Source organism: Streptomyces sp. NPDC001927 (assembly GCF_053594455.1).
Genome location: NZ_JBSFEN010000009.1, coordinates 1 through 223,921, shown reverse-complemented (window position 1 = coordinate 223,921; position 223,921 = coordinate 1). Strand labels below are relative to the sequence as shown.

Sequence of the window (223,921 nt, the reverse complement as noted above, 5' to 3'; positions counted from 1 at the left end):
AGCTCGTTGTTGAGCTTGGACGGGATGCGGTAGCTCAGGCACCAGCAGACATTGGCGTCCGGCGACTTCGGGCCGAGCACGGCACGGACGTCCTCGAAGACGGAGGCGGGACGCACGTCGATGGTCATGAGACCCACGATGGCACGACTTGCGCTTGCCGCCACGTCAACTCCTACGGTCGTGTGCGGGCCGGAAAATCCGGCCCGGCGATGGAAGGAAGAACCGGTCATGGCCTGGTCGATCGCGGAGGTGGCCCGGATGTCCGGGGTGACGTCCCGGACGCTGCGGCACTACGACGAGATCGGCCTGCTGCCGCCCGCGTGGATCGGAAGCAACGGGCACCGCCACTACGAGGAGGCGGAGCTGCTGCGGCTGCAGCAGATCCTGCTGATGCGGGAGCTGGGCCTGGGGCTGCGCGAGGTCCGCGCGGTCCTGGACAGCCGGGCGGACCGGGTGACCGTGCTGCGCGAGCACCACGAGCGGCTGCTGAGCGAGCGGAACCGGCTGGACACGCTCGTACGGACGGTGGGCCGGACCATCGCCGCCCTGGAGGCTGACGACAAGGACGAGGACACGATGACGAAGATCAACAGGCCGGAGAACCTCTTCGAGGGCTTCGCGCCCTCGGCGGAGGTCGGCGCGGCGCTCGACGCGGAGGTGCGCGAGCGGTGGCCGGAGGCGTGGGAGGAGGCGCGGCCGGCGAGGGAGTCGATGACGGCGGAGGACCAGGAGCGGTGGCAGCGGGAGGTGACGGCGCAGATGGTCCGCTTCGCGGAGCTGATGGCGGCGGGCACCCCGGTCACGGACGCGGTGGTCCAGTCCGAGGTGGACGCCCACTACCGGGACGTCAGCCGCTTCTGGACGCCGACGGCGGAGGCGTACAAGGGCCTGGCCCGGACGTATGTCGAGGACGCGCGCTTCCGCGCGAACTTCGACCGGATCGCGGAGGGCCTGGCGGAGTACCAGCGGGACGCGATGACGGCGTACGCGGAGGAGCGCCTGAGCTGAGGGCAGTCGCATAGGGACGGGGACGAGCGCCTGAGTTGAGGCCGGGCGCGTAAGGAACGGGCCGGGGGGCTGCAGACCCTCGGCGCTCCTGTCGGCGCCTGCTGCCGACCCGTCAGAACTCCCCAAGCACCTCACCGAAATGCGTGTTGACGGCCAACAACCCACCATCCACCCGAAGGGTGGTCCCGGTGACCCAAGCGGCATCTCCGGAGGCGAGGAAGGCGACGGCGGCGGCGACGTCCTCCGGCTTCCCGACCCGCCCGAGCGGATAGACACGCTCGGCGAGCGCGGCCAGTTGCTCCGGCCGGGACTCCCACCCGCGGGTGGCGATGGTGCCGGGGGTGACCTGGTTGACCCGGACGCCGAGCGGGGCGGCTTCGCCGGCGAGGGTACGGGTGAAGGAGGCGAGACCGGCCTTGGCGGCGCTGTAGGCGTGGTTGCCGAAGGACGCCTCGGCGTTGACGGACCCGATGTTGACGATCGCCCCTCGCCCGTCGGCGGCGGCGAGCAACGGCATGGCGGCCCGCGCGCACCGGACGGCCCCCAGGAGGGTCACGTCGAACTGCTCGCGCCACTCGTCGTCGGTGTCCTCGGCCCGGTCGGGCGCGAAGGCGTTGTTGACGAGCACGTCGAGCCGCCCAAACTCCTCACCGGCGTACGCGACGGCCGCCTCCACCGACTCGGCGTCCCCCACATCACACCGCACGACCCGCACGCCACTCACGTCCCCGAAGGCCTTGTGCGCGGCCCCTTCATCCACATCGGCGACGACAACGCGCGCCCCTTCACTCCGCAGCCGCCGCACCACGGCGGCCCCGATCCCCTGAGCCCCACCGGTGACGAACGCCGAGTACCCCTGAAACCTGTCCATCCCCCGATCACACACCCGACCGACCGGGCCGCACCAGGTGTAGGGCTCGCCCCGTACCCCGGTCGGTCGTGATACGTTGCGGCCGCCGTGCGTCACCATGCGACATGAGGAGGTGAGACCGATCAACGCTTCGACAGAGACAGGTCGGGACTCCCTTCTTCGCATGGCCTAGGGAGCCCGAAGAAGGCATCCCGAAAGGCTGGAACGCTATGCGCTTCCTCTCTGAGACGTCGTCGGACGGCGTCCGTGAACAACTCTTCATGCTCGGCGAGATCCCCGGTGTCCTGTGGACGCCCGACGGGGCCGTCGGTGCGCGGCCGTTGGTGGTCATGGGGCACGGCGGTGGGCAGCACAAGAAGGCGCCCGGGGTGGTGTTCCGGGCGCGGCGGTTCGTCGTGGAGTGCGGGTTCGCCGTGGTGGCGGTCGATGTGCCCGCTCATGGGGACCGGCCGAAGGTCGAGGAGTTCGACCGGATCGTGGCCGAGAACCAGGCGCGGGTGGAGGCGGGCGAGGAGTTGGCGCCGCTGATGGCCGACTTCCAGGCGCTCGTGGCCCGCCAGACCGTGCCGGAGTGGCGCTCGGTCGTCGACGCGGTGCAGGAGCTCGACCACGTGGGCGTCGCGCCCGTGGGGTACTGGGGCGTCTCCTTGGGCTGCGGGCTCGGCGTACCGTTCGTCGCCGCCGAACCCCGCGTCCGCGCGGCGGTCCTGGGCCTCGGCAGCGCCCTGGCCACGGCCGAGGCCGCCGCCCGGATCACCGTCCCCGTCGAGTTCCTGCTCCAGTGGGACGACGAACGCGTGCCCAGGGAACTGAGCCTGGCCCTCTTCGACGCCCTGGGCTCCGCGGAGAAGACCCTGCACGCCAACCCGGGCAGGCACGGGGAGATCCCGGCCTTCGAACTCGACAGCACGGTACGGTTCTTCGCCCGGCATCTGCGCTCCTGATGGAGCTGTTCACCCAGGGAGGGGCGATGGACGACGGCGCGCACGAGAGTTGCGGCCCCGGGCGCGAACTCGCGCCAGGAGATCACGTGTTCGTGTCCAAGCGGGTGTACCGCGGGTGGCCGATCGTGCGCGTACATCTCGATGAGGACGGCGACTGGCAGGCGTTCTCGGCTTCCGAGCCGCGCTGGTTCGGACGTCCGCGGCTGACGCACGCGGCCCACCTGCTGGAGCGTGATCCGTCGTTGGCGAGCCTGCCGGCCCTGCCACTGGGCCATCTCGCAACCCGCGACCAGCCATCCGGCACAACCTGGCAGATCCTTCAGGGGTGACAGTGACGCGCGACGATGCTGTCGGCATTCGATTCGGCCGACAGCATCGTGCGTCGGAGCACCCGCGCCCCGTTCCCGCTACACGCCCGTCCTGCCGTCGACGAGTTCGCGGATGACGTCGAGGTGGCCGTTGTGGCGGGAGGTTTCCTCGATGAGGTGGAGGTAGATCCAGCGGAGGTCCACGTGGCGGCCGTCGCGGATCGGGCGCTTGGCCTGGGTGTTCAGGTCGTGGTCCGCGAGGAGGGTGCGGTACTGGGCGCTCTGCTCCTCGTACTCGGCGAGGAGTTGAGGGAGCGGGATGTCGACCGCCGTACGCATCTCCGGGTCCGGGTCCTCCTCCGTCGCCTCGGCGAGCGGGCCCCCGTCCTCCTTGCCCAGGAAGACCACGTGCACCCACCAGTGCTCCACCCAGCGCAGATGGCTGATCAGACCGCACAGCGTCATCAGCGGCGAGCCGGGGAGCGGGGCCTTGCGGGCGTCTTCCGGGGAGACTCCCTCGCACTTGGCGCGTGCCGTGTCACGGGCGTAGTCGAGGAAGGTGTTCAGCTGCGTGCGCTCGTCCCAGGCGGGAGGCGTGTCGGTTCGTTGAGTCATCGCCGGAAGTGTGCAGCCCGGTCGGGGTGCGTGTCGACCGGATATGTGCCGAGCCCAGGTCTTGCACCTTTGGGCAACAAGAGGCTCTCGTCCGTGCCCGGTCGGGGCTTCCGGGGGCGTGCCGTCGAGGGGGTCGCCCGACAATGCGGTGCGTGCGCGGCAACGCCGCCGTCATGCGGTGCGTGCACGGCACCGCCGCCGCCATGCGGTGCGCGCACGGCACCCCGCGCCGCCATGCAGTGCGTGCACGGCACCGCCGCCGTCATGCGGTGCGTGCGCGGTCTCCCGCCGTGGTCCCGTCCCGTCGATCCCCAGGAGCGTTCCCGTGACCGACATCGCCCCTCACGAACTGCACCTCGGTCGTCCCCTCCACCGCCTCGATCCCCACGGCCGGGACTTCGCGGCGGAAGGGCACGCGCTGCAGGCCATCGGCGGGCTCGTTCCCGTGGAGCTTCCCGATCGGGTGCCGGCCTGGGCGATCACCCGGCGTCGGGTCGCCGACCAGTTGCTGACCCACCCCGACCTGCGCAAGAACCCCAAGCACTGGCGTGCGTACCAGGACGGTCTGATACCCGAGACGTGGCCGTTGCTCTCGATCATCACCTCTCCGACCATGCTCAACATGGACGGCGTCGACCACGTCCGGCTGCGGAAGCCGACCCAGGCCGCGTTCACCCCGCGCCGGGTCCAGGCGCTGCGGCCGCGCGTCGAGGAGGTCGTCCACGCGCTGCTCGACGACCTCGCCGCCACCGAGCCGGGCACCGTCGTCGACCTGCGCGACACCTTCGCCTTCCAGCTGCCGGTGACCGTCATCTGCGAGCTGTACGGCCTCGACGACGAGCAGGCTCGCAAGCAACTCGCGCTGGACACGCAGCTGTTGCTGAAGAGCTCCACGCCGCCCGCCGCACGCCTCGCCGCCGAGGCCGGCATCTTCGGCGCCATGACCCAGCTCGTCGCCGACAAGCGCAAGGAGCCAGGGGCCGATCTCACCACCGCATTGATCGCGGAGTTCGACGCCGGGCAGATGTCGGAGCAGGAACTCGCCGGAACGCTGTTCCTCATGCTCTTCGCCGGTCACGAGACCACCCAGGACTGGATCTGCAACGCCGTCCTGCGCCTGGCCGAGAACCCCGGGCAACTCGCGCGGGTGCTCAGCGGCGACGCCGGTGCCGACCCGTGGCAGGGCGTGTTGGAGGAGACGCTGCGGTTCGATCCGCCCGCCCCCTCGGTCATGTTCCGGTACGCCGAACGCGACGTCGACTTCGAGGGGATCACCATCCGGGCCGGCGAGCCGGTGCTCTACCACGTCGCGGCGATCGGCCGGGACGACGAGGTCTTCGCCGCCCCGGACGACTTCGTCCCGGACCGGCCCAACGCCCACCAGCACCGCGCCTTCGGCCACGGCGCCCATCACTGCCTGGGGGCCGCCCTGGCCCGCCTCGAGGCGGGCATCGCCCTCCCCGCCCTCTACGAACGCTTTGCGATCACCCCGGCGGAGCCACTGGAGAGCATCGAGCGAGTGGGATCGCTCGCCACCAACGGGCCCGCCAGGCTGCCCGTACTCCTCACCCCGCGGTGAGGCGGGGCCCGTTCACGCCCCCGCGTCCAGGCTCGTCCGTACCGCGCGTACCAGCGCCTGCGCCCTCGGGTCCGCCGTCACCGTCTTGCGCATGCCGTTCGTGACGTAGCCGAAGGCGATCGACGACTCCGGGTCCGCGAAGGCCAGGGAGCCGCCTCGGCCCGGGTGGCCGAACGAGGTGGGGCCGAGGAGCGGGGACGCCGGGCCGTGGAGCATGTGGCCCAGGCCGAAGCGGGTGCCGACCATCAGTACGCGGTCCGGGCCCGCGGACTCCTCCGTACGCGCCAGGGTGAGCGTCGCCGGGGCGAAGAGGCGGGGGCCGCCGTCGACCGGGCCGAGGGTCGAGGCGTAGAAGCGGGCGAGGGCGCGGGCCGTCGAGACGCCGCCCGAGCCCGGGAGTTCGGCCGCCCGGTAGACCGGGTCGTTCTCGTCCGGCTTGGGGTCGATCACCCCGAAGGCGCGCCGCGTCAGCGAGTTCGGGTCCCGGTACGCCTCGGTCACCGAGCGCTTGGGGCGGAGCTTCAGCGCCCCGCTGTCCGGCGGTTCGAGCTCCTCGATCGCGCCGAGCCGGCCGACCCGGTGCGCCTCGTCGGCCGGCAGGCCTATCCAGAGGTCCAGGCCCAGCGGGCGGGCGATCTCCTCGGCGACCCAGCGCCCGATCGTGCGGCCGGTGACCCGGTGGACCAGGCCGGAGAGCAGCCAGCTGAAGGTGTGCGCGTGGTAGCCGTGGGCCGTTCCCGGTGCCCAGACCGGGGCCTGCGCGGCGATCGCCGCCTGGGCGACCGCCGGGTCGACGGCCTCGGCGAGGGTCAGCGGGTGGTCGAGGACCGGCACCCCGGCCTGGTGCGCGAGCAGCTGCCGTACGCTCACCCGCTCCTTGCCGGCCGCCTTGAACTCGGGCCAGTACGTGCCGACCGGCGCGTCCAGGTCGAGCTGGCCGCGCTGGTGGAGCAGCAGCGGTACGGCCGCCGCGACGCCCTTGGTCGCCGAACGGACCACCTGCGCGGTGTCCACGGCCCACGGGACCTGTCCGGCACCTTCCCCGCTGTGAGCGTCCCTGGTCCCCGCCCACAGGTCGACGACCTTCACCCCGTCGCGGTACACGGCGACCGCCGCGCCCCGCTCGCCCCGGTGCTCGAAGTTGCGCAGGAACGCGTCCCTGACCGGCTCGAACCCCGCCGCCACCGTGCCCCGGACGTCCACGTCCCCACACCCCTTCCCGCTCGCCTGCCCCCATGGTGCAACGTCGACCCGAAGGCTCCGATTCCGGGGTCAGGCAGTCGCCCTCGGCACGAAGCCGTACGGGAGCTCCAGCCGGTTCCTCGCCATCAGCTCCTCGTCCGCGAGGATCTCCGCCGTCGGGCCGTCGCCCGCGATGACGCCCTCGCTGAGGATGACCGAGCGCGGGCAGAGCTCCAGGGCGTACGGGAGGTCATGGGTGACCATCAGGACGGTCACGTCCAGCGAGCGCAGCACGTCCGCGAGCTCGCGGCGCGAGGCCGGGTCCAGGTTGGACGAGGGCTCGTCCAGGACCAGGATCTCCGGCTCCATCGCGAGGACCGTCGCGACCGCCACCCGCCGCCGCTGCCCGAACGACAGGTGGTGCGGCGGCCGGTCCGCGTACTCCGCCATGCCGACCCGGGCGAGCGCCTTCGTGACCACGGCCTCGAGCTCCGCCCCGCGCAGTCCGGCCGCCGCCGGGCCGAAGGCGACGTCCTCGCGGACGGTCGGCATGAACAGCTGGTCGTCCGGGTCCTGGAAGACGATGCCGACCCGGCGCCGGATCTCGGCCAGGTTCCGCTTCTCCACCGGCAGCCCGGCGACGGCGACCGTGCCCGCGCCGCCGGTGAGGATGCCGTTGAGGTGGAGGACCAGGGTGGTCTTGCCCGCGCCGTTGGGACCGAGCAGCGCGACCCGCTCGCCGCGCCCGACGGTCAGGTCGACGCCGAAGAGGGCCTGGTGGCCGTCGGGGTAGGCGTACGCGAGACCGCGGACTTCCAACGAAGGTGCAGTGGTCATCGGAGCGTCCATCCCAGGAGGCAGATCAGCAGTGCGGTGAGCGGCAGGGAGGCCGCCCGGAGCCATTGGGCCCGAGTCGCGGTGACCTCGTCGATGACCGGCATGGAGCCGGTGTACCCCCGGCTGACCATCGCGAGATGGACGCGTTCACCGCGCTCGTACGAGCGGATGAAGAGCGCGCCCGCGGACTTGGCGAGGACGCCCCAGTGCCGGACGCCCCGCGCCTCGAAGCCGCGCGAGCGGCGGGCGATCGACATCCGGCGCATCTCGTCCGTGATCACATCGCCGTACCGGATCATGAACGAGGCGATCTGGACGAGGAGCGGCGGGAGCTTCAGCCGCTGGAGGCCGAGGATCAGCTCGCGCAGCTCGGTGGTGGAGGCGAGGATCACGGAGGCGGCGACGCCGAGGGTGCCCTTGGCGAGGACGTTCCAGGCGCCCCACAGGCCGGGGACGGAGAGCGAGATCCCGAGGACCTCCGTCCGCTCGCCCGGCACCACGAAGGGCATGAGGACCGCGAAGGCCACGAACGGGACCTCGATCAGGAGCCTGCGCAGCAGGAACCCGGCCGGGATCCCGGCCCGCGCCGCGACGAGCGCGAGGAGCAGGGCGTAGCCGCCGAAGGCCCAGATCGCCTCGCGGGGCGTGGAGACCACGACCACCACGAAGGCGAGGACGGCGGCGAGCTTGGTGTGCGGGGGCAGCGCGTGGACCGGCGAGTCGCCTCGCCGGTACAGCTTGTGCGCGTGCCCCGCCCCCATGTCAGACCTGGGCCCCGGCGGATTCCGTACGGCGGCGGCGGACCAGCCAGAAGGCGCCCGTGCCGACGGCGAGGGTCGCGCCGACGCCGATCACGCCCGCGAGACCGCCGGAGAGGCGGGCCGCCTCGATGCCCTCGACGCCGTAGTCGGCGAGCGGGGAGCCGGCCGCCGCGTGCTCCTCGACGTTCTTGTCGAAGCCCTTGTCGGCGGCGACCTTCTCCAGGCCGTCCGGGCTGGCGGAGGCGTAGAAGGAGACGAAGCCGGCGAGGACGAGGGCGGCGACGAGGCCGCCGATCCAGACCTTCTTCGGGGAGCGGGCGGCGACGGGCGTGAAGTCGCGGGCCGGGGCCGCGTCGACCAGTTCCCCGTTCACGCGCAGCTTGAGCGGCGCGGTCAGGCCGCGGGCGCCGTACACGAGGTCGGGGCGGACGGCGATGACCGCGCCGACGGTCAGCATGGTGATCGCGGCCTCGCCGACGCCGATCAGGGTGTGCACGCCGACCATCGCGGTGAGCACCTTGCCGAGCGGTACCTGGGTGGTGCCGCCGATCGCGTACACGAGGGTGAAGGCGGCGGCGGAGGCCGGTACGGAGACCAGCGCGGCGACGAAGGACGCCACGGTCACCGAGCGGCGGGTGCGGGGCAGGATCAGGACGAGGCCGCGGAAGAGCGCGTACGCGACGACGACCGTGACCACGCCCATGACGGTGATGTTCACGCCGAGCGCGGTGAGTCCGCCGTCCGCGAAGAGGATGCCCTGCATCAGCAGGACCACGGAGATCACGAGGACGCCGGTGTACGGCCCCACCAGGATCGCCGCGAGCGCGCCGCCGAGTAGATGGCCGCTGGTGCCGGCCGCGACCGGGAAGTTCAGCATCTGCACGGCGAAGATGAAGGCCGCGACGAGTCCGGCCAGCGGGGCCGCCCGCTCGTCCAGCTCCTTGCGCGCTCCGCGCAGGCTGACGGCGACGGCGCCGGCGGCGACGACACCGGCGGCGACCGATACAGGGGCGTTGATGAATCCGTCAGGTACATGCACGTCCCGAATGATGAGTGCTGCTGCAAAACACTTGCAAGAGCGCACAGATCACAGAAAGGCAGCGCTCGCTCCGCACGCGCCCCAAAATATGGGACATTAGGGGATAAAGAAGACGAGCGTGAGGAGTGGTTCCATGTCACCCACCGCGGACGCCCATGAGGTCGAGGATCACGCCAAAGGCCGGATCATCAGCGACGCCCCCCTCTCCCGCCCCGTCCCGGTCGCGCTCCGCTACGACCCCGACTTCACCCCCGCCACCGTCCGCTTCGTCTTCCCCGGCAACATCGAGTGGTCCTTCCCCCGCGCCCTCCTCGAAACGGGCCTGCGCGCCCCGACGCGCCGCGGGGACATAGGCGTCTGGCCCTGCGGGCGGGTGCAGACCGTGGTCGAGTTCCACACGGACGACGGGGTGGCGGTCGTGCAGTTCGACACCACGGCCCTGCTCCGCTTCCTCAAACACACGTACGCGGAGACCGCGTCGATCACCCCTTAGAGTGCCGTCAGTCAAGATCACGACGGAACACTCCGGGGGAGCTACGTGAAGAAGAAGAGACTGTGGGGCGCGCTCGGCGCGGGCCTGCTGGCCCTGTCGGGCGCCCTGTACGGGGCCACGGCACAGGCCACGCCCGCCACGACGGCGACGGAGCCGGCGACCTGGGTGGCCGCCGCGGCCAAGGCGGCCCCTCTGGCCCCGCCGCCCGGCACGAACCTGCAGGTCATGAGCTGGAACATGTGCGGCGTCGAGCGGTGGGGGTGCACGGGCACCGGCACCGGCGACGAGAAGGCCGACGTCGTCAAGCAGTACGTGCAGAGCAACTACGTCCAGGCCGCCCTCCTCCAGGAGGTGTGCGCGAGCGGCCTCGACGCGCTGATGGCCAAGCTCGGCCCGGGCTGGAGCAAGAGCTTCGCTCCGTACCACTGGTCGCAGAAGGGCGTGCGGACCCCGAGCCCCTGCGCCACCGGCGCCGGTTCCGACCCGAACGACCTCGTCGGCACCGCGATCGTCGTCAAGGCCGGGCTCGCGGACGCCCAGCAGTACCCGACGACCCAGCCCTGGACCGGGCTCAACCCGCCGTTCCACTGCGCGACGGCGACGTACTTCGGCGTACGGCTCTGCACGGTGCACGTGTCGACGAAGGACGCCAACCCGGAGCACCCGGACTGGGACTACCGGGACGACCAGCTCGCCGAGATCAAGCAGGTCGTCTCGGGCTTCCCGAAGGTCGTCTTCGGCGGCGACTTCAACGCGAGCCCGCCGGACTGGCCGGCGGGCAACAAGGACGCCTGGATCTGGCCCGCCGGGCTCTACTCCCAGGGCCCGGGCACCCCTGGCTACCAGGAGTGCGACCAGCAGGGGACGGCCCGTACGGGCCGGGCCACCCACAACGGCGGCTGGAAGATCGACTACCTCTTCAGCACCGAGGCACGGCGGTGGTGCGTCGTCGCCGACACCGAGCGCTCGGACCACCACGTGCTCGTCGAGAGCGTGGTGATCACGCCTCCGGCGGCGTGATCGACAACTAGCTGAAACGCACCTGCGCCGCCCCCGTGTCGCGTACGACACGAAGGCGGCGCAGGGCCGCGTCGGCTCCCCGTCCCCACAGGTCCCGGCGCGATCCGGGGCGTACTCCTCCGCTCAAGGAGCCGTGCCCGGTCCGGGGCGTGCTCCTCCGCTCAAGGAGCCGCCCCGGAGTTTCTCAGGAGCAGGTCAGACCTTCACCAGTTCGCGGTCCTGGCCGTCCCGCGGCCCGTCCACGTCCTTCTCGGTGACCAGGGCCTCGCCCTCCACGTCCACGTTCGGCAGCGCGCGGTCCAGCCACTTCGGCAGCCACCACGCCTTGTGGCCGAGCAGGGCGAGCACCGCGGGGACGATGGCCATGCGGACCACGAAGGCGTCGAAGAGGACGGCCACGGCGAGACCGAAGCCGATCATCTTGATCATCTGGTCGGTCATCCCGATGAAGCCGGAGAAGACGGCGATCATGATCACGGCGGCGGCGGTGACCACGCGGGCGCTGTGCCGGAAGCCGGTCACGATCGCCTCGCCGGGCCGCTCCCCGTGGACGTACGCCTCGCGCATCCGGGTGACGAGGAAGACCTCGTAGTCCATCGCGAGACCGAAGACGACACCCACCATGAAGATCGGCATCATCGACATGATCGGGCCGGTCTGCTCGACCCCGAACAGCGAGCCGAGCCAGCCCCACTGGAAGACCGCGACGACCGCGCCGAGGGCGGCGACCACTGAGAGCAGGAAGCCGAGGGCCGCCTTCAGCGGGACCAGGATCGAGCGGAACACCACCATCAGAAGCAGGAAGGCGAGTCCGACCACCAGCGCCAGGTACGGCACGAGCGCGTCGTTCATCTTCTGCGAGAAGTCGATGTTCATCGCCGTCTGGCCGCTGACCAGGACGTTGTCACCGGTCGCGCCACGGATGTCGTGGACCAGCTCCTCGGTCGCCACCGAGGACGGGCGGTCCTTCGGGATGACCGTGATCATCGCGGTGTCGCCGGCCTTGTTCGGCGTCGGCGGCATGACCGCCACGACACCGTCCAGGCCCTTGATCGTCTCCATGGTGGAGTCGGCGACGGCCTTGTCCCCGTCGACCACGACCATCAGCGGGCCGTTGAACCCGGGGCCGAAGCCGTCCGACAGCATGTCGTACGCGCGGCGCTCGGTGGCGGAGACGGGCTTGGAGCCGTCGTCCGGCAGACCCATCTCCAGGGAGGCGGCCGGCAGCGCGATCGCGCCGAGGCCGAGGACACCGACGAGCAGGACCATGACCGGGCGGCGGATGACGAACCGGGCCCAGCGGGTGCCCATGTTGGGCTTGTCCGCCTTGCCGTCGGCCTTCGAACCCTCGGCCTTCTTCCGACCCTTGCGGTCCTTGCGGCCGACCACCCTGGCGCCCGCGAACCCGAGCAGGGCCGGGATCAGGGTCAGCGCGATCAGGACCGCGATCACGACCGTGCCGGCGGCCGCGAAGCCCATCTTCGTCAGCATCGGGATGTTGACGACGGCCAGGCCCACGAGCGCGATGACGACGGTCAGACCGGCGAAGACGACGGCCGAGCCGGCCGTGCCGACCGCGCGGCCCGCAGCCTCCTCGCGCTCCCGGCCCTCGGCGAGCTCCGCGCGGTAGCGGGAGACGATGAAGAGGGCGTAGTCGATGCCGACCGCGAGGCCGATCATCATCGCGAGGGTCGAGGTGGTGGAGCCCAGGTCGAGGACGTTGGCGAGCGCCGTGATCGTCGAGACGCCGATGCCGACGCCGATGATCGCGGTCAGCAGCGGGAGTCCGGCGGCGACCAGCGAGCCGAAGGTGATGACGAGCACGATGCCGGCGATGACCACGCCGACGATCTCGCCGGCGCCGGTCTCCGGCATGGTCTGGAGCGCGTCACCGCCGATCTCGACGGTCAGCCCCTGCCCCTGCGCGTCGTGCCCGGTCTTCTCCAGGGCCGCGCGGGTCTCGTCCGTCAGCTCCATGCCGGAGACCTTGTAGCTGACGGAGACGTAGGCGGTCGAGCCGTCCTTGGAGACCGCCTGCGCGGTGTACGGGTCGGTGACCGAGGCGACCTGGTCGGAGCCGGACTTCAGCTCGGCGACGACGTCCTGGACCTTGGCCTTGTTGGCCGGGTCGGTCATCCTCTGGCCCTCGGGGGCCTTGAAGACGACACGGGCGGTGCCCCCGTCGGCGCTGCCGCCGGGGAAGCGCTGCTCGAGCAGGTCGAAGGCCTTCTGGGCCTCGGTGCCGGGTATCGAGAAGGAGGAGGAGGTCGCGGCGGGCGCGGTGGCGGCGCCGACTCCGGCGAGCGCGAGGAGCGCCACCCAGAGCAGGGCGACGAGCCGTCGGCGCCGGAAGGCGGAGCGACCCAGCTTGTAGAGGAACGTGGCCACGGGGGCGTACTCCCAATTCGTGGTGGGACAGGGCATGGGGAGCCGGCCCGACGGCGTGAGCGGTTCGACGTCAGGTGGTGCGGGTGATGCCTGTGGTGCGGGTGGTGTTGCGGGGAGGTCAGACGCCGAGTGAGGGGAGCACCACGGCGTTGACGTAGTCGACGATGAAGGCGTGGTCGATCGGCTGATCGTCGATCAGCGGACGAGCGACGAACGCCCCGATGATCATGTGCGGGACGTACTTCAGCGCCGGGTTGTCGGCGCTGATCTCACCCCGCGCCACCGCTCGGTCCAGGGTTTCGCGCAGGTTGCTCATCTCGGGTTCGATGAGCAGTTCGCGGAGCGCCTGGTGCAGGTCGGGGTTGGTGTGGACCGCGTGGGCGAGACCCCGCATCAGCGCGGTGTCCTTCTCCATCTGGCAGTCGTCGGTCAGCTCCATGATGGCCTGGAAGTCGCCACGCAAGGTGCCCGTGTCGATCTCGGTGAGCTTGATGGGCTTGTTGTGACGCATGGCCTTGGCGACCAGCTCCGGCTTGCTCCCCCACTGGCGGTAGAGGGTGGCCTTGCTGGAGTGGGTGCGGGCGGCGACGGCGTCCATGGTGAGGGCGTCGTAACCCACCTCGCGCAGGAGTTCAAGCACGGCTCCGTACAGCTCGGACTCACGCTCTGGTGTGAGCCTGCTGCGAGCCATGACCGGCCTCCCATTCGAACGAAACGGTTTCGTACAGTTCGAAGATACCCGAGCCCTCAACGAAACGAAACCGTTTCGTACGTGTCCTGGGCCACACGGGGCGCCACACGGCCGCCACACCGGCCGCCACACGCGTACGCACGTACGAGTTGCCGCACCCCCTCCCCGCGGAAAGCATGAGGAGGTGAGTGAAGACGCCGCGTACCTCCGCTTCCCGCACCTCCACGACGATCTGCTGTGCTTCGCGGCCGAGGACGACCTCTGGGTCGCGCCCCTCGTGCCCGAGGGCCACCGCCCCGGCCGGGCCTGGCGGGTCACCGTCGACCGGACCCGGGTCGGCCACCCCCGCTTCTCGCCCGACGGCCGCCATCTCGCGTACACGACGTGGCGCAGCCTCGACCCCGAGATCCATCTCGCGCCGGTCGAGGGCGGGCCCTCGCGACGGCTCACCTACTGGGGCTCGACCGACACCCGGGTCTGCTCCTGGTCCCCCGACGGCGACATCCTCGCCGTCTCCTCGCACGGCCAGCCGTTCTCGTACTACTCCTGGGCCTACACCGTCCCCACCGACGGCTCCCCCGGCGGCCGGATGCCCTGGGGGCCGGTCTCCGACATCGCGGTCGCGGACATCTCCCAGGACGGCGAGGGCGAGTCCGGCACCGAGCGGCGCACGCTCCTCCTCACCGGAAAGCCCCCGCACGAGCCGGCCGCCTGGAAGCGGTACCGGGGCGGGGCGACCGGCCGGCTCTGGCTGCACGGGGAGCGGCTGCTGCCCGACATCGGCGGCCATCTCGACGCGCCGATGTTCGTGGGCGGCCGGATCGCGTTCCTCTCCGACCACGAGGGCGTCGGCAACCTCTACTCCTGCCTGCCCGACGGCACCGACCTGCGCCGCCACACCGACCACGACGCCTTCTACGCCCGGCACGCCTCAAGCGACGGCCGGCGCGTGGTCTACCAGTGCGCGGGCGACCTGTGGATCGTCGACGACCTGACCGTCCCCGACTCCGCGCCGCGCAAGCTGGAGGTACGGCTCGGCGGCCCGCGCGCCGGTCGGCGGGCGTACCAGGTGCCCGCGGCCAACCACGTGGACGCGCTCTCCGTGGACGAGACCGGGCGGGCGAGCGCGGTGTCGGTGCGCGGCAGCCTGTACTGGCTCACCCACCGCGACGGCCCGGCCCGCACGATCACGGACACCCCGGGCGTACGGGTCCGCCTGCCGGAGATGCTGGGCAGCGGCGGCCAGGTCGCGTACGTCACCGACGCCGAGGGCGAGGACGCCATCGAGGTCGCGTACCTGCCGCGCGCGACCGGGGACCGGGAGCCGCGCAGGCTCGCGATGGGCGAGCTCGGCCGGGTGGAGGAGATGATCGCCGACCCGGACGGCGAGCGGCTCGCCATCGCCTCCAACGACGGCCGGCTGCTGCTGATCGACGCGACGGAGGAGTCCAACGGCGAGGCCACCGAGCTGATCCGGTCGATCAACGGTCCGGTGCGCGATCTGGCGTTCTCCCCCGACGGGACCTGGCTGACCTGGTCGCACCCGGGGATCGGCCGCTCGCTGCGGCAGATCAAGATGGCCCGGATCGCGGGTCCGGGCGCGCGGGCGATCGTCGACGTCACCAACGGCCGCTTCGAGGACGAGAATCCGGTCTTCACCCGCGACGGCCGCTACCTCGCCTTCCTCTCCTGGCGCGGCTTCGACCCGGTGTACGACGTGCACACCGGCGACCTCTCCTTCCCGCTGGGCTGCCGCCCCTACCTCGTACCGCTCTCCTCCGCGACCCCGTCGCCGTTCGCGCTGCTGCCGGACGGGCGCCCGGCGGCGGGCGGCATGGATCCGGCGGAGACGGAACCGGAAGGCGCCGAGGGGACGACCATCGTGGAGGTGGAGGGGCTCGCGGAGCGGGTCACCCCGTTCCCGGTGGCGGCCTCCAAGTACTCGGCGCTGCACCCGGTCAACGGCGGCGGGCTCGTCTGGCTGCGCTGGCCGATCTCCGGGGCGCTCGGCGAGACCTTCGCCAACCCGGCCGACACGACGGGCCGGCCGACCCTGGAGTACTTCAACATCCCCAAGGCCCGCAAGACCGAACTGGTGCAGCACCTGGACTGGTTCGCGGTCAGCGGGGACGGCTCACGGCTCGTCGTGGCCGACGAGGGCGAGCTGCGGGCGGTGCCGTCGACGGAGTCCGGGGACGGCGACTCGACCGTCTACATCGACCTGCGGCGGATCCTGCACGACGTCGACCCGGAGGCGGAGTGGCGGGGCGCGTACGAGGAGGCGGGCCGGATCGTCCGCTCCTACTTCTGGGACCCGAACATGTGCGGGGTGGACTGGCCGGCCGTCCTCGACCAGTACCGCCCGCTCGTCGAACGGGTCGCGACCCCCGACGACTTCGCCGACCTGCTGCGCGAGGTCATGGGCGAGCTGGGCACCTCGCACGCGTACGTGACCCCGGCCCGGCGCAACGAGGGACCCCCGCACTACCAGCGGGCGATGGGGCTGCTCGGCGCCAACCTCGTTCCCCGGGACGGCGGTTGGATGGTCAAGCGGATCCTGCCCGGCGACTCCTCCGACTCCAAGGCGCGTTCACCGCTCGCGGGCACCGGCATCCGGGAGGGTGCGGTCCTCACCCACGTCGACGGCCGCCCGGTGGACCCGGTGACAGGCCCGTATCCGCTGCTGTCCGCCTCGGGCGGTACGACGGTCGAGCTGACCTTCCAGCCGGCGGAGGGCGAGGGGCGCGCCCGCCGGGTCGCGATCGTGCCGCTCATCGACGAACGGCCGCTGCGCTACCAGGACTGGGTGGCCAAACGGCGTGCGGTGGTACGGGAGGTCAGCGGCGGCAAGTGCGGCTACCTGCACATCCCCGACATGGGCGGCTCGGGTTGGGCCCAGTTCAACCGCGACCTGCGGATGGAGGTCTCCCGGCCGGCCCTGATCGTGGACGTACGCGGCAACGCGGGCGGACACATCAGCGAGCTCGTCGTGGAGAAGCTGACCCGCAAGATCCTGGGCTGGGACCTGACGCGGAACGCCCAGCCCGTCTCGTACGCCTCGAACGCCCCGCGCGGCCCGGTGGTGGCCCTCGCCGACGAGGCGACCTCCTCGGACGGCGACATGATCACGGCCGCGTTCAAGCTGCTCGGGCTCGGGCCCGTGGTGGGCCAGCGGACCTGGGGCGGGGTGGTCGGCATGACCGGCCGCCACCGGCTCGGCGACGGCACGCAGATCACGGTGCCCATGAACGCGGCCTGGTTCCCGGAGTTCGGCTGGTCCGTCGAGAACGAGGGCGTCGACCCTGACCTCGCGATCCTGCGCACCCCGCTGGACTGGGCCGAGGGCCGGCACGCCCAGCTGGACGACGCGGTCGAGGTGGCGCTCGCCCTGCTCGCGGAGACCCCGGCGGCCGCCCCGCCCGGCTACGCGGACGTCCCGGACCGCTCCCGGCCGAAGCTGCCGCCGAGGTCGGGGTGACCGGCTGCCGTGAGATCGAGTTCGTAGGCGACACCCGGCCGCCCGTCGAGGGTCACGCTCCCGACCGCTCCGAAGCCGAGACGGCCCAGGACGGTCCGTGACCCGGTGTTGTCCACGGTGGTCGCGGCGGTCAGCCGGCTCAGCCCGTACTCCTCCACGGCGAGCCGGCAGACCTCGCGCACCCCGGCGGAGGCGACCCCGCGCCCGGTGGCCTTCTCGGCGACCCGATAGCCGAGTTCGGCGCCCCCGTCGACCAGGTCGACGAGGTTGAACCGGCCGAGGACCTCGCCCTCGTCGTCCACGAGCACATGCATCCGCACCGCGCCGGTCGCCTGCTCGTCGAGCAGCGCCCGGTGCCGTACGTCGAACTCCTCGAAGTACGCGTCGCCGCGGTCGGGCACATGGGCGGCGAAATACGACCGGTTCTCCCGCTCGAACGCGAGGAGCGCGGGCGCGTGGTCGGCACGGAGAAGCTGCAGTTCGGACATGGTCCGCACGCTACGCGGACGACGGGCTCGTGGCGCGTGATTTAGAACACCCCCTCGGGGCGCGGGCGGAGGGCGGACGCGCGGAAGGCGCACCCGGCGTCCCGGGTGCGCCTTCTCAGAGGCCTCGGCGGCCTCGTAGGACAGACGTCAGGCGTCGTAGTCCTGGTCGAAGCGGTCCTGGGCCTCCTGCTGGGCCCGGCGCTGCTCCTCCTCGGAGGGGCGCTTGGCCTGGGAGGCGCGCTCGGACGCTTCCTCGCGGGCGTTGCCCATGCGCTGCTTCGCCTGCTCGGCGGCCTGCTTCGCCTTGTCCTGGAACTGGTCCTTCATGCCCATGAAAGTTCACTCCTAGACGGGTGTGAGGGGATCGGGGCGTCTCGCCCCTGGGCCTCGACCAGCGTGGCACGGCGGAACATTCCGCGCATTTCGATCAGATACTCTCCGTACGCGCCGCCTCGTCGGCCGCCCCTCCGGCGCCCACGAGCCCCTTGGAGACACCGGCCAGACGCGGTTCGAAGCGCTTCATCTCGCGCTGGCCGACGGTGGCGATGATGCCCGGCAGGTAGCCGCGCGTCGCCTGCATCCCGCGCAGCCACCACTGGGCGTACACGTGCGGCGAGCGGCGCTCGATGCCGGCCACGATCCGGTCGACGGCCGGGCCGAGGGGGTACGTACGGTTCGACGGCCAGGGCAGCCGCTGCCGCAGCTCCTTCATCACGTCGTCCTGGTCCGCGCCCCGGACCATGTCCGTGTCGGTCCAGGAGAGGTAGCCGACGCCGACCTTCACGCCCTTGTAGCCGACCTCGGCGCGCAGGCTGTGCGCGAAGGCCTCGACGCCCGACTTGGAGGCGCAGTACGCCGTCATCATCGGCGCCGGGGTCATGGCGGCGAGCGAGGCGATCTGCAGGAAGTAGCCGCGCGACTCCATCAGGACGGGCAGGAACGCACGTCCCGTGACCGCCCCGCCGATCAGGTTGACCTCGATGACCCGCCGCCAGGCGACCGGGTCGGAGTCGACGAACGGGCCGCCCGCCGCGACGCCCGCGTTGGCGACGACGATGTCGACCTTCCCGAAGCGCTCCTTGACCTCCTGGGCCACCCGGGCCATCGCCTCGTGGTCGGTGACGTCGGCGTGCCACCAGTCCGCCTCGGTGTGCAGCCGGCTCGCGACCTGCTTCAGCTCCTCCGGCTCCAGGCCGACGAGCGCGAGCTTGGCGCCGCGCGCCGAGAGCTTGCGGGCGAGGAGTTCGCCGACACCGCGGGCCGCTCCGGTGACGACCGCGACCTGGCCCTCCAGGCTGACCCTGCTCATGCCACTTCCTCCTTCTGCTCCTGCTGCTCCACCGCTACGTACGACGTGACGAGCGCGCGGATCCGGGCCGTCACCGCCTCCGGCGCCTCCACCGGTGTCATATGACCCATACCCGCCAGCTCCTCCAGGCCCACGCACCGCGGCAGCGCCGCCGCGAGGCCGCGGGAGTGGACGGGCGGGGTGAGCCGGTCGGCCGTGCCCGCGATCACGGCCACGGGCAGATCCAACTCCCGTACGCCCGCTTCGAGGTCGAGCTCCGCGAGGACCCGGGACCAGGCCACCCGCGCGCGGCGGGGGCAGGCGTGCACGATCCGGGCGCACGCGTCGACCCGCTCGGGCGCCGAACCGGGGCCCATCGTCGCGTACTTGAGGATCTTCCGGGACAGCGCGTTGACGGGCCCGAGGGGTGCCCGAGCGCCGAGAATCGCCTTGGTCAGCCGGGTCCGCACCCCGCCCGCAGGCAGCGGCAGGACGAGGGACTCGGCGACGAGCCGGGACGGCCCGGTGGAGCAGAGCAGCGCGGCGGCCGCGTGCTCCCGGAAGGCGGGGCGCGTGGCGGCGGCCATCAGGGTCATGCCGCCCATGGAGTGCCCGGCCAGGACCGCGCGCTCGCCGGGGGCGAGGGTCGCGGCGAGCACGGCCTCCAGGTCGTCGGCGAGCGCCCGGGTCGAGTAGCCGGACGGGTCCGCCGGGGCGGGGGTGCCGCCGTGACCGCGCTGGTCGTAGGCGATGACCCGGTGGTCGCGGGCGAGGTCGCGGATCTGCTCGGCCCAGAAGTCGATCGAGCAGGTCCAGCCGTGGGCCAGGACCACGGCCGGGGCGCCGTCCGGCCCGTCCACTTCGACATGGACGCGGGCGCCGTCGGCGGAGACCGCGATGACCTCCTGCGGGTGGGGCAGCGATCCCGTACGGGACCCGAAGAGACGGCTCACTTCACCGTCTCCTTCTTCTTGGGCGCACGGCGCGCGGCGGGCGCCTTGTCGGCGCTCGACTTCTCCGCGGGCCTCAGCACCTCGTACTCCGCGAGGTCCACCCGTCGCGTCTCGCGCCGGAACTCGGCTGTCGTACCCGGCCAGAGCGTGGTGTTGCGGCCGTTGGCGTCGAGGTACCAGCTGTCGCAGCCGCCCGACTTCCACACGGTCCGCTCCATCCGGTCCTGCACCCGGCGGTTCCAGGCACCGACGGCGGACGGCCGGGCGGCGAGCGCCGCGCGCCCACCGAGGACGTCGAGTTGGCGCAGGTAGTCCGCCATGTAGTTCAGCTGGGACTCGATCATCAGGATCATGGAGGAGTTCCCGAGGCCCGTGTTGGGCCCGATGATCGTCATCCAGTTGGGGAAGCCGTCGACGGTCGCGCCGCGCAGCGACTGCACCCCGCCCTTCCAAACCTCGGAGAGCGCGACGCCGTCCGCGCCCACGACCCGGTCGGCGATCGGCATGTCGGTGACGTGGAATCCCGTACCGAAGACGATCGCGTCGACCTCGGTCTCCGTCCCGTCGGCGGCCACGACGGTCGAGCCGCGCACCTCGCGAAGGCCGGAGGCGACGACGTCCACATTGGGCTGCGCGAGCGCCGGGTAGTACGCGTTGGAGAGCAGGATCCGCTTGCAGCCGATGCGGTACGAGGGGGTCAGCTTGGCCCGCAGCGCCGGGTCCTTGATCGACTTGGCCATGTTGCGCTTGGCGAGCGACTCGACGAGGCCCAGCTCGCCGGGGCGCTTGGTGAAGGCGCTCACCTGGAGTTCGCGGATGCCCCAGAGCAGGCCTCGGCGCGCGGTGCCGGTGAAGGGGAGCGTGCGGTGGAGCCAGCGCTCGGCGCCGGTGATGGCGCGGTCCATGCGGGGCATGACCCACGGGGGCGTGCGCTGGAAGAGCGTGAGCTTGCCGACCTGGGGCTGGATCGCGGGCACGATCTGGATGGCGGATGCGCCGGTGCCGACCATGGCGACGCGCTTGCCGGTGAGGTCGTAGTCGTGGTCCCACTGCGCGGAGTGGAAGACCTTGCCGGGGAAGTCGGCGAGGCCCGGGATGTCGGGGATCTTCGGGTCGGAGAGCGGGCCGGTCGCCGAGACGATCACATCGGCCGTGAAGGAGCCCTGGCTGGTCTCGATCTCCCAGCGCAGCTCGTCGCCGTCCCAGCGCATCCGCGTCACCTCGTGGTTGAGGCGCAGGTGCGGGCGGAGCCGGAAGGTGTCGGTGACGTGCTCCAGGTAGGCGCGGATGTGGCGCTGGCCGGAGAAGGTGCGGGGCCAGTCCGGGTTGGGCGCGAAGGAGAAGGAGTACAGGTGCGACGGGACGTCGCAGGCGCAACCGGGGTAGCTGTTGTCGCGCCAGGTGCCGCCGACGGAGTCGGCCCGCTCCAGGACGACGAAGTCGGTGATCCCCTCGCGGCGCAGCCGGACGGCGGCCCCGAGTCCACCGAACCCCGATCCGATCACCGCCACTCGTACGTGCTCGTGCTTCGCCATGCCGCCTCCCGTGCGCCCGACCCTGCCCATTACGCCAGCAATCACTGGCACAATCGGGACTGTAGAGCAGCGGCATACCGAGCGGTAGGGGTCGCGCGAGGGAAAGTTACCGGCGGTACAACATAGGCTGGCGGGCGTGGCTGATCGATCGGATGACGTGAACGCGGACGGGAAGGCGAGCGGGGCAGCGGGTGTCGCCGCGACGGGCGTACGCGAGTACCGCATGGACGAGCTCGCCGCCGAGGCCGGCATCACCGTGCGCACCCTGCGCTTCTACCGCGAGCGCGGACTGATCGCGCCGCCCCGCCGCGAGGGCCGGATCGCCTGGTACGACGACCACCACCTGGCCAAACTCCGTACGATCGCCGCCCTCCTCGAACGCGGCCACACCCTCAACGGCATCGCCGACCTCAACACCGCCTTCGAGAGCGGCAAGGACGTCAGCGAGGTCCTCGGCCTCGGCGAACCGACCGAGGAGGAGCCGGTCCGGCTCACCCCGCAGGAACTCGCCGACTACTTCGCGGGCGAGGTCACCCCCGAGAACCTGATGGCCGCCCTCGACCTCGGCTACCTCGCCACCGACGGCGACACGATCGTCCACATCAGCCGCCGGCTCCTCGACGTCTCCGCCGCCCTGGTGAAGGAGGGCGTCCCGCTCGCCGCCGTCCTGGAGGCGGGGCGCGCGGTGCGCGAGCACGCGGACGCGCTGGCCGCGCTCTTCACCGAACTCCTGCGGGAGCACGCGGAGGAGAAGGACATCCAGCGACTGCGCCCGCTCGCGAAGAGCGTGGTGGAGGCGGAACTGTCGATGGCCCTGGACCGGCGGCTGCGCGAGCCGTGATGCCGCCTTCGCCGTGATCGCGTGACCTCATGATGACCTCATGATCGCGTGACAGGTTCTTCAAAGGTTCTTCATCATCTCCGCCCTACGGTCGGCCCATGAGGACGACCAACCGAGTACTGATGGCCGCGGCCGCGACGGCCATGGCCCTGGCGCTGGCCGGCTGCGGCAGCGACGACGGCGGCTCGAAGGTGCCGACGGCCGGGGGCTCCACCACGTCGAAGGCGAGCGGGAGCGGCGGCGGGAGCGGTGACGGCAGCGGCGGTGGCGGTGAGCTCGCCGCGTACATCGACGGCAAGCGCACCTTCGTGAAGTGCCTGCGGGAGAACGGCGTCGACGCGCCCGACCCCGACGCCAAGGGCCAGATCGACCTCGGCGACAACGCGACGCTCAAGAAGAACCCGGCGTACCTGAAGGCCTCGCAGGAGTGCGCCTCGCTCAACCCGCCCGTGCCGGAGAGCCTGGAGAAGAGCCTCGCACCGAAGCTCTCACCCGAGCAGATCAAGGTCCGGCGCGAGTACGCCGAGTGCATGCAGAAGAACGGCGCGCCCGACTTCCCCGAGCCCGGACCCGACGGAAACGTCTACGGCGACGCCCAGTGGGACCAGACCTCGGCCGGCGCCAAGCGGGCCACCCGCACCTGCGCGCCGATCATCGGCGACCCCGTCGACGCGGGCGCGGGCAAGGGCTGACCGACATGACGGGCACGGAGACGTCCGGCGTAGCGACGTCCGGCAGAGAGACGTACGGCATGGAGGAGACCGCACCGGTCACCGAGGCCCCCGCGCCGACGCGGCGGCGCCGTGCGCGGACGCTGCTCGTGGCCTCGGGGTTCGTGGTGGTGACGGCGGTCGCCATAGGGGGCGCACTGGGCCTCGGCGGCGGCGGTGCGGAGAACCCGGCCGCGCCCCCGCGGACGGACTCCACGGTCGCGGTCACCCGCGCCACCCTCGTCGAACGGACCAAGGTGGACGGACAGTTGGGGTACGGAGCGGAGATACCGCTGCCGGTCAAGGCGACCGGCACCGTCACCTGGCTCCCCGAGCCGGGCGCGCGCGTCGAGCGCGGCGACGAGCTGCTGCGGGTCGACGACCGGCCCGTGGTGCTGCTGTACGGAACGCTGCCGATGTACCGCGAACTGGGGCTCGGACCGGCGCCGGAGGCGGAGCCGGGGCGCGGGGAGAACGAGAACGTCCGGCCCTCCGGGGCACCGACGCCGGGGGGCGCCGGTGCCTCGGACGGGCCGGACTCGGGGACAGCCGGGAACTCCGGGACGCCCGGGAAGGGGACGCCGGCACCGAACCGGTCGGCGCCCCCTTCCGGAACCCCGGCCACGGCCCCCGTCGCCCTGCGCGGCATGGACGTCCTGCAGTTCGAGTCGAACCTCGCCGCGCTCGGCTTCAAGGGCTTCACGGTGGACGAGAAGTACACCTCCGGCACGGTCGACGCGGTCAAGCGCTGGCAGAAGTCGCTCGGGCTGCCCCAGACCGGCCGGATCGGTGTCGGTGACGTCATCTACGCCTCCGGGACGGTACGGATCGGCCACGCCGGCGTCCGCCTCGGCGCGGCGGTCTCCGAGAACGCCCTGACGTACACGGGCACGTCCCGGAAGGTCGTCGTCGACGCCTCTGCCCTGGAGGCGACCTGGGCCGTACGGGACACCAAGGTCACCGTGCACCTGCCCGACGGGCGCCCGGTCGAGGGGAAGGTGACGTCCGTGGGGAACCGCGCGACCGCCCCCGAGGGCAACGGGGACGGCGGCGGCAACGGCGCCGACGGGGCGGCCGCGACCGTTCCGGTGACGATCACGATCGCGGACCAGCGGGCGATCGGGCGCCTGGAGAGCGGTCCCGTCACGGTCGAGTACGTGGGGCGGGAGCGCAAGGACGTCCTGACCGTCCCGGTCGCCGCGCTCGTGGCCCTCGCGGAGGGCGGGCACGGCCTGGAGACCTCGGAGGGCACGTTCGTGGCCGTGAAAACCGGGCTCTTCGCGGACGGCCGGGTCGAGGTGAGCGGTACCGCGGTCCGCGAGGGCCTGAAGGTGAGGGTTCCGCAGTGACGAGCTCGCCGGTTTCCTCAGAGGCGGTCGTGGAGGTCGAGGCGGTCTCGAAGACGTACCCGGGAGGCGTCGCGGCGGTACGGGACGTCAGCCTGCGCGTGGGACGCGGCGAACTGGTCGCGATCGTCGGCCCGTCGGGCTCGGGCAAGTCGAGCATGCTCAACCTGATGGGCAGCCTGGACCGGCCCTCCGCGGGCCGGGTCCTGGTCGACGGCCACGACGTGGCGGCGCTGACCGACCGCGAGGTCTCGGCGCTCCGGGCCACCCGGATCGGCTTCGTCTTCCAGCAGTTCCACCTGGCGGTCGGCGTACCGGTCCTGGACTCGGTCGCCGACGGCCTGCTCTACGCCGGGGCGCCGCTGCGCCGCCGACGGGCCCGCGCGGCGGCCGCCCTGGACCGGGTCGGCCTCAGCCACCGCGTCCACCACCTGCCCCACCAGCTCTCCGGCGGCGAACGCCAGCGGGTGGCGGTGGCCCGCGCGGTCGTCGGCGAACCCGCGGTCCTGCTGGCCGACGAGCCGACCGGGAACCTGGACTCCGCGTCGGGCGCGGCGGTCCTGGGCCTGCTCCGCGAACTCCACGCGTCCGGCACGACGGTCGTGATCATCACCCACGACCGCGACATCGCCGCCGCGCTCCCCCGCCGCATCGAGATGCGCGACGGCCTCGTGGTCGCGGACACGGCGACGGAGGCCGTCCGATGACCGGAAGACGTGCCGAGCGAGCGCCCCTCCGCGCCGCCCGCCTCCGCCCCGCCGACATCGTGCGGCTCGGCGGCACCGGCCTGCGTACCCGCCCCCTGCGCGTCTTCCTCTCCGCGCTCGGTATCGCGATCGGCGTCGCCGCGATGATCGCGGTCGTCGGGATCTCCGGCTCGGGCCGGGCGGAGGTGGACCGCAGGCTCGACGCGCTCGGGACCAACCTGCTCCGGGTCGCCCCGGGCAACACCCTCGAGGGCGGCAAGGCCGAACTGCCCGCCGAGTCCGTGAGCATGATCGACCGCATCCCGCCGGTGCGCCAGGTCGCCGCCACCGGCGCGACCACCGCCCACGTCTACCGCAACGAGCGCATCGCCGTGGGCCGTACCGGCTCCCTCGATGTCCTCGCGGCGGGCCGCGAGCTGCTGCCCGCCGTCGGCGGCCGGCTCCACCGGGGCCGCTGGCTGGACGCGGCGACCGAGACGTACCCGGCCGTCGTGCTCGGCTCCGCCGCCGCCCAGCGCCTGGACGTGTACACGCCCGGCACCCGGGTCTGGCTCGGCGGCCGCTGGTTCTCCCTGGTCGGCGTCCTGGATCCGGTCCCCCTCGCCCCGGAGCTGGACAACGCCGCGCTCGTCGGCTGGCCGGCGGCCCGTACGTACCTCCGCTTCGGCGGCCATCCGTCGACCGTCTACGTACGGACCGAGGACAGCCAGGTCTCCGCCGTACGGTCCGTCCTGGCCGCCACCGCCTTCCCCGAGAAGCCCGGCGAGGTCCAGATCTCCCGCCCCTCCGACGCCCTCGCGGCCCGCGAGGCCACCGAGTCGGCCCTCACCGGGCTCCTCCTCGGCCTCGGCGGCGTCGCCCTGCTCGTCGGCGGGGTCGGCGTCGGCAACACCATGGTCATCTCGGTCCTGGAGCGCCGCCCGGAGATCGGCCTGCGCCGCGCCCTGGGCGCCACCCGGGGCCAGATCCGCACCCAGTTCGTCACGGAGTCCCTGCTGCTCTCCGCGATCGGCGGCCTGGGCGGCACCGTGCTCGGCACGCTGATCACCGCCGTGTACGCGACGTCCCGGGGCTGGCCCACGGTCGTCCCGGTCTGGGCGAGCGCCGCGGGGGTGGGGTCCACGCTCCTGATCGGGGTGATCGCCGGCCTCTACCCGGCGGTCCGCGCGAGCCGGCTGTCCCCGACGGAGGCCCTGGCGGGCACGTGAGCACGCCCTGACGGACCGGCGGAAAGTGGCCAACCTGGCTATCCGGAACACCTCGTACGGCTTGGCGGCTTTGCACCGACCGGTACGGAAGCCTCCGGTGGGACCGGACGGACGGACCACCGAAAGCCCCCGCAGACGGGGAACGCGGAATACCACCGACCGGAATTCGGCCACCCCTCGGCGGAAGATCACGTAACAGTCGCGAATTACTCACGAGCGCCACCGGAATCCCCGTACACCCCACCGCACAAAAGCGGCCGAGGACACCGGAGGCCATTGAACTGCCGTACCCGGCGGCGCAATTCTTTCTCCGCACTCGAACGAACACACAGGTCCCGCTCGGAGCGAGCGGGAATTCCCCAGAGTTCAGGAGAGATTGATGCGTCTTCGGACGAAGCTCGCCGCGGTGGCCGCAGGTGCCGTCGTGGCCACCGGTGGACTTGTCCTGCCCACCACCGCCGTCGCGGCGCCCACCGGCGCCGCCGCGTGCACCCAGCCCGGCTGGTCGAACAAGGACAACGCGGGGGGCAGCACCAACTCCAACGCCGTGAACATCCGCTCCGGCCCCACGACCGAGTGCGTGTCGCACGGTCAGGCGCAGATGAGCCACAGCCTCACCCTGCACTGTTGGGTGAGCGGCCAGAGCGGCACGTGGTCCCACGTGCGGGACAACAGCACCGGCGTCTCGGGCTGGATCAAGGACAGCCTGCTCAACAACAACGGCGCCGCCAACAGGTGCTGACCCGCTAGGACGGCCCCCTCCCCGCCCCGACCGGCGGGGAGAGGGCCACCCCGCGTCCCGCCGGGACGGTCAGCCGAGGTCCGGCGCCCGCTTCGGCGACGCCGGCAACACGATCGTGAACACCGTGCCGACCCCCACCTCGCTGCTCACCTCGATGGCCCCGTGATGATCGGCCACGATCTGCCGGGCGATCGACAGACCGAGCCCGCTGCCCCCGGTGGCCCGCCCGCGCGCCGCGTCCGCCCGCCAGAAGCGGTCGAAGAGACGGGGCAGTTGGTCCGCCGGAATCCCACTGCCCGTGTCCCGGACCGCGATCCGGACCATCTCGTCCCGTTCGGCCAGTTCCAGCCGGACACCGCCCCCGGGAGCCGTATGCCGCACCGCGTTGCCGACCAGGTTGCTCAGCGCCTGGCGCAGCCGCCCGGGATCGCCGTACAGCGGCACGGGACCGCTCGTACCGGCCGTCTCCGTCGCGATCCGCACCCCGGCCGCGGACGCCAGGGCGCTGTGCGCGGTACGACAGGTCTCGACGAGCTCGCGCGCGTCCAGGTCGACCCGGTGGTACGTGAGGGCTCCCGCCTCCGCGAGCGCGAGGTCCTGCAGGTCGTCGACGATCCGCTGCTGGAGCAGGACCTCCTCGTGGAGCGAGTCGAGCAGCTCGGCGTCGGGCTCCAGGACCCCGTCGCGCAGCGCCTCCAGATAGCCCCGGAGGTTGGCCAACGGGGTGCGCAGCTCGTGGGCGATGTCCCCGACGAGCCGCCGCTGGCGCTCCTCGCTCTCCTGGAGCGAGCCGGCCATGCGGTTGAAGGACCGGCCGAGTTCGGCGATCTCGTCCCGGCCCGCGCCGGGGACGCGCCGCGCCAGGTCGCCCTCGCCGAGCCCGCGGGAGGCGGCGGTGAGCGCCCGTACCGGCCGCAGGACCGCCCGGCTCAGGAGCAGCGCGCAGACGACGGCCGCGCCGGCGACGCCCGCGGCGACGGCCACGGTGGGACCGACGGCGAGCGTGCCGCCGCCCCCGGTGTCGTCCAGGGCGCCGAGGTGGACGCTGAGGGGCTGGGGCGCGACGCTCGCGGTCCGCTCGTGGAACACCCGCTGCAGGCACGCGGTGCGCGCGCTGTCCCGGACGACCTCGCAGGTGAGGACGGCGTCGAGGTCGGTGCCGCCGGCCCGTACCCGCTCCTGCTTGACGCAGGAGGCGCCCCGGCCGGTCTCCGCTCCGGCCGCCCCGGCGTCGGTGAAGACGGGGACGCCGGCGTCGCCGGTGCGGGTGGTGACGGTGTGCCCGGCGCGGGTCAGGCAGGCGGCGTAGGTCACGCCGTTCGCGTACGAGTCGATGGCGCCGGCGGCCACCTTGGCGACGGAGGGGAAGTACTCCCAGCCGGGCAGCCGCAGCGTGGGCCGCGGGTCGACGAGGAGGGGCGGCGCGGTGCCGCCGGGGCGCGGCGCGCGGCCGAGGACGGTGTCGGAGTCGGCGATCTGGCCCTGGTTGGCCGTACTGATCCGGATGCGCTGACCGGTGTCGACGGCGAGGGTACGGACGACCTCGGCGACGCCGTCCCAGGTGCCGTGGGTCTGCCCGTACCGCAGCAGCTCGTCGGTGATCCGGGCGGCGACCTGCCGGTCGGCGGCGGCCGACTCGCGGAGCTGGCTGGTGGCCTGCCGCAGGGTCAGCCAGGCGGTCGCGGCGGTGGCGGCGACGGCGACGAGCAGCACGAGCCCGAGCACCCGCACGCGAAAGCTCACGACGCGCTCCCCGCGGCCCCGTCGGCATCGGAGAACCGATACCCGCGCCCGTACACGGTCTCCAGATACCGCGGCCGGGTCGGTTCGGCCTCCACCTTGAGGCGCAGGTTGCGCATGTGCACGTCGACGGTCCGCTCCAGGACGTCCCGGTCGAAGCCGAAGACGCGCTCGATGATCTGGGCGCGGGTGAAGACCCGGCCCGGTTCGCGGGCCAGGGTCTCCAGGATGGAGAACTCCCTAGAGGTCAGCGCCACGGGCCGCCCGGCCACGCGCACCTCGAACCGCGCGGTGTCGAGTTCGACCTCGCCGACCCGCAGCAGAGCGTCCCCGGCGGCGGCCGCCCCCCGCCCGGACCGACGGAGCAGGGCCCGGACGCGGGCGGTGAGCTCACGGGGGCTGTAGGGCTTGGTGAGGTAGTCGTCGGCGCCGAGGTCGAGCCCGAGGAGCATGTCCTCCTCGGTGGAGCGGGCGGTGAGCAGCAGGATCGGCACGTCGGAGGCCTCGGCGCGCAGAATGCGGCAGACGTCGAGGCCGTCGACGTACGGAAGCATCACGTCGAGCACGATCAGATCGGGCCGGGTGGAACGCGCCTTTTCAAGCGCGGCCCGCCCATCGCCCACAGCGTGAACGGCATGCCCTTCACGCTCCAAATACACGCGAATGAGCCGCGACTGCTTGGAGTCGTCTTCGGCGACGAGAATGCGAGCGCTCAACGTGCCCCCCAGGCGCGACGGAATTCCCCAGCAAACTAACGCACGGCAGCAAGGCGCAAAGCCCAGAAGCCGAAACGCCCGTTGCCGATGCCGACGCCTGACTACATCTCGTAGACAGCCGTGACGGGCGCGTGGTCGCTCCACCGCTCGGCGTGGGTGGCGGCCCGCTCGACGAAGGCCTTCACGGCCTTGGCGGCGAGGCCGGGGGTGGCGACCTGGTAGTCGATGCGCCAGCCGCTGTCGTTGTCGAAGGCGCGCCCGCGGTAGGACCACCAGGAGTAGGGCCCGTCCTGATCGGGGTGGAGCGCACGCACGACATCGACGTAGGTGGCTTCGCCGAAGACCCGCCCGAGCCACTCCCGCTCCTCGGGAAGGAAGCCGGCGTTCTTCTGGTTGGCCTTCCAGTTCTTGAGGTCGGCCTCGCGGTGGGCGATGTTCCAGTCGCCGCAGACGACGACCTCACGCCCGTCGGCGGCGGCGCGCTCCTTGAGCTCCTTCAGATACGGCAGGAACTCGTCCATGAACCGCACCTTCTCGTCCTGCCGCTCGGTCCCGACCTCGCCGCTGGGCAGATAGAGACTGGCGACGGTGACGCCGGGCAGGTCGGCCTCGATGTACCGCCCGCTGGAGTCGAACTCACTGGACCCGAAGCCCACGCGCACGGCGTCGGGCTCACGCCGGGTGTAGAGGGAGACCCCGGCACGCCCCTTGGCTGCGGCGGGCGCGTGCGCGGTGAACCAGCCCTCGGGCGCGCGCACGTCGGCGGGCAGCTGGGACTCCTCGGCACGGACTTCCTGCAGGCAGACGGCGTCGGCGGAGGTCCCGGCGAGCCACTCCACGAAGCCCTTCTTGGCGGCGGCACGGAGACCGTTGACATTGACGGAGGTGACAATGAACATCCAAGGAGAGTACCGACCCAATCGACCGCATACCCATACACTCCCCACCATGAACATACGCCCCACCACCTACGACCACCCCGACGCGGTGAAGCTCCAGGACGAGGTGATGCAGGAGTACGTCATCCGCTACGGCGGTGAGGGCGACGCCACACCGCTCGACCCGGGGATGTTCCTCCCGCCGCACGGCCTCTACCTCCTCGCGTACGACGACGAGGGCCGCCCGCTCGCGTCCGGCGCCTGGCGCACCCAGGACGCGAACGACCAGGGCTACGCCGACGGCGACGCCGAGCTCAAGCGCATGTACGTGATCCCCGAGGCCCGCGGCCTGGGCCTGGCCCGCCGCATCCTGGCAGCCCTGGAGAACGACGCCCGCGCGGCGGGCCGCACCCGCATGGTCCTGGAAACGGGCACGGCCCAACCGGAAGCGATCGCCCTGTACACCTCCAGCGGCTACGAACCGTGCCCGAAGTTCGGCCACTACCGCGACTACGACAACAGCCGCTGCTTCGCCAAACCACTCCGCGACGGCCTCTAGCCCTGCAGCGAGAGCACATCCACCCACACGTCGAACCGGTCCGCCTCACCCGCGTAGTTCCCCCGGCTCCCCCGGGCCTTCCGGAGAGCGCCATACCGCCGGACGAAGTCGTCGGCCTTGCGCGCGGTCACTGCGGGCAGAAGGTCCCGGATGGTGGCGTTCCACTCGAACGCCGACTTCTCGTCGTGCAGCTCGGCCGGCGGAAAGATCTCCTGGCAGGCGGCCCAGCAGATGAGGTCCGGCGCGTACGGGATGAGGTGTCCGGGTCCTTCCTTGCGTCGGCCGGGCATGGCGTCCAGGACCTCCCGGGCCCCGCTCCAGGCCTCGACCGCGCGCAGCACGCCCAGCGGGCTCAACGAATCGTGGAAGAGGCTCAGGTAGAGCGGCGACCCGACGGCGCTCCAGAGCTTCTGGAGCCCTTCGCCGGTCGAGGCGAGGTACGCCGCCTCGGGCAGCGGACCGGGCGCCAGACAAGCGAGCGCGCGGGTGACCACCGGCATGGTGAACAACCGCCCGTGGGGGCCCGCCACAGCGCCACGCCACGGGTGGAAGGAGCCGGTGCCCTCCCAATCGGCATTCATCAGCCGCACGATGTTCGGGCACCGGATCAGGGCGTCCTGGGCTGTCGACGCGTTGACGGGGTCGTTGCCCGTGTGGTGCAGGCGACGCACGACGTCCCGGCTCGGGCCGCAATGGATCTCCAGGCGCAGGGTGGAGGGTTCCACGCACTCCTTGTCCCGCGCGGCGACCGCATCGGCGACGATCTTCAGCCGCTGGAAGCCGTCGATGCACTCCACCCCGTAGACACGGAGCGTTCCGCCGAACCCCCGCAGGTCCGCACCGTCGGCGGAGAGCTGGACGACGTCCGCCCCGAGAACCACGCACCCCACCCGCCCGAACTCCTCCGGGGCGGTCCGAAGGATCTCCGCGAGTGCACTGTTGGCCGGCGTGGCACCGAGGTAGCCGCGCCGCGCCCGGAGCCGACGCACGGAATCGGGCGAACCAGCCAGATCCGCGAGCTCCGCGGCCGGGACGTCCACCACCCATCCATGCGGGGTCTGCATCGTGTGACGCGGGCGCAGAGTGAGATCGGGTCCTGCCTGAAATGTCCACAGGGCGGACGAGGAGTCGGAATACATACACGGCTAACTCACCGAGACCGACGTTGGTCGCGGCCGGCACTCGGTCGAACGGGGCGAGGCCGGCCGGCCACACCCCTCGTCGTCGACGCCACCGCTGCCCTGGCAAGTACCTCAAGGACGAGAAGGAGTGAGTCACGTGCGCCGATCGCCCGTGCTGTGTGACGCCTGCAAGCACCTACAGCGCCGCCGGAATCCCGAGTCACGGACCACGGCTGACCGACACATCATGTACTGCGCCGCCTTTCCGGAAAGCATTCCGCGTGACATCTTTCCCGGCGGGTTCGACCATCGCCGTCCTTACCCCGGGGATGGCGGCTTGATGTTCGAACTGAAGGACGGGAAGGAGAAGATCGTGGCCTTCTACGAGGCAACGGTGCCGGAGGACCGCAAGACGCGAGCTTCCGATGGTGGCACGAAGAAGTGACCTCGAAGGGCTCGGACCGCCTCTCACCCTGCGGCGGCCCGAGCCCTCGGCAAGCGGATGATGCCGGGCTCGACGGGCGGCACTGCACCGCCCTCCTGGTCCCGCGCAAACTCAGGAGCGCGCGTTCCGGCTGCGGCGCAGGAACTCCAGAGCGGCATCCTGGATCGCCTGTTCGGGCTTCTCCGTTCGGTACCCGCGGGACTTGATGTACTCGTAGAACTCCGCATCCGGACCGAAGCCGTGGTGCTCCAGGTAGTACGCATGAGCTCGCGTCCAGATCCAGGCACCATCGGTCACCGTCGCGACCGGAACGACCTTGCCCTTCGACGCATCGAGCTGGTCCGGGGCCAGTCCCGCCGCCCGTTCGATCGTGACGCCACCGTGTGACAGGAATTCAAGCAGGCGCTCGCGCTCGACCTGGTCGGCGATGCGTGGCCTGGACTCGTCGAAGTACGGCCCGGACTTCGGGTCGACACCGTCGAACAACCGCGCACGCTTGAACTCCACCACTTCGCTCCCTCAGCTCTTGTCGTTCGGTTCGAACGTTACCCACTCGCCGTCGGGCGGCCAGGTCGACTGCATGTCGCCGTACTCGTCGAAAACTCCGGACGCCACCCAGGAGTTGCCCTGGGAGTCGGACCACGCCAACTCCGTCGGGGCGGTCACCGGAACCCCCAGATTGTCGGCGAGTTCCTGTGCGAACGGCTCGTCACCCTGCCCGGTCTCACACGACATCAATCTGATGGGCTCGCCGTCCCAGTCCGAGTTGTCGCTCGCGAGGTAGGCACCAAGCTCTTCCGCGTCGAGACTTCGCCCATCAACCTCGACCGAGTCAGGGGTGCCGTGCAGATCCACGGTGAAGGCACCTTGCTCGGGTTCCAGCTTGGAAGCCATCTCCCGCATCTCGGTGTCTTCCTCGCCGTAGAAGGCTTCGCCCGCATCGGTCGTCAGCTTGCGATCGTCCAAGTGGGACACCGCGTCCGACAGCTGGTCCGCCGGCTCGACCGGTTCCACGGGCTCCACCGGCTCCGCCGAGTCCGGTTGATCCTCTTCATCAAGGTCGTTCAGATCCTCGAGGAACACGTCATCCGGTTCCGCCGGATCCGACTCCTCCGGCGTGGACTCCTCAGCGGCGCTCCCATCAGGAGCGTCGGGCTCCTCCGGGGCGTCGGTATCGGATTCGGATTCGGTTTCGCCTGCCGAACCATCCAGCAGCTCATCGGCCGCAGGGAGCTCCCCGTGAGAGTCGTCCTGCTCGGGCTCGACGGGCTCCAGCGACTGGTCGTCGAGATCCTCGGCCGGTGGCACCTCGTGAGCCGCACCGGTGGGATTCTCGGCGCCGTACAGCTCGCTCATACCGCCCTCCCCCCTGGAGACCTTCCCCGAAACGACGAGATCCCGCCCGATCTTGCGATCGGACGGGATCTCGTCAACGTCCTTGAGAGCTACTCAAGAACTGTCGTTTGTGGACCTGTGGGGATTTGAACCCCAGACCCCCTCGATGCGAACGAGGTGCGCTACCAGACTGCGCCACAGGCCCTTGCGACGTGTGAAACATTAGCATCCCGATCGGGGTGCATGGAAATCCGTTCCCCCGCAGGTCAGCCGAGGGCTCTGGGGAGCCCTCGGCCGGGGGTCATTCGTTGGCCGCGCGGGGGCGGTCGTCGTCCGCGTACTGGTCGAAGAGGGGCGTGCGGCCGTGGTCGCGGCGGGGGCGGGGCTGGGTCGTGCGCTGGCGCGGGGCCGGGTTCGGGGTGGGGGCGGAGGTGGGGGTCGCCGGGGGTGCTTCGCCGCCCGCCGTGGAGGAGCGGGCCGAGCTCCAGGTCTCCGGGTCCGTGATGTCGATGCCGCTCGTGGCGCGCGGGGCGACCGGAGCGGTGACGTACGTGGGGAGCGGGACCGGGACCGGTTCCCAGCTGTCGCCCCGGGCCGGGCCGCGTTCGCGCTGCTGGTCCACCCACTCCGCGTGGTCCGTCTGCTCGACGAGAGCGCGGCGGCCGGCCTCCTGCGGGGAGACCTCGGGGGCCGACTCCGGTTCGGGTCGCGCCGGCTCGTCCTCCGGCTCGGCGGGCGCGGCCGGGCGGCGCGGGCGGTTCTCCCGCAGCCGGGCCGCCGCCGCCTCCGCGCGCCGACGGTCCATCACGTACACGAACCGACGGCGCTCCGTCGTCCGCAGATGCACGATGTACGCGCTCAGCAGCACCGCCGGGACCGCCGGCGCCCACAGGAACGCCAGCCCGCCGACCGCCGCGACGACCGCGCCGAGGGTGAAGGCGAGGAAGAGGACGACCGTGGTCCGGCGGCGCCGGGCGAGGACCTTGCTGCGCCGGGCCCGTTCGACGGACGCCTTCGAGGGCGCCTTCGCGGGCCGCCGCACAGGCGCCGGCGCCGGCGCGGGAGCCGGTTCCGGGACCTCCAGCCGGGCTTCCGTCCTGGCCGCGGGCGCGGAAAAGGCCCGGACGTCGACCGAGCTCACATGCTCGGTCTCCACGTCCGGGTCGACGCCGGGCTCCCGGTCCTTCAGCTCCTTGGCGTACCGACGCTCCATACCCGCCCGTCCGGACAACAGCCGGATGGCGGTGCTGAAGCGTTCCGTCGGACGGGCCTCATTGAGCTCGTCCTGCCTGCGGAGCCACATCGGCACCAAGTAGGCGGCCCAGGCCCCGACAATGACTGCGTAGATGAGGCCGCTGCTGCTCACGCCTCACACCGTAGAGGGGTTCGCGGGAGGGCATCGGCCAATTGGCCCGGTGTGTCGCACGATCTGGCTGATATCACTGAACTTTTTTGTGATTGTTCAGATCGATTGGCGATCAACTGCTGATTGAATTCGAACGTTTATTTCATTGTGCGGGGTGCGAGGGTCGCGCCTGGTGCCAGCGCCGCACCAGCCCCTCGGGGACTTCCTCCGCCGTGAGCGCGAAGACCAGATGGTCCCGCCACGCCCCGTCGATGTGGAGGTAGCGGGGGCGCAGCCCCTCCTCCCGGAATCCCAATTTCTCCACGACCCGCCGCGAGGGATGGTTCTCCGGGCGAATGCAGACCTCGATCCGGTGCAGCCCGACGTTGCGGAAGCAGTGGTCGACCACGAGCGCGACCGCCGTCGGCATGACGCCCCGGCCCGCCACCGCGTTGTCCACCCAGTACCCCACATGGCCCGAGCACATCGAGCCCCACGTGATCCCCGCGACCGTCAGCTGACCGACCAGCTGCCCCCGGAACTCGATCACGAACGGCAGCATCCGGCCCGCGTTCGCCTCGCCCCGCAGATGGCGGACCATCTGCCGGTACGTCGGCCGCTGCGCGACCGGGGCACCCGGCGCCGCCGGCGGGATGGTCGCCTCCCAGGGGCGCAACCAGTCCCGGTTGCGCCGGTTCACCTCGCGCCAGGCCCGCTGGTCGCGCAGCTTTATCGGCCGCAGCACGACATCGCCGTCGGCGAGGATCACGGGCCAGGACGGGATCATGACGGTCTCGGGTGGTCGCCGCCGCGGATCTGGTCGACGGCGTGGACGAGAAGGTGCTCCAGGACGGCGAGGCCGTCGCGGACCCCGCCCGCCGAACCCGGCAGGTTCACGATCAGCGTCCCGCGCGCGACCCCCGCGAGGCCCCGCGACAGCGCGGCCGTCGGCACCTTGTCCCGGCCGTACGCGCGGATCGCCTCGGGGATCCCGGGGATCTCCCGGTCGAGGACCCGGCGGGTGACCTCGGGCGTGGCGTCGGTCGGCGAGATGCCCGTACCGCCGGTGGTGAGGATGACGTCGTAGCCGGCCTCGATCCCGGCCCGCAGCGCCGCCTCGACGGGCGCGCCGTCCGGGACGACCTGCGGGCCGTCGACCGCGAAGCCGAGCCGCGTCAGGCCCTCCGCGATCAGCGGGCCGCCCTTGTCCTCGTACACCCCGGCCGCGGCACGGTTGGAGGCGGTGACGACGAGCGCCGAGTAGGGGGAGGTGAGGGCGGCGCCCGAAGGGGTCCGGGGCTCGGGGGCCGTCCCGGCGTCGGCCGCTCCGGCCGTGTGCGCCGCATGGCCCTCGTGGCCGTGCGTCTCGCCCACGCGCCCCGCGCGCGCCTGCGCGTGCAGCCCGGCCGCCGCGGAAGCGTCGGCCGCGTCCGTCCTCGTCATGACTCGGTCCTCGTCCACGTGCCCGACTTGCCGCCCGTCTTCTCCTCCACCCGTACGTCGGAGATGACCGCGCCCTTGTCGACCGCCTTGACCATGTCGACCACCGTCAAGGCTGCGACCGAGACCGCCGTCAGGGCCTCCATCTCGACGCCCGTGCGGTCCGTCGTCTTGACCGTCGCGAGGATCTCCACGGCGTCGTCCGCGACCGTGAGGTCGAGGGTCACGCCGGAGACCGCCAGCGGGTGGCAGAGGGGGATCAGGTCCGGGGTCTTCTTGGCGCCCATGATCCCGGCGATCCGGGCGGTGGCGAGCGCGTCGCCCTTCGGGACGCCCTCGCCGCGCAGCAGCTCGATCACGCGCGGCGAGACGAGGACACGGCCGCTGGCGCGTGCGGTCCGCGCCGTGACGTCCTTCCCCGAGACGTCGACCATGCGGGCCGCCCCCGCCTCGTCGATATGGGTGAGTCCTTGCTGCGTGCTCATGGCCGTGACACTCCCGGTCGCTGTGTGGGACGCCACACGGTACCGCCACCAGGGCCTCCTCAGCCGAGGAGGACCACGTCCAGGTCGGCGCCCGGCGCCACCTCCGTATTGTCCTCCGGTACGACGAGCAGCGCGTTCGCGTGCGCGAGCGCGGCGATCAGATGCGAGCCCGCTCCGCCCACCGGAGTGACGGTGCCGGTCTCGGCGTCGTACGTCCCGCGCAGGAACTGGCGGCGGCCGGCCGGGGACGACAGCGCCTTGTCGGCGGCGAGCACGGCCCTGACCGTCGGCCGGTGGAGCTCCTCCAGGCCCATGAGCGCGCGGATCGCGGGGCGGACGAACAGCTCGAAGGAGACGTACGAGGAGACCGGGTTGCCCGGCAGGGCGAGCAGTGGCGTGTGCTCGGGGCCGATCGTGCCGAACCCCTGCGGCTTGCCCGGCTGCATGGCGAGCTTGCGGAAGTCGACCTGGCCCTCGAACTGGCCGGCCGACGTCAGCGCCTCCTTGACCACGTCGTACGCGCCGACGCTCACCCCGCCCGTGGTGACGAGGAGGTCGGCCCGGATCAGCTGGTCCTCGATCGTGGCGCGCAGCGTGTCGGCCTCGTCGGTGACGGCGCCGACCCGGTAGGCGATCGCTCCGGCGTCGCGCGCGGCGGCGGCGAGCGCGAAGCTGTTCGAGTCGTAGATCTGGCCCTCGGCCAACTCCTCGCCGGGCTGTGCCAGTTCGCTGCCGGTGGAGATCACGACCACCCGCGGGCGGGGGCGTACGCGCACGGTGGCGCGGCCGATCGCCGCGAGCAGCCCGATCTGCGGCGGGCCGAGGACGGTGCCCGACTCCAGAGCGAGGTCGCCGGCCTGGACGTCGCTGCCGCGCGCGCGGACGTGCGCCCGGGCCTCGGCGGGCCTGTGGACGCGGACCTCGCCGCCCGCGCCCTCGGGGGCGGCGCTCGCGGCGCGCATCCCGCTGGCGGCTCCCCCGCCCGTACCGCCGTCGGTCCACTCGACCGGCACCACGGCCTCGGCGCCGGGCGGCAGCGGGGCGCCGGTCATGATGCGGGCTGCCTCGCCGGGGCCGACGTCCGGGAGGCCGCCCGCGCCGGCCGCCACGTCGCCGATGACGGTGAGGACCGCGGGGAACTCCTCGGTGGCACCGGCGACATCGGCGACCCGGACCGCGTAACCGTCCATGGAGCTGTTGTCGAACGGGGGCAGCGCGACCGGCACGGTGACGTCCTCGACGAGGACGCAGCCCTGGGCGTCGGGCAGTTGCAGCTCGATGGGTTCGAGCGGGGTGATCGCCCCGAGGACGTCCGCCAGGTGCTCGTCCACCGACCACAGGCCACGGGACGGCCCCGCGCAGGGATCCCCGGACTCCTGCTGGGAGGACGCCTCTGCCTTGTCCTCCGCCGGGTCGCCTGGCACCGGTGCCGTGCTGCTGCTCAAGGTGCTACATCTCCTCGCTGACGTACTTGCGGAGCCAGGCCCGGAAGTCCGGTCCCAGGTCTTCACGTTCGCACGCCAGTCTGACAATGGCACGCAGATAGTCCCCGCGGTCACCGGTGTCATAGCGCCGGCCCTTGAAGACCACACCATGGACCGGGCCGCCGATCTTCTCGTCCTTGGCGAGTTTCTGCAGGGCGTCGGTCAGCTGGATCTCGTTGCCGCGGCCCGGCTCGGTCTCGCGCAGTATCCCGAAGATGGCCGGATCCAGTACATACCGGCCGATGATCGCGTAGTTGCTCGGCGCCTCGTCCACGTCCGGCTTCTCGACCAGGTCCGTCACCTTCACGACGTCGGAGTCGATCGTCGCCTCGACCGCCGCGCAGCCGTAGAGGTGGATCTGCGAGGGCTCGACCTCCATGAGGGCGATCACGCTGCCGCCCTCGCGCTCCTGGATGTCCACCATCCGTGCGAGCAGCGGGTCGCGCGGATCGATCAGGTCGTCGCCGAGCAGGACGGCGAAGGGCTGGTCGCCGACGTGCGGGGCCGCGCAGAGCACCGCGTGGCCGAGGCCGCGCGGGGCGCCCTGACGCACGTAGTGCATGGTGGCGAGGTCGCTGGACTCCTGCACCTTGGAGAGGCGCTCCTCGTCGCCCTTGCGGGCCAGCGCCTCCTCCAGCTCGTAGTTCCGGTCGAAGTGGTCCTCGAGAGGCCGCTTGTTCCGGCCGGTGATCATGAGGACGTCGGAGAGTCCGGCCGCGACGGCCTCCTCGACGACGTACTGGATCGCGGGCTTGTCGACGACCGGCAGCATTTCCTTGGGGGTGGCCTTGGTGGCCGGGAGGAACCGCGTGCCGAGACCGGCGGCCGGGATGACAGCCTTGCTGATCCTGGGAGGCGACTGAGTCATGCGGAGCACCATAGCCGTTCGGTATGAGAGGAAGATGGGGCTCCGATTAACTTCCTGTGCATAAAGACAGTTACGAGAGGTTAGTGAAGCCACGTGATGTCCCGGTGACGGCCGACATGACCGAAAAGGCCGCCCTGCGGCGCCAACTGCTCTCCGCCCGCGCCCAGCTGACCGGCCATGATGTCGAATCGGCCGCCGAGCTGCTCGCGCGGGGTGCGCGGGAGCTCGCCGAGCTGGCCGAAGCCTCGACCGTGGCCGCGTACGTGTCGGTGGGCCGCGAACCGGGCACGCGCGCGTTGCTGGACGTCCTGCGCGCCCGGGGCGTCCGCGTCCTGCTCCCGGTCCTGCTGCCCGACAACGACCTCGACTGGGCCGCGTACGAGGGCGCCGAGAGCCTGGCGAAGGCCGGCCGGGGGCTCCTGGAGCCGACCGGTCCGCGGCTCGGCCCCGAGGCCGTGTGCGCGGCGGACGTGGTCCTGCTGCCCGGCCTCGCGGTCGACGCGCGCGGGATGCGGCTCGGGCGGGGCGGCGGCTCGTACGACCGGGTCCTCGCCCGGCTCGCCCGGGCGGGCGCGGACCCGGCTCTCGTCGTCCTCCTGTACGCGAACGAGGTGGTCGCCCGGGTCCCGGAGGAACCGCACGACCACCCCGTGCACGCGGTGGTGACCCCGGAGGGGGTCGTCCGCTTCACCCCCTAGCCGGGGATTACGGCTTCAGGAGCAGCGTGTCCTTCGTCGAGGCGTCGACCGCCGCCTTGCCGAAGGGCCAGTCGAGCAGCTCGCCCTTGACCCACTTGTCGGTCTGGTCGGTGTAGTTGTCGTGGTACGCGTGGCCCGAGGCGCCCGACAGGTTGATCCAGCGGGACCGGTCCCAGTCGCCGACGTTCACGACCATGCGCATCGACGGGACCCAGACGACCCCGTAGCCGCCGGCTGCGTTCCAGCCGGTCGCGTTGACGGCCGCCTCGCCGCCGCCCAGGTTCCAGGGGCCGCGGTTCAGCAGGGACTGGACGAAGCCGGGACCCGCGGTGCCGAGGGTCTGGTTCTGCAGGGTCAGCTGGTGCAGCCGGCCCCAGCTCCAGGTGGAGACGTCCTTGCCGAGCTTGGCGGTCAGCTCCCAGCGGGCGTCCTCCATGGCGCGGGCGAGCAGCTGGTCACGGGTCTCGGTGGCCTGGTCGGTGCGGTTGGCCTCGGTCTTCCACCACTCGCTGTTCTCCTGCTTGAGCAGCGGGCGGACCACCTCGTACCAGCGGTCGCCGCCGTCCGGCTGCGCCGTGTCCGCGTCGCGCTCGCCGCACTCCCGTACGCGCTTGTTCTGCTCGTCGACCGGGAGCCCTGTCAGGTCCGCCGGGCGGACGCTGATGCAGTCGTCCTCGGCCCGCAGCTCCTTGGGCAGCTTGTCGCCGAAGGCGAGCTTGAGGACATTGCGCCAGACCGCGTTGAAGTACGCGGCGGCGGCCGAGTCGGGCTCCTGGGTGTAGTCCCAGCCTTCGAGCAGCTTCTGCGCCTCGCGGACGTACGGGTCCGAGATGTCGATCTTCAGCAGGAGCGGGTTGAGCAGGGTCGCGATCTCGCTGCGGTTGTCCATCTGCATGGTCCGCATGTCGTCGGGCGAGATCTTCCCGCCGTCCTTGATCTTCGACTCGACGAGGTCGTTGATCCGCTGGCTGCGCGAGCCGTAGCCCCAGTCCTCCGTAAGGAGGTAGGGGTACTTCTTCTTGTCGACGACGGCCTGGTTAGCGGTGACGATGTAGCCGCGGTCGGGGTTCAGCTCGTACGGCAGCTCGTCGTACGGGATGTAGCCCTTCCACTTGTACCGGGAGTCCCAGCCGGGCGCCGGTACGGTGCCGTCGCCCTTGGCGCGCACCGGGATCTTGCCGGGCGCCTGGTAGCCGATGTTCTCGGCGTCGGCGTAGATCAGGTTCTGGGAAGGGACCTCGAAGTTCTCGGCCGCGGCGCGGAACTCCTTGAAGTTCTTGGCGCGGTTGAGCTGGAAGATCGCGTCCATGGACTTGCCCGGCTGCAGGGCGGTCCACTGGAGGGAGACGGCGTAGCCGTTGCCCCGGTCCGGGGCCGCGTTGCCGACCGGGGCCTTCTGGCCGACCTTCTCCAGTTCGGAGGAGCGGTCGGAGACCAGGGGGCCGTGCTCGGTCGAGCGGATCGTGATCTTCCGGTCGCCGCCGCCGGCGACCTTGATGATCTCGTCGCGGACCGTGAACGGCTTGACCTTGCCGTCCACCATGTAGCCCTTGTCCGAGACCTTCTCCAGGTAGAGGTCGGTGACGTCGGCGCCGAGGTTGGTGAGGCCCCAGGCGACGGTGTCGTTGTGGCCGATGATCACGCCGGGGGTGCCGGAGAAGGTGTAGCCGGAGACGTCGTAGCGGCAGGTGGCCGAGACGGAGCGGCAGTGCAGGCCCATCTGGTACCAGAGGGACGGCAGCATCGGGGCGAGGTGCGGGTCGTTGGCGAGCAGCGGCTTGCCGGAGGTCGTGTACTGCCCGGAGACGACCCAGGAGTTCGAGCCGATGCCGTTGCCGTTCGGGCCGAGCAGGGCCGGGATCTCGTCCAGGGAGTCGGAGAGCGCGCCCAGCTGGCTCTGCATGCCCTGCAGCGCACTGCTGGAGCCGGAACCGGTGCCTGTGCCGTCACCGTCGCCGTTCTTCGACGCCGAGGCCTTCGGGTCGAACTTCCCCGACTCCTTGTCGACCGCGCCGCTCTGGACGATCGGCTGGTGCAGGTCGGTCGGGTAACCCGGGTAGAGCTGCTTGATCTGCGCCGCGCTCAGCCGGCTCGTCATCAGGGAGCGGTCGATCTCGTCCTGCATGTTGCCGCGCAGGTCCCAGGCCATCGCCTTGAGCCAGGCCACCGAGTCGACCGGCGTCCAGGGCTCGATCGTGTAGTCGCCGGTGAGGGCGAGCGCCGCGTACTCGACGGAGATGTCGGATGTGTCCCGGCCCTTGAGATAGGCGTTGACACCCTCGGCATATGCCTGGAGGTTCTTCTTCGTCTCCGCCGACAGGACCTTGTCGTACTCCTGCTGCGCGACCTGGCGCCAGCCCAGCGTCCGCAGGAAGGCGTCGGTGTCGACCTGGCTCTTGCCGAACATCTCCGAGAGGCGGCCCGCCGTCATGTGACGGCGCACGTCCATCTCGTAGAAGCGGTCCTGCGCCTGGACGTAGCCCTGGGCGCGGAAGAGGTCGGCCTCGGTGTCGGCGTAGATCTGCGGCACCCCGTAGGCGTCGCGCTTCACCTCGACCTCGCCGGACAGACTGTCGAGCCGGAGCTCGCCCGTCGTCTGCGGGAACGAGGCGCGGACGGTGCTGACGCCCCAGTACCCGCCGAAGCCGACGCCCGCGACCAGTGCGAGGGCCAGGACGAGGACGATCAGGCGGGCACGCCGCCCCTTCTTCTTGGCGGGGGGCGCGGTCGTGTTGGAGGGCATCGCTGTCCTTCGAGGGGCAGGGTGGTCCTGGAGTACGGGAGCAACCTTAGGCGCAGCGTCCGGACGGCCCGGACGCGGTGTCCCAAGGAGGCCGCCCAAGATCGCACTGGCGATCGAGGTGAAGCAAGGAGCCCGTCAAGAAAACGTTAAAGATTAGGTAAGGTAACGAAGTACCGGCTGCCGGCGGAACGATCCGGCCGCACGTGAGGGGAAGGAACGGGTCACTGTCTGTCCACGAGCTCAATGAACTCCTGCTCATCTGCTCACTCGTGCTGCTCATCGCCGTCGCGGCGGTGCGGATCTCGTCCCGGAGCGGGCTCCCCAGCCTGCTCCTGTACCTGGGGATCGGGATCGCCATAGGGCAGGACGGCATCGGCAACGTCGAGTTCGACAACGCCGAGCTGACGCAGGTGATCGGCTATGCCGCACTGGTGGTGATCCTGGCCGAGGGTGGTCTGGGCACCAAGTGGAAGGAGATCAAACCCGCGTTGCCCGCGGCGGTCGTGCTGTCGACCGTCGGCGTCGCGGTGAGCGTGGGCATCACGGCGTCCGCCGCCCACTACCTGGTCGGCCTGGAGTGGCAGCAGGCGCTGATCATCGGCGCGGTCGTCTCCTCGACGGACGCCGCCGCCGTCTTCTCCGTCCTGCGCAAGGTCCCGCTGCCCTCCCGGGTGACCGGTGTCCTGGAGGCCGAGTCCGGCTTCAACGACGCCCCCGTCGTCATCCTCGTCGTCGCCTTCTCCACCGTCGGCCCGATCGAGAGCTGGTACGTCCTCGTCGGCACCATCGCCATGGAGCTGGCCATCGGCGCCGCCGTCGGCCTCGGGGTCGGCTTCCTCGGCTCCTTCGGGCTCCGGCACATCGCCCTGCCCGCCTCCGGCCTCTACCCGATCGCCGTCATGGCCATCGCCGTCACCGCGTACGCGGCCGGCGCCCTGGCCCACGGCTCCGGCTTCCTCGCCGTCTACCTGGCCGCGATGGTCCTCGGCAACGCCAAGCTGCCGCACGCCCCGGCCAACCGCGGCTTCGCCGAGGGGCTCGGCTGGATCGCCCAGATCGGCATGTTCGTCCTGCTCGGTCTGCTGGTGACCCCGTCCAAGCTGGGCGACGACTTCTGGCCGGCGGTGATCATCGGCCTGGTCCTGACGATGGTCGCGCGGCCCCTGGAGGTCTTCGTCAGCCTGCTGCCGTTCCGTATCCCCTGGCAGGAACAGGCCCTGATGTCCTGGGCCGGCCTGCGCGGAGCCGTCCCCATCATTCTGGCCACGATCCCGATGGTCTCCGGGATCGAGGGCAGCGAACGCGTCTTCAACATCGTCTTCGTGCTCGTCGTCGTCTACACCCTGGTCCAGGGCCCGACCCTGCCCTGGCTGGCGAAGGCGCTCCGGCTCGGCGACTCCTCCGGCGCGGCCGACCTCGGGGTCGAGTCCGCCCCGCTGGAGCGGCTGCGCGGGCACCTGCTGTCCGTCGCCATCCCGGAGGGCTCGAAGATGCACGGCGTGGAGGTCGCGGAGCTGCGGCTGCCGCCCGGAGCGGCGGTCACCCTCGTCGTACGGGAGGAGAAGAGCTTCGTGCCGGGTCCCGCGACCGTGCTGCGGCGCGGGGACGAGCTCTTGGTCGTCGCGACCGATCCCGTACGGGACGCCACCGAGCGGCGGCTGCGGGCCGTCGGACAGGGCGGAAAGCTGGCCGGCTGGCTGGGGACGGGCGGCTCGACGGCGGTCACCCAGCCCAAGGGACCGCACTCGCACTGGCCGAATCTGCCCTTCACCAAGCGAACGTCCGGTTAATCACAGGCATAGATTCATCGAGAAGGGCGTTTTCCCAGGCGGGGAGACGCCCTTCCCTGTAGCATGAAGGCACACTAGATCGAACCAACTCTGCCTGACGCAGAGCTGGCGCGACCGTATGGCGGCCGAGACGCCCTCCGCAGGGGCTTGGTATCTACCGCAGTTCCGCGCAAGAGGACAGCTCTCGGCTACGCCCGCACCACCGTGCAGGGGCGCGCTACCAGGCGGCAGAAAGGCAAGGACCGTGGTGTCCACGGTCACTTCTGACACGCCTGTGAACACGACGGGCAAGGGCGGGAAGCCTGCCAAGGCCCGCAAGCGTGCCGGATACGGACAGCTGCTGCGTACGCCCGGCGCGCTGTCGTTCCTGATCCCCGGGTTCGCCGCCCGGCAGCCGTTCGCGATGCTGACGATCGGCATCGTCCTGCTCGTCCAGCACACCACCGGCTCGTACGGCAGCGCCGGTGCCGTCGCCGCCGTCACCGGCGTCTCGATGGCGCTCTTCGCCCCGCAGAGCGGCAAGCTCGCCGACCGCTTCGGCCAGCGCGCCGTCCTGGTCCCCGGCGTCCTCATCCACTCCGCCGCCGTCTCCCTGCTCGTCGTCCTCGCGCTCACGGGCGCCCCGATGTGGGCCCTGTTCCTCGCGGCCGTACCGGCCGGCGCCTCCGTCCCGCAGATCGGGCCGATGGTCCGCGCCCGCTGGGCGGCGAAGCTGGAGAACTCCCCGCTGATGCCGACGGCCGCGGCCTTCGAGTCCGTCACGGACGAGTTCACCTTCGTCGTCGGCCCGGTCCTCGCCACCGCGCTCTGCACCGGCGTACACCCCGCGGCCGGTCTGATCGCCGAGGCGGCCCTGACCCTCTTCGGCGGCCTGTTCTTCGCCGCCCAGCGGCGCACCCAGCCGGTCCACGGCCTGGTCGCGGCGGCCTCCGCCCAACCGCACGCCTCCGCGCTCTCCATCCCCGGCGTCCGCGTCCTGGCCATCGCCTTCCTGGGCATCGGCTCGGTCTTCGGCGGCATGCAGGTCTCGCTGACCGCGTTCAGCGAGGAGATCGGCAACCCCGGGGTCAACGGCCTGCTGTACGGCACGTTCGCCGCGGGCAACATGCTCGCGGGCATCGCGTGCGGCGCCATCGCCTGGAAGATCGGCCCGCGCAAGCGCCTGATCCTGGGCTACGCCGGACTGACCGTGGCCGCCTCGCTGCTCTGGTCCGCCCACTCCGTGCTGCTGCTCGGCGCCCTCGGACTGGTCGTGGGTCTGTGCATCGCCCCCGCCCTGATCACCGGGTACACCATCGTCGAGACCCTGGTCCCGGCCTCCTCCCGGACCGAGGCCTTCACCTGGCTGACCGGCGCCGTGGCCCTTGGCCAGGCGGGCGCCGTGACGGTCGCGGGACGGCTCGCCGACCAGCACGGCGCGAGCACCGGATTCCTGGTGCCGCTGGTGGGCACTGCGCTCGCGCTCGCCACGCTCCTCGCGCTGCGCTCGCACCTGAGCCCCCGGGCTCCGGGGCGCGTGGCGGCGCGTGGTATCGGTCACCGAGTGCCGGTGACGGTGGACTGATCCGGCGGAATACGTCACTATGGATCGTCGTTAGCACTCGATGAGTGTGAGTGCCAGGAGGAAGACAAGTGCCGACCTACCAGTACCAGTGCACCGAGTGCGGCGAGGGCCTCGAGGCGGTGCAGAAGTTCACCGATGACGCGCTGACGGAGTGCCCGAGCTGCAAGGGACGCCTGAAGAAGGTGTTCTCGGCGGTCGGCATCGTCTTCAAGGGTTCCGGCTTCTACCGGAACGACAGCCGCGGCTCGTCGAGTTCCAGCGCCCCCGCGTCGAAGTCCTCCACGGCTTCTTCCACGTCGTCTTCTTCGTCGTCCTCCTCGGACGCGAAGCCGGCCGCGTCGTCGAGCTCGTCCTCGACGTCCGGCTCTTCGAGCACGTCGAGCACGTCGAGCTCTTCGAGCTCCAGCTCGGCCGCCTGATCGAAGGCGCCTGATCCGGGCGCTCGATCATGTTCTTACGGAAGCCTCACCGCTGTGCGCGGTGAGGCTTTCGGCCATTCCCGGGCCGTTAATCTGACCGCCATGACGACCAGAGAGACCAAGACGACGCACGCGTACGCGGAGATCGGTGTCATCGGCGGATCGGGGTTCTACTCCTTCCTGGAGGACGTGACGGAGGTGTCCGTGGACACCCCGTACGGCAGCCCGAGCGACGTGCTCTTCCTGGGCGAGGTCGCGGGGCGGAGGGTCGCCTTCCTGCCCCGGCACGGCCGGGGCCACACCGTGCCGCCGCACCGGATCAACTACCGCGCCAACCTGTGGGCGCTGCGCTCGGTGGGCGTACGGCAGGTTCTCGGCCCGTGCGCCGTGGGCGGGCTGCGCGAGGAGTACGGGCCTGGGACCCTCGTCGTACCGGACCAGCTGGTCGACCGTACGAAGACGCGCGTGCAGACGTACTTCGACGGGGAGCCGCTGCCGGAGGCCTGGGGCGGGGCCGTGCCGAACGTCGTGCACACCACCTTCGCCGACCCGTACTGCCCCGACGGGCGGCGGGTGGCGTTGAAGGCGGCCCGGGGGAAGGGCTGGGACGCGGTGGACGGCGGCACCATGGTCGTCGTCGAGGGGCCGCGCTTCTCCACGCGCGCGGAGTCGCGCTGGCACGCGGCGGCCGGCTGGTCGGTGGTCGGCATGACCGGGCACCCCGAGGCGATCCTCGCCCGCGAACTGGGGCTCTGCTACACCTCGCTCGCCCTCGTCACGGACCTGGACGCGGGCACGGAGACGGGTGAGGGCGTCTCGCACACCGAGGTCATGCGGGTCTTCCGCGCGAACCTCGGGCGGCTGCGGGAGGTGCTCTTCGACGCGGTGGGCGCCCTGCCGGACACGGCGGACCGGGACTGCCTGTGCACTCATGCGCACGACGGCTGGGATCTGGGGATCGAGCTGCCGTGAGTGCGCGGGTGGATCCCCTGGTGAATCCGCTGTGAATCCCCCTGGGGAGTGAGGGAGTTGTCCACAGGCGGCGGTTGATCCACAGGCGGGAGCGGGATTTTCGCGGGGCCTGGATGGTGGGAGCAGTTCGGTTCGCCGACGCTCCGACTCTCCAGCTCTCCAGCTCTCCGGCTCTCCGGCTCGACTCCCGACAGGTGGTGTCCACGATGACGACCTCTCACGCTCTCGCTCCTTCCTCCCAAGACCGCTCCCCCGTTCCCGCGCCGCTCGGTGTCCCGCCGTTCGAGCCGCTGCGGGTACGGAGCGGGCGGCAGCGGTGGCTACGGGCGCTGCGGCGCAGGGGGCGGGCGCCGGCGGCGATCCTCGTGATGAGCGCGGCCGCCCTGGCGGTGGCGGCCGGCGGCAAGGTCTCGGCGGGCCCGCCGCCGGCGGCCGCGGCGGCGACGTCGGAGCAGCGCCGGGCGCCCGTGGTGCGGCTGGTGTCGGCGCCGGTGCGGATCGCCGACGCGGAGACCGTGCGGCTGTTGCGGCCCGGTGACCGGGTGGACGTGATCGCGGCGCCCAACTCGCCGATGGGCGAGGCCGGTAAGGCGCGCGTGGTCGCTACGGGCGCCCGAGTGGCCGAAGTTCCGCGCTCGGGTGAGACTCGTTCGGACGGTGGGGCCTTGATCGTCCTCTCCGTGCCACGGTCGACGGCGACGGTTCTGGCCGGTGCGGGTGTCACGGGCCAACTGGCGGTGACACTGTGCTGATTCGCACGGACTGTCTGTCAAGCCACCGTCCCGTGTGTACGGATTGGACGGCTCTGCGCTGTTCGCGGCGTAATGGCACCGCTAACCGCACACGTAACTGCACGCGCGACGAAAGGCATCCGGGTGAGCCCGAAGAAGGAAAGCGTGATGGCAGGCTTCAAGGCCTTCCTCATGCGCGGCAATGTGATCGACCTGGCTGTGGCGGTCGTGATCGGCGCCGCGTTCACCAACATCGTGAACTCGGTGGTGAAGGGCATCATCAACCCGGTGGTCGGAGCCTTCGGCACGAAGAACCTGGAGAGCTACAAGAGCTGCATCAAGGACTCGTGCCAGGTGGTGAACGGGGAAGTGCAGGGCATCGAGCTCCAGTGGGGTCTGGTGCTCAGCGCCGTCCTCAGCTTCCTGATCACGGCCGCCGTCGTCTACTTCCTGATGGTGCTGCCCATGGCGAAGTACCTGGCCAAGCGGGCCGCGCACGACAAGGCGAAGGAAGGCGTCCAGGAGACGATGGAGATCAGCGAGCTGGAGGTCCTCAAGGAGATCCGCGACGCGCTCATCAGCCAGCGCGGCCCGAGCTCGGGCGCCGGTACGGGGACGCACCCCACCCCCTAGCCGGCGGCTCGCACCGGCGTCAGAGGTGGTGCGGCGGCTTCTCTTCGAGGAACCGCGCGAGATCGGCGGAGCTGTCGCTGCCGCCGGGAGGCCGCTCGCCCCACCCGCGGTCCGTGTCGTCCGCGGACTGCTGGTCCAGTGGATCGTCGAAGATCAGCTTCGGCTTCGTGGTGTTCTCGGGGATTGACTGGTTGCCGGGCTGCTTCGCGTCTCGCGGACCGTGGGCGGGGGCGGTGCTCATACCTCCAGGGTACGCCGGGTATTCGGCCGTGGACCCGCTCCGATCAGCGGTCTTTCGGGTCGAGCAGCCAGAGCCCGAGCACGACGAGGAAGGACAGGACGAGGAAGCCGGCCCCCCACCAGGCCGTGCCGGTGTCGCCCGCCATCCACTCGTCGACCACGATCGTCAGCCCCCACAGCTGGCCGATGACGACCGTGAGGGCCAGGGCCAGGCGCGCGCTCAGCTTCGAGGAGCGCTCGGGCTCCTGCTCCGTACCGGCGCCGGGGCCCGGCCCTGTGTGGCGGACCCGGGGGTCGCCGTAGCCGCTGGTGGGGCGGATCTGCGGGTAACGCTCCTGGACGGGACGGTTGAGGCGGGGCTGCGCGCTCCCGGGGGTGTAGGCGGGGCGCGGCGGATACGCGGCGCCGCCGGGGGTGTCCGGGGTGGGGTCGGGGGCCTCCGGGTCGCGGGGGAAGGGGGTGTCGCTCATGTGCGCTCGCTCCTCGTGGCCGCGCCCTGCGCCGAGGCCCCCGGGCAGCCGAGGCGCTCGGCGAGACCGGGCCGCTCCTCGCCGAGCTGGCGGCACAGACCTTCCTGGACGCTCTCGCCGGAGCGGGTCGTGCCGACGGCCCAGATACTGCCGTCGACCTCCTCCACCAGGAGCACCTTGGGCAGCGCCCGGGGTGGCGGGCCGGCCGTCACCGCTCCCGTACGGGGGTCGAAGATCCCCTCGTGGCAGGGGCAGTACAGCTCGCCCTCGCTTCCCCGGTCCTTGCGCCAGAGGACCGCGCAGGCGAGGTGGGTGCAGACGGCGGAGTAGCCGGCGAGGGTGCCGTCCTCCATGCGGAGGGCGACCGCCCGGTCCTCCTCCTCCGGGTAGCGGAAGGCGAGGGACTCGCCGGGCAGCAGCTGGTCGGCGATCTTCTTCACCTCGGGTGCGCCGTCGGAGTCGCCGTGGCGGTGCAGGATGCCGGAGGCGACGCCGATGCCGCCGAGGGCCAGGCCGCCGGAGACGGTGGCCACGATCCGCAGGTAGTCGCGCCGGGTGGTGAGCGAGTCGGCGGCGATGCGGTCGTGCAGCGCCTCCTGGGCGGCGTCGGTCCCGCCGTGGCCGTCGGCAGGCGGCTGTTCGGTGACGCTCATCGGACTCCCCCCCGTCGCCCGCCGCCACCCTTGTTCGAGTTCGCTTCGCTCACATCCCTCCCATTGATCTCCACGACGGGCAGGCCCCCGGGGACCGGCCATTGGACCTTGTCGGCGGGGACGACCATCGCCACTCCGGTGGAGACGGTGGTCGTGCCGAAGGTGAAGGAGTCGGCGACCTGGACGCCGGGCCGCTCGGACTGGAGCTCTTCGAGCGTCCCGTAGAAGAGGGCGCCGGTGGGGCAGACGGTCGCGCACATGGGGGCGAGACCGTAGGCGGTGCGGTCGTAGCAGAGGTTGCACTTCATCTGCAGCTTCGCCTGGAGGTCGATCTTCGGGACGCCGAAGGGGCAGGCGTTGACGCAGTTGGCGCAGCCGATGCATCGGGTGGTGTCGGCCTGCTGCACCACACCGTCGGCGGTGACGAGGATGGCGTCGGCGGGGCAGACCTCGGCGCAGGGGGCGACCGGGTCCTCGCAGTGCATGCAGACGGTGGGGAGGGAGGCGACAGAGTGCCCCTCGTCTGGGTAGTCGAGGTGGATCATCGACTTGCCGCGGTGCGAGTCGCACTCGCGGCAGGCCGAGACGCACGCCTGGCAGCCGATGCAGCGCCCGGGGTCGATGAAGATCGTGCGGCCCATCATGAGCGGCGTCAGCTCCTCTCCGATGTGCCACGGCCCTGCGGGGACGTGGGTGGCAGGGGGTCGGTACGGGAGACCTGGGCCTCCGGGTAGGCAAGCTGCCCGGGGGCGGTCGGGGGCGCGGGGACCTCGTCGATGGCTTCGGCGCCCTCGATGCGGGCCGCGCAGACCTTGTACTCGGGAATCTTGGAGCGGGGGTCGAGGGCGTCGATGGTGAGGGCGTTGGCGGCGGTGGGGACCGGCCAGTGGTACGGCACGAAGACGGTGTCGGGCCGGATCGCCTCGGTCACCAGGGCGGGGAAGACCTCGCTGCCCCGGCGGGTGACGACGCGGACGGGGTCGCCGGTGCGGAAGCCGTGGGAGGGGTGGACCTCGACCCAGGGCCGCGGGGTCTGTTCGACGAGCCCGCCCAGGCGGCGGGTCTGGTTGCCGGAGAGGAAGTGGGCGACGGTGCGGCCGGTGGTGAGCGAGAGGGGGTACTCCTCGCTGTACGGGTCCATGGGCGGGTGCCATTCGACGACCTGCATATGGATCTTGCCGTCCGGGTGGTACGTCCTGCCGTCCTCGAAGAGGCGGGGGGTGCCCGGGTGGTCGGTGCTGGGGCAGGGCCAGGCGATGCCGCCGGTCTCCTCAAGCCGCTCGTAGGTGATGCCGTAGTAGTCGTTGACCGTGCCGGCCGAGGCGATGCGCAGCTCCTCGAAGACGGCGCGGGAGTCGGGGAAGTCGAACTTGTCGCCGGCGCCGAGGCGCTTGGCGAGTTCGCAGATCACCCAGGTGTCGGTGCGGACTCCGGCGGGCGGTTCCTGGGCCTTGTTGTGCTTGACGACCCGGGCCTCGGCGTTGGCCATCACGCCCTCGTCCTCGGCCCAGACGGTGACGGGGAAGACGACGTGCGCGTTGGTGGCCGTCTCGGAGAGGAAGAAGTCGAACTGGGCGTGGAACTGGAGGGTGTCGTAGCCGTTCTTGACGGTCGCGTAGTTGGGGAGGGAGACGAAGGGGTTGTTGCAGATGCCGATCAGGCCGCGGATCTCCTCGCGCTGCATCTGCCAGACCATCTCCATCATGGAGGTGCCGGCGGGCGGGAGTTCGGACTCGTCGATGCCCCAGATCTCGCAGATCTGGCGGCGGTGCTCGGGGTTGGTGATCGAGCGGCCGCCGGGCAGCAGGTCGGACTTCTGGCCGTGCTCGCGGCCGCCCTGACCGTTGCCCTGGCCGGTGATGGTGCCGTAGCCGGCGCCGGGCTTGCCGATGTTCCCGGTGGCGGTGCACAGGTTGATGATCGTCAGGCAGTTCTCGACGCCCTGGGAGTGGTGCTCGACGCCGCGGGCGTGCCAGGCCATGGCCTTGTCCGCGCCGGCGAACATCCGGGCGGTCCGGACGATCTGCTCCTCGGGGACACCGCAGATCTCGGCGGCGCGGGAGGGCGGGTACGCCTGGACGGTCCGCTTCACCTCGTCCCAGCCGGTGGTGTGGGCGGCGAGATAGGCCTCGTCGGTGAGGCCCTCGGCGACGACCACGTGCAGGACGGCGCTGAAGAACGCGGAGTCGGTGCCGGGCTTGAGGGCGACGTGGAGGTCGGCGGTGCGGGCGATGGCCGTCTCGCGGGGGTCGACGACGATCAGGCTGGCGCCGCGGTCCCGGGCGCCCCAGAGGTACTGGGTCATCACCGGGAAGCACTCGCCGACGTTGGAGCCGGCGATGAGGAGGCAGTCGGTGAGGAGGATGTCGGAGAACGGGTTGCCGGCGCGGTCGATGCCGAAGGACAGCTTGTTGGCGCCGGCGGCGGAGACCATGCACAGGCGGCCGTTGTAGTCGACGTGCCGGGACTTGAGGGCGACGCGGGCGAACTTGCCGACGAGATACGTCTTCTCGGAGTAGAGGCTGGCTCCGCCGAGCAGGCCGAAGGAGTCGTTGCCGTACTCCTCCTGGATGCGGCGGATCTCGGCGACCGTGAAGTCGAGCGCCTCCTCCCAGCTGGCCTCGCGGAACTCCTCGTCGCGGTTGCGGCGCATGAGCGGGGCGGTGAGCCGGTCGGGGTGGTTGACCTGCTGGTAGGCGTTGATGCCCTTGGGGCAGAGCCGCATCCGGTTGATGTCGTGGTTGCGGGGCTCGACGCCGAAGACTTTGCCGGCGCGGTCGACGCGGAGGTACATGCCGCACTGCACGCCGCAGAAGCAGCAGTGGGTGGGGACGAGCGTCTCGCCCTCCTGGTCGGCGTGCCAGCGGTCGGCGGGGATGCCGCCCGCGTCGCGGAAGTTGCGCGTGCCCGGCGGGGCGACGGAGGGGTCGAGCGGGAGGGGGACGGGCCGGCCCACGTTCGGCTGGGTCACTTGAAGCCCTTCTTGACGTGGGTGAGGTAGGCGTTGCCGCGCATGACGCGCTTGCAGCGGGGGCAGTACGTGGGTCCTTCGGCGAAGCCGAGGTCGAGGTCGCGCATGGTGCCCTGGAGGTTCTCGACGTACGGGGCCGCGTCGATGGGCTCCCCGCAGCGGCGGCAGGCGAGGAGCTCGTCGCCTTCCTTCTTGCGGGAGGTGTACTTGAAGAGCTGCATGCCGACGGCGGCCGGCCGCTGCACGATGTGGAAGAACTTCCCGAACGGGATGTAGATGAGCGTGAAGACCACGGACACCATGTGCAGGATCGCCAGGAACTCGTAGCCGCCGCCGTGCAGGAAGATCGACGAGAAGGTGAGCAGGAGCCCCGTCACGGCGATGACGATGAGGGCGATCAGCGGCACCAGGTCGTAGGCGAACCGCTGGCCGGTGATGGCGCCGCGGTCCTTCATCCGGCGCCACAGGAAGTAGGACGCGCCGGGGATGACGAGGACGGCGGCGATGTCGAGGCCGTGGAACATCAGCCAGCCGACGATGTTCAGGGCGTCGAAGCCGAGGACCTTGAAGCCCCAGATCCGCATCTCGTACCCGGGTCCTGAGCCGGTGGACGAGGTGAAGGTGAACCAGCCCCAGGTGAGCGGGAAGGTGATCAGGGCGGCCAGGATGCACCCCCAGAAGATCATCTGGTGGGCGGCCCAGCGGGCGTGCGAGCGGGCGCCGAGGAACTTCTGGAAGCCGAGGTAGGTGGCGATCATCTTCGGCAGCGCGGTGGGTGCCCTGCGGAAGTTGGCGGCCGAGAAGAAGGAGCGCCAGCCCTGCTTGAAGAGGCGGCGGGCGCCGGGCGCGGAGATCCACACGGTGTAGCGGTAGGCGACGCCGAAGGCGAGGAAGACGGTGGCGACGGCGTACGGGAGGAGCGCCGAGTCGAAGTCGCGCAGGAGCCGGCTGCCGAGCACGATCGCGACGATCAGCAGGACGGAGACGACGGTGCCGGCGAGCGCGGCCCGGCGGCGCACGTCGGCCGGGGTCTGGCGGCGGACGTCGGGGGCCGGCTGGACGGCGGGAGACGTCTGGACGACGGGCTCGGGGGCCTCGGGTGGCTCGGTCACGCGCACACGGTAGGCCGGTATGCCCCATATGGGCATGTTCTGCGGGTCGGGCGGGTGAACGTTTCGCTCAGATGGCGTTCAGGCCGTGGGACCGGAAGAGGGCGCGGGCCGCGGCGACCTCGTCGGGGGTCGGGGAGGGGGTGTCGTGGAGCGTGAACGGCATGGCGAGTGCTTGCCACTTCGCTTCGCCGAGCTTGTGGAAGGGGAGGATGTCGACGCGCGAGACATTGCCCAGGCCGGCGGCGAAGGCGGCGACCCCCTCGATGTTGTCGGGGTCGTCGGTGAGGCCCGGGACGAGCACGAAGCGGACGTGGACCTCCTGGCCGAGGTCGGCGAGGCGGCGGGCGAAGTCCAGGGTCGGCCGCAGCGGCCGGCCGGTGACCTTCTTGTACGTGTCCGGGTCCCAGGACTTGATGTCGAGAAGGACCAGGTCGGTGTCGCGCAACAGGGCGTCGGTGGCGCGGACGCCCAGGAAGCCGGAGGTGTCGAGGGCGGTGTGGAAGCCGAGCTCGTGCTTCATCCGGTGGAGCAGCTCGCCGGTGAAGACGGGCTGGAGGAGGGGTTCGCCGCCGGAGACGGTGGCCCCGCCGCCGGACGCCTGGATGAAGCGGGTGTACTTCGCGGCTTCGGCGATCACGGCGTCGGCGGAGGTGCGGGTGCCGCTCCGCATCCGCCAGGTGTCGGGGTTGTGGCAGTAGAGACAGGTCAGCGGGCAGCCGGAGAGGAAGGTGACGAAGCGGGTGCCGGGGCCGTCGACGCCGGTCGACAGGTCCCAGGAGTGCACCGAGCCCGCGGAGGGGCGGCGGGTCGCCGCGGCGGCGGGCGTCGCGGGACCGGATGCGGTCGCCGGCGTCAGCGTCGGTGTCGTGGTCATGGCAGGACCTCTCCGTTCCGAAGGAGCGGCCCCGGGGCCGAGGTGAGGGTGAGACCCGGCCCCGGGGAGTTGGTGGCTACAGCGAGCCGTGGAAGGTGCGGTTGAGGACGTCGAGCTGCTGGTCGCGGGTGAGCCGGACGAAGTTGACCGCGTATCCGGAGACCCGGATGGTCAGCTGCGGGTAGTTCTCCGGGTGCTCCATGGCGTCCATCAGCACATCCCGGTTGAGGACGTTGACGTTCATGTGGAAGCCGTCGCTGGCCATGTAGCCGTCCAGGACACCGGCCAGGTTCCTGATTCGCTCCTCGGGGGTGCGGCCCAGGCCGTCGGGGGTGACGGTGTTGGTCAGCGAGATGCCGTCCTCGGCGTCCTCGTACGGGAGCTTGGCGACCGACAGGGCCGAGGCGACGTACCCGTGTGTGTCGCGGCCGTTCATCGGGTTGGCGCCCGGGGAGAACGGCTCGCCGGCGCGGCGACCGTCGGGGGTGTTGCCGGTCTTCTTCCCGTAGACGACGTTGGAGGTGATGGTCAGGACGGACTGGGTGTGTTCGGCGTTCCGGTAGGTCGGGTGCTTGCGCACCTTCTTCATGAACTCCTCGACCAGCCAGACCGCGATCTCGTCGGCCCGCTCGTCGTTGTTGCCGAACGCCGGGTACTCGCCCTCGATCACGTAGTCGGTCGCGAGACCGGTCTCGTCCCGGACCGGGGTGACCTTGGCGTACTTGACGGCGGCCAGCGAGTCGGCGGCCACGGAGAGGCCGGCGATGCCGCAGGCCATGGTGCGGCGCACGTCGCGGTCGTGGAGCGCCATCTCGATGCGCTCGTACGCGTACTTGTCGTGCATGTAGTGGATGACGTTCAGGGCGTGGACGTAGACGCTCGCGAGCCACTCCATCTGCTCGTCGAACCGGGCCAGGACCTCGTCGTACTCCAGGACGTCCGAGGTGATCGCGCCGGTCTCCGGGCCGACCTGGGCGCCGGACTTCTCGTCCCGGCCGCCGTTGATCGCGTACAGGAGGGTCTTGGCCACATTCACGCGGGCGCCGAAGTACTGCATCTGCTTGCCGACGGGCATCGCGGAGACACAGCAGGCGATGGCGGTGTCGTCGCCGAAGCGGGGCCGCATCAGCTCGTCCGACTCGTACTGCACGGAGGAGGTGTCGATCGAGACCTTGGCGCAGAACTCCTTGAAGCCCTGGGGCAGCCGGGGCGACCAGAAGACGGTCATGTTCGGCTCGGGCGCCGGGCCGAGGTTGTACAGGGTCTGGAGGTAGCGGAAGGAGGTCCTGGTGACCAGCGGACGGCCGTCCTCGCCCATCCCGGCGATGGACTCGGTGACCCACGTCGGGTCGCCGGAGAACAGCTCGTCGTACTCGGGGGTGCGCAGGAAGCGGACGATACGGAGCTTGATGATGAAGTCGTCGACCAGCTCCTGGGCCTGCTCCTCGGTGAGGAGCCCGGCCTCGATGTCGCGCTGGAGGTAGACGTCCACGAAGGTGGAGGTCCGGCCGAGGGACATCGCGGCGCCGTTCTGCTCCTTCACGGCGGCGAGGTAGGCGAAGTACAGCCACTGGACGGCCTCGCGGCCGGTGGTCGCCGGGCCGGAGATGTCGTACCCGTAGGCGGCGGCCATCGTCTTCAGCTCACCGAGCGCGCGGATCTGCTCGGCGAGCTCCTCGCGCAGCCGGATGGTCTCCTCGATCGAACGACGACCGGCGGGAAGGGAGTTGAGCCCCTCCTTCTCCTCCTTCTTGACCGCGATCAGGCGGTCGACGCCGTAGAGGGCGACGCGGCGGTAGTCGCCGATGATGCGGCCGCGGCCGTAGGCGTCGGGGAGACCGGTGACGATGCCGGCCTTGCGGGCGGCGCGGATCTCGGGGGTGTAGGCGTCGAAGACACCGGCGTTGTGGGTCTTGCGGTACTCGGTGAAGACCTGCTCCAGCTCGGCCGAGACCGGGTAGCCGTAGGTCTCCAGGGCGCCGGCGACCATGCGCCAGCCGCCGTTCGGCATGATCGCGCGCTTCAGCGGGGCGTCGGTCTGGAGGCCGACGATCAGGTCCTTGTCGCGGTCGATCCAGCCGGGGGCGTGGGAGGTGATGGTGGAGGGGATGTCGTGGGCGATGTCGAAGACGCCCTTGGCGCGCTCCTCCGGGAAGCGGTCGGTGATCGCCTTCCACACGGCGGTGGTCCGCTCGGTGGGGCCGGCGAGGAAGGAGTCGTCGCCCTCGTACGGCGTGTAGTTCTGCTGGATGAAGTCGCGGACGTCGACGGCATCGCGCCACAGTCCGCCCTTGAAGCCCTTCCAGGCCCGCTCGTTCACCGTTGCCTCAGCAGGGGTCGCAGTCACTGCCCGCACCGCCTTCTTCGAATCATTCGATCGCGTCGTTGCCTACCTCCATTGCACGCCTTTTGATCGATCAAAAGGCTCGGCATTGGTCACCAGTCGACGGCCATTGGTCCCCCTCCGGGCATGCGGAAAGACCCCGCCTGAGCGGGGCCTTTCGCGAGCGGATCGACAGCCGGTCAGCTGGGCGCCTCCGCGCCCTTGCGGGCGTAGAACCACCAGGTCACGACCGTGCAGCTGGCGTAGAAGGCGACGAAGCCCCACATCGCGCTGGTCACGGCCACCGAGCCGAAGAGGGCCGGGATGAAGAAGAAGCCGTAGGCGGCGATGGCCGAGGTGAAGCCGGTGACGGCGCCGGACTCCATCTCCGACTGCTTCAGCGCCTTCGTGTACTCCGGGGTGCCCTCCGTGAGCCCCTTCAGGTGCGTCGAGCGGAAGATCACCGGGATCTGGCGGAAGGTCGAGCCGTTGCCGATCCCCGAGAAGAAGAACGCGGCGAGGAAGCAGAAGAAGAAGCCGTAGAAGTTGCCGGTGTCGGCGCCGGTCGGCAGGAAGCTGATGACGCCGATGATCGAGGCGGCCATGCCCACGAAGGACAGGATCGTCACCCGGGCGCCGCCCAGCTTGTCCGCGACCCAGCCGCCCGCCCACCGGGCCAGGGCGCCGACGGCGGGACCCATCCAGGCGTAGGTGGCGACGGAGTAGTCCGGGAAGGTGGTCTTGATCAGCATCGGCAGCGCGGCGGCGAAGCCGATGAAGGAGCCGAAGGTGCCGACGTACAGCCAGGTCATCACCCAGTTGTGCTTGCGCTTGAAGATGACCTTCTGCTTGCTGAACGGGGTGGAGGCGACCTTCAGATCGTTCTGGCCGAACCAGGCCACCGCCGCGAGGATCAGCAGCACCGGCACCCAGATGAAGGCCGCGTTCTGCAGGTAGACCGGGGTTCCGTCGGCCTTGTGCTGGGCCGAGCCGATCGCGATGGTCGAGAAGGTGATGACGATCGGCGTGAGCAGCTGGACCACCGAGACGCCCAGGTTGCCGAGGCCGCCGTTGATGCCGGTCGCGCTGCCCTTCTTCGCCTTCGGGAAGAAGAAGCCGATGTTGGCGAGCGAGGAGGCGAAGTTGGCGCCGCCGATGCCGCACAGGGCGGCGATGCCGACCATCACGGCGTACGGGGTCGACGGGTTCTGGATCGCGATGCCCAGCCAGATCAGCGGGACGATCAGCACGACCGTCGACAGCGCCGTGAAGCGGCGCTGGCCGATCCGCGGGCCGAGGAAGGTGTAGAAGATCCGGGCGGTGCCGCCGGTCAGACCGGGGATCGCCGTCAGCCAGAACAGCTGCGAGGTCGAGAAGCCGAAGCCGACGTCCTTCAGGTTGGTGGCGGTGACGCTCCACACCTGCCAGACGACGAAGGCCACCAGGAGCGCCGGGACCGCGATCCACAGGTTGCGGTTGGCGACGCGCTTGCCGATCGACTTCCAGAAGAGCTCGTTCTCGGGCTCCCAGTCGTTGATCGGCCTGCCGGGGCGGTACTGCTCCGCGTCGTACGAGGGTGCCGGCCCGCTCGTCGCCGCTCTGCTGTCCTGGACTACGGAACTCATGGCGCTTCCCTGGGGGTGGGGACTTCGGGGGTTTTTCCTTGCTCCTCCACCGTGCGCCCGTACATAAGGGGGAGGTCAGAGGCCATGGTCGCGACCTGAGCGGGCGGAGGTCCCGTCCGTCCCGGGCCGTCCGTCGCGGGTCATCCGTCACGGGCCGTCCGTCGCGGGCCGTCCGTCAGTCGCGGGCCGTCGGGACACCCACACCCGCCCCGACCTCGTGCACCGGCAGCGCGACCGACGGGTCGTCCAGGCAGACACCGGTCCGCAGCGAGAACTCCTGCTTGAGCATCGGCGAGGCCACCACCGGCTCCCCGTCCCGCGTCCCCATGATCCCGTCGGCGATCACGTCCGCCCCGGAGAACGGGTCGCGGTTGCCCACCGCGTACACCTCGCCCGTCCCGTCCCTGAAGAGCGCCGCCTCGCTGCCGTCCGCGAGCACCGCGGTCCGCCCGCGCCCCGGCTCCAGGAACTCCACCCCGTCGCCGTACGGGCCGAAGCGGGCCAGCGCCGCCGGGTCCTCCAGGACCGCGCGCCACTCGTCGCGGTAGGCCGCCACGTGCCGCCCCATCTGGGCCTCCAGCTCCGCGCCGATCCCGAGCCGGTCCTCGACCAGCACCTCCCGCAGATGGTCGAGGCCGCCGTCGAGCCGCTCCAGCCACGCCGACGTACGCTCCAGGCGCTCCCCGGTCCGTACGTAGTACATGAGGAACCGGTCGATCAGCGCGAAGAGTTCGGCCGCCGACAGGTCGGAGGCGAGCAGATCGGCGTGGCGGGGGCTCGCGCCGCCGTTGCCGCAGACGTACAGGTTCCAGCCGCCGGCGGTGGCGATCACGCCGATGTCCTTGCCGCGCGCCTCCGCGCACTCGCGCAGACAGCCCGACACCCCGCCCTTGATCTTGTGCGGGGCGCGCAGCCCCCGGTAGCGCAGCTCCAGGTCGATGGCGAGCTGCACCGAGTCGCCCTGCCCGAAGCGGCAGAACTTCGCCCCGACGCAGGACTTCACCGTCCGCAGGGACTTGCCGTACGCGTGCCCCGACTCGAAGCCCGCTTCGATCAACCGCCTCCAGATCCCGGGCAGTTCCGCCTTCCGCGCGCCGAAGAGGTCGATCCGCTGGCCGCCGGTGATCTTCGTGTACAGGCCGTGATCGCGGGCGATCTCGCCGATGACGATCAGCTGCTCGGCGGTGATCTCACCGCCAGGAACGCGCGGCACGACCGAATACGTTCCGTCCTTCTGGAGATTGGCGAGGAAGAGGTCGTTGGAGTCCTGCAGCGCGGCCTGCTCGCCGTGGAGGATGTGCGGCAGCCCGAGCTCGGGGCCGAGCGTCCCGAGGACGTTGGCGACGACGGGCTTGCAGACGACGCACCCCTCGCCCTTCCCGTACTTCTCGATCAGCTCGCTGAAGGACCGGATGTGTTCGTCCCGCACGCGCGCGTAGAGCTCCGACCGGGAGAGGTCGGGGAAGTGCTCGCACAGGCCGCGCGGCTTCTCGACCCCTGCGGCGTCGAGGACCGCCTGGAGGGTGTTCACGCAGCCGCCGCAGCCCGTGCCCGCCTTCGTGCAGCGCTTGACTCCGCCGACGTCGGTCAGGCCGTGCTCGGCGACGGCGGCGCGCACCGCGCCCTTGGTGACGTTGTGGCACGAGCAGACGACGGCGTCGTCGGGCAGGCTGTCCGCGCCGGGCAGCTCGCCGCCACCGCCCGCGGGCAGCAGAAACGCCTCGGGAGGGGCCGGGAGCCGGCGCCCGGCGTGCGGCATCAGCGAACCGTACGCCTCCGCGTCACCGACCAGGATGCCGCCGAGCAGCTGCCCGTCGGGGCCCAGCAACAGCTTCTTGTACACGCCCTCGCGGCCGTCGGAGAAGACGATCTCGGTGGCCTGCGGTCCGGCGGCGAACGGGTCGCCGAAGGAGGCCACGTCCGCGCCGAGGAGCTTCAGCTTGGTGGAGGTGTCGGCGCCGGTGAAGACCAGGTCGCCCTCCCCCGCGAGCCGGTCCGCGACCGTCTCGGCCATCTGGTAGCCGGGCGCCACGAGCCCGTAGACCCGCCCGTCGCAGGTCTGGGCGCACTCGCCGATCGCGTAGATGTACGGGTCCGTGGTGCGGCAGTGCTCGTCGACCGCCACGCCTCCGCGGTCGCCGACCGCGAGCCCCGACTCCCGCGCGAGCCGGTCCCTGGGCCGCACCCCGGCCGAGAAGACGACCAGGTCGGCGGGGACGCGGGTGCCGTCGGAGAGCTTCAGGGTGCGTGTCCGCCCGTCCGCGTCCGTCTCGATCTCGGCGGCGCCGACGCCCGTGTGCACGGCGACACCCATCGACTCGATGGTGGCCCGCAGCGCGGCGGCCCCGCCGTCGTCGACCTGGAGCGGCATGAGCCGCGGCGCGAACTCGACCACGTGCGTGGTCAGTCCGAGGGTCCGCAGCGCGCCCGCCGCCTCAAGACCGAGGAGCCCGCCGCCGACCACGACACCGGTGCGGCGGCCTTCGGCGCGGCGGTTCTCGGCGTACGAGGTGAGGGCCTCGACGTCGTAGAGCGTGCGGTACGTGAAGCAGCCGGGCGCGTCGGCGCCGGGGATCGGCGGGACGAACGGGTACGAGCCGGTGGCCAGGACCAGCGCGTCGTACGCGACGACGGCGCCGGAGGTCGTGGTGACCGTGCGGGCGGCCGTGTCGATCTGCTCGGCGGGGTCGCCCAGGCGCAGGTCGATGCCGTGCGCTTCGAGGAACTCGGCGTCGGCGAGACCGAGTTGGTTCGGATCCGTGCCCGTGAAGACGGACGAGAGGTGGACCCGGTCGTAGGCCGGAACGTCCTCCTCGGCGAGCACGACCACCCGCCAGCCGGGCGCCCCCGGGTCGGCGGGGTCGGCGAGCGCGCCGCGCTCGGCGAGCGCCTCCAGGAGACGGTGGCCGACCATGCCGTGGCCGATCAGCACGAGGGTCTGGGTGGGGGTGGCCATGGCGGGCTCTCCGAGAGGTAGAGGGATGTCCGTCTTCGACCGTAGGCGGGCCCGGGGGCCGGTTCGGGGCCGTGAAGGGCCCGAGGAGAGGGGACTTGTGGCCCGTCGGCGCGGGACCGATGGCGGTGCTGCCGGCGCGGCGGCCCGGCTTAGCGTGAACGGGTGGGGGCCGTGGGGCGTACGACACCGCCGGCCGCGGCCCCGACCTTCTTGGAGGTGCGTATCGATGCTGGTCCTCGCCGTGCACGGCAGCGCGGTCCCCGAGGCGGGGGCGACGATCGAGCGGCTCGCGGAGTCGGTGCGGCGGCTCACGCGCACGCGGGTCGAGGTCGGGCACCTGGACCACCAGGCGCCTTCGCTGGCGGACGTGCTCGCCTCCTGCCCGGGTGCGGTGGTCGTCCCGCTGCTCCTCGGCGACGGCTACCACCGGACCGTGGACATCCCGGCGGTCGCCCACCGCCACGACTGCGTCGTGACGCCCGGGCTCAGCGGCGTCCCGGCCGTGGGCCTGGCCCTGCACGACCGCCTCGCGGAGGCGGGCGGGCCCGGGGACGCGGTGGTGGTGGCGGGGGCCGGGTCCTCGCGACCGGGCGGCAACGACGGTACGGAGGCGGCGGCGCGGCTCCTCGCACGACGGGTGGGGGTGCCGGTGGTGACGGCGTACTGCTCGGCCTCGGAGCCGTCAGTGCCGGACGCGGTGGCGGGGCTGCGGGCGGCCGGCCACGCGCGCGTGGCGATCGCGACGCACCTCCTGGCCCCCGGCCGCTTCACGCACGCGCTCGCCGCCGTGCCGGGCGCCTGGACGGTCGCGGCTCCCCTGGGCGCCCACCCGGGCCTGGCCCACACGGTGGCGTGGCGCTACGGCGAGGCGTCCAGGTCCGCGCGGACCGACCTCGCCCTGAACGCCTCCTGACCACCCACGACCGTCAGGCAGCACCCACCACCGTCAGGAAGCGCCCCGCAACCGTGAGGCAGCGCCCGCATCCGTCAGGCAGCGCCGACGAGCGTCCCGTGAGCGCACAACCGTCCGGCAATCGCGTGCCGTGGCCCCCGCGCGGGTACGGGCTCTGGTGTCCTGGGGCGCATGACGCAACCGTTCCTGCCGCTCACCGCGCGGTCGCGCGACGAGGCGCACCGCGCCGCCACGCCGCTCGAGCTCTTCTTCGACCTCTGCTTCGTCGTCGCCGTCTCCCAGGCCGGTGCCGAGCTCGTGCACGCGATCGCCGAGCACCACGCCGCCGACGGGATCGCGCACTACGCGATGGTCTTCTTCGCGATCTGGTGGGCCTGGATGAACTTCACCTGGTTCGCCTCCGCGTACGACAACGACGACGTGCTCTACCGCGTCGTCACGCTCGTCCAGATCGCCGGCGTCCTGATCCTCGCCGCCGGAATCTCCCGGGTCTACGAGGACGACTTCTCCGTCGCCGTCATCGGCTACATCGTGATGCGGATCGCCCTCGCCTCCCAGTGGCTCCGCGCCGCCCACCACGCCTCGGACCCCGGCGAGCGCAGGATGTGCCGCCGGTACGCGGGCGGGGTGCTGCTCGTCCAGCTCGGCTGGGTCGCCTTCCTCTGGGCGCCCGAATCCGCCCAGCCCTGGATCTTCCTCGCCGGGGTCGTCGCCGAGCTGGCCGTCCCCGCGTTCGCGGAGAAGGACGTCAGCAGCCAGTGGCACCCGCACCACGTCTCCGAGCGCTACGGCCTGTTCACCATCATCGTGCTCGGCGAGACGATCTTCGCGGCGACTGTCGCCGTGAAGACGGGCGTCGCGGAGTACGACGCCCTGGACCAGGTGCTCCCGATCGCCGCCGGCGGCCTCCTGATCGTCTACGCCGCCTGGTGGATCTACTTCGCCGCCCCGGCCCACCTCCGGCTCTCCTCCAACCGGCGGGCCTTCCTCTGGGGTTACGGCCACTATCTGATCTTCGCCTCCGCCGCCGCCATCGGCGCCGGCATCGAGGTCGCCGTCGAACAGGTCGTGGGCAAGGCCCACATCTCCACGCTCGCCGCCTCCTCGGCCGTGACGATCCCCGCCGCGCTCTTCCTGCTCTGCGTGTGGGTGCTGCACGCCCGCTACTTCAAGGTCGGCATCGCGCAGCAGCTCGTGCTGCCCGTCTCGGCCCTGGCGATCCTGATGTGCACGTTCGCGGGCCGCTGGGCGGTCCTGATCGCGGGCCTCGTCGCGGCGGCGACGGTGGCGGTCGGCGTGACCCTCGCCTCGCGCAACCCGGCCTCGCGCGGTGCGGGACCCGGCCACGGTCAGGGCTACTGACCGAACACGCGTGGTACGCAAGGACCATGACCATGACGAACCATGACGCAATCACGGACGTGACCGGGCTACGGGTCGGCCACGCGCGCGTGGCGGGGCCGGGGGCGCTGAGCGGGACCACGGTCGTCCTCGCCCCGGAGGGCGGGGCGGTGGCGGCCGTGGACGTGCGCGGCGGCGGCCCCGGCACCCGCGAGACCGACGCGCTCGACCCCCGTAACCTCGTCCAGCGGATCGAGGCGCTGGTCCTGACGGGCGGCAGCGCGTACGGGCTCGACTCGGCCGGCGGGGTGATGGCCTGGCTGGAGGAGCGGGGGCGAGGGGTACGGGTCGGGCCCGAGCCCACGCACGTGGTCCCGGTCGTGCCCGCCGCCTGCGTCTTCGACCTGGGCCGGGGCGGCGACTTCTCGGCCCGCCCGGACGCGTCCACCGGGCGGGCCGCCGTGGAGGCCGCCGCCGCGACGGAGCTCCACGCGCGCGTGGAGACGGGCGCGGTCGGCGCGGGCACCGGGGCCGTGGTCGGCGGGCTCAAGGGCGGGGTGGGTACGGCCAGTACGGTCCTGGAGTCGGGGATCACGGTCGGCGCGCTCGTCGTCGTCAACGCGGTCGGCTCGGCGGTCGACCCGGAGACGGGCGTCCTGTACGGGGAGCTCTTCCAGGGCCGCCTCCCCGACCGGCCCGAACCGGCCGTACACGAGGAGGCGCGGCGGCGGCTCGCCGATGCGGCGGCCCGGAACGCCCCGCCGTCCCTCAACACCACCCTCGCGGTCGTGGCGACCGATGCCGACCTGAGCCGTGCGCAGGCACAGAAGTTGGCGGGCACGGCGCACGACGGCATCGCGCGCGCCGTGCGCCCGGTGCATCTCCTCAACGACGGGGACACCGTCTTCACCCTCGCGACCGGCGCCCGCCCGCTGCCCCCGGAGGCCGGGCCGCTCGCCCTCAACGAGATCCTCGCGGCGGGCGCCGACCTGGTGACCCGGGCCATCGCGCGGGCGGTCCGGGAGGTCGCCGAGGGGGTGGCCGGACCGGGCGGAGAGTTCCCCGCGCACCGCGAGCTGTACGGACCCGAGCCCACTGTCGACTCCCCGTCCAATAAAGGGAGTTGACGGATTCGGCCTTCCGGCGCGCGGGAACTTTCCGCGCGCCCCCTTCGTTTTGCCGAACCCGGACACGATGTCAGACCCAGGGACTACGTTTAGCAAGCACCAAGTGACATGCGGCGACGGCCTGGAGAACCCCTTGAACGATCCGCAGGATCCTCACGATCCGTACGAGACGACCGAGACGCACCTCGCGCGGCTCCTCGGCCGGGCGCTCAACTCCTTCGACCTCCCCGACAGCACGATCGAACGCCTGGAGACGGCGTTCGCCCACTCCAGCACGCTGCACTCCTCGCACCACAGCGCGTCGCTGCACCGCACGACGTACCGCCACACCTATCTGCTCGCCGACGGCACGGCGCTCGGGCTCTGGGAGCTCGTGCACAACTCCGGCCGGGCCGGCACCGAGCAGCACGAGCTGTACGCGGACGAGGCCGAGGCCCGGCTCGCCGCGTCCCGGCTGCCGACCCGTTTCGCCCCGGGCTGGGACGTGGAGCGCACGTCCGGGCCGGAGTTCGACGAGGACAACGACCTCGAGCTGCTGAGCGCGCTCCTGTCCCGTCCGATACCGAAGCAGCCCCGGATGTACGTCCCGGACAACTCCCCGGACCACGCCCGCCGGGTGCTGCGCCGCGCGGAGAACCCTGACCGGCCCGGCGAGCAGACGGCCCGCCGGCTGCGGATGGCCTTCGCGCACCACATCACCCAGGCCTTCGGCCGGCTGTGCACGGTGGAGGGCGGTGGCCGGGACGCCGGATTCACGCTCTACGAGCACGCGTTCCTGCTGCTCGACGGCGGCGAGCTGAGCCTGTGGGAGGTGGAGCACACGGCGACCCCGGACGGCCGCCACATGTGCGAGGTCTACGAGGACGAGCACGCGGCCCGCGAGGCGATGGAGCACCGCGCCCGCGTGCGGTGAGCGGGCGGGCGCGTTCCGCTCAGGTGGTCGTGCGGACGAGCAGGGCCACCGTCACGCCCGTCAGCCGCTCGGTGCCGGTCGCGGTGTAGCGGGCGCGGAGGGCCCGCGCCTGCTCGGTCGGGAGCGCGTCGAACGGATCGGCCGCGTCACCGGCCACCACCAGCCAGATCCGCTGCTCCGCCTTCAGGCAGGCGACCGGGTCGGGGCACTCCGTCGACCACAGGTCCGCGCGGTCGGCGGACGACGTGGCGAGGAAGACATCGCGCGGCCGCAGCTCGTCCCGCAGATAGAAGCGGACACCGACGTCGAGCATGCGCCAGTAGTCGTCACCCCGGTCGAACGCCACCGCGTCCCCCGGCCGGTGGTACTTCTCGATGGTCCGCGCGGCGCCCTCGTAGTCGATGCCGTGCCAGAAGTGCGCGTACGTTCGGCGGACCGCCTCCTGGTCCGGCAGCGTCAGCACGACGAGCGCCACCAGGACCGCCGCGACGACACCCCGGGACCTCGGCCCGGCGAGCCCCGCGAGCCCCGCTCCGGCGAGGACGGCCCACGCGGGGAGGGTGAAGAGCAGATAGCGGAAGTAGAAGTACGAGACGTCACCGTGCGAGACCGCCCAGAGCAGCAGCGGGGGCAGCACGGCGAGCGCGGAGACGACGAGAACGGGGCCCCGGGCGGCCGGCCTACTGGGCGTGGCGCGGCGCTCGCCCCACGCCAGTACGGCGAGCGTGGTCACGGCCCCGGCGACCAGCGCGGAGGCGTACAGCTGAGGCAGGAAGGTGACCAGACTCCACACGTCCGGGCCCGGGATCCAGGAGATCTGCCGGCCCGCCTGCGCCCGCCCGAGGAGAGCGACCGGCGCGACGGCGGCGGTCCCGGCCAGCGCGGCGAGGCCGAAGCGCAGGGCGATCGGGCGCTCCTCGCGGGCCCGCAGGGCCACGGCGACCAGATGCCCGGCGAGCACGGTCAGCGCCACGATGTGCAGCAGGCCGACCGCCGCCACGCACAGTCCGTACGCGGCCCAGCGCCACCGGCTCTCCGGCCGGTCCAGCGCGCGCAGGAGCAGCAGCGTGGAGACGGTGACGGCGAGGACGACCAGGGCGTACGGGCGGGCCTCGTGCGCGTAGCGCGTGACGACCGGGGTGAGCGCGAAGAGGAGACCGGCGGCAAGCCCGGCGCGGGCGCCGAAGAGACGCCGGCCGATCAGCGCCGTACAGCCGGCGGTGCCGGCCATCGCGAGGGCCGAGGGCATGCGCAGCGCGGCGGCGGAGTCCCCGAAGACGGCCATCCAGCCGTGCAGGAAGAGGTAGTAGCCGCCGAGCACCGCGTCCACGCGCTGGACCGTGTCGAGGAGCTGCCCGGTGGACCGGGCGGCCATGTCCCAGGTGTTGAGCTCGTCCTGCCACAACAGCGGCCGGCCGATCGCGTACACCGACAGCGCGAGCGCGACCAGCGTCGGCCACAGCCAGACGCCGTGCCGCCGCCCCCGTACCGCGTCCCGTCGATCGCCGGGGCGGGGTACGGGACGGGACGGGCGGTCCGCGGGCGGAGAGAGGGTGGCAGGGGGCGTCGGGGAAGGGGTCGCCATGGCCGGGCCTCAGTCCCGCACCGCGGCGGCCGGCTCCGGGATCGGGGCGGCCTGCCCCAGACCTCGTACGGCGAACTCGCGGTTGGTGCGGGTCTGTTCGCGGTAGGTCTCCGGCAGGTCCGGCAGGGCGAGCAGCCGGTCGCAGGCCGCGAGGGAGGCCGCGTGGTCGCCGACCCAGTACGCGGTGATCGAGTACTCGAAGAGCAGCCCCCACCGGTACACCCACGGCTGCATGAAGAGCAGGTCGTCCGGCTGCTTCCGGCCGACGACGGCGGAGACGACCGCGTGCGCGGAGTGGTTGCGGCCCCGCAGCCGTAGCCGCGAGGCCAGTTCGTAGCAGGCTTCGAGCCGCTCGGGCCGGGCGTCCCAGGCGCGCGTCAGGGTGTCCATCGCGGCCGGCCAGTCACCGGACTCGGCCCGCAGGACGCCGGCCTGGAGCAGCGCGTAGTAGACCTCCTCGGCCCAGCCGCCCATGGCCGCCCGGCGCTCGTAGAGGGCGATCGCGTCGGCGGTGCGGCCCAGGTCGCGCATGGTCTGCGCGAGGTAGAAGACCGTACGGACGTTGGAGGGGTCGCGTTCGAGTTCGGCGCCGAGCAGGCGGGCGTCGCGTTCGAATTTGTCGTGGCGCGAGCCCCCGTCGGCGTGGTCCTGGATGAACAGGGCGTCGAGGTTCTCCTGGACGTGGTCCTGGTCGGCCGTCAGGTACTCGTGGGTGACGCCCTCGTACCGCCACGGCAGATCGCCCCTGACCAGGCGTTTGATGCGGTACTCCAGGGCGCCCTCGTGGCGGAGCATGTAGGCGTCGGCGGTCAGCGGGGGCAGGGGGCCGTCCTGGCGGAGGACGAGGTCGGCGTCGAGGAGAAGGATGTAGTCGGCGCGGCCCCGGGCGTGGGAGATGTTCAGGCTCCGGTTGTGCCCGAAGTTCACCCAGGGCTCCTCGTGGAGCTCGCCGGGGATGCCGTCGAGCGCCTTCCTGATCAGGTCCTGGGTCCCGTCGGTCGAGCCGGTGTCGGAGATGACCCAGGTGTCCACCAGGTCGCGGACGGAGGAGAGGCACCGTTCGATGACACGCGACTCGTTCTTGACGATCATGCACAAGCAGACGGACGGCTTCACGGCAACACCGCTTCCGGGGGGTCGGTCGGGCAGCGACCGTACGCACGGGCTTGCGAGACGGCGGGACGGCACGCCGACAGCCCGCCCGGAGTTCGCTACCGCGTACGCATCCATTGGGATTCCACCCCTAGGCCAAGGCGTTGAGACTCCGCCGAAGCCGTCAAGTCTTCGCCGTCGCGAACCGATGATCGTATCGGAAGCCTGTGCGCTTCCCGGTAAGACACTCGATCCGGTTGAGAAGGAGCAGGTGTATGAGTCCTGATTCCAGGACAAGGACCAGGTCCTCGCTGGGACCGCTTCCCCGTCGACGCGCGTGGCTGGGCGGCAGCGCCCTCGCCTCCGTCGCACTCGTGCTCACGGGTCTCGCGACTCCGGCGGTCGGTGGCGTACGGAACGAGGGCCCGGAGGGTCCCGCGTACGACGTACGAGAGATGTACCCGGCCGGCGAGGACTGCGAGGAGCGGCCGCACCACGAGGACGGCCCGCCCCCGCACCACGAGGACGGCCCGCCGAGGCACGAGGACGGCCCGCCGCCGCACGAGTACCAGGGACCACCCGGTCACGAGGGTCCGCGGATGTCGGGGGTGCCGGGTGTGCCGGGCGACCTCCAGCAGTACCTCGACCACGAGGTCGGCCGTTTCATGGGCGGCCCCCCGAACCACCTCCGCGCGGGCGCCTGGGGCGGTCCCCCGGACCACTGCAAGGAGGGCCCGACGGGGCCCACCGGTCCCACGGGCGCCACGGGCCCGACGGGCCCGACCGGCGACACCGGAGCCACGGGGCCCCAGGGGCCGCAGGGCGAGACGGGTGAGACGGGCGCGACGGGTGCGACGGGCGAGACCGGCGCGACCGGGGCTACGGGCGAGACCGGAGCCACGGGTGCGACGGGAGCCACCGGTGAGACCGGTCCCGCCGGTCCCACGGGTGCGACCGGCGCTACGGGTGCCACGGGTGCCACGGGCGAGACCGGAGCCACCGGCGCGACCGGTGCCACGGGTGCCACGGGTGCCACGGGCGAGACCGGACCCGCCGGACCCACGGGTGCCACCGGAGCGACCGGGGCCACCGGCGCGACCGGCGAGACGGGCGCAACGGGAGCCACCGGAGCGACGGGTGAGACCGGACCGACCGGCGCGACCGGAGCCACCGGAGCGACGGGTGAGACCGGACCGACCGGCGCGACCGGAGCCACCGGAGCGACGGGCGCAACGGGAGCCACCGGAGCCACGGGTGAGACCGGACCGACCGGCGCGACGGGAGCCACCGGCGCGACCGGAGCCACTGGCGCAACGGGCGCCACCGGAGCCACGGGTGCCACCGGAGCCACAGGCCCCACCGGGCCCTGCTCCGACATCGACACCTTCGCCCCCAACGACGACGAGGACTTCCAGGTCGTGCTGACCGGCGGCAAGGTGTTCGCGGGCCGGGGATCGGCGGTCGGTGGCACGATCACCTGGACGGACCTCACCAACCCGGCCCCGGTCGGCATGGATCCCGCCAACCCCAACTACCCTGCCGGCGTGTGCGCCGTCGCCATCGAGGAAGCGGACGACGAGGCGTACATCAAGGTGCTCACGGCGAATGGGCAGGTGTGGCAGACCCACGGTGACGTCAACGGAAGCAACTTCATCTGGGACGAAGGCTGGTTCCAGCAGACAACCCCACCGGTGGCGCTGCGCACCACCAAGTTCACGCGGGGCCTGCCCCCCGGAGTCATGAACCGCTCCTGACCCGGTAGGAAACACCCCCGAGGGGCGGTGCGTCGCTCGCCCGACGCACCGCCCCTCGGGGCTTTCCAGGACTGGCCGGTCAGAGACTGCCGGCGACGAAGGGCACCATGTAATGAACGAGATACCCGTAGCCAGACACTTGACCTGTCTGACCTATTGGAGCGGGTGTTCCGGGCTCCTCACTGAACGGACAGGGGTTCTACGACCGGACCACCCCGGATGCTGTCCAGGCGAGGGGTGGTCCGGTCTCTGGTTGTCGTAGCTCAGCCCGTACGGGGCACCATCTGGTCGGCCCGGTCGAGCCACGGCGCATGCGTGCCGTCGGGCCTCACAGTCAGGCCGAAGCGTTCCGGGCCCGGCCTGCCGACGTTGTGCCACCAGGCATGAGCCGCCTCCACCTCGCTCCACAGCCGGCGCGGTCCGTACTGCCACACGGTGAACCGGTCCTCGCTGCGTCCGTCCCAGTCGACTGCCGCCCATGAGGTGGCGTCCGTGGTCGCGAGCCATAGCCGTGAGGCGACTCCGTCCACGGCCGGGTCGTCGTGCCAGGACCTCCACACGTCCCGCGTCTGGAGGCCGATCGCGAACTGGGCAGCGAAGTCGTTGCCCGTGACCGCCCACGGAGACAGGCCGGTCGAGGACTCATCCGGCACATGGTCCTCCCGCACCACGTCCCGGTAGATCCGCAGGTCTGTGCGCTGGTTGCGCATCAGCATGAAAGCGGAGTGCGGGTGGAACAGGCCCGACGCCTGGCCGTCGGTGTCCACGACCAGGTGTGCCAGCCCGTAGCAGACCCACGGGGTCTCCCACGGCGTGAGGATCACCCCACCCGGACGGGTCTGCTCCACCCAGGCACGAGGCACCTCCCGCACGGAGCAGGTGGCGATGATGCGGTCGTACGGTGCCGAGGCCGGGTGGCCGGCCGCGCCGTCGCCGCAGATCGCCTCCGGCTCCAGGCCCACCTTCTTGAGGTTCAGCGCGGCCTGTACGGCGAGGACCGGATCCACCTCGACCGTGGTCACGTTGTCCGCTCCGAGGCGGTGGGCGAGGAGACCGGCGTTCCAGCCCGTTCCCGTACCCACCTCCAGCACCTTGTGTCCGCTCTTCACGTCCAGCATGCCGAGCATGCGGAAAACGATCGAAGGGGCGGAGGCGGAAGATGATGCCCATGATTCGGACACGGCGGGGGCGTGCCCGTCGTTGATCTGGGTCACTACCGAGTCGTCCGCGTAGGCCGCGCTCATCCATCCGCCCGGATCCGTACTCCGGTCGCACGGGTGCAGGTCCTCACCGAGCCACACACGCTCAGGCAGGAACCGGCGCCGGGGTACCGCCCAGAACGCCTCCTCCCACACCCGCCCCAGGGGCGCGCCGAGATCCGCGGTGACCTCACCGAGCAGACCACGCATCGCGATCTGCTCAGCCGCCTCATCGTCCGTGGCCACGGCCTCAGTCCTTCTTGTGCTTCGGTTCAGGCTTGGGCGACTTGGTGTCCGGCGACGGCTTAGAAGTGCCCGGGTCCTTGCCACCCGAGTGCTGACCGTTGCCGCCGCTGCCGCCCTTACCGGTTCCCCAACCCATGGATGCTCCTTTGTAGTTGCTGTCAACGAACGTGGTGCAACCCGTCTGCGGCTTCCCCGTCACGACCCAAAGCGGCCGAACGACCGAGGGCGGGAGATCATCGGTAGCGGCCTCCGGCCGATGACGCGCTCACAGGCCCGCCCGGCTGTTGCTGTTCTTGGCGTCCAGGCGCGCGCTCAGCTCTTCCCGCGCGCTGGGCGCCACGACGTCGCCGGGCATGGCCTCCCACTCGACGCCTCCTCGCAGCGGCCGCAGCTGCACACGCCCGCCGACCTCGCCCATGACGACACCGATGCGCCCACCGGCCACGTCCTTGGCCACATCACCGATGCCAGGCCGCGACTTCGGCTGACCTACGCCCGGCAGGGGCTTTGCGTTGTGTGTCGTCATCACCTGAGCCGCTCCATCTCGATGCCGCAGACGCGTTCCGCGATCATCGCGTCGGCCAGAAGGACGGAGGAACCTCCACCAAACCCCACTTCGGGACGTCCCACGTCCGGTAGAACGTCCCTAGTGCCGTCCCAAGGATCAGGGGGAGACTCGTGCCGAACGAGAGACTTCGTGCCGTCATGGCGGACGGAGGCTGGACGTACGCCGCCCTCGCGGAAGAGGTCGATGTAGACCCCAAGTCCGTTGAACGATGGGTCAATCTCAGTCGTACGCCACGCCGGATCACGGCCATGCGGGCGGCAGAGACCCTAGGAGAAGACGTGCACGCACTCTGGCCGGCACTGCGCCAGGCGCGCGCGGCGCGAGCGATAAGCCCGGAACTCATGACGCTCTATGAGCAGAGGGCGGATGTCCCCGTGTCAGCGTTCGTGGACCTGTTGACCCAGGCACGCGAGCGCATCGACGTGCTGGTCTACGCCGCCGTCTTCCTGCATGAGGCGTACCCCCGACTGAACGATCTCTTTCGGGAACGAGCCGCAGACGGCTGCGCGATCCGCATCGCGGTAGGTGACGCCGAGAGCGAGAACGTTCGGGCTCGCGGCCGGGAGGAGAGGTTCGGCCACGGCATCGAGTCTCGCTGCCAACTGGCCCTCATGCACTACCGACCCTTGATCGGCGTGCCCGGCATAGACGTCCGGACTCACGACACGACGCTCTACAACTCCCTCTACCGTGGCGATGACCAGTTGCTGGTCAACGCCCACGTCTGGGGGGTCAACGCGTACGCGGCCCCGGTGTGGCATCTTCGGCGAAGCGGCGAAGGTGGCATGTTCGAGACCTACGCCGAGAGCTTCAACGCGGTGTGGTCCACAGCGACCCCCGTGCAGCACGAGGGGTGACCATGGGACGAGCCGAGTTCTACGACGACCCGAACGCACCCAAGCCGAACAGCATGGTTGTCGCAGCCTCGGCGGTCGTCACCGACGAGCAAGGGCGCATCCTTCTCCAACGTCGACGCGACAACGATCTCTGGGCCCTCCCCGGCGGGGGCATGGACCTCACCGACTCGCTTCCCGGCACGGCCGTCCGCGAGGTCAAGGAAGAGACCGGCTTGGACGTGGAGGTCACCGGGCTGGTCGGCACGTACACCGACCCGAGGCACATCATCGCCTACTCGGACGGCGAGGTGCGCCGCCAGTTCAACGTCTGCTTCACCGCACGCGTCGTCGGTGGCGAGCTGGAAATCTCGGACGAGTCGACGGAGCTACGGTTCGTCCCTGCAGACGAGCTGGACCAACTTCCGATGCACCACACGCAGCGGCTCAGGATCCGCCACTTCATGGAGCACCGCGAACAGCCCTATCTCGGCTGATCCCAATTCCGCTCTGTCTCTGTTCACGAGTTTCGACAGCACCCAGTGGCTCGGGGCTGCTGGACACTGCGCACATCAGCGAAGGACCTGAACTGCGTAGAGCGCGCCGATTCCGGTGGCGAGGGTCCCGAGCAGAAGCCGGAGCGCCGTCTCGGGCAGGTGCGGCTGGAGGCGTGCGCCGAGGTATCCGCCGAGGAGGCCGCCGACGCCGCAGGACAGGCCCAGCAGCCAGTCGGGGGCGATGTCGCCGGTGGCGGCGAGGGAGAGCAGCGCGTAGGTGGCCGCGCCGACGACGGAGGTCACGAACGTGGAGGCCAGGGCGGCGGGCACGACAGTGGCGACCGGTGCTCCGCGCCCGACGAGGATCGGGCCGAGCAGGGACCCGCCTCCGATCCCGTAGATACCCCCGGCCACGCCGACGGCCAGGGCCAGCGACGTCGTCGTACGGGGCGAAGGCTGGTCGCGGGTGCGGGGTGGTGCCGGGCGTAGGGTCCGCAGCCACAGCCAGAGTCCGAGTGGCAGGAGCAGCGCAGCTACGAGGAGCCGGAAGACGCGCGGGCCGGGAACGGCGAAGACGCGGATCACGGCGCCGACGACGACACCAGGGACGGTGCCCGCGACGAGTAGCCGGGTCAGCGGCCCGCCCAGCCGTCCGGCCCTCCAGAAACGCAGGAGGGCGCCCGGGCCCGCCACGACGTTGTAGAGCAGATTCGTCGGTGTCACGGCCGGACTCGGCACGCCCAGGACACTGACCTGGACGGGCAACAGGAAGACCGCTCCGGAGACGCCCACGGGTGCGGTGGTGATCGATATGAAGAGCCCGGCGGCGAACCCGAGCAGTCCCGTCGACCACTCCACGACGTCCCCCTCGGCACTCTTCAAGCGGCACCCGGAACAGGCTCCGAATCAGGCGCCTCCCGTTCTCATGAAGAGCGCCCCCCGCCCCGATCCAACCGCCTCTCGAAGCGGTGAGGAACCGGCGTCCAAACTGTGGTTCTGGCTCAACTTGTGTGGTGCCGGCCCGAAGCAAGAGCGTCGGCAAGCCGCGCCCCCGGATCTCCAGTGACGTGATGTACGGAGCGCCCGGCCGGCCAGGTCGAGATTCCGTCGTCCACCCACCGCGGAACGACGTGGAAGTGCAGATGGGGCACTGACTGCTCCGATCCTGGGCCACTGGCGCTGAGGATGTTCACGCCTGAGGCGTTCAAGGCGGTCCGCGCGGCCTCGGCCACGCGCTGGATCAGTGCCGTCATCACGGCAAGGACCTCGGGCGGGGTCTCAAAGACGTCCGGGTAATGGAGCGTTGGAACCACGAGAGTGTGACCCGGCGCCAGCGGGTCCAGTGGAGTAAAAGCACAGGCCACCGGCCCACGAGCCACCCAGCTCGCGGTGCCTTCACGGATGAGCCCGCAGAATATGCAGTCCATGTGACCGACCCTGCCAAACGCGGATGTCACTGGCCAACCGGCTTTGGGGTCTGGTGGGAATGCGGGAGCGGCCCACGGCTTCACAGACGTTGTGCCCTCCCTTGCTCGCTGAGTTCTCGGTCGAGGGGTACGTCGGCGGTCACGGTGACCGCCGACGGGTTCAGGTCGGCCGGGGTGGGCATCTCGCTCCCCGGCAGCTGGACGGCCGCCGCGCCGTGCGCGACCGCGGCCGCGAGCGCCTCCGGGCCTTCGCCGCCGGCCGTGAGGAAGCCGGCCAGGGAGGCGTCGCCCGCGCCGACGTCGGAGCGGACGGTGTCGACCGCCGCCGCGCCGAACCAGGTGCCGTCGGCGGTGACGAGCAGCTGGCCGTCCGCGCCGAGGCTCGCGAGGACCGCGCCCGCGCCGCGCAGGCGCAGCTCCTCCGCCGCCTTCACGGCGTCGCCGACGGTGGCCAGGGGCCGGCCGACGGCCTCGGCGAGTTCGTCGGCGTTCGGCTTGACGACGTCGGGGCGGGCCGCGAGGGCCGCGTTGAGGGAGGGGCCCGAGGTGTCGAGGGCGATCCGGGCGCCCGCGCCGTGGGCACGGGTGACCAGTTCGGCGTACCACTCGGGCGCGAGGCCGCGCGGGAGGCTGCCGCAGCAGGCGATCCAGTCGGCGGCCGGCGAGTAGGCCCCGACGGCGGCGAGGAGGGTCTCGGCCTCGTCCGAAGTGAGCTCCGGTCCCGGCGCGTTGACCTTCGTCAGCGTGCCGTCCGGTTCCGCGATTGCGATGTTGGAGCGGGTGTGGCCGGCCACCGGCACCGGCGCGACCTCGATGCCCTGTTCGGCCAGCAGTTGGGCGACCAGCGCGCCGGGCGCCCCGCCGAGCGGGACGACGGCCACGGTCCGCCGCCCGGCGGCGGCGACCGCCCGGGAGACGTTGACGCCCTTGCCGCCGGGGTCCATCCGCTCGGCGGAGGCCCGCAGCACCTCGCCGCGCTCCAGGGCCGGGACCTCGTAGGTCCGGTCGAGGGAGGGGTTGGGGGTGACGGTGAGGATCATGTGCGTACGACTTCCGTTCCCGCGGCCTCGATCGCCGCGGCGTCCTCGGGGCTGAGCCCGGTGTCGGTGATGAGCAGGTCGACGTCGGTGAGGGCGCCGAAGCGGGCGAAGTGCTCCTCGCCGTGCTTGGCCGAGTCGGCGAGCAGCACGACCCGGCGGGCGGAGGCGATCACGGCCCGCTTGACGGCGGCCTCGGCGAGGTCGGGGGTGGTGAGCCCGAGTTCGGGCGAGTAGCCGTTGGCGCCGAGGAAGGCGACGTCGGCGCGGATCTCGCCGTACGCGCGCAGCGCCCAGGCGTCGACGGCGGCGCGGGTACGGTGCCGGACCCGGCCGCCCACGAGGTGGAGGTCGATGCCGGGGTGGTCGGCGAGCCGGGCGGCGACGGGCAGGGCGTGGGTGACGACGGTCAGTCCGCAGTCGAGGGGGAACGCGGCGGCGAGCCGGGCGACGGTGGTGCCGGCGTCGAGCACGACGCTTCCCTCGTCGGGGAGTTCGGCGAGGGCGGCCCGGACGATCCGGTCCTTCTCGTCGGCGGCGGTCCCCTCGCGCTCGGCGAGGTCGGGCTCGAAGTCGAGCCGCCCGGCCGGTATCGCGCCCCCGTGCACCCGGCGGACGAGTCCGGCCCGGTCGAGGGCCTTGAGGTCGCGCCGTACGGTCTCGGCGGTGACCTGGAACTCCTCGGCGAGGGAGAGGACGTCGACGCGTCCGCTCTCCCGGGCGAGCCGGAGGATCGCCTGCTGTCGCTCGGGTGCGTACATGTGGTTTTACATCCGTCCCATGCCCGAACCTATGGTTTCTCTTGCAGGCTACGTCCACGTATCCGCGAAGTAGACAGATTCGGGCGTCGAAACGGACACGGAACCGGACATACGACGAAGGGCCCCGGCCCCCGGGGACGTCCATCCCAGGGGGCCGGGGCCCTTCGGCCCGCTCGCGATCAGGTCGCTCAACGGCTCACGGCGTGAGCGCGGGCTCCTTCTCGACGGCGCCGCCCTCGACGTCGCCGTCGGCGTCGTCCTCCGCGCCCTCGATGTGCTGCTTCGGCTTCGCCGGCAGCGCGAACATGACCAGGAAGATCACGGCGAGCACCGCCACCGCCCAGCCGAGCGCGTTCTGGAAGGCGTCCGCGAACGCCGTGCCGATCTCGGTCGGGACCTCCTTGAGCCGGTCCTCGTCGATCACGCCGAAGAAGACGACCGACACGAGCCCGAGTCCGAGCGCGTTGCCCATCTGCCCGGTCGTGTTGATGAGGCCCGAGGCCGAGCCCGCGTGCTCGCGCGGCACGTCCGAGAGGACCGCGTCCGTCAGCGGGGCCACGATCAGGCCCATGCCCAGACCCATGACGACCAGCGGCGGGATCATCTGCCAGGTGGTGATGTCGGTGCCGTACCGGCCGGCCTCCCACAGGTAGAGCACCATGCCCGCGGCCATCGTCAGCGCACCGGTCTGCAGCACCTTGCGGCCGAAGCGCGGGACGAGCTTCTGCACCGAGAGTCCGGCCGCCGTCGAGACGGCGATCGAGAACGGCACGCCCGTCAGGCCGGCCTTGAGCGGGCTCCAGCCGAGACCGATCTGCATGTACAGCGTCCAGACCAGGAAGAAGATGCCCATGACGACGCCGAAGGTCAGCTGGACCGCGATACCGGCCGCGAAGCTCTTCACCTTGAACAGGGAGAGCTCGACCAGCGGGGAGCCGTCCTTCTTCGTCTTGTACTTCTCGTACGCGATGAGGGCGGCGAAGACGCCGAGGCTGCCGGCCATGCAGAGGTGGCCCCAGAGCGGCCAGTCCAGCTCGCGGCCGCGCGTCAGCGGGTAGATCAGCATGAGCAGCGCGAGCGTCACGAGGAGCACGCCGACGATGTCGAGGCGGAGCGCCTTCGGCGCCTTCGACTCGGTGATGAACTTGCGGCCGAGGAGCAGGCCCGCGATGCCGACCGGCAGGTTGATGAGGAAGATCGGCCGCCACTCCAGGCCGGCGATGTTCCACTGGGTGAGCAGCGCGCCGAGGAGCGGTCCGGAGACGGCGCCGAGGCCGATGATCGCGCCGAACATGCCGAAGACCTTGCCGCGCTCGTGGGCGGGGAAAGTGACGTGGATGATCGACAGGACCTGCGGCACCATCATGGCCGCGGCCGCGCCCTGGAGGAGGCGTGAGGCGACCAGCATCTCCGGGTTGGCGGCGAAGCCGCAGAGCGCGGAGGCGACGGTGAAGCCCGCGGTGCCGAGGAGGAACAGCCGCTTGCGGCCGTAGATGTCGCCGAGGCGGCCGCCGGTGATCAGACCGGCGGCGAACGCGAGGGCGTAACCGGCGGTGATCCACTGGATGGCGCCGAAGGTGGCGCCGAGGTCCCGCTCGATGCTGGGGATCGCGATGTTGACGATCGTGGCGTCGACCAGGTCCATGAAGGCGGCGGTCATGACGATGGCGAGGGCTATCCAGCGTCTGCGGTCGGCGGAGACCGCGGGGGCCGCCTCCGTGGCGGCGACGGCGTCGTGTGAACTCATGAGGAGAAACCTAGGGTGGATATAGGTCAGTGCATGTCCTAGATGCGACGCATGCTGGAACACATGACGGACACTCCGGCACGACTCCTGAATCTGCTCTCGCTGCTCCAGACGCCGCGTGAATGGCCGGGCAGCGAGCTCGCCGAGCGGCTCTCGGTCTCCGCGCGGACGATCCGCCGGGACATCGACCGGCTGCGGGAGCTCGGCTATCCGGTGGAGGCGACGAAGGGCGCGGTGGGCGGGTACCGCCTGGTCGCCGGTACGGCCATGCCGCCGCTGCTCCTCGACGACGAGGAGGCGGTCGCGATCGCGGTCGGGCTGCGGGCGGGCGCGGGGCACGCGATCGAGGGCGTGGAGGAGGCGTCGGTGCGGGCGCTCGCCAAGCTGGAGCAGGTGCTGCCGTCACGGCTGCGGCACCGGGTCTCCACGCTGCAGAACGCGACGATCCCGCTGACGCGGGGGGACGGGGCGACGGTCGCCCCATCGACGCTGACGGCGCTCGCGGGCGCGGTGACCGCGCAGGAGCGGCTGCGGTTCGGCTACCGGGCGGGGGACGGTACGGAGTCGCGGCGGCAGGTCGAGCCGTACCGGCTGGTGTCGACGGGGCGGCGGTGGTACCTCGTGGCGTACGACCTGGAGCGCGAGGACTGGCGGACGTTCCGGGTGGACCGGGTCTCGGACCCGTTCGCGACGGGGGCGCGGTTCGCGCCGAGGGAGCTGCCGGAGGGCGGGGCGGCCGGGCTCATGAACCGCTCGATGGCCCGGGCCCAGCCGGAGCTGGACCTGGACGTCACCTTCGAGGCCCCCGCCGACTTCGTGGCGGCCCGCCTTCCGTCCCATCTGGCCCCGACCCCGACGGGCCCGACGACCTGCCACGTCCGCACGCGCACGACGGACTCCACGGAGTGGCTGGCCGTCCGCCTGGCCCTGGTCGACGCCCCGTTCACGATCCACGGCCCGGAGGCCCTGCTGACGTACACGAGGGACCTGGGGTCGCGCCTGGCGGCCGCGACGAGCTGAGCCCGCACGGCCCTCAGGGCCAGGGCTCGGGACCCTGGCCCTTGTTCGCCGGCCGCTCTAGGCCACCGCGTCGAAGCCCGTGTCCCGGGCCATCTTCTTCAGTTCCAGGAGCGCGTGCTTCTCGATCTGGCGGATGCGCTCGCGGGTGAGGCCGTGTTCCTTGCCGACCTCCGTGAGCGTGCGCTCGCGGCCGTCCTCGATGCCGTAGCGCATACGGATGATCGAGGCCGTGCGGTGGTCGAGCTTGTCGATCAGGTCGTCCAGCTCCTCGCTGCGCAGCAGCGTCAGGACGGACTGCTCCGGCGACACCGCCGACGTGTCCTCCAGGAGGTCGCCGAACTGCGTCTCGCCCTCGTCGTCCACCGACATGTTCAGCGAGACCGGGTCACGGGCCCAGTCCAGGACGTCCACGACACGAGCGGGGGTCGAGCCCAGCTCCGCCGCGACCTCGGCCGGCTCCGGCTCCCGGCCGTTCTCCCGGTTGAACTCGCGCTGCACACGCCGGATCCGCCCGAGCTCCTCCACCAGGTGGACGGGGAGCCGGATCGTGCGCGACTGGTCGGCTATGGACCGCGTGATGGCCTGGCGGATCCACCACGTGGCGTACGTCGAGAACTTGAAGCCCTTGGCGTAGTCGAACTTCTCGACCGCGCGCACCAGGCCCGCGTTCCCTTCCTGGATCAGGTCGAGCAGCGGGAGGCCACTGCGCGGGTAGCGCCGCGCGACCGCGACGACCAGCCGCAGGTTCGACTTGATGAAGAGGTCCTTGGCACGCTCGCCCGCCGCGTACAACGCTTCGAGCTCCTCGCGGGAGGCGCCGGCCGCCTCGCTCTCCACCTGGCTGTCGAGGATCTGCCGGGCGTACACGCCCGCCTCGATCGTCTGGGAGAGCTCGACCTCCTTGGCGGCGTCGAGCAGGGGTGTGCGCGCGATCTCGTCGAGGTACATGCCGACCAGGTCGCGGTCGGCGATCTCCCCGCCCACGACGCGAACGCTGCTTGCCCGGCTCTTGCCGCTACCGCTGGTGGCGGAGGACTGACGACGGGCGACGGCACGGGTTGCCATGCGTGCTCCCTTGCTGAGTAGGTCGCGACACCCTTTCGGGTGCCCTGCATCCGACGGAAACAACGACTGGAATCAGGACAGAATTCCCACCCGACGCATCGATTTTCGCGATCATGCAGTACCCTGTGCCGCCTCCGAGGGGGATCGATGGCATTCGCACGCACAGAGGTGCAGGTCAGGCCGGGCACGGAGGGTGACCTGGCACCGCTCACGGAGCCGCACAGCCACTACGTCCGCGAGACGAGCATCACCTTCGGTGCCCCACTCCCACCCTGAAGACGGCCCGCATCGCCTTCTGGTTGCTCGCGATGTCCAGAATGGGACGAAAAGCCGAATTCTCGGGTATGCACGCCTCGGCGTGCTCCGCCCGAAGCCCTAGGTCCGACGGCCGTTACGGAGCGGGGTCGGTCCGGCCTACGGTCGCGGCCATGACCGACACCTCAGGCAAGGACCCAGGCGACGGCACCGGCACCGACGCCCGCAACGACGCCTCCGGCACCCTCGACGAAGCGCTCCAGCGCCTCCACGCCCACGGCCCCGAACGCCTCGGGCGGCTCACCAATCACGCCCCCATGGCCGTCGAGGCGCTCGTGCACCGCGGTCAGGCGCGCACCGTGCACCGCTGGCTCGACCGGTACCGCCACAAGCTGGAGGACATGCCGGCGCCGCACACCCCCGTCACCGCCGCCACCTGGCGCGAGGCGCTCGGCGACACGGCGCGGATCACCGACTGGGCCCGGTTCTTCGAGCGGGAGACCGCCGAGCGGCCCTGGCGCGACGTCCTCGCCGAGTGGTGGCCGCGCCTGCTGCCCGGCATCGCCGGCGGTTCGACCCACCCCGTGATCCGTACCGGTCACGCCGTACGCACCCTCCTCACGACCGAGGAGACCGCGCCGCGTCGCGCGGAGCTGGCCCACGCGCTCGGCTACTGGGCCGCCCGCTCGCTGCCGCTGCCCCCGATCACCCCGCTCGCCCCGGCCCCCACGGCGGCCGCCGCCCTCGACTCCGTACCGCCCGTACCGCGCCAGGACGGCGGGATGCGCGACCGGCTGCCGCAGCTGACCGCGTTCCCGAGCTGGGGCGCGACCGCCGACCCCGACACCGCGCACCACCTGCTCACCGAGCTGGTCACCGCCGCCACCCACCGCTACGCCACGCACGGCCACGGCGAGCCGATCATGCTGGTCCACGCGGCGACCGCACCCAACGCCGTCCTGCGCACCCTCCCCGGGCTCCCCCGCGAGCTGTGGCCGGCGAGCCTCGCGGCCGCCTGGGCCGCCTCCGCCGCCGTGACCGCGGCCTACACACCGCGCGAGCCGCACTCGTACAGCCGGACGGGCCTCATCGCCGACGAGGTCTTCGAGCGCGCCGCCGCCCACGGCGACGACCACACGATCAAGTTCACCGACACCGCGCTCGACGTCGGTGACGCGAGGGCCCTGACCGCCGCCGCCCGGGCGATCGACCTCAACCCCCCGGTCTTCTAGCTTCTAGTCGAAACCCTCTAGCCGAACTGGACCGAGCGCTTCGCGAGCCCCATCCAGAAGCCGTCGATCACGCTCCGCCCGGCGTCCAGGTCGCCCGTCGCGTCCGCCGCCCCCAGGGTCACGAAGAGCGGCGCGAAGTGCTCCGTGCGCGGGTGGGCCAGGCGCCCCGCCGGGGACTTGTGCTCGAAGTCCAGGAGCGCGTCGACGTCCTGCGCCGCCAGGGCGTCGCGGCCCCAGTCGTCGAACTCCGCCGACCAGCCGGGCACCCCCGCCCCCGTGTGCCGCAGCGCGGCCAGGTTGTGGGTGAAGAAGCCGCTGCCGACGATCAGGACGCCCTCGTCGCGCAGGGGCGCGAGCCGCCGGCCGATCTCCATCAGCTTCCGGGGGTCGAGCGTGGGCATCGAGATCTGGAGTACGGGAAGGTCGGCGTCCGGGAACATCTCCACGAGGGGCACGTACGCGCCGTGGTCGAGCCCGCGGTCGGGGATGTCCTGCACCGGCGTACCGGGCCCGTGCAGCAGCTTGCGGACCGAGGCGGCGAGTTCGGGCGCGCCCGGGGCGTCGTACCGCACGCGGTAGTAGTGCTCGGGGAAGCCCCAGAAGTCGTAGACGAGCGGCACGGCCTCGGTCGCACCGAGGGCGAGCGGGGCCTCCTCCCAGTGGGCGGAGACCATCAGGATCGCCTTGGGCCGGGGCAGCCCGGCGGACCAGGCGGCGAGCTCGCCCGGCCAGACGGGGTCGTCGGCGAGCGGCGGGGCGCCGTGCGAGAGATAGAGGGCGGGCATCCGTTCCAGCGTGGCGTCCATGATGACGACCGCCTCCCGAAGATCTGGGATCGAGGGTTCGAGATCCGAGGGATCGATTCAGGATCGTCGATCCCTTGAAGTTTCAAGCTTGCTGACACCCTGAGCGTAAGTCCATATAGTTCAACTTTCAAGGACGAGTCGTACGATGGATCCCATGACCACCGCACCCGAAGACCCGCCTCGCTGGCTCAGCGACGAGGAACAGTGCGTCTGGCGCGCGTACCGCCACGCCACCACCCTCCTCGAGGACCATCTCGACCGCCAGCTGCAGCGCGACGCCGGGATGCCGCACATCTATTACGGCCTGCTCGTCCAGCTCTCCCAGGCGCCCCGGCGCCGGCTGCGGATGACCGAGCTGGCCAAGGACGCCAAGATCACCCGCTCCCGGCTCTCGCACGCCGTCGCACGCCTGGAGAAGAACGGCTGGGTGGTGCGCCAGGACTGCCCCTCGGACAAGCGGGGCCAGTTCGCGCACCTCACGGACGAGGGCTTCGAGGTGCTGAAGCGGACCGCGCCCGGTCACGTCGGCGCCGTACGGCAGGCCATGTTCGACCGGCTCAGCCCGGAGCAGGTGGCCCAGCTCGGCGAGATCATGAAGGTCATGGCGGAGGGGCTCCAGCCGACGGGCCCGGACGCGGACCTGCCCTGGCTCCGCTGAGCGGAACCAGGGCAGGGGCCGTACCGAGGTGGCCGTACCGAGGTGGCCGTACGAGGTGGCCGTCCCGAGATGGCCGTACCGGGGGCGCGGCGCCGGGGTGGGTACCGGCGGCCGCGCCAGGGTGCGTCAGTGCGCGATGACGGGGATCTTCAGCTCGTCCTCGACGCCGTCGCCCGAGCCCGAACCGGCGACCGGCCCGGTCTCCGGCTTCCCGGTGTTGATGAAGGTGAAGGCGATCGTGGCCGCGACGACCAGGATGCCGACGGCCCACCAGATGGCGGCCGCGTAGCCCTCGACCATGCCCTGGAGCTGGAGCAGCTTCTGAGCGCCCTGCGTGGTCGCGCCGGCCGCGTGGTCGGCGATGTACGCGGTCGTCGCCGAGGCGGCGATCGTGTTCAGCAGGGCCGTACCGATGGCGCCGCCGACCTGCTGCGAGGTGTTGACCATCGCGGAGGCCACACCGGCGTCCCGCGGGTCGACGCCGTGCGTGGCGAGCGACATGGCCGGCATGAACGCCGTACCCATGCCGAGGCCGAGCAGCAGCTGCGCGGGCAGGATCAGACCGGCGTACGAGGTGCCGATCTCCAGCTGCGTGAGCAGCAGCATGCCGACGCCCGCGGTCAGGAAGCCGGGGCCCATCAGCCAGCGCGGGGGAACCCGCATCATCAGCCGCGTACCGATCTGGGTCGAGCCCACGATCATGCCCGCGATCATCGGGAGGAACGCGAAGCCCGTCTTGACCGGCGAGTACCCCTTCACGACCTGGAGGTAGTACGTCAGGAAGAGGAACAGGCCGAACATCGCGATGATGGCCAGACCCAGCGAGAGGTACACGCCACCGCGGTTGCGCTCGGTCAGGACGCGGAGCGGCAGCAGCGGGGACTTGACCTTGGCCTCGGTGAGGACGAAGGCGGCGAGGAGCACGGCGGAGGCGACGAACATGCCGATCGTCGTGGCGTCCGACCAGCCCTGGGACTCGGCGCGGGTGAAGCCGTAGACGAGCGCGACCAGACCGAGGGTGGAGAGGACCACGCCCGGGATGTCGAGCGGCGAGCGGTTGCGGCCGCCGGCCGGCTCACGGATCACGAAGTACGCGCCCGCGGCGGCGACGATCGCGAAGGGGATGTTGACGAAGAAGGTCCAGCGCCAGTCCAGGTACTCGGTGAGGAAACCGCCGAGGATCAGGCCCACGGCACCACCGCCACCGGCGATTGCACCGTAGATGCCGAAGGCCTTGGCACGCTCCTTGGCGTCGGTGAACATCACCGCGAGCAGGGAGAGCGCGGCGGGCGCGAGCAGCGCGCCGAAGGCGCCCTGGAGCGCGCGGGCACCGAGCATCATGGCCTCGCCGGTCGCGGCACCGCCGAGGGCGGAGGCGGCGGCGAAGCCGATCAGGCCGACGACGAAGGTGCGCTTACGGCCCCACAGGTCGGCGATGCGGCCGCCGAAGAGCAGCAGACCGCCGAAGGCGAGGGCGTAGGCCGTGATGACCCACTGCCGGTTGCCGTCCGAGATACCCAGGTCCTGCTGGGCGGAGGGCAGCGCGATGTTCACGATCGTCGCGTCGAGCACGACCATCAGCTGGGCGAGAGCGATGAAGACCAGCGCTTTCCAGCGCCGGGGATCTGTTTCGGACATGGGGGTAGCCACCTCGTGGTGCGTAAAAGGAAAAACGGGATGTAAGTGGGTGGTCCGTAAGGGGAGTTACGGACGCGAGTACGGGGTCAGGTCACGGTCACGGTCACGGTCACGACCGACCGTGGGTCACTGATCACCGGTCATTGGTCGTCGCTGGTCACTGGTCGCAGGCGCCCCTCAGGTCCTCCAGAGTGGCGGCCGAGCCGGGCAGTACGGAACGCGCGGGCGCTTCGAGTCCGTCCAGGAACAGCTGCAGATGGCGGTGGACGAAACGGTCCATGTTCAGGCAGGCGGTGCCCGGGAGCGGGCGGGTGAGCTGGGAGACGGCCACCATCAGGTCCCCGACGCCGACGTCGGTGCGGAGCCTGCCCGCGCCGTGCGCCCGGTCGACGAGGTCCTGGACGGCCTCTTCCAGCTGCTCGCGCCCGGCGTGCAGTTCGGGGTGGTTCTTGTCGAAGGTGCCGTCGAGGATCGGGCACAGGGCGCCGATGCGTTCGTCGGCGGCGGCGTGGGTGAAGCGGCGCAGCGCCTCGAAGGCGTCGAGCTCGCCCGCGTCGACGGCCTGGGCCGCCTCCCGCGCCAGGTCCGTGGTGCGGTCGGTGACGGAGAGGACGACCTCGTGGACGAGGTCATTCCGCTCGGGGAAGTTCCGGTAGAGGGTGGCGTTGCCGACGCCCGCACGGCGCGCGATCTCGTCGAGCGGCACCTGGGGGCCGAACTCGACGAACATCTCACGGGCCGCGGTGACGATCCGCTCGCGGTTGCGCAGGGCGTCCGCCCGCGGGCGGGGTACGCGGCGAGCGGGCGCGGTATCGGCTTCGGCGGTCATGCCACGCCTCCTTCCAGAACTCCGGGGCTGTCGCCCCTTGGGATCCTCGGACCCTTGGATGACGATCCGGGGAATGGGTCCCCACTTCTTCGAACACAGGCGTAAACGGGGAGGGAGTCCCCGGTTATTTCCCGCCAGGAATGTGACCTGCGTCACACTCGCAGACTTCCCCGCGAATACCCACGATCGGGCCACCCGACGCGCGCCCCCGGAGCTCTCGACTCAGGCTGATCGAACAGCAGCGCTGATCAGAGACGCACGCCGATCAGAGACGCACGCCGACCCGAGAGGCGACCGCATGCAGCAGACCCGCCGGCGCATACGCAGACCCGTCGTCCTCGCGACCGCGGCGGCCCTCACGCTCGCCGCCCTCGCCTCGGCCAGCACCACGCTTCCGGGCCCCGCCCCGGCCTCGGCGGGCCCGGTGGCCACCGTGCCCGGGGACGCCACGGCGCTCGGGCCGTGCAGGATCGCGACGACGATGGGTGTGCAGATGTCGGAGGGGATGCCCACGGCTCCCGGGTACGCGCGCTCCACGGGCCGCGTCAGGGCCCTCAACCTGATGGTCGACTTCCCGGACGCGGAGGGGGAGGGCACGGCGCTCGAACGGTACGACGAGTTCTTCCCGAAGACCTCCGAGTGGTTCAGCACCAGCTCGTACGGGCGCCTGCACTACCACCCGGAGGCCCCGATACCCGACTGGCTGCGGATGCCGCGGCCGTTCTCCTCGTACGGGATAGAGCGCGGCTCACCGTACGAACCGGGCTACCGCGGCCTCGTCGAGGACATCGTGAGGACCGCCGACCCGAAGGTCGACTTCAGCGCGTACGACCTGGTCAACATCCTGGTCACCCCGAACGCCGGGCCCTCGGCCCTGGACACCGTCCTGTCGGTCACCTTCTCCGGGAACGACGAGGCGCCGTACGCGGACGGCGTCCCGCTCTCCAACACGTCCTTCGTCTACAGCCGCCAGGACGACGGCTCGGGGACGTACGACGAGACCGGCTACCGCGTGCTGCCGCACGAGAACGGCCATGTCTTCGGCCTGCCCGACCTCTACACCGTGGACGGCGGGGGCACGGTCGGGCACTGGGACATCATGTCCGAGGACTGGGGGGCCAACAACGACCTGCTCGGCTGGCACAAGTGGAAGCTGGGCTGGCTGGACAACGTCCAGGTCCGCTGCGCGGCGCTGCCCGGGGCGCACGACTACGCGCTGACCCCGTTGGCGCAGGCCGGCGGCCCGAAGCTCGCGTTCGTCCCCCTCTCGGAGAAGTCGGGCTACGCGGTCGAGGTCCGCACCCGGGAGGGCAACGACGAGGCGGTCTGCGAGGAGGGCGTCCTGATCTACCGGGTCGAGTCGGACGTCGACACCGGCCACGGCCCGGTGACGGTGTCGGACAGCGACCGGGAGAGCGGCGGCTGCACGCGCCGCCCGAACGTCCACGCGGAGCTGTCGGACGCGCCGTACCGGCCGGGAGAGACGTTCCACGACCGGACGAACGGCATCCGGATCTCGGTGCTGGGCGAGGACGCGGGGGGCACGTACCGCGTACGGATCACGCGCGCCTGAGCGCGCGCGTGTCGCGCAGCGCGTCGCTTGGGCCGTCCCGCAGCTCGTCCCGTGGGCCGTCGCGCAGCGCGCCCCTTGGGTCGTCCCGCCGCTCGTCCCTCAACTCTCCCCGCAGCTCCTCCCTCAACTCTTCCCGCAGCTCTCGCTTGAGCACCTTCCCCGTGGCGTTCCGGGGCAGTTCGGTGGGGCGTACGACGACCTGGGCGGGCACCTTGAAGGCGGCGAGGCGGGTTCCCGCGTACGTCCTGAGTTCCTCGACGAATTCCTCGACGCCGACGGTCGCGCCCTCGCGCAGGCGCACGACGGCGGCGACCTCCTCGCCGAGCGTGGGGTGGGGCAGGCCGAGGACGGCGGCGTCGAGGACATCGGGGTGCTCGTGGAGCACGGACTCGACCTCCACGCAGTACACGTTCTCGCCGCCCCGGATCACCATGTCCTTGAGCCGGTCGACGATGGCGAGGCCCCCGTCGTGGAGGCGGGCGAGGTCGCCGGTGCGGAACCAGCCGTCCTCGGTGAAGGCGGCGCGGGTGGCGGCCTCGTCGCCCCAGTAGCCGCGGACGAGGGACTGGCCGCGCAGCAGCAGCTCACCCACCCCGTCGGCGTCGGGCCGGTCGACGCGGACCTCGGTGGCGGGGGTGGGCCGGCCGAGGCCGCGCGGATGGGCGCGGTACTCGGCGCCGAAGGTGGCGAAGACCCCGCCGCAGGTCTCGGTGAGGCCGTACCCGTTGCGGGGCTCGATGCGCTCGCCGTAGGCGGCGGTGAGCCGGGCGACGAACTCCGGCGGGGCGGCGGCGCCACCGGTGTTGAGCATGGTGAGGCTCTCCAGCGGATCGCCGGTCCGCTCGGCGAGGTCGAGCAGTTGGAGGGCGGTGGTGGGGACCCCGGCGTAGTGGGTGACGCGGTGGAGCCGGATGAGCTCCAGCGCCTCCTCGGCGTCCCACTTCCGCATCAGTACGAGAGTCCCGCCGGCGGCCATGACCGAGTAGAAGGAGGTGAAGGCGGCCACGTGGAAGAACGGGAACGTGGTGAGCGAGACGGGCGCGGGCCCCTGTCCGGGGACGGTGCCGCGCCCGAGGGCGGAGGCGGCGGCGAAGTAGCGGGGGTTCATCGCGGCGCCGGCCTGCGCGAGGTGGGTGGCGACGGCGCCCTTGGGGCGACCGGTGGTGCCGGAGGTGTAGATGAGGGTGGCGTCGTGCTCGGGCAGGACGTCGACGAGCGGCGGCCCGAGGAGCGAGTCGGTGTCGCGCACGTACGCCTGGAACCCCTCACCGCCCTCCCCGTGGAAGACGATCCCGGGCACCCGATTCCGCTGGGCCCATCCACGCACCCGCTCCTTGCGCTCCCCGTCGACGAGGAGGACGCGGGGCGTGCAGTCGTCGAGGGCGTACGCGCACTCCTCCTCGGTCCACCAGGCGTTGAGGGGCACGGCGACGAGGCCGGCGAGCTGGGCGGCCCAGAAGGCGATCTGCCACTCGGGGTGGTTCCGCATGGCGACGACGGCCCGGTCGCCGGGGCGCAGCCCGTACTGGTCGACGAGCCGCCGGGCGAGCCCGCAGGCGGCGTCGAAGAAGGCGCGGTAGCTCAGCACCCCGTCCTCGGAGACGAGGAACGGCCGGTCCCCGTACGCCCACGTGGCCTCGACGAACTCCCGCAGCGTGCGGGGCCCCTCGACGTACACCCCGTCCTCGACGGCGAAGGGCCCCCCGGGCGCGGCCAGCCGCGCGGCGACCGCCTCCGCGGCTTCTTCCACACCCACGATGGCCCCTCTCTAAGCACTTGCTCAGTCCCGGCCGACGCTATGCCCGCGCCCCGGAGGCGTCAAACACGGGGCCGCGGCAGCAGGACGACGGTGACGACGAGCGCGGCGAAGGCGAAGGCGGCACTGATGCGAACTGGGCCTGACCCTGCCCCCCACCTCGCCGACTGGTCGACCGCCAACCTCCCGCGCATGGAACACGCCCGCCACACGTTCGACGCCACGGAGCCCCAGCCAACGGGGGCGACCTCCCCCAACCCCATCCGCTAGGCTGTCAGCGGTCAGCCACCCTCCAGGGCCACCCGCCCGACCAGGCCAGCCTGACCAGTGCACGCCTTCGTAGCTCAGGGGATAGAGCACCGCTCTCCTAAAGCGGGTGTCGCAGGTTCGAATCCTGCCGGGGGCACACCAAGAAGGGCCAGCTCAGGGGAGCACTCCCCCGGTGCTGGCCCTTCGCCATGATCACGGCCGTGCCACCTACGTGCCAGAAGGCGGCGAATCGACGCCCTCCCGGGCCTGGCGGCTGGCAAGAAGTCGCCTAGGTCACGGAGAACCAGATCACAACCCCTACTGGAGTCAGCCCGCAGACGAGACCCACGGACAGACACACGTATGCCAGCGCCTTGAACGCCTTCTGCCGTTGAGCACGGCAAGCAGCGAAGCAAGTGAAGCCCCCGATGGCCAGGCAGGGCAGGATGATGAAGAAGAAGCCCAACGCAGCCACGGTGCCCCCACACTGATCGCGTCACGGCCGAGCCGCATACGCGGGCATCATCGCAGACCGCGCCCTTGCGTGCCCGACGCGTGCCCGACTCGGAGGGCCGCGCGCGATGACGCCCGGCGCGTGCGCGCGGCGCAAGCGCCGGAAGAGCGGTGACCGGGCTGCCAACCCGCGTGACATCGACAGCTGCCATCGGCGGCGGACGGAGCGGTATCCGGCTGCATCGGCGACCGCTCGAATCCTGCCGGGGCGCAAGCGAAACGGCCCGGAGCGATTACGCTCCGGGCCGTTCGGCTGTGTCAGCCCGTCAAGAGGGCGTTCCGGCTAGCCCTCGAGGGCCTTGCGGCGGCGGGTCCACCAGATCAGGCCGCCGCCCAGGGCGGCGATCGCTGCGGCTATGCCGGCGATCAGGGCGACCGGGGTGTCCGAGCCGGTGTCGGCGAGGTCGCCGTCCGGGTCCGGCTTGTTCGCCGGCGGGGCCGTCGTGCCGTCACCGGGGCCCGGGGTGGTCGGGTCCGGGGCCGGGGTCGTCGGCGGGTCCGTCGGGTTCGGCGGGTCGGTCGGGTCCGGCGACGGCGGGGTGCCTCCGTCGTCGTCCTTCTGGCCGGCGCTGTTGCCGCCGAGGAGGAGCAGCCGCTCCCGCTCGGTGTCGTCGGTGAGGGCCTTCACCGACGTCTGGGTCTGGCGCGGCAGGTGGCGGTTCTGGAGCCGGAACTCGGCCTGGGTGACGTTCCGCTTGGGCTGCTTGGACAGGTCCACGCCGCCGACGGTGATGACCCAGACCTCTTGGCCCTTGGTGAGCTCGTACTTGAACTCACCCTCCTTGAAGACCTTGACGTACTTGTCGAAGACGTCGGTCTTCTTCCAGTCCTGGTGCGGCGCGCGGATCGGCCACTGCGCCACGTTGTTGCTGTTGATGATGGTGCGGTAGTCCGTCGGGCGCTGGGCGTCCTGCTGACGGACGAACTCGGCCGCCACCCGGGACTTGTAGACCCGGCGCAGGTCGGCGTACTGCGGCGCCTCGTTGATCCACTTCTCGACCTCGGGCACGATCGTGGAGCGGAACACCCGCTCGTTGTGCTCGATCTCGGCCTTGGTCAGCGAGTCCTGGCAGGGCTTGCCCTCGCCGGGGCCGGGGGTGTTGACGTCGGCGTACTCCGACTGGAGCTTGAGCGGCGCGTCGAGGATGTAGATCCCGCCGTCCTGCTCGCGGACCTTCGCCGTCTTCGGCTCGATCCAGTTCCGCGTCGACGTCAGGCACGGCCAGCCGTTGACCTTGGACAGGCTGTCCCAGGTGTTCTTGCCCAGGGCCGTCTTGGGGTCCATCGCCTTGAAGAAGTCGTGCTTGAGCCGGAGGTCGGCCTCCAGCAGCACCCGGCCGGCGTCCGTGGCCGCGAACTTGTCGTCCATGATCGTGCCGGGGGTGTCCGGGTTGAGGTTCACCCAGAACTTGTCCGGCGTCAGCGCCAGCCACGTGAAGAACGCGTCCGAGGCCATCTGCGCGTTCGCCCTGCCGCCCCAGCCGACCGAGTCGTTGTCGGGGTCCTCCTTCGCGCCGAAGGAGTAGTCGAGGCCCTTGCCCTTCACGGGCGCGCCGACGTACTGGAGTTCCAGGGTGGAGAAGTCGATGCCGCCCGGGGAGGGCATCTGGGAGATGCCCGGGATCCGGCCGATGCGCTGAAGCCGGTCGGCGAGCTGCTTCGGGTTCTCCGGCGACTTCTGGATCATGTCGTTGCCGCCGCCACGGGAACCGGTGCTGGTGCCGGGCTTGGCGTTCATGTACGGATCGACACGACGCGTCGGGCTGTTCGACGTACCGCTCGGGGCCTTCTCGACCGCGTCCGCCTTGTACGAGATCTTCTTGACCCGGTCCGGGGCGATCTTCCTCAGGTCGGCGTCGTGGTTCTTCGCGCCGCCCTTCGTCTCGCGCCCGTACGCGTAGGTGATCTTCTTGTCCTGGTGGTTCGGGTCCCTCAGCAGCGCCTTGTCCTTGGGGCGCTGCGTCGGGTCGGGCTTGTCGTTCGACTTGCCCTCGACGATCTCCCCGGTGCGCTGGTTGTAGGCGTCCGCACGCCGTACGTAGCGTTCCTTGGTGTCCGGGTCGATGACCTCGAACTCCTTCTCGCAGATCCAGTCCGGACCCACCAGGCCGAAGTCGTAGACGAGCTTGGCCATGTACGCCTTGCCGCGGGGGTCGTTGCCGCCCTTGGGGATGTAGAAGTCGTCCCGGTACGTCTCGAACGGCACCCCCTTCCACTGCGCGCTCTTCTGCGCCTTCTTGTAGTAGGCCCAGACCCGGCGCTTGTCGCCCTTCTTGTAGTCGTCCGGGTTGTCGCTGATCTCGTTGAGCTCGTCGGCGGTCGGCGCCGGCAGGCCGTCCCACTGCTTCTGCCCGTTGACGTAGTCGTACGAGTCGCGGTCCGCGTCCGGCCGGGCGTACCCGTCGGCCGGCATGCCGCCTTCGACGACGTCGGAGAAGTCGTAGAAGTCCTTGTACTCCTCGTCGCAGCGCTTCCCCTGCTTCAGCGGAGGTTTCGCCTTCGCCTCGGCCTGGTCCCAGCCGGGCAGGCCGGTCAGCGAGACGGCGCCGGCGCAGGCCAGCGCGATCGCCGCCCGCGCCCACCAGCGGCGTCGGGAAGGTATGTGATGGGTCACGAAAACCCCCTGGGGGCCCCCAGGTCAGTCAGATGTCCTCGCGTGGCGCCACGGGCCCCCGTGGTCAGTCGGCGCCGCTGCGGGAGCAACCCACCCTAGGGCCTCAACTCCCCCAGCCCGCACGCGAATTACCGAGGACACACCGACAACTCACCTGCTGTGCCGGATCTTTACATCCAGCACACATGGTTCCCCTAGTCTCGGGGCATGGAGTGGACCGACCCGCGCGACATGGACGAGGACGAGTACGCCGAGTACCTGCGCGAAGAGAAGACCCGAGACCACGTCAGCGCCCACAACCCGGTGCTGGAGAAGTGGCTGGACCAGCAGCGCGCCGGATTCCCCGCCTGGGCGGAGGAACACGCCGGCCGCGGGCCGTGGGACTTCACCGTGGATTCCCTCCCCCGGCTCGAAGCGCTCATCAGGGACGCGTTCGACAGCCCCGCCCAGGCCCGCAAGGCGACGGACACGCCCCTGGTCGCGGTCGCGGCCTGGTACCTCGGCGAGGTCCACAACCGCGCCTTCGGCACCCAGTGGCGTTTCCACCCCTCCTTCGCCGACGACAACCCCCTCGACCACCGGCCGCACATCACCCCGCCCTGGGAACGCCGGGAGGAGTTCCACTACACCGACCCCGAGCACATCGAGGACGACGCGCGCCCGATCTACTCCCCCACCGAAATCCTGTGCAACCTCCCCGCCCGGCCCGCCGATCAGGGGCTCCTGCACCGCATCGACGGCCGGTGGGAGGTACCCACCACCTGCGACGACTCGTCCTGCCGCTACCACCCCAACCGTTAGCCGCCACACAAGGCACGACGGCTGACGGCCCCCGGTCCCTTGCGGGACGGGGGCCGTCAGGCGTGGATCAGTGGATCACTGGATCCTTGGACCACTGGATCAGTGGGTCAGGATCGGCGGGTCCAGGGCCTCCAGGGCCGCTGTGGTGCCGCTTGTCGCCTGGCCGCCGGAGACGTAGACGCAGGCTCCCGTGATTCCCGGCGGGCAGTGTGTCGCCGCCGCCGCGAGGAAGGCGCGAGGGGTGGGCTGAGAGGGCAGCGTCGTCCAGGTGTTGGACGACGGCTGGTACGACTCCACCTTGCCGGAGAGGCTGCCGTTCACGCCGCCCACCGCGTAGACGCAGGTGCCGGTCTGTCCCGGCGGGCAGGGCGCCGCCGCCGTCGCCAGCCCGTACCGGGGCGTGGGGAGGGACGCCACGGGGGTCCAGACGTTCGTGGTCGGGTTGTAGGACTCCACCTTGCCGGTGGCCGCGTTGTCATCGCCGCCCACGGCGTAGACACACGTACCGCTCTGCCCACGCGGGCAGGTGGACGCCGCCGCACCCAGTGCGTTCCGGGGAGTGGAGAGGGAGGCCACGGGGCTCCAGGCGTTGGTCACCGGGTTGTACGACTCCACCGAGCCCGTGCGGCCGCCGGTCGTGTATCCGCCCATCGTGTAGACGCACGTGCCGGTCTGCCCCACCGGACAAGGAGCGGCCGCCGCCGCGTTGCCGAACCGAGCGATGCTCAGCGAGGCGACGGTGCTCCAGGCGTTGGTGGCCGGGTTGTACGACTCCACCGTGGCGAGGCCCCCACCGCCACCGCCGGGCAGGCCACCGACCGTGTAGACGCAGTAGCCGCTCTGCCCCTTCGGGCAGGGCGCGGTCGCCGCCGCCAGCTGGTTCCGGGGTGTGGGCAGGGGCGGCAGCGTCGACCATGCTCCGGAGAGCCGGTTGTACGACTCGGCCGCACCGGTGACCCCGGAGGTGGTCACACCGCCGACCGCGTAGACGCAGTTGCCGCCCTGGCCGGGGGGACAGGGTGCCACCGCGGACGCCAGGTCGAGCCGGGCCGTCGGCATGTTGGTCAGCGTCGTCCAGATCGTCCCGTTGTTGGCCGCTGCCGCGGGCAGCACGGCCGCGATCAGGCCGGCGGCTGCCACCAGGGTCGTGAGTCCGAAGCGGCTCCGCCAGCTTCGGCTTCTCCGACCGGCTGGGGGCTCATCGTTTATGCCTCGCACGTTTGGGTCCTTTCGTTCGCCCTTCGGGCATGAGGAATGCCCTGGGAGCGTTCCCGGACCCACCGGGTCGCGCAGCCGGCTACCGACGGGAAACCATCGGGTGGCCCACAGCGCCGCCCGAACGGTCTACGAGCGGATCAACAGCGATTCAACAGCGCCTCAGCGCAGTTCCTCCGGGCACGCCGTGCCCCTCGGGAAGAACTTGTACGGAGCCGACAAGCGGTACACGCCCGCCTTCGGGGCCAGGAGTTCCGTCCACTCGTCGCCGTCCGCGTCCGCCTCCGTCTTCAGCAGGCAGCCCGACTCGTTGAGGAAGACCTTCTCCAGCTCCTCCGTCGACTCCTCCCGCGCCTGCTTCGACGCCTCCGTCTCCTCCGGCGGCGCGATCTTCCCGCCGTTCTCGTCGACGAGCGCGAGCCACGGCGAGTACGGGACCCGGATCAGGACCCGGCCCGGGGTGTCGACCTCGATCACGACCTCGTTCGCGCCCGCCCTGCGCACCTTCGCCGGCGGGTCCGCCAGCGGCGTCGGATTGTCGACCTCGTACAACCGCCAGTTCGCGTCCGACCAGACCTGCTTCAGGTACGGCAGCCCGTCCCCGACCAGCTTGGCCTCCAGCTCGGCGCCCGAGTCCGGCGCCCCCGTCGGCAGCACCACGTAGTGCACCGCCCAGCGGTCGAGCCAGTCCTGGTAGTTCGTGGCGTTCAGGGTGTCGTCGTAGAAGAGCGGGTTCCGCTCCATGTCCGCCTGGCGGTTCCAGCCCCGCGCCAGGTTGATGTACGGGCTGAGCGCCGAGGACTCGCGGTGGCTCGACGCCGGTACGACCTCCACCCGCGCCTGCTCCGCCCCGCGCACCTGCAACTGGTTGATCAGCGGCGCGACCTCCCGCGCCCAGGACGCGTCCGGGGCGGTACGGATGACGTCGTCGACGCCCTTGAAGCCGATCCAGAAGTTCAGGCCGACGAAGGCGAGCACGAGCGCGTACCACTTGCGCGAGCGCGGAACGCTGTACGGCAGCGCCGCGAGCAGCACCACGCCCGCGAAGAGCATCACGAGCCGCGAGACGTTCGAGCCGATCTGCGAGTCGATCAGCCAGGTCAGGAGCGTGCCCGCCGCGTACACCGCCGCGCCCGTCCGCACCGTGCGCCACTCGCGCGGTACGAGCGCGAAGCACAGCACCCCGAAGAGGAACGGCAGCGCCGTCGACGCCCACGACATCGGCTGCGTACCGGAGAAGGGGAACAGCCAGGAGGAGAGGGCCACCACCACGACCGGGGCCAGGCCCAGGGCGTACGCGCCCGGCCTGCGCCGGTTCAGGAAGAGCGCCGCCGCCGCGACGCCCAGGAAGAGGCCCGCGACCGGGCTGCACGCGGTGGCGATGCCCGCGAGCGGCGCGGCGACCGCCGCCTTCGCCCAGCGCTTGCGCCGCCAGCGGTGCGGCCAGCAGAAGACCGCCGCGACCGCGCCCAGCGCGAACATCATGCCGAGCCCGAACGTCACCCGCCCCGACAGCGCGTTGCACAGGAACGCGAAGACCCCCGCGAGCGAGCACGCCAGCGGATTGCGCACCGCCCGCACCCGCACCAGGATCAGCGCCGTCAGACCCGCCGACAGGGTGCCCGCGATCATCATCGTCGAACGGACGCCGAGCACCGACATCACGTACGGCGAGACGACGCTGTACGAGACCGGGTGCATCCCCCCGTACCAGGCGAGGTTGTACGCGGAGTCAGGGTGCCGGCCCACGAACTCGGCCCAGGCGTCCTGCGCCGCGAGGTCCCCGCCACTGTTCGCGAACAGGAAGAACCAGAGGATGTGGGTGAGTGCCGCGACGCCCGTCGCGATCATGACGGGGTAGCGGCGCTTGCGGCGGAGCGGGCGGCGGGTCGGCGACTGCTCCGTGTGCCGTCTCGGCGTCGGCAGGTCTATTCGCGACGACGGAGACGGGGAGGGCGAGGGGGAAGACGACGGGGAAGGCGACGGGGAAGGCGACAGGCGCTTCGGCGCGCCCTCCTCGGCGCGTTTCGGCTCGGCGGTGGTCACTCGCGTCCCTCTCCCGTACTGCTCCCGAACTGCCTTTCGCACATGTCTCGGCTCCGGCACGCTAACAGCAGGGCGCCCCGGGGAAACCGGGACGCCCTGACACGTCAGCCCAGACGGGTCAGCTTCTTGTCGAAGCCGGGCTCGACCAGGTCCGTCTGGAGGGAGACCGGCGAGCTGACCTTGCCGGCGCCGGTGCCGATCGACACCTGGCCGACGACGTCGCCCTTCTTGCCGGTGTGCGGGACGGGCTTGCCGCCGTCGGTCAGCTCCAGGTCGACCTTCAGGCCCGGCCAGCCGACGGCCTTGAGCTCCTTGTCCGCGACCACGGCGGTACGGCCGCCGAGACCGTCGTCGATGTAGCCGACGACCTGGCCCTTACGGATCACGGACGCCGAGGTCACGTCCTTCTGGGCCTGCTGGATCAGCTTGAGGCTGTAGTCGATCGACAGCTGGAGCTTCTCGTGCAGGACGGCCGCGTCCTTCGCGCCCATGACGACACCGAGGATCCGGCGCTCCTTGCCGTCGACGATCGTCTTCGCGGACCAGAGCAGGTTGCCGCCGGCCGGGGTCGACGAGCCGGTCTTGATCCCGGAGACACCGGGCTCGAGCAGGATGTTGTTGTTGTTCTCGATCCGGCCCGGGATGCCGTCGACGGTCAGGTTCGGCATGTCCACGATTCCGCGGAACACGTCGTACTGCATGACCGCCTTCGCCAGCTTCAGCTGGTCAAGCGGGGTGGAGACCGTGGTCGCGTTCAGACCGGACGGGTCCGTGTACGTCGACTGCGTCATCCCGAGGTCCTTGGCGGCCGCGTTCATCTTCTCGACGAACGCGGCCTCGGAACCGGCGTCCCAGCGGCCCAGGAGCCGCGCCACGTTGTTCGCGGACGGGATCATGAGGAGCTGGAGCAGCTCCTTCTCCGTGTACGTCTGGCCTTCCTTGACCGCCGCCGTCGACTCGAACTCGGCGCCCGCCTCGTCGGCGGCCTTCTTGTCGATCGTGATCTCGGGGCCGGTCTCCTTCCCCTTGATGGGGTGGTCGCGGAGGATCACGTACGCCGTCATCGTCTTCGCCACGCTCGCGAGCGGGGCCGGCTTCTGCGCCCCGTACGTGCCCAGCGAGCCGACGCCCTCGACCTCGGCGGCGCCCTGGCCCTCGGTGGGCCACGGCATCTGGAGCTCGCCGCCCTCGAAGGTGAAGGTGGGCGCGGCAGTGAGGGAGAGCGTGGCCGCCGGGAGCGGCCGCACGAACTGTACGACCGCAAAGACGATCAACAGAAGGACGACCAGCGGCGTCCAGATCCGCACCCGCCGCATGGTCGTGCGCATCGGCGTCGGCGCCGGGGGCGGCGTGTTGGTCAGCTCGGCGAGCAGGTCGAGCGGGGGCAGCGGCGGCATCGGCTGCTGCCTGGTCCGCTCGGCCTCGGTGAGCGAGGGCGGCGGCGGGGGTACGGGGGTGGCGGCGGCGGCCGCGGGGGCGGCGGCCGGGGTGGGCTCCGCCGGAGTCTGGGGCCGCAGCGGTACGAAGGTGCTCGGGCGCTCGGGCGCGGCAGCGGGCTCGGGCTCCGGGGTCGGCTTCGGCTCCGGCTTCGGGGTCGGCGGAAGCTTCAGCGCCGTCGTCGGCTGGTCCACGACCGGCGGACGGACCGCTTTGAAGACGGTGGTCGGCTGGTCGACCGGCTCGGCGGGCTCCGGCTCGGCGGGCTCGGCCTCGGGCTCGGGCTCAGCCTTGGCCTCGGGCTCGTCGTCGGTGTCGACCTCAGCCTCGGCCTCGGGCTCCTCCTGCGCCTCCTCCGTCGCCGCAGCGGGCTTCCGCGCGGCGAACCAGGAGTCGGCGTCGCCGGACGCCTCCTCGGCGGCCTCAGCGGCCTCCGGAGCCGCCTCGTCGGCCTCGGGCTCGTCCGCGGCCTCGGGCTCGTCCTCGACGGCCTCCGCGGCCTCGGCGGGCTCCGCGGCATCCGCGGGCTCGGAGCCCTCGGCAGGCTCCGCCTCGTCGCCGGACTCGCCGTCGGACTCGTCGCCGGAGGCGACCCACGCCGCCACGGCCTCCCGCAGGCGGTCACCCTCGCCCGCCGGCTCCGACACCGACTCCGTCTCCGGCTCCGGCTCCGGCTCCGTCACCGGCTCCTCGACACGCTCCTCCACCGGAGCGTCCACCCGCGCGTCGTCCTCCGACGTCCTCGGTGCGAGGGTCTTGAAGACGGCCGTCGGCTGGTCGACCTGAACCGGCGACGACGCGGGCTCGCGGAGTACCGACAGCCGGGGATCCCGGCCGCCGCCGCCCGGAGTCGTCTCCTTCGAGGACTCCTGCTGCTCCGCCTTGTCGGGGGACTCGCCCGCCACCGTGCCTCCTCCATGCGTCATGCCAACGTCCGAACCGTGTACCAGTGTCCTGTGTGAACCCCTTGGCCCCCGTGCTAGACGAGAACGACATACCTACTGGTTCCCGTACAGACCACCCAGGCGCTCTCGACAGATGAATGTGAGAGGGGTCACCCTGTGACTCATCCACGCGGGGAGGCATGGATGGGCAGGAGCCGCAGAACAATTCCGGAGGAGCTTCTGCTGCTCGCTCTGGACCCGGCCACGGGTACCACAGCGCAGCCGCAGTCGCTCGACCTCGGCCTGGCCGGAGCACAGCTAGTGGAGCTGGCTCTGGCAGGACGGATAGCCCCTGACGGGGATCGTATAGCCGTGGTGATGCCACGGCCGACCGGAGATCCGACACTGGACTCCGCACTGGAACTGCTGCGCCGACGCGGCAGCCCGGTTCGGGCCGTCCACTGGATCGGCGGGCCCCGACTGGGGCTGCGCCAGATCTACCTCGCTCATCTGGAGCGCTGCGGCATGGTCCATGCCGTGGAGGGCCAGATGTGCGGAGTGCTGCCGACGACTCGCTACCAGGCGACGGAGACAGCCATCAGCCGGGACATCAGGGCCCGGCTGGACAGTGCGATCCGCACCGGCGTACCGCCGGACCCGCGGACCGCGGCGCTCGCCGCGCTGGCCCACGCGGTCGGTCTCGGCAAGCACCTGTACCCGGGGAACGAAGGACGGTCGTCGCGGTCCCGGCTGCGCGATCTGATCCGGCACGACCCCATGGGCGGCCTCGTGGCGCATGCCGTGATGGACGTCCAGAACGGTGTGGCCGCTCAGCCGCGCCGGAGTGCTCCGAGCACGGGTGGCGTTCCCCAGCAGCCGCGTCGCGGCAGCATGGCGCGCGCCGCCGTGCACTGACACCGACCCGTTCCGGGAGCCGCAAGTCGTGTGTGGGGCGGTCGTCTCGACCGCCCCACACACGTGCTCCGACACGTGCGCCCGTACACACGCGCCCGCGCACGTTGTGGTCATTTCCCAGCGCACACCGCACCTTTGGTGGCAGTCTGCCAAGCAGTAGATACTCACAGCTACGCAGCAGACAGCCGGAGGTGCAGTTTCCGTGGCGTCCAACGTCAACCCCACCGTCAGGCGACGCCGTTTGGGCCAGGAGTTGCGCCGGCTCCGGGAGCAGAAGAACATGACGGCCGAGCAGGTCGCCGAGCGTCTTCTGGTGTCGCAGTCGAAGATCAGCCGCCTGGAGAACGGTCGCCGGTCGATCAGCCAGCGCGATGTCCGTGACCTCTGCGGGGTGTACGAGGTCGAGGACGAGCGCGTCGTCGAGTCGCTGATGCAAATGGCCAAGGACTCGCGCCAGCAGGGCTGGTGGCACGCCTTCGGCGACATCCCGTACAGCGTCTACATCGGCCTGGAGACGGACGCGGAGAGCCTGCGGGTGTACGAGCCGCAGATCATCCCCGGTCTGCTGCAGACCCATGGCTACGCGGAGGCCGTGATCAGCGGCGCGCTCCCGGAGTCGACGCCGACGGACATCGACAAGCGCGTCACCGTCCGCACCCGCCGCCAGGACCGGATCAAGGACGAGGAGCGTCCGCTGCGGCTCTGGGCGGTCATCGACGAGGGCGCGCTGCGCCGGGTCGTCGGCAACAAGCAGCTGATGATCCAGCAGTTGGAGCATCTGGTCGAGCAGTCGCACCTGCCGCACGTGACCGTGCAGGTGCTGCCGTTCGACATGGGCGCGCACCCGGGCATCAGCGGGCATTACGCGATTCTGGAATTCCCGGACACGTCCGACTCCAGCGTCGTCTACATCGAGGGCGTCACGAGCGACCTGTATCTGGAGAAGGCCCAGGACGTCGCCAAGTACAGCGTGATGTACGAGCACTTGCGGGCACAGGCGCTGAATGTCGAGCAGACCCGGGAGTTCATTTCGGACATCGCCAAGTCCTATGCGGCCGGCTGATCCCGCCCGCCGCTCGCGCGGAGCCCGCTGATCCCAATTTCCCGATTCGGGGCTGAATGCGGTCATTCGGCCGAGCCCCCGGGGAATGAGGACGGTACGGTACACCGCCGACTCGCTCCAATGGAAGCTCGCTTGGAATATGCCATCCGGTCGGGTGAACGCCGGCCCCACGCACCGGGACCGGCGAGTAGCGTCGATCACGCCAGCACGAAGGTTGGCGCGACACACCACTGGCAGAACCGGAGTGAAGAACATGGCCATTATTCAGGGCGCTACGGACACCTGGACGAAGTCCTCCTATTCCGGCGGCAACGGGGCTTGCGTCGAAGTCAAGTCGCCCGTCGTCGCGGCGATCGCGGTCCGGGACTCCAAGGCCCCCGAGGGTCCGTCCATCGCTTTCGGCTCGGCGTCGTGGAACGCCTTCGTCGGCGAAGTGAGCAACGGGGCTCTCTGAGCCCGGGGATGAGCACTGCGCAGCCCCGCACCGCACCACCGCGTGAGACAACGCAGTACGAGCAGTACGCAGAGTTCCAAAGGAAAGAGCCCTCTCGACCGGTCCGCCGTCCTGGCCGAGGGGGCTCGGCCTGTGTCCGTCAGCGGAGTTCGTCGACGTACCGGTCCGTCCCCGGCACCGTCGGGATGAACGGCGCCACCAGCTCCACCCGCCCCGCGCCCCCGCCGACCGTCTCCAGGTCGGCGAAGTGCTCCGGCCAGCAGGCGCGCGGGTCGCTCTCCAGGAACCACAGCAGGGTCAGCCGGGTGTCGACCCCCTCGACCTGCTTCACGTAGGTCATCCTGTCCCCCGGCAGCGGCGTCGGGCGGAAGACGGTGACCATCGCGGCCGGGGAGCCCGCGAGCCGCCTCGGCAGCTCACGCGCGACGAGGTCTTCGAGCAGCTCCGCCCGCGCCTCGGGCCCCTCCGCGTCGACGACCTGCAGGATCAGGCCCTGGTACGGGTGGTCGAGGGCGTGGAAGTCGCGCGGGCCGGCCGCCCCGTCGCGGTAGACGGTCGCCTCGTGGTCCTGGAAGGACGTGAAGACGTGCGTACGGTCGCGGTAGACGCGGGCGTCGCGGTTGAGGCGCTTGTTGATGCCGACGGTCCACTTCATGTGCTCGTCGTAGCGGCCCTCGGTGACCCAGTACGTGGAGAGGTAGCAGCCGGCCGTGACCGGCTGGGCGACCGCGGACTTCTCCGGGCCGCGCAGTTCCTGGAGCGCCCGGGTGGCGACCCAGCGGCGGCCCGCGTACATCCAGGGCATCGCCATCGCGCCCGCGTAGTAGTGGTCGTCCTCGTACCAGCGGTTGTAGGCGTACTCGTGGCCCGGGTGCGGCTCCACCATCGTGATCAGCGCGTGGCCCGGCCGCACCCCGTACGGTCCGACCGCCGCCAGCTCGGCGTACGTCTCCGCGTACGTCTCCGCTCCTGCCGCCGCGCGTGCCTCACTGTCCATGCCCGTACCCCTTCCCTTGTCCTCTGGGGGTCCCTACTCTGACGGGTCGTCAGATCGATCGCCAGAGTCGGGAGGCACCCGGATGCTGCTCCAGGGAAAGACCGTGATCGTGTCGGGGGTCGGCGCCGGGCTCGGCCACCGGGTCGCCGAGACCGTCGTACGGGACGGGGGCAACGCGGTCCTCGGCGCCCGCACCGAGGCCAACCTCGCCAAGTCGGCGGCCGAGATCGATCCGGAGGGCCGGCACACCGCGCTGCGCGCCACCGACATCACCGACGAGGCGCAGTGCGAGGCGCTGGCCACGCTCGCGGTGGAGCGGTTCGGCGGGATCGACGCGGTCGTCCATGTCGCCGCCTGGGACAGCTACTTCGGCGGGATCGAGGACGCCGACTTCGCCACCTGGCAGGGCGTGCTCGACGTCAACCTCCTCGGCACGCTGCGGATGACCCGGGCCTGCCTGCCGGCCCTGAAGGAGCGGGGGGGCTCGGTGGTCCTCATCGGTACGCAGTCGGCGGTGGCCGCGCCCTCGCAGGTCCAGCAGGCGGCGTACGCGGCCTCGAAGGGGGCGCTGACCTCGGCGATGTACTCGATGGCGCGCGAGCTCGGACCGCACCGGATCCGGGTCAACACCGTGCTGCCGGGCTGGATGTGGGGCCCGCCGGTCCAGGCGTACGTGACGTTCACGGCGCACACCGAGGGCGTGCCGGAGGACGAGGTGCTCGGGCGGCTCGCCGAGCGGATGGCGCTGCCGGAGCTGGCGACGGACGGGGACGTGGCGGAGGCGGCGGCCTTCCTCGCCTCCGACCGGGCGCGGGCGATCACGGGCCAGTCGCTGCTCGTCAACGCGGGTGAGCTGATGCGGTAGCGCCCGCTCGGTCCACAACGGCCGCACGGTACGCGAGGGCGTACCGTGCGGCCCTTTTTGACCCCATCTGCATTCAGGGATGTGAACACAGGTCAGCGAGAAGAACGATTTTACTTTCTCTTGACCCGCCCGCGCGTTGTCGTCGGCCCGCAACTCCCCACACCATGAACGGCGTTCACAAGGCGGACCGGACCCCTGGAGGGGGCTCAATGAACAGTCTCGACTGGGCCGTGCTCATCGGCTATTTCGGCGTCATGGTCGCGATCGGCGTCTGGTCCCACAAGCGCGTGGACAACGTCTCCGACTTCTTCACGGCCGGCGGCAAGATGCCGTGGTGGCTGTCGGGCATCTCGCACCACATGTCCGGCTACAGCGCGGTGATGTTCACCGGGTACGCGGGCATCGCGTTCACCTACGGCGTCACCTCGTACGTCACCTGGTCCTTCCCCATCGCGATCGGCATCGCGATCGGCGCGCACCTCTTCGCGCCCCGCCTCAACCGGCTCCGCTCACGGCTCCATGTGGCCTCCCCGCTGGAGTACCTGAAGAACCGGTACAACCTCCCCACGCAGCAGGCGCTGGCCTGGTCGGGTGTGCTCCTGAAGATCGTCGACGTGGGAGCCAAGTGGGCCGCGATCGCGACCCTGCTCTCCGTCTTCACCGGGATCTCCCTCAACCAGGGCATCCTCATCACCGGTGTCATCACCGGCATCTACTGCACGGTCGGCGGCCTGTGGGCCGACGCGCTCACCGAGCTCGGCCAGTTCATCATCCAGTTCTTCGCCGGGATCGCGATGCTGGTCGCCGTGCTCGCCAAGCTCGGCGGCGTCAGCGCGCTGTGGGAGGTGTGGGACCGGCCCGAGCTGCAGGGCCACACCGCGCCGACCGCGGGCCCGTACACGCTGACCTTCCTGCTCGCCTATCTCTTCATCAAGACCTTCGAGTACAGCGGCGGCATGTGGAACCAGGCCCAGCGCTACATGGCGACGCCCAACGCCCGTGAGGCGACCCGCTCAGGGCGGCTCTCGGCCGTCCTGTGGTTCGTCTGGCCGCTGGTCCTCTTCTTCCCGATGTGGGTGGCGCCGCTCCTGGTCGACCCGAAGAAGCCGGACGCGTCGGACAGTTACGCCCTGATGACCGAGCAGCTGCTGCCGCACGGCCTGCTCGGCCTGGTCATCGTCGGCTTCTTCTCGCACACGATGGCCATGTGCTCCTCCGACGCCAACGCCATCGCGGCCGTCTTCACCCGGGACATCGCCCCGGTCATGAGCAAGGCGGCGCGGCGCTGGACGCAGCAGGCCGGGCTGATCGCGGCGCGCTGGTCGACGATCGCGTTCCTCGCGCTGTCGATGGCGGTTGCCACCCAGGTCAACTCGCCCACCTTCAAGGACATCATCACCGTCGTCATCAAGTGGGTGGCCGGTCTGATGGGCCCGATCGCGATCCCGTTCATGCTGGGTCTGCTCAAGACCTTCCGGAAGTCCGGTCCCACGGCGGCGCTCGTCTCCTGGGCGGCGGGTCTCTTCGCCTTCTGGCTGACCAACTACGGCCTGGACGGCATCGAGCTCCAGATCCAGATCGTCTCGCCGCTCGCGACCTCGCTGATCCTCTACATCGTCATCGGCTTCGTCCGGCCCGAGGACACCCCGGAGCGCGACGCGATCCTCGCGAAGATCAACCAGGACCCGGACGGGGACGAGGACGGCGGCGCCGCCATCCCGCCCCAGGCCTCCGGCGAGCCCGCCGCACAGCCGCGGGCGTGACCCGGGCTCAGCCCCTCGGGTAGCGGGCGAGCCAGCCCGGGTGGGACTCGGCGGGGCTGTGCAGGGCGGCGCCCTGGGTCATCTCCATCGCGAAGTCGTCGGCGAGTTCGAGCACCGTGGAACGGCCCTCCAGTTCGGCCAGCCAGGCCGGCGGGAGGGCCGTTTCGCCGTGCAGGGCGCCGAGGAGGGCGCCCGTGACGGCGCCCGTCGCGGCCGACGGGCCGTCGTGGTTGACCGCGAGGCGCAGGCCGTGGCGGATGTCCTCGCCGACGAGCGCGCAGTACACGGCGGCGGCCAGCTGGCCCTCCGCGCGGTCCTCGTCGGCGCCGAGGTCGGTGACCCGGCCCGCGTTCGGCATCCCCTGGCGTACGGCCCCCAGGGCCCGCTGGAGGGCGTCGGTGACGGGCTGGTGGCCGGGGCGCGGGGCGAGCTGGGCCAGGGCCCGCTGGACCGAGCCGTCCACGCTCTCGCCGCGCGCGAGGCCGTGGACGACGACGGCGAGCGCGCCGGCCGCGAGGTAGGCGGCCGGGTCGCCGTGGGTCTGCGCGGCGCACTCGACGGCCAGCTGGCACACGAGTTGGGGCTCCCAGCCGACGAGCAGCCCGAAGGGCGCCGAGCGGACGAGCGCGCCGGAGTCGGTCGCGCCCGGGTTCTTGGGCTTGTCCAGGGTGCCCAGATGCTCGTCGCCGAGGCCGGTGAGGCAGGCGCGGGCGGGGTCGCGGCGGACGTAGAGCCACTCCTCGCGGGCGAGCCAGCCGTTGTCCTTGCGGCGCTCGTCGGGGCCCCAGTCGCGCTGGGTGGCCGCCCAGCGCAGATGGGCGCGGTGCACGTCGGTGGGCGGGTGCCAGGCGCCGGTGTCGCGGCGGACCTGGGCGCGGATCAGGCCGTCGACGGTGAAGAGGGTCATCTGGGTGGCCGCGGTGACGGCGCCTCGCCTGCCGTGGGCGGGGACGGGCTCGGTGAGTCCCTCCGGTCCGTGGGCGGCCCTGATCGCGTCCAGGGAGAGGTGCGCGACGCCGGCGCCGAAGGCGTCGCCCATGGCCCCGCCGAGGAGGCAGCCGCGGACGCGGGCCCGGAAGTCCTGCTGTTCGGTACGGCCCCACACGGCCGCAGCGCTCGTGGTCACGACGTGCCCTCCCCCGGAAGCCCTCGGCGCACAGGTCTCGCAGCACTGTAATCGACCGCGTTCGCACGTTCGCGAGGCAGAACGTTTTGCGATCGGATGCCTTTCTGTCCATCTTCGACCGCAGTTCACCGGATGTTTCGGCATGACTTGAACGATCCGCGCGTGACACGTTTCAAGACCTCCACGTACGCAGTCGTCGCCGCCGCGCTCGTCCTGGGCGTCACCGCCCCGGCCGCCGTCGCCCACGACTCCCGGCACACCCATGGCGGGCACTCCTCCCACCGGGAGCAGTCCTCCGTCCCCTTCACCTCCGCCACCGTCACCGAGAACGCCGACGGCAGCTTCACCATCGCCTGGTCCGCCCGGGGCACCCACGGTGTGAGGATCCGCACCGAGGGCCGCACGGTCGCCCGCGGCGGCGACACCGGCCAGGTCACCGTCAAGGGCCTGCGCGCGGTCGACCGCCGCTGGTTCGACCTGGTCCCCGACCGGGGCACCTCGCTGCGCCTGGCCGACCGTCTGATCAAGCTCCGGGGCACGGTCAACTTCCGTGACGCGGGCGGCTACCGCACCGCCGACGGCCACTGGGTCAAGATGGGCGAGATCTTCCGCTCCGACGCCCTCAACCAGCTCACCGCGGACGACCTGGCCAAGCTGCAGCGCCTGGGCATCCGGACCGTGTTCGACCTGCGCATGCAGAGCGAGCGCGACAAGGACCCGGACCGCGTCCCGGCCGGCGCCACGCACGTCGTCGCCGACGTCCTCGCGGGCACCGGCACGTTCACCTCCATGCCCAAGTCCCCGGCCGAGGCCGAGGCCATGATGGTCGAGGGCAACCGCTTCATGGTGAGCGGCGCCACGGCGAAGGCCGCGTACACCACGGTCTTCGAGGGCATCGCGGACGAGCGCCGGCACGGCGTCCTCTTCCACTGCACGGCCGGCAAGGACCGCACGGGCTGGAACAACGCGGCCCTCCTCACCGCCCTCGGGGTCCCCGAGGAGACGGTGATGGCCGACTACCTGGCCAGCAACACCTACCGGGCGGCCGCCAATGAGGCGATCCTCTCCCACCTCCCGCCGCAGCAGGCCGCGGTCTACAAGCCGCTGCTCGACGTACGCCCGGAGTACCTCAACGCGTCCTTCTCCGAGGTCGAGGAGGAGTACGGCTCGTTCCGCTCGTACCTGAAGCATGGCCTCGGCATCGACGCCCGTGAGCTGAAGGACCTCAAGCGGGAGCTCCTGGTCGGCTGACCCACCCCGCCGTGGTCAGGGCGACCGTCCTCGCCCTGACCGGCACGCCGGGCGCGCTCAGTCCCCCAGCACCGGCAGCAGCTCCGGCAGATGGCCGTCCGAGGCCGTCGCCGCCCGCTGCCGCTCCTCGGGCACCTCGCCGTAGAGCGTCGACCGCGGGCGCGACGGGCGACCCGCCGCCTCCGCGATGGAGACGAGGTCGCGGATCGAGCGGTACGAGCCGTAACTCGAGCCCGCCATGCGGGAGATGGTCTCCTCCATCAGCGTGCCGCCCAGGTCGTTGGCGCCCGAGCGGAGCATCTCGGCGGTGCCGTCCGCGCCCAGCTTCACCCAGCTGGTCTGGATGTTGGGGATGTGCGGGTGGAGCAGGAGGCGCGCCATGGCCGTGACCGCGCGGTTGTCGCGGACCGTCGGGCCGGGGCGGGCGATGCCCGCGAGGTAGACGGGGGCGTTGGTGTGGATGAAGGGGAGCGTCACGAACTCCGTGAAGCCGCCGGTCTCCTGCTGGATGGCCGCCAGCGTGCGGAAGTGGCCGAGCCAGTGCCGCGGCTGGTCCACGTGGCCGTACATCATCGTGGACGAGGAGCGGATGCCCAGTTCGTGGGCGGTCTTGATCACCTCGATCCAGGTGGCCGTCGGCAGCTTGCCCTTGGTGAGGACCCAGCGGACCTCGTCGTCGAGGATCTCGGCGGCCGTACCGGGGATCGAGTCGAGACCCGCCTCCTTCGCGGCCGTCAGCCACTCGCGGATCGACAGGCCGGTCCGCGTCGCGCCGTTCACCACCTCCATCGGCGAGAAGGCGTGGACGTGCATCCCCGGTACGCGCTCCTTCACCGCCCGCGCGATGTCGAAGTACGCCGTGCCCGGCAGGTCCGGGTGGATGCCGCCCTGCATGCACACCTCGACCGCGCCGACCTCCCAGGCCTGCTGGGCCCGGTCGGCGACCTGGTCGAGGGAGAGGGTGTACGCGTCGGCGTCCGTACGGCGCTGGGCGAAGGCGCAGAAACGGCAGCCGGTGTAGCAGACGTTGGTGAAGTTGATGTTCCGCGTGACGATGTACGTGACGTCGTCGCCGACCACCGACTTCCGTACGTCGTCGGCGATCCGGGTCAGCGCGTCGAGCGCGGGCCCGTCGGCGTGCAGCAGGGCGAGCGCCTCGTCGTCCGTGAGCCTCGTCGGGTCGTCCGCGGCCGTCGCGAGGGCGGCCCGTACGTCCGTGTCGATGCGCTGCGGGACCATGCCGGGGGCCGCCGCCTCGCGCAGCGCGCCCCAGTCGCCGTAGACCTCGTCGAAGTCCTCGCGGCGGTCGTGGGTGCGGCCGGTGGTGTCGATCGTACGGTGCAGATCCGTGCGGCCGGCCGCCGTGAACGCCTCGTCCGGCTCCTGCCAGGGCAGGCCACGGACGGTCGCCTCCGGATTGGCGAGGCCCGTCTCCGGGTCGGCGAGCGCGCGCACGTGCGGCAGCAGGCGCGGGTCGAGCCAGGGCTCGCCGCGGCCGACGAACTCCGGGTAGACGCAGAGGCGTTCGCGCAGCTCGAAGCCGGCCGTACGGGACTTCTCGGCGAGGGTGTCGATCTGCGGCCAGGGCCGCTCCGGGTTGACGTGGTCGATGGTGATCGGGGAGACCCCGCCCCAGTCGTCGATGCCGGCGCCGATGAGCCGGCCGTACTCCTCGTCGACGAGGTTCGGCGGGGCCTGGAGGCAGGCGGACGGCCCCATGATGTGCCGGGCGACGGCGATCGTGGCGATCAGGTCGTCGAGTTCGGCGTCGGGCATGCCGCGCATCGCCGTGTCCGGCTTGGCGCGGAAGTTCTGGATGATCAGTTCCTGTATGGAGTGGTAGGCGCGCGAGACGCGGCGCAGCGCGAAGAGGGACTCGGCCCGCTCCTCGTACGTCTCGCCGATCCCGATGAGCAGCCCGCTGGTGAAGGGGACGGACGAGCGTCCGGCGTCCTCCAGGACCCGCAGCCGGACGGCGGGCTCCTTGTCGGGCGAGCCGTAGTGCGGGCCGCCGGGCTCGGACCAGAGCCGGGTCGCGGTCGTCTCCAGCATCATGCCCATGGAGGGCGCGACGGGCTTGAGCCGCTGGAAGTCCGTCCAGGACAGGACGCCGGGGTTGAGGTGCGGGAGGAGGCCGGTCTCCTCGAGGATCCGGATCGCCATGGCCCGTACGTAGGCGAGGGTGTCGTCGTAGCCGTGCGCGTCGAGCCACTCGCGGGCCTCGGGCCAGCGGGCCTCGGGCTTGTCGCCGAGGGTGATGAGGGCTTCCTTGCAGCCCAGTTCGGCGCCGCGGCGGGCGATGTCGAGGACCTCGTCGGGGGACATGAACATCCCGTGGCCGGCGCGGCGCAGCTTGCCGGGGACGGTGACGAAGGTGCAGTAGTGACACGTGTCCCGGCAGAGCCGGGTGAGCGGGATGAACACGCTCTTGGAGTACGTGATGACCCCGGGCCGCCCGGCGGCCTCGAGCCCGGCGTCACGCACGCGCGCGGCGGATGCGGCGAGGTCGTCGAGGTCCGCGCCCCGCGCCTGCAGCAGCACGGCGGCCTCCCCGACATCGAGGGCCCCCCCGTCCCTGGCCCGCTTGAGGGCTCGGCGCATGGCGTTCTCGGTGGGGCGTTCCGCCTGCCCGGGCTGCTGATCCGTCATGGAGCGAGCATACGAGTGACCTCGTGCGGACAGGAGCCCTCCTCGACGACCGGCTCGCTTACCGCGTCGGCGACCGGTTCGGCGTCCAGATGGGTGGGGCCACATCGTCCCCCCTCTTTGGGCTCACGAAGTCAGCGGGAGTGAGTACCCGCACCCACTCCGTCTGAGTCGTCCCGCGCATACCCGGCCGCCCGTCGGGGCCCTACGGTCGTGATCATGACGAACGACGGGCTGATGGACGACGTGACCGAGGCGCCCTCGCCGCTGAAGAGCGCTGTGCGGTTCACCTTCTTCGTGGTGGTCGCGGCCGTCGCGCTGCCCGTGCTGCTCGTCGTGGGGCTCGTCGTCGCGTACGCCGTCGAGCGGGGGATCGACGAGGGGTACCCCGAAGTGGCCCCGGGCGTGATGGCCCAGCGGGCCGCCGTGCGGACGCAGGAGCTGTACGACGTCGCGGGGATCGGCGGCGCGCTGCCGCCGACCGGTTCGGGCGGGGACAACCGCGCGGCCGGGAACACGATCTCCGCCGAGGCCTGCTACCCCACCGGCCTGGAGTCCATCGCCGACGAGCCCGTGCAGGGCGCCTACCGGCTCGGACACAACTGGCGCATCGCCGGCGTCTCCGAGCAGGAGGGCCTGCCCGCGCTGCGCCGGCTCCGCGACCACGTCGAGAAGACAGGGTGGGACGTCACCGACTTCGGCGGGAGCGGCGACGAATGGGTCCTGCGGGCCCGCCGCGACGAGGACGACCCCGACTCCGAGCGGATCGTCGTCAGATGGTGGTCCCACTGGCAGACCCTCGACGGCTTCACGGCCATGTCCTGCGCCTTCGACCCCGCCGGCGCCAAGGGCGAGGACGCGGTCCGGCACCTTGAGCCGCCGACCCTCACCTGAACCCCTAGACGTACTGGGCGTACTCGTCCAGGACCCTCAGGACCTCGTCCTCACCCCCCGGTGGCAGCTGCAGCACGACCTCCTCGCAGCCGAGCTCCGCGTAGTGCGCGAGCTTGCCCGGGTTCGGCAGGACCCCGTACGGGACGACCTGGAGGGACTTCGGGTCGCGGCCCGCGGCCTCCCAGGCCTCCTGGAGCACCGGCATCGACTGCGTCAGGCCGCGCCCGCCGATCGGCATCCAGCCGTCGCCGTACTCGGTGATGTGCCCGAAGAGCTTCGGGCCGGCCGCCCCGCCCAGCAGGACCCGCGGGGCGCCTCCGGCCGGCTTCGGGTACGCGTACGACGCGCGTACCGAGACGCCGAACTCGCCTTCGTAAGCGGTCGGTTCAGCGGCCCACAGCGCCCGCATCACCCGCATCCGCTCCCGGCTCAGCTCGCGCCGCGTCGCCCACTCCACGCCGTGGTCGGCGGCCTCCTCCTTGTTCCAGCCGAAGCCGACGCCGAGGGTGAAGCGGCCGCCCGAGAGGTGGTCGAGGGTGGCGACCTGTTTGGCCAGGGCGATCGGGTCGTGCTCGGTGACCAGCGTGACGCCGGTGCCGAGGAGGAGCCGCTCGGTGACCGCGGAGGCCTGGCCGAGGGCGACGAAGGGGTCGAGCGTACGGCCGTACTCCGGGGGCAGTTCGTCGCCCGCCGCCGGATAGGGGGTGGTCCGCTCCGTCGGGATGTGGGTGTGTTCCGGGAGGTAGAGGCCGGCGAAGCCGCGCTGCTCCAGCTCGCGCGCGAGCCGCACGGGCGTGATGGTCTCGTCGGTCAGGAAGATCGTGGTCGAGATCCGCATAGCGGCACGGTAGGGGGTCGGGCGGGGATTTCCGAGAGGTGCGACGCGTCAGGCCTCTTGCGTTGTCCGGGAGTTCACGCCCTACTACCAGGGTGCCGGACATGAGCGAACCGACCCGACGAACGCTCCTGACGACGAGCGTCGCCTCCGCCCTTACCTTGGGAAGCGTGAGCTTCGCGCACGCGGCCGACACCCCCGGTGGCGACCGCACCGAGACCGTCGGCGGCACGCTGCCGCCCGGCTCACCCGACTACGTGTACCTGCCGGTCGAGATCCCCCGCGGGGTCCGCGAGATCCACGTCGCGTACACCTACGACCGGCCCGCCGTCCCCGCCGGGACGCAGGGCAACGCCCTGGACATCGGCATCTTCGACCAGCGCGGCACCGAGCTCGGCGGGGACGGCTTCCGCGGCTGGTCGGGCGGCGCGCGCAAGGAGTTCTTCCTGCGCACCGACGAGGCCACACCCGGCTACGTCGCAGGTCCGCTGCGGGCCGGGACCTGGTTCGTGGTGCTCGCCCCGTACACGGTGGCGCCGCAGGGGCTCACGTACTCCGTGACCATCACCCTGCGGTTCGGCGCCTCGCTTCCCGTCGTCCGGCCCGTGTACCCGCCCGAGCGGGCCAAGGGGCGGGGCCGGGCCTGGTACCGGGGCGACAGCCATCTGCACACCGTGTACTCGGACGGCCGCCGCACGCCCGCCGAGGTCGCCACGCTCGCGCGCGCCGCCGGGCTCGACTTCCTCACCACCACCGAGCACAACACCCATGCCGGGCACGGCGCGTGGGCGGAGCTCGCCGGGGACGACCTGCTGATCCTCCTCGGCGAGGAGATCACCACGCGCAACGGTCACGTCCTGGCGCTCGGCACCGAGCCCGGCACGTTCGTGGACTGGCGCTACCGGGCGCGGGAGAACCGTTTCGGGCACTTCGCCCGCGCGATCCGTCGGGCGGGCGGCCTGGTGGTCCCCGCGCACCCGCACGCCACCTGCATCGGCTGCAACTGGAAGTTCGGCTTCGGCGACGCGGACGCGGTCGAGGTGTGGAACGGGCCCTACACCCCGGACGACGAGGTGTCCCTGGCCGGCTGGGACGCGGCGCTCGCGAAGGGCCGCTGGACCCCGGCGATGGGCAACAGCGACGCCCACCGCGACCCGGACCGGGTCGGCACCCCGCAGACCGTGGTCCTGGCGGACGAGCTGAGCCGGGAGGCGATCCTGGCGGGCCTGCGCGCGGGCCGGTCGTACGTCGCCGAGTCCTCGGCGGTCTCGCTCGACTTCGCGGTCACGGACGGGCGGGGGCGGACGGCCGGCATCGGCGAGCGGCTGCGCGTCCCGGCGGACCGGTCCGTGACGGCCCGGCTCACGGTGACCGGCGCCCCGGAGGGCGCCACGGTCCGCTTCGTCACGGACCAGGGCGTGCTGCACACGGCGCCCGCGGCGGGGCAGCCGGTGGAGTGGGCGACGACGGCCGCGTACGCCTCCTACGTACGGGCGGAGGTACGGCACCCGGCGACGCTGCCGCCCCTCCCGGGCGCGCTCGTGGCCTTCACCAACCCGGTGTTCCTGGAGGGCACTCGCTGACCGGGCTTGTCAGGCCGCGTACTCGCTGAGGTCGATGGCGTGCACGCGCAGCGGCGTACCGAAGGCCGGGTGCTCCAGCTCGCGCTCCGGGCTCATGCCGAGCTTGCGCATGACGTTCTCGGAGGCCGTGTTGGAGATGTGGGCGATGGAGATCACCCGGTCGAGGCCGCGGTCCTGGAGCGCCCACTCCAGGACCGCGTGCGCGGCCTCGGAGGCGTACCCCTGACCCCAGAACGGCCGCCCGAGCCGCCAGCCGATCTCCACCTCGTGCGCCAGCTCGGGCAGGAACTGGGGGACGGAGAGCCCGGCGAAGCCGATCAGCTCGCCGGAGCCGAGGAGTTCGACGGCGAAGAGCCCGAAGCCCTCGTCGTCCCACTCCTCCTCCCACCGCTCGATGTCCTCCGCGGTCTGCTCCAGATCCCGGACGGACCCGTCGCGGATCCAGCGCATCACCTCGGGGTCGGCGTCGATCTCGGCCATGGGCACGAGGTCGTCGTCGGTCCAGCGGCGCAGGAGGAGGCGGGGGGTGAGGATCTCGGTCATGGCCCCATCCTCTCAGGGCGGGCCTCCTGCCCTCGGGGCTGGCCTCCTCCCCAGAGCTCGCCCCCAGGGCCTCCCCTGGGCGGGGAAAACCGGCGGCGGGCCCGCGGCCCGGCTGCTTGGATGGCGATCATGCTGAGCCGCCTCGAGACGTACTACGACACCGTCCCCCGGTCCGCCGCCCGTGCCGAGGAGTTCGGGTCGCTGACCCTGTTCGTACGGGAGGGGCAGGGCTGGCCGTACTACGCCCGCCCCGCGCTCGGGCACACCGGTGAGGTGCCGCTCGCCGACGTGGAGCGGGTGCGGGCGCGCCAGCGGGAGCTGGGCGCGCCCGAGGCGTTCGAGTGGGTCGCGGAGACGACGCCGGGGCTGCGGGCGGCCGTCGAGAAGAGCGGGCTCGTGGTCAACGAGCACCCGCTGATGGTCCTCGAAGGGGAGGGCGTGGCGGTCCCCGCGCCCGAGGGCGTGACCGTACGGATGGTGGAGGCCGGCGACCCGGCCCTGGCCTCGGCCGCCGCCGTCCCGTACGCGGCCTTCGGGGTCACCCCGGACGCCTCGGTCGCCGGGCATCTGGCGGCCAGGATCGACGCGGGGCTCACCCGGCTCGCCGCCGCCGTGGACGCGGACGGCACGGCCCTCTCGGCCGGGCAGCACCAGCCGGTCGGGACCGCCCTGGGCACCGTCTCGGAGGTCGTCGGGGTCGGCACCCTGCCGACGGCCCGCCGCCGGGGCCTGGGCCTCGCGGTGACCGCCGCCCTGGTCGCGGACGCACGGGCGCGCGGGGTGGAGACCGTCTTCCTGTCGGCGACGGACGAGAGCGTGGCGCGGCTCTACGGGCGGCTCGGCTTCCGTACGGCGGGCACGGCGCTGATCGCCGAACCGGCCTCCTGAGTCGCTCGGGAGAACCGCCGCGAAAAAAAATCTTCCCGGTCGTGTCACATCCGCGTCGCGCGGTCCGTCAGTGCTGTGAAGGCAACGAGAACCGGCACCACGGACCGCCCAAGGAGCGACCGCCATGCAGCAGCACACGACCACCCAGCGCATGACCAACCCCGCCTACCTCCTGCCCGACGCCGGAGCGGCCATCCAGAGCCTGGTGAAGGCCACCCGTCAGGGCGGCGTCGCCGAGTCGATCCTGGAGCTCGTGCACCTGCGGGCCAGCCAGATCAACGGCTGCGGCTTCTGCGTCGACTACGGCGCGAAGGGCGCCCGGAAGGCCGGGGTGAGCGACGAGAAGCTGTTCGCCGTGGCCGCCTGGCGCGAGACGCCGTACTTCTCCGACGAGGAGCGCGCCGCGCTCGCCCTCGCCGAGCACGCGACGCGGCTCGCGGACACCTCGGACGCCGTGCCGGACCCGGTGTGGGACGCGGCGGCGGACCACTTCGACGAGAAGCAGCTCGCCGCGATCGTGCTGATGGTCAGCCTCACGAACCTGTTCAACCGGCTCAACGTCACGGTGCGGCAGCCGGCGGGCGTCGCGATCTGAGCCCGCGGAGGGGCACACGGGCGGGAGGCCTGACGGGCACCCGAACGGACGGCACCACCCGCCCGGGGGCCCGCTCGTTGGTCGGGGCATGAAGAAGATGCTCACCGCGGCCCTGACCGGTCTCGCCCTCGCGGGCAGCCTCGGCGCCGCCGGTTCCGCCGTCGCCGACACGTCGACCGACCTCGGCAACGCCAACCTGCCCTCCGTCGTCCCGCTGAGCGGCCTCCTGAACCCCCAGGAGCGGCCCGCCGAGATGCCGGCCGCGAACGCGGCGGTCGAGGGGCTCCTGCCCGGACGCTGAGCCCGGGGGTACGAAAGCGCGAGGTGGCGGGACCCGATCCGGGTCCCGCCACCTCGCGCGTTCATGACTCAGGTGTACGTACGGGCTGTCAGTCGGCGACCACCAGCGACGGGGTCTCCTTCGTCAGCACCTCGCCCCGGAAGAACGCGGGGCTCTTGCGCTGCATGACCAGCATGATCACGAAGCCGACGAGGAGCAGTCCGACCCCGATCACGAAGACCGAGCCGACGCCGAGGACGGACGAGCCGCTGCCGTAGGCCGGGTCCCACATGTCGTACAGCGTCTTGCCGAAGACGGCGGTCAGCAGGACTCCGCCGAGGACCGGGCACAGGCCCTTGTAGAGGAAGTCCCGGCCGGAGCGGAAGAGCTCCTTGCGGAAGTACCAGGCGCAGGCGAACGCGGTCAGCGAGTAGTAGAAGCAGATCATCAGGCCGAGCGCGTAGATCGTGTCGACCAGGACGTTCTCGCTGACGAGGGTCATCACCGTGTAGAACGCGCCGGTGGCGACGCCCGCGACGATCGTGGCCTTGCCCGGCACCTTGAAGCGCGGGTGGACCTTGGCGAAGGAGGGCGGGAGCGCCTCGTACGTCGACATCGCGAGGACCGTGCGGGCCACCGGGATGAACGTCGTCTGGAGGCTGGCCGCGGCGGAGGCGAGGACGGCGACGAAGAGCAGGATGCCGAGGACCGGGCCCATGACCGGGCCCGCGAGGGCCGCGAAGACGTTGTCGGAGGTCTCCGGGTTGGCGAGGCCGAGTCCGGTGTCGCCGGAGCCGACGGCCATCTGCGCGGCGACGCCGGTGGCGAGGTAGGAGCCGACCAGGACGACCATCGCGATGAGCGCGGCGCGGCCGGGGGTCTTGGTGGAGCCCGTGGTCTCCTCGTTGGTCGCCATGCAGGCGTCCCAGCCCCAGTACATGAAGATCGACAGGGAGAGACCGGCCGTGAAGGCGGCGAAGGACTGGACGGCGAACGGGTTCATCCACTCCCAGGAGAAGGAGAGCCCGGTGTCGAAGGTGCCGCTGCCGGCCTTCTGGAAGGCCATCGCGACGAAGATCGCGAGGACGACGAGCTGGAGGCCGACGAGGGCGTACTGCACGCCCTTGGTGGCGGTCATGCCGCGGTAGCTGATCGCGGTCGCGATGGCGATGAGCACGAGGCAGGTGACGATGTGGACGGCCTTGTTGTCGTCCAGGGCGGCGATGGACTCGCTGCCGGTGAGCTCTCCGGCGAGGAGCCAGAAGTACGAGGTGGCGACGCCGGCCAGGTTGGAGAGCACGATGATCGTCGCGATGACGAGGCCCCAGCCGCACATCCAGCCGATCTTGGGGCCGAAGGCCTTCACGGTCCAGGTGAAGGAGGTGCCGCAGTCGGGCATGACCCGGTTGAGCTCGCGGTACGCGAAGGCGACGAGCAGCATCGGGAGGAAGCCGGCGAGGAAGATCGCGGGCATCTGGAGGCCGACCTCGCCGGCGGTGGAGCCGAGCGTCGAGGTCAGACAGTAGACGGGGGCGACGGTCGAGATGCCGATGACCGCACTGCCCATGAGCCCGACGGAGTTCCCGCCGAGACCCTTCTTCCGAACGCCGTGGCTGTCGGTGGTGGCGTCCGTGACGCCCCTTACCGTGTCTCCGGCCTGGGGCCGTGCTTCCACCTGAGTCATGAACAGGACGTTAAATGCTGCGGTTTCCACATCCGGAAGACGGAAGTCCGGGACGTTGACCGATCTTCACCTTGCATTGAGAGGGCGACAACGACCTCTGAGCATTGATTGAAAGATCGACCACCCGGTCGCACCGACCGATTGGTAGGCGTCTCACCGACTGTCCGATATGCGGGAACCGCAGCACCACCCCAAATGTCCGTTTTCAAATTTTCCCGAAGAATTTTCCGGGCCGTGCGGGAGGCCGTACTCCAGGCCGCGCTCCGGCCGCGCGGGAAGCGGGTCAGCCCGGCCAGACCACCGCCTGCGTCTCGCTGTACGCGTGCAGGGCGTACGAGCCCACGTCCCGCCCCACACCGCTCTTCTTGAAGCCGCCGAAGGGCGCCTCCATGTTCCGTCCGATCGTGTTCACCCCGACGCCGCCGGCCCGCAGCCGGGCCGCGATGCGGAATGCGCGGGCCACGTCCCCTGACCACACGTAGTCGAGGAGCCCGTAGTCGCTGTCGTTGGCCAGCGCGACGCCCTCCTCCTCGTCGTCGAAGGGGACGACCACGACGACCGGACCGAAGATCTCCTCCCGCACCACGCGCATGTCGTTCGTGCAGTCGGCGAGCAGGGTCGGGGCGACGTAGAAGCCGCGCTCCATGGCGGGCCGGACCCCGCCCGCCACCACCCGCGCGCCCTCCTTCTTCCCGAGCTCGACGTACGACTCCACCCGGTCGCGGTGGGCCGCCGAGATCACCGGGCCGACGACCGTGCCCGGCACCGTCGGGTCGCCGACCTTCATGAAGGCGAGGTAGCCGGTGAGCTTCTCGATCAGCTGCTCGTAGATCCCGCGCTGGGCGAGCACCCGGGTCGGGGCCGTACAGATCTGGCCGCTGTAGAAGGAGAAGGTGGTGCCGATGCCCATCACGGCCGAGTCGAGGTCGGCGTCGTCGAGGACGAGCGCCGCGCCCTTGCCGCCCAGCTCCATCAGCTGCCGCTTCAGCGCCCGGCCGCAGACCTCGCCGATCCGCTGGCCGACGGCCGTGGAGCCGGTGAAGGAGACCATGTCGACGTCCGGCGAGTCGACGGCCGCCTCGCCGACGGCGGCGCTCGTGCCCGTGACGACGTTGACGACGCCGGCCGGGACGCCCGCCTCCTCCAGGGCGCGGGTCATCGCGAAGACCGAGAGCGGGTCCTGCGGGGCGGGCTTCACCACGACCGTGTTGCCCATGGCGAGCGCCGGGGCGATCTTGCCGGCCGGGTTGGCCCAGGGGTTGTTGTACGAGGTGATGCAGGTGACCACCCCGACCGGGCGGCGCACGGCGACCGCGCCGAAGACCCCGGCCTTGCCCATGGGCCCGGCCTCGTTGATCTGCGGGGGCAGCGCCTGCTCCACGGGTTCCAGGGCGCCGCGCGCGTACCGCCGGAAGCGGGACGATCCGACGGCGACCTGCATCCCGCGCGCGGTGCCGGTGGTGGCGCCGGTCTCAGCCTGCGCGAGGGCCACGTTCGCCTCGGCGTCCCGGGCCATCAGGTCGGCGGCCCGGTCGAGGAGCGCGGCGCGCTCCTCCGGTTTCGTACGGGACCAGGTCGCGAAGGCCTCGCGGGCGGCGGCCGCCGCCTCGTACACCTGGTGCGTACTCGCCTCGGGCGCGAGGCCGACGACCTCCTCGGTGGCCGGGTTGACCACCTCGTAGTGGCCGCCGTCGGGCTCGACCCACGCGCCGCCGATGAAGAGTCGCTGATCCGCCTGGCTCATCGGGTGGACACCGTCCTCGTGTCGCGGCCCGAGCGCAGTACTCGGCCGGGTATCGCGCCGGTCACCTCGTCGTCGCGAATGGTCTCCACGCCGTTGACGCGGACGGAGACGACGCCGATCGCACGCGAGTCGAGCCGGGGGCTGTCGCCGGGCAGGTCGTGGACGAGGGTCGCGGGCCCGGCGTCGATCCGCTCGGGGTCGAAGAGGACGATATCGGCGTGGAACCCCTCGGCGATCCGGCCGCGTTCACGCAGCCCGAAGAGCCGGGCCGGGTCGTCGCTGAGCATCTTCACCGCCTGCTCCAGGGGGACGAGCTTGCGGCCGCGCAGGCAGTCGCCGAGGAAGCGGGTGGTGTACGGGGCGCCGCACATCCGGTCCAGGTGCGCGCCGGCGTCGGAGCCGCCGAGCAGCACGTCCTCGTGCTCCCAGGTCTCGCGGCGCAGCGCCCAGGAGGCCGGGTCGTTGTCGGAGGGCATGGGCCACAGGACGGTCCGCAGCTCGTCGTTGGCGCAGATCTCGACGAGGCACTGGAAGGGGTCCTGGCCGCGCTCGGCGGCGATGTCGTTCACGACGCGGCCGGTGAGGCCCTCGTTCTCGCGGCTGTACGTGTCCCCTATGACGTACCGGCCGAAGTGCGCGAGGCGGCGGAAGACGCCGGCCTCCTTGGAGTCGGCGCGGCGCAGCATCTCGGCGCGGACGTCGGGGTCGCGGAGCTTGGCGATGCGCTCGGGGACGGGGAGGCCCAGGATCTCGCCCCAGCCGGGGATGAGGTTGAGGGCGCAGAACGTGCCGAGCGACATGTTCATGGGGGTCAGGATCGGCATGGTGAGCGCGACGATCCGGCCGCCGGACTTGCGGGCGCGTTCGGAGGCGACGAGCTGGCGCGGGACGCGTTCGGGGACGGCGGCGTCGATGGTGAGGACGTTCCAGTTGAGGGGGCGTCCGGCGGCGGCGGTCATGTCGACGAAGAGGTCGATCTCGTCGTCGGAGAACTGGTCGAGGCAGCCGGCCAGGATCGCCTCGATCTGGGTGCCCTCGTGCTCGCCGACGGCCTTCGAGAGGGCGACGAGTTCGGCGGGCGAGGCATGCCGGGAGGCGACGGGGGCGCCGTCGCCGTCGGAGTGGGTGGCGGACTGGGTGGTGGAGAGGCCCCAGGCGCCGGCGTCCATGGCGTCACGGAGGAGTTCGGTCATCCGCCGGATCTGCTCGGGCGTGGCGTGCCCGCCGACGGCGTCGGAGCCCATCACGTACCTGCGCAGGGCGCAATGCCCCACCATGAACCCGGCGTTGACGGCGATGCGCCCTTCGAGGGCGTCGAGGTACTCGCCGAAGGAGGACCAGCTCCAGTCGACGCCCTCCTCCAGGGCCTTGAGGGCCATGCCCTCGACCTTGGACATCATGCGGCGCGTGTAGTCGGCGTCCTCGGGCCGGTCCGGGTGGAGCGGGGCGAGGGTGAAGCCGCAGTTGCCGCCGGCGACGGTGGTGACGCCGTGGTTCATGGAGGGCGTGGCGAAGGGGTCCCAGAAGAGCTGGGCGTCGTAGTGGGTGTGCGGGTCGACGAACCCGGGCGCGAGGACGAGGCCGCGGGCGTCCTCGGTGGTCCGGGCGACGGCGCCGGCCTCGGGAAGGACGATCCGCCCGTCCTTGATCCCGATGTCGGCGACGCGTGCGGGGGCGCCGGTGCCGTCCACGACGGTGGCGCCCTTGATCAGGTGGTCGAGCATGACGGTCCTTTCGGCACGTGGACTGCCCCGGCCGGGACCCACGCAGTCGGCCGCGACTACGAGGCCCCCGACCGGGGCCGGTGACGGGACGGCGATCCGGGAAGACACCGCCCCGCGCTCGTGGTGGGCGGGGCCGTTTCCCCCACCCCGCCCCTTCCCCAAACCCTGCCGGGGGCGGGGTGGGGGCCGCTCAGGTGCACTCGGGGCTGCGCCCCGCCGCCCCGCCCGGGGGGCGAGGGCTACGCCCCGCCCCGGAGGGCGGCAGCTCCGCGCCGCCCACGCCCGTTGTGGGCAGTCGTTCCGCTGGGGCGGAACGGGTGGGCACAACGGACGGCGCCCTGGCGGGCGCGTCCGCTCCAGGGGCCCGACGCCCCCGGGGCCGGCACCCCGTGAAGACCGTCCGCCCGGAGGGCCCAGTGCCACGGGGGCGGTGGCCCGTGCGGGCCCGGCCCCGAGGACTTCGGCCCTCCGGGCCGGAACCCGTGCGGGACGCCCACGCAGCAGGCCCCGGGGTGCGGGTGGGGCCCTGTGCGGAACGCGCCCGCAAGGGCGCCGTCCCGCGGAGAAGCCCCCCAACCCCCCGTCACACGCCCGCGGCCCCGCGGAAGCGGGTCGTGCGGTGGATCGGGTCCGTGTCGATCTTCGGGATCACGTGTTCGCCGATCAGCTTGATCGAGTTCATCGTGTCCTCGTACGAGATGCCGATCGGCAGGCCGAAGGAGAGCTGGTCCGCGCCCGCCTGCTCCCAGCGCTTGCACTGGGCCAGGACCTCCGACGGGTCGCCGCAGATCATCAGCTCCTCCGCGATGAGGAGTTCGATGATCTCCGCGCTGTACTCGGGGAGCAGCTCCGGCCACTCCGGGATGCCCTCGGGGCGCGGGAAGGTGTCGTGGTAGCGGAAGAGCAGCGACTGCAGGTAGTTGAGCCCGCCGCCGACCGCGATCTCGACCGCCTTGTCGTGCGTCTCGGCGCAGATCGCCGTCGAGGTGACCATGACGTTGTCGTTGACGAAGTCACCGACCGCCTTCGCCTCCTTGATCGCCGTCTTGTACGACTCGAGCACCCACTCCATGTCGGAGACCTTCTGCACGCTGAAGCCGAGGACCCCTAGTCCCTTCTTCCCCGCCATCGCGTACGAGGGCGGCGAGCCGGCCGCGTACCACATGGCCGGGTGGGACTTCCCGTACGGCTTCGGCAGGACCTTGCGCGGCGGCAGGGACCAGTGCTTGCCCTGGAAGCCGACGTACTCGTCCTGGAGCCACATCTTGGGGAACTCGGCGATCGTCTCCTCCCAGATCTCCTTCGTGTGGTTCATGTCGGTGATGCCCGGCATGAACCCGAGGATCTCGTGGGAGCCCGCCCCGCGCCCCGAGCCGAACTCAAAGCGGCCCTGGGAGAGGTGGTCGAGCATCGCGACCTTCTCCGCCACCTTGACCGGGTGGTTCACCGGCGCGAGGGGGTTGAAGATGCCCGAGCCGAGGTGGATCCGGTCGGTCGCGTGGGCGAGGTAGCCCAGGTAGACGTCGTTCGCCGAGAGGTGCGAGTACTCCTCCAGGAAGTGGTGCTCGGAGGCCCAGGCGTACTTGAACCCGGACTTGTCCGCCTGGATGACGTACTCGGTCTCCTCCATCAGCGCCTTGTGCTCGGCCTCGGGATCGGTCTCGGCGCGCTTGCCGACGTATCCCTGTACGAAGATCCCGAATTCCAAGGGGGTTCACCGTCCTCGTTGTTTCTGACGTACCGTCAGATTCTCGATGTGCCCGACTCTCGCACCGCACCGTGGGTCAGTCAATAGCTGACGCTTCGTCAGACAGGCTCAGAACAGGCTCACGCCCGCCAGCCAGCCGCCGTCGATGACGAACGGCTGGCCCGTGATGTACGAGGAGTCCTCCGCGGTCAGGAAGAGCGCGAGCGCCGCCACCTCCTCCGGCCTCCCGATCCGCCCCATCGGCACGAGCTTCTGGTACAGCCCCGCCGTCGCCTCCGGGTCCACACCCTCCGGATTGCTCATCGGGGTGTCGATCGCCCCCGGGCAGACCGCGTTGACCCGGATCCTCTTCGCCGCCAGCTCCAGGGCCGCGACCTTGGTGAGCCCGAGCACCGCGTGCTTGGTCGCGGCGTACGCGCCGACCCCCGCCATGCCCGTCACCCCGGTGTACGACGCCGTGTTGACGATCGTGCCGCCACCCGCCGCCTCGATCTCGGGCGCGACCGTCCGTATCCCCAGGAAGCAGCCCACCTGGTTGACCTGGACGATCGCCTGGAACTCCTCCAGCGGCGTGGACACCAGCTCGTTGAAGCGCAGGATCCCCGCGTTGTTCACCAGGCCGTCGATCCGCCCGAACCGCTCCTTCGCGACCGCCACCGCCGCCGTCCAGTCCTCCTCCTTCGTCACGTCGAGGTGGACGTAGACCGCCCGCTCCTCCCCCAGCTCCTTCGCCAGCGCCTCTCCCGGCGCGTCGAGCACGTCCCCGAGGACGACCCGCGCCCCCTCGGCCGCGAAGAGCCGCGCCTCCTGCTCGCCCTGCCCGCGCGCCGCGCCCGTGACGACGACGACCCGCCCGTCCAGCTTGCCCATGTCGGTCCAACTCCTCAGCTCAGGTGGGGGGCGACCTCGGCGGCGAACGCCGCCATCTGATCGGTGAGTTCGGTACGGCTCCGGGAGCGGAACCGGACCTGGATCTGGTGCACGCCCATCGCGCCGTACGCGTTCAGCGACTCCGCCAGGGCCTCCGGCTTGCCGGTCAGCGTGCGCCGGCCGACCTCCCAGCCGGCCTCGCCGACGTACAGCGCCTCGGTGATCGCCCCGACGGTGATCGGGTCCGCGATCCCGGCCTCCTCGCGCAAATCCTTGAGGCGGGCGATCTGGACGGCCAGCTTCTCCCTCGGGTCGCCCTGCGGCAGCCAGCCGTCGCCCTTGAGCGCGGCCCGGCGCACGGCGGCCGGCGAGGAGCCGCCGACCCAGACCGGCACCCGCGCCTGGACGGGCCGGGGCCGCTGCCCGAGGTCCTTGAAGGCGAACCGCTCACCCGAGTGCTCCGGGAACTCCTCCGGCCCGAGAGCCGCCCGCAGCGCGTCGATCGTCTCGTCGAGGACCGGTCCCCGGCGGACGAAGTCCGCGCCGACGGCCTCGAACTCCTCCTGGACGTGCCCGGCCCCGACCCCGAGGACCAGGCGGCCGCCGGAGAGGTGGTCGAGGGTCGCGTACGCCTTCGCGGAGACCAGCGGGTGGCGCAGGCCGACGACGGCGACGTGCGAGAGCAGCCGGACGCGCTCGGTGGCGGCGGCCAGGAAGGAGAGGGTGGCGACCGGGTCGTACCAGATGGTGCTCATCGGCCCGGCGAGCCGGCGCGGAATGGCGACGTGGTCGCAGCTCGCGATGTAGTCGAAGCCGGTGCGGTCGGCGACGCGGGCGATCTCCAGCAGGTCGGCGGGGCCCGCGTCGGCCTCCCAGGGCTCGGCGTAGAGGGTGCTCTGCGACTGGACCGGGAGCTGCATCCCGTAGACCACCATGATGGGACCCCCTGCTCTTGATCTGACGATTCGTCATATGGATTGGCGGGTCTCATGCTTGCGTCTGACGGTCCATCAGACAAGGGGTGCGCAGGGACGACGTCCCGGAACCGTTCCGGGCGTGTCTCGGAGCCGTAACCGGCTGAGTGACCCACGCGGCCGCCCCCGTACTCCCCCGCGAAGGCAGCACACGAAGGGCACCGACGCCCGCATCACACAGGGGGAACCATGAAGATCCAGCGCCTCGGAACGATCGCCGCCGTCACCACCGCGGCCGCGCTCCTGCTCACCGCGTGCGGTGGCGGCACGGAGGACAAGGCGGCGGACAAGGCCGCGGACAGGCCCACCGCGAGCGCCACGAGCTCCGCCGACGCCGCCGCCTCCTCCTCGGAGTTCACCTCCCTCAGCGGCACCGCGAAGCAGAACAACGCCCAGCCGAAGACCGGTGACTGGGCCAACTCGCCCGGCAAGCCGCAGAAGTGGGTGCAGCTGAGCGCCGCCCGCGCGGGCGCGCTCTCGCCGGTCGTCGTCAACGGCGCGGGCTTCACGCTCTACCGCTTCGACAACGACACCGCGAAGCCGTCGAAGTCCACCTGCAACGACGCCTGCGCGACCACCTGGCCTCCGGTGGTCGTCGCGCCCGGCGGGCGGATCTTCATCGACGGCGTCAAGAAGTCCGACGTCGGTGTCGTCAAGCGGGACGACGGCAAGCTCCAGGTCACCATCGGCGGCTGGCCCGTCTACCGCTTCAACAAGGACCTGCGGCCCGGCGACACCAACGGCCAGGGCGTCGGCGGCACCTGGTTCGGCGTGACCCCGGACGGCAAGAAGGCGGGCGGCGGCGCGAGCGCGCCCGCCGGCTCCGGCGCGAAGAGCAGCGTGACCCTCTCCGACGAGAAGAACTTCGGCGACCCCTCGGAGGGCCTGGCCGGCACCGGCTGCCAGAACGTGGGGCGCGACAACAGCGCGTCCTCGCTGCAGGCGAGCGGCACGGTGAAGATCTGGACGGAGAAGGACTGCAAGGGCACGTCGAAGTCGGTGAGCGGCAACATCGCCGACCTCGCGTCGATCGGCTTCGACAACACGATCTCGTCGGTCCGCTTCGGCTGAGCCGCAACAGAGCGGGGAGGCCGCCGCCCCGGAAGGGGTGGCGGCCTCCCCGCGCGACCTGGTTACGGCACCCAGAGCCCTTCCGCCGAAAGCCCCAGCAGCTCGATCGCGTTGCCGCGCACGATCCGCTCGACGACGTCCGGCGCCAGGTGCCCCATCTGGGCCTCGCCGACCTCGCGCGACTTGGGCCAGGTGGAGTCGGAGTGCGGGTAGTCCGTCTCGTAGAGGACGTTCCCGACCCCGATCGCGTCGAGGTTCTTCAGGCCGAAGGCGTCGTCGAAGAAGCAGCCGTAGACGTGCTCGGCGAAGAGCTCCGACGGCGGGCGCAGCACCTTCTCGGCGACGCCGCCCCAGCCCCGGTTCTCCTCCCACACCACGTCGGCGCGTTCGAGGATGTACGGGATCCAGCCGATCTGGCCCTCCGCGTACATGATCCTCAGGTTGGGGAAGCGCTCGAACTTGCCGCTCATCAGCCAGTCGACCATCGAGAAGCAGCAGTTGGCGAAGGTGATCGTGGAGCCGACGGCCGGCGGAGCGTCGGCGGAGGTGGACGGCATCCGGCTGGAGGAGCCGATGTGCATGGCGACGACCGTGCCCGTCTCGTCGCAGGCCCGCAGGAAGGGGTCCCAATAGTCGGTGTGGACGGAGGGGAGCCCGAGGTGCGGGGGTATCTCCGAGAAGGCGACCGCGCGGACGCCCCGGGCGGCGTTCCGCCGGACCTCCTCGGCGGCGAGGTCGGCGTCCCAGAGCGGGATGAGGGTGAGCGGGATCAGGCGCCCGTGGGCCTCGGGCCCGCACCACTCCTCCACCATCCAGTCGTTGTAGGCGCGGATGCCGAGGAGTCCGAGTTCGCGGTCGCTCGCCTCGGTGAAGGTCTGCCCGCAGAAACGCGGGAAGGTGGGGAAGCAGAGGGCGGACTGGACGTGGTTGACGTCCATGTCCGCGAGCCGGTCCGGCACGGAGTACGAGCCGGGGCGCATCTGCTCGTAGGTGATGACCTCGAGCTTGATCTCGTCCCGGTCGTAGCCGACGGCGGTGTCGAGGCGGGTGAGCGGCCGGTGCAGGTCCTCGTACACCCACCAGTCGCCGATCGGCCCGTCGTCGCCCTTGGCGCCCATGACGGGCGCGAACTTGCCGCCGAGGAAGGTCATTTCCTTCAGGGGCGCGCGGACGACCCGGGGTCCTGTGTCGCGGTACCTGGACGGGAGCCGGTCCCGCCAGACGTGAGGCGGCTCCACGGTGTGGTCGTCCACCGAGATGATCTTCGGGAAGGTCTCCATGCGTTTCACGGTAGCGCTGATCTGACGGTCCGTCAGCTCCTTGTGCGCGTACGAGCACCGTTACGCGCACCGTCTCGTCGGCCGGAACCTGTCGGATCATGGGGCAGGACTTGTGCAGACAGTCACCCGATGCTGACGCGCCCCCTCCGGACAAGGCAGACTGTCTTGGGCGAAACCAGCGGTACGGGCAGGGGGAGCTATGGACCGTGCGAACGGCCCGCGAGTTCCGGAGCAGCGCGCTCCGTCGACAGGTCCCGGCGTCGTCGGTCACGACGATGTCGGTCAGGACCTGCGCTTCGGTGTGCTCGGCCCGGTGCGTGCCTGGCGGGACGGCGAGGCCCTGCCCTCCGGCTCGCCCCAGCAGCGCGCCCTGCTCGCCGCGCTCCTGCTGCGCGACGGGCGGACGGCCACGGCCGGCGAGCTGATCGACGGCATCTGGGGCGACGAACCGCCCTCGCAGGCCCTGGCGGCGGTACGGACGTACGCCTCGCGGCTGCGCAAGATCCTCAACCCCGGGGTGCTGACCTCCGAGTCGGGCGGCTACGCCATCCGCACCGCCCACTCCGGGGCCCTCGACCTGAACGTCGCGCAGGACCTGGCCGCCGAGGCGGAGAAGCTGCGCGTGGCCGGTGACCGCGCCGCGGCCCGGTCACGGCTGAACAAGGCCCTCGGACTCTGGGACGGCGAGGCGCTGGCGTCCGTACCGGGGCCGTACGCCGAGACGCAGCGGACCCGCCTGGAGGAGTGGCGGCTCCAGCTCCTGGAGACCCGGCTCGACCTGGACCTGGAGGCGGGCGCGCACGCGGAGGCCGTCTCCGAGCTGACCGCGCTCACGGCGGCGCACCCGCTGCGGGAGCGGCTGCGCGAGCTCCTCATGCTGGCGCTCTACCGCAGCGGCCGGCAGGCCGAGGCGCTCGCCGTGTACGCGGACACCCGCCGGCTCCTCGCCGACGAGCTGGGCGTCGACCCGAACCCGGAGCTCTCCCGCCTCCAGCAGCGGATCCTGCGCGCGGACGCCGAACTGGCCCGCCCGGTCGAGGAGTCCGCTCCCGCGCCGACCGTGGCCCGCCCCGCGCAACTCCCGGCGACCGTCCCCGACTTCACCGGCCGCGCCTCCTTCGTACGGGAGCTGGGCGACCAACTGGCGACCGCCGAAGGGTCCGTGATGGCCGTCTCGGCGCTCGCGGGCATCGGCGGCGTCGGCAAGACGACGCTCGCGGTGCACGTGGCGCACGAGGCCCGCCCGCACTTCCCCGACGGCCAGCTGTACGTGGACCTCCAGGGCGCGGGCTCCCGCTGGGCGGCGCCCGAGACGGTCCTGGGCGCGTTCCTGCGGGCCCTCGGGACGCCGGACTCGGCGATCCCCGACTCGCTGGAGGAGCGGGCGGCGCTGTACCGCTCCACGCTCGACGGCCGCCGGGTCCTGGTGCTGCTCGACAACGCCCGGGACGCGGCCCAGGTCCGCCCGCTGCTTCCGGGCACGGCGGGCTGCGCGGCCCTGGTGACCAGCCGGATCCGGATGGTGGACCTGGCGGGGGCGCACCTGGTGGACCTGGACGTGATGTCCCCGGAGGAGGCGCTGCAGCTCTTCACCCGGATCGTCGGCGAGGAGCGCGTCTCGACGGAGCGCGAGGCGGCCCTGGACGTGGTCGCCGCCTGCGGCTTCCTCCCGCTGGCGATCCGTATCGCCGCCTCACGCCTGGCGGCGCGCCGCACGTGGACGGTGGCGGTCCTGGCGGCCAAGCTCGCCGACGAGCGGCGCCGCCTGGACGAGCTCCAGGCGGGCGACCTCGCGGTGAAGGCCACCTTCGAGCTCGGCTACGGCCAGCTGGAGCCGGCCCAGGCCCGCGCCTTCCGCCTCCTGGGCCTCGCGGACGGCCCGGACATCTCCCTGGCGGCGGCCGCGGCCGTCCTCGACCTGGAGCTGCACACCACGGAGGACCTCCTGGAGGCCCTGGTCGACACCTCCCTCCTGGAGTCCGCCGCACCCGGCCGGTACCGCTACCACGACCTCGTACGCCTCTACGCGCGTGCATGCGCGGAGCGGGACGAAGAGCCGCCGACGGAGCGCGAGAAGGCCCTGTCGCGCCTCCTCGACTTCTACCTGTCGACCGCTGCCCGGGTGTACGCGATCGAGCGCCCGGGGGACCGCCTGGTCGACCACCTGGAGCCGACGGAGTACGAGGGCCTGGTCTTCACGGACCGCCACGACGCCCAGGACTGGCTGTACCGCGAGGCGAACTGCCTGCTGGCGTGCGTCCGGCAGTCGGCGGGGACGGCGGGGACGCTGCGGCGGGCGGTGGACCTGCTGTGGGCGGGCATCGACCTGGGCGAGTCGGGCGCCAACTCCAAGCAGTACGAGTCCGCGGCGGCGGCCCTGCGCGACGCCGCGCGCCAGTTCAGCGACGAGTACGCCGAGGGCCGCGCGTACATGAGCCTCACCAACGTCCGTACGCACACCGGCCGTTTCGACGAGGCCGACCGCGACGCCGCGCACGCCGCCCGGCTCGCGACGAAGACCTCGGACGCCCTGACGCTGCCGTGGGCGGCCAACGCGCGCGGCATCATCGCCGTCTACCAGACGCGGCAGACCGACGGCGAGCGGTATCTGACCACGGCCATCGAGGGGTTCCGCGCGGACGGGAACAACCCCGGCGAGGCCAGCGCCCTGTGCAACCTCTCGCGGATCCACCTGGCGATGGGCCGGGTGGCCAGCGCGGTCTCCCTGGCCGAACAGGGCATCGCCATATACGACTCCATGGGGCACTCGCTCCGCGGGGCGAACGGCCGGTACGCGCTCGGCATGGCCCTGACCGAGAGCGGACGGCACACGGCGGGGGCGGAGGCCCTCCACGAGGCCCTCGCGGTCTTCCGGGACAGCCGCCAGCGGCTGTGGGAGGGCATGACGCTCTTCCGGCTCGCGGAGCTCGAACTGGCCGCCCGCCGGCACGCGCAGGCGGCGACCCTGGCGGAGCAGGCGCTCGTGGTGCTCAGCGGGATCGGTGGCGAGTGGCGGCGCGGAAACGTCCTCGCCGTGCTCGGCCAGGCGCTCGACCACATCGGGCAGAGCGGCCGCGCGCAGGCGTGCTGGCGCGAGGCGCTCACGATCCACGAGACCCTCGGGTCGCCGGAGGCGGCCGCCATCAGGGCGCTCCTCACCCCTTCGGCCGCCGCGTAGGAGTCCCGGACTGCGCGTTCATCGAACGTTTATCGCCGAACGGCATGCTCTGACTCATCGATCCGTCGCGTCGGGGGGCAGACGGGTCGCTGGTAAGGCCGTCGCTCCGACGCACTAGGGTGAGCGGCCCTGAGAGGCCCGTCCGGCAGTCCGCGGGGGAGCGGCCGGACGGGCCTGCCGATCCGACTCCACCGCTCAGAACAACGGAGGACCCATCATGACCGAGCCGAAGAAGACCGAGCCCGTCCTGAAGCCCCAGGACCAGCACGCCACCGGCACGGAGGAGGCTGCGATCACGAGCATGGACCAGCACGCCACCGGGGGCGGCGCCGACAAGGTCACCACGCTCGACCAGCACGCCACCGGCGGCGGCATCACCACCCTGGACCAGCACGCCACCTCCGAGCCGTTCAAGCCCAAGCAGGTCTGAGCCTTCTCTCGGGAAGCGACCGCGGCGGCGCCATCGGGGGAGCCGCCGGGGTCCCCACTGTCCGGAAGCCAGGAACGCAGGAGCTCGGGGGACGTCCACCGGAGCCGGGGGGACCTCGGCGGACTGAGCACCGCGCACCGCGACCGGACACGCAAGACGGAGGGGCCGGGCAATCGCCCGGCCCCTCCGGCGTGTTCCCGCCCAGATCGCGGTCAGTTGCGCGCGTACGAGCCGAGGCCCACCAGGCAGTAGACGTACTCGTTGATCGTCGCGCCGTTGATCGTGTAGCGGTGGGAGAAGGCGTACTCGGTCTTCGGGTTGCTGTTGCAGCGGTTCAGGTCCGAGGTCAGCGGGAACGTCTGGATCACCTTGTAGTGCGCGTCCTTCGCCGAACACGCGACCTCCTCGACGCCCGAGACGCTCTGCGCGGTCTCGGAGTTCGGGAGCTCGCCGTTGAGGCAGGTGCCCTTCGTGTACGGGTCCGGGGCCGGCTCGGTCGTCTGGGTGGGGTCAGGGGTCGGCGCGGTCGTCGAGTCGAGCGGGTTCTCGGACGAGAAGCTCGGCGAGGGCGCGGTCGTCGAGCCGCTGCCGCCCGCGTTGTCCGTGCTGTCGCTGTCGCTGTTCGAGAAGATCAGGAACGCGATCACGCCGACCACGACGAGCGGCGCCAGGCAGCCGAGGATCCCGGACTTGCGCGGCGGCGCCGCCTGCGCGCTGCCGGCGAAGAGGTTGACCCGGATGCGCAGAAGGACGACCGAGCCGTCGGCGGCCTGCGCCGGGACCAGGTCGCCGTCGCGGCACGGCGGGATGGAGACGTTCGTGGGGCCGGTCGGCAGCTGGACGGTGATGATCACGCCAGTGGCGGCCTGCTGCGGGGAGAGCGTGAGAGGGAACTCGGGCGACGACACCTGCTGCTCCAAGGGGTGAAGGCTGTGAAGCCGTGTGACGCTGGGGACGGGGATGCGGTGCTCAGGGCAGTGCTCGTGCGGGCGGTGCTCAGGGCGGTGCTCCTGCGGGGCGTACGCGTCGTACTCGCTGGGCCCCGTGCGTGCGGTGCTCGGTGCGGCGCGTGCTCGCGTACTGGTCGTACTCGTTCGGCCGGCGCTTGGCCCGTATGACGTGTACCCGACCGGTGTTGGTTGCAGCGTCCCCCACCCCTCCCTAGCGCCCCCGCAGCACCCCCTTCACCACCTTCCCGCTCGCGTTCCTCGGCAGCTCCCCCACGAACTCCACCGCCCTCGGGACCTTGTAGTTCGCCATCTCCCGCCGCGCCCACGCGATCAGGTCGTCCGCCGTCACCGTCGCCCCCGCCCGCCGGACCGCGAAGGCCTTGCCGACCTCGCCGAGCCGGGCGTCGGGGACGCCGATGACCGCGACGTCGGCGATGTCCGGGTGCAGGCCCAGGAGTTGCTCGATCTCCGCCGGGTAGGCGTTGAAGCCGCCCACGATGAACATGTCCTTGATCCGGTCCGTGATCCGCAGGTTGCCCGCCTCGTCCAGGACGCCCACGTCGCCCGTGTGCAGCCAGCCGTCCGCGTCGATCGCGCGGGCCGTCTCCGCCTCGTCCTCGAAGTAGCCGCTCATCACGTTGTGCCCGCGCACCAGCACCTCGCCCGCCGGCGAGAGCCGGACCTCCGTGTCCGGGATCGGCCGGCCCGAGGTCGTCGCGACGACCTCGGGCGCGTCCCCCCGGCGGCACATCGTCACGATCCCGCTCGCCTCGGACAGTCCGTACGCCGTCAGGACCGTCCCCACCCCCAGCTCGCCCCGCAGCCGCTCCACCAGCCGCAGCGGCACGACCGCCGCGCCCGTCACCACCAGGCGGAGGGCCGAGAGATCGTGGGACGTACGGGACGGGTGGTCCAGGATCGACTGGTGCAGCGTCGGCGGGCCCGGCAGCACCGAGATCCGCTCCGCCGCGATGTTGGCGAGAACCGTGTCCACATTGAAGACCGGCTGCGGGATCATCACCGCGCCCCGCATCAGGCACGCGATGATCCCGGCCTTGTAGCCGAAGGTGTGGAAGAACGGGTTCACGATCAGATAGCGGTCACCCTCGCGCAGGCCCGCGAGCTCCGACCAGATCGCGTAGCAGCGCAGGGTCTGGGCGTGCGTGATCACCGCGCCCTTCGGCGCGCCCGTCGTCCCCGAGGTGTAGATGATGTCCGAGGGGGCCGAGGAGTCGAGGGAGTCCGCCCGCGCCCGGACCTCCGCCCCGCTCACCCCGTCGCCCTCCGCCAGGAAGGACTTCCACGTCACGTAGTCGTCCGGGGCGGTCTCGCCGAGCACCACCACCCGCTCCAGGTCCGGGAGTTCGACCTCCGCGCGGCGCAGGGACGCGACGTACGAGGTGCCCAGGAACGTACCGGTGATGAAGAGCAGCTTCGCCCGGGACCGCGAGAGGACGTACGCCGCCTCCGTGCCCTTGAAGCGGGTGTTGAGCGGGACGAGCACCGCGCCCGCCGTGACCGCGCCGAGCGCCGAGACGATCCAGTCCAGGGTGTTCGGCGCCCAGATCGCGACCCGGTCGCCCCGCTCCACCCCCGCCGCCATGCAGGCCGCCGCCGCCCGTTCGACCCGCGCGCCCAACTCCTCGTACGAGACGCGGTGGCGGCCCTCGACGACCGCCTCCGCCGTCCCGTACCGTTCGGCCGCCGCGCGCACCAGGCCCGCTATGGAGCCCCACTCCAGGTCACCGCGCATAACCGCCCCTCCCGCCGCACCCGTAGCTGACTATCCGTCAGATTAGCTGTAGCCTGACGCGCTGTCAGCAGTGAGGACGATCGAGGGGGTCGTGTGCTCAAGGACCGCACAGCCATCGTCGGCATCGGACAGACACCGTTCGCCAAACAGCTCCCGGAGTCGGAGAAGACCCTCGCCTGCCGGGCGATCCTCGCCGCTCTCGACGACGCCGGGATCGCCCCCTCCGAGGTCGACGGCTTCGCCTCGTACACGATGGAGGAGACCGACGAGGTCGAGGTCGCCAAGGCCATCGGCGCCGGGGACGTCACCTTCTTCTCCAAGATCGGGTACGGCGGAGGCGGCTCCTGCGCGACCGTGGGCCACCTCGCCGCCGCCGTCGCCACCGGGCAGGCCAGCGTCGGCGTCGCCTGGCGCTCGCGCAAGCGCGGCAGCGGGCCCCGGCCCTGGAAGAACACCGCCGTCCAACTGCCCACCCCCGGCCAGTGGACCCGCCCCTTCGGGCTGCTGCGCCCCACCGACGAGATCGGCATGCTCGCCCGCCGCTACATGCACGAGTACGGCGCGACCCGCGACCACCTCTTCAACGTCGCCCTCGCCTGCCGCAACCGCGCCAACCAGAACCCGGCCGCGATCATGTACGAACGCCCGCTGACCCGCGAGATGTACATGACCGCCCGCTGGATCAGCGATCCCCTCTGCCTCTTCGACAACTGCCTGGAGACCGACGGGGCGTTGGCCTGCGTGATCGTCAGCGCCGAGCGGGCCCGCGACTGCCGGCAGAAGCCCGTGTACGTCCACTCCGCCGCCCAGGGCCTGCCCGCCCAGCACCACGGCATGGTCAACTACTGGAACGACGACCCGCTCACCGGACCCGCCTGGACCGCCGCCCGACACCTCTGGAAGCAGGCCGACTTCGGCCCCCAGGACGTCGACGTCGCCCAGATCTACGACGCGTTCACCCCGCTCATCCCGCTCTCCCTGGAGGGCTACGGCTTCTGCGAGCGCGGCGAGGGCGCCGCGTTCACCGAGGGCGGCGCCCTGGAGATCGGCGGCCGGCTGCCCATCAACACCGGCGGCGGCGGCCTCTCCGAGGCGTACGTCCACGGCTTCAACCTCATCAACGAGGGCGTGAAGCAGCTCCGGGGCAGCTCCACCGCCCAGGTCCCCGACGCCTCGACCTGCCTGGTCACCGCCGGCGAGGGCGTCCCCACATCGGCCATCCTGCTGCGAGCCTGAGGAGTTGAATCCACCATGCTGACGCCTGTCGTGGACGAGGACGGGGCGCCGTTCTGGGAGTACGCCGCCCGTGGCGAGCTGCGGATCCAGGGCTGCGCCGACTGCGGCGAACTGCGCTTCCCGCCCCGGCCCTGCTGCCCGCACTGCCAGTCCTTCGCCGCCGAGTGGCGGCTGATGTCCGGGCGCGGCCGCATCTGGTCGTACGTCCTGCCCCACCCGCCACTGCTGCCCGACTACGCTTCCCAGGCCCCGTACAACGCCGTCGTCGTCGAACTCGTCGAGGCGCCCCGCATCCGGCTCGTCGGCAACGTCGTCGCCACCCCGGACGCGGCCCTCGACTCCGTCGACCCGGCACGGCTGCGGATCGGGGCGAGCGTGAAGGTCGCGTTCACCGAGATCGACGGCATGGCCGTGCCGCGCTGGCTCCTGGAGCGCGGATGACCGTCACCGTCGAGCGGGACAAGGAGACCGGCGTCGCGGTCGTCACCCTCGACCGGGCCGACAAGCACAACGCCCTCACCCTGGACATGGCGCGCCGACTGGGCGAGATCTGGCGGGAGTTCCGCTACGACGACACCGTACGCGCGGCCGTCGTCACCGGCGCCGGACAGCGGGCCTTCTGCACCGGCATCGACCGGGCGGCCGCCACGGGCGTCCCGCAGCCCTCGTCCCCGTACACGATCGACGATCCGCTGATCGCGATCGGCCCCAAGGCCAACGACCTGTGGAAACCGGTCGTCGCCGCCGTGGAGGGCATGGCCTGCGGCGGCGCGTTCTACCTGCTCGGCGAGGCCGAGTTCCTCGTCGCCGGCGAGGGCGCCACCTTCTTCGACCCGCACACCACCTACGGGATGGTCAGCGCCTTCGAGACCATCCACATGGCCCAGAAGATGCCGTACGGGGAGATCGCCCGGATGGCGCTCATGGGCAGCGCCGAACGGATCTCGGCCCGCCGCGCGTACGAGACGGGCCTCGTCTCCGAGCTGACGGAGGACGGCGGCGCACTGGCCGCCGCCCGCCGCGCCGCCGCCGTCGTCGCGTCCCACCCGACCGAGGCGGTGCAGGGCACGGTCCGGGCGCTCTGGTCGGCCAAGGAGGCCGCCCGCGCCCAGGCACTCGCCCACGCACCGCACCTGGTCACGCTGGGGAACCTGCCGCCGGAGCGGCAGTCGGAGCTGTTCGTCCGGAGGGACGGCGGCTTCCGCCTGCGCTAGGAAGCGTCCGGCGGATCAGGTCAGCCGATGATGCGGTCGGCGTCGACGACCACGCACTCGGTGTACTCGGAGCCGTTGCCGGTGCCGGTGTACGGAGTCGTCGCCTCCGCCGACTTCGAGCCACCGGCCTCGACGCGCACGTCGTCGGCCTTCGCCATCGCGACGGGGGCGCTCGGGTCGCCCTTGAACTGCAGGGAGACGTCGTAGAGGTACGCCGAGGAGTCGCTGTTGGTGATCGTCACCTTGGCGACCAGGTTCTTGCCGTCCTGGCTGACCTTGCACTCGTCGATGCGGACGTCGCGCTTGGCCTTGTCCCTCGACGAGCCGCCGACGCCGCCGGTGGTCACGCCACCGCTGGTGGAGCTGGAGCCGCTGTCGGAACCGCCGCTGCTCGAGCTGTTGCTGCTGGAGCTGCTGCTACCGCCGCCGCAGCTGCCGCCGTGGGAGCCGCGGGCGCCGGTGAGCGCGACCAGGGCGATACCGAAGACGGCGATGGCACGGACATGACGAAGCTTCACGCTTCAACCCCCGTTGAGTGTGCGCAGGACGCGAATGTGCGAATGGATACGGGCCCGTTCTTGACGAGCGCACGTCACCCTACTGGATCCGGACACCTGCGATCGCACACTTCTTGACCCGGTCGACCGTCTTCGGCGACCCCATCGAGACCTCGAAGGTCTTCGTCTCCCCCGGCTCGACCGTCACCAGCTTCGACGCGTCGTCGACGTCCACTCCGCCGGTGCCCTCGAAGTCGACCTCGACCTTGAACGTCTCCGTGAACGCCTCGCGCGAGGTGATCTTCAGGGTCGCCGTCGTGTCCGCCTTACGGGCCGGCTTGCCCTTCCGCTTCTTCTGCGCGGGCTTCACACAGTCGACGACCACCACGTCCACCGTGGAGCTCGGGGAGGAGGTGACGCTCGGCGTGGGGGCGGTCGTGTAGTCGCTGCCGCCGCTCGAACTTCCGAGGTCGTTGTTGTCGTCGTAGTCGTAGTCGTTGTTCTTCTTCTTGGAGCTGGAGCAGCCCCCTCCGGAGCTCTTGCCCTTGCTCTTGCCCCCGCTGCTGCCGCCGCTCTTGCTCGTCTGGAACCCCGTCAGCGCGAGCACCACCACTGTGAGCGTCGCCGCGAGCCTGAGCCCCCTGCGACGCGCCTTCCCCGTTGCCATTCCGCTCCTCCTGTCGTGTCCGCGCCACCCTAGTGGGTGTCTCACCGGCGCCGCGTGGCGTGCCCCCCGTACCCGGCGTAGCGTCAAGACCGAGAGCCGGACCGGTAAGGAGGCCGATCGATGGTCCGCAACGTCATCGGCTCGGTCCTGGCCCTCGCCGGAGCGACGGCCGCCGTCTGGAGCCCCTTCCGTGCCTGGTACGACGGCCGTCACGGCAGCGACTACCGCATCGAGGACCTTTTCGGCGGCATCACCGACGCCAAGGCCGAGGTGATCGGCTCGATCCTGCTCCCGTTCGCCTTCGCGGCCCTCGTCACCCTGCTCGGCGTGGTGCTGCGCTCCCGGCTGCTCGTGGCCTTCGCAGGCCTCGTCGTCCTCGGCTTCACCATCCTGTGGATGGTCCGCGTCGGGCAGGCCGAGGGCAGCCTGACGGTCGGCGGCGACGGTACGGGACTCGGCGACGGCCTCGCGTACGCCTTCGGAGGCGGGCTCCTGCTGCTCCTCGGCGCCCTCGTCATGTCGGGCCGCACCCGCGCCCACACCGTGCCCCTCGAACCGGAGCCGACGTACCCGATGCGCCCCATGTACCCCACGCTGGACGGCAGCGGGGCGCCGGGCGGCGGCGAACCGACCCGGACGATGGACGTCCCGACCTGGGACCCGGACCGGACGCAGGAGCAGGACTGGCCCCCGCCACAGCCGCCCGACCGGGACCGGACCCAGGTCCAGGACTGGCACCAGGGGCAGGACTGGAACCAGGGCCAGGCCCCGGACCCGGGCCGGAACGACCGCGCCTAGGCCCTCGCGTCAGCGCTCACGCCCCCGGACTCACGCCCTCGGCGCCGCGCCCCGTCCCGTCGCCGTGCCCTTCACCGCGTCCAGCGCGTACACGCACCGGTCCTTGCTGCACGCGTACACGACCCCGGCCCGCGCCACCGGCGAGCCGGTGATCTCGCCGCCGGTCGCCAGCTTCCAGCGCAGCTGGCCGCCCGCCGCGTCGAGCGTGTACAGGACGTGGTCCGCCGAACCGAAGTGCACCCGGCCGTCGGCCACCACCGGCGTACCGATCAGCTCGCCGCCCGCCGCGAACCGCCACTTCGGCGTGCCCGTGACCGCGTCGAGCGTGTACAGCGCGCTGCCGCTGCCGACGTGCACGTTCCCGTTGACGACGAGCACCGGCTCGCCCGACTGGCGGGACTCGGTCGCGATCCGCCACCGGTCCTGGCCGGTGGTGGCATCCAGCGCGTACACCGTGCCGAGGTAGTCGGCGAGGTAGACCCCGCCGCCTGTGACGGCGGGCCCGGGGGCGAAGGCGGGCGGGGAGAGGAAGACCGCGGGCGCCTCGAAGTGCCAGCGGACGTGCCCGCCCGCGATGTCGATCGACAGCACGCGCGTGCCGGCCGCGACGTACACGCAGCCGTCCTCCGCCGGAGCCACCCGCACCGGCACGTTGCCGCAGGAGACGGCGTCGCCGACCGGGTACGACCAGCGCTCCGCACCCGTACGGGCGTCGAGCGCCTGAAGCCGGGCGTCCCGCCACACGTACACGGTGTCGCCGTGCACGGCGGGCCCCGCCTCCGGGGTCTCGAAGTCGGTCTGCGCGCCGGTGATCTCCCACAGCTTGGCGCCGTTGGAGGCCTCCCAGCCCTGGACCCCGCCACCGCGCGTGCCGGTGACGACCGTGCCCCGGTCGACCTTGAGCGAGTACACCCAGGCGTCGGTCTGGAGCCGCCAGCGCTCGCTGCCGTCGGTGGCGTCGAGGGCGTAGAGCGTGGGCCCGTCGGAGGCGTGGATACGGCCCTGGGCCACGGCCATCGACCAGGCGACGTCCCGCGTCTTGAACTGGCGGCGGCCGCTGGCCACGTCGAGGGCGTGCACCTCGAAGGAGGTGACGTAGAGCAGGTCGCCGGCGACGACCGGGGTGCCCCAGACGTCGTTGGACATGCGGAAGCGCCAGGGCCGCCAGTGCGCGGGCTCGGGCTCCTGCGTCGGCGGGGGTACGGGCAGCCGGGTGTCGGGCTGGGGGCTCGGCTCGTGGGGGTACGTGCCGCCGGGCGGGCGGACCCAGCCGGTGGCGGTGCTCGCGTCGACGACCGGGCCGAGCGCGGCGCGGGTGTCGGCGACCCGGAGGCCGGGGCCGATCTGGACGCCGGCGCCCGCGAGGCGTACGGGACCGCCGACCTCGGCGGGAGCCCCCGCGTGCCGGCCGCCGCCCTGGCCACCGCGCCCGTCGCCGCTCCACTCCGGCGGCTGCCGGGGCGGGCGGGGCGGGGTGGGCGGGCTGACCGGGGGCGGCGGGACGGTGGTCCGGCCGCCGCGGCGCCGCTCGATCATCTCGACGGCGGAGCGCGGCAGCCAGGCCGAGGCCGTACCGCTGTCGTCGCTGCCGGGTCCGAACAGATGGGGCGCGAGCTGGGCCTGCAGATCGGCCGGGGTGGGACGCCGCGAGACGTCCATCTGCATACAGGAGTCGATGAGCGGCCGCAGCTCGTCCGGCAGCCCCTCCAGGTCCGGCCCCTCCCTGAGCAGCATGAACACCGTCTCGACGGGGTTGGCCCCGTGGTACGGAGCGTGCCCGGTGGCGGCGAAGACGAGCATTGATCCGAGCGAGAAGACATCGCTCGCGCCGGTGACGCTGCGCGAGTCGCGGGCCTGCTCGGGCGACATGTACGCGGGCGTGCCGACGGCGACGTTGGTCATGGTCAGCCGGGTGTTGGAGACCCCGGAGGCGATACCGAAGTCGATCACCCGGGGGCCGTCCTCGACGACGAGGACGTTCGACGGCTTCAGGTCGCGGTGGACCAGGCCGGCGCCGTGGATGGACTGCAGGGCCTCGGCGACCCCGGCGGCCAGCCAGCGGACGGCCTGGGCCGGCAGCGGCCCGCACTCGTTCACTATCTCTTCGAGGGAGGGCGCGGGAACGTACGCGGTGGCCAGCCACGGCACGGCGGCCCGCGGGTCGGCGTCGACGACGGCGGCCGTGTAGAAACCGGAGACGGCCCGGGCGGCCTCGACCTCACGGGTGAAACGGACACGGAACAGCTGGTCCTCGGCGAGCTCGGTCCGCACGGTCTTGATCGCCACGCGCCGCCCGGAGGCCGAGCGCGCGAGATAGACAAGCCCCATGCCACCTGCACCGAGCCGGCCCAGCACCTCGAAGGGCCCGATCCGTCTCGGGTCGTGCTGCGTCAGCTGCTCCACTTGCCTGCCACCTCCCCGTACGGGCCATGAGGGTACGGCCCCGTGGCCCTGATTCTTCCTGTCCGAGGCGACGGTTGCGAACCCGGGGGCGGATCGGGGTGTCTCAGTTCATTTCGCCGGAGGGGGCGGGGGGCTTTTCGGCGGGTTCGACCGGTTCGGAGGAGGCGTCCGGCACAGCGTCCTCGTCCTTCGGTTCGGCGAGGATCGCGAAGCGGGCGCCCTGGTTGTCGTGGAGGACGGCGATGCGGCCGTGGGGGGTGTCGAAAGGGGGGTTCGTGACGCGGCCGCCCTGGGCCACGGCGGTCGCGCAGGTCGCGTCGCAGTCGGCGACGGCGAAGTAGACGAGGACGTGGCCCGGCATCGCGGCCGGGAAGGCGTCGGTGAGGACGGCCCGGCCACCGAAGGACGTGTCGTCGCCGGCGCGCGAGCCGGGCGGGGACCAGACGCGGTAGTCGAAGTCGCTCTCCCTGCCCTCCTCGCCCGGTTCCACCTGGCGGCCGAGGTAGCCGAAGACGGAGGCGTAGAAGGTGTCGACCGCGTCGCGTTCCCTCGTATAGACCTCCATCCAGCAGAAGGAGCCGGGGAGCATCGTCTTCTCGAAGCCGTCGTCGTCGCCCGCCTGGCGCAGTCCGAAGACGGCTCCGCCGGGGTCGGCGGCGAGCGCAAGGACGCCGAAGGGGCCCACGGGGTACGGATCCATGATCATCCGGCCGCCGGCGGCCTTGATCCGGGCGGCGAGGGTGCCGGCGTTGGATGTGGCGAGGTAGACGGTCCAGGTGGTGGGCATCCGGCCGTCGCTCTTCGGCACGAGCCCGGCGACGCGCTTGCCGTCACTGAGGGCCTCGTCGCGGTCGGGGTCGAAGGTCCAGCCGAAGAGTTCGCGGTAGAACCGCTTCCCCGCCTCCAGGTCGGGGAGCTGTGCCTCCACCCAGCAGGGGGTGCCCTCTGTGAATACCGCCATGGCTCCACGCTAGGTCGCGGCACCCCTCCCCGCACGCCCCATAATCGAACATACCGCCATATAGGGAGGCGCCCGCCCTGGCCTCCACAGAGTTGTCCACCGAAGTTGTCCACAGGCTGTTAATAAGCCTATTCGAGTGGGCGCCACGAGGCCGGGCCCCGCCGGTGCCCCCGCCGCCCGCTCCCGCCGCCCGCTCCCGGGCCCCTGGGGCCACCCGGGTGCCGCCCCGGAGGGGGTGCACCCCATTTGCAGTCGGCCGAATCGCGCGCCGATCACCCCTCGGTAAGCTGACGGCATGACAGGACAAGTACGCACCGTCGACGGCCGCGTGGCCGGACGACGCGGTCAGGCGACGCGGCAGAAGCTGCTCGACTGCCTCAGCGAGATGCTCAGCTCCTCGCCGTACCGGGACGTCAAGGTCATCGACGTGGCCCGGAAGGCGGGCACTTCCCCCGCGACGTTCTACCAGTACTTCCCCGACGTCGAGGGTGCCGTCCTCGAGATCGCCGAGGAAATGGCCAAGGAGGGCGCCGCGTTGACCGAGCTGGTCTCCGGCCGCTCCTGGGTCGGCAAGGCCGGCTGGCAGACCTCCGAGGAACTGGTCGAGGGCTTCCTGGACTTCTGGCGCCGGCACGACGCGATCCTGCGGGTCGTGGACCTCGGCGCCGCCGAGGGCGACAAGCGGTTCTACAAGATCCGCATGAAGATCCTGAACTCCGTCACCAACTCCCTTACGGACGCGGTGAAGGACCTCCAGGCCAAGGGGAAGGTCGACAAGGACGTCAGCCCCGCGGCGATGGCGGGCTCCCTGGTGGCGATGCTGGCCTCGGTCGCCGGCCACCAGAAGGGGTTCCAGACCTGGGGCGTGAAGCAGGCCGAACTGAAGCCGAACCTGGCGCTGTTGGTGCATCTGGGGATCACGGGCAAGAAGCCGACCAAGTAGCTCCTGCCCCTGCCCCCGGACACACGCTCCACCCGCGCTTCGTCCGTCCTGTCGCGCCGGCGGCGGCCTCCTCACGAGACCGCCGCCGGCGTTCCCCTGTCCGGGGCCGATGCTGTCCGGGGCCGGTACGCCCCGCCCGTCACCGCCTCGTCAGCCGGAAGAGCCTGATCTCCCGCTCCACCCGCGCCTGGTACGTCGCGTACGGCGGCCAGAACCCGAGCGCGGCCCGCCAGGCCGCGGCCCGCTCCTCCCCCGCGAGCAGCTCCGCCCGCACCGGGATCGTCTCGCCGCGCCAACTCACCTCCACGTCGGGGTGTTTCAGCAGGTTCCCGGTCCACGCCGGGTGCCCGTCACGGCCGAAGTTGGAGCCGATCAGAAGCCAGGTCCCGGCCGGCTCGGGCATGCACGCGAGCGGCGTGACCCGCGGCTGCCCCGACTTGGCGCCCTTCGCCGTCAGGATCAGCCCCGGCAGCATCTGGGCGCTCAGCATCACCTTGCCGCGCGTCAGCCGGTGCACGGCCCGGTCCATCGCGGGGATGAAGTGCGGGGCGACCTTCGCGAACGTCCTCGTGGACGACACCTTCTGCATCAGACGTACGCCGACGGGGGGCATCAGGCCGCCACCTCTCCGAAGAGTCCTGTCACCTGGGCGGCCCGCTCGCGCAGCCGCCGCGCGGGCCCGAAGAGCAGCTCGTCCGCCGTCGCCCGCTTGAAGTACAGATGCGCCTCGTGCTCCCAGGTGAAGCCGATGCCGCCGTGCAGCTGGATCGTCTCGCCGGCCACCGTCCGCAGCGCCTCCAGGGCCGCGGCGAGGGCGAGCGCACCCGTTCCCGGTTCGCGGGCCGCGCCGTACGTCAGCGAGCGCGCCGCCTCCACCTGGACGTACAGGTCGGCGACCCGGTGCTTGACCGCCTGGAAGGAGCCGACGGGCCGCCCGAACTGTTCGCGGGAGCCGACGTACTCGACCGTGCGGTCCAGGGCCGCCTGCGCCGCGCCGACGGCCTCGGCCGCGAGCGCCACGGCCACCGCCCGCCCGGTCGCGGCGAGCGCCCCGAGCACGTCGACCGGCTCCTCGCCGAGCAACTCGGCGTCCACGTTTCGCAGTTGGATCGAGGCCTGGGAGCGGGTCACGTCCAGGGCGGGCTGCCGTGCGCGGACCAGTCCGGCGGCCTCCCCCCGTACGAGGAAGAGCAGGGTCCGGCTGCGCGCGAAGCCGCCGGCGTGGGCGGCGACCAGGAGCAGCCCGGCGCTGTGCCCGTCGAGGACCTGGGTCGCCTCCCCGTACAGCTGCCAGCCGCCGTCCGCGGCGGCCCGCGCCTGGACGCCGCCGGCCCGCCCGCCGCCCGCGACCCACGAGCCGTTGTCGCCGGTCAGGCCGAGGGCGAGGGCCAGCGAGCCACCGGGGACGGCGAGTGCGCAGGTCAGGGAGCCGTCGGCGATGCGCGGCAGCAGGTCGGCGCGCTGCGGCCCGGTGCCGAGGGCGTGGATCAGGGGCGCGGCGAGGAGGGCGGTGGCGAGGAGGGGGGACGGGGCGAGGGCCCGGCCGGTCTCCTCGCAGGCGAGGGCGAGTTCGGCGGGGCCGCAGCCGACCCCTCCGTACTCCTCGGGCAGGGCGAGCCCGGGCAGTCCGAGGGTGCCGGACATCCGGTTCCACAGGTCGGTGTCGTACCCCTCGGGGGTGGCGACGGCGGCGCGGACCTCGGCGGGCCCGGAGCGTTTGGCGAGCAGTTCGCGCAGGGTGCGGCGGATCTCGTCCTGCTCCGCGGTGAAGGCGGCGTCCATGGAGCTCCCCTCCGTATCTGACGGCCCGTCATGTTAGGGCGGACGGGGCCAGAAACCCAGAGCCGGGAGCACCCGGAACCAGCACCGGTTCAGCAGACCTCCCCCGGCGCCTTCGCCGTCGCCCGCAGCAGATCCCGTACGAGGGTGAAGTCCACCCGCTCGGGGCGGCGGAAGCGCAGGCACCCCTTGCCCATGTCCTGGTCGGCGAGCCGCTCCTCGAAGCCCTCCCGGACGTCCGGGCGCATCAAGTAGAAGGAGATGTACTGCTTCTGCGAGGCGAAGGCGATCTCCGGCTCGCCGCCGCGCCGCCGGTACGTCGGCATTCCGTACGCCATGGCCTCCTCGAAGCCGTGGAGTTCGGTGCGGCAGAGCTCCCGCAGCCGGACGAGCGCGGTGAGGCGGTCCGGGTCCGTGACCTCGGTGAGGTAGGTGTCGACGTCTTCGGCCGTGCTGCGCGCCATCCCGAAACTCCTTATCTGATGTACCGTCAGATTCATGCCCACCACTTCACGGAACCGCGACCGCGCCGGGCGACGCGTCGCCGTCGTCGGCATATCCCTCTCCGACTGCGGCCGGGTCGACGAGGCCACTCCCTACACTCTGCACGCCCAGGCCGCCCGCCGCGCCCTCGCGGACAGCGGTCTCGACCGCTCGGTGATCGACGGCCTCGCCTCGGCGGGGCTCGGCACCCTCGCCCCGGTCGAGGTCGCCGAGTACCTGGGCCTGCGACCCCGCTGGGTGGACTCGACCGCCGTCGGCGGCGCCACCTGGGAGGTCATGGCCGCCCACGCGGCCGACGCCATCGCCGCGGGCCACGCCAACGCCGTCCTCCTCGTCTACGGCTCGACCGCCCGCGCCGACATCAAGGCCCGCCGCCGCACCTCGAACCTCTCCTTCGGCGCGCGCGGCCCGCTGCAGTTCGAGGTCCCCTACGGACACACCCTGATCTCCAAGTACGCGATGGCCGCCCGCCGCCATATGCACGAGTACGGGACGACCCTGGAGCAGCTCGCCGAGGTCGCCGTCCAGGCGCGGGCGAACGCGGCGCTCAACCCGGAGGCGATGTTCCGCGAGCCGATCACGGTCGACGAGGTGCTCGGCGGCCCGATGATCGCGGACCCGTTCACCAAGCTGCACTGCTGCATCCGCAGCGACGGCGGCTGCGCGGTGCTGCTCGCGGCGGAGGAGTACGTACCGGACACGGCGAAGGCGCCCGTCTGGGTCCTCGGCACGGGCGAGCACGTCTCGCACACCACGATGTCGGAGTGGGAGGACTTCACGGTCTCCCCGGCGGCGGTCAGCGGCCGGCTCGCGTTCGAGCGGGCGGGGGTCACTCCGGCGGACATCGACCTCGCGGAGGTCTACGACGCCTTCACGTACATGACGCTGGGGACCCTCGAGGACCTGGGCTTCTGCGCGAAGGGCGAGGGCGGCGCGTTCATCGAGGCGAAGGACCACCTGCCCGTGAACACGGACGGCGGCGGCCTCTCGGCCTGCCACCCGGGGATGCGGGGCCTGTTCCTCCTGGTGGAGGCGGTCCGCCAGCTCCGCGGCGAGGCCCCGGGCCTCCAGGTCCGACGCCCGGACGGCAGCCTGCCTGAGTTGGCGGTGGCGTCGGGGACGGGGGGCTGGTTCTGCTCGTCGGGGACGGTGGTGCTGGGCCGGGGCTGAGACGGGGGCCAGGGAGCGGGGAGCCGGGAGCCAGGGAGCCGACCGCCGAGGAGTCAGCCCGCCAGATCTATACATCCGTCATAGACAAGCGTGTAGGACATCCGTATAGTCATGGGTGCGGGGCCGACGCGGCTCCGCATCCACGACCGCGACCAGGAGTCCTGCCATGACGCACGCACCCTCGAGCAAGACGGTCCTCATCTCCGGCGCCTCGATCGCCGGCCCCGCCCTCGCCCTCCTCCTCCACCGCCACGGCTTCACCCCCACCGTCGTCGAGCGCGCCCCCGAACTCCGCACCGGCGGCTACAAGGTCGACATCCGGGGCACCGCCATCGAGGTCTGCCGCCGCCTGGGGATCCTGGACGAGGTACGGGCCAACTCCACGGACATGGACGGCGGTTCGTACGTCGACGCGCAGGGCCGCACGATCGGCGTGCTGCCCGCCGAGATCTTCGGCGGGCGGACCGAGGGGGACGACGAGATCATGCGCGGCGACCTCGCCCGCATCCTGTACGAGCGGACCCGCGACGACGTCGAGTACGTCTTCGGCGACTCCATCGAGGCCCTCCACGACGACGGCCACGGCGTGGACGTCGCCTTCGAGAGCGGGCGGCGGCGCCGCTTCGACCTGGTGGTCGGCGCGGACGGCATGCACTCGAACACCCGGCGCCTCGCCTTCGGCGACGAGCGGCGCTTCACCCGCTACCTGGGCGCGTACATCTCGATCTTCTCCGCCCCCAACCGCCTGGGCCTCACCCGCTGGGAGACGTACCACGCCCGTCCGAAGAAGCTGATCTCCGTCTACAGCACGGCGGGCGAGCAGGCGCACACGGCGAAGAACCTCTTCGTCTTCTCCGCGCCCGAGGAGCTCTCCTACGACCGCCGGGACACGGCGGCGCAGAAGCGGCTGCTCGCCGAGGCCTTCGCGGGCGACGACTGGGAGATCCCGCGCCTGATCGCCGACGCGGCGGAAGCCGAGGACTTCTACTTCGACACGATCTCCCTCGTCGAGATGGACCGCTGGTCGAGCGGCCGCGTCGTCCTCGTCGGCGACGCCGCCCACTGCGTCTCCCCCGCCGCCGGCCAGGGCACCGGCCTCGCCCTCATCGGCGCGTACGTCCTCGCGGGCGAACTCGCGGCCGCCCACGGCGACCACCGCACGGCCTTCGCCGCGTACGAGCGCGTGATGCGCCCGGGCGTCGAACTGAACCAGCGCTTCGCGGCCCGCTTCGCGAAGGAGATGACGGTCTCCTCCCGCTGGAAGATCGCCCTCCGCATGGCCATGGTCCGCACCCTCCCCCGCACCCCCTGGAAGAACCTGATCGCGAAGAAGATCCGCGACGACATCCAGCGCGCGGCGAACGCGATCCCGCTGAAGGAGTACGGGCACGAGCACGGCGCCCGGCACGCGTCCGTCTGACCAGGGGCAACAACCCCTCCCCGGACGAGAGTCGGCCGAAGGCACCGGCTAGTGTCCTGCGCTCCAGGGGAGGAGCACCATGAAGGAATCGCACAGACACGGCCGCCGCCTGACGGCCCTCGCCGTCACCGCCGTCCTCGCGGCCACCGGGGGGACCCTGGCCGCACCGTCGGCCGTGGCCGCGATCCCGGCGAACGCGGCGGACACGACACCGCAGCAGGCGCCCGTACGGTTCCCGCTGAACGCGGAGATCGTCAGCGCGGGCACCACCGGCTTCCTGTCGAAGACCAACACCCGCACCCCCGAGTACCGCTGGACGCGGTACGCGGACGGGACCTCGACCGTGCTGCCGGCCGCGGCCATGGTGACCGGCGGGTCGGACCTCGTGGTGACGGGCGAGCGGGCGAACCCGTGGGAGAACCGGGTCCTGAAGGTCCACGACATGGCCACCCCCGAGGCGGAGCCGGTGGAGGTGGACCTCGACAAGCTCGGAGCCGCGTACTGGTTCGCCGGCACGGTCGGCTCGACACTGATCGTCATCGCCGACCAGCCGGACGGCGACTGGCTGCCCCACCTCATCACCGTCGAGGGCGGGACACTGACCGACCGGCCGGTGACCGGAATGCCGAAGGGGGAATGCCTCCCCGTCGAGACCTCGTACACCGCGCGGACCGTCGCCTTCGACTGCGGGCTCGGGACGGACGAGGTCCCGAGCAAGGTCGTCGTCGATCTCGCCGCCGCCACCGCCGTCTCCGAGCACGCCAAGGCCGGACCGCTCTCGACCATCCTGGCGACGGCTGTCTCCGACACCCATGTGGCTTGGTACGAATCGCACAGCACGGGGCACTCGATCCACGTCGGCCGGCACAGCTCGACCGAACGGAAGCAGCTCCGCGTCACGAGCTGGGACGGTGACGCCTTCCAGATGCTCGGCGGATGGGTGGCCGTCGGCCAGCCCCGCCGTATCGACGCCGGCGCCGAGATCTACGGCATGGCCCCCGAGCCCCCACGGCCCTTCGTCGCCGAGTCGGCGGAGACCGGCGAGACCGTCGCACTCCTCACGTACGTCTCGTCCGCCGTCCCCGCCCCCGACGGCTCTCTGATGGTGCGGGGCGGCACCCCCGCAGCGGGCGAGGGCCTCTACCGGGTCGCCCTCGGCGCGGACGGGAAGCCGGCCGCCACGATGGTCGCGCCGACCGGCCAGGCGACCACCGTGACCCTCCTCGGCAGCACCGTCCCGACCGTGGTCACCGGCGACCAGCTCGCCAAGGGGGTCGACTTCAGCTGGAACCTCTCCCGGAGCGACGCGTACGTCCGGGTAGCCCTGGTCCACGTACGAACCGGCAAGCGTACGGAGTGGACGCTCGTGCGGGAACCGGGCGCCGGCAACACTCCGCGCACGGTCAGCCTGCGGTGGAACGGCAAGGATCTGTACAGCCACCACTCCACGAACCCTGCCCCCAACGGTGAGTACACCTGGGAGCTGATCGCGGAGCCCGACGACGCCATCGGCCCTGAACTCCGCGCCACCGGCCGGTTCACCGTGACCCGCCCTGTGGCCCCGCACGACCATGACGACGACGGCACCCCCGATGTGTTCGTCCGTGACTGGGGAGGCGGTCTGGTGCGCCTCGCCACTCAGCCATCGGACGCGGGCGACAGCATCACACGGACAGGCCACTTGAGAGTCGGCGGCGGCTGGGAGATCTACGACCGGATGGAGTCCGTCGGCAATGTGGCGGGCACCTCCGTGGCCGACTCGATCGCCCGCGACAAGAGCGGCGTGCTCTGGCTCTACCAGGGCACCGGCCTCGGGGAGAAGCCCTTCCTGACCCGGACGAGGGTCGGGGGCGGCTGGCAGATCTACGACCAGCTCGCCGGCGGGAGCGACCTCACCAACGACGGCAAGCCCGACCTGCTCGCCACCGACAAGACGGGCGTCCTCTGGCTCTACACCGGCACGGGCAACGCCAACGCCCCCTTCGCCACGCGGAAGAAGATCGGCGGCGGCTGGGGGATCTACAACCAGCTCACCGCCACCGGCGACCTCGCCGGTGCCCCAGGAGGCGACCTCCTCGCCCGTGACAAGGCCGGTGTCCTCTGGCTCTACCTCGGCAAGGGCGACGGCACCTTCGCCGCGCGCACGAGGCTCGGCGCCGGCTGGAACATGTTCAAGGACGTCATCGGCATCGGTGACGGAAACGGCGACGGCCGCCCCGACCTGCTCGCGCTGCGGGATGTGTCGGGCGACAGGGCGTACTTCTACGCCGGTACCGGCGACTGGCGCGCGCCGTTCAAGCCTGGGAAGGCCACCGACGTACTCCCGGACGACGTGTCGTACGAGGCCGGTTTCTGACCCCTGAGGCCGGAGCGACACGGCGCGCGCAGACACGCGTCCGCTCCGGCCTAGGGTTCCCCCATGACCGACTTCGACCGCACCCTCCGCTCCCTCAAGGTCTGGGACACCGCCCTGCCGGTCTTCGCGCCCGAGACCGCGCCCGTCGAGCCGTTGCCGCTCTTCCACGAGTGGTTCGTGGCCGCGGCCGAGGCGGGGCAGGTGGAGCCGCACACGATGTCGCTGGCGACCGTGGACGAGGGTGGGCGGCCCGATGTGCGGACCGTGATGCTGCACGGGGCCGACGCGCGGGGCTGGCACTTCGCCTCGCACGCCACCAGTGCCAAGGGGCGCCAGCTCGCCGCCCGCCCCGAGGCCGCGCTCGGGTTCTACTGGCCGGTCCAGGGCCGCCAGGTCCGGGTCCGCGGCCGGGTCTCGACCTCGCCGCGCGACGAGGCGTACGCCGATCTGCACGCCCGCACCACCGGGGCCCTGGCCTCCGCGCTCGTGGGGCGGCAGAGCGAGGTCCTCGACGACCTGGACACGCTGGCCCGCGTGAGCCGGGCGGCCTGGGAGCGGGCGGAGGCGGAGCCGGGGGCGCACGCCGAAAGCTGGACGCTCTACGTCCTGGAGCCGGCCGAGGTCGAGTTCTTCCAGGGCGACGAGCGGCGGCGGCACGTACGGCTCCGGTACCGCAGGGAGGCGACGGGCGGCTGGACGCGGGAGCTGCTCTGGCCGTGACCGGGGGGCGGGGCGCACCATGAGAAGAGGAGGTGGGAGAACCATGGGTACGTACATGGATGTCCACCGGAACATGGTCGGGATCACCGCCGACGAGCTGAAGGAAGCGCACGCGGCGGACCTGGCGATCGAGAAGGACGAGGGCGTCCACTTCGAGAAGGCGTGGGCGGACCCGGATTCCGGCACGGTCTACTGCCTGTCCCACGGGCCCTCGGCCGACGCCGTCCAGCGCATTCACGCCCGTACGGGCCACGCGGCCGACGAGATCCACGAAGTGAGCCTCATGGTGTGACGACCCTCAGGGTCCCTCAGGGCGTGACGGCCCTCAGGGGGTGACGGCCGCGTCCTCGCCCCCGTACATCCCCTCGACCTCGTCGGCGAAGTCGCGCAGCACCGCCGCGCGCCGCAGCTTCAGCGAGGGCGTCAGGTGGCCGCTCGCCTCGGACCACTCGGTGGTGAGGACGCGGAACGCGCGGATGGACTCGGCCCGGGAGACCAGCCGGTTGGCGTCGTCCACGGCGCGCTGGAGCACACCGAGGAGTTCCTCGTCGGCGGCGAGCTGCCGGAGCGGGATGTGGTCCTTCTTCCGCATCCGCCGCCAGTGCGTGAGCCCTTCCTGGTCCAGGGTGAGCAGCGCGGTGATGTACGGGCGGTTGTCGCCGAGGACCAGGCACTGGCCGATCAGCGGGTGGGCGCGGAGCCAGTCCTCCAGTGGGGCGGGGGTGACGTTCTTGCCCGCCGAGGTGATGAGGATGTCCTTCTTCCGGCCGGTGATCCGCAGATAGCCGTCCTCGTCGAGCGCGCCCAGGTCGCCGGTGGGGAACCAGCCCTCGTCGGTGAAGGGCACGGCCACCCCGCGCTGGGCGTCCCAGTAGCCGGCGAAGATGTGGCCGCCCTTGAGCCAGATCTCGCCGTCGTCCGCGATCCGTACCGCCGTCCCGGGCAGCGGCCGGCCCACCGTTCCGGTGCGGGGCCTCCGGGGCGGGGTGACGGTGGAGGCCGCGCAGGTCTCCGTGAGGCCGTACCCCTCGTAGACGTCGATGCCGGCGCCCGAGTAGAACTCCGAGAGCCGGGTGCCCAGCGGGGAGCCGCCGCAGATCACGTGCCGTACGCGGCCGCCGAGGGCGTCCCTGATCCGCCGGTAGACCAGCGGGTCGTACAGCGCGCGGGCCGCCCGCAGCCCGAGCGAGGGCGCGTCCTCGTGGCCGTACCGCTGGGCGACGCGCGCGGCCCGGTCGAAGGAGGAGGCCCGGCCGGATCGTTCGGCGGTCGCCCGGGCGGAGTTGTAGACCTTCTCCAGGACGTACGGGATGGCCAGCAGGAACGTCGGCCGGAAGCCGGCCAGGTCGGCGAGCAGGTCGCCGTTCTCGATGGACGGCGCGTGCCCGAGCCGCACCCGGGCCCGTACGCAGCCGATGGCGACCATCCGCCCGAAGACGTGCGCGAGGGGCAGGAAGAGCAGGGTCGCGGGCGCCTCCTTGAGGATCTCGCGGAACACCGGGTGCAGGAAGGCGATGGCGTTGTCGACCTCGGCGAAGAAGTTGCCGTGGGTCAGGGCGCAGCCCTTGGGGCGGCCGGTGGTGCCCGAGGTGTAGACGAGGGTGGCGAGCGTGTCGGGGCCGAGGAGCGCGCGCCGGGCGGTCACGGCCTCGTCGGGCACGTCCGCCCCGGCCCGCCTGAGCTGGTCGACGGCACCGGCGTCGAGGACCCAGAGGTGCGCGAGCCCGGGCAGTCCGCGGCGCTCGGTGGAGACGAGCCGGCCCTGCGCGGGGTCCTCGACGACACAGGCGACGGCGCCGGAGTCCTGGAGGATCCAGCGGGTCTGGAACGCGGAGGAGGTCGGGTAGACGGGGACGGTGATCAGGCCGGCGGCCCAGGCGGCGAAGTCGAGCAGGGTCCACTCGTAGGTCGTACGGGCCATCAGCGCGAGCCGGTCGCCGGGTTGCAGCCCCGCGGCGATCAACCCCTTGGCGACGGCGTGGACTTCGGCGGCGAAGGCGGCGGCGGTGACGTCGTCCCAACCGCCGTCGGCGCGCTTGCGCCCGAAGACGACGGCGTCGGGCTCGGCGGACGCGTTGTCGTACGGAACATCGGCGAGCGACCCGTGCCGGACCGGAGGAACGAGCGGCGGTACGGAGGCCTCCCGTACGGCGCCGGCGACGAGGGTGATCCGAGGATGGGGCTCGGGGACGGACACGTGCGGCTCCTCGGCCCTTCGGCCCTTGGTAACTCCGGGTAAATCTAGGAGAGATGAGAGGGCGAGGACAATCCCCGAGGGGACCAGCGCTCACTCCGCATCAGATTGCCGAGCCCGGCCCACGCGAAGTTCATCAGCGTCGCCGCCGCCTCCCAGGCCGTCATCCCCGGCGTCTCGTTGGCCCAGCCGGCCAGCGACTCGGCGGCCCCGACGAGCGCCTGGGCGAGCCCCGCGACGTCCCGCTCGGCCAGCTCCGGGTCGCGGTTCGTCGCGCGGTGGGTCTCCTGGGCGGCGGCCCCGATCAGCGTCCCCACGTACGCGACGATCTCGTCCCGCATCCGCCCCGCCTCACCGGCGAACGGCTCCCCGTGCGTCCGCGCCTGCCGGCTCAGCACCGCCCACCCGTCGGGGTGTTCGGCGGTGTGCGTGAAGAAGGCGAGCAGCCCCGCCCACAACTGCTCCTCGGCCGGCTCCGCCCGGTCGACCCCACCCACGACGGCGGCGACCAGCGCCTGCGCCTCGCGCCGGATGCAGGCGGTGAAGAGCTCTTCCTTGGAGTTCAGATACAGATAGACCAACGGCTTGGAGACCCCGGCGAGTTCGGCGATCTCGTCCATCGAGGCGGCCTGGTACCCCAGCCGTCCGAAGGTCCGCACGGCGGCATCCATCATCTGCCGCTCCCGGACCTCCCGAGGCATCCGCTTCCCCTTCACCCCACCCATCACGACCGCCGCCCTTCCCGCCCGTGCCCGCCCTGCCCGCCGACTCGGGGGAGAGCCTATGTCCACCGCCACGGACCGCGGGAACGCGTGATGCCCATGCCCCCGAGGGGACATGGGCATCACGGGCGTGCGGGTGCGGGTCAGGCGGCGACGGCCACCGTCTCGCGGGTGCTCTCGCGCTCGTCGACCGGGGAGGACGAGGCGGAGTTGTACGCGTCCAGGTCGAGGATCTTCTCGCGGGCGGCGACGACGACCGGGACCAGCGCCTGGCCGGCGACGTTCGTGGCCGTACGCATCATGTCCAGGATCGGGTCGATCGCCATCAGGAGGCCGACGCCCTCCAGGGGGAGCCCCAGGGTGGAGAGGGTCAGGGTCAGCATGACCGTGGCGCCCGTCAGGCCGGCCGTGGCGGCCGAGCCGACGACCGAGACGAAGGCGATCAGGAGGTAGTCCTGGATGCCCAGCTGGACGTCGAAGATCTGCGCGATGAAGATCGCGGCGAGCGCCGGGTAGATCGCGGCGCAGCCGTCCATCTTCGTGGTCGCGCCGAACGGGACGGCGAAGGAGGCGTACTCCTTCGGGACGCCGAGGCGCTCGGTGACCTTCTGGGTGACCGGCATCGTGCCGACCGAGGAGCGGGAGACGAAGGCCAGCTGGATGGCCGGCCAGGCGCCCTTGAAGAACTGGATCGGGTTGACCTTGGCGACCGTCGCGAGCAGCAGCGGGTAGACGCCGAAGAGGACCAGGGCGCAGCCGATGTAGACGTCGGCGGTGAAGGTCGCGTACTTGCCGATCAGCTCCCAGCCGTAGTCGGCGATGGCGAAGCCGATGAGGCCGACGGTGCCGATCGGGGCGAGGCGGATGACCCACCACAGGGCCTTCTGGAGGAGCTCCAGGACCGACTCGGAGAGGGACAGGATCGGCTTGGCGCGGTCACCGAGCTTGAGCGCGGCGACGCCGGCGACGGCGGCCATGAAGACGATCTGCAGGACGTTCAGCTCGGTGAACGGGGTGATGACGTCCGTCGGGATGATCCCGGTCAGGAAGTCGATCCAGGTGCCCTCGCGCTTCGGCAGCTTGCCGTCCTGCGGGGTGAGGCCGGTGCCGGCGCCCGGGTTGGTGAGCAGGCCGAGCGCGAGGCCGATGGCGACCGCGACGAGCGAGGTGATCATGAACCAGACGAGGGTCTGCGCGGCCAGCCGGGCCGCGTTGTTGACCTTCCGCAGGTTCGTGATCGACACCAGGATCGCGAAGAAGACGAGCGGGGCGACGGCCAGCTTCAGGAGCTGGACGAAGATGTCGCCGACCTGGCCGAGGGTGTCCTTCAGCCAGCTGATGTCCTGGCTGCGGGCGAGCCAGCCGAGCAGGACGCCGAGCACGAGACCGGCGACGATCTGGGCCCAGAAGGGGATCTTGGGTATGCGGGAGGAAGTCGGGGACTTCGCCTCGGGCGTGGACGCGGACGCGGACACAGACACACTCCAGCGGTGCGTATCGGGGAAATACGGGGACGGGGGTGCGGTACACACGCGTTCAAGCGGTACCGCTGCATGATGCCGGGGTCAGAGCTCGCGGCAACAGACCGCGGACATACAGCGGCACAGATCGACATGCAGGCGCGCCACGAGCGGAATGCTCACGGCATCGAGGGGGCGCACTGCTGTCGTCATGGCAGGTACGTTAACACTTGAACTTTGAGAACCTCAAAGCCATTCTTTGAGGCCCCGGGAGCCCACCCTGGCCTCCGAAACGCAGAACACCCCGGTCAAGAGCCTTCGAAGCTCCGACCGGGGTGTTTGTACTGTGATGAAACTTACCCGGACCTTACGCGGGTCTGCCGCGGGCCGGGTCCAGCCTTACGCGTCCTCGCGCGACCGGTTCTCCGCCAGGCGGTCCTTCGCCCGGTCCACCTTGGCCACGATCTGCTCGGACATCGCGTCCCGCTGGCCCCGCAGCAGGACGTAGCTGAGCGGCGCGGAGATCACGATGGAGAGCAGCAGCACCCAGAGCAGGTTGGAGTCGCCGAGGCCGCGCGGCAGCACGCCCACGTAGACGAGCCCCCAGAGCGCGAAGAAGCACCCGGCGAAGATGCCGAGGCGCATGAGGGTGTAGCGGAGGGTCGCAGCGCCCGTCCCGTTCGCGGCCACGACGGCCCCTTTCTCTGTCTGTGATGCAGCCCCACCAGTGAAGCACGGGACATACGTGATCAATTCAGCGGGAGCAGCATGAAGATGTCGTCCCGGTCGTCGCCCTCGGCCACCCGGATCGCGCCGGGCACCCGCCCGACCTCCTTGTAGCCGCAGGAGGCGTAGAAGCGGTCGACGCCCGTGCCGCCCCGGCAGGTGAGCCGGATCGCGTCGATCCCGTCGAAGCCGCGCACCTCGTCCTCGACGGCGGCCATGAGGTCGCGGCCGTACCCCTTGCCCTGGTGGGAGGGGTGGACCATGACCGTGTAGAGCCAGACCCAGTGCCGCATCAGCCGGTGCGTGTTGTACGCGACGAAGGTGGTGGCGGCGACGGTGCCGTCCTCCTCGTACCCGACGAGGAGGCGCATCCGGCCCTCGGCCATGGCGGCAAGGTGCTTGACCAGCTCGGACCGGACGTCGTCCACGGTGACCGGCGGGACGAAGCCGACGGCTCCGCCCGCGTTGGAGACGTCCGTCCAGAGCCGCAGGACCCCGTCCCGTACCTCAGGGGTGATCGAGGGGTCGAGTTCGAACCTCAGGGACATCGGTGCCGGTACCTCAGACCCGCATCGCCTGCGGCGACTCGCGGCGGTCCGCGTCCGGGCCCGGGTACTCGCGGATGATCTCGTACCGCGTGTTCCGCTCCACGGGGCGGAAGCCGGCGTCCCGGATCAGTTCGAGCAGGTCCTCGCGGCCCAGCTTGTTCGGGGTGCCGTAGTTGTCGGCGTCGTGCGTGATCTTGTACTCGACGACCGAGCCGTCCATGTCGTCGGCGCCGTGCTGGAGCGCGAGCTGGGCGGTCTGGACGCCGTGCATGACCCAGAAGACCTTGACGTGCGGCACGTTGTCGAAGAGGAGGCGGGAGACGGCGAAGGTCTTGAGGGCCTCCGCGCCGGTCGCCATCGTCGTGCGCGCCTGAAGCTTGTTGCGGACCTTGCCGTCCTGCATGTCCACGAAGTCGTGCTGGTAGCGCAGCGGGATGAAGACCTGGAAGCCGCCGGTCTCGTCCTGGAGCTCACGCAGGCGCAGCACGTGGTCGACGCGGTGCCGGGGCTCCTCGATGTGCCCGTACAGCATGGTCGAGGGGGTCTTGAGCCCCTTCTCGTGCGCGAGGCGGTGGATCCGGGACCAGTCCTCCCAGTGGGTGCGGTGGTCCACGATGTGCTGACGGACCTCCCAGTCGAAGATCTCCGCGCCGCCGCCGGTGAGGGACTCCAGGCCGGCCTCGATGAGCTCGTCGAGGATGTCGGAGGCCGACATGCCCGAGATGGTCTCGAAGTGGTGGATCTCGGTGGCGGTGAAGGCCTTCAGGGAGACGTTCGGGAGCGCCTTCTTCAGCTCGGAGAGCGAGCGCGGGTAGTAGCGCCAGGGCAGGTTGGGGTGGAGCCCGTTGACGATGTGCAGCTCGGTGAGGTTCTCGTTCTCCATCGCCTTGGCGAGGCGGACGGCCTCCTCGATGCGCATCGTGTACGCGTCCTTCTCGCCCGGCTTGCGCTGGAACGAGCAGTACGCGCAGGACGCGGTGCACACGTTCGTCATGTTGAGGTGGCGGTTGACGTTGAAGTGGACGACGTCACCGTTCTTGCGGGTCCGGACCTCGTGGGCCAGGCCGCCGAGCCAGGCGAGGTCGTCGGACGCGTACAGAGCGATGCCGTCCTCGCGGCTCAGCCGCTCTCCGGAACGGACCTTCTGCTCCAGCTCGCGCTTGAGTCCCGCGTCCATCTAGGGCCGCCTCCCATGTCTGACGATTTCAGGCTCCACCCACCGTACTCTCAGCCCTCTTCGGGCAGATCCCCGACCCGGTTCTCCCACTTCGTGGAGAGCACGATCGTCGTACGGGTACGGGAGACGCCCTTGGTGCCGGAGAGACGGCGGATGGTCTTCTCCAGCCCGTCGACGTCGTCCACCCGCACCTTGAGCATGTACGAGTCGTCGCCGGCGATGAACCAGCAGTCCTCGATCTCGGCGAGGTCCTTCAGGCGGCGCGCCACGTCCTCGTGGTCGGCGGCGTCGGAGAGGGAGATGCCGATGAGGGCGGTCACGCCGAGGCCGAGCGAGGCGGCGTCGACCGTCGCGCGGTAGCCGGTGATGACGCCGGCCGCCTCCAGACGGTTGATGCGGTCGGTGACGGAGGGGCCGGAGAGCCCGACGAGCCGGCCGAGTTCGGCGTACGAAGCGCGGCCGTTCTCGCGCAGAGCCTGGATGAGCTGCCTGTCCACGGCGTCCATAGGTATGAAGCCTTCCATTGTCCAGCGATACCGCGAGTTTAGGTATAGAATCTAAGGTACACAGGGGTCGACACCCTGTGAATCTTTCAATTGAACAAAGACGATCATTCAGGAGTGGTGTTCACCGTGTACACGATCGAGATGGCCTACGCCCGTATGCGCGAGCTGCAGGACCTGGCCGACCGCTCGCGTGCCCACCAGCCGTCCCGCGCCGCCCGGCGCGCCGAGAAGAAGCGCACCGCGAAGAAGCGCTGATCACGGCCCTAATCCCCCCGGGGGGAGGCTGCTCCACCGAGCTCCCCCTCCCAACGGCGGTACAGCTTGTGCGGCACCCCTGCCGCGTCGAGCACCCGCCCCGCGACGAAGTCCACCAGATCCTGGATGTGCGTCGCCCCCGCGTAGAACGCCGGCGAGGCGGGCAGCACCACGGCGCCCGCCTCGTCCAGCGCGACCAGGTGCTTCAGCGTCTGCCCGTTCAGCGGGGTCTCCCGCACCGCGACCACCAGCGGCCGCCGCTCCTTGAGCGTCACGCTCGCCGCCCGCTGCAGCAGGTCCTTCGAAAGCCCCAGCGCCACGCCCGCCACCGAGGCGGTGGACGCGGGCACGATCAGCATCCCCTTCACCGGGTACGACCCCGATGACGGCCCGGCGGCGAGATCCCCGGCCGCCCAGTACCGCACGTCGTCGATCCGGGGTGCGAACGTCTCCGGCTTCCCGTCGGCGCCCCGCGCCAGCCAGGTCGCCAGGTCCTCGCGCCAGTGCGCGTCCCGGAAGGCGATCCCGGTCTCGTCGAGCAGCGTCAGCCGCGACGCCCGCGACACGACCAGGTCGACGCTCTCCCCCGCCGCGAGCAGCCCCCTCAGCACGGCGGCGGCATACGGCGTCCCCGACGCCCCGGACACCCCGACCACCCAGGGACGACGCTGCTGTTCCTCTACTACCCGCTCCACGCCGACGAGCCTATCCGGCGGCGCGAGCACCCCGCCCTCTCAGGCCGCCCTTCCGACCTTGATCGCAAGGTGCTCCCACACCACGGCATGTGTCATCGCTGAGCCTCGCGATCCTCGGCCTCCAACTGGGCCATGAACTCCTCGTGACTGAGCGGCACCCCGCCCGGATCCGCCTCGCGGCGCGCGGCCTCGGCGATGTCCGCCTCGTCACGCAGGCGCTGGAGTTCGGCGAGCTCCTCTACGGGCACGAGTGCCGCCGCGGGCTTGCCGTACTCGCTGATCAGAATGTGCTCACGGCCGTGGCGGACCCGGCCGACCAACTGGCCCAGCTGGTTGCGGGCTTCCACGAGCGGATAGGTGGCCATGCGGAAACTGTATATACCTGCGGGTCTGTACGGGTTCTCGTTCGCTCCTTCCGGATGAAAGCAGGCCTCGGGGTGCGCCGGACCGGCTCCGGCTCCCGAGTTCCTCCGGCCGGGGCCCACCCGGAGGAACTGGGTAAGGTGTCCCGGACGTTTCCGGGGGGAGGCGCACTGACCGCAGGGGGCTGCGATGACTGATCCGCGGATCGCCGAGTGGAGTTCGACGGACCGGGCCAAGGCCGCCACCAAGCTGATGCTCGTCTGGGTGACCGCCCTCTGGGCCCTCGAAGGCATCGACTACGCGACGGGTCACGCGCTCGACGAGTACGGCATCGTCGCCCGTGATCCCGAGAGCCTCGGCGGGGTCCTCGCCGCGCCGTTCCTGCACTTCGGCTTCGGGCACGTCGCCGCCAACAGCGTCCCGCTGCTCGTCCTCGGCTTCGTCGCGGCGCTCGGCGGCATCCGCCGCTTCCTCGCCGTCTGCGGACTGATCATCCTGGCCGACGGCGTCGGCGTCTGGCTGATCTCCCCGTCGAACTCGATCACCGCCGGCGCGTCCGGCCTGGTCTTCGGCCTCTTCGGCTACCTCGTGGTCCGCGGCTTCGTGGAGCGCAAGCTCCTCGGCATCGCCGTGGGGGTCACGATCGCCGCGGTGTGGGGCGGCAGCATCCTCGCCGGTATCTCCCCCACGAACACGACCGTCAGCTGGCAGGGCCACCTCGTCGGCCTGGTGGCCGGCGCGGGCGCGGCGTTCCTCTTCCGGCCCAAGGCGAAGGACGCGAGGACAGCCCTGACGGGATGACCGCGTGACCCGCCCGGCCGGGCCGGCGTACCCCCAGGGGTGCCCCTGGCTCTGCCCTTGGGGGCCTGGGCCGGTCGACCGGCCCCCGAGAAGAGTGTGGGGGCGCACGTCATGACGTCGGACCCTTCCGGAGCGGCCATGTTCACCCATCGAGACCGCGAAGCGACCGAGGCCACGCAGGGCCCGGCGCACGAGCAGCGGCCCGCGGACCGGGAGCACGGCCATCACCCCGGGCACCAGCACCCCGGACACCTCACGCCCGCGGCCCTCCAGGCCATCCAGCGCAGCGCCGGGAACGCGGCCGCGGTCCGCGCGCTCGGCCGGCAGCACGCGACCGAGCACCCGGCTCAGCACCCGGTCCAGCACGCGATCCAGCGGGCGCACGGAGGCGGCGAGCAGGCGGGCGAGCGGGCGGCCGCGCCCGCCGTCGAGCAGACCGGCCAACCCGCCCCCGCGCAGACCGGCGAGCAAGCCGGCGCGCAAGCCGTCGAAGAGACCGGCCAGCAGGCAGGCACGCTCGCCATCACCAACACCACGCAGGCCGACGAGCAGGCCGGCGGCGCCGCCAAGAAGAAGGAGCCCCCCAAGCCGCGGTACCGGATCCAGATCCAGACGGCGAAGAACAGCCGCACCCACAACCTCGACTACTGGGCGAACCTCTCACTCGGTCACGCCTGGGTCGCCCTCTACAAGGAGGAGGGCGGAAAGGGGACGTGGAAGTCGTACGGCTTCTTCCCCGCCGAGCGGGTCCCCCACGACAAGCCCTTCAAGTCGGTGAAGGGCGTGGTCAAGAGGAACCACGACGAACCGGGCAACGCGACCTCCAAGCTCACCGCGGAGCTCACGGAAGAGCAGTACAACCAGGCGAGGGAGTTCATCCGGTCGAACGAGGGCCACTCCTACAACCTGGCCACGTTCAACTGCACCACCTTCGCCCGCTCGGTCTTCCAGGCCGCGACGGGCGAGTCCGCCCCCGGCCTCGGTCTCCCGCTGCTCGAGAACCCGAACACGCTGCAGGACTCGATCAAGCGGCGCAACGACAAGAAGGGCGCTCCGCGCAAGGGCGAGAACATCAGCGCGGACGTCGGGTCGAACTCGGACTACAACTCGGACTCGGACGGCAGCGTCGACCTCTGGGCCGTGCAGAACCCGACGGGCGGCCTCCGGGAGTTGAACGCGCCCGAGGCCGAGAACGCGGCAGCGGCCGCGCCGCCGGCCCGACCGGCCGCACCGGCCCGCCCGCGCTTCGAGATCGACTGAGACGGAGCGGGCCGACGCTCTAGACCGTCAGGCCCCGCATCACCAGGTCGATCAGCGCGCACAGGAACAGCGAAATGCCGATGAACCCGTTCGTTGTGAAGAACGCGCGGTTGAGCCGGGACAGGTCGTGGGGCTTGACGATCGTGTGCTCGTAGCAGAACGCGGCGACCACGATCACGAGCCCGACCCAGAAGAACGTTCCGGCGTCGGTGGCGAGCGCGTACCAGACCAGCAGGCCCGTCGTGACGACCGCCGAGCCCCGCGCGGCCCAGAGCGCCGCCGGGACGCCGAAGCGGGCCGGGACCGATTTCACGCCCTCGGCGCGGTCCGCCTGGACGTCCTGGCAGGCGAAGATCAGGTCGAAGCCGCCGATCCAGATCCCGACCGCGAGCCCGAGGATCACCGCGTCCCAGGACCAGGTGCCCGTCACGGCGAGCCAGGCCCCGATCGGCCCTATGGCCTGCGCGAGGCCGAGGATCGCGTGCGGGAAGTTCGTGAACCTCTTGCCGTACGGATAGACGACCATCGGCACCACGGCGAGCGGCGCGAGCGCCAGGCAGAGCGGGTTGAGCAGCGCCGCCGCCCCGAGGAAGACGACGACGGCGATCCCCGCCCCCGTCCACGCGGACCGCACCGACACCGCGCCGGTCACCAGCTCGCGGCCGGCCGTCCGCGGGTTACGGGCGTCGATCTCCCGGTCGATGATCCGGTTGCAGGCCATCGCGAAGGTCCGCAGCCCCACCATGCAGACGGTGACGAGCAGCAGCTTGCCCCAGTGGATGTTCTTGTCCAGCTGGAACATCGCGGTCAGCGAGGCGATGTACGCGAACGGCAGCGCGAACACCGAGTGCTCGATCATCACCAGACGCAGGAACGCCTTCGTACGCCCCGGCCGGGCGCCGGGTACGGCCGCGGTGGTCACAGGCCGTACTCCTTCCAGCGGCGGTCCACGAGGGCCGCCGTCGCCGGGTCCGACTCCACCATGTCCGGCCAGCCGCCGTCCCGGGTGTAGCCCTCCTCGGGGAGCTTCTTCGTCGCGTCGATGCCCGCCTTGCCGCCCCAGAACTGCTGGTACGAGGAGTGGTCGAGGTGGTCCACAGGACCCTCGACGACGGTCAGGTCGCGGGAGTAGTCGGTGTTCCCGAGCGCCCGCCAGGACACCTCGTGCAGGTCGTGGACGTCGCAGTCCTTGTCCACCACGATGATCAGCTTCGTCAGCGACATCATGTGCGCGCCCCAGATGGCGTGCATGACCTTCTGCGCGTGCTTCGGGTACTTCTTGTCGATCGAGACGATCGCGCAGTTGTGGAAGCCGCCCGACTCGGGCAGGTGGTAGTCCACGATGTCCGGCACGATGATCTTCAGGAGCGGCAGGAAGAACCGCTCCGTCGCGCGGCCCAGCGGACCGTCCTCGGTCGGCGGCCGGCCTACCACGATCGACTGCAGCAGCGGACGCTTCCGCATGGTGACGCAGTCGATCTTCAGCGCGGGGAACGGCTCCTGCGGGGTGTAGAACCCGGTGTGGTCGCCGAACGGCCCCTCCGGGAGCATCTCGCCCGGCTCGAGCCAGCCCTCGATGACGACCTCGGCCTGCGCCGGCACCTGCAGCGGCACGGTCTTGCAGTCGACCATCTCGATCCGCTTGCCCTGCACGAAGCCCGCGAACAGGTACTCGTCGATGTCACCGGGCAGCGGAGCCGTCGACGCGTACGTCACGGCCGGCGGACAGCCGAAGGCGATGGCGACCGGCAGCCGCTCCCCCTTCGCGGCGGCCACCGCGTAGTGGTTCCGGCTGTCCTTGTGGATCTGCCAGTGCATGCCGATGGTGCGCTTGTCGTGCCGCTGGAGCCGGTAGAGCCCGAGGTTCCGGACACCCGTCTCGGGGTGCTTGGTGTGGGTGAGCCCCAGGTTGAAGAAGGACCCGCCGTCCTTGGGCCAGGTGAAGAGCGCGGGCAGCATGTCCAGGTCGACGTCGTCGCCGGTGAGGACCACCTCCTGCACGGGGGCGTTCTCGGCCTTCACCTTCTTCGGCGGCACGTGGACCATCGAGCCCAGCTTGCCGAAGGCCTCCCGTACGCCGACGAAGCCCTGCGGCAGCTCGGGCTTGAGCAGCCCGCCGATCTTGTCGGAGATGTCCTCGTACGACTTCAGGCCCAGCGCCTTGAGCAGCCGCCGGTCGGTGCCGAAGACGTTCATCGCGAGCGGCATGGCGGAGCCCTTGACGTTCTCGAAGAGAAGCGCCGGACCCCCTGCCTTGTTCACCCGGTCGACGATCTCCCCGACCTCCAGGTACGGATCGACTTCGGCCTTGATGCGCTTGAGGTCGCCTTCGCGCTCCAGCGCCCTGAGCAGCGAGCGGAGATCGTCGTAAGCCATAGGGGCAAGTATCGGTCACCGGCTAGGCTTGACCTGTCACCGGGGCCGACGAAACGTTCCCCGCCACTGTTTCCAGGGGGCTGTCCCACATGCTCAGGGCGCTGATGTTCATCCTGCCGCTGGCGCTGACGATCTACGCCTTCATCGACTGCCTCAACACCCCCGAGGACGAGGCCAAGCACCTGCCGAAGGTCGTCTGGGTCATCATCATCCTGCTGTTCTGGATCGTCGGCCCGATCGTGTGGTTCGCCGCGGGCAAGATGCGCAAGGCCCCGGCCGGCGGCCGTACGCCCTCGGAGTGGCACCGCAACCACCGCACCGAGTGGGTCGCGCCGGACGACAACCCAGAGTTCCTCAAGTCCATCCGCGAAGAGGCTGTGTCTGATGAGAAGCGGGCGAAGGACGAGTCCCTCCTCAAGGACTGGGAGGCGGACCTGCGCCGCCGCGAGGAGGAACTGAAGAACCGCGAACAGGACGAGGGCAAGAGCGGGGACAAGGACAAGGACAACGGCTGATGGAGCTGAGGCTCCTGGTCACGTTCGAGAAGGTCGCGACCGTCCTCTCCTTCACCCGCGCCGCGACGGAACTGCGGTACGCCCAGTCCAGCGTGACCAGCCAGATCCGTGCCCTGGAGTCCTCGCTCGGCGTGGAGCTCTTCGAGCGGCTCGGCAGCCGCATCCGCCTCACGGAGGCGGGTGAACGCCTCGTCCCGTACGCCCGCCGGATCATCGAGCTGACGGAAGAGGCAAGGACGGCGGTCGCGGAGACGGACGTACCGGCGGGGACGATCGCGATCGGCACGATGGAGTCCCTGACCTCCTACCGCCTGCCGCCCCTGCTGGAGCTCTTCCACCACCGCTACCCGAAGGTCCAGCTGTCGCTGCGGACCACCCTCGGCGACGAGACGCGGCAGGCGCTGCGCCAGGGGACGTACGACATCGGCTTCCTGATGGAGCCGGACACGGAGCACGCGGGCCTGGAGAGCGAGATCCTGGCCCCGGAACCCCTGGCCCTGGTCGCCTCACCCCGCCACCCTCTCGCGGCCCGTACGTCCCTGACTCCGGCGGACCTGGCGGCCGCGCAACTGGTGGGCACCGAGCCGGGCTGCCCGTACCGCGACCTCTTCGAGGCGGCGCTCAGCGAGTGGGCGCCGCCGTTCATGGAGTTCGGCACGATCGAGGCGACGAAGCGGGGCGTGGCGAGCGGCCTGGGCATCGCGCTGGTCCCCAGGATCACGGTGGCGGAGGAGCTGTCGTCCGGGGTGCTGGTGGAGCTGGACTGGAAGGTCCCGTTCACGCTCTTCACGCAGATCGCGTGGAGGCGGGGGAAGCGGCTTCCGGCGCATGTGCGGCTGTTCGTGGAGCAGGCGCGGCGACTGGTGTCGGAGCAGCGAGCGTGACCTTGAGGCTCGCGAGAACGATCAGTGGAACCCCGAGGGCCTGCACCACCCCGATGTGATGCCCGTACACGGCCCAGTCGGCGAGCATGGCGACGGCGGGGTAGGTGAAGGCGAGCACGGCGATCTTGGCGGTGGGCAGCTTCTGGTAGGCGGCGTACATCAACACGTACATGACCCCGGTGTGGATGAACCCGAGCCCGACGAGCCAGGCCCACCCCATGCCGAGGCCTGCGGTCTCCCCGAACCGAACGAAGGGGAGCAGCAGCGGCAGCCCGACAAGAACCTGCACGAGCGCGACGAGATGCGGCCGTACCCCGCTGACGCGCTTGGTGACGACGGTGGAGAGCGCGTAGAGCACGGCGGCGGCGAGGGCGAGCCCGAGCCCCTTGAGGGAGGCGGTGTCCCCGGGCCGTATGCCGGACACGAGCACGAGCCCGACGAAGGCGACCCCGAGCCAGCCGAACTTGGCGGCGGTGATCCGCTCCCGGAAGAGCACGGCGCCGAGGACCACCAGGAAGAACGGCTGGGTGTGGTAGACGACGGTGGCGAAGGAGATCGAGGTCGCCTCGTACGCCTCGAACAGGAACACCCAGTTGAAGACGATGAACACCCCACCGAGGGCGGCCATCCCCAGCTTCTTCGCCGTGAACCCGTGCCCGCGGAAGTACCCCCGCAGGAGGCTGTACACCCCGAGGGCGACGGCCCCGAAGAGGCACCGGAAGAACACCACGGTGAAGGGCGAAGCCCCGGACTCGACGACGAAGATGCCGAGGGTGCCGGAGAGCACCATGGCCAGGGTCAACTCGACGGTTCCCCGGGCCTGCGTCCCACTCTCGTTTCTCATGCCCCCGACGGTACGAACGGCCCCGGTGGCGGGTCCACGAGCCGGCGGGGCGTCCTCTCGATGGGCCCATCGGCCCGACCGATGGGGCTCAGTTGTTGGAGCCCACGGTGTTGTCGTGACCGGCGTTGAACACGTCGTCCTCGGCGAACTGGAGCCAGTCGCCGAACACGATGGTGTGCGAGTCCTCCGGCTCGTAGTTGACATAGACATCGGCGCTCGCGACCCCGGCGGTGCCGAGGACGAGGGCACCGGCGGCGAGGGCGGTCAGCAGGGAACGCAGGGAACGCATGGCGGAGACCTCTCGGTAGAACGGCGGATTGCTCGGCAAGCTAAGACCACCCGCGGCGCGTGCTCCGCACACCTGGCCGGTACGTTCCGGGGCTTCAGCCGATCGGCGGCAACTGCTCCGACCGCTGCCGGTGGCCCGCCCGCCGGCGAGTAATCCGCTCGATTCGACGGTCGAGGCCATGGCACGATGCGCGGCATGACGACGACGAACCGAAAGGTCCATGCCGCGTAGGCGGCAAGGACACGCCCCGGCCGGGGTCCCCCGCCACCGGACGCGAAAGGGCCGTCCGGCCCTCGACGGGCTGTCCGCGCGTGCGGTGTCCGAGATCTTCCATCTCGAGGACTCCCGCAACTATCTCCAGCCAGGAGACGTCATCTTGGCTCTGCACCTGTGGAAGGACTACGCCCGCCGTCCCGCGCGCGAGCAGTGGCAGGACGACGAGTCGGGCGAGCCGTACTGGAGCTGCTGCGGCAACCCACTCGAAGCCCGCGCACTCCTCGACACCGTGATCGGGGCCCTGTCGCCTCGAAGCGCCCGCGAACTCCGGGAGATCGTCAGCCGGTTCGACTGACGCGCGTGGCTTCCGCGTCATCGAACAGCCGAGCCGATCAAGCGCCGTGAGCCGGATGACAGAAGCACCCGCAGACGAGATGGCGAACTCCTTCCGCGCCGCTGTCACGGTGCACCCCGTCCCGGCAGCCGTCGTGGCGGCCCACGATGCAGCGGGGTGACCGGAACTCCGGCTCGGGCTCGCCTGCGAGGGCGCGGGTCAGGAGGGAGACGCTCACGGCATCGGCGATCTCCGGGGTCACCCACCAGGCGTCCCCCGCACGGTCACGGTGCGGACCGTCGTGCCCCGGCGCGAGGACGCAGACCGATCCCGCGCACACCGCGCGCATCACTTCCACGACGGCGACCACGGGCCGCCGCGCCCCACAACGGCTCAACGGACGCCCCCCGCATGGATGTTCCGCCGGTCGACGTCCACCCCGACCGTGGCCAGCCACAACATCTGCCGGCGCCTGCGCTGCACGTAGGGCCGCTCCAGGGGAGAGCGGGCGCCGTCGAGGAGCAGCGTCTGCTCGTGGGCGTAGGGGGAGCGGCGGGTGGGGGTGTGGTGGCGCGGCGCGGCGGGTGGGGGTGTGGGGCGGGGGTGGGGAACCGGGCGGGGGCGGAGGACCGGGCGGGGGCGGAGGACCGGGCGGGGGCGGTGCCTGCCGGTGGGCGGCAGGGTCAGGACGAGCAGCCAGATCAGTAGGCGCGCGATAGGGTTCCGCACGTCATCAACTCCTGTTGCAGTTGGTGGCCATGCCCCGGGAGGTCTAGCCACCTCGCCGGGGTTTTCGTGTCACACGAGCCTACGAGGCATGTATAGCTCTGTATAGCTCACCAGTGGTTCGCACAGGTCTTCGATGCTTACGTTGGACGGGTGACCGACCGCAACCAGATCCCCGAGTTCGACCCGCAGGGCCCGCAGCTGGTGTACGTCGCGGTGGCCGACCACATCGCCGCTCGTGTAGCGGCCGGCGAGTTGAGTCCAGGCGCCCGACTGCCGGCCGAGCGAGACCTCGCGGAGGAGTACGGCGTCGCCTACCTCACGGTCCGTCGCGCAGCCCGGGTCCTGCGCGAGCGGGGCCTGATCCTGACCGTCCACGGCAAGGGCACGTTCGTCGCCGACCCGCTCCCGACGGACGAGGGTCAGGGAACGGAGGCCTAAGAAAGGCTCTCGGGCCGAACGCGGCCGCGAGCTTCTGGTGGGGCCGCCCTCTCTCCGAGAGTCGCACCTTCCACCGCCGCGTCAAGGGCGCTCCCTCCGGTCGCGTCGCTCCGCGATGGCCTACGGCCACCCTTGACCCGACGCCTCCAGGCGCGAAAACACTCTCGGAGGGCGCCCCGGGGGCGTGGCCACGGGGAACGGCGGGAATCGCTGCGGCGGCGAGTCCGGCTTGCGGCCCGGTGGGTGGGGGGCCGGGCATCGCTCCGGTCGGAGGGGTCCCTTGCGCCCGGTGGGTGGGGGCTCGGTTTGTGGCGGGGGCGGGGAAGCTGGTGCCGGTCGGCTCTGGGTGCGCGGCAGTGGAATGGGGCGGTGACGGCACCGGCTCAGCGGCCGGCGGTCGCGGCTCGGCTGGGCTTCACGCCCCGCCGATTACTCCCGGTGGGTCCCAAATCCCCTGCGGGAGCAACTTGTTGGGCCCTAAGTGCAGCGAACTTCGCATAGCCGCAGACGGATGGCAGCGATTGCTGGACGTGTCGGCTATGCGGGAGCGAGTTCGGGGCCAAACGTGCGGCGGCCCGAGGCGTTGGAACCCCCAACGGAATGCCCTACGCGGTCTTGGGGCCCGGCCCGGGGTCGTGAACGAACGCGGTTGTTAGTGTCCGGACGTGACACTGACCGACCTCAACACCGGCTTTCGTGATGACGAGCAGCGGCGGTGCGTCCAGAGGGTCATTCATGATCGCCTCGCAGACGACCGTGACCCACAGGAATGCCGCTTCCTCATGCGGTTCTGGTGGCAGCTGGTCATGTCGTACCAAGAGGTGTCGATGGACGAGCTCAGCGTGAACGTCGGTAAGCCGAAGCTGGATGTGATCGAAGCGCTGATCAGCGCCATCAGGTCGTCCCATGCCGAGATCGATGCGTGGATCGCCACCACACAGCGCGTCTTCCCGGTGATCCAGGATCGCGGCTTCAGGGCCGCCCAGGACAGCGACAGTTAACGAGGCCGGAGCTTCACGAACCCACGCGAGCAATTGTTGCTACCGGGCAAATCGGGCGTCCGGTGTCGACTTCGGGGGCAAACGTGCAGACAGGTGGCGATCCGGCAGTTGGGCCCGGCCTTCTGTGGCCGTGCAGCCGGGTGCGAAACTCTGGCCGTGTCCGAGGAGCTGTCGCGCTGGTATCGAGGCCGCTTGGTCGTGGGGCCGTTCAGGCCGTACGTAGGCGGCGAGGTGGAAGCGCTCGAACGGGAGATCGGCCTGCCGCTGCCGTCCTCGTACCGATCCTTCCTGGAAGCGGCGGGTGGGGAGAGTCTCCCGTACTCGGTGCGGTTGTCGGCCTGTGGGCCGGAGCCGTTCCAGAGCTTCGACGATCTCTACCAGCTCGGCCGTGACAGCGACGGTGGCTATGGCTGGGGCACCCTGCTGGGTGAGTGCCGCCGAAGCCGTGACGGGTGGCTTGCCCGTGAGGTCTCGCTGGTCGGCCTTCTCCCGATCGCCCGCAACGGCGGCAGCGACACACTGTTCCTGGACCTGAACCCGGCCACCCAGGGCCGGCTTCATGCCTTCGTTCACGGCATCCCTCACCCCGGGTACCTGTCGAAGGGGGTCTTCACGAGCGTCGCCGACGACTTCGACGCATACCTCGACAGCCTCGTGGTCGAGCCGGACCTCGCGGAGGACGCCTGGGCCGATGTCGTCGACAGCGACCCCACCGACCCATGGCGGCGAACCGTCGAGGAATGGCTGGACAAGGAATTGCCGGGCTGGCGCGCCGAGCCGTGGGCAGCGGCCTGAACTCCCGGGCCGTCAGCCCCAATGACGCCGGGTGGTGACCAGCCGGGCATGAAGCTCGGCCGCCCGTCTGGCGTCAGTCACTGAGCCGGTGCCGTCACCGCGCCAGCGCCTCAAGCACGCACGTTTGCCCCCGAACTCGCCCCCGCGTAGTCGATATCCCCGGCAATCGCCGCCGTCCGTGTGTGGCTATGCGGAGTTCGCTGCACTTAGGGCCCAACCGTGGTTCCCGCAGGGGATTTGGGACCCGCCGGGAGCAATCAGCGGGGCATGAGGCTCAGCCGAGCCTCGGCCGGTGGCCGCTGAGCCGGTGCCGTCACCGCCCCATTCCACTGCCGCGCACCCAGAGCCGACCAGCACCGATGCCCCACACCCCCGCCACAAACCGAGCCCCCACCCACCGGGCGCGAGAGACCCGCCCGACCCGAGCGATACCCGGCCCCCCACCCACCGGACGCAAGGGACCCACCCCGCCCAGCCAATCCCCAAGCCCCCACCCACCGGGGGCAACGCATCAGCCCGACCGGAGCGATACCCGGCCCCCACCCCACCGAGCAGCAGGCCACCCCCATGCCGGAGCGATACCCGGCCCCCCCAACCCACCGGCCTGCAAGCCGGACTCGCCACCGCAGCGATCCCCGCCCTTCCCCGTGGCCACGCCCCCCGGCCGCCCCCCGAGTAAAAGCAGGCGGCCGGAGGGGGTGGGTCAAGGGTGGCCGTAGGCCATCGCGAAGCGACGCGACCGCAGGGAGCGCCCTTGACGCACCCCCTCCGGCCGCCACACTCAGAACGAGGGCGGCCGAACCAGAAGCCCGCGAAGAGCCCGACACCCGACCCCCAAGGAAGCCCCCGCCCCGTACCCCTTCACCCCTCCCCCGCGTGAGGCGAGCCGCCCTCCGGGGAAGGCTCCTCCCCGTGGACCAAGAACAGGCACACCAATGGCTCGCCACCGCCCTCGCCGAGGCCCGGGCCGGACGGGACGAAGGTGGGATTCCGATCGGCGCCGCGCTCTACGCCGCCGACGGGACCCTGCTCGGGCGGGGGCGGAATCGGCGGGTGCAGGACGGGGACCCCTCCCTGCACGCCGAGACCGCCGCCTTTCGCGCGGCCGGGCGGCAGCGGTCGTACCGCGGGACCACCATGGTGACGACGCTCTCGCCGTGCTGGTACTGCTCCGGGCTCGTTCGGCAGTTCGGGATCTCGCGGGTGGTCGTCGGGGAGGCGGAGACCTTCCGGGGCGGCGACGAGTGGCTGGCCGAGCACGGGGTGGAGATCGTCCACCTCCACGATCCCGAATGCATCGCGCTCATGCGGGAGTTCGTCGCCCAACACCCCGCGCTCTGGAATGAGGACATCGGACATGAGTGAAGCCAGCCCTTCCGCCGGCCTCCCCACCATCGACCTCGCCCGCGACCCCGCCCCCCAGCTCCCCGCCGTCGACCGTGCCCTGCGTGACGCCGGGTTTCTGCTGGTCAGCGGGCATGGGGTCGAGCCGGGGCTGCGGGCCGAGATCCGGGACGTCGCCCGGCGGTTCTTCCACCTCCCCGCCGCCATGAAGGAGCCGTACGCCGTCCGCGTCGGTGGGCGCGGGTGGCTCGGGCCCGGGGCGGAGGCGAACGGGTACGCGGAGGGGACCGTCACCCCGCCCGACCTGAAGGAGTCGCTCTCCTTCGCGGCCGACCGACCCACCGGCGACCCCGTCATCGACGCCGAGTGGTTCCTGCCCAACACCTGGCCCGCAGAGGTGCCCGAGCTGAAGCCGCTCGTCCAGACCTACCTCACGCAGATGCAGACGCTCTCCGACCACGTCCTCGATCTTCTCGGCGAAGCCCTCGGCGAGGAGCGGGACTTCTTCACCCGCCACACCGGGCACCCCACCTTCGGCTTCAACATCAACTGGTACCCGGGGCGCGAGCGGACCGGTGAGCCCGAGCCCGGGCAGTTCCGGATCGGGCCGCACACCGACTTCGGCACGGTCACGCTCCTCGACCGGCAGGCCGGCAAGGGCGGGCTCCAGGTGTACACGGACACGCACGGCTGGCAGGACGCGCCGTACGACCCCGACGCCTTCACCGTCAATATCGGGGACTTGATGGCGGGTTGGACCGGGACGCGCTGGCGCTCCGGCCGGCATCGCGTGCTGCCGCCGCCCGCCGACGTACCCACCGAGGAGCTGATCTCGCTCGTCTACTTCTACGAGTGCAACCCCGGCACCACCATCCACGGCATCGTGTCCCACTCCTACCTCCGGGGCCAACTCGACGCGATTGCCACGGACTGACCCCTTCCACGCAACAGACCCACAACAGACCCACAACAGAGTCGAAAGGGCAGCCGCGATTCCAACACCCCGTCGATATCCTGGAGTTGAGGTTGACCGGTGGCGTGACGGGGGTGGCGGCACGTGGACAGGGAGCTGTACGGGCGGGAGGCGGTCTTCCAGGACGCCGGGCTCGCCTCGCGACTGATCGGGCTCACGCCGTACCGCTATGCCCGTACCCCGTACGAGCACGCCGACGACCCGCCCGTCACCGTCTTCACCGGCGGCCGGGGCATGGGCAAGACCGCCCTGCTGAAGCAGGTGCGCAACGCCTACAAGGCCGCCACGCCGCTCGCCCTGCTCGACTGCGCGCACATCGAGCCGCCCGCCGACCACGGCCCCGGCTGGAACCCGCTCACCGGCGCCCTCGCCGAGCTCGCCGTCCAGTTGTCGCCGCGCGTGCTCGCCGCGAAGCCCGTGCAGTTCCCGCGGCTCTCGCTCGGTCTCGTCGCCGTCGCCTCCATCAGCTGGTCCCAGGAGGACGACGAGCGGGCCCGGCGCGACCTGCAGCGGCTCGGGCCGGTCCTGTCGACCGTCGACGCGGCCAAGGGCGCCGCCGCGAACTGGGTCACCAAGGTCCTCGCCAAGCTCGCCGCCAACTTCGCCGAGGCGACCGCCCCGATGGCCGGGCTGCTCGCCGAGGCCACCGTCGAGACGGTCCTGGAGGAGGTGTTCGGCCGCTTCCAGCAGAAGGCCGAGAGCTGGTACGGGACGTACCGGAACGCGGGCGGACGCGGCACGTCCGGGCTCCAGCAGCTCGCGATGGACTTCTCGCAGGGCGGCGGCCGCCGCCGCGAGGCCGAGGACTTCCTCGTCGGCGCCCTCGTCGAGGACCTGGCCCGCGCCTTCACCGGCCTCGCCAACCGCGGCGCCCGCCGAGGCAGACCCGTGCTCCTCCTCGACAACGCCCACGAGCCGCTCGGCCGGCGCCTGATCGAGCCGATCCTGCGGGCCCGCGCCGACGGCCGCCGCGACCGGGTCGTCGTCATCGCCGCCTCCCGCGTCCGCGACCACGACGGCATCCGGCACGCGACCCGGCTGCGGCTGCCCGAGACCGCGCACCGCGCGCCCTGCCCGCGCGGCCCGGACGTCACCTCCGGCATCCTCGCCGTCGAACTGCCCCCGCTGTCGCCCGCCCAGACCCGCAGCGCCTTCGACCGCTTCGACCCGGCCGGCCGCACCCCCGCCGAACTGGCCCGCGCCGTCCACCGGCTGACCGGCGGCCGGCCCCTCGGCGTGGTCCTCCTCGGCCGCGCGGCCGGCGAGGCACCGGCCGACCAGAAGCCCTCGCTGACCCCCGGCGCGCTCCTGGACCTGACCGTGGAACTGCGCGAGGACAGCGCGCCCGTTCCAGTCGCGCCCACCCTCCTCGAAGAGCTCCTGCCCGGTCTGCGCCACGGCCCCTTCGCCGTCCTCGCCGCCGCCCACGACGAGGACTCGGCCCGGATGCTCGCCCGGACCCGGCTGCGCGGCGAGTCCCTCGACGGCGACATGGCGCTGCGCGTACGGGACCTGCTGCGCGCCGAGGACTGGCCCGAGGGCCCCGAGCGCTTCGTCGCCGACCCGCTGCTGCGCGCCCTGCTCCTGCACCGGCTCCGCTTCGAGGACGGCGAGGAGTACGCGACCTGGCGCGCCGTCCACGAGACCCTGCACCGGCACTACGCCCCCGGGCCCGTCCCGTACCGGCTGCACCAGGAGCTGGCGCTCGGCCGCACCGACGACGCGGTGACGCACCTGCGCGTCACGTTCCCCGAGGCGGACGTCCTCGGCTGGCTCGACCGGCTCCGGTTCATCACCTCGGCACCGTACCCACGGGAGAGACACCACCCCGATCGGCCCGATCCGCGCCGGGCGACCGCGCTCGGCCAGGTCACCGGCGACCCGCTGCCGGCCACGTACGACGACGACACCGTCGAACTCCACCTCTCGCTGCGGCGGTTGCTGCACGCCGTCTGGCTGCTCACCGATCCGCTCGCGCTGCCCGACGAGGCGGTCACCGACAAGCTGGCGCACGAGCTGCGCCAGCTCTCCGGCCGCCACCGCACGGGGAACAGTCCGCTCTGGGACGCGGCCACCCACTGGCCGAGGGACATCCGCGCCTGGCGGGGCCTCTCGCTCCCGCCCGGCACGGAGAACGGAGACTGAGGCCATGGTCAGCCGGCTGCGCGCCCGCTTCTGGTACACCGCCCGTCAGAAGATCCTCACCGGCGTGGTCGCCGTGGCCGTCGTCGGCTCCGTCGCCGGGTACGCCGTCGACCGCGCCCTGACCCCGGAGGACCGTTCCTGCGCCGCGGGCGTGGAGCGGCCGGAGGGCAGCTCGGAGTGCGTCGGCGTCAATGGCGACGGGTACGACTTCGGCGTCCCGACGCTCACCGAGATCGCCGGCCTCATCCGCACCGAGAACCGCACGCTCAAGTCCGGCGAGTACGCGACGGTCGCCCTGCTGCTGCCGCTGACCTCCACCGACTCCGGCATGCGGGAGAAGATGCTGTACGAGGTCGCGGGTGCGTACGCCCGCCAGTACCGGGCCAACCACGAGTCGAACAGCGAGACCCCGAAGATCCGGCTCGTCCTCGCCAACACGGGCAAGGGCAACGCCCATTGGAGTACGACGGTCGAGCGGCTGAAGGGGATGACCGGCGGGGAGGACCGGCTGCGGGCGGTCTCCGGGGTCGCGACCTCCTCCACCGAGATACGGCAGGCGGTGGCGGCGCTGACCGGCGCGGGCATCGCCGTCGTCGGCACGACCATCACCGCCGACGACATCGCCAACGGCGCGGGCGCCGGGAAGAACCGTTACCCCGGCCTCGCCCGGGTCTCCCCCACCAACGGCGACGAGGCCAAGGCACTCGCCCACTTCGGCAAGGTCGAGGGGGCGAAGGCGCTGCTCGTCCAGGACACCCGGACCGGCGACCACTACACGGACACCCTGAAGGCGGCGTTCTCCGCCTCGCTCAAGGGCGCGCCGTACGAGCCGCAGCTCTTCACCTCGCCGCCGGACCCGACGGAGGAGGGCACGACCGCGAACACCTTCCGTCAGATCACGCACCTCATCTGCGACACGAGGGCGGAGACGGTCTTCTTCGCGGGCCGCCACACCCAGCTGCGCCAGTTCATCAACGCGCTCGGCGCGCGGGGCTGCGCCGAGCGGCCGTTCACGATCCTGACCGGCGACGAGGGCTCGTACCTGGGCGCGGACACCAAGCTCAACCGGTCCGCCCTGAAGGCGAAGCTGACCGTCCGCTACGCCTCCCTCGCCCACCCCGACGCCTGGAGGCCGGGCCCCGGCCGCGCGGTTCCGGCGACGGGCGGTTCGACGGCCGCGTACGAGACGTTCCTCGCGGACATCGCCCGCGCATCGAAGAAGCCGATCCCGCTGGCGGACGGCCAGGCGATCGTGGCGTACGACGCGATGGCGACGGCGGTCCACGCGATCCGCCAGGCGACCCCGCAGGGCGCCCAGTACCCGGAACCGGCGGACGTGGGCACGCAGTGGCCCCAAGTGAAGGGCTCGCTCCGGGTCGAGGGCGCGAGCGGCTGGATCTGCCTGGACAACTACGGCAACCCGTTCAACAAGGCGGTCCCGATCGTGGAGCTGTCGGAGGACGGCACCCAGAAGTTCGTCCAGATCGCCTGGCCGGAACGCACCCCACCAAAGGAGAACTGCCTCCCACCGAGGAAGGGGTGAGCGCGCGGTCCTACGGCTCCCACTTCGGCCAGGGTGCCTCGTCCCGCTCGTACAGGTCCCGTAGGTGCTGCCACCGCTCGGCGGTCCAGGTCCGCCAGTCCGTGGGGTCGCCGTTCAGCGCGCGGACGAGTCGCTCGAAGTGGTCGTGCCAGCCGGCCATGACGTCCAGCTTCTCGTCCCGCGTCGCCCGGAACTCGTTGGTGAAACGCAGCACGGTCGAGCCGCCGCCCCCGCCGGACGGTTCCAGGTGGAACCGGATCCGGCCGTGCGTCGGCTCGACCGTGTACTCCGCCACGTACTCCGGGTCCCAGGCCGTCACCGTCCCCGAGACCACCGTGTCCCCGTTCAGCCAGCGCAGCGTCACCTCGCCGCCGAGCCTCGGCTCCAGCGGATCCGCCGCGCAGAGCCACTGCGGCAGGCCCTCCGGCGTCGCGACCGCCGCCCACACCCGTACGGGCGGGTGGGGCAGATCGATCACGTACCGCAGGTGACGCAGGTTGCCGTCGTGGGTCTCGCAGCTGCCCCGGGGTATCTCGCTCATACCTCAAGCGTCCCGCCGGGGCAGGCGGCCTGCCAGCGCAGACCGGCTCAGACGCCCGCGTACGAGTGCTTGCTGTTCACGAAGATGTTCACGCCGTAGTAGTTGAAGAGGAAGCAACCGAAGGCGATGAGCGCGATGTACGCGGCCTTGCGGCCCTTCCAGCCGGCCGTGGCGCGGGCGTGCAGGTACGCCGCGTAGCCGACCCAGGTGATGAAGGACCAGACCTCCTTGGCGTCCCAGCCCCAGTAGCGGCCCCACGCGTCGCCGGCCCAGATCGCGCCCGCGATGATCGTGAACGTCCACAGCGGGAAGATCGCCGCGTTGACCCGGTACGAGAACTTGTCCAGGGAGGCCGCGGACGGCAGCCGCTCCAGGACGGAGCGGGCGAAGGAGCCCGGGTTGCCGCCGGTGGCGAGCTTGTTCTCGTACGAGTCGCGGAAGAGGTACAGGAGCGTGGCGACCGCGCCCAGGTAGAAGACGGCGCCGCAGAAGATCGCGGTGGAGACGTGGATCCACAGCCAGTACGAGTCGAGCGCCGGGACCAGCTGGTCGCTGTCGGTGTACAGCCAGGTGGTGGCCAGGCCGAGGTCGAGCAGGACGGTCGTCACCAGCGGCAGACCGATCCAGCGGACGTTCTTCTTCGCGACGAGGAAGCCGAGGTACGCGCCGACCGCCACGGTGGAGAACGTGGTGGAGAACTCGTACATGTTGCCCCAGGGGGCGCGCTGCACCGCGAGGGCCCGGGAGACCACGCCCGCCGCCTCGATCAGGAACGCGAGCGCGGTGAGCGAGACGGCGATACGGCCGTACAGGTCGCCCTTGACCGTGCCGCCGGCCGCGCCGGGGCCGTCGGGCACGTCGCGGACGCCCGCGCCGGACCGGGTGACGACCGTCGGCTTGTCGAGGACGGCGGTGGCGCCGCCGGCCTGCTTCACCTGGACGGCGGGGGCGGAGGCGGAAGCCGTCGCCTTCGCCCGGTCCGTCAGCGCGGCGGCCGTACGGCCGACCTTGCTGCGGCTGCCGAGCACCCACTCGGCGATGTGCGCGAGGAAGGCCAGGGTGTAGACGGCCATCGAGGAGTAGATGAGCGTGTTGCTCATCTGCGCCAGGCTCTCGTTGGTCTCGGCGGCGAGACTCACGACGGCGAGATTCACTTCTCAGCCCCTTCGGCTTCGGCAGGATCGGCTGCTACGGGATCAGCCGCGGGTTCCGCGGTTTCGGCGGGTTCGGCGTCCGCGGGATCAGCCGCGGTTTCCGGCGCGGAGGGCGCGGTCGGCGCCTGTGCGTGGAGCGCGGCCGCCAGTTCGGCCAGCTCCTCCGGGAGCTTGGCGGACTCGCTCCGGCCAAGACCCGCCATCTCGACGACGGTCACGCCGTCCTTCCCCCGTACGGCCCGCACCCAGACCCGGCGGCGCTGGATGAAGAGCGAGCCGGTCAGGCCCGCGATCGCCGCGACCGCGCCCGCGAGGGCGAGGCCGTTGCCCGGCTGCTGGGAGATCTGGAAGCTCGCCCACTCCTTGATGTCCTTCTCGAAGGTGATCGAGCCGGCACCGTCGGGCAGGGTCATCGTCTCGCCGGGCAGCATGCGCTGCGCGACGCCGGTCCCCGACTCGACCTTGAACTGCTTCATCTTGGACGTGTCGAGCTGGTACACGTTCTGCGGCAGCCCCGAGTTGACGCGCAGGTCGCCGTGGTAGCCGGTGAGGGCCATCACGGGGAACTCGAGCGCCGGGAACTGGGAGAACATGTCGCCCTTGCCGGCGCCCGCGAACGTCGGGACGAAGAAGGCCTGGAAGCCCAGCTGCTCCTTCTTGCCGTTCTTGTCGCGGTAGCCGTCCATCACCTTGATCGCGCCGGTCGAGGTGATGTTGTTGTCGAACGGCAGCAGCGGGACGGCGCCGTGGAAGACGACCTTGCCGCGGCCGTCCTTGACGGTGACGACGGGCGCGTACCCGTGGGCGATCAGATAGACCTTGGAGCCGCCGACCTTCAGCGGCTCGTTGACCCGGATGATCGCCTTCTTGTCCTTGCCGCCCGCCTCGGAGTACGTGACGGCGGCCTCGAAGGTGCGCGGGGTGCCGCGCTGCGGGCCGTTCTTCTCGTACGTACCGGTGAAGGTGTCCAGCTGGAAGCTGAACGGGGCGAGGTCGTCGGTGCTGTAGAGCGAGCCGGACTTGAAGTCGTCGTACTGGGTGAGGGTGTTGGCGAAGCCGTCGCCCTCGATGATCAGCTTGCCGCCCTCGGACTTGAAGAGCTGGCCCCAGGCGAAGGCGACCAGCATCACGATCAGGGCGATGTGGAAGAGCAGGTTCCCCGTCTCGCGGAGGTAGCCCTTCTCGGCGGCGACGGCGTCCTTGACGGTGTGCGCGCGGAACCGGCGGCCCTTGAGGAGCGTGAGCGCGGCCTCGCGGACCTGCTCGGGCTCGGCCTCGGTCCGCCACGTCGTGTACGCGGGGAGCCGGGTGAGGCGGCCGGGGGCGCCGGGCGGGCGGCCGCGGAGCTGGCCGACGAACTGCCAGCTGCGCGGGACGATGCAGCCGATGAGGGAGACGAACAGCAGTATGTAGATCGCGGAGAACCACACCGAGCTGTAGACGTCGAAGAGCTGGAGCTTCTCGTAGATCGGCGTCAGCGTCGGGTGGGCGTCCTTGAAGGTCTGCGCCTTCAGCTCGTCCACGTTGGTCTGCGGGATGAGGGAGCCGGGGATCGCGCCGAGGGAGAGCAGGAAGAGCAGGATCAGCGCCACCCGCATGGAGGTGAGCTGCCGCCAGAACCAGCGGATCCAGCCGATGACCCCGAGGGTGGGGCCGGCGACGGCGGTCTCCTCCTGCGGGGCGGTGGAGAGCTGGGAGCCCGCCACGGTCAGGTCGTCGCGTGCTTCGGTCTCGTTCGGGCTGGTGTGGGTCATGGATCAGATCCCCGGGGTAAAGCCGGCAGTCCAGACCTGCATCTCGGACACGATGCGATCCCAGGCTCCGGTGACGAGCAGCAGGCCGGTCGCGATCAGCATGATGCCGCCGACGCGCATGACCCAGACATAATGCCGCTTCACCCAGCCGAAGGCGCCAAGGGCCCGGCGGAAGGCGATCGCGGTGAGGATGAACGGCAGGCCGAGGCCCAGGCAGTAGGCCACGGTGAGGACGGCCCCGCGCCCGGCGCTGGCCTCGTTGGAGGCGAGGGCGAGGACGGCGGCGAGGGTCGGGCCGATGCAGGGCACCCAGCCGACGCCGAACAGCACGCCCAGCATGGGCGCGCCGAGGAGTCCGGTCACGGGCCGCTTGTGGAAGCGGAACTCGCGCCTCGTGATCGAGGGCATCGCGCCCATGAAGAAGAGGCCGAGCAGGATGGTCAGGGCGCCGAGGACCTTGGAGATGATCTCGCGGTGTTCCTGCAGGGTGTTGCCGAAGCCGCCGAAGAGCGCGCCGCCGGAGACGAAGACGGCGGTGAAGCCCAGGACGAAGAGCGCGGCCCCGCCCGCCATCCGGCCGCGCTTGGCCTCGGCCAGGTCGGTGCCGGTGACGCCGGTCACGTAACTGAGGTAGCCGGGGACGAGCGGCAGGACGCACGGGGAGAAGAAGGAGACCAGGCCGCCGAGGACGGCGATGGGCAGGGCGAGCAGGAGAGCCCCGCTGAAGACCGTCTCGTTCACCGGATCACTTCTCCGCGAGAAGCGGCTCGATCATCGAGCGGAGCTTCTTCTCGTCGAGGGCCATGAGGGCGCGGGCGGCGATCTTGCCGTCCTTGTCGAGGACGACGGTGGACGGAATGGCCTGGAGGTTGAGCGTGCCCTTGGGGAATCCGTTGAGGATCACCTTGCCGGCCGGGTCGTACAGGCTCGGGTAGGGGACTCCGTAGTCCTCTTCGAAGGTGATCGCCTGCTGCTTGTTGAAGTCGCGGGTGTTGAGGCCGACGAATTCCACGCCCTTGGCCTTGAGCTCCTTCGAGACCTTGGCGAAGTGCGGGGCCTCGGCGCGGCAGGGGCCGCACCACGATCCCCAGGCGTTGAGGACGACGACCTTGCCCTTGAGGTCGGCGACGTCGAGCTTCTCGCCTTCGAGGGTCTCGCCCGCGATCTTGTTGGGTGCCGTGCGCTCGCCCTTGGCGACGGTGGAGATACCGCCCGTGTTGGTCACGAAGTTGGTTCCGCCGCCGCCTCCCGACTTGCCGTTGGAGTCCGAGCTGCAGGCCGACAGAGCGAGGGCGGCCGACAGGGCTCCGACGGCGAGCAGGGTGCGTCGAGGGGCGCGGCTAAGGCTCATGTGAAAAGTTTCGCATGGGCGTTTGGGGGATCTTGGGCGCCCCCCTGGGTGCCCGTAAAGCCCCTTGTCAAGGGGGCTTAAGGGACGTACGAGGGCTAAGCGGCCTTGAGGAACGTGCTCCAGCCGCCGGTGGGCGACTGGCCGACTTCGAGCGTACGGAGCTTGGCGAGGATCTTCGGGTCCTGCACGTCCAGCCAGTCCACGAACTGGCGGAAGGAGACGAGCCGTACGTCCTTCTTGCCGGCCATGCCCTTGAGCGACTCCTCGACGGCGTCCATGTAGATGCCGCCGTTCCACTGCTCGAAGTGGTTGCCGATGAAGAAGGGCGCGCGGTTGGACTCGTAGGCGCGGTTGAACCCGGCGAGGTACGCCTCGGTGGCCTGCTTGCGCCAGCCCGGGTAGCGCGAGGGCATGCCCTTGGTGGTGTTCTTCGACTGGTTGGCGAGCATGTTGTAGTCCATGGACAGGACCTCGAAGGAGTGGCCGGGGAACGGCACGGCCTGCAGCGGAAGGTCCCAGATGCCCTGGCGCTTGTCCGGCCACATCTGGCGGCCACCGGGCGAGCTGGCGTCGTAGCGCCAGCCGAGGCGCTTGGCCGTGGGCAGCAGCTTGTCCTGGCCGAGGAGGCAGGGGGTGCGGCCGCCGACGAGTTCCTTGCCGTAGTCGAAGGGCAGCGGGTCGAGGTCGGTCCAGCCGCTGTTGGTCTTCCACTCGGTGACGAACTTCGTCGCCTGGTCGATCTCGCTCTGCCACTGGGCGGGGGTCCAGTTGCCGACCGAGCCGGAGCCGCCGCAGAAGTGGCCGTTGAAGTGCGTGCCGATCTCGTGGCCGTCGAGCCAGGCCTGGCGGACGTTCTTGAGGGTGTCCTTGATGTGGTCGTCGGTGAGGTAGCCGATGTCGGAGGCGCCGACGCGGTTGTTCGGCGGGCGGTAGAGGTCCTTCTTGGACTCCGGGAGGAGGTAGATCCCGGAGAGGAAGAAGGTCATCGCGGCGTCGTGGTTCTTGGCGAGTTCCAGGAAGCGCGGGAAGAGACCGTTGCCGACCTCGCCCGCACCGTCCCAGGAGAAGATCACGAACTGGGGCGGGGTCTGGCCGGGTTCGAGCGGGACGGGGGCGTCGGGCTGGTTCGGCTGCTTTCCGGTGTCCGCGGTGGAACCGTCACCGATGAGTTTCACCTCTGGACCGGTGGGCTTGGCGGGGCTCGGCGACCCCGAGGCGTCGCCACCCTTACCGGGTCCGGAAGTTCCCGATTTGTCCGATCCGTTGGTGCTGCAACCGGCGATCCCGATCGCTGCGGCCGCGCCAACGCCTGCCCCGATGAGGCCCCTTCGAGTGATCCCGCGCATGACGTCCCCATTCGCGTTTACGTATGACCGAACGGTCATCCAAACCGACAATGAGTGAGATGCCGGGAGGAACACGGAGGTTCCGGGAATTAGCACAAAAATTTCAAGGCGACCAGATGACTTCACGTCATCCGATCGCCTTGACGGTGTACCCGGATTTGCGGGACTCGAACTAAGTACCTAGGGGTCGACCCGCTAGGGGCGCGGGGAACTGCGCGACCAGCCACGACGGACCGGCACGTGCGCACCGACCCTTGTGGCTCTTACCGGTCTTCCCGCGGAGCGCTACGCCCCGAAGGCCTTCGACTTCCCCTTCACCGGCTTCGCGCCCGCGAGCAGGTGCGCGGGGACGAGGTCACGCGCCGGCTCGCTGTAGCCGACCGAGACGATCTTGTCGCCCCGGTACGTGAACGAGGTCAACGAGGCCAGCGTGCACTGGCGGCGCCGCGGGTCGTGCCACAGCCGCCGCTTCTCCACGAAGCTCCGCACGATCCAGATCGGCAGCTGGTGGCTGACGAGGACCGCCTCGTGCCCGCGCGCCGCGTCCTTCGCCGCGTCGAGCGCGCCCATCATCCGGACGACCTGCTCGACGTACGGCTCGCCCCAGGACGGCTTGAACGGGTTGGTGAGGTGCTTCCAGTTGCCCGGCTTGCGCAGGGCCCCGTCGCCGACGCCGAAGGTCTTGCCCTCGAAGACGTTCCCGGCCTCGATCAGCCGCCCGTCCGTGGCCAGGTCCAGGCCGTGGCTCTTGGCGACCGGCTGCGCCGTCTCCTGCGCCCGCTCCAGCGGGGAGGCCACGACGTGCGTGATGTCCCGGTCGGCCAGGTGCTCGGCTACCCGGTCGGCCATCTGCCGGCCGAGCTCGGAGAGGTGGTAGCCGGAGCGGCGGCCGTACAGGACGCCGTCGGGGTTGTGCACCTCGCCGTGGCGCACCAGGTGGACGACGGTGATCTCGTCGTGCACGCCGTCGCCGTTGCTGCCGCTGCTGCTGTCGCCGCTCGGAAGGCTCCCGCTGACGCTCATGCGGTGGCCTCCGCTGCGGCGCGCGCGGCGGCGGGCAGCGCGGCGGCGATCCGCTCGACCGCGCGCTCGTCGTGGGCCGTCGACACGAACCAGGACTCGAAGGCGGACGGCGGCAGGTAGACGCCGTCGGCCAGCATCGAGTGGAAGAAGGCGTTGAAGCGGAACGCTTCCTGCTTCTTCGCGTCGTCGTAGTTGCGGACCTCGGTGGCCGTGAAGAAGACGGAGAACATGTTGGAGGCGGTCTGCAGCCGGTGCGCGACGCCCTCCTTGGCGAGCGCGTCGGTGACGAGCCCCTGGATCTCCGTCGAGACCGCGTCGACCTTGTCGTACGCGGCCTGGTCGAGCAGCCGCAGCTGCGCGAGGCCCGCGGCGGTGGCGATCGGGTTACCGGAGAGGGTGCCCGCCTGGTAGACCGGGCCGGCCGGGGCGAGGTGCCCCATCACGTCGGCGCGGCCGCCGAAGGCTGCGGCGGGGAAGCCGCCGCCCATGACCTTGCCGAAGGTCATCAGGTCGGGCTTCACGCCGTCGACGCCGTACCAGCCGGCGCGCGAGGTCCGGAAGCCGGTCATGACCTCGTCGGAGATGTACAGGGCGCCGTTCTTCGCGCAGGCGTCCTTCAGGCCCTGGTTGAAGCCGGGCCGCGGCGGGACGACGCCCATGTTGCCGGGCGAGGCCTCGGTGATGACGCAGGCGATCTCGCCCGGGTACTTGTGGAAGGCCTCGTGCACGGCCTCCAGGTCGTTGTACGGCAGGACGATCGTGTCGCCGGCCTGCGCGCCGGTCACGCCGGGCGTGTCGGGCAGGCCGAAGGTGGCCACACCGGAGCCGGCGGCGGCGAGCAGCGCGTCCACGTGACCGTGGTAGCAGCCGGCGAACTTCACGACCTTCGCCCGGCCGGTGAAGCCCCGGGCGAGCCGGATCGCCGACATCGTGGCCTCCGTACCGGAGGAAACCAGCCGAACCTGCTCGACGGGCTCGATCCGGCCGACGATCTCCTCGGCGAGGGCGACCTCACCCTCGCCGGGCGTACCGAAGGAGGTCCCGCGGGAGACGGCGGCCTGCACGGCGGCGGTGACCTCGGGGTGGGAGTGGCCGAGAATCATCGGCCCCCACGAGCAGACGAGGTCGACATACTCACGGCCGTCCGCGTCGGTGAGGTACGGGCCGGTACCGGACACCATGAACCGGGGCGTACCGCCCACGGCTCGGAAGGCGCGCACCGGTGAGTTCACGCCGCCGGGCGTCACGAGGGACGCGCGGTCGAAAAGCGTCTGTGAGACTGGGGCTTCGTATGAATACGGCACTGTGGTCCTGACCTGCGAGTACGGCTGCGAGTACGGAGGGAGGGTGTGAGCACTCCTTGACGTGCCCCGTGCATTACGCCGGGGCGTAGATCCTCCGCGTCTGCGAAACTGGGGCGTCAAAGGGATGACTCACGGAATCCATGGTGTCAGAGGGCCGGACGTTCTTGCGGACAGGTGTTTCACCGCGAGAGCGTGGGGGAGGTCACTGTCACGTTGATCGGGTCGCACGACCGGGGTCGTGTTGCCGAAAAAGCAGTCGGGTGGAGATATGCATCGCGGTGGCGGACTGGGTGAGGGGACGGACGATCTGGGTCCGGAGCCTGCCCGTCGGGGGAGGCACCGGCGACGGCGTACGGAAGAGCCCGCGCAGTCCCCAGGCCCCACGGGCGGACCGGGGTCGACGGAGCACACGACGGGAAGCGGGAGTGGCCGGTTGGGGGTGACGTACAAGTACTTCGGTGCGCCCGACGGTGCCACGGCGGCCCGCGTCCCGATCTCGATGCGCCCCGAGGAGTTGGGCGGCGACGAGCTCGGCATGGGTGGCATGTTCACCAAGATCAAGCCCGAGACGATAGCCGCGATGGTCCTCACGGGCATCCAGGGCATGCCCCTGCACAAGGTGCCCCCGCTGGAACTGGTGGTCCTCCACCCCGACTACGCCGTGGTGAAGCTGCCCATGACCGTGGTCGACCCGCTGCGCGGCATCGGCGAGGAGTCGGTGGGCGCGGCGGCCTTCATCTGGTCCACGGTCCCGGACCGCGGCGGCCCGCGCGACGCGTTCAACGTCTACCAGCTGCTGCACGAGTGGCAGGACTTCTCCCACCGCCTGCACGAGGCGGGCCACCAGCCGTACTGCCTGGTCTGGCCGTAGTAGGTCTTACTTGCCTTCTCTGTCACGCTCGGCGGCCGCTTGGGCCCGCTCGGCGGCCTTGGCCCGCTCGGCGGCCAGCTCGCGGGCGGAGGCGAGGCGGTAGGGGACGTCGATGACGACGACGTTCTTCATGAACAGCAGCCGGGTCTTGAGCCGCAGGGCGCTCTGATTGTGCAGGGGCTGCTCCCACCAGTGCCCGACGACGTACTCGGGGATGACGACCGACACCACCGAGTCCTCCGTCCGCTCGGGCGCGTCCCTGATGTGCCGCAGGACCGGCTGGACGATGGAGCGGTACGGAGAGCTGAGCACCCGCAGCGGTACGTCGATGCCGTGGGCCTCCCAGGTGGCGCGGAGGACCTCGGCCTCGGCCGGGTCCTCGGCGACGGTGACCGCCGTCAGTGAGGCGGGGCGCAGGGTCTTGGCGTAGGACAGGGCCCGCAGGCTCGGCGCGTTGATGGAGGCCACGAGGACCATCACGTGGTTCCCGGAGAGCGGGCGGGGGCGGGCGCCGGGCGGGACGGCGACCTCGGCGGCGACGGCCTCGTAGTGCCGGCGCACGCCCTTCATGCCGGCGAAGAGGACGGGCATGGCGAGGACGACGATCCAGGCACCGTGCGTGAACTTGGTGATGAGCACGATGACGAGGACGACGGCGGTGAGGCAGGCGCCGAAGGCGTTGATGGCGAGGCGGCGCAGGATGTGGACCCGGTTCGCCGCGCCCGCCGGGGTGGCGAGTTCTCGCCGCCAGTGCTTGACCATGCCCGCCTGGGACAGGGTGAAGGAGACGAAGACGCCGATGATGTAGAGCTGGATGAGCCGGGTGAGGTTGGCGTCGAAGGCGACGATCAGGGCGATGGCGGCCAGCGAGAGCAGCAGGACGCCGTTGGAGTAGACGAGCCGGTCGCCGCGGTGGAAGAGCTGGCGGGGCGCGTAGCGGTCGCGGCCGAGGACGGAGGCGAGCATGGGGAAGCCGTTGAAGGCGGTGTTGGCCGCCATGATCAGGACGGCGGCGGTGACTGCCTGGAGTAGGTAGAAGAGGAAGTGCCAGCTGCCGAAGGTGGCGCGGCCGATCTGGGCGAGCGCGGTCGGCATGGCGGTGCCGGGGGCGAGCCCGAGTTCGGTGGGGTCCTCGGCGACGTGCACCTCGTAGATCATCGCGAGGGTGGTGATGCCGAAGAACATGGTCACGGCGAAGCCGCCCATGATCGCGAGGGTGGTGGCGGCGTTGCGGCTCTTGGGCTTCTCGAAGGCGGGTACGCCGTTGCTGATGGCCTCGACGCCGGTCAGGGCCGTACAGCCGGAGGCGAAGGCGCGCATGGCGAGGAGCACGAGCGCGAGTCCGGCGTAGGTGGATTCGGCGTTCACGGGCAGGTCGGCGGATTCGGCGCGGATGGTCGCGCCGGTGGCCATCCGGACGGCGGCGACGGCGAACATCAGGTAGATGGTGGCGATGAACGCGTACGTGGGGATGGCGAAGTAGCGCCCGGACTCACGAACACCCCGCAGATTGAGCCACGCGAGGACCGCCACGAAGGTGACGGACAGAGCGACGGCGTACCCGTCGAGCGCGGGCACGGCGGAGGTGATGGCCGCGACGCCGGAGACGATCGAGACGGCGACGGTCATGACGTAGTCGATGAGCAGGGCGCTGGCGGCGGTGAGCGCGGCGGTCTGGCCGAGGTTCTCGGCGGAGACGACATAGGCCCCGCCGCCGCCGGGGTAGGCGTAGCAGGTCTGCCGGTAGGACGCGACGACGACGAGCAGCAGGATGACGATCGCGACCGCCGCGTACCAGGCCAGATGGAGCACGGCGAGCCCGCCGAGGGCGAGGATCAGCAGGATCTCCTCGGTGGCGTACGCGACGGAGGAGAGCGGGTCGCTGCAGAAGATCGGTAGAGCGAGCCGCTTGGGCAGCAGGGTCTCGCCGAGCCGGCCGCTGTCCAATGGCCGTCCGACGAGCAGGCGTTTCGCCGCACTTCCAGCTCTCATAAGTGCTGAAGTTAGGACAAATGACTTCTGGGTGCGCGGAAGCCGCGCGGGAAGGACGGGTGCCGTGAGCAGACTGCGCATGGCCGGCGAACCCATGCAGATCGGGGAGGTCGCCGCGCGGACGGAACTGTCCCTGCGGACGATCCGCCAGTACGAGGACAGCGGCCTCGTCGTCCCCTCCGCCGCGTCCCAGGGCGGCTTCCCGCTCTACACGGACGCGGACGTGGACCGCTTGATGGTGATCCGCCGGATGAAGCCCCTGGGCTTCACCATCGAAGAGACCCGCGACCTCCTGGAAGCGGTAGCCCGCCTCACCGACCCCACCCTCACCCCCACCGACCGCACCACCCTCCTCACCCGAATCCACCACTACGAACAAGCGGCAACGCAACGAGTGGCCGAACTCCGCGCCCAACTGGCGAGAGCGGAGGAATTCGCGGGGTCGCTGCGGGCGCGGTTGGGGTAGGCCGTTCTCACACCCCGCGGTTGTGGGCAATCGTCCCGCAGGGCGGGACGGGTGGGCACAACCCACGGGGGCGGTACCCACCCATGCCCCTCGTCGGGGACCCGCAGGGGCGACACCCCGGCCGGGACGGCCCTCCCGCACCCCCGTTGAGGGGCCGACGCGCCTGCGGCATGCTCTGTGGGGCGGCCCACCCTCGCCCCCGCTGTGGGCGGCGTCCCGCGCCCCCGTTGTGGGCGCCGCGCTCTCGCGCCCCCCATTGTGGGCGCCGCGCTCTCGCGACCCCCGTTGTGGGCAATCGTCCCGCGGGGCGGGACGGGTGGGCACAACCCACGGGGGCGGTGCCCGTCCAGGGGCCGTTCGGCCCGGGCCCCGCACCCGGGGCCGTAAACCTGGCCGGGGCCGGGGCCGGGGCCAAGGCGAGGCCCTACGCTCGGAGCGCCTCCGCAAGCTCCAGGAAGAACGCTGCGTACGCCACCGCACTCGGCGGCGTCTCCGGATTCCAAGGCGCCACCCGCGCCCGCGCACCCGCACCCCCCACCGCCCCCGGCGGCCGCACCGCGTTCGCACGGCTGTCGTACAGCACGAGCCCCGGCTCCAAGGCGGCCACCCGCCCCCAGTCCCCCGTCAGCCAGTTCGCCCCGGGCCCCGGACCGGGATCCACCAACCGAACCCCCAACTCGGCAAGCCGCGCCAGTTCAGGCCACGCCTGCGGCCGAGCCAGGTGGACCTGATCGGGACCGGCCCCGGAAAGCGCGAGCACCCGCACGTCCACCCCCGCGGCCGCGGACCGCAGGACCGCCTCCGCGGAGGCCACGGGGTCAACAGAGCCGTCCACCCCGCCCCCACCCAACGCCACCGCCAACTCCCCGAACCGCCCGATGATCGCCGACAGCGCCCCCTCGTTCCCCACCGAAAGCGCCACCACCGGCACCCCCACCCGCTCCGCGACCCCCTCGTCCAGCGCGTACGCGCTCTTCCCGTCGTACGTGACGTCGACGATCAGATCCGGCCGCACACCCCCCAACCGCGCCTCGTCCAGCGCCCGCCCCGCCCCCAGGTACGGCACCCCGGCCGATTCCAGCCGACCCGCCTTGACCGCATCCAGGACGTCCCCGTCGTGCCCGGAGCCGTACACCGCGACCGGCGTCACCCCGAGGTCGAGCAGGGCCGCCCCCGCCCGTACATAGGCCGCCACCCTCACCGGCGCGCGTACGGCCTCCACCGCCGCACCCCTGTCGTCGGTGAACCCCCACGCCCTCGTCTCCGACATGCGGCTGCTCCCTCCCCGGCCTCCCCGGCCGAAACCCGCCATTCCGCCGTTCCCGCCAATGCCGCCACCTTGGGGCGCTTCACCGGCCCGCACAAGAGGGCCTCCGGCCCATCCGAAGCGGCACGGACCGGCCGGGACCACCGGCCGTCCGTCCGGGACCACCGGCCGGCCGCCCGTCCGAGACCACCGGCCGGGACCAAGGTCCCGGCCCCCCTGCCGAAAGTCCCCGGAATGGTGTTGACTGAACAGGTCGGGAGGAAGCAGCAGGAATCGTCAGTGCCGTGCGCGCGCGCCGTCTGCCAGGGCGCGTCACCGCAGGGCCCCTCGCTCCCCGGAGTCAGCCATGTCGTCCTTGCCGGGCCAGTTCTCGGACCCCCGTGTGATCACCCTCGTCGGGCTGCTCGCCGTGTCCACCGCCGTGTGGGTGGCGGTGAGCCTGCGCTCCCATGCCCGCCGCGCGCGGGCGGCCGCACCCCTGGAGCGGGTCTGGCACCCCCAGGAGACCGTGTCCCTGACCCCGGCCGAGGAGGACGCCTTCGGCCAGGTCGTCTCCCGCCTCACGGTGGGCTCGGCGGGCCGCCTGCGGTGAGCCCCGCGCCGCGCACCCCCGCCGCCGAAGGGCCCGGTCCGCGCCGCGACACCCGAGGCATCGTCGACGCCGCCGAACTCCTCGCCCGCGTCCGGTTCCGCCGCCACGACCCGGCACCGGAACTGCGCCCGTACCTGGAGCACTACTGGTTCATCGACTGGGAGCTCTCCGAGCCGTACGCGAGCCACGTCGTCCCCCACCCCTCGGTGAACGTGGTCTTCCAGCGCTACCGGGACGAGGACACGACCTTCGCGGAGGTCGCCGGGATCGGCCTCGAACTCTTCACGAAGAAGCTCACCGGCGTCGGCCGGGTCTGCGGCGTGCAGTTCCGGCCGGGCGGCTTCCGGCCCTTCGCCCCCGACCGGCCGGTGTCGGAGTGGACCGGCCGGCGCGTCCCGCTCGACACGGTGTTCACCGACGCCGACGCCGCCTCCGTCACGGCCGTCCTCGACCCGGAGACCGACCACGCGCGCGTGGCGGCGCTCGACGCCTTCCTGCTCGCCCACGGCCCGGCACCCGATCCGCAGGCCACCCAGGCCATGGAGCTGGTACAACTGGCCCGTACGGACCGGTCGATCCGCCGCGTCTCCGAACTGGCCCGCGCGGCGGGCCTGTCCAGCCGCTCGCTCCAACGGCTCTTCGCCCACCACGTTGGCGTGGGCCCGAAATGGGTCATCCTCCGCTACCGCATCCACGAGGCCCTGGAGCGCGCCGAGGCCACCGGGACCGAGGGCGCCCCGGACTGGGCCGGCCTCGCCGCCGAGCTGGGCTACAGCGATCAGGCCCATCTCGTACGGGACTTCACGGCCACGGTCGGCGTGCCACCCACCGCGTACGCCCGCCAGGTGTCGGACCCCTGACCTACAGTGCGGCCATGGACACGGACAAGGCCTCCCCCATACGCCTCGAAGCATGGTCCGAGGACGACCTGTGGCTGCTGCGCGCCATGAACGCCCCCGAGCTCATGGAGCACCTGGGCGGCCCCGAGACCGAGGAGGCCCTGCTCAAGCGGCACCGGCGCTACGTGGACCTGAGCGAGCGGCGGACGAACGCGGGGCTGATGTTCCGGATCATGCTGCTCCCCGAGGAGGTCGCGGTCGGCAGCATCGGCTTCTGGGAGCAGACCTGGGACGGGGAGCCCGTGTACGAGACGGGCTGGACGGTGCTGCCCGGCTACCAGGGCCGGGGCGTCGCGACGGCGGCCACGCGCGCGGTGGCCGAGCGCGCCCGCACCACGCGCGCCCGCCGCCACCTGCACGCGTTCCCGTCGACGGACAACGGACCGTCGAACGCGGTGTGCCGCAAGGCCGGTTTCGAGCTGCGCGGCGAGCGCGAGCTGGAGTACCCACCGGGCCACCCGCTGCGGTGCAACGACTGGCGCCTGGACCTGGAGGCGGACCGGGAGACGGACCGGGACGCGGACCGGGACGCGGACCGGGACGCGGACCTGGAGGCCGACCGGGAGGCTCTCGCCTGACGGTCCTCTAGCCCTCCTCGTTCGTGAGGTCCTTGGCGAAGTGGAAGGCGACGATGTCGAGGCGCTCGCGCAGGTAGAAGCGGTGGGCTCCGGTGCGGTGCGTGCCGGAGTCGAGGTTCAGCTCCCGGCAGCCCGCCTCGCGCGCGTGCCCCTCCAGGTGGGCCAGGAGCGCGTGGCCGACGCCGGTGGAGCGGGCGTCGGCTGCGGTCACCAGGTCGTCGACGTAGAGCTGGCGGATGGAGCTGGTGTTGTCGATGATCCGCCAGCCGGCGGCGCCCACGCAGGCACCGTCGTCCGCGTAGGCGGCGGTGAAGCGCAGCCCCTGGGCGTGGCCCCGCTCCTGCACCTCGTGGAAGAGCTGCGGCGTGAGGTGGGGGCGCAGCTCGCGCAGGACGGGGAGCAGGTCGGAGTCCAGGCGCGGGTCACCGGGCTCGAGGTCGACGATCTTCATGCCGGGGACGGTATCCCAGGGTTCTCCCGGCAGGGTTGATTCAGGGTTGACGGGACGGGGACCCTCGCGGATATTTATCTGCGTGACACAGATTCTTCCTTACACAGTCACCCTCACCGAAAGGACCCCTCCCATGACGGTCCTCGTCACCGGAAGCCGCGGCCGCGTGGCCTCGACCCTCCTCGGCCTGCTCCACAGCGCGGGCATCAAGGTCAGGGCCGCGTCCAAGAACCCCGCGGATCTCTCACCACCCGGCGGCACCGATACCGAAAGCGACAGCGACATCGCCGCCATCCCCGGCAGCGGCCACGGCATCGAGACCGTCCGCTGCGACCTCTCCGACCCGGCGGACTTCGACGCCGCGCTCGACGGCGTGGACTCGGTCTTCCTGTACGCGGAGCCCTCGCACATCGAGACCTTCCTCGCCCGGGCCTCCGCGGCCGGGGTCCGGCACATCGCCCTGCTGTCCTCCAGCTCGGTACTCGCACCGGAGGCGGCCGAGAACCCGATCGCCGCCTCGCACCTGGCCGTCGAGCGCGCCCTGGAGGCCGCCGCCGCCCGGGGCGACGTCGAAGCGACCCACCTCCAGCCGGGCGCGTTCGCGACCAACGCGCTGCAGTGGTCCTGGGCGATCAGGGCGGGGCACCCGGTGGAGCTGCCGTACCCGGGTTCGTACGGTGACCCGATCCATGAGCGGGACGTCGCCGAGGCCGCGTTCGCGGTCCTGACCGAACCCCGACTGCGCGGCTCCTCCTACCTGCTGACCGGCCCGGAGTCACTGACGTTCACCGAGCAGCTGGCGATACTCGCCGAGGCGACCGGCCGCCCCGCGCCCCACACGCCGATCACCCCGGAGCAGTGGAAGGCGTCCACCTCCGCCCATATCCCGGAGAGCTTCGCCGACGCCCTGCTCTCCTACTGGGCTTCGTACGACGGCCGGCCCGTCCCGCTGTCCCGGACCGTGGAGGAGCTGACCGGACACCCGGCGCGGACCTTCGCCCAGTGGGCCGCCGAACACGCGGAGGCCTTCCGCCCCTAGGGACGACCGCCTCCGGGGCGCCTCCGAGACCGCCGCCGGTGCCGCCGCGGTGCCGCCGCCCAGGCCGCGGCGGCGAGCGCGACCGGCCGAAATACCTGGCCGCGCCGCGGGCCCCGGTGACATCCTGTCCCCGTGAACGGACCGGAGATCCAGATCAGTTTCGCCCCCGGCCTGAGGCTCTTCGTCTCGGCGGAGCGGCGCGCGGGGCGCACCCCCGTGACCACGGACGGCGCCTCGACGCTCGGGCATGTCGTGGAGTCGCTGGGCGTGCCGCTGACCGAGGCCGGCCGGATCCTGGTCGACGGGCGCCCGGTGGAGGTGTCCCACATCCCGGCCGCCGGCGAGACGATCGAGGTCGAGGACGTCGAGCGCCCCCAGTCGGTGCCCGGCGCCCCGCTCCGGTTCCTCCTCGACGTCCATCTGGGCACGCTCGCCCGGCGGTTGCGGCTCCTCGGAGTCGACGCGGCGTACGAGAGCGAGGACATCGGCGACCCCGCGCTCGCGACGCTCTCCGCGCGGGAGCGGCGCGTGATGCTCTCCCGGGACCGGGGGCTGCTGCGCCGCCGGGAGCTGTGGGCGGGCGCCTATGTGTACAGCGACCAGCCCGACGACCAACTCCGAGACGTACTGGAGCGGTTCGCGCCGCCTCTGAAGCCCTGGACCCGCTGTACGGCCTGCAACGGGCCGCTGACGACCGCCGACAAGGACTCCGTGCGCGAGCGCCTGGAGCAAGGCACGGAGAAGACGTACGACGTCTTCGCCCGGTGCACGAAGTGCGAGCGCGTGTACTGGCGGGGCGCCCACCACGCCCGCCTGGAGGCGATCGTCACCGACGCCGTGCGCGAGTTCGGCGGCGCGGCGGCCCACTGACCGGAGCCGGGCCCCAAGCTCAGCCGCCCGGCCGCTCCGTCAGTCGAGGTCGCCCGTGCGCAACCGCTCGACCTGGGCGGCGCTGAGCTCCACCGTCCGCTTCATGTGGGCGATGAGCAGGGCGACTTCGGCGTCGCTGTACGCGTCGAACATGGTGCCCCAGGCGCCGTTGAGCCGCCGCCAGAACGCGCCCAGCTCCGCCATCCGCTCCGGCACGACGGTGACGAGCACCCGCCGCCGGTCCTCGGAGTCCCGCTCGCGCGTGAGGTAGCCGGCCCGCTCCAGACGGTCGACGAGCCGGGTCGCGGAGCCGGTGGTCAGCCCGGTCAGTTCGGCGATCCGGCCTGTGGTCACGGGGCCGGACTCCAGGGAGAGCAGGTTCAGGCACTGCACGTCGGTCGGGTGGAGCCGCAGATGATCGGCGACGGCCTGGTTGAAGAGCGCGTAGGCGGCCATGTAGCGGCGGGACTCGTCGTAGAGCTCGCTCATGAGGCCGTCGCGCCGGGCGGAATTCTTCTGCGGCATGCAGAAAGTGTACGAAGCAGACTCCCACGGGCGCTCGCCCCTGCGACGCCTCGGCGGCGCTGCAGGCACCTCGCCCCGCGGACACCCCGCCTCTACGGCTCCGGGGCCGTCAGGTAGCGCTGGACGGTCGGGCCCAGCCAGGCGACGATCTCGTCCGTGGACATCTCGACCGCGGGCGGCAGCCGCAGCACATAGCGGGTGAGGGCCATGCCGAGTATCTGCGAGGCGACCAGCGCGGCCCGTCGCGGCGCCTGCGCGGGGTCCGGGCAGACTCCCCGGGTGATCGGACCGAGCTGCGCCTCGAAGATCGCCTGCATGCGCTCGACGCCCGCCGGGTTGGTGACCCCGACTCGCAGGAGCGCGGTCAGGACGTCGTCACGCTCCCAGCGTTCGAGGAAGTGCGTGACCAGGACCGCGCCGATGTGCCGGGACGGCAGGGCGGCGAGTTCGGGCAGGTCCAGCTCGAAGTCGGACGCCGCGGTGAACAGCCCCTCCTTGCTGCCGTAGTAGCGCATCACCATCGACGGGTCGATTCCGGCGTCACGGGCGATGGCCCGGATGGTGGCGCGCTCGTAGCCGTCGGACGCGAAACGTTCGCGGGCGGCCTCGAGGATCGCGGCGCGGGTGGCGTCGGAGCGGCGGGCGGTCGTCATGCCAACAACTGTAGGCCAACAGGTGTTGACGCACCAGACCGGACGGCTCTACCGTTGCCAACAAGCGTTGACCAACAACCGTTGGCAAACGACCGTTGATGGCGCACGCACCCACCTGGAGGCAGCCATGAACCACCGCGACACCGACTCCCCCCACGCAGACTCCCCGCGCACGGACGCCGTCGACACGGACGTCCTCGTCGTCGGCGCGGGCCCCACCGGAATGCTCCTCGCCGGCGACCTCGCCGCCGCGGGCCTGCGCGTCACCCTCCTCGAACGCCGCCCCCAGGGCATCAGCAACATCACCCGGGCCTTCGCCGTGCACGCCCGCACCCTGGAGCAGCTCGACGCCCGCGGCCTCGCCGACGAGCTCGTCGCGACCGGCACCCCCATCACCCGGCTGCGGCTCTTCGGCCGCCCCGCGCTCGACCTGACCCGGCTCCCCTCCCGCTTCCCGTACCTCCTCGTCACCCCCCAGTACGAAGTCGAGCGGGTCCTCGAACGCCGCGCGCGATCCACAGGTGTGGACATCCGGTACGGCACGCGGCTGCGCGGACTCACCCAGGACGCCGACCGGGTCACCGTCGAGGCCACCGACCCCGACGGCACCCCGCTCACCCTCCACGCCCGCTATCTCGTCGGCACCGACGGCGCCCGCAGCGCCGTCCGGACAGCGCTCGGCCTGCCCTTCCCCGGCACGGCGGTGATCCGCTCCCTCGTCCTCGCCGACGTCCGCCTCGCCGAGGAACCCGAGGACCTGCTCCGCGTCAACGGAGTGGACGACGCCTTCGCCTTCATCGCCCCCTTCGGCGACGGCTGGTACCGCGTCATGGGCTGGAACCGCACCCGCCAGGTCCCCGACAGCGACCCCGTCGACCTCGACGAGGTCCGCGAGATCACCCGCCTCGCCTTCGGCACCGACTACGGCATGCACGACCCCCGCTGGATCTCCCGCTTCCACAGCGACGAACGCCAGGCACCCCGCTACCGCGTCGGTCGCGCCTTCCTCGCCGGCGACGCCGCCCACGTCCACTCCCCCGCCGGCGGCCAGGGCATGAACACCGGCCTCCAGGACGCCACCAACCTCTCCTGGAAGCTCGCCGCCGTCCTCCACGGCGACGCCCCCGACCCCGAGGCCCTCCTCGACAGCTACCAGGCCGAACGGCACCCCGTCGGCGCGGCGGTGCTCCGCAGCAGCGGCGCCATCGTCCGCCTCGCCATGGCCCGCGGCCCCCTCCTGCGCACCGCCCGCGCCCTCGCCGCGCAACTGCTCGGCAAGGTGCCCGCGGCCTCCGCCAAGGCGATGGGCATGATCAGCGGCGTCGGCATCGACTACGGCCGGGCCCACCGACGCGTCCCCGACCTGAAGCTGCGCGAGGGCAGGCTCTACGAACTGCTGCGGGCAGGCGAGTTCGTCCTCATCGCCCCCGAAGGCACCACACCCGACCTTCCGGCCGCCGCCCCCACCACACCGCCCCGCCTCGTCCGGGCCACCTGGACCGACCCCACCCGCACCACGACGCTCCTGGTCCGCCCCGACGGCTACACCTACTGACCACGCGGCCCAGAGACATCAGAAGGCGTCAGAGGACATCAGAAGACATACGGATCACCCGTGGCGAGCACGAGCACCCGATGCCGATCGTTTCGGGGGTTCCCGTCGACGGCCCCGTCCAGCCACATCGTGGAGATGTCGACGGTCACTTCGTCCGGGGACGCCGCCGTCCGCAGCTCCAGCGCCAGCTCCTCCGCCGCCCCCGCGGCCCGCAGCTCACCCGTCCGACAGACGACCACCCGGTCGCTCCCCCACAGGCAGGACGGCGGCAGCTCCTGCCCACCCGCCATCGGCTCGGAGAACGCCAGCCGCACCGTCGCCTGGGGCACGTCCGACGGCCCGTGGTTCTCACTGACCAGCCGGACCCCGATCCGCCACTCCCAGAGGGAGAGATGCCCATGATGAGCCAGATCGGCCTCATCCCCCACAGCACGGGCACCCGCACCACCACCCGTACCGACCACCATCACGCCCGCGAGAACCACACCGAGCAGAGCCTTGCGCATCGCACCCATAGTCAGAAGATACCGACGAATCGACACATTTTCTGACTATCCATCAGCCAGCGTGTCCGATGCCACCCCGCGGCCACCGACCTCCCCGACCGCCCCGACCTATCCTGACCACGCGATCGACACAATCGACCACATGCGCGAGGAGCACGTCATGACCGCCGCCGGTACCCCCATCGCCGTCGTCACCGGAGCGAGCGGCGGCATCGGCGCCGCCACGGCCAAGCAGCTCGCCGCCGCCGGATACCGCGTGGTCCTGACCGCCCGCCGAAAGGACCGCGTCGAGGCCCTCGCCGCCGAGATCGTCGAAGCGGGCCACCAGGCCACCGCCTACGCCCTCGACGTCACCGACCGCGCCGCCGTCGAGGAGTTCGCGACCGCGTTCCGCACCCTCGCCGTGCTCGTCAACAACGCGGGCGGCGCCCTCGGCGCCGACCCCGTCGCCACCGGCGACCCCGACGACTGGCGTCAGATGTACGAGGTCAACGTCATCGGCACGCTGAACGTCACCCAGGCCCTGCTCCCGGCCCTCACCGCGAGCGGCGACGGCACGGTCGTCGTCCTCTCCTCCACCGCCGGCCACTCCACCTACGAGGGCGGCGCGGGCTACGTCGCCGCCAAGAACGGCGCCCGCGTCCTCGCCGAGACCCTCCGCCTGGAGATCGTCGGCACCCCGGTCCGGGTCATCGAGATCGCCCCCGGCATGGTCAAGACGGACGAGTTCGCCACCACCCGCTTCCGCGGCGACACCGAGAAGGCCGCCAAGGTCTACGCGGGCGTGGCCGAGCCCCTCACGGCCGACGACGTCGCCGACACCATCACCTGGGCCTGCACCCGCCCCCCGCACGTCAACATCGACCTCCTCGTCGTCCGCCCCCGCGCCCAGGCCTCCAACACCAAGGTCCACCGCGAACTCTGACGACACCGGCCGGTCGCCGCGACGTGCGCGACGTGCGCGAGTGCCCGGCGCACGCGAAGTGCGCGACGGCGAGGACGTCCCCCGTCCCTCGCCGCCGCGCACTCAACGCCTCACCGCACACTCAACGCCTCGCCGCACACTCAGCCCTTCACGCGCACTCAGCCCTTCACGCAGATGACCTGCTTCAGCTTGGCGACGACCTCGACCAGGTCACGCTGCTGCTCCATGACCTTCTCGATCGGCTTGTACGCACCCGGGATCTCGTCCACGACACCGGAGTCCTTACGGCACTCCACGCCCCGCGTCTGCTCCTCCAGGTCCCGCGTCGAGAAGCGCCGCTTCGCCGCGGACCGGCTCATCTTCCGGCCGGCGCCGTGCGAGGCCGAGTTGAAGGAGGCGTCGTTGCCGAGCCCCTTCACGATGTACGAGCCCGTGCCCATGGACCCCGGGATGATCCCGAAGTCGCCGGAGCCGGCCCGGATCGCTCCCTTACGGGTGACAAGCAGGTCCATGCCCTCGTACCGCTCCTCCGCCACGTAGTTGTGGTGGCAGGAGATCACCGGGTCGAAGGTCACCTTCGCCTTGCGGAACTCCCGGCGCACGACCTCCTGGAAGAGCGCCATCATGACCGCGCGGTTGTACTTCGCGTACTCCTGCGCCCAGAAGAGATCGTTCCGGTACGCCGCCATCTGCGGGGTGTCCGCGACGAAGACGGCCAGGTCCCGGTCGACCAGACCCTGGTTGTGCGGCAGCTTCTGCGCCTCGCCGATGTGGTACTCGGCAAGCTCCTTGCCGATGTTCCGCGAACCGGAGTGCAGCATCAGCCAGACGGACCCCTCCTCATCGAGACAGAACTCGACGAAGTGGTTGCCGCTCCCGAGCGTTCCCATCTGCTTCTCGGCACGCTCGTGACGGAACTTGACCGATTCCGCGATCCCGTCGAACCGCGACCACAGGTCGTCCCACCCCTTCGTCCCGAACTGGTAGAGCCTCGTCGGATCCACCATGTCGCGGTGCATCCCACGCCCCACCGGAATCGCCTGCTCGATCTTCGACCGCAGTCGCGACAGGTCCCCCGGCAGGTCGTTCGCCGTCAGGGAGGTCTTCACCGCCGACATCCCGCAGCCGATGTCCACGCCCACGGCCGCCGGACACACCGCCCCTTGCATGGCGATCACCGAACCGACCGTGGCGCCCTTGCCGTAATGCACGTCCGGCATCACAGCGAGGCCCTTGATCCACGGAAGGGTGGCCGTGTTGTGGAGCTGGCGCATCGCGCCCTCGTCGATCATGGAAGGATCGGTCCACATCCGGATGGGCACCTTCGCACCCGGTACCTCTACATACGACATACTTCCTCGATTCCCCCAAAAAGCCTGATAACGCAAAAACCGGTTCCAAGGCCCGTACAGGTGACGACGGACCGGCATCAACGGCAGCGCGTGCGATAGACATTGTGTCCACCGACCGGTCTCCGGCGGCAAAGGGTTTTCGGGGAGTCCTCGGGAGAAGGGAGCCTGCGAGCGTGCAGCGACAGGCGTACGTACCCGGTCTGGCGGCGCTCTGCGCCGCGCTCGTCCTCGGGCTCACCGGATGCTCCGCCGGCAGCGGGGCGGGCACCGGCGCGGTCGACTCCAAGGCCGGCCCGGCCGCCCCCGCCGCGCCCCCCGGCCGCTACCGCACGCTCTTCGAGCCCTGCGGCGCGGTCCCGCAGAACACGCTCCGCGACCTGCTCCCCGGCGCCACCGAGCTCCCCGACGACGAGCGGGACGCCGCGTACCGCGGCACGGCCGCCGTCACGTACGACACCGACCGCAGGGTCGGCTGCAGCTGGAAGGCGGACACGCCCGACTCGATGCACCGGCTGCGGCTCGACATCGAGCGGGTGGTGTCGTACGACCCGGCCGTGAGCGACGACGATCGCGCGCAGGAGGTCTTCGCCGGCAAGCAGCTCGCCGCGGACCTCCCCCAGCCCCCGCCGCCCCCGACGGGCACCACCCCGAGCGGCACGGGCACCCCCGGCTCCACGGCGACCGGCACCCCGAGCGCCACGACGGCTCCCGGCACCCCCCAGGGCACGCCCTCAGGCACGCCCTCGGGCACCCCCACCGGCACCGCGCCCCCCACGCCCACCACCGCCCCCACCACCGGTCTGGAGCCCCGCGTCCTGCAGGGTCTCGGTCAGGTGGCGTTCCTCGACGACGCGCTCAGCGCGGGCGGCGCGAACGGCCGGCACCGCACGGTCAGCGTGGTGTTCCGCACATCCAACGTGATCGTGACGGTCGAGTACGTCGAGCAGACGACGGGTTCCGCGGAGGCCCCCGACAGCCAGGAACTGCAGGAAAAGGCCCGGAATCTGGCCCGGCTGCTCGCCGAGCGCCTGGAGGAGTAGCCGCGGGACGGGCGTCCGGGAGTCCCTCCGCGCCCGTTCCCGGACCACGTAACGTGTCGGCGTACCCCCTCCTGACCGGACCGTACGACAAGCGACTGAAGGAACCATGCACCGATCAGCCCCGCGACTCACCCGCATACTCGCCTGCGCAGCCGTCCCGGTGATGCTCGTCGTCGCCGGCTGCTCCTCCGACTCCGACGGCGCCTCGGGCACCCCGGACAAGGGCAAGGGTTCCGCGTCGTCGGCGCCGAACGCCTCGCAGTCGACGAAGACGGTCGAGCCCGCGAAGTTCGCGAAGCTGCCCGATGTCTGCAAGTCGATCACCGCCCAGACGACCGCGGCTCTGGTGCCGAAGGCGAAGGCGAAGAACGGTACGGCGGCGCCGTCCAGCGATGTCGAGAGCCGTGGCGGCTGCTCGTGGAACGGTCTGGACGACAAGGGCGTGAAGGGCTCGCAGTACCGCTGGCTCGACGTCTCGTTCTACCGCTACGCCTCGGACGGCTCGCTCGGCAGCGGCCAGGAGCGCGCCCAGACCAACTTCGCCAAGGAGCTGGCGAAGGTCGAGGCCACCGAGGGCGCCAAGAAGATCCGTACGGCGGACGCCTCGGGCATCGGCGAGCAGGCGAAGACGGTGGCGTACGAGCTGAAGAAGACGGACGAGGACTTCAAGTACGTCTCGGTCGTCGCCCGCACGGGCAATGTGCTGGTGCTGCTGACGTACAACGGCGCCGGGTACGCGGGTGCGGACGCGCCCTCCGACAAGACGGTGATGGACGGCGCGGTGAAGGCCTCGAAGGAGGCGGTCGCGGCGGTCGCGGCGGCGAACAAGTAGCGGACAAGCAGCGGCCGAGCAGGCCGCCGGGGAGCGCGTTCACGTCGCGTACACCCGATTTTGCACGTGTTTTCGAGGAGCCTGTCCCTCCCCCGGGGGCCGGGCTCCTCGCGCATGTGCCACGCTGTGCCCGCGAGATGTGGATTGACGGGAGGGGATCGCGGGTGGCCGCGGTGCAGCTGACACGCACGCACAAGGTGCTGATTGGCGTGGTGATCGCCGGTGCGGTGGTCATCGCCGGCATCGGTTTCGCGGGTTCGTACGCAGCTGTGCGCGAGCTCGCCGTGGAGAAGGGCTTCGGCACCTTCTCGTACTTCTTCCCGATCGGCATCGACGCCGGTATCTGTGTGCTGCTCGCACTGGATCTGCTGCTGACGTGGATCCGGATCCCGTTCCCGCTGCTGCGCCAGACGGCGTGGGTGCTGACGGCGGCGACGATCGCATTCAACGGCGCGGCGGCGTGGCCGGACCCGCTGGGTGTCGGTATGCACGCGGTGATCCCGGTGCTGTTCGTGGTGGCGGTGGAGGCCGCGCGTCACGCGGTGGGCCGAATAGCCGACATCACCGCCGACAAGCACATGGAGGGCGTGCGGCTCACGCGTTGGCTGCTGTCGCCGATCCCGACGTTCCGGCTGTGGCGCCGGATGAAGCTGTGGGAGCTGCGCTCGTACGAGCAGGTCATCAAGCTGGAGCAGGACCGGCTGATCTACCAGGCGCGGCTGCAGGCCCGGTTCGGGCGTGCGTGGCGTCGGAAGGCGCCCGTCGAGGCGCTGATGCCGCTGCGGCTCGCGAAGTACGGCGTTCCGCTCGCGGAGACGGCCGCGGCCGGTCTCGCGGCGGCCGGCGTGGAGCCGATGCTGCTGCCCCCGCAGCCGGTGGTCGCGCAGGCGGAGCCGGTGGCGGTTCCGGCACCGGTGGCACCGATGGCGCCCCAGCTTCCGCAGGGCCAGGCCGAGGAGCAGCCTCAGGAGCAGGGTCCGCAGCAGGACGCGAACCAGGGGAACCCGTGGTTCCATGCCCAGCAGATGCCTCCGGAGGCGTACGAAGGGGCGTACGCGCCCCAGATCGTCGAAGGCCTGGAGCCGACGCCTGTGGCGGTGCCCTACGGCCCGGAGGAGCTCCCGATCCCCGACCCGCGCCAGGAGCAGGGCGCGGAGCAGTTCGAGGAGTACCCGGAGTACGTCGACCAGGAACCGCCCCTTGAGGAGTTCGCGGAGGCGGCGTACAAGGCGCTGCTGACGTACTACGGGGAGAACGAGCTTCCGCCGAGCGTGGAGCAGCTCGACATACTGCTGAGCGACCGGTACGGCGTCCATCACCCGCGCAGTGCCTCGCTGCTCCGGCAGTGGATGCCGGGTCTGAGGCAGCGCATGGAACGGGAGCTGTCGGAGGACCACATCGCCTGAACGGCGGCTGCCGCCTCGCTCAGGCCTTGCCCCGCTTCTTCGCGCCCTCGCCCCAGAGGGCGAGCGCGAGTCCTGCGAGGGCGAGGACGATGTATCCGGCGGTGGGGATCTCCCACCACTTCTGGAGCAGGCCCCAGGCCTTGTCGCCGAAGATCTGCCCGCCGGCGCCAAGTCCGCCCTGGATGAGGGCGACCCAGCCGATGATTGCGATGGCTTCGTTCTTCATGTCTTCACGGTCTCGCGCGGGGCGCCGCGTTTCGTCGTGCGCACGTCGGAACCGGGTCTACTTCGAAGGTCGCAGAAGCACGGCGAAGGGCCGCCACCGGAACCCGGTGGCGGCCCTTCGGCACATCCGTGCGGTTACGCGCCGAGCAGCTTGCGCACCCGACCCGCGCCGACCGCGAGGAGGAGCGTGGGCAGGCGGGGCCCGGTCTCGCGGCTGACGAGGAGCTTGTAGAGCAGGGCGAAGAAGGAGCGCTGGGCGACCTTCAGCTCCGGGGTCGGCTTGGCCTCGGGGTCGAGGCCCGCCATGACCTTCGGGACGCCGTAGACGAGCGTGGTGAGGCCGTCCAGGGACCAGTGCGTGTCCAGGCCCTCCAGGAGGAGGCGCAGGGACTCGCGGCCCTCGTCGTCGAGGGAGCCGAGAAGCTCGGTGTCGGGCTCGTCGCGGACGATGGTGCGCTGGTCGGCCGGGACCTGGGTGGTGATCCAGTTCTCGGCGCGGTCCAGGCGGGGCCGGACCTCGTCGAGGCTGGTCACCGGCTGCTCCGGGTCCAGCTCGGTGAGGATCCGGAGGGTCTGCTCGTCGTGACCGGCGGTGATGTCCATGACCGAGGCGAGCGTGCGGTACGGCAGCGGGCGCGGCGTGCGCGGCAGCTCACCGGCGGCGGTGCGGGCGGCACGCGTGTGCGCGGCGGCGTCCGCCGGGAGCACGGTGCCGTCGGCGACCTTGGCCTCCAGCTTGTCCCACTCGTCGTAGAGCCGCTGGATCTCCTGGTCGAAGGCGATCTTGAAGGACTGGTTGGGCTTGCGGCGGGCGTAGAGCCAGCGCAGCAGCGGCGCCTCCATGATCTTCAGCGCGTCGGCCGGGGTGGGCACGCCGCCCTTCGAGGAGGACATCTTGGCCATGCCGCTGATGCCGACGAAGGCGTACATGGGGCCGATCGGCTGGACGCCGTCGAAGATCTCGCGGACGATCTGGCCGCCGACGACGAACGACGAACCGGGGGACGAGTGGTCCACGCCGGACGGCTCGAAGATGACGCCCTCGAACGCCCAGCGCATGGGCCAGTCGACCTTCCAGACCAGCTTGCCGCGGTTGAACTCGCTGAGCTTCACGGTCTCGGCGAAGCCGCAGTCCGTGCAGGTGTAGGCGAGCTCGGTCGTCTCGTCGTCGTACGACGTGACGGCCGTCAGGTCCTTCTCGCAGCGGCCGCAGTACGGCTTGTACGGGTAGTAGCCGCCGGAGCCGCCGGAGCCGTCGTCCTCGTCGGCCGCGCCGGAGCCTTCCTCGGCCTCCAGCTCGGCGGCGTCGACGGGCTTCTGCGACTGCTTCTTCGGCGCCTTCTTCGTCCGGTACTGGTCGAGGATGGCGTCGATGTCGCCGCGGTGCTTCATGGCGTGCAGGATCTGCTCGCGGTAGGTGCCCGCCGTGTACTGCTCCGTCTGGCTGATCGGGTCGTACTCGACGCCCAGCTCGGCGAGCGCCTCGACCATGGCGGCCTTGAAGTGCTCGGCCCAGTTCGCGTACGCCGAACCGGCCGGGGCCGGGACGGAGGTCAGCGGCTTGCCGATGTGCTCGGCCCAGGACTGGTCGATGCCCTCGACGCCGTTCGGCACCTTGCGGTACCGGTCGTAGTCGTCCCAGGAGATGAGGTGCCGGACCTCGTGGCCGCGCCGGCGGATCTCGTCGGCGACCAGGTGCGGGGTCATGACCTCGCGGAGGTTGCCGAGGTGGATCGGGCCGGAGGGGGAGAGTCCGGAGGCGACGACGACCGGTTTGCCAGGCGCACGTCGCTCCGACTCGGCGATGACCTCGTCCGCGAAACGGGAGACCCAGTCGGTCTCTGTGCTGCTCTGAGCCACGGTCGGTACGTCCTTCTTCCTTGATTCCCTCGACGCCTTGCAGCCTTACGTCGGCCATTCTCCCAGACGAAAGCGGCCACCCCGAGGTTGTCCACAGCCCTGAAGTTGTCCACAGGTGGAGAAAACACGTTGCCCGCCCATGGGACACTTGACAAGCGATAAAGCCCACCACGAACCACCGACAGGAACGGAAGCTCATGGCCTCGGTCCCTTCCCTCGCTTCGACCGTGCAGCAGCGTCTCGCGGAAGGTCTCTCGGCAGCCCTGCCGGAGGCCGGTTCCGCCGACCCGCTGCTGCGACGAAGCGACCGGGCCGACTTCCAGGCCAACGGCATCCTGGCGCTCGCCAAGCAGCTCAAGGGCAACCCGCGTGAGCTGGCGACGAAGGTCGTCGACGGAATCCCGGCGAACGACGTGCTGAAGGAGATCGAGGTCTCGGGCCCCGGCTTCCTGAACATCACGGTCACGGACGAGGCGATCATCAAGACCCTCGCCGCGCGAGCCCTGGACGACCGGCTCGGGGTGCCGTTCGCCGAGGACGCGGGCACGACGGTGATCGACTACGCCCAGCCGAACGTGGCCAAGGAGATGCACGTCGGCCACCTCCGGTCGGCCGTGATCGGCGCCGCGATGGTCGAGATCCTGGAGTTCACGGGCGAGAAGGTGGTCCGTCGCCACCACATCGGCGACTGGGGCACCCAGTTCGGCATGCTCATCCAGTACCTGATGGAGCACCCGCACGAGCTGGACCACAAGTCCGAGGACGAGGTCTCCGGTGAGGAGGCCATGTCCAACCTGAACCGGCTGTACAAGGCCTCGCGCGCGCTGTTCGACTCCGACGAGGAGTTCAAGACGCGGGCGCGGGCGAGGGTCGTGGACCTCCAGGCGGGCGACGAGCAGACCCGTGCCCTGTGGCAGCGGTTCGTCGACGAGTCGAAGATCTACTTCTACTCGGTCTTCGACAAGCTCGACATGGACATCGACGACCCGGACGTGATCGGCGAGTCGGGCTACAACGACATGCTGACGGAGACCTGCCGCATCCTCGAGGAGTCGGGCGTCGCGGTCCGCTCCAACGGCGCGCTCTGCGTGTTCTTCGACGACGTCAAGGGCCCCGACGGCAACCCGACGCCGCTGATCGTCCAGAAGTCCGACGGCGGCTTCGGCTACGCGGCGACGGACCTGTCGGCGATCCGGGACCGGGTGGGGAACCTGAAGGCGACGACCCTGCTGTACGTGGTCGACGCCCGGCAGTCCCTGCACTTCAAGATGGTCTTCGAGACCGCCCGCAGGGCCGGCTGGCTGAACGAGGACGTGAAGGCGGTCCAGCTGGCCTTCGGCACGGTGCTCGGCAAGGACGGCAAGCCGTTCAAGACCCGTGAGGGCGAGACGGTCCGGCTGGTGGACCTGCTGGACGAGGCGATCGACCGGGCCGCGTCCGTGGTCCGCGAGAAGGCGCGCGACCTGACCGAGGACGAGATCGCCGAGCGTGGTGCCCAGGTCGGCATCGGCGCGGTCAAGTACGCGGACCTGTCGACGTCGGCGGCGCGGGACTACAAGTTCGACCTGGACCAGATGGTGTCGCTCAACGGCGACACGTCGGTGTACCTCCAGTACGCGTACGCGCGTATCAAGTCGATCTTCGGCAAGGCCGGCGACCGCACCCCGGTCGCCCACCCCGAGCTGGAGCTGGCCCCGGCGGAGCGCGCGCTCGGTCTGCACCTGGACCAGTTCGGCGAGACGGTGGCCGAGGCCGCCGCCGAGTACGCCCCGCACAAGCTGGCCGCGTACCTGTACCAGCTGGCCTCGCTGTACACGACGTTCTACGACCAGTGCCCGGTCATCAAGCCGGAGCCGCCGAAGGAGATCGCGGAGAACCGGCTGTTCATCTGCGACCTGACGGCGCGCACGCTCCACCAGGGCATGGCCCTGCTGGGCATCCGGACGCCCGAGCGCCTCTGACCCGTACGAACGAGAAAGGCCCCGGCACGGGAAACCGTGCCGGGGCCTTTCCGTCACCGAATCGGGTGGGACGTGCGTCCCGACACCTCGTCGATCTCCATATGGGCCTTCTGGAGAAGCTGCGAGGCGAGATCCATGAGCGCGCGGGCGCCCGCGATCTCCTCGCCGACCCGCAACTGCTCCGGGTCGGACGGGTGCCGCTGGGCGTTGCCGTGGGCGCGGAACTCCGTGCCGTCACCCAACCGCACCATGGCGGCCGCCCTCGTCCGGTCGCCTTCCTCCTGGAACTCCATCTCGACGTGCCATCCCACGAGCGTGTGCATCATGAGGACCACCTCCTGAGGTACTTCCAGGGTGCGCCGCCGGGCCCTCCCTTACCAACCGCTCCCCGGTCGACCTGCGGGTCAGCCCGTGAAGGGACGCCCGAGCTTCTGGGCGACCTCGGTGGCCCAGTAGGTCAGGATCATCTGCGCACCGGCGCGCCTGATCCCGGTGAGCGTCTCCAGGATGGCCTTGTCGCGGTCGATCCAGCCCTTCTCGGCGGCGGCCTCGACCATCGCGTACTCGCCACTGATCTGGTACGCGGCGACCGGCACGTCCACGGACTCGGCGACCTTCGCGAGCACGTCCAAGTAGGGGCCGGCGGGCTTCACCATCACCATGTCGGCGCCCTCCTCCAGGTCGAGCGCGAGCTCGCGCAGCGACTCGCGGAGGTTGGCCGGGTCCTGCTGGTAGGTCTTGCGGTCGCCCTGCAGGGAGGAGCCGACGGCCTCGCGGAAGGGGCCGTAGAAGGCGGAGGAGTACTTGGCGGTGTACGCGAGGATCGACACGTCCTCCTTGCCGATGGTGTCCAGGGCGTCCCGGATCACCCCGACCTGGCCGTCCATCATCCCGGAGGGACCGACGACGTGGACGCCTGCGTCGGCCTGGACCTGGGCCATCTCGGCGTAACGTTCCAGCGTCGCGTCGTTGTCGACGCGCCCGTTCTCGTCCAGGACGCCGCAGTGCCCGTGGTCGGTGTACTCGTCGAGGCAGAGGTCGGACATGATGACGAGCTCGTCGCCGACCTCGGCGCGGACGTCCCGAATGGCGACCTGCAGAATCCCGTCCGGGTCGGTCCCGGCGGTCCCGGCACCGTCCTTCTTCGCGTCCTCGGGCACCCCGAAGAGCATGATCCCGGAGACCCCGGCCTCCAGCGCCTCCACGGCGGCCTTGCGCAGGGTGTCCCGCGAGTGCTGCACCACGCCGGGCATCGCGGTGATCGGCCGGGGCTCGGTGATCCCCTCGCGCACGAAGGCGGGAAGGATCAGGTCGGCCGGGCTCAGCCGCGTCTCGGCCACCATCCGCCGCATGGCAGGAGTCGTCCGCAGCCGCCGCGGCCGCGCCCCGGGAAAGGTTCCGTACGAGTTCATAGCCCGAGGCTACGCCCGCCGCCGGACCGCTTTTGCCGACCCATTGTGGGCATCCGCCCCACGCACGAGGTGCGGGACCTTCACAAGGCCCCGCACCCCAAGCAACCCACCGCAGCGACCCGCTACGTCGTCCGACGCCTCCGCGCCCCCGGCCGCCGTTCCGACGGTCGCGTCACCGGATCGCCCGCCTCCAGCGCCGCGGCCCGCCGCCGCAGACCGAAGTCCGCGAGCGCCTCCGCGAGCTTGTGCACCGACGGCTCCGGCGAGAGCACGTCCACCCGCAGCCCGTGCTCCTCCGCCGTCTTCGCGGTGGCAGGGCCGATGCAGGCGATGACGGTCACGTTGTGCGGCTTCCCGGCGATGCCGACCAGGTTCCGCACCGTCGACGAGGACGTGAAGAGCACGGCGTCGAAGCCACCGCCCTTGATCGCCTCACGCGTGTCCGCCGGCGGCGGCGACGCCCGCACCGTCCGGTAGGCGGTGACGTCGTCGACCTCCCACCCGAGCTCGATGAGGCCCGCGACCAGCGTCTCCGTGGCGATGTCGGCCCGCGGCAGGAACACCCGGTCGATCGGATCGAAAACGGGGTCGTAGGGCGGCCAGTCCTCGAGAAGACCCGCGGCCGACTGCTCCCCACTGGGCACCAGATCCGGCTTCACACCGAAGTCGACCAGCGCCGCCGCCGTCTGCTCGCCCACCGCCGCGACCTTGATCCCGGCGAAGGCGCGCGCGTCGAGCCCGTACTCCTCGAACTTCTCCCGCACCGCCTTCACGGCGTTGACCGACGTGAACGCGATCCACTCGTAGCGTCCGGTCACGAGCCCCTTGACGGCCCGCTCCATCTGCTGCGGCGTCCGCGGCGGCTCGACAGCGATCGTCGGCACCTCGTGCGGCACCGCGCCGTACGAACGCAGCTGGTCGGAGAGCGACGCGGCCTGCTCCTTCGTGCGCGGCACGAGCACCCGCCAGCCGAAGAGCGGCTTGGACTCGAACCACGCCAGCTGGTCCCGCTGCGCCGGGGCGCTGCGCTCGCCGACCACGGCTATAACGGGCCGGTGGCCCTCGGGCGAGGGGAGCACCTTGCCCTGCTTGAAGACCTGGGCGATGGTGCCGAGCGTCGCGGTCCAGGTCCGCTGCCTGGTCGTGGTGCCGCCGATGGTGACGGTGAGCGGGGTGTCCGGCTTACGGCCAGCCGCCACCAGTTCACCGGCCGCCGCCGCCACCGCGTCGAGCGAGGTGGAGACGACCACGGTGCCGTCCGAGGCGCCGACCTCGGTCCAGCAGCGGTCGTCGGCGGTACGGGCGTCCACGAACCGCACGTCGGTGCCCTGCGCGTCACGCAGCGGGACACCGGCGTACGCGGGTACGCCGACGGCCGTCGCGACACCGGGGACGACCTCGAAGGGGATGCCCTCGGCGGCGCAGGCGAGCATCTCCTGACCTGCGTTTCCGTCGAGGCCGGGGTCGCCGGTCACCGCACGGACGACCCGCTTGCCGCCCCTCGCGGCCTCCATGACAAGATTGGTCGCATCCCTCAACACGGGGACCCCGGCGGTTGTTGACGCCTCGTCAACAACGGTCAGCTCAGGCGTGCTCACCCCCGCGCGCGCATGGCACCGGACTACTTCGAGCACCTCGGGCTCGGCGATCAGTACGTCCGCGCCGGCGAGGGCTTCGACGGCCCGGAGTGTCAGCAGTCCGGGGTCGCCGGGTCCGGCGCCGAGGAAGGTGACGCTCCCGTGTCCGAAGACGGCCGCGGGCGCGGGGCTGGTGGTCGGGCTGGTGGGGCTCAAAGTGCTCGCTCCCCCATAAGACCGGCCGCACCCTTGGCGAGCATCTCGTCCGCGAGTTCGCGTCCGAGCGCCATCGCCTCGTCGTGCGACGCGGGTACGGGACCGGTGGTGGACAGCTGCACCAGCGTCGAGCCGTCGGTGGTGCCGACGACGCCACGCAGGCGCATTTCAGTGACAATCTGCCCGCGGCCGGAATCCTCGGTCAGCAGGTCGGCCAGCGCACCCACAGGTGCGGAGCAGCCGGCCTCCAGGGCGGCGAGCAGGGACCGCTCGGCGGTGACGGAGGCCCGGGTGAGCGGGTCGTCGAGTGCGCCGAGCGCGGCGACGAGACCGGCGTCGGACGCCGGACACTCGATCGCCAGTGCCCCCTGGCCGGGGGCGGGCAGGACGGAGTCGACCGACAGGTGGTCGAGCGACAGGGAGCCGGTGAGCTCCGCCGTCCCGCCGATGCGGTTGAGACCGGCCGCGGCGAGAACCACCGCGTCCAGCTCTCCGCTTCGTACGTAACCGACGCGGGTGTCGATGTTCCCGCGGATCGGCACGGTCTCGATGGTCAGCCCGTGGCTCCGGGCGTACGCGTTGAGCTGAGCGGTCCTGCGCGGCGAACCGGTGCCGATCCGGGCGCCCGAGGGCAGCCGGTCCAGCGACAGCCCCTCGCGGGTGACGAGGACGTCGCGCGGGTCCTCGCGCTCGGGGATGGCGGCCAGCACAAGCTCGGGGTGCTGGGCCGTCGGCAGGTCCTTCAGGGAGTGGACGGCGAAGTCCACCTCGCCGGCCAGGAGCGCGTCGCGCAGGGCGGCGACGAACACGCCGGTGCCGCCGATCTGCGCGAGGTGCTCACGGGAGACGTCCCCGTACGTCGTGATCTCCACGAGCTCGACGGACCGGCCGGTCGCGCGCCGCACGGCGTCGGCCACCTGACCGGACTGGGCCATGGCGAGCTTGCTGCGCCTGGTCCCGAGCCTCAGTGCCCTCTCGGTCATACTCGCCCTCGGTTCTTGACGTCGGCGTCATTCAGGTCGGCCCGGGAGACGGAGGCGACCGTCTCCGGGTCGAGGTCGAAGAGTGTCCGCAGCGCGTCCGCGTACCCGGCGCCGCCGGGCTCGCTGGCCAGCTGCTTGACCCGCACGGTCGGCGCGTGCAGGAGCTTGTCGACCACCCGGCGGACGGTCTGGGTGATCTCGGCGCGCTGCTTGTCGTCGAGGTCGGGCAGGCGCCCTTCCAGCCGGGCGACCTCACCGGCGACGACGTCGGCGGCCATGGTCCTGAGCGCGACGACGGTCGGGGTGATGTGCGCGGCGCGCTGGGCGGCGCCGAAGGCGGCCACCTCGTCGGAGACGATCGAGCGGACCTGGTCGACGTCGGCGGCCATGGGGGCGTCGGCGGAGGCCTCGGCGAGCGACTCGATGTCGACGAGCCGGACGCCCGGCATGCGGTGCGCGGCGGCGTCGATGTCGCGGGGCATGGCGAGGTCGAGCAGGGCGAGCGGGGCCGTACGGCCCGCCATCGCGGTCTCGACGGCGTCGCCGGTCAGGACGAGTCCGGTGGCTCCGGTGCAGGAGACGACGATGTCGGCACGTGTCAGTTCGTCGCCGACGGCAACCATCTCGACCGCTCGGGCGGCCACGCCCGTGCCACCGGGCTCGGTGAGGATCTGGACCAGCCGGTCGGCGCGGGCGGCCGTACGGTTGGCGATCACGATCTCGGAGACGCCGACGCGCGCGAGGGTGGCGGCGGCCAGCGAGGACATCGAACCGGCGCCGATGACCAGCGCCCGCTTGCCCTTCGCCCAGCTCTCGACGTCCGCCCCGTCGGCGAGCTGCTGCAGCCCGAAGGTGACGAGCGACTGCCCGGCCCGGTCGATCCCGGTCTCGCTGTGGGCGCGCTTGCCGACCCGCAGCGCCTGCTGGAACAGGTCGTTGAGGAGTCGTCCCGCGGTGTGCAGGTCCTGGCCGAGCGCGAGGGCGTCCTTGATCTGGCCGAGGATCTGGCCCTCGCCGACGACCATGGAGTCGAGCCCGCAGGCCACCGAGAAGAGGTGGTGGACGGCCCGGTCCTCGTAGTGCACGTAGAGATAAGGGGTGAGCTCTTCGAGCCCGACGCCGCTGTGTTGGGCGAGGAGCGTGGACAGCTCGGCGACACCGGCGTGGAACTTGTCCACGTCGGCGTAGAGCTCGATGCGGTTGCAGGTGGCGAGGACGGCGCCCTCGGCGGCCGGTTCGGCGGCGAGGGTGTCCTGCAGCAGCTTGGCCTGGGTGTCCGCGGCGAGCGAGGCCCGCTCCAGGACGGAGACGGGTGCGCTGCGGTGGCTGAGGCCGACGACGAGGAGACTCATGCCGGCATCACGGCGGGGACGTCCCCGTCGGGTCCCTTGCGACCGGTGTTCTTGGGCTGGGGCTCGCCCGCCGCGGAGAGCGGCACGGGCGGCGCCGGTACGGCGGCGGCCTCGGCCTCCGCCTCCTCGCCGGCCTTGCGCTGCTCGTGGAAGGCGAGGATCTGCAGCTCGATGGAGAGGTCGACCTTGCGCACGTCCACGCCGTCGGGCACGGAGAGCACGGTCGGGGCGAAGTTCAGGATGGAGGTGACTCCGGCGGCCACGAGCCGGTCGCAGACCTGCTGGGCGACGCCGGCGGGGGTCGCGATGACACCGATGGAGACGCCGTCCTCGCTGATGATCTTCTCGAGGTCGTCGCTGTGCTGGACGGGGATCCCGGCGACCGGCTTGCCGGTCATGGCGGGGTCGGCGTCGATCAGGGCGGCGACGCGGAAGCCTCGGGAGGCGAACCCGCCGTAGCCGGCGAGGGCGGCGCCGAGGTTACCGATACCGACGATGACCACGGGCCAGTCCTGCGTCAGGCCGAGCTCACGGGAGATCTGGTAGACGAGGTACTCGACGTCGTAGCCGACGCCTCGCGTCCCGTACGAGCCGAGGTAGCTGAAGTCCTTGCGCAGCTTCGCGGAGTTGACGCCCGCGGCTGCGGCGAGCTCCTCGGAGGAGACCGTGGGTACGGAGCGCTCCGACAGTGCGGTGAGCGCACGCAGATACAGCGGAAGCCGGGCGACGGTGGCCTCGGGAATTCCTCGGCTACGGGTCGCCGGTCGGTGAGTTCGGCCAGTTGCCACGGTGCTCCTGCGGGATGAGCGGGGCTGCAGGCGGCCGTGTGTCCCAAGACCGCCCCGTCGAATGCAGGCTATGTCTTTGTGAACGCGTGCACAAAGATGGTGTCCGTTTTGTCCGGCCAAAGTGACCGGGGTCACGCGACAGGATCGCGCCAGGACGGAACCGGGGAGCGCGTCAGCCCGTTGAGTACCCGAAGGGGGCAAAGCCGCACACTCTCCTCACGATCACGCCCCCGAAACCCAACAAAACGTCCACGATGGTAACCGTCTTCGCGTCAGCCACCCAGTTCACGCCGAAGTCGCCCGGCGTCCACACGCCAGAAGGTGTGCTGCTCGCCGTCGACCAGAACCACCGGAATCTGCTCCCAGTACGCCCGGTGGAGCTCCTCGTCCTGGGTGATGTCCTTCTCCTCCCAGCGCGCCCCCGTCTCGGCGCAGACGGCCTCGATCACGGCCCGGGCATCGTCGCAGAGATGACAGCCCGGCTTCCCGATCAGCGTCACCGTCCGCGCGGCGGCGTCGGAAGCGGCGGAGGTGTTCTTCTTCGCTCGTCCAAACATGCCGTCCATTCTGCGCCGCGCCCGGCGCTGCCCACGGCCTTCCCGGCCGTGGCCCCTGTCTCCAGCTTGCCCCCATTGTCCGTTTAACAGGAGAGTCGCGGAGTGTTCACGCCTCGGCACCCCGGGAGGTCGGGAAGTACCGAACAGACTGGCTATGCTCACGACATGGCCGCATTGGGATGGCTCACCCCCCGTAGGCGCTCCGCCACCGCGCGCAGCGTTCTGGCAGGCGAGGCCGCCGCGGAGGCGGCGCGCAAGACCTCGCAACAGCTCGAAGCGGAACGGGAGACGGCGCGCGCCGCGACCGCACTCCCCGAGAAGCCCGCCGAGCCCGAGTTCCCCGTCGTCGGGGACTCCGAGGCCGCCGCCTTCTTCGACCTCGACAACACCGTGATGCAGGGCGCCGCGATCTTCCACTTCGGCCGCGGCCTGTACAAGCGGAAGTTCTTCCAGCGCCGCGAACTGGCCCGGTTCGCCTGGCAGCAGGCGTGGTTCCGGCTGGCCGGCGTCGAGGACCCCGAGCACATGCAGGACGCCCGCGACAGCGCCCTGTCCATCGTCAAGGGCCACCGCGTCTCCGAGCTGATGTCCATCGGCGAGGAGATCTACGACGAGTACATGGCCGACCGCATCTGGCCCGGCACCCGCGCGCTCGCCCAGGCCCACCTCGACGCCGGTCAGAAGGTCTGGCTCGTCACCGCCGCACCCGTCGAGACGGCCACGATCATCGCCCGGCGCCTCGGCCTGACCGGCGCGCTCGGCACGGTCGCCGAGTCCGTCGACGGCGTCTACACCGGCAAGCTCGTCGGCGAACCGCTGCACGGACCCGCCAAGGCCGAGGCCGTGCGCGCGCTCGCCGCCGCCGAGGGCCTGGACCTCAACCGCTGCGCGGCGTACAGCGACTCGCACAACGACATCCCGATGCTCTCGCTGGTCGGCCACCCCTACGCCATCAACCCGGACACCAAGCTGCGCAAGCACGCCAAGGCCCGCGAATGGCGACTGCGCGACTACCGGACGGGCCGCAAGGCCGCCAAGGTCGGCATCCCGGCCGCGGCGGGCGTCGGCGCGCTCGCGGGCGGCACGGCCGCCGCGGTCGCCCTGCACCGCCGGCGCCGCTGACGCCGCTACGCCGGTCCGGAAGCCCCAGGCCCAACGGCGTGGCAGGCCGCTGCCGATACGTTTCGGCTGCGATCATCTCCGACAACCCGGGACCAACCCTCCTCACCCGTGCGTGGTCGAACACGACCGCACAGGTCGACTCGGGCGCATTCGCGGCTCCTTACCCCGCAGCGGCGCGGATCACTCCACGCCCTAGCACTTGAGCACAACAGAGCGTGCGCGCAGTCACACTCGGAAGCAAAGCGATCAACAACCGGTCACGAAGCGCGATCGATCCCGCCCACAAGCAGTAACCAATGCGACGGAATCGATGATTTGAGCAACTGGGTGTAGCGCTGCCTGTACGAAGCGTTATTCTCCTCAGACGCACAACGGAACCCACACGTCGCCACGACGAGTGAACGGTCCCGCACTGCACGTGATGGAAGCTCTGCCTCTGGGAGTCCCGTGTACCCACACGTCGGGGTTGACGCCTCGGGCCTGGCTACGCTGCGCGCAACGGTCCTCGACCAGTTGCGCGGCTTCGTCCCCACCGCGTACGCCGGCCCTGTCCCCGCCTTTGCCTTCGCCGCACCGGCACCCGCCGGTCCCTGCTATGCCCTCGCCGAGAGCGGAGCCGCTGTCGGCAGAAGGGGCAGCCGCGGCGGCACCGGAACCTCGACCGCCGCCCGCCGCCCCACCGCCGACAGCGACAGCGCCCGCATGATGGACCTTGTCGAGCGCGCCCAGGCCGGTGAGGCCGAGGCCTTCGGCCGGCTGTACGACCAGTACAGCGACACCGTCTACCGCTACATCTACTACCGCGTCGGCGGGAAGGCGACGGCGGAGGACCTGACCAGCGAGACCTTCCTGCGCGCCCTGCGCCGGATCTCCACCTTCACCTGGCAGGGCCGCGACTTCGGCGCCTGGCTGGTGACCATCGCCCGCAACCTGGTCGCCGACCACTTCAAGTCGAGCCGCTTCCGCCTCGAAGTGACCACCGGCGAGATGCTCGACGCCAACGAGGTCGAACGCAGCCCCGAGGACTCGGTCCTGGAGTCCCTCTCCAACGCCGCGCTCCTCGACGCCGTCCGCCGGCTCAACCCCCAGCAGCAGGAGTGCGTGACCCTGCGCTTCCTGCAGGGCCTCTCCGTCGCCGAGACGGCCCGGGTCATGGGCAAGAACGAGGGTGCGATCAAGACCCTCCAGTACCGGGCCGTGCGCACCCTGGCACGCCTGCTCCCGGACGACGCCCGCTGACCCTTCGCGCCCCCCACTCGCGCCCCCCACCGACCGCGTCGCGCCCCCACCCCCACCTTCCCGCGCTCTTCCCCACCCTCCCCGGGCCGGTGATCAGCGCCCTCCCCCCACGTCCCCCGACCCCCGCCCAACTCACAGTCGGTGACGCCTCGATGACGCACTGGTCCGATCATCTTTCGCGCGTAACCCAAGTGCCGCGCCGCTCGTTGTGCGGGATGCAGGCTCCCTGTGGTCACGCCATGCCCACAGCCACTCACTCGTTCGTGTGGATGTGCTCAAGGTGTGCAACCTTCCGGACACCCCGGGGAGTCGACCGTCATGACGAGAGGAGGTGCCGCCAGTGATCGCGAACGTATCGGCGCACCGGCGGGCGAACGCCTTCGCCCAGGCCCTGGACGATCGGACGCCCGAGGACGCGACGGCCGAGCAGCCCGAGCTCTCGGCCGAACCGTCCGAGCAGGGGCGGCTGTTGGCCCTGGCGAACGGTCTCGGCGAGCTGCCGAAGCCGGAGATGGACCCTGAGGTCAAGGTGGTGCAACGAGCGCAGCTCGTCGCCGCCATGGAAGCGATGCTCGCGGAGGGGAGCGCAGCCGCGGGCCCTACGGTGCCGGAGCAGCGGACATCGAGCGGGCGGGGTGCCCACCGGGCCTCCCCGCTCCGGAAATTGCGCCCCCGCTCCCGCTGGTCGAAGGGCATCGCCGCGGGCGGGCTCACGGTCGGTGTGGCCGCGGGCGCTTTCAGCGGTGTGGCCGCTGCGAGTTCCGACGCCCTCCCCGGTGATTCGCTCTACGGGCTGAAGCGGGGCATGGAAGACATCAAGCTCGGGATGGCGGACGACGACGCCGACCGGGGCGGGATCTACCTGGACCAGGCCTCGACCCGGCTCAGCGAGGCCCGCAGGCTCATGGAGCGCGGTCGCGCGGGCGACCTCGACCACGAGTCGCTCAGCGAGATCCGGCGCGTCCTCGGCGGCATGAAGCACGACGCCTCCGAAGGCCACCGGCTGCTGCGCCAGGCGTACGAACGGGACGGCGAGATCGGGCCGATGGCCCGGCTCAACTCCTTCGCGCAGGCCCACCGGTCCACCTGGATCGGCCTGCGCGACCGCCTGCCGGTCCAGCTCAGCGACGTCGGCAACGAGGTCAACGACGTCTTCGTCGCCATAGACGAAGAGGTCGAGCCGCTCCAGGGCATGCTCCCCCGCACCCCGGAGAAGGGCGCCGTCGACAGCGGAGGCGCCGCCACCCCGCAGGACACACCGCGGACGCACACCCAGCGTCCACCGTCCTCCCCAGCCGCCCCCACCGCCGGCGGCGAAGGCTCCACCCGGCCCCAGCCCTCGGGCAGCGGCCCGGGCACGGGCTCCCCGGAGAGCGACGGCCTGCTCGGTGGAAACACCGGCGGGCTCCTCGACCAGGCGCCGACGGGCGGCACCCTGCCGACCCCCTCGGGCAGCCAGCCGACGCCCCCGATGCCGGACGTCACCCTGCCGCCGCTGCTGCCGGGCCTGCTCCCCGGCCTCGGCATCGACAGCGAGGACGCCCGCTAGGAGGCGTACGGACACGGCAGTGGGGCGCCCCCTCTCCGGAGGGAGCGCCCCACTCTCGTACCGCGTAAGGGTCAGAAGAAGACGGACCTCCGCTGCACCAGCAGCTTGTAGAGGGTGTGCTGGATCTGCTCGCGGACCTGGTCGGTCAGATTGAACATCAGCATCGGGTCCTCCGCCGCCTCCGGCGAATAGCCGTCCGTCATGATCGGCTCGCCGAACTGGATCGTCCACTTCGTCGGCAGCGGCACCGCGCCCAGCGGCCCCAGCCACGGGAACGTCGGCGTGATCGGGAAGTACGGGAAGCCGAGCACCCGCGCCAGCGTCTTGGCGTTGCCGAGCATCGGGTAGATCTCCTCCGCGCCCACGATCGAGCACGGCACGATCGGCACGCCGGCCCGCAGCGCCGTCGACACGAACCCGCCCCGGCCGAAGCGCTGGAGCTTGTACCGCTCGCTGAACGGCTTCCCGATGCCCTTGAAGCCCTCCGGCATGACGCCGACGATCTCCCCGGCCCGCAGCAGCCGCTCCGCGTCCTCCGCGCACGCCAGGGTGTGCCCGGCCTTGCGGGCCAGCTCGTTGATGACCGGCAGCATGAAGACCAGGTCCGCCGCGAGCAGCCGCAGATGACGGCCCGCCGGATGGTGGTCGTGCACGGCGACCTGCATCATCAGGCCGTCCAGCGGCAGCGTCCCGGAGTGGTTCGCCACCACCAGGGCGCCGCCCTCGGCGGGAATGTTCTCCACGCCCTTCACGTCCACCCGGAAGTACTTCTCCGCGAGCGGCCGCACGAGCGACATCAGGACCTGGTCGGTGAGCTCCTTGTCGTAGCCGAACTCGTCGACCTCGTACTCACCCGTCACCCGCCGCCGCAGAAACGCGAGTCCACCCGCGAGCCGCCGCTCCCACGCGTCCCGGCGCCCCGCCGAGTCCGAGGCGTCCCCGGAGTCCGCGGAGTCCCCCGCGGCACCGTCCGCCACGGCCTCCAGGGGCTCCACCGGCGCCGCGGCCCGGGCGAGGGCCTCCTCCGGCCCGTGCTGCCCCGGCAGAGCCCGTACGGCGGCGTCCCCGGCCGCCCTGCCGAAGCGCCGGCGCGACCGGGAACGGTCGTCGTCGAACGGAATGACCTTGGCGTCCGCCATCGTTACCTGGGCTCCTTCTGATCCAGCCGGGCAGCGACCCGGTCCACGGCCCCCGCGAGCGTCTCCGGCGGCAGCAGCCCCGGCCCCCTGCTGCGGACGAAGTCCGCGAACGTCTCGGCCGTCGTGTACCGGGGGCTGAAGCCGAGTGTCTCGCGCATCTGGACCGTGGAGACCACCCGGCCATGGGTGAGGAGCCGGATCTGCTCGGGCGCGAAGTCGGTCACCCCGACCGTCCGCAGCGCCGAACCCACCCAGGTGACCGCAGGCAGCAGCACCGGCACCGTCGGCCGCCCCAGCCGCCGCGCGCACTGCGAGAGCAGCAGCACACCGTCCCCCGCCACATTGAACGTGCCGCTGTTCAGCGTCGCCCGGCGCGGCTCGCCCGCCGCCAGGTGCAGCACGTCGACGACATCGTCCTCGTGGACGAACTGCAGCCTCGGGTCGTAGCCGAACACCGTCGGCATGATCGGCAGCGACAAGTACTCGCCGAGCGGGGAGTCCACCCGGGGCCCCAGGATGTTCGCGAACCGCAGCACGCACACGGCCACGTCCGGCCGGCGCCGCGCGAAGCCCCGTACGTACCCCTCGACCTCGACGGCGTCCTTCGCGAAGCCACCGCTCGGCAGCGACTTCGCCGGGGTCGTCTCGGTGAACACGGCCGGGTCCCGGGGCGCGGAGCCGTAGACACTCGTACTGGACTTGATCACGAGCCGCCCGATCCGCGGCGACTTCTGGCAGGCGCCCAGCAGCTGCATGGTGCCGATGACGTTGGTCTCCTTGATGGACGTCCGGCCACCGGCGCCCAGCGCCGTCCCCGTGACGTCCATGTGGACCACCGTGTCCACCTCGTGCTCCGCGAGCACCTTGGCGATGGCGGGCTGGCGGATGTCCGCCCGGACGAAGGCGGCCCCACCGAGGTCGTGCGGCGGCGCGACCGCGTCCACGGCGACCACCCGCTCCACGTCGGGATCCCGCTGGAGACGCCGTACGAAACGGCCTCCGAGATGCCGGGCCGCACCGGTGACGAGCACGACCTTGCCCAAGATCAGCGCCTTCCGTCGGTTCTCCGTCGGTACGGGCCTCCGGATGCTCCCGCGAGGCCCTGTGCGCCACCGTAGCGCCTCGGTGTTGCGCCGCGATGACCGCCGTGGGCACCGGTAGGGAACCCGACCCGAAAACCCCACGAAAAAAGCGTGGCCCCGCACCGATTTCGGTACGGGGCCACGCTCGACGCACAAACAGCCGTCGTTACAGCCGTCGCTTACTTCTTGTTGCGACGCTGAACGCGGGTGCGCTTGAGCAGCTTGCGGTGCTTCTTCTTGGCCATCCGCTTGCGCCGCTTCTTGATAACAGAGCCCACGACTACCCTCGCTCACTTCTTCTCACTCGGTGCGGGGCGTCTGGGCCCACACGACCTACGTCGGCCTAGCCTACCGGCCCGAGCGCCGAGCTTGTAATCCGAGGGGTTCACGAGCTCCCGGCTAGGCCGTCTCCACCCCCACGAAAGACTCCCTGAGGTACTCGTGAACCGCCTGTTCCGGGACTCGGAAGGACCTCCCCACCCGAATCGCCGGCAGATGACCGCTGTGCACCAAGCGGTACACGGTCATCTTCGACACACGCATCACCGAGGCGACTTCCGCCACGGTAAGAAACTTGACCTCGTTGAGAGGCCTATCGCCAGCAGCCATGACCCACCTGTACCTTCCGCACACGACGCCCACCGGCTTCCCCTCCGGTGACCCTGCGTCGCTGTGCGCTCACGCTCCAGACTAGGGGCGTGTGGTACGAGTGGGGAAGAGGAGCAGCCATCGGCCGTTTACCGTGACAGACACGCTCGATTGAGTACATAGCGAGTGAGCGGCCGGTAGTGGTCCGCACGTACCCCGTCGTCAAGCGGAACGGCCACGGAGACCTGCCCCTCGGCCTCCCCGACGAACAGCGCGGGATCGTCCGTATCGGCCAGCCCGATGGCCTCGATACCCAGCTGACCAGCCCCGCAGACCCATCCGTGGTCCCCCACGACCAATTCCGGAAGTGGCCAGCCGCCCTCCACGACCCCCTCCAGAGCGGCCCTAACCGGCAGCGGCGAGTGGGTGTGCGCCCCCGTCTCACGCCCGGTTCCCGACAGACCGGGTTCTCGCACCAACGCCACCCCGCGCGCGTAGTCGAGGATGTACGTGCGTAGACCGAACCGGGTCGTTATGTCGACACATCTCCCCTGCGCGGGGGTGAGGACAAGACATCCCACCGCCGACAGAGCGTCTGCGAGCGCGGCGTAGAAGCCCAGCAATCGGTGCGGATGCCCGGTCCCGAACAGCACCGGAGCCCGCCGCGCGGCCGCCTCGCCGAGCCGCTCCGCGAACGCGTCCAACGCGCTCAACGTCCGCTCCGGATCGATGACATCGAGCCCCGAGCGGTGCGTCGGATCCCCCGACACCCCGCACTTGTCGGCCATCAGCCGCAGCAAGTCTCCCTCGCCCCAGCCCCATTCGGGGTCGAGACCCAGCATCACCCGTGGATCCCGCGCGGCGAAGAGCCGATAGCTGCGCAGACTCTCCTCCCGCGAGGTCGCCACCGTCCCGGCCAACCCCGCCGCCAACAGATGCGCCCGCAGCGCCCCGGTACTCAGCACCTCTCGATGCTGACGCAGCACACCTGACGAGGGGCCAAAACCCGTCCGAGACCCCACAGTCGGCGTAACCGCCGACCAGCTGCGGGCCGGCCTACGCGAGCAGCCCCCGCAGCGGGAACGACGCCCGCCGCGTCGCGAGGACCGCCTGGTCGAGCCGGTCGGCGGGGTCGTACCCCTCCTCCCACTCGCGCCAGCCCACCGGCCACCGCCCGTCCGTCATCCGCGCGGGCCCCGGCTGCCGCGTCCGCGCGTACACCAGGTCCCGCCACGACGACGGGATCTCCGACGCCGGATCGATCTCCGCGTGCCCGGCGATCCCCACCAGATGCGTCCACGACCGCGGTACGACATCCACCACCGCGTACCCGCCGCCACCCAGCGCGACCCACTTCCCGCCGTCCACGTGCGCGTGGGCCAGCTCGTGGCAGGCGACCTGCACCGCCCGCTGCGCGTCGAGCGAGACCGCCAGATGCGCCAGCGGGTCCTCGAAGTGCGTGTCCGCGCCGTGCTGCGTCACCAGGACCTGCGGCCGGAAGTCCGCGATCAGCTCCGGTACGACGGCGTGGAAGGCCCGCAGCCACCCCGCGTCCCCGGTCCCCGCCGGCAGCGCCACGTTCACCGCGGACCCCTCGCCGGGACCTGACGCGCCCGTCTCCTCCGGCCACCCGGTCTGCGGGAACAGCGTCCGCGGGTGCTCGTGCAGCGAGATGGTCAGGACCCTCGGGTCCTCCCAGAACGCCGCCTGCACCCCGTCCCCGTGATGCACGTCCACATCCACGTACGCGACCCGCTCCGCGCCCAGCTCCAGCAGCCGGGCGATCGCCAGGGAGGCGTCGTTGTAGATACAGAACCCGGACGCGGACCCCGGCATCGCGTGGTGCAGCCCGCCCGCGAAGTTCACCGCGTGCGCGTCCTCCCCGCGCCACACCGCCTCCGCCGCCCCGACCGACTGCCCCGCGATCAGCGCGGACGCCTCGTGCATCCCGGAGAACGCCGGGTCGTCGACCGTACCGAGCCCGTACGCCTGGTCCGCGGCCCTCGGGTTCGCCGAGGCGGCCCGCACGGCCGCCACATAGTCCTCGCGGTGCACGAGCCGCAGCGTCGAGTCACCGGCCGGCTTCGCCGCCACCACGTCCACGGCACGGTCGAGCTCGTAGGCCCGCACCAGACCCATGGTCAGCGCGAGCCGAACCGGATCCATCGGGTGCTGGGACCCGAAGTCGTACTGCGTGACAGCTTCATCCCACATCAACAGTGCGCGGCCGCTCATGCCCGCCACCGTATCGGGCCGCCCGAGAACCGAACGACGTGGCGTACACCACCGTCACCAGGACCAGCACCATCGGCACGAGCATCGCCCCCCGATAGCTCCACGCGTCCCCGAGCGCCCCCACCAACGGGGACCCGATCAGGAACCCCACGTAGTTGAAGACGTTCAGCCGCGCGACCGCCGCGTCGCTCGCCCCGGGGAAGAGCCGCCCCGCCGCCGCGAACGTCTGCGGCACGATCACGCTCAGCCCGAGCCCCAGGACCGTGAACCCGGCCATCCCCACCCAGGCCCCCGGCGCCACCGCGACCACCGCGAACCCCAGCGCCGCCAGGACCGCCCCACCCCGCACGACGGCCGTGGCCCCCAGTCGGCGCACCCCGAAGTCCCCCACGGCCCGCCCGAGCAGCGTGGTGACCATGTACGCGTTGTACGGCACGGTCGCCAGCTCCTCCGAGCTGCCGAGCACGTCCTGGAGGTACTTGGCGCTCCAGTTGGAGACGGTCGAGTCGCCGATGTACGCGAAGGTCATGACGAGACAGAGCGGCAACAGCAGCTTGAAGGCGACGCCCCCACTCTCGCCCTTGCCGATATCAACGGACGGGGTGACGGTCTCCCCACCGAAGTACCACCGGCTGCCCACGAACGCCGCCGGCAGGAGCACCGCCACCACGGGCAGGTAGGACACGAACAGCGGCAGATCCCAGTGCGCCCCGGCCCAGGCCAGCGAGGCCCCGGCGATCCCGCCCAGGCTGTACGCGGCGTGGAACCCGAGCATGATGCTCCGCCCGTACGCCCGCTGGAGGCTCACCCCGAGCATGTTCATGGAGGCGTCCAGGGCACCGACCGCGAGCCCGAAGACGCCGAGGGCCACGGCGGCCTGCCACAGCTCCGTCCCCGCCCCGACGGCCAGCAGGCCGAGGAGTACGAGCGGCTGAGCCCACCGCAGCACCACGCCCGGCCCCACCCGCGCCACGACCTTCTCGGTGGCCACGCTGGACACACCGGCGAGGATCGGCACGGCGGCGAGGAACACGGGCAGCAGCCCGTCGGAGATCCCGTACCGGTCCTGGATCGCCGGTATTCGGGTCACCAGGAGCGCGAACGTCACTCCCTGCACAAAGAAGCTGACCGCCAGGGATCCCCGCCCACGCCGCAACCGCGCATCCGTCATGGCGGCACAGAGTAGGCCCCGGTTCTACCCATGGGTAGATGGATCACAGACCCAATATCGCCGGAAGCTCGGCCATCCCACCGAAGTACCCGTTGGCCCCGACGAGTCGGTCCTCGGGTGTCATCGCGGTGAACCCGTATACGTCCATCCCGGCGGCCAGCGCCGCCTGGACCCCGAGCCGGCTGTCCTCGACGACCACACACCGCTCGGGCGCGACGCCCATCCGCTCGGCGGCCCGGAGGAAGAGGTCGGGCGCCGGCTTGCCCCGACCGACGTCCTCGGCGCTGAAGATGTTCTCGTCCCGGAACCACGCGTCGAGCCCGGTCTTCCGGTGCCCGACCCGGATCCGCTCATGGGACCCGGAGGACGCGAGACAGTACGGAACCCCGTCCGCAACGAGCTGCTTCAACACCTCGGTCACCCCGGCGACGGGCTCCAACTCCCGCTCGAAGGCGGCGAACGTGCGAGCGTGCAGCGTCTCGTCGAAGTCCGCGGGCAGCCGCTGCCCGGTCCGCTCGTGGATCAGATCGTGTACGCGATGGACGGCGGCGCCCATGTAGTCGCGCAGGGAGTCCTCGTAGGAGGTGGGGTGCCCGAGCTCGGTCAGATAGCCGGCCAGGATGGTGTTGGCGAGGGGCTCACTGTCGACGAGCACACCGTCGTTGTCGAAGACGACCAGGTCATAGCGCATGGCTCAACGATAGGCGGGCCGTAAACGCAGAAAAGCCCCGCACCATAAGGTGCGGGGCTTTCCCACAATGATTGTTCGGCGGCGTCCTACTCTCCCACAGGGTCCCCCCTGCAGTACCATCGGCGCTGAAAGGCTTAGCTTCCGGGTTCGGAATGTAACCGGGC

Annotated in this window: 210 protein-coding genes, 2 tRNA genes, 1 rRNA gene and 1 pseudogene (1 of these 214 cut by a window edge); 89 read left to right on the top strand and 125 right to left on the bottom strand. The window is 71.3% G+C overall.

The genetic code is table 11. The features are described 5' to 3' along the window. On the bottom strand, nt 1-128 hold the 5' end (the start) of the coding sequence (locus tag ACWCO8_RS25095; protein WP_362013210.1) for a GNAT family N-acetyltransferase. It extends 445 nt beyond the left edge of the window; 128 of the gene's 573 nt are visible here — the first part of the coding sequence; it begins with the start codon at nt 126-128; its stop codon lies off the left edge, out of view. Between the two features lie 100 nt (nt 129-228). Between ACWCO8_RS25095 and ACWCO8_RS25090 the strand changes: the two genes are divergently transcribed. After that, nucleotides 229-1,008: a MerR family transcriptional regulator gene (locus ACWCO8_RS25090; RefSeq protein ID WP_451034142.1), complete on the top strand. Its 780-nt coding sequence runs from the start codon at nt 229-231 to the stop codon at nt 1,006-1,008. Between the two features lie 112 nt (nt 1,009-1,120). Here ACWCO8_RS25090 and ACWCO8_RS25085 read toward each other — a convergent pair whose 3' ends face one another. Then, nucleotides 1,121-1,879, bottom strand: coding sequence for an SDR family NAD(P)-dependent oxidoreductase (locus tag ACWCO8_RS25085; protein ID WP_451034141.1), 759 nt, complete (start codon nt 1,877-1,879; stop codon nt 1,121-1,123). Nucleotides 1,880-2,088: 209 nt separating this feature from the next. Between ACWCO8_RS25085 and ACWCO8_RS25080 the strand changes: the two genes are divergently transcribed. Continuing rightward, the gene (locus tag ACWCO8_RS25080) at nt 2,089-2,823 is read left to right on the top strand and encodes a dienelactone hydrolase family protein (protein ID WP_451034140.1); all 735 of its coding nucleotides are present in this window, start codon (nt 2,089-2,091) and stop codon (nt 2,821-2,823) included. Nucleotides 2,824-2,849: 26 nt separating this feature from the next. Further along, nucleotides 2,850-3,152 (top strand): hypothetical protein, encoded by a 303-nt coding sequence (locus ACWCO8_RS25075; RefSeq protein ID WP_451034139.1) that lies wholly within the window; start codon nt 2,850-2,852, stop codon nt 3,150-3,152. Between the two features lie 78 nt (nt 3,153-3,230). On the opposite strand, the gene ACWCO8_RS25070 is transcribed toward ACWCO8_RS25075, so the two are convergent. Further along, nucleotides 3,231-3,746 (bottom strand): DinB family protein, encoded by a 516-nt coding sequence (locus ACWCO8_RS25070; RefSeq protein WP_451034138.1) that lies wholly within the window; start codon nt 3,744-3,746, stop codon nt 3,231-3,233. Between the two features lie 325 nt (nt 3,747-4,071). Between ACWCO8_RS25070 and ACWCO8_RS25065 the strand changes: the two genes are divergently transcribed. Then, complete coding sequence (locus ACWCO8_RS25065) at nt 4,072-5,325, top strand: cytochrome P450 family protein (RefSeq protein WP_451034137.1); 1,254 nt, start codon at nt 4,072-4,074, stop codon at nt 5,323-5,325. 12 nt (nt 5,326-5,337) lie between these two features. On the opposite strand, the gene ACWCO8_RS25060 is transcribed toward ACWCO8_RS25065, so the two are convergent. The 4 genes from ACWCO8_RS25060 to ACWCO8_RS25045 all read right to left on the bottom strand — a co-directional run bounded on the left by ACWCO8_RS25060 (nt 5,338) and on the right by ACWCO8_RS25045 (nt 9,144). Then, nucleotides 5,338-6,528 carry a serine hydrolase domain-containing protein gene (locus ACWCO8_RS25060; protein WP_451034136.1) on the bottom strand — a complete coding sequence of 397 codons (1,191 nt, stop codon included), beginning with the start codon at nt 6,526-6,528 and terminating at the stop codon, nt 5,338-5,340. A gap of 69 nt (nt 6,529-6,597) precedes the next feature. Continuing rightward, nucleotides 6,598-7,344, bottom strand: coding sequence for an energy-coupling factor ABC transporter ATP-binding protein (locus ACWCO8_RS25055; protein ID WP_451034135.1), 747 nt, complete (start codon nt 7,342-7,344; stop codon nt 6,598-6,600). Further along, nucleotides 7,341-8,105 (bottom strand): cobalt ECF transporter T component CbiQ, encoded by a 765-nt coding sequence (gene cbiQ / locus ACWCO8_RS25050; protein ID WP_362013197.1) that lies wholly within the window; start codon nt 8,103-8,105, stop codon nt 7,341-7,343. The genes ACWCO8_RS25055 and cbiQ overlap by 4 nt, the downstream gene beginning before the upstream one ends. A gap of 1 nt (nt 8,106) precedes the next feature. Continuing rightward, nucleotides 8,107-9,144: an energy-coupling factor ABC transporter permease gene (locus ACWCO8_RS25045; protein ID WP_451034134.1), complete on the bottom strand. Its 1,038-nt coding sequence runs from the start codon at nt 9,142-9,144 to the stop codon at nt 8,107-8,109. Between the two features lie 133 nt (nt 9,145-9,277). Between ACWCO8_RS25045 and ACWCO8_RS25040 the strand changes: the two genes are divergently transcribed. Continuing rightward, nucleotides 9,278-9,637, top strand: a complete 360-nt coding sequence (locus ACWCO8_RS25040) for an SsgA family sporulation/cell division regulator (protein WP_451034133.1) — start codon at nt 9,278-9,280, stop codon at nt 9,635-9,637. Nucleotides 9,638-9,682: 45 nt separating this feature from the next. After that, the gene (locus ACWCO8_RS25035; RefSeq protein WP_362013191.1) at nt 9,683-10,657 is read left to right on the top strand and encodes an endonuclease/exonuclease/phosphatase family protein; all 975 of its coding nucleotides are present in this window, start codon (nt 9,683-9,685) and stop codon (nt 10,655-10,657) included. 195 nt (nt 10,658-10,852) lie between these two features. Here the strand turns inward: ACWCO8_RS25035 and ACWCO8_RS25030 are convergent, their stop codons facing one another. Together ACWCO8_RS25030 and ACWCO8_RS25025 are read right to left on the bottom strand one after the other, a co-directional pair. Continuing rightward, nucleotides 10,853-13,045 carry an MMPL family transporter gene (locus tag ACWCO8_RS25030; protein ID WP_451034132.1) on the bottom strand — a complete coding sequence of 731 codons (2,193 nt, stop codon included), beginning with the start codon at nt 13,043-13,045 and terminating at the stop codon, nt 10,853-10,855. Between the two features lie 118 nt (nt 13,046-13,163). Further along, nucleotides 13,164-13,736 carry a TetR/AcrR family transcriptional regulator gene (locus ACWCO8_RS25025; protein ID WP_451034131.1) on the bottom strand — a complete coding sequence of 191 codons (573 nt, stop codon included), beginning with the start codon at nt 13,734-13,736 and terminating at the stop codon, nt 13,164-13,166. A 184-nt stretch (nt 13,737-13,920) separates the two neighbouring features. Here ACWCO8_RS25025 and ACWCO8_RS25020 point away from each other — a divergent pair, with 184 nt between their 5' ends. Continuing rightward, nucleotides 13,921-17,214 (top strand): S41 family peptidase, encoded by a 3,294-nt coding sequence (locus tag ACWCO8_RS25020; protein ID WP_451034130.1) that lies wholly within the window; start codon nt 13,921-13,923, stop codon nt 17,212-17,214. Here ACWCO8_RS25020 and ACWCO8_RS25015 read toward each other — a convergent pair. The 5 genes from ACWCO8_RS25015 to ACWCO8_RS24995 all read right to left on the bottom strand — a co-directional run bounded on the left by ACWCO8_RS25015 (nt 17,160) and on the right by ACWCO8_RS24995 (nt 21,478). After that, entirely contained in the window at nt 17,160-17,702 is a 543-nt protein-coding gene (locus ACWCO8_RS25015; RefSeq protein WP_451034129.1) for a GNAT family N-acetyltransferase, read from the bottom strand. The two genes, ACWCO8_RS25020 and ACWCO8_RS25015, sit on opposite strands and share 55 nt — an antisense overlap. Before the next feature lie 147 nt (nt 17,703-17,849). After that, nucleotides 17,850-18,035: a ribosome-recycling factor gene (locus tag ACWCO8_RS25010; RefSeq protein ID WP_362013181.1), complete on the bottom strand. Its 186-nt coding sequence runs from the start codon at nt 18,033-18,035 to the stop codon at nt 17,850-17,852. Nucleotides 18,036-18,129: 94 nt separating this feature from the next. Next, entirely contained in the window at nt 18,130-19,011 is an 882-nt protein-coding gene (locus ACWCO8_RS25005) for an SDR family oxidoreductase (RefSeq protein ID WP_451034128.1), read from the bottom strand. Beyond that, on the bottom strand, nt 19,008-19,943 hold the full coding sequence (locus ACWCO8_RS25000) for an alpha/beta fold hydrolase (RefSeq protein WP_451034127.1): 936 nt from the start codon (nt 19,941-19,943) through the stop codon (nt 19,008-19,010). The genes ACWCO8_RS25005 and ACWCO8_RS25000 overlap by 4 nt, the downstream gene beginning before the upstream one ends. After that, nucleotides 19,940-21,478 (bottom strand): flavin-containing monooxygenase, encoded by a 1,539-nt coding sequence (locus ACWCO8_RS24995; protein ID WP_451034126.1) that lies wholly within the window; start codon nt 21,476-21,478, stop codon nt 19,940-19,942. Before ACWCO8_RS24995 ends, ACWCO8_RS25000 begins: the two co-directional genes overlap by 4 nt. A gap of 223 nt (nt 21,479-21,701) precedes the next feature. Between ACWCO8_RS24995 and ACWCO8_RS24990 the strand changes: the two genes are divergently transcribed. The 6 genes from ACWCO8_RS24990 to ACWCO8_RS24965 all read left to right on the top strand — a co-directional run bounded on the left by ACWCO8_RS24990 (nt 21,702) and on the right by ACWCO8_RS24965 (nt 27,032). After that, nucleotides 21,702-22,319: a MerR family transcriptional regulator gene (locus ACWCO8_RS24990; protein WP_451034269.1), complete on the top strand. Its 618-nt coding sequence runs from the start codon at nt 21,702-21,704 to the stop codon at nt 22,317-22,319. Between the two features lie 98 nt (nt 22,320-22,417). Next, entirely contained in the window at nt 22,418-23,011 is a 594-nt protein-coding gene (locus ACWCO8_RS24985; protein ID WP_451034125.1) for a hypothetical protein, read from the top strand. A gap of 5 nt (nt 23,012-23,016) precedes the next feature. Beyond that, nucleotides 23,017-24,378 carry a peptidoglycan-binding protein gene (locus ACWCO8_RS24980; protein ID WP_451034124.1) on the top strand — a complete coding sequence of 454 codons (1,362 nt, stop codon included), beginning with the start codon at nt 23,017-23,019 and terminating at the stop codon, nt 24,376-24,378. After that, a complete protein-coding gene (locus ACWCO8_RS24975; RefSeq protein WP_451034123.1) occupies nt 24,375-25,082 on the top strand; it encodes an ABC transporter ATP-binding protein in 708 nt (235 codons plus the stop codon). The genes ACWCO8_RS24980 and ACWCO8_RS24975 overlap by 4 nt, the downstream gene beginning before the upstream one ends. Beyond that, entirely contained in the window at nt 25,079-26,290 is a 1,212-nt protein-coding gene (locus ACWCO8_RS24970; protein ID WP_451034122.1) for an ABC transporter permease, read from the top strand. The genes ACWCO8_RS24975 and ACWCO8_RS24970 overlap by 4 nt, the downstream gene beginning before the upstream one ends. Before the next feature lie 379 nt (nt 26,291-26,669). Next, a complete protein-coding gene (locus tag ACWCO8_RS24965) occupies nt 26,670-27,032 on the top strand; it encodes an SH3 domain-containing protein (protein ID WP_362013168.1) in 363 nt (120 codons plus the stop codon). Between the two features lie 69 nt (nt 27,033-27,101). Here ACWCO8_RS24965 and ACWCO8_RS24960 read toward each other — a convergent pair whose 3' ends face one another. From ACWCO8_RS24960 to ACWCO8_RS24950, 3 genes are all read right to left on the bottom strand, one after another. Further along, the gene (locus ACWCO8_RS24960) at nt 27,102-28,775 is read right to left on the bottom strand and encodes a sensor histidine kinase (protein WP_451034121.1); all 1,674 of its coding nucleotides are present in this window, start codon (nt 28,773-28,775) and stop codon (nt 27,102-27,104) included. Then, entirely contained in the window at nt 28,772-29,488 is a 717-nt protein-coding gene (locus tag ACWCO8_RS24955) for a response regulator transcription factor (protein WP_451034120.1), read from the bottom strand. Before ACWCO8_RS24955 ends, ACWCO8_RS24960 begins: the two co-directional genes overlap by 4 nt. Nucleotides 29,489-29,589: 101 nt before the next feature. Further along, entirely contained in the window at nt 29,590-30,387 is a 798-nt protein-coding gene (locus tag ACWCO8_RS24950; RefSeq protein ID WP_451034119.1) for an exodeoxyribonuclease III, read from the bottom strand. A 49-nt stretch (nt 30,388-30,436) separates the two neighbouring features. On the opposite strand from ACWCO8_RS24950, the gene ACWCO8_RS24945 reads away from it, so the two are divergent. Continuing rightward, nucleotides 30,437-30,925: a GNAT family N-acetyltransferase gene (locus ACWCO8_RS24945; RefSeq protein WP_451034118.1), complete on the top strand. Its 489-nt coding sequence runs from the start codon at nt 30,437-30,439 to the stop codon at nt 30,923-30,925. Here the strand turns inward: ACWCO8_RS24945 and ACWCO8_RS24940 are convergent. Beyond that, on the bottom strand, nt 30,922-31,989 hold the full coding sequence (locus tag ACWCO8_RS24940; RefSeq protein ID WP_451034117.1) for a hypothetical protein: 1,068 nt from the start codon (nt 31,987-31,989) through the stop codon (nt 30,922-30,924). The genes ACWCO8_RS24945 and ACWCO8_RS24940 overlap by 4 nt on opposite strands. 214 nt (nt 31,990-32,203) lie before the next feature. Here ACWCO8_RS24940 and ACWCO8_RS24935 point away from each other — a divergent pair, with 214 nt between their 5' ends. After that, on the top strand, nt 32,204-32,491 hold the full coding sequence (locus ACWCO8_RS24935; RefSeq protein WP_451034116.1) for a hypothetical protein: 288 nt from the start codon (nt 32,204-32,206) through the stop codon (nt 32,489-32,491). 111 nt (nt 32,492-32,602) lie between these two features. Here the strand turns inward: ACWCO8_RS24935 and ACWCO8_RS24930 are convergent, their stop codons facing one another. From ACWCO8_RS24930 to galU, 9 genes are all read right to left on the bottom strand, one after another. Beyond that, nucleotides 32,603-33,001 carry a hypothetical protein gene (locus ACWCO8_RS24930; RefSeq protein WP_451034115.1) on the bottom strand — a complete coding sequence of 133 codons (399 nt, stop codon included), beginning with the start codon at nt 32,999-33,001 and terminating at the stop codon, nt 32,603-32,605. A gap of 9 nt (nt 33,002-33,010) precedes the next feature. Then, nucleotides 33,011-33,847 (bottom strand): hypothetical protein, encoded by an 837-nt coding sequence (locus tag ACWCO8_RS24925; protein WP_451034114.1) that lies wholly within the window; start codon nt 33,845-33,847, stop codon nt 33,011-33,013. 110 nt (nt 33,848-33,957) lie between these two features. Beyond that, a tRNA-Ala gene (locus ACWCO8_RS24920) sits at nt 33,958-34,031 on the bottom strand. Nucleotides 34,032-34,127: 96 nt separating this feature from the next. Next, entirely contained in the window at nt 34,128-35,192 is a 1,065-nt protein-coding gene (gene sepX, locus ACWCO8_RS24915; protein ID WP_451034113.1) for a divisome protein SepX/GlpR, read from the bottom strand. Between the two features lie 142 nt (nt 35,193-35,334). After that, entirely contained in the window at nt 35,335-35,958 is a 624-nt protein-coding gene (locus tag ACWCO8_RS24910) for a GNAT family N-acetyltransferase (RefSeq protein WP_451034112.1), read from the bottom strand. Beyond that, nucleotides 35,955-36,572: a MogA/MoaB family molybdenum cofactor biosynthesis protein gene (locus ACWCO8_RS24905; RefSeq protein ID WP_451034268.1), complete on the bottom strand. Its 618-nt coding sequence runs from the start codon at nt 36,570-36,572 to the stop codon at nt 35,955-35,957. Before ACWCO8_RS24905 ends, ACWCO8_RS24910 begins: the two co-directional genes overlap by 4 nt. Nucleotides 36,573-36,610: 38 nt before the next feature. Continuing rightward, nucleotides 36,611-37,096 carry a cyclic pyranopterin monophosphate synthase MoaC gene (moaC, locus tag ACWCO8_RS24900; protein ID WP_362013147.1) on the bottom strand — a complete coding sequence of 162 codons (486 nt, stop codon included), beginning with the start codon at nt 37,094-37,096 and terminating at the stop codon, nt 36,611-36,613. 59 nt (nt 37,097-37,155) lie between these two features. Further along, on the bottom strand, nt 37,156-38,436 hold the full coding sequence (gene glp / locus ACWCO8_RS24895; RefSeq protein WP_451034267.1) for a molybdotransferase-like divisome protein Glp: 1,281 nt from the start codon (nt 38,434-38,436) through the stop codon (nt 37,156-37,158). 109 nt (nt 38,437-38,545) lie between these two features. Continuing rightward, on the bottom strand, nt 38,546-39,448 hold the full coding sequence (gene galU, locus ACWCO8_RS24890) for a UTP--glucose-1-phosphate uridylyltransferase GalU (RefSeq protein WP_451034111.1): 903 nt from the start codon (nt 39,446-39,448) through the stop codon (nt 38,546-38,548). A 116-nt stretch (nt 39,449-39,564) separates the two neighbouring features. Here galU and ACWCO8_RS24885 point away from each other — a divergent pair, with 116 nt between their 5' ends. Beyond that, nucleotides 39,565-40,146 (top strand): 5-formyltetrahydrofolate cyclo-ligase, encoded by a 582-nt coding sequence (locus ACWCO8_RS24885; protein WP_451034266.1) that lies wholly within the window; start codon nt 39,565-39,567, stop codon nt 40,144-40,146. A gap of 7 nt (nt 40,147-40,153) precedes the next feature. Here ACWCO8_RS24885 and ACWCO8_RS24880 read toward each other — a convergent pair whose 3' ends face one another. Then, nucleotides 40,154-42,889 (bottom strand): penicillin acylase family protein, encoded by a 2,736-nt coding sequence (locus tag ACWCO8_RS24880; RefSeq protein WP_451034110.1) that lies wholly within the window; start codon nt 42,887-42,889, stop codon nt 40,154-40,156. 224 nt (nt 42,890-43,113) lie between these two features. On the opposite strand from ACWCO8_RS24880, the gene ACWCO8_RS24875 reads away from it, so the two are divergent. The 6 genes from ACWCO8_RS24875 to mscL all read left to right on the top strand — a co-directional run bounded on the left by ACWCO8_RS24875 (nt 43,114) and on the right by mscL (nt 48,998). Continuing rightward, nucleotides 43,114-44,679, top strand: coding sequence for a potassium/proton antiporter (locus tag ACWCO8_RS24875; RefSeq protein WP_451034265.1), 1,566 nt, complete (start codon nt 43,114-43,116; stop codon nt 44,677-44,679). A 244-nt stretch (nt 44,680-44,923) separates the two neighbouring features. Further along, entirely contained in the window at nt 44,924-46,243 is a 1,320-nt protein-coding gene (locus ACWCO8_RS24870; RefSeq protein WP_451034109.1) for an MFS transporter, read from the top strand. Between the two features lie 68 nt (nt 46,244-46,311). After that, entirely contained in the window at nt 46,312-46,662 is a 351-nt protein-coding gene (locus ACWCO8_RS24865) for an FmdB family zinc ribbon protein (RefSeq protein WP_451034108.1), read from the top strand. 102 nt (nt 46,663-46,764) lie between these two features. Next, nucleotides 46,765-47,634 (top strand): S-methyl-5'-thioadenosine phosphorylase, encoded by an 870-nt coding sequence (locus ACWCO8_RS24860; RefSeq protein ID WP_451034107.1) that lies wholly within the window; start codon nt 46,765-46,767, stop codon nt 47,632-47,634. Nucleotides 47,635-47,840: 206 nt separating this feature from the next. Further along, nucleotides 47,841-48,386, top strand: a complete 546-nt coding sequence (locus tag ACWCO8_RS24855; RefSeq protein WP_451034106.1) for a hypothetical protein — start codon at nt 47,841-47,843, stop codon at nt 48,384-48,386. 147 nt (nt 48,387-48,533) lie between these two features. After that, nucleotides 48,534-48,998, top strand: coding sequence for a large conductance mechanosensitive channel protein MscL (gene mscL / locus ACWCO8_RS24850; protein WP_451034105.1), 465 nt, complete (start codon nt 48,534-48,536; stop codon nt 48,996-48,998). Between the two features lie 19 nt (nt 48,999-49,017). On the opposite strand, the gene ACWCO8_RS24845 is transcribed toward mscL, so the two are convergent. The 10 genes from ACWCO8_RS24845 to nirB all read right to left on the bottom strand — a co-directional run bounded on the left by ACWCO8_RS24845 (nt 49,018) and on the right by nirB (nt 62,222). Continuing rightward, nucleotides 49,018-49,239 (bottom strand): hypothetical protein, encoded by a 222-nt coding sequence (locus ACWCO8_RS24845; RefSeq protein ID WP_451034104.1) that lies wholly within the window; start codon nt 49,237-49,239, stop codon nt 49,018-49,020. Nucleotides 49,240-49,282: 43 nt separating this feature from the next. Further along, nucleotides 49,283-49,708, bottom strand: coding sequence for a hypothetical protein (locus ACWCO8_RS24840; RefSeq protein ID WP_451034103.1), 426 nt, complete (start codon nt 49,706-49,708; stop codon nt 49,283-49,285). Further along, a complete protein-coding gene (locus ACWCO8_RS24835; protein WP_451034102.1) occupies nt 49,705-50,361 on the bottom strand; it encodes a QcrA and Rieske domain-containing protein in 657 nt (218 codons plus the stop codon). Before ACWCO8_RS24835 ends, ACWCO8_RS24840 begins: the two co-directional genes overlap by 4 nt. Beyond that, complete coding sequence (locus ACWCO8_RS24830) at nt 50,358-51,005, bottom strand: 4Fe-4S dicluster domain-containing protein (protein ID WP_362013125.1); 648 nt, start codon at nt 51,003-51,005, stop codon at nt 50,358-50,360. Before ACWCO8_RS24830 ends, ACWCO8_RS24835 begins: the two co-directional genes overlap by 4 nt. An 8-nt stretch (nt 51,006-51,013) precedes the next feature. After that, a complete protein-coding gene (locus tag ACWCO8_RS24825; protein WP_451034101.1) occupies nt 51,014-53,332 on the bottom strand; it encodes a molybdopterin oxidoreductase family protein in 2,319 nt (772 codons plus the stop codon). After that, on the bottom strand, nt 53,329-54,444 hold the full coding sequence (locus tag ACWCO8_RS24820) for an MFS transporter (RefSeq protein ID WP_451034100.1): 1,116 nt from the start codon (nt 54,442-54,444) through the stop codon (nt 53,329-53,331). Before ACWCO8_RS24820 ends, ACWCO8_RS24825 begins: the two co-directional genes overlap by 4 nt. 67 nt (nt 54,445-54,511) lie before the next feature. Next, a complete protein-coding gene (pflA, locus tag ACWCO8_RS24815) occupies nt 54,512-55,318 on the bottom strand; it encodes a pyruvate formate-lyase-activating protein (RefSeq protein WP_451034099.1) in 807 nt (268 codons plus the stop codon). Nucleotides 55,319-55,394: 76 nt separating this feature from the next. Continuing rightward, nucleotides 55,395-57,674: a formate C-acetyltransferase gene (gene pflB, locus ACWCO8_RS24810; RefSeq protein ID WP_451034098.1), complete on the bottom strand. Its 2,280-nt coding sequence runs from the start codon at nt 57,672-57,674 to the stop codon at nt 55,395-55,397. Nucleotides 57,675-57,841: 167 nt separating this feature from the next. Then, nucleotides 57,842-59,266 (bottom strand): NarK family nitrate/nitrite MFS transporter, encoded by a 1,425-nt coding sequence (locus tag ACWCO8_RS24805; protein WP_451034097.1) that lies wholly within the window; start codon nt 59,264-59,266, stop codon nt 57,842-57,844. A 175-nt stretch (nt 59,267-59,441) separates the two neighbouring features. Beyond that, a complete protein-coding gene (gene nirB / locus ACWCO8_RS24800; protein ID WP_451034096.1) occupies nt 59,442-62,222 on the bottom strand; it encodes a nitrite reductase large subunit NirB in 2,781 nt (926 codons plus the stop codon). 226 nt (nt 62,223-62,448) lie between these two features. On the opposite strand from nirB, the gene ACWCO8_RS24795 reads away from it, so the two are divergent. From ACWCO8_RS24795 to ACWCO8_RS24780, 4 genes are all read left to right on the top strand, one after another. Continuing rightward, complete coding sequence (locus tag ACWCO8_RS24795; RefSeq protein WP_451034095.1) at nt 62,449-63,135, top strand: sirohydrochlorin chelatase; 687 nt, start codon at nt 62,449-62,451, stop codon at nt 63,133-63,135. 171 nt (nt 63,136-63,306) lie between these two features. Next, nucleotides 63,307-64,497: a low temperature requirement protein A gene (locus ACWCO8_RS24790; RefSeq protein WP_451034094.1), complete on the top strand. Its 1,191-nt coding sequence runs from the start codon at nt 63,307-63,309 to the stop codon at nt 64,495-64,497. 32 nt (nt 64,498-64,529) lie between these two features. Further along, complete coding sequence (locus ACWCO8_RS24785) at nt 64,530-65,603, top strand: P1 family peptidase (protein ID WP_451034093.1); 1,074 nt, start codon at nt 64,530-64,532, stop codon at nt 65,601-65,603. 67 nt (nt 65,604-65,670) lie between these two features. Beyond that, nucleotides 65,671-66,516: a DUF6227 family protein gene (locus ACWCO8_RS24780; RefSeq protein WP_451034092.1), complete on the top strand. Its 846-nt coding sequence runs from the start codon at nt 65,671-65,673 to the stop codon at nt 66,514-66,516. 19 nt (nt 66,517-66,535) lie between these two features. Here ACWCO8_RS24780 and ACWCO8_RS24775 read toward each other — a convergent pair whose 3' ends face one another. Beyond that, on the bottom strand, nt 66,536-68,101 hold the full coding sequence (locus ACWCO8_RS24775; RefSeq protein WP_451034091.1) for a glycosyltransferase family 39 protein: 1,566 nt from the start codon (nt 68,099-68,101) through the stop codon (nt 66,536-66,538). Between the two features lie 9 nt (nt 68,102-68,110). After that, a complete protein-coding gene (locus ACWCO8_RS24770) occupies nt 68,111-69,193 on the bottom strand; it encodes a glycosyltransferase (protein ID WP_451034090.1) in 1,083 nt (360 codons plus the stop codon). Nucleotides 69,194-69,468: 275 nt separating this feature from the next. On the opposite strand from ACWCO8_RS24770, the gene ACWCO8_RS24765 reads away from it, so the two are divergent. Then, nucleotides 69,469-70,947 carry a hypothetical protein gene (locus ACWCO8_RS24765; RefSeq protein ID WP_451034089.1) on the top strand — a complete coding sequence of 493 codons (1,479 nt, stop codon included), beginning with the start codon at nt 69,469-69,471 and terminating at the stop codon, nt 70,945-70,947. Nucleotides 70,948-71,210: 263 nt separating this feature from the next. On the opposite strand, the gene ACWCO8_RS24760 is transcribed toward ACWCO8_RS24765, so the two are convergent. The 3 genes from ACWCO8_RS24760 to ACWCO8_RS24750 all read right to left on the bottom strand — a co-directional run bounded on the left by ACWCO8_RS24760 (nt 71,211) and on the right by ACWCO8_RS24750 (nt 72,918). After that, complete coding sequence (locus ACWCO8_RS24760; protein ID WP_451034088.1) at nt 71,211-72,392, bottom strand: methyltransferase domain-containing protein; 1,182 nt, start codon at nt 72,390-72,392, stop codon at nt 71,211-71,213. A gap of 4 nt (nt 72,393-72,396) precedes the next feature. Further along, on the bottom strand, nt 72,397-72,528 hold the full coding sequence (locus ACWCO8_RS24755; protein ID WP_384515481.1) for a hypothetical protein: 132 nt from the start codon (nt 72,526-72,528) through the stop codon (nt 72,397-72,399). A gap of 129 nt (nt 72,529-72,657) precedes the next feature. Next, the gene (locus ACWCO8_RS24750) at nt 72,658-72,918 is read right to left on the bottom strand and encodes a hypothetical protein (RefSeq protein ID WP_451034087.1); all 261 of its coding nucleotides are present in this window, start codon (nt 72,916-72,918) and stop codon (nt 72,658-72,660) included. A gap of 152 nt (nt 72,919-73,070) precedes the next feature. Here ACWCO8_RS24750 and ACWCO8_RS24745 point away from each other — a divergent pair, with 152 nt between their 5' ends. After that, a complete protein-coding gene (locus tag ACWCO8_RS24745) occupies nt 73,071-73,817 on the top strand; it encodes an XRE family transcriptional regulator (RefSeq protein ID WP_451034086.1) in 747 nt (248 codons plus the stop codon). 2 nt (nt 73,818-73,819) lie between these two features. After that, entirely contained in the window at nt 73,820-74,290 is a 471-nt protein-coding gene (locus ACWCO8_RS24740) for an NUDIX domain-containing protein (RefSeq protein WP_451034085.1), read from the top strand. 75 nt (nt 74,291-74,365) lie between these two features. Here the strand turns inward: ACWCO8_RS24740 and ACWCO8_RS24735 are convergent, their stop codons facing one another. The 5 genes from ACWCO8_RS24735 to ACWCO8_RS24715 form a co-directional block, all read right to left on the bottom strand. Next, on the bottom strand, nt 74,366-75,148 hold the full coding sequence (locus ACWCO8_RS24735; RefSeq protein WP_451034084.1) for a TSUP family transporter: 783 nt from the start codon (nt 75,146-75,148) through the stop codon (nt 74,366-74,368). A 143-nt stretch (nt 75,149-75,291) separates the two neighbouring features. After that, entirely contained in the window at nt 75,292-75,717 is a 426-nt protein-coding gene (locus tag ACWCO8_RS24730) for an HIT family protein (RefSeq protein WP_451034083.1), read from the bottom strand. A gap of 80 nt (nt 75,718-75,797) precedes the next feature. Continuing rightward, entirely contained in the window at nt 75,798-76,757 is a 960-nt protein-coding gene (gene pfkB / locus ACWCO8_RS24725) for a 1-phosphofructokinase (protein WP_451034082.1), read from the bottom strand. After that, complete coding sequence (locus tag ACWCO8_RS24720; protein WP_451034081.1) at nt 76,754-77,515, bottom strand: DeoR/GlpR family DNA-binding transcription regulator; 762 nt, start codon at nt 77,513-77,515, stop codon at nt 76,754-76,756. Before ACWCO8_RS24720 ends, pfkB begins: the two co-directional genes overlap by 4 nt. A 196-nt stretch (nt 77,516-77,711) precedes the next feature. Further along, nucleotides 77,712-79,262 carry an MFS transporter gene (locus ACWCO8_RS24715; protein ID WP_451034080.1) on the bottom strand — a complete coding sequence of 517 codons (1,551 nt, stop codon included), beginning with the start codon at nt 79,260-79,262 and terminating at the stop codon, nt 77,712-77,714. Nucleotides 79,263-79,325: 63 nt separating this feature from the next. Between ACWCO8_RS24715 and ACWCO8_RS24710 the strand changes: the two genes are divergently transcribed. Continuing rightward, nucleotides 79,326-80,282 (top strand): helix-turn-helix transcriptional regulator, encoded by a 957-nt coding sequence (locus tag ACWCO8_RS24710; protein WP_451034079.1) that lies wholly within the window; start codon nt 79,326-79,328, stop codon nt 80,280-80,282. A gap of 57 nt (nt 80,283-80,339) precedes the next feature. On the opposite strand, the gene ACWCO8_RS24705 is transcribed toward ACWCO8_RS24710, so the two are convergent. Next, nucleotides 80,340-81,347 (bottom strand): sigma-70 family RNA polymerase sigma factor, encoded by a 1,008-nt coding sequence (locus ACWCO8_RS24705; RefSeq protein ID WP_451034078.1) that lies wholly within the window; start codon nt 81,345-81,347, stop codon nt 80,340-80,342. 147 nt (nt 81,348-81,494) lie between these two features. On the opposite strand from ACWCO8_RS24705, the pseudogene ACWCO8_RS24700 reads away from it, so the two are divergent. Beyond that, nucleotides 81,495-81,723 (top strand): annotated as a pseudogene (locus tag ACWCO8_RS24700) (GNAT family N-acetyltransferase); the annotation flags it as partial. 52 nt (nt 81,724-81,775) lie between these two features. Continuing rightward, the gene (locus tag ACWCO8_RS24695) at nt 81,776-82,834 is read left to right on the top strand and encodes a questin oxidase family protein (protein ID WP_451034077.1); all 1,059 of its coding nucleotides are present in this window, start codon (nt 81,776-81,778) and stop codon (nt 82,832-82,834) included. Nucleotides 82,835-82,851: 17 nt separating this feature from the next. Here ACWCO8_RS24695 and ACWCO8_RS24690 read toward each other — a convergent pair whose 3' ends face one another. After that, on the bottom strand, nt 82,852-83,640 hold the full coding sequence (locus tag ACWCO8_RS24690) for a dioxygenase family protein (RefSeq protein WP_362013087.1): 789 nt from the start codon (nt 83,638-83,640) through the stop codon (nt 82,852-82,854). Between the two features lie 145 nt (nt 83,641-83,785). Here ACWCO8_RS24690 and ACWCO8_RS24685 point away from each other — a divergent pair, with 145 nt between their 5' ends. After that, nucleotides 83,786-84,298, top strand: a complete 513-nt coding sequence (locus tag ACWCO8_RS24685) for a MarR family winged helix-turn-helix transcriptional regulator (protein ID WP_362013085.1) — start codon at nt 83,786-83,788, stop codon at nt 84,296-84,298. A 126-nt stretch (nt 84,299-84,424) separates the two neighbouring features. Here the strand turns inward: ACWCO8_RS24685 and ACWCO8_RS24680 are convergent, their stop codons facing one another. Next, the gene (locus ACWCO8_RS24680; protein WP_451034076.1) at nt 84,425-85,936 is read right to left on the bottom strand and encodes an MFS transporter; all 1,512 of its coding nucleotides are present in this window, start codon (nt 85,934-85,936) and stop codon (nt 84,425-84,427) included. 157 nt (nt 85,937-86,093) lie between these two features. Beyond that, entirely contained in the window at nt 86,094-86,765 is a 672-nt protein-coding gene (locus ACWCO8_RS24675; RefSeq protein WP_451034075.1) for a TetR/AcrR family transcriptional regulator, read from the bottom strand. A 298-nt stretch (nt 86,766-87,063) separates the two neighbouring features. On the opposite strand from ACWCO8_RS24675, the gene ACWCO8_RS24670 reads away from it, so the two are divergent. Continuing rightward, nucleotides 87,064-88,338, top strand: coding sequence for a M6 family metalloprotease domain-containing protein (locus tag ACWCO8_RS24670; protein ID WP_451034074.1), 1,275 nt, complete (start codon nt 87,064-87,066; stop codon nt 88,336-88,338). On the opposite strand, the gene ACWCO8_RS24665 is transcribed toward ACWCO8_RS24670, so the two are convergent. Then, entirely contained in the window at nt 88,325-90,097 is a 1,773-nt protein-coding gene (locus ACWCO8_RS24665; RefSeq protein ID WP_451034264.1) for a class I adenylate-forming enzyme family protein, read from the bottom strand. The two genes, ACWCO8_RS24670 and ACWCO8_RS24665, sit on opposite strands and share 14 nt — an antisense overlap. A gap of 330 nt (nt 90,098-90,427) precedes the next feature. Here ACWCO8_RS24665 and ACWCO8_RS24660 point away from each other — a divergent pair. Continuing rightward, nucleotides 90,428-90,500: transfer RNA gene (locus ACWCO8_RS24660), tRNA-Arg, on the top strand. Between the two features lie 639 nt (nt 90,501-91,139). On the opposite strand, the gene ACWCO8_RS24655 is transcribed toward ACWCO8_RS24660, so the two are convergent. Further along, nucleotides 91,140-93,470, bottom strand: coding sequence for an LPXTG cell wall anchor domain-containing protein (locus ACWCO8_RS24655; protein ID WP_451034073.1), 2,331 nt, complete (start codon nt 93,468-93,470; stop codon nt 91,140-91,142). Nucleotides 93,471-93,677: 207 nt separating this feature from the next. Between ACWCO8_RS24655 and ACWCO8_RS24650 the strand changes: the two genes are divergently transcribed. Further along, nucleotides 93,678-94,271, top strand: coding sequence for a hypothetical protein (locus ACWCO8_RS24650; protein WP_451034072.1), 594 nt, complete (start codon nt 93,678-93,680; stop codon nt 94,269-94,271). 99 nt (nt 94,272-94,370) lie between these two features. Here the strand turns inward: ACWCO8_RS24650 and ACWCO8_RS24645 are convergent, their stop codons facing one another. From ACWCO8_RS24645 to ACWCO8_RS24635, 3 genes are all read right to left on the bottom strand, one after another. Then, nucleotides 94,371-95,411 (bottom strand): Kelch repeat-containing protein, encoded by a 1,041-nt coding sequence (locus ACWCO8_RS24645; protein ID WP_451034071.1) that lies wholly within the window; start codon nt 95,409-95,411, stop codon nt 94,371-94,373. Between the two features lie 237 nt (nt 95,412-95,648). After that, nucleotides 95,649-97,337, bottom strand: a complete 1,689-nt coding sequence (locus ACWCO8_RS24640; RefSeq protein ID WP_451034070.1) for an MFS transporter — start codon at nt 97,335-97,337, stop codon at nt 95,649-95,651. A gap of 299 nt (nt 97,338-97,636) precedes the next feature. Further along, the gene (locus ACWCO8_RS24635) at nt 97,637-99,895 is read right to left on the bottom strand and encodes a D-alanyl-D-alanine carboxypeptidase family protein (RefSeq protein ID WP_451034069.1); all 2,259 of its coding nucleotides are present in this window, start codon (nt 99,893-99,895) and stop codon (nt 97,637-97,639) included. A 162-nt stretch (nt 99,896-100,057) separates the two neighbouring features. On the opposite strand from ACWCO8_RS24635, the gene ACWCO8_RS24630 reads away from it, so the two are divergent. The 3 genes from ACWCO8_RS24630 to ACWCO8_RS24620 all read left to right on the top strand — a co-directional run bounded on the left by ACWCO8_RS24630 (nt 100,058) and on the right by ACWCO8_RS24620 (nt 102,285). Continuing rightward, the gene (locus ACWCO8_RS24630; RefSeq protein WP_362013305.1) at nt 100,058-100,768 is read left to right on the top strand and encodes a GOLPH3/VPS74 family protein; all 711 of its coding nucleotides are present in this window, start codon (nt 100,058-100,060) and stop codon (nt 100,766-100,768) included. Between the two features lie 202 nt (nt 100,769-100,970). Beyond that, nucleotides 100,971-101,831 (top strand): helix-turn-helix domain-containing protein, encoded by an 861-nt coding sequence (locus ACWCO8_RS24625; RefSeq protein ID WP_362013063.1) that lies wholly within the window; start codon nt 100,971-100,973, stop codon nt 101,829-101,831. Between the two features lie 253 nt (nt 101,832-102,084). After that, complete coding sequence (locus tag ACWCO8_RS24620; protein WP_137988782.1) at nt 102,085-102,285, top strand: DUF397 domain-containing protein; 201 nt, start codon at nt 102,085-102,087, stop codon at nt 102,283-102,285. Nucleotides 102,286-102,424: 139 nt separating this feature from the next. On the opposite strand, the gene ACWCO8_RS24615 is transcribed toward ACWCO8_RS24620, so the two are convergent. Then, nucleotides 102,425-103,282 (bottom strand): hypothetical protein, encoded by an 858-nt coding sequence (locus ACWCO8_RS24615; RefSeq protein ID WP_451034068.1) that lies wholly within the window; start codon nt 103,280-103,282, stop codon nt 102,425-102,427. An 82-nt stretch (nt 103,283-103,364) separates the two neighbouring features. On the opposite strand from ACWCO8_RS24615, the gene ACWCO8_RS24610 reads away from it, so the two are divergent. Together ACWCO8_RS24610 and ACWCO8_RS24605 are read left to right on the top strand one after the other, a co-directional pair. Beyond that, on the top strand, nt 103,365-104,147 hold the full coding sequence (locus ACWCO8_RS24610; protein WP_451034067.1) for an SDR family oxidoreductase: 783 nt from the start codon (nt 103,365-103,367) through the stop codon (nt 104,145-104,147). A gap of 209 nt (nt 104,148-104,356) precedes the next feature. Then, complete coding sequence (locus ACWCO8_RS24605; RefSeq protein WP_451034066.1) at nt 104,357-105,910, top strand: sodium:solute symporter family protein; 1,554 nt, start codon at nt 104,357-104,359, stop codon at nt 105,908-105,910. 7 nt (nt 105,911-105,917) lie between these two features. Here the strand turns inward: ACWCO8_RS24605 and ACWCO8_RS24600 are convergent, their stop codons facing one another. Continuing rightward, nucleotides 105,918-107,036 (bottom strand): ADP-ribosylglycohydrolase family protein, encoded by a 1,119-nt coding sequence (locus ACWCO8_RS24600; protein WP_362013055.1) that lies wholly within the window; start codon nt 107,034-107,036, stop codon nt 105,918-105,920. Nucleotides 107,037-107,198: 162 nt separating this feature from the next. Here ACWCO8_RS24600 and ACWCO8_RS24595 point away from each other — a divergent pair, with 162 nt between their 5' ends. Then, the gene (locus tag ACWCO8_RS24595; RefSeq protein ID WP_451034065.1) at nt 107,199-108,287 is read left to right on the top strand and encodes a tyrosine-protein phosphatase; all 1,089 of its coding nucleotides are present in this window, start codon (nt 107,199-107,201) and stop codon (nt 108,285-108,287) included. A 57-nt stretch (nt 108,288-108,344) separates the two neighbouring features. On the opposite strand, the gene ACWCO8_RS24590 is transcribed toward ACWCO8_RS24595, so the two are convergent. Continuing rightward, nucleotides 108,345-110,936, bottom strand: a complete 2,592-nt coding sequence (locus ACWCO8_RS24590; protein ID WP_451034064.1) for a bifunctional FO biosynthesis protein CofGH — start codon at nt 110,934-110,936, stop codon at nt 108,345-108,347. Nucleotides 110,937-111,152: 216 nt separating this feature from the next. On the opposite strand from ACWCO8_RS24590, the gene ACWCO8_RS24585 reads away from it, so the two are divergent. Beyond that, nucleotides 111,153-111,827, top strand: a complete 675-nt coding sequence (locus ACWCO8_RS24585) for a hypothetical protein (protein WP_451034063.1) — start codon at nt 111,153-111,155, stop codon at nt 111,825-111,827. 4 nt (nt 111,828-111,831) lie between these two features. On the opposite strand, the gene ACWCO8_RS24580 is transcribed toward ACWCO8_RS24585, so the two are convergent. Further along, on the bottom strand, nt 111,832-112,665 hold the full coding sequence (locus ACWCO8_RS24580) for an LLM class F420-dependent oxidoreductase (protein ID WP_451034062.1): 834 nt from the start codon (nt 112,663-112,665) through the stop codon (nt 111,832-111,834). A 101-nt stretch (nt 112,666-112,766) separates the two neighbouring features. Between ACWCO8_RS24580 and ACWCO8_RS24575 the strand changes: the two genes are divergently transcribed. Then, nucleotides 112,767-114,245, top strand: coding sequence for a CehA/McbA family metallohydrolase (locus ACWCO8_RS24575; protein WP_451034061.1), 1,479 nt, complete (start codon nt 112,767-112,769; stop codon nt 114,243-114,245). Nucleotides 114,246-114,254: 9 nt separating this feature from the next. Here ACWCO8_RS24575 and ACWCO8_RS24570 read toward each other — a convergent pair whose 3' ends face one another. Next, nucleotides 114,255-114,788 (bottom strand): GNAT family N-acetyltransferase, encoded by a 534-nt coding sequence (locus ACWCO8_RS24570; RefSeq protein WP_362013037.1) that lies wholly within the window; start codon nt 114,786-114,788, stop codon nt 114,255-114,257. Between the two features lie 120 nt (nt 114,789-114,908). On the opposite strand from ACWCO8_RS24570, the gene ACWCO8_RS24565 reads away from it, so the two are divergent. The 3 genes from ACWCO8_RS24565 (at nt 114,909) to ACWCO8_RS24555 (ending at nt 116,572) form a co-directional block, all read left to right on the top strand. Further along, nucleotides 114,909-115,676, top strand: coding sequence for a GNAT family N-acetyltransferase (locus ACWCO8_RS24565; RefSeq protein WP_451034060.1), 768 nt, complete (start codon nt 114,909-114,911; stop codon nt 115,674-115,676). Nucleotides 115,677-115,800: 124 nt separating this feature from the next. Then, on the top strand, nt 115,801-116,271 hold the full coding sequence (locus tag ACWCO8_RS24560) for a carboxymuconolactone decarboxylase family protein (protein WP_451034059.1): 471 nt from the start codon (nt 115,801-115,803) through the stop codon (nt 116,269-116,271). A gap of 88 nt (nt 116,272-116,359) precedes the next feature. Beyond that, the gene (locus tag ACWCO8_RS24555; RefSeq protein ID WP_362013031.1) at nt 116,360-116,572 is read left to right on the top strand and encodes a hypothetical protein; all 213 of its coding nucleotides are present in this window, start codon (nt 116,360-116,362) and stop codon (nt 116,570-116,572) included. A gap of 88 nt (nt 116,573-116,660) precedes the next feature. Here the strand turns inward: ACWCO8_RS24555 and ACWCO8_RS24550 are convergent, their stop codons facing one another. The 6 genes from ACWCO8_RS24550 to ACWCO8_RS24525 form a co-directional block, all read right to left on the bottom strand. Continuing rightward, entirely contained in the window at nt 116,661-118,235 is a 1,575-nt protein-coding gene (locus tag ACWCO8_RS24550) for an APC family permease (protein WP_451034058.1), read from the bottom strand. Nucleotides 118,236-118,518: 283 nt separating this feature from the next. Continuing rightward, on the bottom strand, nt 118,519-119,979 hold the full coding sequence (locus ACWCO8_RS24545; protein WP_451034057.1) for an aldehyde dehydrogenase family protein: 1,461 nt from the start codon (nt 119,977-119,979) through the stop codon (nt 118,519-118,521). Further along, nucleotides 119,976-121,703: an N-acyl-D-amino-acid deacylase family protein gene (locus tag ACWCO8_RS24540; RefSeq protein ID WP_451034056.1), complete on the bottom strand. Its 1,728-nt coding sequence runs from the start codon at nt 121,701-121,703 to the stop codon at nt 119,976-119,978. Before ACWCO8_RS24540 ends, ACWCO8_RS24545 begins: the two co-directional genes overlap by 4 nt. A gap of 583 nt (nt 121,704-122,286) precedes the next feature. Continuing rightward, nucleotides 122,287-123,411: an LLM class flavin-dependent oxidoreductase gene (locus tag ACWCO8_RS24535; protein WP_451034055.1), complete on the bottom strand. Its 1,125-nt coding sequence runs from the start codon at nt 123,409-123,411 to the stop codon at nt 122,287-122,289. Between the two features lie 108 nt (nt 123,412-123,519). Then, nucleotides 123,520-124,281 carry an SDR family NAD(P)-dependent oxidoreductase gene (locus tag ACWCO8_RS24530; protein ID WP_451034054.1) on the bottom strand — a complete coding sequence of 254 codons (762 nt, stop codon included), beginning with the start codon at nt 124,279-124,281 and terminating at the stop codon, nt 123,520-123,522. Between the two features lie 14 nt (nt 124,282-124,295). Continuing rightward, nucleotides 124,296-125,216, bottom strand: coding sequence for an LLM class F420-dependent oxidoreductase (locus ACWCO8_RS24525; RefSeq protein ID WP_451034053.1), 921 nt, complete (start codon nt 125,214-125,216; stop codon nt 124,296-124,298). Nucleotides 125,217-125,444: 228 nt separating this feature from the next. Here ACWCO8_RS24525 and ACWCO8_RS24520 point away from each other — a divergent pair, with 228 nt between their 5' ends. Then, the gene (locus tag ACWCO8_RS24520) at nt 125,445-126,326 is read left to right on the top strand and encodes a hypothetical protein (RefSeq protein ID WP_451034052.1); all 882 of its coding nucleotides are present in this window, start codon (nt 125,445-125,447) and stop codon (nt 126,324-126,326) included. A gap of 62 nt (nt 126,327-126,388) precedes the next feature. Here the strand turns inward: ACWCO8_RS24520 and ACWCO8_RS24515 are convergent, their stop codons facing one another. After that, the gene (locus ACWCO8_RS24515; protein WP_451034051.1) at nt 126,389-127,606 is read right to left on the bottom strand and encodes an amidohydrolase family protein; all 1,218 of its coding nucleotides are present in this window, start codon (nt 127,604-127,606) and stop codon (nt 126,389-126,391) included. A gap of 199 nt (nt 127,607-127,805) precedes the next feature. On the opposite strand from ACWCO8_RS24515, the gene ACWCO8_RS24510 reads away from it, so the two are divergent. Together ACWCO8_RS24510 and ACWCO8_RS24505 are read left to right on the top strand one after the other, a co-directional pair. Further along, complete coding sequence (locus tag ACWCO8_RS24510) at nt 127,806-130,784, top strand: BTAD domain-containing putative transcriptional regulator (protein WP_451034050.1); 2,979 nt, start codon at nt 127,806-127,808, stop codon at nt 130,782-130,784. 217 nt (nt 130,785-131,001) lie between these two features. Further along, nucleotides 131,002-131,214 (top strand): hypothetical protein, encoded by a 213-nt coding sequence (locus ACWCO8_RS24505; protein WP_362013016.1) that lies wholly within the window; start codon nt 131,002-131,004, stop codon nt 131,212-131,214. A gap of 212 nt (nt 131,215-131,426) precedes the next feature. Here ACWCO8_RS24505 and ACWCO8_RS24500 read toward each other — a convergent pair whose 3' ends face one another. Further along, nucleotides 131,427-132,134: an LppU/SCO3897 family protein gene (locus ACWCO8_RS24500; RefSeq protein WP_451034049.1), complete on the bottom strand. Its 708-nt coding sequence runs from the start codon at nt 132,132-132,134 to the stop codon at nt 131,427-131,429. A 241-nt stretch (nt 132,135-132,375) separates the two neighbouring features. Continuing rightward, nucleotides 132,376-133,917, bottom strand: a complete 1,542-nt coding sequence (locus tag ACWCO8_RS24495) for a FadD3 family acyl-CoA ligase (RefSeq protein WP_451034048.1) — start codon at nt 133,915-133,917, stop codon at nt 132,376-132,378. A gap of 93 nt (nt 133,918-134,010) precedes the next feature. On the opposite strand from ACWCO8_RS24495, the gene ACWCO8_RS24490 reads away from it, so the two are divergent. The 3 genes from ACWCO8_RS24490 to ACWCO8_RS24480 are packed head-to-tail and all read left to right on the top strand — an operon-like array spanning nt 134,011 to nt 136,367. Next, a complete protein-coding gene (locus ACWCO8_RS24490; protein ID WP_451034047.1) occupies nt 134,011-135,153 on the top strand; it encodes a lipid-transfer protein in 1,143 nt (380 codons plus the stop codon). Between the two features lie 15 nt (nt 135,154-135,168). Then, nucleotides 135,169-135,594 (top strand): Zn-ribbon domain-containing OB-fold protein, encoded by a 426-nt coding sequence (locus tag ACWCO8_RS24485; RefSeq protein ID WP_451034046.1) that lies wholly within the window; start codon nt 135,169-135,171, stop codon nt 135,592-135,594. Further along, nucleotides 135,591-136,367 carry an enoyl-CoA hydratase/isomerase family protein gene (locus ACWCO8_RS24480; RefSeq protein WP_451034045.1) on the top strand — a complete coding sequence of 259 codons (777 nt, stop codon included), beginning with the start codon at nt 135,591-135,593 and terminating at the stop codon, nt 136,365-136,367. Before ACWCO8_RS24485 ends, ACWCO8_RS24480 begins: the two co-directional genes overlap by 4 nt. Before the next feature lie 20 nt (nt 136,368-136,387). Here the strand turns inward: ACWCO8_RS24480 and ACWCO8_RS24475 are convergent, their stop codons facing one another. Together ACWCO8_RS24475 and ACWCO8_RS24470 are read right to left on the bottom strand one after the other, a co-directional pair. Continuing rightward, entirely contained in the window at nt 136,388-136,885 is a 498-nt protein-coding gene (locus ACWCO8_RS24475; protein WP_451034044.1) for a hypothetical protein, read from the bottom strand. Nucleotides 136,886-136,964: 79 nt separating this feature from the next. Further along, nucleotides 136,965-137,531 carry a hypothetical protein gene (locus ACWCO8_RS24470; protein ID WP_451034043.1) on the bottom strand — a complete coding sequence of 189 codons (567 nt, stop codon included), beginning with the start codon at nt 137,529-137,531 and terminating at the stop codon, nt 136,965-136,967. 120 nt (nt 137,532-137,651) lie between these two features. On the opposite strand from ACWCO8_RS24470, the gene ACWCO8_RS24465 reads away from it, so the two are divergent. Beyond that, on the top strand, nt 137,652-138,329 hold the full coding sequence (locus ACWCO8_RS24465) for a hypothetical protein (RefSeq protein WP_451034042.1): 678 nt from the start codon (nt 137,652-137,654) through the stop codon (nt 138,327-138,329). 30 nt (nt 138,330-138,359) lie between these two features. On the opposite strand, the gene ACWCO8_RS24460 is transcribed toward ACWCO8_RS24465, so the two are convergent. Beyond that, entirely contained in the window at nt 138,360-140,732 is a 2,373-nt protein-coding gene (locus ACWCO8_RS24460; protein WP_451034041.1) for an outer membrane protein assembly factor BamB family protein, read from the bottom strand. Nucleotides 140,733-140,835: 103 nt separating this feature from the next. After that, complete coding sequence (locus tag ACWCO8_RS24455) at nt 140,836-141,693, bottom strand: VOC family protein (RefSeq protein ID WP_451034040.1); 858 nt, start codon at nt 141,691-141,693, stop codon at nt 140,836-140,838. Between the two features lie 295 nt (nt 141,694-141,988). Between ACWCO8_RS24455 and ACWCO8_RS24450 the strand changes: the two genes are divergently transcribed. Continuing rightward, nucleotides 141,989-142,636, top strand: coding sequence for a TetR family transcriptional regulator (locus ACWCO8_RS24450; protein ID WP_362013000.1), 648 nt, complete (start codon nt 141,989-141,991; stop codon nt 142,634-142,636). 139 nt (nt 142,637-142,775) lie between these two features. Here the strand turns inward: ACWCO8_RS24450 and ACWCO8_RS24445 are convergent, their stop codons facing one another. The 3 genes from ACWCO8_RS24445 to ACWCO8_RS24435 form a co-directional block, all read right to left on the bottom strand. Continuing rightward, nucleotides 142,776-143,249 (bottom strand): nitroreductase family deazaflavin-dependent oxidoreductase, encoded by a 474-nt coding sequence (locus tag ACWCO8_RS24445; RefSeq protein ID WP_362012999.1) that lies wholly within the window; start codon nt 143,247-143,249, stop codon nt 142,776-142,778. Then, a complete protein-coding gene (locus ACWCO8_RS24440; protein ID WP_451034039.1) occupies nt 143,249-144,418 on the bottom strand; it encodes an acyl-CoA dehydrogenase family protein in 1,170 nt (389 codons plus the stop codon). The genes ACWCO8_RS24445 and ACWCO8_RS24440 overlap by 1 nt, the downstream gene beginning before the upstream one ends. 89 nt (nt 144,419-144,507) lie before the next feature. Then, complete coding sequence (locus ACWCO8_RS24435) at nt 144,508-144,879, bottom strand: iron chaperone (RefSeq protein ID WP_451034038.1); 372 nt, start codon at nt 144,877-144,879, stop codon at nt 144,508-144,510. A gap of 34 nt (nt 144,880-144,913) precedes the next feature. Between ACWCO8_RS24435 and ACWCO8_RS24430 the strand changes: the two genes are divergently transcribed. The 5 genes from ACWCO8_RS24430 to ACWCO8_RS24410 all read left to right on the top strand — a co-directional run bounded on the left by ACWCO8_RS24430 (nt 144,914) and on the right by ACWCO8_RS24410 (nt 150,877). Next, nucleotides 144,914-146,089, top strand: a complete 1,176-nt coding sequence (locus tag ACWCO8_RS24430) for a thiolase C-terminal domain-containing protein (protein ID WP_451034037.1) — start codon at nt 144,914-144,916, stop codon at nt 146,087-146,089. Between the two features lie 166 nt (nt 146,090-146,255). Beyond that, the gene (locus ACWCO8_RS24425) at nt 146,256-147,509 is read left to right on the top strand and encodes an FAD-dependent monooxygenase (RefSeq protein ID WP_451034036.1); all 1,254 of its coding nucleotides are present in this window, start codon (nt 146,256-146,258) and stop codon (nt 147,507-147,509) included. Nucleotides 147,510-147,588: 79 nt separating this feature from the next. Next, entirely contained in the window at nt 147,589-149,865 is a 2,277-nt protein-coding gene (locus ACWCO8_RS24420) for an N-acetylmuramoyl-L-alanine amidase (protein ID WP_451034035.1), read from the top strand. Between the two features lie 63 nt (nt 149,866-149,928). Next, nucleotides 149,929-150,585 carry a pyridoxine/pyridoxamine 5'-phosphate oxidase gene (locus ACWCO8_RS24415; RefSeq protein ID WP_451034034.1) on the top strand — a complete coding sequence of 219 codons (657 nt, stop codon included), beginning with the start codon at nt 149,929-149,931 and terminating at the stop codon, nt 150,583-150,585. 43 nt (nt 150,586-150,628) lie between these two features. After that, nucleotides 150,629-150,877: an SCO4226 family nickel-binding protein gene (locus tag ACWCO8_RS24410; RefSeq protein WP_362012989.1), complete on the top strand. Its 249-nt coding sequence runs from the start codon at nt 150,629-150,631 to the stop codon at nt 150,875-150,877. Between the two features lie 33 nt (nt 150,878-150,910). On the opposite strand, the gene ACWCO8_RS24405 is transcribed toward ACWCO8_RS24410, so the two are convergent. The 7 genes from ACWCO8_RS24405 to ACWCO8_RS24375 all read right to left on the bottom strand — a co-directional run bounded on the left by ACWCO8_RS24405 (nt 150,911) and on the right by ACWCO8_RS24375 (nt 157,918). Further along, nucleotides 150,911-152,782 carry an AMP-dependent synthetase/ligase gene (locus tag ACWCO8_RS24405; RefSeq protein WP_451034033.1) on the bottom strand — a complete coding sequence of 624 codons (1,872 nt, stop codon included), beginning with the start codon at nt 152,780-152,782 and terminating at the stop codon, nt 150,911-150,913. Between the two features lie 44 nt (nt 152,783-152,826). Next, nucleotides 152,827-153,504: a TetR/AcrR family transcriptional regulator gene (locus ACWCO8_RS24400; protein WP_362012986.1), complete on the bottom strand. Its 678-nt coding sequence runs from the start codon at nt 153,502-153,504 to the stop codon at nt 152,827-152,829. Between the two features lie 140 nt (nt 153,505-153,644). After that, on the bottom strand, nt 153,645-154,976 hold the full coding sequence (locus tag ACWCO8_RS24395; protein ID WP_451034032.1) for a dicarboxylate/amino acid:cation symporter: 1,332 nt from the start codon (nt 154,974-154,976) through the stop codon (nt 153,645-153,647). Nucleotides 154,977-155,360: 384 nt separating this feature from the next. After that, nucleotides 155,361-155,606 (bottom strand): DUF4229 domain-containing protein, encoded by a 246-nt coding sequence (locus ACWCO8_RS24390; protein WP_451034263.1) that lies wholly within the window; start codon nt 155,604-155,606, stop codon nt 155,361-155,363. A 104-nt stretch (nt 155,607-155,710) separates the two neighbouring features. Further along, nucleotides 155,711-156,235, bottom strand: coding sequence for a GNAT family N-acetyltransferase (locus ACWCO8_RS24385; RefSeq protein WP_362012980.1), 525 nt, complete (start codon nt 156,233-156,235; stop codon nt 155,711-155,713). A gap of 13 nt (nt 156,236-156,248) precedes the next feature. Then, nucleotides 156,249-157,412 carry an aminofutalosine synthase MqnE gene (gene mqnE, locus ACWCO8_RS24380; RefSeq protein ID WP_362012978.1) on the bottom strand — a complete coding sequence of 388 codons (1,164 nt, stop codon included), beginning with the start codon at nt 157,410-157,412 and terminating at the stop codon, nt 156,249-156,251. Between the two features lie 50 nt (nt 157,413-157,462). After that, nucleotides 157,463-157,918 (bottom strand): Lrp/AsnC family transcriptional regulator, encoded by a 456-nt coding sequence (locus ACWCO8_RS24375; protein ID WP_318104107.1) that lies wholly within the window; start codon nt 157,916-157,918, stop codon nt 157,463-157,465. A gap of 114 nt (nt 157,919-158,032) precedes the next feature. Here ACWCO8_RS24375 and ACWCO8_RS24370 point away from each other — a divergent pair, with 114 nt between their 5' ends. Continuing rightward, nucleotides 158,033-158,173, top strand: coding sequence for a hypothetical protein (locus ACWCO8_RS24370; protein ID WP_362012977.1), 141 nt, complete (start codon nt 158,033-158,035; stop codon nt 158,171-158,173). Between the two features lie 8 nt (nt 158,174-158,181). Here ACWCO8_RS24370 and ACWCO8_RS24365 read toward each other — a convergent pair whose 3' ends face one another. After that, entirely contained in the window at nt 158,182-158,868 is a 687-nt protein-coding gene (locus tag ACWCO8_RS24365; RefSeq protein WP_362012975.1) for a UbiX family flavin prenyltransferase, read from the bottom strand. A gap of 92 nt (nt 158,869-158,960) precedes the next feature. Then, nucleotides 158,961-159,233 carry a type II toxin-antitoxin system Phd/YefM family antitoxin gene (locus ACWCO8_RS24360; RefSeq protein WP_451034031.1) on the bottom strand — a complete coding sequence of 91 codons (273 nt, stop codon included), beginning with the start codon at nt 159,231-159,233 and terminating at the stop codon, nt 158,961-158,963. Between the two features lie 187 nt (nt 159,234-159,420). On the opposite strand from ACWCO8_RS24360, the gene ACWCO8_RS24355 reads away from it, so the two are divergent. Then, nucleotides 159,421-160,032, top strand: coding sequence for a rhomboid family intramembrane serine protease (locus ACWCO8_RS24355; RefSeq protein WP_451034030.1), 612 nt, complete (start codon nt 159,421-159,423; stop codon nt 160,030-160,032). Between the two features lie 138 nt (nt 160,033-160,170). Beyond that, a complete protein-coding gene (locus ACWCO8_RS24350; protein ID WP_451034029.1) occupies nt 160,171-161,292 on the top strand; it encodes a hypothetical protein in 1,122 nt (373 codons plus the stop codon). Between the two features lie 19 nt (nt 161,293-161,311). Here the strand turns inward: ACWCO8_RS24350 and mqnP are convergent, their stop codons facing one another. Continuing rightward, a complete protein-coding gene (mqnP, locus tag ACWCO8_RS24345) occupies nt 161,312-162,214 on the bottom strand; it encodes a menaquinone biosynthesis prenyltransferase MqnP (RefSeq protein WP_362012968.1) in 903 nt (300 codons plus the stop codon). Next, nucleotides 162,211-163,668, bottom strand: a complete 1,458-nt coding sequence (locus ACWCO8_RS24340) for a menaquinone biosynthesis decarboxylase (protein WP_451034028.1) — start codon at nt 163,666-163,668, stop codon at nt 162,211-162,213. Before ACWCO8_RS24340 ends, mqnP begins: the two co-directional genes overlap by 4 nt. Nucleotides 163,669-163,757: 89 nt before the next feature. Between ACWCO8_RS24340 and ACWCO8_RS24335 the strand changes: the two genes are divergently transcribed. Continuing rightward, nucleotides 163,758-164,183, top strand: coding sequence for a PLD nuclease N-terminal domain-containing protein (locus ACWCO8_RS24335; protein WP_451034027.1), 426 nt, complete (start codon nt 163,758-163,760; stop codon nt 164,181-164,183). Next, nucleotides 164,183-165,067, top strand: a complete 885-nt coding sequence (locus ACWCO8_RS24330; RefSeq protein ID WP_451034026.1) for a LysR family transcriptional regulator — start codon at nt 164,183-164,185, stop codon at nt 165,065-165,067. The genes ACWCO8_RS24335 and ACWCO8_RS24330 overlap by 1 nt, the downstream gene beginning before the upstream one ends. Here the strand turns inward: ACWCO8_RS24330 and ACWCO8_RS24325 are convergent. Both ACWCO8_RS24325 and ACWCO8_RS24320 read right to left on the bottom strand, forming a co-directional pair. Next, nucleotides 164,970-165,911 (bottom strand): DMT family transporter, encoded by a 942-nt coding sequence (locus ACWCO8_RS24325; protein ID WP_451034025.1) that lies wholly within the window; start codon nt 165,909-165,911, stop codon nt 164,970-164,972. The two genes, ACWCO8_RS24330 and ACWCO8_RS24325, sit on opposite strands and share 98 nt — an antisense overlap. 88 nt (nt 165,912-165,999) lie before the next feature. Continuing rightward, a complete protein-coding gene (locus ACWCO8_RS24320) occupies nt 166,000-166,200 on the bottom strand; it encodes a hypothetical protein (protein ID WP_451034024.1) in 201 nt (66 codons plus the stop codon). A 376-nt stretch (nt 166,201-166,576) separates the two neighbouring features. Here ACWCO8_RS24320 and ACWCO8_RS24315 point away from each other — a divergent pair, with 376 nt between their 5' ends. Continuing rightward, nucleotides 166,577-166,771 carry a hypothetical protein gene (locus ACWCO8_RS24315; RefSeq protein ID WP_451034023.1) on the top strand — a complete coding sequence of 65 codons (195 nt, stop codon included), beginning with the start codon at nt 166,577-166,579 and terminating at the stop codon, nt 166,769-166,771. A 372-nt stretch (nt 166,772-167,143) separates the two neighbouring features. On the opposite strand, the gene ACWCO8_RS24310 is transcribed toward ACWCO8_RS24315, so the two are convergent. Further along, nucleotides 167,144-167,479: a hypothetical protein gene (locus tag ACWCO8_RS24310; protein WP_451034022.1), complete on the bottom strand. Its 336-nt coding sequence runs from the start codon at nt 167,477-167,479 to the stop codon at nt 167,144-167,146. A gap of 150 nt (nt 167,480-167,629) precedes the next feature. On the opposite strand from ACWCO8_RS24310, the gene ACWCO8_RS24305 reads away from it, so the two are divergent. The 7 genes from ACWCO8_RS24305 (at nt 167,630) to ACWCO8_RS24275 (ending at nt 175,718) form a co-directional block, all read left to right on the top strand. Further along, complete coding sequence (locus ACWCO8_RS24305; protein WP_451034021.1) at nt 167,630-167,917, top strand: GntR family transcriptional regulator; 288 nt, start codon at nt 167,630-167,632, stop codon at nt 167,915-167,917. 665 nt (nt 167,918-168,582) lie between these two features. Further along, entirely contained in the window at nt 168,583-168,918 is a 336-nt protein-coding gene (locus ACWCO8_RS24300; protein WP_451034020.1) for a hypothetical protein, read from the top strand. A 156-nt stretch (nt 168,919-169,074) separates the two neighbouring features. Further along, nucleotides 169,075-169,713 carry an SMI1/KNR4 family protein gene (locus tag ACWCO8_RS24295; RefSeq protein WP_451034019.1) on the top strand — a complete coding sequence of 213 codons (639 nt, stop codon included), beginning with the start codon at nt 169,075-169,077 and terminating at the stop codon, nt 169,711-169,713. Nucleotides 169,714-170,625: 912 nt separating this feature from the next. After that, on the top strand, nt 170,626-171,078 hold the full coding sequence (locus ACWCO8_RS24290; RefSeq protein ID WP_451034018.1) for a nucleoside deaminase: 453 nt from the start codon (nt 170,626-170,628) through the stop codon (nt 171,076-171,078). After that, nucleotides 171,071-171,991: an isopenicillin N synthase family dioxygenase gene (locus ACWCO8_RS24285; protein ID WP_451034017.1), complete on the top strand. Its 921-nt coding sequence runs from the start codon at nt 171,071-171,073 to the stop codon at nt 171,989-171,991. The genes ACWCO8_RS24290 and ACWCO8_RS24285 overlap by 8 nt, the downstream gene beginning before the upstream one ends. Nucleotides 171,992-172,114: 123 nt before the next feature. After that, entirely contained in the window at nt 172,115-174,175 is a 2,061-nt protein-coding gene (locus ACWCO8_RS24280; protein WP_451034016.1) for a hypothetical protein, read from the top strand. Between the two features lie 4 nt (nt 174,176-174,179). Beyond that, nucleotides 174,180-175,718, top strand: coding sequence for an ABC transporter substrate-binding protein (locus ACWCO8_RS24275; protein ID WP_451034015.1), 1,539 nt, complete (start codon nt 174,180-174,182; stop codon nt 175,716-175,718). A gap of 10 nt (nt 175,719-175,728) precedes the next feature. Here ACWCO8_RS24275 and ACWCO8_RS24270 read toward each other — a convergent pair whose 3' ends face one another. From ACWCO8_RS24270 to hemL, 8 genes are all read right to left on the bottom strand, one after another. Next, entirely contained in the window at nt 175,729-176,259 is a 531-nt protein-coding gene (locus ACWCO8_RS24270) for an SRPBCC domain-containing protein (RefSeq protein WP_451034014.1), read from the bottom strand. A 47-nt stretch (nt 176,260-176,306) separates the two neighbouring features. Then, nucleotides 176,307-177,398: a c-type cytochrome biogenesis protein CcsB gene (ccsB, locus tag ACWCO8_RS24265; RefSeq protein ID WP_362017180.1), complete on the bottom strand. Its 1,092-nt coding sequence runs from the start codon at nt 177,396-177,398 to the stop codon at nt 176,307-176,309. A gap of 11 nt (nt 177,399-177,409) precedes the next feature. Continuing rightward, nucleotides 177,410-179,167 carry a cytochrome c biogenesis protein ResB gene (gene resB, locus ACWCO8_RS24260; protein WP_451034013.1) on the bottom strand — a complete coding sequence of 586 codons (1,758 nt, stop codon included), beginning with the start codon at nt 179,165-179,167 and terminating at the stop codon, nt 177,410-177,412. A 3-nt stretch (nt 179,168-179,170) separates the two neighbouring features. Then, on the bottom strand, nt 179,171-179,908 hold the full coding sequence (locus tag ACWCO8_RS24255) for a cytochrome c biogenesis CcdA family protein (protein WP_362017110.1): 738 nt from the start codon (nt 179,906-179,908) through the stop codon (nt 179,171-179,173). Between the two features lie 4 nt (nt 179,909-179,912). Beyond that, nucleotides 179,913-180,518, bottom strand: a complete 606-nt coding sequence (locus tag ACWCO8_RS24250) for a TlpA family protein disulfide reductase (RefSeq protein ID WP_362017112.1) — start codon at nt 180,516-180,518, stop codon at nt 179,913-179,915. A gap of 95 nt (nt 180,519-180,613) precedes the next feature. Beyond that, nucleotides 180,614-181,864, bottom strand: coding sequence for a hypothetical protein (locus ACWCO8_RS24245; RefSeq protein ID WP_451034012.1), 1,251 nt, complete (start codon nt 181,862-181,864; stop codon nt 180,614-180,616). 285 nt (nt 181,865-182,149) lie between these two features. Further along, complete coding sequence (locus tag ACWCO8_RS24240) at nt 182,150-182,887, bottom strand: histidine phosphatase family protein (RefSeq protein ID WP_451034011.1); 738 nt, start codon at nt 182,885-182,887, stop codon at nt 182,150-182,152. Then, nucleotides 182,884-184,191 carry a glutamate-1-semialdehyde 2,1-aminomutase gene (gene hemL, locus ACWCO8_RS24235; RefSeq protein ID WP_362017118.1) on the bottom strand — a complete coding sequence of 436 codons (1,308 nt, stop codon included), beginning with the start codon at nt 184,189-184,191 and terminating at the stop codon, nt 182,884-182,886. Before hemL ends, ACWCO8_RS24240 begins: the two co-directional genes overlap by 4 nt. A 268-nt stretch (nt 184,192-184,459) precedes the next feature. Between hemL and ACWCO8_RS24230 the strand changes: the two genes are divergently transcribed. Beyond that, entirely contained in the window at nt 184,460-185,062 is a 603-nt protein-coding gene (locus ACWCO8_RS24230) for a hypothetical protein (RefSeq protein ID WP_362017120.1), read from the top strand. A 6-nt stretch (nt 185,063-185,068) separates the two neighbouring features. Here ACWCO8_RS24230 and ACWCO8_RS24225 read toward each other — a convergent pair whose 3' ends face one another. After that, nucleotides 185,069-187,054: an APC family permease gene (locus ACWCO8_RS24225; RefSeq protein ID WP_451034010.1), complete on the bottom strand. Its 1,986-nt coding sequence runs from the start codon at nt 187,052-187,054 to the stop codon at nt 185,069-185,071. A 79-nt stretch (nt 187,055-187,133) separates the two neighbouring features. On the opposite strand from ACWCO8_RS24225, the gene ACWCO8_RS24220 reads away from it, so the two are divergent. Further along, complete coding sequence (locus ACWCO8_RS24220) at nt 187,134-187,520, top strand: MerR family transcriptional regulator (RefSeq protein ID WP_451034262.1); 387 nt, start codon at nt 187,134-187,136, stop codon at nt 187,518-187,520. 424 nt (nt 187,521-187,944) lie between these two features. Here ACWCO8_RS24220 and ACWCO8_RS24215 read toward each other — a convergent pair whose 3' ends face one another. Then, nucleotides 187,945-188,790 carry an ABC transporter substrate-binding protein gene (locus ACWCO8_RS24215; protein ID WP_451034009.1) on the bottom strand — a complete coding sequence of 282 codons (846 nt, stop codon included), beginning with the start codon at nt 188,788-188,790 and terminating at the stop codon, nt 187,945-187,947. Nucleotides 188,791-189,133: 343 nt separating this feature from the next. Here ACWCO8_RS24215 and ACWCO8_RS24210 point away from each other — a divergent pair, with 343 nt between their 5' ends. From ACWCO8_RS24210 to ACWCO8_RS24200, 3 genes are read left to right on the top strand one after another with little or no spacing between them, the layout of a single operon-like run. Beyond that, on the top strand, nt 189,134-189,379 hold the full coding sequence (locus ACWCO8_RS24210) for a hypothetical protein (RefSeq protein ID WP_362017125.1): 246 nt from the start codon (nt 189,134-189,136) through the stop codon (nt 189,377-189,379). Continuing rightward, nucleotides 189,376-190,239 (top strand): AraC family transcriptional regulator, encoded by an 864-nt coding sequence (locus ACWCO8_RS24205; protein ID WP_451034008.1) that lies wholly within the window; start codon nt 189,376-189,378, stop codon nt 190,237-190,239. Before ACWCO8_RS24210 ends, ACWCO8_RS24205 begins: the two co-directional genes overlap by 4 nt. A 14-nt stretch (nt 190,240-190,253) precedes the next feature. Further along, nucleotides 190,254-190,856 carry a GNAT family N-acetyltransferase gene (locus ACWCO8_RS24200; protein ID WP_451034007.1) on the top strand — a complete coding sequence of 201 codons (603 nt, stop codon included), beginning with the start codon at nt 190,254-190,256 and terminating at the stop codon, nt 190,854-190,856. Between the two features lie 7 nt (nt 190,857-190,863). Here ACWCO8_RS24200 and ACWCO8_RS24195 read toward each other — a convergent pair whose 3' ends face one another. After that, nucleotides 190,864-191,307 carry a GNAT family N-acetyltransferase gene (locus ACWCO8_RS24195; protein ID WP_451034006.1) on the bottom strand — a complete coding sequence of 148 codons (444 nt, stop codon included), beginning with the start codon at nt 191,305-191,307 and terminating at the stop codon, nt 190,864-190,866. 133 nt (nt 191,308-191,440) lie between these two features. Between ACWCO8_RS24195 and ACWCO8_RS24190 the strand changes: the two genes are divergently transcribed. After that, the gene (locus tag ACWCO8_RS24190) at nt 191,441-192,346 is read left to right on the top strand and encodes an NmrA family NAD(P)-binding protein (RefSeq protein WP_451034005.1); all 906 of its coding nucleotides are present in this window, start codon (nt 191,441-191,443) and stop codon (nt 192,344-192,346) included. Between the two features lie 132 nt (nt 192,347-192,478). Beyond that, entirely contained in the window at nt 192,479-193,216 is a 738-nt protein-coding gene (locus tag ACWCO8_RS24185; RefSeq protein ID WP_451034004.1) for a Mut7-C RNAse domain-containing protein, read from the top strand. A 39-nt stretch (nt 193,217-193,255) separates the two neighbouring features. Here the strand turns inward: ACWCO8_RS24185 and ACWCO8_RS24180 are convergent, their stop codons facing one another. After that, nucleotides 193,256-193,741, bottom strand: a complete 486-nt coding sequence (locus ACWCO8_RS24180) for a MarR family winged helix-turn-helix transcriptional regulator (RefSeq protein ID WP_451034003.1) — start codon at nt 193,739-193,741, stop codon at nt 193,256-193,258. 92 nt (nt 193,742-193,833) lie between these two features. Further along, a complete protein-coding gene (locus tag ACWCO8_RS24175) occupies nt 193,834-194,394 on the bottom strand; it encodes a TetR/AcrR family transcriptional regulator (protein ID WP_362017137.1) in 561 nt (186 codons plus the stop codon). Nucleotides 194,395-194,521: 127 nt separating this feature from the next. Here ACWCO8_RS24175 and ACWCO8_RS24170 point away from each other — a divergent pair, with 127 nt between their 5' ends. Next, complete coding sequence (locus ACWCO8_RS24170; protein WP_451034002.1) at nt 194,522-195,949, top strand: FAD-dependent monooxygenase; 1,428 nt, start codon at nt 194,522-194,524, stop codon at nt 195,947-195,949. A 38-nt stretch (nt 195,950-195,987) separates the two neighbouring features. Here the strand turns inward: ACWCO8_RS24170 and ACWCO8_RS24165 are convergent, their stop codons facing one another. Continuing rightward, nucleotides 195,988-196,455 carry a hypothetical protein gene (locus tag ACWCO8_RS24165; protein ID WP_451034001.1) on the bottom strand — a complete coding sequence of 156 codons (468 nt, stop codon included), beginning with the start codon at nt 196,453-196,455 and terminating at the stop codon, nt 195,988-195,990. A 160-nt stretch (nt 196,456-196,615) separates the two neighbouring features. Here ACWCO8_RS24165 and ACWCO8_RS24160 point away from each other — a divergent pair, with 160 nt between their 5' ends. Then, nucleotides 196,616-197,380 (top strand): SDR family NAD(P)-dependent oxidoreductase, encoded by a 765-nt coding sequence (locus tag ACWCO8_RS24160; protein ID WP_362017184.1) that lies wholly within the window; start codon nt 196,616-196,618, stop codon nt 197,378-197,380. Nucleotides 197,381-197,538: 158 nt separating this feature from the next. Here the strand turns inward: ACWCO8_RS24160 and ACWCO8_RS24155 are convergent, their stop codons facing one another. Continuing rightward, nucleotides 197,539-198,732: an RtcB family protein gene (locus tag ACWCO8_RS24155; RefSeq protein WP_362017142.1), complete on the bottom strand. Its 1,194-nt coding sequence runs from the start codon at nt 198,730-198,732 to the stop codon at nt 197,539-197,541. A gap of 173 nt (nt 198,733-198,905) precedes the next feature. Between ACWCO8_RS24155 and ACWCO8_RS24150 the strand changes: the two genes are divergently transcribed. The 3 genes from ACWCO8_RS24150 to ACWCO8_RS24140 all read left to right on the top strand — a co-directional run bounded on the left by ACWCO8_RS24150 (nt 198,906) and on the right by ACWCO8_RS24140 (nt 202,010). Further along, nucleotides 198,906-199,772 (top strand): DUF3558 domain-containing protein, encoded by an 867-nt coding sequence (locus tag ACWCO8_RS24150; RefSeq protein ID WP_451034000.1) that lies wholly within the window; start codon nt 198,906-198,908, stop codon nt 199,770-199,772. Nucleotides 199,773-199,878: 106 nt separating this feature from the next. Further along, entirely contained in the window at nt 199,879-200,604 is a 726-nt protein-coding gene (locus ACWCO8_RS24145; protein WP_362017146.1) for a DUF3558 family protein, read from the top strand. Nucleotides 200,605-200,768: 164 nt separating this feature from the next. Further along, nucleotides 200,769-202,010: a DUF2637 domain-containing protein gene (locus ACWCO8_RS24140; RefSeq protein WP_451033999.1), complete on the top strand. Its 1,242-nt coding sequence runs from the start codon at nt 200,769-200,771 to the stop codon at nt 202,008-202,010. A gap of 19 nt (nt 202,011-202,029) precedes the next feature. Here ACWCO8_RS24140 and ACWCO8_RS24135 read toward each other — a convergent pair whose 3' ends face one another. Beyond that, the gene (locus ACWCO8_RS24135; protein WP_451033998.1) at nt 202,030-202,236 is read right to left on the bottom strand and encodes a hypothetical protein; all 207 of its coding nucleotides are present in this window, start codon (nt 202,234-202,236) and stop codon (nt 202,030-202,032) included. A gap of 134 nt (nt 202,237-202,370) precedes the next feature. Next, the gene (gene lysS, locus ACWCO8_RS24130; RefSeq protein ID WP_451033997.1) at nt 202,371-204,095 is read right to left on the bottom strand and encodes a lysine--tRNA ligase; all 1,725 of its coding nucleotides are present in this window, start codon (nt 204,093-204,095) and stop codon (nt 202,371-202,373) included. 197 nt (nt 204,096-204,292) lie between these two features. Between lysS and argS the strand changes: the two genes are divergently transcribed. After that, entirely contained in the window at nt 204,293-206,056 is a 1,764-nt protein-coding gene (argS, locus tag ACWCO8_RS24125; protein WP_451033996.1) for an arginine--tRNA ligase, read from the top strand. 53 nt (nt 206,057-206,109) lie between these two features. Here argS and ACWCO8_RS24120 read toward each other — a convergent pair whose 3' ends face one another. The 7 genes from ACWCO8_RS24120 to ACWCO8_RS24090 form a co-directional block, all read right to left on the bottom strand. Next, nucleotides 206,110-206,379 carry a DUF1876 domain-containing protein gene (locus tag ACWCO8_RS24120; RefSeq protein ID WP_362017186.1) on the bottom strand — a complete coding sequence of 90 codons (270 nt, stop codon included), beginning with the start codon at nt 206,377-206,379 and terminating at the stop codon, nt 206,110-206,112. Nucleotides 206,380-206,460: 81 nt separating this feature from the next. Continuing rightward, nucleotides 206,461-207,468, bottom strand: coding sequence for a porphobilinogen synthase (gene hemB / locus ACWCO8_RS24115; protein ID WP_451033995.1), 1,008 nt, complete (start codon nt 207,466-207,468; stop codon nt 206,461-206,463). A gap of 122 nt (nt 207,469-207,590) precedes the next feature. Continuing rightward, complete coding sequence (locus tag ACWCO8_RS24110; RefSeq protein ID WP_361964669.1) at nt 207,591-209,261, bottom strand: bifunctional uroporphyrinogen-III C-methyltransferase/uroporphyrinogen-III synthase; 1,671 nt, start codon at nt 209,259-209,261, stop codon at nt 207,591-207,593. Then, nucleotides 209,258-210,244 (bottom strand): hydroxymethylbilane synthase, encoded by a 987-nt coding sequence (hemC, locus tag ACWCO8_RS24105; protein WP_451033994.1) that lies wholly within the window; start codon nt 210,242-210,244, stop codon nt 209,258-209,260. The genes ACWCO8_RS24110 and hemC overlap by 4 nt, the downstream gene beginning before the upstream one ends. Continuing rightward, nucleotides 210,241-211,596 carry a glutamyl-tRNA reductase gene (locus tag ACWCO8_RS24100; protein ID WP_362017158.1) on the bottom strand — a complete coding sequence of 452 codons (1,356 nt, stop codon included), beginning with the start codon at nt 211,594-211,596 and terminating at the stop codon, nt 210,241-210,243. Before ACWCO8_RS24100 ends, hemC begins: the two co-directional genes overlap by 4 nt. Next, nucleotides 211,593-212,384: a redox-sensing transcriptional repressor Rex gene (locus tag ACWCO8_RS24095; RefSeq protein ID WP_451033993.1), complete on the bottom strand. Its 792-nt coding sequence runs from the start codon at nt 212,382-212,384 to the stop codon at nt 211,593-211,595. The genes ACWCO8_RS24100 and ACWCO8_RS24095 overlap by 4 nt, the downstream gene beginning before the upstream one ends. A gap of 272 nt (nt 212,385-212,656) precedes the next feature. Further along, nucleotides 212,657-212,950 carry a glutaredoxin family protein gene (locus ACWCO8_RS24090; RefSeq protein WP_451033992.1) on the bottom strand — a complete coding sequence of 98 codons (294 nt, stop codon included), beginning with the start codon at nt 212,948-212,950 and terminating at the stop codon, nt 212,657-212,659. 156 nt (nt 212,951-213,106) lie between these two features. Between ACWCO8_RS24090 and ACWCO8_RS24085 the strand changes: the two genes are divergently transcribed. The 3 genes from ACWCO8_RS24085 to ACWCO8_RS24075 all read left to right on the top strand — a co-directional run bounded on the left by ACWCO8_RS24085 (nt 213,107) and on the right by ACWCO8_RS24075 (nt 216,851). After that, nucleotides 213,107-214,063 carry an HAD family hydrolase gene (locus ACWCO8_RS24085; protein ID WP_362017164.1) on the top strand — a complete coding sequence of 319 codons (957 nt, stop codon included), beginning with the start codon at nt 213,107-213,109 and terminating at the stop codon, nt 214,061-214,063. A 447-nt stretch (nt 214,064-214,510) separates the two neighbouring features. Beyond that, nucleotides 214,511-215,302 (top strand): ECF subfamily RNA polymerase sigma factor, BldN family, encoded by a 792-nt coding sequence (locus tag ACWCO8_RS24080; RefSeq protein WP_361964681.1) that lies wholly within the window; start codon nt 214,511-214,513, stop codon nt 215,300-215,302. A gap of 340 nt (nt 215,303-215,642) precedes the next feature. Further along, nucleotides 215,643-216,851 carry a DUF5667 domain-containing protein gene (locus ACWCO8_RS24075; protein WP_451033991.1) on the top strand — a complete coding sequence of 403 codons (1,209 nt, stop codon included), beginning with the start codon at nt 215,643-215,645 and terminating at the stop codon, nt 216,849-216,851. Nucleotides 216,852-216,922: 71 nt separating this feature from the next. On the opposite strand, the gene ACWCO8_RS24070 is transcribed toward ACWCO8_RS24075, so the two are convergent. The 9 genes from ACWCO8_RS24070 to rrf form a co-directional block, all read right to left on the bottom strand. Then, nucleotides 216,923-217,990, bottom strand: a complete 1,068-nt coding sequence (locus tag ACWCO8_RS24070) for a lysophospholipid acyltransferase family protein (RefSeq protein ID WP_451033990.1) — start codon at nt 217,988-217,990, stop codon at nt 216,923-216,925. A 2-nt stretch (nt 217,991-217,992) separates the two neighbouring features. Next, complete coding sequence (locus tag ACWCO8_RS24065) at nt 217,993-219,033, bottom strand: NAD-dependent epimerase/dehydratase family protein (protein WP_451033989.1); 1,041 nt, start codon at nt 219,031-219,033, stop codon at nt 217,993-217,995. 218 nt (nt 219,034-219,251) lie between these two features. Next, nucleotides 219,252-219,350: a 30S ribosomal protein bS22 gene (locus tag ACWCO8_RS24060; protein ID WP_003948845.1), complete on the bottom strand. Its 99-nt coding sequence runs from the start codon at nt 219,348-219,350 to the stop codon at nt 219,252-219,254. A gap of 121 nt (nt 219,351-219,471) precedes the next feature. Further along, the gene (locus tag ACWCO8_RS24055) at nt 219,472-219,681 is read right to left on the bottom strand and encodes a helix-turn-helix domain-containing protein (RefSeq protein WP_158988220.1); all 210 of its coding nucleotides are present in this window, start codon (nt 219,679-219,681) and stop codon (nt 219,472-219,474) included. 128 nt (nt 219,682-219,809) lie between these two features. Next, entirely contained in the window at nt 219,810-220,625 is an 816-nt protein-coding gene (locus ACWCO8_RS24050) for a phosphatase (RefSeq protein WP_362017172.1), read from the bottom strand. 91 nt (nt 220,626-220,716) lie between these two features. Further along, nucleotides 220,717-221,895: an acetoin utilization protein AcuC gene (locus ACWCO8_RS24045; protein ID WP_451033988.1), complete on the bottom strand. Its 1,179-nt coding sequence runs from the start codon at nt 221,893-221,895 to the stop codon at nt 220,717-220,719. Then, nucleotides 221,864-223,066, bottom strand: a complete 1,203-nt coding sequence (locus ACWCO8_RS24040; RefSeq protein ID WP_451033987.1) for an MFS transporter — start codon at nt 223,064-223,066, stop codon at nt 221,864-221,866. The genes ACWCO8_RS24045 and ACWCO8_RS24040 overlap by 32 nt, the downstream gene beginning before the upstream one ends. 43 nt (nt 223,067-223,109) lie before the next feature. Continuing rightward, nucleotides 223,110-223,757, bottom strand: coding sequence for an HAD family hydrolase (locus ACWCO8_RS24035; RefSeq protein ID WP_451033986.1), 648 nt, complete (start codon nt 223,755-223,757; stop codon nt 223,110-223,112). 73 nt (nt 223,758-223,830) lie between these two features. Next, a 5S ribosomal RNA gene (gene rrf, locus ACWCO8_RS24030) occupies nt 223,831-223,921 on the bottom strand; the annotation flags it as partial.

What these genes read in the sequence shown, in the direction of transcription:
- ACWCO8_RS25090 (WP_451034142.1), top strand. Translation starts at nt 229, where the DNA reads ATGGCCTGGTCGATCGCGGAGGTGGCCCGGATGTCCGGGGTGACGTCC.
- ACWCO8_RS25085 (WP_451034141.1), bottom strand. Translation starts at nt 1,879, where the DNA reads ATGGACAGGTTTCAGGGGTACTCGGCGTTCGTCACCGGTGGGGCTCAG.
- ACWCO8_RS25080 (WP_451034140.1), top strand. Translation starts at nt 2,089, where the DNA reads ATGCGCTTCCTCTCTGAGACGTCGTCGGACGGCGTCCGTGAACAACTC.
- ACWCO8_RS25075 (WP_451034139.1), top strand. Translation starts at nt 2,850, where the DNA reads ATGGACGACGGCGCGCACGAGAGTTGCGGCCCCGGGCGCGAACTCGCG.
- ACWCO8_RS25070 (WP_451034138.1), bottom strand. Translation starts at nt 3,746, where the DNA reads ATGACTCAACGAACCGACACGCCTCCCGCCTGGGACGAGCGCACGCAG.
- ACWCO8_RS25055 (WP_451034135.1), bottom strand. Translation starts at nt 7,344, where the DNA reads ATGACCACTGCACCTTCGTTGGAAGTCCGCGGTCTCGCGTACGCCTAC.
- cbiQ (WP_362013197.1), bottom strand. Translation starts at nt 8,105, where the DNA reads ATGGGGGCGGGGCACGCGCACAAGCTGTACCGGCGAGGCGACTCGCCG.
- ACWCO8_RS25040 (WP_451034133.1), top strand. Translation starts at nt 9,278, where the DNA reads ATGTCACCCACCGCGGACGCCCATGAGGTCGAGGATCACGCCAAAGGC.
- ACWCO8_RS25025 (WP_451034131.1), bottom strand. Translation starts at nt 13,736, where the DNA reads ATGGCTCGCAGCAGGCTCACACCAGAGCGTGAGTCCGAGCTGTACGGA.
- ACWCO8_RS25015 (WP_451034129.1), bottom strand. Translation starts at nt 17,702, where the DNA reads ATGTCCGAACTGCAGCTTCTCCGTGCCGACCACGCGCCCGCGCTCCTC.
- ACWCO8_RS25010 (WP_362013181.1), bottom strand. Translation starts at nt 18,035, where the DNA reads ATGGGCATGAAGGACCAGTTCCAGGACAAGGCGAAGCAGGCCGCCGAG.
- ACWCO8_RS25005 (WP_451034128.1), bottom strand. Translation starts at nt 19,011, where the DNA reads ATGAGCAGGGTCAGCCTGGAGGGCCAGGTCGCGGTCGTCACCGGAGCG.
- ACWCO8_RS24995 (WP_451034126.1), bottom strand. Translation starts at nt 21,478, where the DNA reads ATGGCGAAGCACGAGCACGTACGAGTGGCGGTGATCGGATCGGGGTTC.
- ACWCO8_RS24990 (WP_451034269.1), top strand. Translation starts at nt 21,702, where the DNA reads ATGGACGAGCTCGCCGCCGAGGCCGGCATCACCGTGCGCACCCTGCGC.
- ACWCO8_RS24985 (WP_451034125.1), top strand. Translation starts at nt 22,418, where the DNA reads ATGAGGACGACCAACCGAGTACTGATGGCCGCGGCCGCGACGGCCATG.
- ACWCO8_RS24980 (WP_451034124.1), top strand. Translation starts at nt 23,017, where the DNA reads ATGACGGGCACGGAGACGTCCGGCGTAGCGACGTCCGGCAGAGAGACG.
- ACWCO8_RS24970 (WP_451034122.1), top strand. Translation starts at nt 25,079, where the DNA reads ATGACCGGAAGACGTGCCGAGCGAGCGCCCCTCCGCGCCGCCCGCCTC.
- ACWCO8_RS24965 (WP_362013168.1), top strand. Translation starts at nt 26,670, where the DNA reads ATGCGTCTTCGGACGAAGCTCGCCGCGGTGGCCGCAGGTGCCGTCGTG.
- ACWCO8_RS24950 (WP_451034119.1), bottom strand. Translation starts at nt 30,387, where the DNA reads ATGTTCATTGTCACCTCCGTCAATGTCAACGGTCTCCGTGCCGCCGCC.
- ACWCO8_RS24945 (WP_451034118.1), top strand. Translation starts at nt 30,437, where the DNA reads ATGAACATACGCCCCACCACCTACGACCACCCCGACGCGGTGAAGCTC.
- ACWCO8_RS24940 (WP_451034117.1), bottom strand. Translation starts at nt 31,989, where the DNA reads ATGCAGACCCCGCATGGATGGGTGGTGGACGTCCCGGCCGCGGAGCTC.
- ACWCO8_RS24925 (WP_451034114.1), bottom strand. Translation starts at nt 33,847, where the DNA reads ATGAGCGAGCTGTACGGCGCCGAGAATCCCACCGGTGCGGCTCACGAG.
- ACWCO8_RS24910 (WP_451034112.1), bottom strand. Translation starts at nt 35,958, where the DNA reads ATGATCCCGTCCTGGCCCGTGATCCTCGCCGACGGCGATGTCGTGCTG.
- moaC (WP_362013147.1), bottom strand. Translation starts at nt 37,096, where the DNA reads ATGAGCACGCAGCAAGGACTCACCCATATCGACGAGGCGGGGGCGGCC.
- galU (WP_451034111.1), bottom strand. Translation starts at nt 39,448, where the DNA reads ATGACTCAGTCGCCTCCCAGGATCAGCAAGGCTGTCATCCCGGCCGCC.
- ACWCO8_RS24885 (WP_451034266.1), top strand. Translation starts at nt 39,565, where the DNA reads ATGACCGAAAAGGCCGCCCTGCGGCGCCAACTGCTCTCCGCCCGCGCC.
- ACWCO8_RS24880 (WP_451034110.1), bottom strand. Translation starts at nt 42,889, where the DNA reads ATGCCCTCCAACACGACCGCGCCCCCCGCCAAGAAGAAGGGGCGGCGT.
- ACWCO8_RS24860 (WP_451034107.1), top strand. Translation starts at nt 46,765, where the DNA reads ATGACGACCAGAGAGACCAAGACGACGCACGCGTACGCGGAGATCGGT.
- ACWCO8_RS24855 (WP_451034106.1), top strand. Translation starts at nt 47,841, where the DNA reads ATGACGACCTCTCACGCTCTCGCTCCTTCCTCCCAAGACCGCTCCCCC.
- mscL (WP_451034105.1), top strand. Translation starts at nt 48,534, where the DNA reads ATGGCAGGCTTCAAGGCCTTCCTCATGCGCGGCAATGTGATCGACCTG.
- ACWCO8_RS24845 (WP_451034104.1), bottom strand. Translation starts at nt 49,239, where the DNA reads ATGAGCACCGCCCCCGCCCACGGTCCGCGAGACGCGAAGCAGCCCGGC.
- ACWCO8_RS24840 (WP_451034103.1), bottom strand. Translation starts at nt 49,708, where the DNA reads ATGAGCGACACCCCCTTCCCCCGCGACCCGGAGGCCCCCGACCCCACC.
- ACWCO8_RS24835 (WP_451034102.1), bottom strand. Translation starts at nt 50,361, where the DNA reads ATGAGCGTCACCGAACAGCCGCCTGCCGACGGCCACGGCGGGACCGAC.
- ACWCO8_RS24830 (WP_362013125.1), bottom strand. Translation starts at nt 51,005, where the DNA reads ATGATGGGCCGCACGATCTTCATCGACCCCGGGCGCTGCATCGGCTGC.
- pflA (WP_451034099.1), bottom strand. Translation starts at nt 55,318, where the DNA reads ATGACCACGACACCGACGCTGACGCCGGCGACCGCATCCGGTCCCGCG.
- ACWCO8_RS24805 (WP_451034097.1), bottom strand. Translation starts at nt 59,266, where the DNA reads ATGAGTTCCGTAGTCCAGGACAGCAGAGCGGCGACGAGCGGGCCGGCA.
- nirB (WP_451034096.1), bottom strand. Translation starts at nt 62,222, where the DNA reads ATGGCCACCCCCACCCAGACCCTCGTGCTGATCGGCCACGGCATGGTC.
- ACWCO8_RS24795 (WP_451034095.1), top strand. Translation starts at nt 62,449, where the DNA reads ATGCTGGTCCTCGCCGTGCACGGCAGCGCGGTCCCCGAGGCGGGGGCG.
- ACWCO8_RS24790 (WP_451034094.1), top strand. Translation starts at nt 63,307, where the DNA reads ATGACGCAACCGTTCCTGCCGCTCACCGCGCGGTCGCGCGACGAGGCG.
- ACWCO8_RS24785 (WP_451034093.1), top strand. Translation starts at nt 64,530, where the DNA reads ATGACGAACCATGACGCAATCACGGACGTGACCGGGCTACGGGTCGGC.
- ACWCO8_RS24780 (WP_451034092.1), top strand. Translation starts at nt 65,671, where the DNA reads ATGTCAGACCCAGGGACTACGTTTAGCAAGCACCAAGTGACATGCGGC.
- ACWCO8_RS24775 (WP_451034091.1), bottom strand. Translation starts at nt 68,101, where the DNA reads ATGGCGACCCCTTCCCCGACGCCCCCTGCCACCCTCTCTCCGCCCGCG.
- ACWCO8_RS24770 (WP_451034090.1), bottom strand. Translation starts at nt 69,193, where the DNA reads ATGATCGTCAAGAACGAGTCGCGTGTCATCGAACGGTGCCTCTCCTCC.
- ACWCO8_RS24765 (WP_451034089.1), top strand. Translation starts at nt 69,469, where the DNA reads ATGAGTCCTGATTCCAGGACAAGGACCAGGTCCTCGCTGGGACCGCTT.
- ACWCO8_RS24755 (WP_384515481.1), bottom strand. Translation starts at nt 72,528, where the DNA reads ATGGGTTGGGGAACCGGTAAGGGCGGCAGCGGCGGCAACGGTCAGCAC.
- ACWCO8_RS24750 (WP_451034087.1), bottom strand. Translation starts at nt 72,918, where the DNA reads ATGACGACACACAACGCAAAGCCCCTGCCGGGCGTAGGTCAGCCGAAG.
- ACWCO8_RS24740 (WP_451034085.1), top strand. Translation starts at nt 73,820, where the DNA reads ATGGGACGAGCCGAGTTCTACGACGACCCGAACGCACCCAAGCCGAAC.
- ACWCO8_RS24730 (WP_451034083.1), bottom strand. Translation starts at nt 75,717, where the DNA reads ATGGACTGCATATTCTGCGGGCTCATCCGTGAAGGCACCGCGAGCTGG.
- pfkB (WP_451034082.1), bottom strand. Translation starts at nt 76,757, where the DNA reads ATGATCCTCACCGTCACCCCCAACCCCTCCCTCGACCGGACCTACGAG.
- ACWCO8_RS24720 (WP_451034081.1), bottom strand. Translation starts at nt 77,515, where the DNA reads ATGTACGCACCCGAGCGACAGCAGGCGATCCTCCGGCTCGCCCGGGAG.
- ACWCO8_RS24715 (WP_451034080.1), bottom strand. Translation starts at nt 79,262, where the DNA reads ATGAGTTCACACGACGCCGTCGCCGCCACGGAGGCGGCCCCCGCGGTC.
- ACWCO8_RS24710 (WP_451034079.1), top strand. Translation starts at nt 79,326, where the DNA reads ATGACGGACACTCCGGCACGACTCCTGAATCTGCTCTCGCTGCTCCAG.
- ACWCO8_RS24705 (WP_451034078.1), bottom strand. Translation starts at nt 81,347, where the DNA reads ATGGCAACCCGTGCCGTCGCCCGTCGTCAGTCCTCCGCCACCAGCGGT.
- ACWCO8_RS24695 (WP_451034077.1), top strand. Translation starts at nt 81,776, where the DNA reads ATGACCGACACCTCAGGCAAGGACCCAGGCGACGGCACCGGCACCGAC.
- ACWCO8_RS24690 (WP_362013087.1), bottom strand. Translation starts at nt 83,640, where the DNA reads ATGGACGCCACGCTGGAACGGATGCCCGCCCTCTATCTCTCGCACGGC.
- ACWCO8_RS24685 (WP_362013085.1), top strand. Translation starts at nt 83,786, where the DNA reads ATGGATCCCATGACCACCGCACCCGAAGACCCGCCTCGCTGGCTCAGC.
- ACWCO8_RS24680 (WP_451034076.1), bottom strand. Translation starts at nt 85,936, where the DNA reads ATGTCCGAAACAGATCCCCGGCGCTGGAAAGCGCTGGTCTTCATCGCT.
- ACWCO8_RS24675 (WP_451034075.1), bottom strand. Translation starts at nt 86,765, where the DNA reads ATGACCGCCGAAGCCGATACCGCGCCCGCTCGCCGCGTACCCCGCCCG.
- ACWCO8_RS24670 (WP_451034074.1), top strand. Translation starts at nt 87,064, where the DNA reads ATGCAGCAGACCCGCCGGCGCATACGCAGACCCGTCGTCCTCGCGACC.
- ACWCO8_RS24650 (WP_451034072.1), top strand. Translation starts at nt 93,678, where the DNA reads ATGGAGTGGACCGACCCGCGCGACATGGACGAGGACGAGTACGCCGAG.
- ACWCO8_RS24640 (WP_451034070.1), bottom strand. Translation starts at nt 97,337, where the DNA reads ATGATCGCGACGGGCGTCGCGGCACTCACCCACATCCTCTGGTTCTTC.
- ACWCO8_RS24635 (WP_451034069.1), bottom strand. Translation starts at nt 99,895, where the DNA reads ATGACGCATGGAGGAGGCACGGTGGCGGGCGAGTCCCCCGACAAGGCG.
- ACWCO8_RS24630 (WP_362013305.1), top strand. Translation starts at nt 100,058, where the DNA reads ATGGGCAGGAGCCGCAGAACAATTCCGGAGGAGCTTCTGCTGCTCGCT.
- ACWCO8_RS24620 (WP_137988782.1), top strand. Translation starts at nt 102,085, where the DNA reads ATGGCCATTATTCAGGGCGCTACGGACACCTGGACGAAGTCCTCCTAT.
- ACWCO8_RS24615 (WP_451034068.1), bottom strand. Translation starts at nt 103,282, where the DNA reads ATGGACAGTGAGGCACGCGCGGCGGCAGGAGCGGAGACGTACGCGGAG.
- ACWCO8_RS24610 (WP_451034067.1), top strand. Translation starts at nt 103,365, where the DNA reads ATGCTGCTCCAGGGAAAGACCGTGATCGTGTCGGGGGTCGGCGCCGGG.
- ACWCO8_RS24605 (WP_451034066.1), top strand. Translation starts at nt 104,357, where the DNA reads ATGAACAGTCTCGACTGGGCCGTGCTCATCGGCTATTTCGGCGTCATG.
- ACWCO8_RS24590 (WP_451034064.1), bottom strand. Translation starts at nt 110,936, where the DNA reads ATGACGGATCAGCAGCCCGGGCAGGCGGAACGCCCCACCGAGAACGCC.
- ACWCO8_RS24585 (WP_451034063.1), top strand. Translation starts at nt 111,153, where the DNA reads ATGACGAACGACGGGCTGATGGACGACGTGACCGAGGCGCCCTCGCCG.
- ACWCO8_RS24580 (WP_451034062.1), bottom strand. Translation starts at nt 112,665, where the DNA reads ATGCGGATCTCGACCACGATCTTCCTGACCGACGAGACCATCACGCCC.
- ACWCO8_RS24575 (WP_451034061.1), top strand. Translation starts at nt 112,767, where the DNA reads ATGAGCGAACCGACCCGACGAACGCTCCTGACGACGAGCGTCGCCTCC.
- ACWCO8_RS24570 (WP_362013037.1), bottom strand. Translation starts at nt 114,788, where the DNA reads ATGACCGAGATCCTCACCCCCCGCCTCCTCCTGCGCCGCTGGACCGAC.
- ACWCO8_RS24565 (WP_451034060.1), top strand. Translation starts at nt 114,909, where the DNA reads ATGGCGATCATGCTGAGCCGCCTCGAGACGTACTACGACACCGTCCCC.
- ACWCO8_RS24560 (WP_451034059.1), top strand. Translation starts at nt 115,801, where the DNA reads ATGCAGCAGCACACGACCACCCAGCGCATGACCAACCCCGCCTACCTC.
- ACWCO8_RS24555 (WP_362013031.1), top strand. Translation starts at nt 116,360, where the DNA reads ATGAAGAAGATGCTCACCGCGGCCCTGACCGGTCTCGCCCTCGCGGGC.
- ACWCO8_RS24550 (WP_451034058.1), bottom strand. Translation starts at nt 118,235, where the DNA reads ATGACTCAGGTGGAAGCACGGCCCCAGGCCGGAGACACGGTAAGGGGC.
- ACWCO8_RS24545 (WP_451034057.1), bottom strand. Translation starts at nt 119,979, where the DNA reads ATGAGCCAGGCGGATCAGCGACTCTTCATCGGCGGCGCGTGGGTCGAG.
- ACWCO8_RS24540 (WP_451034056.1), bottom strand. Translation starts at nt 121,703, where the DNA reads ATGCTCGACCACCTGATCAAGGGCGCCACCGTCGTGGACGGCACCGGC.
- ACWCO8_RS24530 (WP_451034054.1), bottom strand. Translation starts at nt 124,281, where the DNA reads ATGGGCAAGCTGGACGGGCGGGTCGTCGTCGTCACGGGCGCGGCGCGC.
- ACWCO8_RS24525 (WP_451034053.1), bottom strand. Translation starts at nt 125,216, where the DNA reads ATGGTGGTCTACGGGATGCAGCTCCCGGTCCAGTCGCAGAGCACCCTC.
- ACWCO8_RS24520 (WP_451034052.1), top strand. Translation starts at nt 125,445, where the DNA reads ATGAAGATCCAGCGCCTCGGAACGATCGCCGCCGTCACCACCGCGGCC.
- ACWCO8_RS24515 (WP_451034051.1), bottom strand. Translation starts at nt 127,606, where the DNA reads ATGGAGACCTTCCCGAAGATCATCTCGGTGGACGACCACACCGTGGAG.
- ACWCO8_RS24510 (WP_451034050.1), top strand. Translation starts at nt 127,806, where the DNA reads ATGGACCGTGCGAACGGCCCGCGAGTTCCGGAGCAGCGCGCTCCGTCG.
- ACWCO8_RS24505 (WP_362013016.1), top strand. Translation starts at nt 131,002, where the DNA reads ATGACCGAGCCGAAGAAGACCGAGCCCGTCCTGAAGCCCCAGGACCAG.
- ACWCO8_RS24495 (WP_451034048.1), bottom strand. Translation starts at nt 133,917, where the DNA reads ATGCGCGGTGACCTGGAGTGGGGCTCCATAGCGGGCCTGGTGCGCGCG.
- ACWCO8_RS24485 (WP_451034046.1), top strand. Translation starts at nt 135,169, where the DNA reads ATGCTGACGCCTGTCGTGGACGAGGACGGGGCGCCGTTCTGGGAGTAC.
- ACWCO8_RS24480 (WP_451034045.1), top strand. Translation starts at nt 135,591, where the DNA reads ATGACCGTCACCGTCGAGCGGGACAAGGAGACCGGCGTCGCGGTCGTC.
- ACWCO8_RS24470 (WP_451034043.1), bottom strand. Translation starts at nt 137,531, where the DNA reads ATGGCAACGGGGAAGGCGCGTCGCAGGGGGCTCAGGCTCGCGGCGACG.
- ACWCO8_RS24465 (WP_451034042.1), top strand. Translation starts at nt 137,652, where the DNA reads ATGGTCCGCAACGTCATCGGCTCGGTCCTGGCCCTCGCCGGAGCGACG.
- ACWCO8_RS24455 (WP_451034040.1), bottom strand. Translation starts at nt 141,693, where the DNA reads ATGGCGGTATTCACAGAGGGCACCCCCTGCTGGGTGGAGGCACAGCTC.
- ACWCO8_RS24450 (WP_362013000.1), top strand. Translation starts at nt 141,989, where the DNA reads ATGACAGGACAAGTACGCACCGTCGACGGCCGCGTGGCCGGACGACGC.
- ACWCO8_RS24445 (WP_362012999.1), bottom strand. Translation starts at nt 143,249, where the DNA reads ATGCCCCCCGTCGGCGTACGTCTGATGCAGAAGGTGTCGTCCACGAGG.
- ACWCO8_RS24440 (WP_451034039.1), bottom strand. Translation starts at nt 144,418, where the DNA reads ATGGACGCCGCCTTCACCGCGGAGCAGGACGAGATCCGCCGCACCCTG.
- ACWCO8_RS24435 (WP_451034038.1), bottom strand. Translation starts at nt 144,879, where the DNA reads ATGGCGCGCAGCACGGCCGAAGACGTCGACACCTACCTCACCGAGGTC.
- ACWCO8_RS24430 (WP_451034037.1), top strand. Translation starts at nt 144,914, where the DNA reads ATGCCCACCACTTCACGGAACCGCGACCGCGCCGGGCGACGCGTCGCC.
- ACWCO8_RS24425 (WP_451034036.1), top strand. Translation starts at nt 146,256, where the DNA reads ATGACGCACGCACCCTCGAGCAAGACGGTCCTCATCTCCGGCGCCTCG.
- ACWCO8_RS24420 (WP_451034035.1), top strand. Translation starts at nt 147,589, where the DNA reads ATGAAGGAATCGCACAGACACGGCCGCCGCCTGACGGCCCTCGCCGTC.
- ACWCO8_RS24415 (WP_451034034.1), top strand. Translation starts at nt 149,929, where the DNA reads ATGACCGACTTCGACCGCACCCTCCGCTCCCTCAAGGTCTGGGACACC.
- ACWCO8_RS24410 (WP_362012989.1), top strand. Translation starts at nt 150,629, where the DNA reads ATGGGTACGTACATGGATGTCCACCGGAACATGGTCGGGATCACCGCC.
- ACWCO8_RS24400 (WP_362012986.1), bottom strand. Translation starts at nt 153,504, where the DNA reads ATGGGTGGGGTGAAGGGGAAGCGGATGCCTCGGGAGGTCCGGGAGCGG.
- ACWCO8_RS24390 (WP_451034263.1), bottom strand. Translation starts at nt 155,606, where the DNA reads ATGCGCCTCGGCATCTTCGCCGGGTGCTTCTTCGCGCTCTGGGGGCTC.
- ACWCO8_RS24385 (WP_362012980.1), bottom strand. Translation starts at nt 156,235, where the DNA reads ATGTCCCTGAGGTTCGAACTCGACCCCTCGATCACCCCTGAGGTACGG.
- mqnE (WP_362012978.1), bottom strand. Translation starts at nt 157,412, where the DNA reads ATGGACGCGGGACTCAAGCGCGAGCTGGAGCAGAAGGTCCGTTCCGGA.
- ACWCO8_RS24375 (WP_318104107.1), bottom strand. Translation starts at nt 157,918, where the DNA reads ATGGACGCCGTGGACAGGCAGCTCATCCAGGCTCTGCGCGAGAACGGC.
- ACWCO8_RS24360 (WP_451034031.1), bottom strand. Translation starts at nt 159,233, where the DNA reads ATGGCCACCTATCCGCTCGTGGAAGCCCGCAACCAGCTGGGCCAGTTG.
- ACWCO8_RS24355 (WP_451034030.1), top strand. Translation starts at nt 159,421, where the DNA reads ATGACTGATCCGCGGATCGCCGAGTGGAGTTCGACGGACCGGGCCAAG.
- ACWCO8_RS24350 (WP_451034029.1), top strand. Translation starts at nt 160,171, where the DNA reads ATGTTCACCCATCGAGACCGCGAAGCGACCGAGGCCACGCAGGGCCCG.
- ACWCO8_RS24340 (WP_451034028.1), bottom strand. Translation starts at nt 163,668, where the DNA reads ATGGCTTACGACGATCTCCGCTCGCTGCTCAGGGCGCTGGAGCGCGAA.
- ACWCO8_RS24335 (WP_451034027.1), top strand. Translation starts at nt 163,758, where the DNA reads ATGCTCAGGGCGCTGATGTTCATCCTGCCGCTGGCGCTGACGATCTAC.
- ACWCO8_RS24330 (WP_451034026.1), top strand. Translation starts at nt 164,183, where the DNA reads ATGGAGCTGAGGCTCCTGGTCACGTTCGAGAAGGTCGCGACCGTCCTC.
- ACWCO8_RS24325 (WP_451034025.1), bottom strand. Translation starts at nt 165,911, where the DNA reads ATGAGAAACGAGAGTGGGACGCAGGCCCGGGGAACCGTCGAGTTGACC.
- ACWCO8_RS24320 (WP_451034024.1), bottom strand. Translation starts at nt 166,200, where the DNA reads ATGCGTTCCCTGCGTTCCCTGCTGACCGCCCTCGCCGCCGGTGCCCTC.
- ACWCO8_RS24285 (WP_451034017.1), top strand. Translation starts at nt 171,071, where the DNA reads ATGAGTGAAGCCAGCCCTTCCGCCGGCCTCCCCACCATCGACCTCGCC.
- ACWCO8_RS24275 (WP_451034015.1), top strand. Translation starts at nt 174,180, where the DNA reads ATGGTCAGCCGGCTGCGCGCCCGCTTCTGGTACACCGCCCGTCAGAAG.
- ACWCO8_RS24270 (WP_451034014.1), bottom strand. Translation starts at nt 176,259, where the DNA reads ATGAGCGAGATACCCCGGGGCAGCTGCGAGACCCACGACGGCAACCTG.
- resB (WP_451034013.1), bottom strand. Translation starts at nt 179,167, where the DNA reads ATGACCCACACCAGCCCGAACGAGACCGAAGCACGCGACGACCTGACC.
- ACWCO8_RS24250 (WP_362017112.1), bottom strand. Translation starts at nt 180,518, where the DNA reads ATGAGCCTTAGCCGCGCCCCTCGACGCACCCTGCTCGCCGTCGGAGCC.
- ACWCO8_RS24245 (WP_451034012.1), bottom strand. Translation starts at nt 181,864, where the DNA reads ATGCGCGGGATCACTCGAAGGGGCCTCATCGGGGCAGGCGTTGGCGCG.
- ACWCO8_RS24240 (WP_451034011.1), bottom strand. Translation starts at nt 182,887, where the DNA reads ATGAGCGTCAGCGGGAGCCTTCCGAGCGGCGACAGCAGCAGCGGCAGC.
- ACWCO8_RS24230 (WP_362017120.1), top strand. Translation starts at nt 184,460, where the DNA reads ATGCATCGCGGTGGCGGACTGGGTGAGGGGACGGACGATCTGGGTCCG.
- ACWCO8_RS24225 (WP_451034010.1), bottom strand. Translation starts at nt 187,054, where the DNA reads ATGAGAGCTGGAAGTGCGGCGAAACGCCTGCTCGTCGGACGGCCATTG.
- ACWCO8_RS24220 (WP_451034262.1), top strand. Translation starts at nt 187,134, where the DNA reads ATGGCCGGCGAACCCATGCAGATCGGGGAGGTCGCCGCGCGGACGGAA.
- ACWCO8_RS24215 (WP_451034009.1), bottom strand. Translation starts at nt 188,790, where the DNA reads ATGTCGGAGACGAGGGCGTGGGGGTTCACCGACGACAGGGGTGCGGCG.
- ACWCO8_RS24210 (WP_362017125.1), top strand. Translation starts at nt 189,134, where the DNA reads ATGTCGTCCTTGCCGGGCCAGTTCTCGGACCCCCGTGTGATCACCCTC.
- ACWCO8_RS24200 (WP_451034007.1), top strand. Translation starts at nt 190,254, where the DNA reads ATGGACACGGACAAGGCCTCCCCCATACGCCTCGAAGCATGGTCCGAG.
- ACWCO8_RS24195 (WP_451034006.1), bottom strand. Translation starts at nt 191,307, where the DNA reads ATGAAGATCGTCGACCTCGAGCCCGGTGACCCGCGCCTGGACTCCGAC.
- ACWCO8_RS24190 (WP_451034005.1), top strand. Translation starts at nt 191,441, where the DNA reads ATGACGGTCCTCGTCACCGGAAGCCGCGGCCGCGTGGCCTCGACCCTC.
- ACWCO8_RS24180 (WP_451034003.1), bottom strand. Translation starts at nt 193,741, where the DNA reads ATGCCGCAGAAGAATTCCGCCCGGCGCGACGGCCTCATGAGCGAGCTC.
- ACWCO8_RS24175 (WP_362017137.1), bottom strand. Translation starts at nt 194,394, where the DNA reads ATGACGACCGCCCGCCGCTCCGACGCCACCCGCGCCGCGATCCTCGAG.
- ACWCO8_RS24170 (WP_451034002.1), top strand. Translation starts at nt 194,522, where the DNA reads ATGAACCACCGCGACACCGACTCCCCCCACGCAGACTCCCCGCGCACG.
- ACWCO8_RS24165 (WP_451034001.1), bottom strand. Translation starts at nt 196,455, where the DNA reads ATGCGCAAGGCTCTGCTCGGTGTGGTTCTCGCGGGCGTGATGGTGGTC.
- ACWCO8_RS24160 (WP_362017184.1), top strand. Translation starts at nt 196,616, where the DNA reads ATGACCGCCGCCGGTACCCCCATCGCCGTCGTCACCGGAGCGAGCGGC.
- ACWCO8_RS24155 (WP_362017142.1), bottom strand. Translation starts at nt 198,732, where the DNA reads ATGTCGTATGTAGAGGTACCGGGTGCGAAGGTGCCCATCCGGATGTGG.
- ACWCO8_RS24145 (WP_362017146.1), top strand. Translation starts at nt 199,879, where the DNA reads ATGCACCGATCAGCCCCGCGACTCACCCGCATACTCGCCTGCGCAGCC.
- ACWCO8_RS24135 (WP_451033998.1), bottom strand. Translation starts at nt 202,236, where the DNA reads ATGAAGAACGAAGCCATCGCAATCATCGGCTGGGTCGCCCTCATCCAG.
- argS (WP_451033996.1), top strand. Translation starts at nt 204,293, where the DNA reads ATGGCCTCGGTCCCTTCCCTCGCTTCGACCGTGCAGCAGCGTCTCGCG.
- ACWCO8_RS24120 (WP_362017186.1), bottom strand. Translation starts at nt 206,379, where the DNA reads ATGCACACGCTCGTGGGATGGCACGTCGAGATGGAGTTCCAGGAGGAA.
- hemB (WP_451033995.1), bottom strand. Translation starts at nt 207,468, where the DNA reads ATGAACTCGTACGGAACCTTTCCCGGGGCGCGGCCGCGGCGGCTGCGG.
- hemC (WP_451033994.1), bottom strand. Translation starts at nt 210,244, where the DNA reads ATGACCGAGAGGGCACTGAGGCTCGGGACCAGGCGCAGCAAGCTCGCC.
- ACWCO8_RS24100 (WP_362017158.1), bottom strand. Translation starts at nt 211,596, where the DNA reads ATGAGTCTCCTCGTCGTCGGCCTCAGCCACCGCAGCGCACCCGTCTCC.
- ACWCO8_RS24090 (WP_451033992.1), bottom strand. Translation starts at nt 212,950, where the DNA reads ATGGACGGCATGTTTGGACGAGCGAAGAAGAACACCTCCGCCGCTTCC.
- ACWCO8_RS24085 (WP_362017164.1), top strand. Translation starts at nt 213,107, where the DNA reads ATGGCCGCATTGGGATGGCTCACCCCCCGTAGGCGCTCCGCCACCGCG.
- ACWCO8_RS24070 (WP_451033990.1), bottom strand. Translation starts at nt 217,990, where the DNA reads ATGGCGGACGCCAAGGTCATTCCGTTCGACGACGACCGTTCCCGGTCG.
- ACWCO8_RS24055 (WP_158988220.1), bottom strand. Translation starts at nt 219,681, where the DNA reads ATGGCTGCTGGCGATAGGCCTCTCAACGAGGTCAAGTTTCTTACCGTG.
- ACWCO8_RS24045 (WP_451033988.1), bottom strand. Translation starts at nt 221,895, where the DNA reads ATGAGCGGCCGCGCACTGTTGATGTGGGATGAAGCTGTCACGCAGTAC.
- ACWCO8_RS24040 (WP_451033987.1), bottom strand. Translation starts at nt 223,066, where the DNA reads ATGACGGATGCGCGGTTGCGGCGTGGGCGGGGATCCCTGGCGGTCAGC.
- ACWCO8_RS24035 (WP_451033986.1), bottom strand. Translation starts at nt 223,757, where the DNA reads ATGCGCTATGACCTGGTCGTCTTCGACAACGACGGTGTGCTCGTCGAC.